Below are 230686 nucleotides of genomic sequence, written 5' to 3'. Positions count from 1 at the left end.
TTCATTAGAACCAAGCGAGTTAATCTCTAATCGAACCTTATCGCTGATACCAGCTTTTTGCCAAAATCTGGCGGTCATTGCAATCACTTCAGCATCAATATCAGGGCCATGCATGCCAAAGGTCTCTACCCCAAATTGATGAAATTGACGATAACGACCTTTTTGTGGGCGTTCATGACGGAACATAGGCCCCATATACCAAAGACGTTGTGTCTGATTGTATAACAAACCATGTTGATTTCCGGCTCGGACACAACTTGCGGTGCCTTCTGGACGTAAGGTTAAACTGTCACCGTTACGATCATCAAAAGTGTACATTTCTTTTTCGACAATATCTGTCACTTCGCCTATCGAGCGTTTAAACAACTCTGTCATTTCAACGATCGGCATACGGATCTCACTATAACCATAGCTACTAGCGACATCTCTTAATACGGCTTCAATTTTTTGCCATAGTGGCGTTTGTTGTGGCAGACAATCGTTCATACCACGGATTGCCTGAATATTTTTTGACACTCTGAAATCCTGTAAAAATTCTGCTGTAATTGTTTATTTATTTAATTCGACGCGAGATTATAGGCCAGTAACACTAAATTACCAAATTAGCTCGCATTAGTGACCTTAATCCTAAGATTTTTATCCATTTTATTGGCTTGGGCACGAATTTGACGCTCCAATGTTTCAACCAGCTTATCATTATCAATGCGCTCTTTTTGACGCTCACCTTCAATATAAAAGCCACTTTTATTCTGTGCACCGGCTAAACCTATATCCGACGCTAAAGCTTCACCTGGGCCATTTACAACACAACCTATAATAGATACCGACATAGGTGTAGTGACATCTTCTAATCTCTGCTCAAGTTCATTTACGGTTTTAATCACATCAAACTCTTGCCGTGAACAACTTGGGCAAGCAATAAAATTAATACCACGTGAGCGAATGCGTAATGATTTTAAAATGTCAAAACCTACTTTGATTTCTTCAACTGGATCAGCAGCCAGTGAAATACGTAAAGTATCCCCTATGCCCTCGTTTAATAAAATGCCCAGACCAATCGCAGATTTAACCGCACCGGTACGAGCACCGCCGGCTTCGGTAATGCCTAGGTGTAATGGATTGTTTATTTGCGAAGATAATAAACGATATGCATCCACGGCTAAAAAAACATCCGATGCTTTTACACTGACTTTAAATTGATCAAAGTTAAGCCGATCTAAAATATCAACATGACGCATCGCCGACTCAAGCAGAGCTTGCGCCGTTGGCTCACCGTATTTTTCTTGCAAGTCTTTTTCTAATGAGCCGCCGTTAACCCCAATTCGGATCGGAATATTTTTATCACGAGCACAATCAACAACCGCTCTGATCCTGTCTTCACGACCAATATTCCCAGGGTTGATGCGCAAACAATCCACCCCGTATTCCGCCACCTTTAATGCTATTCGATAGTCAAAATGAATATCAGCAACTAACGGGATCTCAGTTTGCTGTTTAATTAACTTAAAAGCTTCTGCCGCTTCCATGGTTGGTACAGAAACACGCACCAAATCGCCGCCGGCATCCTGTATGCGTTTAATTTGAGCAACAGTCGCCGCAACATCTGTGGTCAGTGTATTGGTCATCGACTGCACGGCAATCGGTGCATCGCCACCAATTGCAACATCACCGACCCATATCTTTTTTGTTTTTTTTCGTTTGATTGGATTTTCTGTAAACATCAAGTTTTAACCTAAGAGTTCTGTTGTAATTCGACTGAGGATTCAGGCTGCCAACCGCTTTGCGAAACCGTTGTCGGCTGACCTTGCCACCACCAAAAAGCGATTAAGGCTATAATTATAATAACGAGAATAGTCCCTACCCAGCCAAATTTAGCATCCGCAGATTCTACAACATTTTTACTAGTCAAACCATGTAAGCGGTTTTTAGATTGGGTGGCTTGCGGCTGACTCTTTTTATATTGCTCAACTATGTGCTCTGGGTTCAAATCGACAAGCTTAGCATAACTGCGAAGATACCCTTTCACGTAGGTAGGCGATACAATTTTATCAAATTGCTCAGTTTCTAACTGACTGACAGTTTCAGCTTTTAGGTTCAGGCTGTTTGCAACATCCAGCTCAGACAACCCTAATGTCTGGCGCGCTTGCCGAAGCGCCGTGCCTATCTGAGAGGTTGGCGACGTCTCTTCCGGTTCCTGCTGGGTATCGGTATTCATTATAAAGTCTGCCTTAATTTCTCTGCTTGCGCAGAGCTTGCAAACCGGGTTAACAATACGCGTGCGTATTCTTGCGCTTGTTTTTGTTGGTCGGCAAGAATGGCGAGTTTGTAGGCGTTCCATAGACTATCTGCGTCTATGCCTTTAATATCCAGTGCACGCTGGGAATAATAAAGCGCTTGAGCCCAGTTTTTTTGCTCTGCAAAAATTTGTTGTAAAACTTCGATTGATTTTAACCGCCTGGCATCGTGCGCCAGTGCGCGTTGCAAGTATTGGATGGTCTTTTCTGCAAATTGTTCCCGATCGTGGTCAAATAAACAAATGCCTAAGTTTTCATACGTCTGTGCGACTCTGACATAAGACTCAACTTCAAGAGCCGCTTGCAACATTTGTTGTGCTTTTTCAATTTGGCCTTGCTGACATAAAAACACCCCATAATTGTTCAGCGCATCTGCGTTATTTGGGGCCATCCGAATTACTTTTTGATACGTTTGATCCGCTTTTTCATACTCTTTAACCACCTGATAATAATAAGCCAGGGTATAATGGGCCTGCGCCATATCAGGCGCTAACTCTATGGCCTTATCTATATTTAGTTTAGCCCGAGCTGAGTTGCCTTTTTCTAAATATTTGAGCCCTAGAGAAATTCGGTTACTGGCCGCTTCTTCTGGGCTATGTTGAGTATTGTAAAAAGGTTTTTCTGAATTAACATAGGTCGTCTGACTCACGCAGCCTGCCAACTGGCTAGCAAAAATAAAAGCAGTTAACAAGCTTGATGCTTTAGACCATTTTAACATTCAAAGATTGACCTTTTTGTTGTTTTTTAAGCATACGTTTTGTACGGTCAACCACGTCACCAACAAGTTGACCACAAGCGGCATCTATGTCGTCACCACGCGTTCGTCGAACCACAGTGGTATAACCATATTCAGCCAACACTTTAGCAAAACGATCGATACGTGAATTACTGGAGCGCCCGTATGGGCTACCCGGAAATGGATTAAATGGAATCAGGTTAATTTTTGACGGTGTATCTTTGAGTGCTTTTGCCAACTCGTGCGCTTGATCAGTACTATCGTTGATATGGTCTAACATGACATATTCAACGGTCACTTTTTCATTTGCTTTAGAGCCATCAATATAACGACGAGATGCTGCTAAAAAGGTCTCAATATTATATTTTTTGTTAATAGGTACAATTTCATCACGCAGTTCATCATTTGGCGCATGCAGTGAAATCGCTAACGCAACATCCACTTTTTCTTTTAATTTATCTAACGCAGGTACAACACCAGAGGTTGAAACTGTCACTCGACGTTTAGATAACCCAAATGCCAGATCATCCATCATAAGTTCTAACGCAGGCACTAAGTTAGCCATATTTAATAGAGGCTCACCCATACCCATCATAACAATATTTGTAATTGGACGTTTATTGGTCACTTTAACCGGACCTATATCTCTGGCGACCTGCCAGACTTGGCCAATAATTTCAGCGACCGTCAGATTGCGGTTAAATCCCTGCTGAGCAGTTGAACAGAAAGTACATTCCAGCGCACACCCCACTTGGCTAGAAACACATAAAGTGGCTCTATCTCCATCTGGGATCCAAACGGTTTCCACCTCTTGACCGCCATCTAAAATCATTGCGTATTTTATTGTGCCATCTGAACTCTGCTGACGCACATTAATTTTAGGGCCTTCAATCACACAGGTTTCAGCTAATTGTGCCCGTAAGGCTTTACTAAAATTACTCATCTCTGAGAAGTTATCCATCCCGTAGTGGTAAATCCACTTCATTGCTTGATCGGCACGAAAAGACTTTTCTCCCATTGAGGCAAATAACTCACGCATGCCTTCACGGGTTAAATTGAGTAAGTTTATTTTAGCTTGTTGAGCATTCATTCAGGTCACCTGTGTTAATAACTGGCTGGCAATTTTACGGCAATATAGAATGAATGCAATTATACACTGCTCAAGAACAAAGTTTTTATCGATTAATAGTTAAAAACTTCACTATCTGCAAAAAAATAAGCTATTTCCCGGGCTGCACTGTCTTCGCTATCAGAACCATGCACCGCATTGTAGGTGACTATTTCACCGCCAAAATCAGCTCTTAATGTGCCTGGTTCAGCTTCAGCCGGATCGGTTGCGCCCATGATATCACGGTATTTTTCAATTGCATTTTCACCTTGCAACACCATAACAACAACAGGCGCTGACGTTAAAAAAGTCATTAGAATTTCAAAAAACGACTTTCCTTTATGTTCAGCATAAAAACCTTCTGCTTGCATGCGGTCAAGTTGCAGCATCTTCATGCCAGCAACCTGTAAACCAGCTGTTTCTAATCTAGCTATAATCTGACCGATATTGTTATCAACAACTGCATTGGGTTTAATTATTGAAAGAGTACGTTCAATCGCCATATTTTGCTTCCTTATTTGTTGTTTAAGTCCATCATAACAGGAAAAAAATCATTATAACTAGTCGCAGTTGATTTTTTTACGATCTGAGTTCTCTAAAAGTCCATATTTGTAGTATGCTTTGGGGTCGAAAAATCAAGCTGTTATAACAAATTATGGAGGGGCGGACTGCCACAGCCTAAAGCGGTTGGCGCGCCTGATTGAAGATGAAATTAAGTCTACAAGCATTAGCCTCATTAAAGGGCAAGCAACGCATCGCTATGCTAACGGCCTACAATTGTCCAGTGGCACGCAGTTTAGAACAAGCAGGTATCCCAGTGATTTTAGTCGGTGATTCTGTCGGTATGGTCGAGATGGGTTTTGCCAGCACCCGAGATGTCACTATGGAGCATATGCTCTATCATGTTGCGGCAGTACGCCGCGGTGCGCCCAATACCCATATTATTGGTGATTTACCACACTTGTCATACGAGAGCCCAACACAAGCCGTTGAAAATGCGAAAAAACTTATCGCTGCGGGTGCCGACAGCGTAAAATTAGAAGGCCCGTATTTTGATGCGATTGAACACATTTGTGCAGCTGGAATTGAGGTGGTCGCTCACACAGGGTTAACACCACAAAAAGCGACCAGTTTTAAAAAGGTTGGCCGTGACGCACAAGAAGCAGAACAAATTTTATTAGATTCAATCAAGCTGCAAAACGCTGGCGCGGGCATGTTAGTGGTTGAACATATCCCAGCCGAGTTAGGTGCTAAAATAACCGCCGAACTCAATATCCCAACGATTGGCATAGGCGCTGGCGCACAAACCGACGGCCAGGTTCTGGTAATTAATGATGCATTAGGTATTGGTGATTATTGGCCACCATTCTCTAAACAATATGCCCAAATGAGTGACCGTATTTTAGAAGTTGCCAACCAATACAAAAACGAAGTTGAAGCAAAAACCTTTCCTGAATGAAGAACATGATGAAAATAGACTATTTTAATCAAGACGCATGTCTTAACAATAAAACCATTTTAGTAACAGGTGCGGGTGCAGGTATTGGCAAAGCGACCGCGATCGCTTGTGCTCACTATGGCGCAGAAGTGATTTTACTAGGCAAAACAACCGCTAAGTTAGAACAAACCTATGACGAGATTATGGCGCTTAAACAAAATGTTAAAGAACCCGCCATTGTCCCTATGGATCTAGCAGGTGCAACTGAGCAAAACTATCGGGATTTTGCGCTAACAATAGAGCAAACGTTTGGCTGCTTAGATGGCATTGCCCATTGTGCGGGCCAACTTGGCAGTGTAATGCCATTTGAGCAATTCCCAACCGACATGATAGAAAATGTGTTTAAAGTAAATGTCACTGCGCCATTTGTGTTAATGAAAGCCCTACTTCCGGTATTAAAAAAATCCGCTTCGGCGTCTGTCGTATTCAGTTCATCATCGGTTGGCCGTAAGGGCCGGGCTTTTTGGGGGCCTTATGCAATCTCTAAATTTGCAACCGAAGGCATGATGCAGGTATTAGCAGATGAATACGACAATACAAAAATACGTTTTAATTGCATCAACCCAGGAGCCACAGCGACCGAAATGCGCCGAAATGCTTATCCAGCAGAAGATGCCAGCCAATTGCAACAACCCGCAGAGGTTGCCCCTTTGTACGTCTATTTATTATCACCTGCCAGTCACCAATACAATGGACAATCAGTCAACGCACAATAATTAGTGCGGTTCAATAGCAGAAGTAGTTAGCTGCTGACTCAAGGTCTGACGAAAGTTTTCATTTAAGACCCGGTTTCGGCCAGCTGCTTTTGCTGCATAAAGCAATTCATCTGCCCTTTTATTCAATTCGTGTAATGATTCTTGACCGTCCCATTTAACCACACCAAAACTGGCGGTTACTTTTTTTTCTTCATCCTGGCTGATATGCACCTGGTCAAATATTGCATTTTTAATATCGACTATGATGCGGGTTGCATCTTTTAAATGGGTACCCATGAGTATAATCACAAATTCTTCCCCACCCCAGCGGCAAACTAAATCTGATTCACGGGTCGACTTTTTAAATACGAAAGCGACATCTTTAAGAACACGATCCCCTTCATCATGACCATAGGTATCATTTATTTTTTTAAAAAAATCTATATCCGCCAATGCAAAACAAAAACTACCAGACGGCTGACGTTTTGCTAATTTAGCCTGGCTTTCAAAAAAAGTATTCAAATATCTACGGTTATATAAATCCGTTAATTCATCTTTAATGGCCATATTGGTTAATTTATTTCGTTGTTTTTCGGTGATAGAACGAACCAACATAACACCAAGTAACAGAGGTACTGCCGCAATAATCGCATTAAGGGTATACATCCAGGGTAAATAACTGACTAAGTTATCTGGTGGTATAATCTCGTAATAATAAAAATGTAAAACTGCAAAGATAACTATAAAACTAAGGGCAATACAACCAGCAACCAGTTGTTTTAACAGTGGCGATAGTGTAATTAAACACGCAACTGGCCATAAATAAAATTGAAAACCAGAACCGTACCCAAGCACAGACACAGCCGTAAATGCATGCACTAAAATCTCAGTGCAGCCAATAAGAATGGCTTGATCATGATAACCCCGATAGTTTTGCCAACAGGCCCAAACCCACATGGCAACACTAAAGTGGTTAATGAAAAATAATAATTGAACACCTTCAAACCAGAAAAAATATAAAAACAATACATGGATGGCTAACCCTATGTAACACCCCATTTGAATCAGAGTCGATTTCAGCGCATTTTTATTCTCTATATGAGGCGACCTAAATATGCGCGGAAGGGTATCTTTTATATAATCGTTCATATATCACTTCCCTGCTAGAACTACAATATCTCTACCTAGAGAGCATGACATTATTGGTGAGAACCGCAAAGCGTTAAACCAATATATAAGTGGACTTTGCTGGTTAAAAAATTTCGTCCTTTAACAGCTTCTACTAGTGCGGTAAAAAAAACTATTTAAATAATAGTTCTCTTTTAAAAAAGAGGCAAAAATTTCAGTTCAAATTGTGAACCTTTTGGCGATATAAACCGCCACATATTAGCAGTTAGCTAAAAGAAGCAATCCAACAATAAAATTAATAATTCCCCGGCGCTATCAATCAGTGATGATAGGCTGACTCTGAAGCAGCCGGGGCTGATTTTTAAGAAGCGATCAAATCTAAATACTCTGCTTCAGAAATCACCTCTACGCCTTTGTCTCTGGCAGCATTAATTTTATTGGCACCAACTTTGTCGCCTGTCACTAAATAATCTGTTTTTCCACTGACCGACTTAGCCACTTTAGCGCCTAACAATTTAGCCTGTTTTTCCATATCTGCGCGTGAACCTTGTTGCATAGATCCGGTAAAAACAATGGTTTTCCCGGCGATTGCCGAGTCAGACGGGCCGCCCGCTGTTAACTTTTCGGTAGCGGTTAGATTAAAGCCTAACTGGTAAACTTTAAAAAACTCATTTTTAATGTTTGTTAGCCCTTCTACAATGGCTTCAGCACTGAGCTGAGCAAAACCATCAATTTGCACCATGTCGGCGACTGTTACATCAAATATATCTGCTAAAGAGTGATGTTCTAACAAACGCTCGCAATTGCCTGCACCTAACCGGCTCACACCAAATGCAGCAAGAAAACGCCAGTCTTCAATTGCGATACTGCGACTGGCCGCTAATTGATCAATTAGGTTTTGTGAAGTTTTATCACCAAACCCATATGCAACAAAGTCTTCTTTAGTCAGCTGATAGATTTGATGAATATGTTTTATACCATGCGCAGAAATCTTTTCAATAACCTTAGGGCCAAAACCATCAACATTCCCTAAAGTTTTAAAAAAGTGGATCAGCGTATTTTCCGTTTGCGCCGGACAATCTGTTTTATTAGGGCACATTAAATGGTCTGCTTCCCAAATTAAGTGGGTTTCACAGCTTGGACAAAACTCAGGTAATTCAGCCTTAGCCGGTGTGATAACCTCTTCGATTTTGGGGATGACCAAACCACTGCGAACTAATCGCACAATAGCGCCCGGGCCAACGCCGTTACTTTTAACCATATTATAATGATGCACGGTCGCTCGGCTTAAAGTAGCGCCACTTAGTTTAGTTGGAACTAGCTCAGCAACCGGTGATACCCTGCCTGTGCGTGACGTTTGTGGTACAACTTTTATCACCTCTACGTCTGCCGTTTCAGCATTAATTTTATAGGCTATTTGCCAGCGATGAAACTTACGAGTTGCGCCCATGTGGTTTTTTATCATCTCATGGGTGGTTTCTAAAATTAGACCATCGATATCATAATCAACCGCTGTCCATAAGCTGGCTAAAATTTCATCAAAATCGGTTAACAGCTGTTCAACCGATCCTGTCCAATTGTTTAACGCACGGAAGGGATAAAAAACACAAGCGCCATCATCTATCGCTTTTTGCACATTTTCATCGACTTTTTTTTCTGCGATGATGGCTGCCTGGATATTGCGTGAGTTTTCAAAATGTTCGCTCAGCACCTGATTAAAATAACTTTGGCTAATCACTATTTCGCCAGGCCCTAATCCCCGGCCTGCATCACCGGCAACCTGCAAGCCACGGTCAAACGCTCGGCTGATATCCTGCCCGCGATAACCATCACCACGAGTATATAATCGTTCGCCGTCATCATAAGCCGCATATCCGTCTAATTTAGGTGTAACACGGATTTGGATTTCATCGTCGGCAATATTCAATTGTTCAGCGGCTTTTAAAATTCGGTTGATCCAGCGCTTGATCTCGTCAAATGAATAAGCTTTGTCGGTCGACAACATACGCTCGGGTAAGGTCACTGTTTTACCCTCAACCACAACTTCAGGTTCAACTTCTGCTAAAAACTCATTGTCGGGATCTACATTTTGCAGCTGCTTGTGGTAGGCATCATAACTGGCATCATCAATAATAGGAAAACCAGCACGGTAAGCGGCGTTGCTGACTTTTAATAAGGTTATTAAATCTTCTTTACCCAGTTCATCCTGCTGATACAAGGTTTCAAGTTGGCTCACTGTTAACGACAGGTCCAGTGTTTTGATGAGCTCGATTTGCGCTGCGTTTAATTTAATTTCTGACATCTAATATTTACCTGTGAGCACTTGTTTAAAGCCCCACCAATCACTTAAATCAAGGGAGTATTAAAAGGCAAAATTGTACCAGAAAATTATTAAAAGACGAATGAGAGTGCGCGAATGCGCTGACATCACCGGCTGTTGTATTATTCACTCGGCTCCCACTGAATTAACCGGGGAGCCGGTCAATGCAATATTTAACTATCTCTTAACTCGCGGCGAAGTATTTTGCCGACGTTGGTTTTAGGTAACTCGTCTCTAAACTCAACCGCTTTTGGCACTTTATAACCCGTTAAGTTTTCACGGCAGTGGTTAATAATCTCTTCTTTATTCAGCGAAGCATCTTTAGCGACAATAAATACTTTGACTAATTCACCACATTTTTCATCTGGAATCCCAACTGCGGCCACTTCAAGCACCTTGTCATGCATAGCCACCACTTCTTCAATCTCGTTGGGGTATACATTAAAACCAGACACTAAAATCATGTCTTTTTTGCGATCAACAATTTTAAAATAACCTCGTTCATCACAAACTGCGATATCGCCAGTCGAAAACCAACCATCTTTTAAAACAGCTTGAGTTTCTTGCGGGCGGTTATAATAACCTTTCATCACCTGAGGCCCTTTAACTTGCAATTCACCTGCTTCTTCAATGCCTAATACTTCGCCATTTTCATCCACAATACGGCAGTCGGTTGACGGAATGGGTAAACCGATAGACCCATTATAATGTTGCAAATTAAGTGGATTAATTGTCACAGCGGGTGAACATTCAGTGAGCCCGTACGCTTCTAACAAGCGAGTTCCGGTGAGTTTTTGCCAACGTTCAGCAACGGGCTTTTGCACAGCCATACCACCACCCAACGAGAGTTTTAAATGAGAAAAGTCAACATCAGAAAACTTTTCATGATTCATCATGCCGTTAAAAAGCGTATTTACCCCAGTTAACGCGGTAAATTCGTGCTTGCGCAGCTCACCCAAAAAAGTTTTCATATCTCTTGGATTGACTATGAGTACATTGGTTGCCCCATAAGCGATAAAATTAAAACAATTAGCGAGTAATGCAAAGATGTGATAAAGCGGCAACGCCGTGATCACAACTTCTTTGCCGTATTCCAGGCAAGGGTCTAACCAGGCTTTAACTTGGGCGAGATTGGCTAAAATATTGCCATGTGTCAGCATAACACCTTTAGCGGCACCGGTTGTGCCACCCGTGTATTGCAAAAAAGCAATATTGTCATGGTTTAAGTCTGGCGCTGTTAAAGGGGCCTGCGCACCTTTTTTTAGAACTTCATTAAACTTAACCTGTGATGGCAAATTGAAATCAGGCACCATTTTGCGAATATATTTTACAACAAAATTAACCAGCAGCCGTTTAGGAAAGGCTAATTGGTCACCAAGCTCAGTCGCTACAATGTGCTTAATTTGGGTGTCGTTAACCACCTTTTCCAAGGTATTTGCAAAGTTCTCAACAATCACTATCGCTTTAGCTTGTGAATCAACCAGTTGATGTTTTAACTCACGCGCTGTATATAAGGGATTTACATTTGCAACGGTACAGCCTGCTTTGAGCACACCCAGAATAGAAATTGGGTATTGCAGACAGTTTGGCATCATTAACGCAACAACATCACCTGTCTGTAAGTTAAGTGTATTTTGCAAATAGCTGGCAAAATCATCACTTTTTTTATCAAGCTCTGCATACGAAATGGCTTGGCCCATACAAATGTACGCCGTGCGTTGAGAAAACTTTTCACAAGCGTCTTTTAGCATCTCGGGTAAATTGTTAAAGGTATTCAGCTCAACCTCTGCAGGAACACCTGACTGATACTCATTTAACCAAATCTTTTGCATTTGTACTCTCTAAATAGATAATTCTCGATAAAGTATTGCAACTGGAACAAGATTTATCAATCAATGAAACAATTTTTTTAATCATAGCATTCACTTAACGATAAGAGTGACCCAAAATAACCGGGTAAAGCTAAAATTAATCGCAAAATAACGAGCTTGTCCAACTTTGTCCAACATTGAACAGCCAGATTAAATCTCGATGAGAATGAAAACCAGATCACGACAGATACTAACAAATAATAACAGAGGCAAATGGCCGCTCAAGTTTTTAAATAATCCTGAATCACTTGCCAAGCTTGAGTAATATTTTGATGTTCTTTCGTTTCACCTTTTCTGTCGGGGTGATGTTTAAGTGCTGATTTTAAATAGGCTTTTTTGTGTTCCGCAAGTGACTGCCCAGGTCTGCTCCCCAATACTTTCACCGCGGCAATATATTGTCGCTCAGAAACATTAACGGGGCGCTTAAGCTGTTTAAAAAAATTATCTAATAAAAGGTCGACGTCTTTTTCGGCTGTTTGATTAAAGTTATCAAAGTTCAGATAATAAGCAGCTAAAGGATCTTGTGCGGCGATTGAATCCCTTTGTCCTGTTTGATAACGAACAAGGCCTACTTTAGCTAAGCCAATGTTAATAATAGCTTTTTCTTGTTTCAACCAGTCTAATCTAAGCTGATATAGAAGGTGGTATAAAATAAAGTGGCACTGAAAAAGTTCAAGGCTCTGTTGTAAATCTAACTGAGGTAAACTCTGATAAGGGCTTTGTTGTAATTGGTGAATGAGCGCTTGCTCAGAAATTTCTGTTGGGACAGCTAGTTGGGATAATAGCTGTGCTAAGTCGGTTTTTAATTGACGTAAATTTACCTGCATATAAAAGAAAACAGGCCCACAAAATGCGAGCCTGTCTCAGCCAATTATTTTTTTGCCAGCTTTTCTTTAATACGTGCTGCTTTACCACGCAGGTCACGTAAATAATAAAGTTTAGCCTGACGAACGTCACCACGACGCTTAACATCAATCTTTGCAACTAACGGGCTATGGGTTTGGAAAGTACGTTCCACACCTTCTCCACCGCTGATCTTACGAACGATGAAAGAAGAATTTAAGCCACGATTTTTCTTAGCGATTACAACACCTTCATAAGCCTGTAAACGCTCACGATCACCTTCTTTTACTTTAACGTGAACGACAACGGTATCACCTTGCGCAAAAGCGGGTAGATCTTTTTTCATTTGCTCTTGTTCGAGCTGTTGAATGATCTTACTCATATTCACCTTCTTTCCTAGAATGCACTGCCGTATTGCAATGTTCAGCTTTAAACTCAGTTAAAAGCCTCTTTTGCTCATCAGTCAGAGCTAGGTTTGTTAATAATTCTGGACGTCGTAACCAGGTTCGTCCCAATGCTTGTTGCATTCGCCATGCTTCGATTTTTTTATGATCACCACTTAACAGTACTTGTGGTACAGACTGACCGTCTAATACCTCAGGCCTTGTGTAGTGAGGACAATCTAGCAGTCCGTTCGAAAACGAATCTTGCTGCGCTGATAATTGATGTCCTAATACGCCGGGAATTAATCGAATCACAACATCTATCAATGTCATTGCCGGTAACTCACCACCGCTTAGTACATAATCGCCAGTCGACCATTCTTCATCAACTTCGCTTTCAATTAAACGTTCGTCAATGCCTTCGTAGCGACCGCAAATCAGCAGTATTTTTGAATAATCAGCAATTTGATAAGCGCTCTGCTGGTCTAATTTACGCCCTTGAGGCGATAAATAAATGGTTTTAACACCCTCTCCAGCTTGCGCTTTTGCTGCCCGGATGGCTTTTTTTAATGGTTCAACCATCATTAGCATTCCGGGGCCACCACCATAGGGTCTGTCATCTACGGTTCTGTGTTTATCTTCGGTAAAATCTCTAGGGTTCCACCGATGAAATTCAAAAATACCTTTTTTAATTGCCCGACCAGTCACACCTTGTTCGCTGATGGCATTAAACATTTCCGGAAAAAGGCTAATCACCCCTACCCAGTTCAGTTGTGCCATGGATTAAAAATCCGCGTCCCAGTCGACTGTAATCACTTTATTGGTTAAATCAACCGATTGAATTACCTGTTGTTCAACCATAGGGATCAGGCGCTCACTCATGCCAAAAGCATCATTATGATTTGCCTGTACAACTAACACGTCATTGGAGCCCGTTTCTAATAAAGATTTAACGACTCCCATGTTGTAACCTTTCTGATTAACAACCGTCAGGCCAACAAGATCGCGCCAGTAGTATTCTCCCGCTTCGAGCTCTGGCAATTGCTCAGGTTCAACCACTATGTCTAAACCAGTTAGCAATTGGGCTTTTTCACGAACATCTAAACCTTCTAGTTTAACTATCAGGCCTTTGTTGTGTCGACGCCACTCGATAATTTTAATGTTTTGCCACAACTTACCTTTCCCAACGGTCCAGGGGTTGTAGCTAAAAATATCTTCCGGATTTTCTGTATAGGAGTTAACTTTCAGCCAGCCTTTAACGCCGTACACTGCCCCTAGTTGGCCAAGTGTAATGGTTTTATCTGGTACTGCTGATGACATAATACTCCAATATCCTTCAGATTAAGCCGCAGCGCGTGCGTCTTTAATTAAGCTTTTTACACGGTCAGAGGTTTGTGCACCTTGACTGACCCAGTGGTCTACACGGTCCAAGTCCAGACGCAGACGCTCTGCTTGACCTCGAGCTACTGGATTAAAAAAACCAATACGCTCAATGAAACGGCCATCGCGAGGACTACGGCTATCCGCAACTACCACTTGGTAGAAAGGACGCTTTTTAGAGCCACCACGAGATAAACGAATAGTTACCATATCGTACCCATAGTTGTAAGTTAATGATTAAAAATTGGCTGCTTTTCCAGCAGGGCTGGAAAAGCTCGTGAATTGTACTTATTTTGAGGTTAAATGCAACTTAAACTGCAGTTTTATGACATAAAATCATTTCTCTACAGCAGTTGCATTCTTTTTGTATTGGCTTTTTAGAACTAAATAGCCAAATATGCCAGACAGCAAAGAACCCACTATAATTCCAAGGCGGTCGTCAAATTGAAAAATGCCACCCGTAGTCTCAAACGCCAATGAACCAATAAACAAGCTCATTGTAAAACCAACCCCACACAAGGCGGCCACACCATACAGCGCCGTCCAACTGACGTTTTTAGGCAATTGAGCCAGGCCTAATTTAATCGCAACAAAACAAAAACCAAATACACCAACCTGCTTACCTATAAATAAACCGGCCGCTATGCCTAATGGCACTGGGTGCATCAATTGTTCTAAACCAATGCCTGACAGGTTTAAACCCGCATTTGCAAACGCAAAAACCGGCAAAATAAAAAACGCCACTGTACCATGTAAATCATGCTCAAGGGTTTTAAGCGGTGAATAATTTTTATCGTCATTGCTCTGCAAAGGGATAAATAATGCTAAAACCACACCTGCTAAGGTTGCATGCACACCTGATTTTAACAGTGCGCCCCACATAATAAGACCAATTAATACATAATAACTGGTAGAACTAACATTGTTGCGGTTAAGCAAAAACAAAATGGGTAAACAACATAAAGCAACCGTCAACGAAGTTTGCGATATTTGACTGGTGTAGAAGATCGCAATGATAACAATGGCACCTATGTCATCAAAAATGGCTAAAGAGGCTAAAAACAGCTTTAATGCCAGAGGGACGTTTTTACCCAATAAAGACAAAATACCCAGCGCGAACGCAATATCTGTTGCCGCCGGAATCGCCCAACCTTGAATCGTTTCAGGGTGCTCAAGGTTCATCACCACATAAATCAGTGCAGGTATCGCCATGCCACCCACAGCCCCGATAGCAGGCAATACCACATTAGCGGGATCCGATAGCTCACCTTCTAACATTTCGCGTTTGAGCTCAAGGCCAACGTGAAAAAAGAAGATAGCCATCAAACCATCATTAATCCACAATAATAAAGGTTTAGCTATGCCAAAATCACCAACAAACACTTCTACTGGTGTTGTTAATAACAAGTCGTAAAAAATGCTCCAAGGAGAGTTAGCAATAATGATCGCCGCTAACGCGGTGAACATCAGCACTATACCCCCAGCCGATTCGGAGGCAAAAAACTCTTTCAACATAACGGCTGTTTTTTCTGCAGCTTGTTTCATTGGCACCTTCCTTTTTTTAATTGCAGTGTTTAGTGATTAACGACCAAAAAATCCACCTGGGCCACCCGGACCACCAGGCCCGCCGAAACCCCCACCTGGTGGCATCATGCCTTTCATACCACGCATCATTTTTGACATGCCGCCTTTACCTGATACTTTTTTCATCATTTTTTGCATCTGGGTAAATTGTTTTAATAAACGATTAACGTCCTGAATTTGTGTTCCCGACCCCATAGCAATACGTTTTTTACGGGAACCTTTGATCAATTCTGGGCGCGCTCTTTCTTTTGGTGTCATGGAGTTAATAATAGCTTCCATTTGCACAAACTGCTTATCATTGACCTTATCTTTAACATTATCCGGTAATTGGCTCATTCCGGGCAGTTTACCCATCATAGACATCATACCGCCCATGTTACGCATTTGCGCAAGCTGATCTCTAAAGTCTTCTAAGTCAAAGCCTTTACCCTTCTGCACTTTTTTAGCCAATTTCATGGCTTTGTCTTTATCGACTTTACGCTCTACTTCTTCGATCAGTGAGAGCATATCCCCCATACCCAAAATACGAGAGGCCACTCGATCTGGGTGAAACGGCTCAAGCGCGTCTGTTTTTTCGCCAATCCCCATGAATTTAATGGGTTTACCTGTGATATGACGAATAGATAATGCCGCACCACCACGTGCATCACCATCGGCTTTGGTTAAAATAACCCCGGTTAAAGGCAAAGCTTCATTAAAAGCTTTGGCTGTGTTTGCAGCGTCCTGGCCTGTCATAGAGTCAACAACAAACAGGGTTTCAATCGGTTTTACTGCACTATGCAGGGCTTTGATTTCGTCCATCATATTGCTATCAACGTGCAAACGACCTGCGGTATCTAAAATAACAACATCAAAAAATTGTTTTTTAGCATGTTCAATTGCACGATTAGCGATATCAACGGGTGCTTGTTCTACCGAACTTGGAAAAAAGTCCACCTCAATTTCGCTTGCCAGGGTTTCGAGCTGTTTAATTGCCGCTGGCCGGTAAATATCAGCACTCACCACTAACACTTTTTTCTTTTCACGTTCTTTTAAAAATCGCGCCAGCTTACCTACAGAAGTTGTTTTACCAGCCCCTTGCAGACCTGCCATCATTAATACTGCCGGCTTTTGAGCGGCCAGATTTAAACTTTCGTTGGCTTCGCCCATGGCAGCTACCAATTCGGCATTAACAATTTTTAAAAAGGCTTGGCCCGGATTTAAACTCTTGCTAACTTCTATGCCAACAGCTTTGCTTTTTACGTTATTGATAAACGACTTAACAACAGGTAGCGCGACATCAGCTTCTAATAGTGCCATCCGCACTTCACGCAGCGTGTCTTTGATATTGTCTTCGCTAAGGCGGCCTTTGCCGGTAATATTTTTGAGCGTTTTACTCAAACGATCTGATAAATTTTCAAACATAAATTGCTCTTTCCCGCTTCACCGGATGTGTCTAATTAAAAGTGAGTTACCCGACTATTGTATCGCTAAGTTCATTTAAAATATACGCTTTCTCAACTTACTAATAATTTTTACCATTGACGTTACCAATTATTAATAAAAAATGATAACCTCAAACAAAAATTGACAATAGGGAAAATGATGAATTTGGCTTTGCTTGCCGCGATATTTTATTGCCTTGCTGGATTGGGTCTATTGGCCTTGTTATTTAATCGCTTCATGCGCTGGAAAAACTATTTTATCGTCACCAGCCTGCTTGCTCTGCTTTGTCATTTGTTTTATATCGCGAGTCATTTTCAACTCGGTAACGAACACGCTTATTCTTTAATAGTCGCCACTAACCTGATTGTAGTGTTAATTAACCTGATTTCTTTAGCATTTGCGCAAACGACAAAAAATTATTTTGCATTGCCGGCAAACTTTGCCATCAGCGCGCTGGTTTGTGCAATAAGCCTGTTAGTACCGAATGATGTTAGCAATCTCGCAACTTGGTCACCCGATACGTTAATTCATATTTTGCTGGCAATAATCGCCTACGCACTGCTGATTATCGCAACCCTGCTGAGCTATCAATATTATTTTATTGCCGACCGGTTAAAACATCATGATTTATCGGTTCTTTCGTTACCAATGCCGGCTTTAAATGCAATAGAAAGCCAAATTTTAACCTTAGTTAAAGCGGCCATTATTTTATTATTGCTTTCAGAGCTAACCGGTTTTATCTTTTTAGAAAACTTTTTTAATTCTGGTCAGGCGCACAAGGTTATTTTATCTATCATTGCATTATTTTTATTAATAACCGTTATTTGGGGCCATCACAAATCAGGATGGCGTGGTAAGATAATCATGCTCTTGTTAACGTTAGCAAGCGGTTTATTGACCTTAGGTTATTTCGGCACCCGCTTAATTCGTGAAATTATTTTGCGTTAACCCTTGAGCTTTGCCGAATTAATACATACATTGCATTCACCTAATGTTTAAATTTGCTGATCTTTAAAGGAAAAGCCTGTTGGACGATATATCCACTAGTACATTATTGATTATTCTTGCCGTTCTTATAGTCACTTCTGCATTTTTCTCGAGTTCCGAAACCGGTATGATGTCATTGAACAAATACCGCTTACGGCATCTTGCACAAAGTGGCAACGGCTCTGCGCGCCGGGTGAGCCGTTTATTAGAAAGGCCCGACCGCTTAATTGGTTTAATATTAATCGGCAATAACCTGGTTAATATTGCCGCCTCTGCGATTGCAACCGTTGTTTGTATTCGAGTGTTTGGTGATTATGGCGTCGCTGTGGCAACTTTTGGTTTAACGGTTGTTTTATTAATTTTTGCCGAGGTGACCCCAAAAACCCTTGCAGCCTATTTTCCTGAAAAAATAGCCTTTCCAGCCTCCTATGTATTGTCTGCACTACTGATCCCATTTTACCCTTTTGTGTGGGGTTTGAATTTAATCACTAATTTAGTGCTTAAATTGTTTAGAATTAATTTAGATAACAGACAAGACTCGTTAACACACGAAGAGCTTAGAACGGTTGTGAACGAAGCCGGAGCCCTAATACCGCGCCGGCACCAAGACATGTTACTCAGTGTATTAGACTTAGAAAATGTCACCGTAGACGACATTATGATCCCTCGTAATGACATAGTTGGCATCGACATTAATAACGACTGGAAAGACATTATAAAACAACTAACCCATGGTACGCATACCCGTATCCTCTTGTATCGGGATACCATAGATGATGCCGTAGGTTTTGTGCATTCACGTGATGTTTTACGTTTATTGTCTAAAACTCAATTTTCTAAAGAAACCTTATTGCGTGCGGTCCGGGAAATTTATTTTGTGCCTGAAGGTACACCATTAAATGTGCAATTACTTAAGTTTCAACGCAATAAAATCCGCATTGGTTTAGTGGTCGATGAATATGGTGATATTCAAGGTTTAATCACGTTAGAAGACATTCTTGAAGAGATAGTCGGTGATTTCACCACCACAATGGAAATGCCGGTTGATAATAACATTAAACAAGCCGATGGCAGTTATTTAGTTGATGCTGGTAGCAGTATCCGTGATCTGAACAAACAGTTTAAGTGGAAGTTACCTGAAGAAGGACCAAGAACACTGAATGGGTTAATTTTAGAGCATTTAGAAGAAATACCAACCAAACCACTTTGCATAAAAATTTCCGACTATGCGCTCGAGATTTTGGAAATCAAAGACAATATGGTTAAACAGGTTAAAGTGTCTAATTTAGCGGCTAAAAAGCGCTGGGTGAAGACATAATTCTAATGCCGTAAACCATCTAGTGCATTAGTGTTTAGCGGATTTGATGAACACAGAAACCTTTTAAAAGGCCAAGTAAACGTTAATTAACAGACTCTAAATTTAAAAAAATAAATATAAGATCAGCTGTAGAATCCAGCTGATCTTATCAGCGAATGATCAACTTGTTTAAAATCAATATTCGGTATTACCTTGTGACTGATTTTTTTCAGCTTGAATACGCATGTAAATTTCTTCACGGTGCACAGAGATCTCTTTTGGCGCGTTAACACCAATACGAACCTGATTACCTTTTACACCCAATACAGTTACAGTGACTTCGTCACCAATCATGAGGGTTTCCCCAACACGTCGAGTTAATATTAGCATTTAATACTCCTTTCCAATTCCAAAAACCGATTACCGGTTAAGCACCCATTGCTAAAACTAGAACATTTTTTTCAAAAAATACAATTTTTTGTCAATGTTTGTTTTAGGTTTAGCCTTTATTTGATCAATAGTTCAAACAAAGGCCGATATATTACTTGTTTACAGTTTTGTTGCAAGCCAAGAATGTACAGACTCTAAAGCTTCAGTTAGATTTTCTGGTTGGCTACCACCGGCTTGGGCCATGTCTGGGCGACCACCACCTTTACCACCAACCTGAACGGCTAACGATGCAACTAACTCACCAGCTTTAACTTTTTGGGTTAAATCTTTGGTAACACCAGCAATCAAGTTAACCTTTGTATCGTTTTTAAGGCCTAAAACGATCACTCCTGAGCCAATTTTTTGTTTTAACTGGTCCATTAAACCGCGCAGCGATTTTGCTTCAACGTCTTTAACTTCGGCAACCAACACAGCAACCCCATTGATTTGGGTTTGTTGATTTAACAAATCTGCACCGGCTTGACCAGATAACTTATCTTTAAGCGCAGCAATTTCTTTTTCTAGCTTTTTCTGTTTTTCAAGCTGGCTGGTGAGTTTATCAATCAGGTTAGCCGGATCTGCTTTTAAACGCGCAGCGGCTTGACCGATTAGTTCAGCTTGATGATGACTATAATCAATCGCGGCTTGTCCGGTAATCGCTTCAATTCGGCGAACACCAGCTGCAATACCCGCTTCGGAAATTATTTTAAAAAAGCCGATATCGCCGGTTTGTTTAACGTGAGTCCCCCCACAAAGTTCCATTGAAAATGGCCCCATAGAAACCACTCGAACCTGATCATCGTACTTTTCACCAAACAAAGCCATAGCACCCGCTTTTTTAGCAGATTCTATATCCATCAATTCAGTCGTTAATGAGTGGTTGGCACGTATCTCTCGGTTAACTAAATTTTCAACGATTTTTAACTCATCAGCTGTCATAGCTTCTAAATGTGCAAAATCAAACCTGAGTTTTTCAGATAAAACCAAAGAACCTTTTTGCTGTACATGCTCACCTAACACCTGACGCAGTGCTGCATGTAATAAATGAGTCGCTGAGTGATTTAACTTAACTTGCTGACGGCGCTGGGCATCAATCTCGGCGGTAACAAGATCATTCAGCTGTAAGCCTTTTAAACAAATCCCCTTATGCGCAATAGCTTGGCCTAATTTAATGGTATCCTGAACTTCAAAAACCACTTCGCCATTCACTTTTAAAACACCTGTGTCTCCTACCTGACCACCTGATTCAGCATAAAACGGGGTATTTTTTAAAATAATTAAAGCACTTTGTTCGCTGGCAAGTGATGGTTGTGTTTCTCCATCAACTAAAATTTCTACTACTTCAGACTGATCTGCATCTAACTCATAACCGGTAAACTCAGACGCTGCACTGGAACTCAATGTCTGATTATAATCTTTACCGAATTGATTGGCCTGTTGCGCACGTTTGCGTTGCGCGGCCATCTCAGCTTCAAAACCGGCTTCATCTAAAGTGAAATTACGCTCACGCGCTACATCATTAGTTAAATCAACCGGAAAGCCATACGTATCATACAATTTAAAAACTAACTCGCCGGGGATCACAGTGCCAGACAAATCGGCAAGCGATTCATTTAAAATATTTAAACCACGGTCTAAGGTTTTTAAAAATTGTTCTTCTTCTAATCTAAGTACTTTTTCAACAATCGGCTGAGCGGTTTTCAACTCAGGGTAAGCATCGCCCATTTGTTTAATTAATGAAGCATACACCTTATAAAAAAAGACTTGTTCTGCCCCTAATTTATTGCCATGACGGATAGCCCGGCGGATGATTCGTCGCAACACATAACCACGCCCTTCGTTTGAAGGCATCACCCCATCTGCAATTAAAAAACCACAAGAACGAATATGATCGGCAATCACGCGCAGCGACTTATCGCTTTTATCGTTAACGCCTAACAATTGTGCTATATCATCTATTAAGTGAACAAAAATATCGATTTCATAGTTACTGTGCACACCTTGTAAAATTGCTGCAATACGCTCCAGCCCCATACCAGTGTCCACTGACGGTTTGGGTAGCGGCTCCATACGCCCGTCAGCATGACGGTTAAACTGCATAAACACCAGGTTCCAGATTTCGATATAACGATCGCCATCTTCTTCCGGTGTTCCCGGCGGCCCACCCCAAATATGTTCACCATGATCATAAAAAATTTCGGTACAAGGACCACAAGGACCTGTATCCCCCATCGACCAAAAGTTATCTTTAGCACCTATGCGTGATAAACGGTTCGGATCTACCCCGATTTGGTTAATCCAAATATCGGCTGCTTCGTCATCTTCTGTATATACAGTCACCCAAAGTTTTTCTTTTGGAAGCTGAATCACTTCGGTTAAAAACTGCCAAGCAAACTTAATGGCTTCTTGCTTAAAATAATCACCAAAACTAAAGTTACCCAACATCTCAAAAAAGGTATGGTGACGGGCAGTATAACCAACGTTTTCTAAATCATTATGTTTACCACCTGCGCGTACACATCGCTGTGATGAAGTTGCCCGGCTGTATCCTCTGTCTTCGAGACCTAAAAAACAATCTTTAAACTGGTTCATGCCGGCGTTTGTAAACAACAAGGTGGGATCATCAGCCGGCACTAAAGAGCTGCTACTGACAATTTGGTGTTGCTTACTGGCAAAAAAATCTAAAAACGCCTGCCTGAGTTCAGCAGTGGTCATCTTCATTCTGTCTTCCTACTTTAAATGTTTGCAAACGGGCGGCTTAGCCGCGGACAAGGCAAAAGGGATTAAAACGGTGCCAAAATGTACCATAAGCCGCTGATTGTGTTAATAGTCAGCGGCATTTTTTAGCACTTGATTGATTAAATCTGGTGAAAAACCACGCGAAAATAAAAAACGAAAGCGCTTTTGCCGCTCTTTGTAGTCTTGGCAGTTTTTGCTTTTGTACTTACGCTCAACTAAATCTGTTAACACTGCATACCAATCCACCTCGGCTTCTTCTGCCAGCACATCAACATCCAGGTTTATCTGATGTTGAAATAAGTATTGCTGAATATATTTAGCACCATAACCGGCCTGACTTTTTGCCCGTACTATCATAAGTGCAAAACGTTCGTCATTAAGCCAGCCTTGTTCAATACACTCATTTAATACCTGTTCACGGATTTTTTCTGGGCAGTGGCGCTGAATCAGTTTTTGATTTAAACGATGGCGCGAATACTCTTTACGTGACAGCAAATATAATAAATACTGTCGAGCCTGGGTTTCATCTTCAATAGGCTGATTTGTCATGCAGTTCTCAGATAGTCCAATTAGTGCAGCAAGGGAATTTCAAACCAGTTTACCAGAAAACTGGTGCAACCCGCAGCAACTGGCTTTTTTAAAAAAAGAATTTTTATCCGCGCTTGAGCAAACCGCTTGCATTAATGGGCACACTGGTTGGCAAGGTGCTTATTGTCAACCCGAGCTGGGTTACCTGCCCTGTTTTATTAAAACGCATAGCCGCGGCGAATACGTGTTTGACCATGCACTAGCCGAAGCTTATTACCGTTATGGTGTGGCATATTATCCTAAACTTTTATGTGCCATTCCTTTTACTCCAGTGCCGATCGACAAATTTAAAAATACCCTGCGCGCAGCCACTGACGCAGCTGACGTAGCCGCTCAATTTGAACAGAGCTGTCGGCAGCATCAACTGAGTGGCTGGCAAGCCAATTTTGTTTCAGCTGAACAAGCGAGCTGGTTTAAACAAGCCGGCGCTGAAATTCGCTACGGGGTTCAATTTGAATGGTATAATCAAAACTTCAGCGATTTTGCCGATTTTGTTGATTTGATGCGCGCCCGTAAACGCAAAAACTTATTAAAAGAACGTCTCAAGGCACAGCAATCTGTTGATGATATTCGTATTTTAAATGGACAGCAAATAGACACCTTAACGCTTGCCGACTTTTATCAGTGTTATCAGCTTACCTATCTCAAACGTGGTCAAAAAGGTTATCTAAGCCTGCAGTTTTTTAAACAAGTCTGCGAAACAATGTATGATAACGTGTGTTTGATCGCGGCTTTTAAACAAAATCGGTTAGTGGCTGGGGCTTTTTATTTTATTGACCACGCTGGTTTATATGGCCGCTATTGGGGTGCGCTTGAAGATTTGCCCTTCCTGCATTTTGAGCTCTGTTATTACCAAGGCATCACACTCGCGATACAAAAACAATTGCCGCGTTTTAACCCTGGCACCCAGGGAGAGCATAAGATAGCACGCGGCTTTACTCCTGTTTATACACATTCTGTACACTCGTTAATAGATCCCCGCTTTAAATCAGCATTTGCCGATTTTTGTAATAGCGAAAAAACCTTAGTGGACGAGTATTTTCTGGCTTGCACAGCGCAGCTACCCTTTAAGTAGCTGACTCAATCGCTGACGCCCCGTAAATGGCTGACGCTGTGCCCCTTGGTAAAAAACTTAAAACAAACGCGGTGTTAGGTTTTAGAAAATAACCGAGTGGCGAGGCCAGAATAACGCTGCATACTCATTTGCCTAGCCTGCCGCCAGACACTAAACTCACCACAAATGCTAACTTTTTGTTTAGCCCGGGTCAGCCCTGTGTAGAGTAATTCTGCCGACATTAATTGGTTCACTTGGTCGCCCAAAACGAGCGCGACATGGGCAAACTCTGAGCCTTGTGTTTTATGTATTGTCATGGCATATACACTTTGGTGCGCAGGTAAGCGTGCTAAACTCACAGCTCGCAAGCCTTCATCTGTAGCAAAAAATGCCATTAAACGGCCGTCTTCGTGTGGCCAAATAAGGCCAGTATCGCCATTAAATAAACCGCTGGCATAATCATTTTGGTTGATCATAATAGGTCGCCCTTGATAATGCTGGCCAATCCGTACTTGCCTGTGTTTTTCTTTTAACCACTGTTCTATTTGTTCATTTAATCTCTCTGTGCCGTATTCACCACGGCGCAGTGCTGCCAGTACCCTGAATTTTGCCAATTGAACAAATGCATCATTTACATTGTCCGCTGCCATCACAGCCGAGTAGGCAGTTTGACAAGCGTTTTTTAACCAAGCCTTTTGTATCTCTTGGGGAAAATAGTCAATCTGAAGTTCACTTGAGCTGGCTTGTGTACGCTTATGGTGTAACAAATATTCGTCGGCTTTTGGCTGCCGGCTGATAACTGCCTGTGCAAGATCCGCTAATGGGCCACTAAATCTATGGGTTTTATATAAAAAGCTTACATGCGAATGCAAACTTTCAGGGGCCAGTGGCACCTGGTACCCAGTTAGCGTGGCAATTTGAGTCTGTGCTAAGATCGCATAACCTGGATGAGGGCGCTGGCTCAAATCGGCTAAGATATTACCACTTTCAACCGAAGGTAACTGATCTGCATCGCCTAACATAATCAAACGTGCCGTTTGTGGCAAAGCGACCAAGATCCGGCTCATCATAGCCACGTCTATCATAGAGACTTCATCAATTAACAAAATATCACATGGTAACTGACGCTCGGCATTATAACGATAACGGGTTGATTCAGGCCGATATCCGAGCAATCTATGGATAGTGGCGGCGCTGGTTGGTATCTTATCTAACAGGGTTTGTTCAATACCACAGCGTGCTAACTCGAGTTTTGTCTGATTAATCGACTCTAACATTCGCTGTGCAGCTTTACCTGTTGGTGCAGCCATTAAAATCCGCGGCGTTTTTTGTTTATCTGCCATAGCAAGTAAAACCACCAGCAGTCTTGCCACTGTATAGGTTTTTCCTGTCCCGGGCCCCCCGCAGATAACCGCAAGTTGATGTATTAACGAATTGGCCACAGCCACTGCTTGCCAATCAGTTTCACTCGCTTGGCTGGATTGATTAAACACCTTATTCAGCATGGTTTGCGCCGCACTCAACTGCTGTTCATTCAGTGTTTGTGTAACACAGCGCGGCCGGATCAGCTCCGCAACCGTCTGCTCAAATTGCCAGTAGCGTCTAAGATATAAACTGTGCCCGTCAAATACTAATGGAAAACTTTCATCATCAAATGGCAAATTAGCTAGGCTTTTTTCTAATTCAGCTATCTCAGCAAACTGATAACCTGAATGCTGACTGCTGTCATTATCCCATTCAAGCTGATTGGCAATAGCGGTTAGTGGCAAACAGGTATGCCCTCGTCTAATCGAGCATGTTGATAACATCAACATATGAAAAACCACCGCATCATCAAGTTGCCACAGGGCACAAATTTGGTTCGCAAAATAATAATCAAATGCTTCAACATCGGCTAACTGTTGCTGGCACTCAACAAAACTTTTATACATTGGCGACTCCTTTGCCCATTAAATCGTCTAATTCTTGCAATAAACTTAAATCTAATTTGTCAGCAAAAACACCATAACTGCGAACGACAGGATCTGCATGGTCAACATCCAAGCTATCTGTTAATTCACGCTCGGCTGACATGCCCCTCAAATAAAGATAAATCACCCCACCCAGATCTTGCTCAGGCGAATAATCGGCTTTTCGGGCTGCTAAATATCTATGTAAAGCTAAGCTGTAAATTAAATATTGGAGGTCATAAAAATGCTGCTCATTGTTCTTTTTTAATGCCTCATACTGGTAATCTGAAAAGGCGTTACCTAAATGAGTGGATTTATAATCAACCACATAAAAACGCCCTTGATGTTCAAAAATCAAGTCAATAAAACCATGCATCATGCCTGTTAAGGTTTTAACATCTGGTAATAAGGTAGGCAATGTTTGACCTCTATACTTGGCTAAACAAGCCGTTAGTCCAGCCACCTGGGTATGCAACAATGGAAAATAAAACTCAGCTTCACGCAATGTATTTGATAACTTCAAATCTGCCAAACAAACTTTGTCTACACTCTTTGATTGCGCGTTATGTGATTGAGCATTTGGGGCCGGCAACGGCAAAGGTGTTTTAATGATCTCATCAAGCCATTGGTAAAGCTCAGCATATTCGGCTTCTTCAAGATCAACAAAACGCTTTAGCGGCCCACTGCAAACTTCTGGCCAATTAGCCTGATTAAAATCAACTTGTTCTAAAATGTCATGCAACAGATCACCCGTCGCTGCCCCTTTTTTTAATCTAAATCTAAGCGGTAAATTTTCTTGCATTAACCGCTCTGCTTCTAAATCATTGGCGTAAATCGTATCGTCTAACCTTTCGTGCTGTTTATGAACAGACGCCGAGTTTTTGCTCAGTGACGAAAACGAATACATCATCCAATCCACGTCGGTTTTCCCGGCAAAGGTTTTATGCTGCAGATTAACCTGTTTCTGTTCACCGGATAAACAACCCTGTATATGCTGTTGCGCGTTTTGGTTCATTTCGCATGGATCTAATAACGCCATATCTGTTGTTTGCGAATCAACAAGTTTAGTTAAACTTGGTAACCAATCAGCCGGATCTGGCACCGACAATATACTGCCAAGTGCCGAATGATGAGACGTTTTAGTCGGATGCACACAGATATAACATCTATATTCCGCCCGCGTAATTGCGACATACATTAACCGCACGGCTTCGGCAAGCGTTTCTGCTTCTACTTGTTTGATAAGCTGATCTGATTTGCCCAACCGCCAGACCTTTTTATTTAATCCATGATCATAATATTCAAAAGCGACTTTTTTTAAATTGCCGTCTTTTTGACTAGTATTTGCTTTGTCAGCAAAAGGAATAAAAACAATCGGATATTCGAGACCTTTTGATTTATGCTGAGTGATTATTTTAATTAAATTGGCATCAGTTTCTAACCTGAGCTCAGCTTCGGATTGTGTTTTTACATTTGTTATTTGCTGTTCAAACCAAAATAATAGTTGCTGTGGATGTTTATGCTGGCGCGCTGCATTTTGCAGAATTTCAGCTAAATGCAGGTAATTTGTTAGGCTACGCTCGCGACTGCCTAAATCAATTCGATGAAGATTTTTAATCAGTTTTATTAATAGCACCATAATGCCACGTTTAAACCATAACTGACGTAGTTCTTGCATAAACGCCATGGCTTCTTCAAATGCCAGCATCCCAGCATCTGATTGAAAGTATTTTATTTGACCAACGCTATAACCCAATAATGGCGTAGCCATCGCGGCCAACACAGCTTTATGCGCCTGCAAATCCAATAAACCTTGCAATAAAGATCTCATCTCTTTTGCTTGCGCGCTTTCAAATACATTGCTATTTTCACTTAAATAAACGCTTGGCAATTGGTGTTGCTGCAATGCTTGTTTCATTGGTGCTGCTTCGGTTCCGCTGCGAACCAAAATTGCAATATCGCCAGCAGATAAGGCACGTTCACCGAGTGTGACTTCATTTAATAAACGTTTAATTTGTTGGCAGACCCAGTTTGCTGCTTGTTCCCGCACCCCCTCAACATCGGGTACATTATCGGTCGGCCAACACACAAAATTAAGTGCTTTGTATCTCGGGTTGAGATCTTTTAACGGATATTGCGCAGCTTTTGCATTCGGTGTTGAATGAACCGCTTGATAGTGAATATCAGAGCCAAAAACAGGTTTAGCAGCTTGGCTGAGCGGCGCGCCATAAAACAGACGGTTATAGGCCGAAACCATAAAACTATCAGAACGCCAGTTAGTATCCATAAACCAGATATAATCAGCCTGTTCACGCGCTTTTAAATAAGTATGAATATCGCCGCCCCTAAAACCATAAATCGCTTGTTTAGGATCGCCAATCATAAAAAGTGCAAACTCAGCCGCCTCTGTATTTTGTTTATCAATTGCATTAACCGAGCTCACCTCGTTTGCATAAAGCGCATTTAAAATGCCGTACTGTTTAGCATCTGTATCTTGAAATTCATCTACCAAAGCCGCAGGATACTGGCTTTTTAACTCGTTAATTAAATCTGTTTGCCTGGCTGTATCATTGAGTCCGGCTATATCAGACTCACTGCGAGTTAAAATTTGATGCAAGGTATTTATCAAATCATCAAAGTCTAATATTGCTTGCTGCTTTTTAGCCGCTGCAAAACTCTGTTGTATTTGACTAATTGCCACCTGAAGCAATTGATGACAAGGTACTGACTCAATTTGCTCTTTAGTCGTCTTTTCAATCCTTTTCACTTCAGCGACGATTGAATCTAAATAGCTTTTCCACGGGGCTAATGCTTCTTTTAGCTCAGCATTTCGATGCCTGCGACCATCAAAAAAACCTATTACCTCAACGGGCAATTCTGTGCTATTTTCATCGGTAAACCAGTTTTGACACACTTGCCACTCGCGCTGACGTTCTTTGCGCTCATCACCCTTTTTTTTATCAATCAGCACAGATTCTATTAAAGTTTCACAAGCTTGCAGTTGCGGCCAATAATTAGCTTTTATTCGGTTTACTTGCAGTGTGATCTCAGCGATAGCTTGTTGGCTATCTTGTTCAATCTCAGCGGCTGTCAGCATATGAATGGTTTCACCGGCTTGAATCGCTTTACCAAATAACGTGTAAAACTTGTCCGGTTCCTCGGCGCTTACGCTTTTTAATAACTGATAATTTTGCGCTTGTTTTATATGTTTTCGAAACCAATCTCGGATGTGTTCTTTTAACAGCTCGCTACAATCTGTCTCCATTGTCATTTCTAACGGCAGTCCAGAGGCAAAAGCTTGCTGTTTAAGCACCCGACTACAAAAACCGTGTATGGTAAAAATGGCTGCGTCATCTAACTCTAATAATGCACTTTTTAATAATAATTGTGCTTGCTCGGCATCTACCGCCTGGTATAAATATTGAAAAAACGGATCCTTTTGCTCACCCCATTTTTCCAGCGCCGCTCTAAGTTCCCGTTCAATCCGGCCTTTTAGTTCTTCGGTTGCAGCTTTGGTGAAAGTCATCACCAAAATTTGCTGAACATTGAGTTGTTTTTCTAACAATAGGCGTAAATAAATACGCGTAATATTAAATGTTTTGCCGGTACCAGCACTGGCTTCGATTAAATGTCGACCGGCTAGCTGCATAGTTTCAACAGCCAGTTTTTGTCCTACGATTGGCTCCTTTTTATTGTTCATTTTTTAGCTCCCTTGACTGCCTTATCCACATCACCAGAAGTTTCTAACCAGGTTTGATATAGCTTATGTGCTAGTTGACGATCCTGTTCTAAGTTAAGCTGATAATCCCGTTCTAAATGGGCATAAATCGCTGTATCCTGATAGTGGGTTTCAATCAACTTTTGCCAAAGCACAGCTTTTTCAGGTGCTTTAATCCCCGCCTCATCCGGTTTATTTAACTGCTTAAAATACTTAACAACCACATCAAATGGCATTAAAAGCGGTTTTTTTAAACCTTCAAGATAATATTGAATAAAATCATTTAGCTGAGTCTGATTAACCTGCAAATGCGTATTAGTGAGTATGCTGGCTTCGGCAGGCACTCTTTTTTTACCCGTTAAATAGACCCCATGGGTCTCGTATTTAATTGGCGCAATATGGTTCACCGCTATATGGTATAACCACAAACGCAAAGTATCTTTTGCTTTTTTTTCTCCGGGACGAGTAAATAATAAACAGGGCAATGAAGGGGTCTCTTTTGTTTCTGTATCGCACTCAGCTTGTGGCGCTTTAACGGTTGATGTCAAAGCCGAAACATCCACAGTGATCCCCGCTATTTCAGTCTGCCAATGTTTATGTGCACCATCTTGATAACGAGTCAGTATATTAAGCAAATGCTCTACCGAGGTTTGTGCGTCTTCAATATGTTCACCTGCTATAGGTGAGTCAGGCAGGCAACCTGAATACTTTAGATAATCCACTGCTTTGTTAGCAGCCGTTTCGTCATTCGCTAACTGACTGTCTAACAAGCTTTGTTTTAGCTGATATTCGGTTAACTTATTGAGTGCAAAAGGTTCTATATCCTGCTCAGCCAAATCATCTTCATAGCTTATTAGCTTTAAACTATATTGATAAAAATAAACCAGTGGATCGTTAAAAAAGCGCAGCAAATCCGCTACATCCAAACTTTTAATTGGCTGCTGCGTATTATCTTTTCCTGCTTCGCCTGTTTTTTGACCACTATCAGATAACGATTGCAACTCTGCTTTTGCGGCAATATAGGCTTCCGGTTGACTGAATTTAATCCAGTTAGGATCATAACCTAAGGCAAATTTTTGATAGTTTTCAATTGCAAACGGTTGCAGCGGCAAGCGTTTGATACAGTTTTTGCTAAACTCAGGTAAATACCCCTCATCAATGTAATTTAATAGCTCTTTCAATACTAAACTGGGTTCACGAACACTGTTATTGCGCACATCTCTGCCCTGATAACTTAAATATAAGGTATCTCTAGCTGAGATGAGCGCTTCTAAAAACAGGTATCTATCATCGCTGCGCCTTGATCTATCACCGCTGCGACTGGCTGTTTTTGCCATTAAATCAAAACCTGTTTGTTGCTGTATACGCGGAAATTGACCATCATTAAGACCCAAAATCGCAATGATTTTAAATGGAATACTGCGCATTGGGATCATAGAACAAAAAGTTACCTGACCGGATAAAAAGTGACTTTTAGAATCCACTGATGCAAAACTGCGATTTAACCTAAACCTGATAATTTCTAACGGGATCGGTTGATTATAATCTGCTTCTTTGGCTTCTTCGGCCAAACTACTAATGGCATTTTCTATTAATAAAAAAGCGTTTTCTTCATCTGCTTGAAAAGCAAAAAATGTTTCACACATCTGAGTTAAAAAACTTTGCCATTCAATCATTGAGCGTTTGTTAAGCAAGGCCTCTCTATGGCCAGCTAGCGCCTCCACCAACTGATACAAACGCCCTAATAACAAAGTATCCTGCCCCTCAACGTGCGGCATATAAGCTAATTCCCGGCCGACAAAAGGCTCAGATCCCCAAGCCGACCCCATTAATAAACGCTTTAATCCCCATAGCCAGGTATAAATTTCGTTCTCTGCGCCAACCAGTTGCTGTTTATGGGCTTTATCTATTCCCCAATGAACATGGGCTTCAGTTAACCACCATTCCAATTTATTGATATCAACTTCGCTTAATGCAAACTTTTGCTGCAAAGCCGGTAGTCGTAAAAAAGATAAAATTTTACTGAGTTCAAAACGACTATCTGGCAGCATCAGCAACTCTAAAAAGCTATTAATTAACGGCTCTGCATCAGCTAAACGTCGATCTGAAACCGAACAAGGCAGTCTTGGATCTTCTGGATTAAAGTCGTCATATGGGCGTCTAAATACGGCATCTATATAAGGTGCATAATCCTCAATTGCCGGACACATAACAATGACATCTGACGGTGTTAATCCAGCATCTTGATTAAATCTATCCAATAAATATTCGTGTAAGTGTTGTATTTCGCGCAGCGCGCTATGTGCATCTACTACATAGACAGACTCATCAAAGTTTACCTCCGCTGATATATTTTTGGTGCGGGCATCCTCTAGTCGCAAGATATCAGTTTGCAGACTGTGCAATAAACTTGTTTTTTGTTCTGAACGCTCACCTTCATCCTGTACAAACTCAGGCTCTGCAGCTTCTTCAAACGCACTAATCTCAAAACTTTCAATTTGTTGTAATTGGTTAAAAAATGCTTTGCCTTGGCTGCCCAAGTTAGCTAACAGAGGATTATCAGGCTGGCTGTCTTTTGCAACCCACTGCGCCAATTTTTGTTGTTTGAGTTCACGGGCTTTTGTTTTGTCCGTTTTAATGTCCCCCCAAAAGGTATAACAAGGGTTTAAATGAAACATATGAATGTCAATAAACTCAGCAATCACTTGAAAAAACTCAAGTGTTTTTGGCGGCATGGTATTCACCGCAAAAATAATTAAACGGGATGGCAATTTATCTTTATGTTCACGCAGGTGTGCAATGGCTTCATCTTGCAGCGCAACCGGATGATAGGCTCGCGCCTTTACCAATAATCGCCATAGCTCACTTTGCCACACTTCGTCCGCTTGTTCAGTGCATAACTCACCCTGTTGCCAAGCTTGTAACCAATCTGGTCGGTACAGCATATATTGCTCATACAAATCAGCCAGCGCGGTGCCTAATTGAAAACGAGTGAGTGATTCTTGGTAGTTTCCCAAACGCCAATATTGATGCACAGGCTGGGCCCGCTCATCGGCTAACCAGATCTTAGATTGCAAAATTTCATCAATGCGAAAAGCTAATACTTCACGTCGATAAGGAGATTGTTTGGGAACTTTGTCCCCTAACAGCATGCGAGCAGTATCCCAGATAAAACGGGAAGGCATGGGGTATTTGATATTCATAGCAATTTGCTGGTTTTGCGCAAACTGCAAGTTTAGCCAGTGTTGCATTCCTTGGCTTTCAACCAGAATGGTTTCAGCTTCAAGCACAGATAATGGTTGGACTTTAATAAGCTGCTGTAATAAATAACTAAGATCTTCTAATTTGTTCGAAGGGTAAAGAGCAAACACTGTCAAACTCCGTTGATACTTTGTTTAACAGTGTACCTTTATACAGTGGTTAGAGCCAGTCCCGAATCCAATTTTTATCCAGTTCAGAAAACGCTAGTTTTAATGCGACCGCCATATCTTTATATTTAGGTTTGTGCGATAAACTTTTCACCTCAACACCTTGTTCAACCAGTTTATCTTCAATTTGATAATACCAGTTGGCCAGTGATATTGGCAAAAATTGCTGAGCACGTTTACCCAACCAATAATAACCTTGTAATGGCATACTTAAAATCAACAAACAAAGTGCCAACGATTGAGGTGCGTAGGTTTCACCTAAATAATTGGTTTGCACAAAAAAAGTTACCACTGCAATAATGGGTAAAATTCGGGTGGCTAGCTGAGTCGCTTTAATCACCCGACATTCGGGAAAGACCGCAAATAACTGGCTTTTCATAGGCCAGACTTTACTGTACTTAAAGCCTTCTGAAAAAACTTTTAGCTGGTTTACAGACATTAATCGCTACCTCAACTTAGCTAGGGCTTGATACTATAATAATTGCTATATTATTTTTCTCAAGCCCTAAAGTTAAGAATAAGTTAATCACCGCCACCCGTTGTGACCGAAGTATCAGTTATTAACACACTTTCTCCATTGCTCTTTAACCAGTGTGCTACTAGGTTTTGCATAGTCACTGTCACTGCCTGAGACGTTTCTGGTGACAACAAAGAACCATGCGCACCCGCGTTAAATCGAACCAATACATTGGTATCTGCCGCGCCCGAGGCCACCATATGTTCAGCGCCTAACAAACGGGCAAATCGTTCAGTGCCAGCCAACTCTGCACTATTAACCAGCGGCGGAATCACCTGGTCCCAAGTTGCTGAGGTGCCATCACCCCAAATCTCGGTTAATAAAACAGGTGTCTGACTTGCAGTTAACCAACTTGCATACAGGTTAGGATCACCAGCGTCTATCACTGTTTGAGCGGCAAATACAAATTCAGCCAGCAAACCTTCAAGATGAATTTGTTGAGCGACCGTTAGTTCAGTTGCAAATTGAGCGAACACCCCCTGATGATCAGCGGCGCTCATGGCGGCTGGATTTTTGCCAGCACTAATGGCGGCAAAAAAGTATCGTTCAGCCAGTGTCAATCTTTGCTGTACTTCGTTATCCAATTGCTGCTCGCGGATATAGTCTGCCCGTGCATTCTGATACGCTGTTTGATCATTATACAAGGTCACTATATTTTGCTGCTTGTTTGTCAAATAATCCGTAAAACCTTCAATCGCTGCTAATACGATATTACCTTTAATAAAAGGACCGAATGCATTTGATTCAAGCAAAATGCCTGCAATGCCACCCGAAGTATTGGCTAAAACGGCCGAATTTAATTTAAACAAATTATCCAATTGTGCATTGTTACCCGTGTTCGCAATCGCGGTGACCACACTGCCAACAATGCCACCTAAACTATGCCCAACAAAAGAAACCGACTGCCCATCAATTTGATGACCATTAAACGTAAAATCCTGGGTCGCCAATGCCAAACGCAACTGTAAAAAATCAGCCACGGATTGACGCAAATTGTCTCGGGTCGCTTGTAAATTGGCTAAATTCATATATGCAGATGCATCAGCTTGATCGGTAACCACATCAGGCTGACCATCATCATCAATATCAAACCCACGTTCACCATGCAGTGGTAAATTCATCGCAACAGTGGCAAAACCCGCGCGACTTAGTGCGGCCGTTAGCGCCAGCATATCTTCTTTTTTACTTGCAATACCGTGCGCCAAAATGACTACAGGCCAGCCATTTTCGGGCATCTGTACCGTATTACCGGGTTCCATCAATGCAATCATTTGCGGGTTAGGAACAGTTACCTGAACCTCTAAATTTTGCACACCGCGCACTTGAGGGAGTGGATTATAAGCAGTAATGTGGCGCTCGCTATCCAAACCCAAATCACGTAGACCAAAATTTAAACAAAAACCATCGTTTTCAGATTGTGCAGTCTCCGGTAGCGTACCACCAGCGGCTAGATAACCTTGCAGCAAAGCACCACTGTCACATCGGGCTCGCCACCACGCATTGTCGCCTGTGGCAGCTGTGGGATCAGTTTCGCTCGCAATGCCACTATAATATGGCAGATTTATGGTACTGTGATACAACTCCGTATTGCAAAAACCGACAAAACCTAATTCGCTCGCACTAGCGGTATTTGTAGCAACTTTTTGCAATAACTCAGGGCAAGACGCCAAAGCTGGATTGAGCGCAGTTTTTACATTTACCCCGCTATAAACAGGTTCGGTTAAACCAGGTTGCTGCGCAGCAGATTGCGCCATCAATTGTTTTAGCCTAACTAAACTTGGCTGGCTTTGCACCGTGAAACTTGCACTGTAAATAGTATTTTCACTATCATAACCAAAAGCTTGTATCGCATCTTCTGACGCGTTGACTAATGCCTGCAACGAAAGTTGCTCATCACTGGCTAAAGGCGCTTTTGTTATATCTTGCTGCACTAACTGATAGCTAGAAGATGATTTTACCGCTCGCCCTTCCCTGTCTTCAATGGCCGCCGTTAACTGAACTAAATAGCTGCTACCGGGATTAAGTGGCTTTACAGGTGCAATCAGTAGTTGGTCATTCGCACTAGGGTAAAGAATATAATCATTCTGACTGCCCATTTGCAGTTCATGCTCAATTTTACAAACATGGGCAATATCTACCCCAAAACATTCATCACTGCTGTCACGACTGCCCATTTTTACAGCAAATAAACGGACCGAACCCGCTGCTTGTAAACTACTTGCATCAATACCCGCAACGTCGTCAGGCACATCAAAATCAATGACAAATGCTTGTTGTCCAGACCAGCCATCAAGCGCCGATAAAGCAACCGCAGGATCGCTAAAATCCTCACTATCCGCAACAGGAATATTTAAGGTGCCATCTTGGGTGCCACTAAATAACAAATTATTGGGCAAGGCCACAACAGAATTGGTTGGATCAAAAGCAACCCGAGTGGCAGGTATCAGTGGCGTGCTGTCTTGCTGAGCGTCTGATAAAGTTTCTGAATCGCAAGCCGCTAACAGAGTCAAACCAGCTATCGCTAGAATCCCTGAATACTTTTTAACCATATGTAACCTCAATAAAAACACATTGTTATAAAAAAATAATCCATCACCCACTGTTTTACCAGTTAATGCGATAATTTATCCGCCTGATTTATCATCTTCACTAATTCTGCTTGCCACAGCGCCACTTTGATCCCGGTATTTTGCATCAATTCTGGTATTATAGGGTTTATCTGCTGGGCCGCTCATGGTTTCAAAATTAAGTGCGCCTATTTTCATCATAGGACGCAGCGCCAATGGCAACTTACCACTGTTAAAAAACTCTAATACAATTTGCCCAGACCAACCCGGATCGATTCGGTGGGCGGTAACATGTACCATTAAACCTAAACGAGCTAACGATGAACGTCCATCTAACCACCCCACGATGTCTGCCGGTAAAGTGACAGATTCGTGGGTCATTGAAAGTGCCAATTCACCTGGATGTAAAAAAAATGCCTCGCCGTCAGCAATTTCAATTTCGTCTGACATCACAGAATTAAGTGCACGATTCACTTGCTCTTTAGGGCCACTTAAATCGATATAAGGTGCGGCATGATCTTGAAAAACCCGAAATTTATTACCTAATCGAATATCTACACTCACCCCGCTGATCATATCTGCTTGCGGCATGGGGTTAATTTTTATTTTGCCAGTGTCTAACGCAGCAAAAATATCTCTGTCACATAAGCGCATGAAAAACCTTGTTCTAATCTATTTGTTGGATTGAAATCTTTTTTTCACTCGGCTGTTGCCGAGCTTGATGGTAAAGGTGCAATGCCACCTTTAATGCCAGCTGCCTAAAAGCTGGGTAAAAATCAGCGCTATTAAACCCCGAAGCGTCACCATTATCCATAGTTTTACGAATATTTATATCTAATGGCAATTGCGCTAATAAAGGTACCTTATGTTTTTTAGCCAGATTTTGCCCACCGTCAGCGCCAAAAATCGCCGCATGATGGCCACACTGTTGGCAGATATACTGACTCATGTTTTCGACCACCCCAGCGCTGGTTAATTTAAGCTGATTAAACATTGCCAAGGCTTTTTCGGCATCGGCCGTGGCAATATTCTGTGGGGTCGTTACGACCACAGCGGTCGACAACGGCAACGACTGCATTAAAGTTAACTGAATATCACCTGTGCCTGGCGGTAAATCAACAATTAAATAGTCGATTTCTCCCCATGCTGTTTCGTTAAAAAGCTGGGTGAGGGCTTTACTGGCCATAGGTCCGCGCCAGATGGCAGCTTTTTCGGGCTCAACCAAAAAACCTATCGAATTGCTTTTAATACCGTCGGCCGAAACTAATGGCTGCATATATTTGTCATCAACGGCTGTTGGCTGTTGCCCTTGCAATGCAAGCATTAACGGGATCGATGGACCATAAATATCCGCATCCAGAATGGCAACTTTAGCCCCCAGCCGGTTTAACGAGCGAGCCAGATTTACCGACACTGTCGACTTACCCACCCCACCTTTACCAGACGCAATCGCAATAATGTGGCTAATCTGAGCGCGCGGGTTCTGGTAACCGCGGTTAAGTGATGCCAGCGCATACTGATAACTGATATGAACATCAGCGGCAAATTTATCTTTTAAAGCCGTTTCAAGTTCATCAAATTTAAACGGCAGCTTAACTTGATCACCGTCAACTTCAATGGCCTTAGCCAATTCAGGTAGACCAAGATCCGCACAGAACGCTTTAATAAATTCAGCTTTTTTAGATTTAAACAGGTTAAACATGTTTTTTAAGTCTTATTTGTCATTAATCGGATGCAATCAGACGGCATTTTAAGTAGTATTCCCGTCAATTTCTTTTTGCAACGGTAAGTTTAGAAAATATGTCAGAAACCAGAAAAATCCTTGTTACTTGTGCGCTTCCTTATGCCAATGGATCTTTGCATTTAGGTCATTTACTTGAGCATATTCAAACCGATATATGGGTTCGTTTTCAAAAATCACGTGGTCATCAGACCTACTTTGTCTGTGCATCCGATGCTCACGGCACACCTGTGATGTTAAAGGCAGATGAGTTAGGAATCAAACCTGAAGATATGGTTGAACAAGTGCGCGCTGAGCACAAACAGGATACCGCTGGATTTTTGATCGATTTTGATAACTTTTATTCCACCCACTCAGATGAAAACCGTGAGTTAGCAGAAGATATTTATAACAAACTAAACGCGGGTGGTTTTATTGCCAGACGCACGATAGAACAATTATATGATCCAGAAAAAAAGATGTTTTTACCGGATCGTTATGTAAAAGGTGAATGCCCTCAATGTGGCGCCGCCGATCAATACGGTGATAACTGTGATGCTTGCGGTTCTACCTATGCCCCGACTGAATTAAAAAATCCTAAATCAAAAGTATCAGACGCAACCCCCATTTTAAAAGAAAGCGAACATTACTTTTTTGAACTGGACAAGTTCCAGACCATGTTAACCGACTGGCTAGATTCGGGCAGCATGCAGCCTCAAGTGGCCAATAAACTAAAAGAATGGTTTGGTGACGGCCTGCGTGGTTGGGATATCAGCCGTGATGCGCCCTACTTTGGTTTTAATATTCCAGGCACCACAGACAAATATTTTTATGTTTGGTTAGACGCGCCAATTGGATATATGAGCAGCTTTAAAAACCTAGCCAATTCAGCGTCATTGGATTTTGACGAATTTTGGCAGGCAGACGCCAAAACCGAGCTCCACCACTTTATTGGTAAAGACATCATTAACTTTCACGGTTTATTTTGGCCAGCCATGTTAGATGGCGCAGGTTACCGTAAACCAACCGGTATCTATGCACACGGCTTTTTAACAGTTGATGGCCAAAAAATGAGTAAGTCAAAAGGTACTTTTATTAAAGCATCGACTTATTTAAAACATTTAGACGCCGAATATTTGCGTTATTATTTTGCCGCTAAACTGACCGCACGGGTCGATGATTTAGATTTAAACATGGCCGACTTTAGTCAAAGAGTCAACTCAGACTTGGTGGGTAAATATGTTAACATCGCCAGCCGCTGCGCCGGTTTTATAAGCAAATTGTTTGATGGCAAACTCAGTGAACAAGTGCTAGATCCCGCGCTGGCGAACGAATTTATGCAAGCGGGTGAACACATTGCAAACCTGTATGAAACACGTGAATATGGCAAAGCCATTCGCGAAATCATGACATTAGCGGATAAAGCAAACCAATTTATTGCTGATGAAGCCCCGTGGCAACAAGTTAAAGATGAAAACACGCTTGCACGGGCCCATCAAGTTTGTTCACTTGGCATAAATTTATTCCGCATTTTAACCATCTATCTAAAACCTGTGTTACCTGCGTTAGCGGCTAAAGTCAGCGACTTTTTAAATGATGATTTAGCTTGGCAAGGACATCAAACCCTGCTCGTTAACCACAGCATCGACAAATTTAAACCTTTATTGCAGCGTTTAGACAGCAAAAAAATTGATGCCATGATCCAAGACTCAAAAGAAGATATTCAGCAAAAACAATCTGCCGCTAAAACCGACAAAAGCAATAAAAGCGCAAGTAAAAAAGCGCCTGAGCAAAAAAGCGATAGCGAACAATTACAAACCATAGAGTTTGAAGATTTTGCCAAATTAGACCTGCGAATTGCAAAAATAATCAGTGCAGAAAATGTTGAAGGTGCAGATAAACTGCTGCGCATCCAAGTTGATTTAGGCGAACAGCAAAAACAAATTTTTGCTGGTATTAAATCTGCTTATCAAGCAGAAGATTTAGTTGGCAAACTAACGTTAGTCATCAACAACCTAAAACCTCGCAAAATGCGTTTTGGCTTATCAGAAGGCATGATCTTAGCGGCTGGCCCTGGTGGTAAAGACATATTTTTATTAAGCCCAGACAGCGGTGCTCAACCTGGTATGCAGGTTAAATAAGGAAGCGGCCTTGAAACATAAAATTATTTTACAAGCAGGGCGCGAAAAAGCCCTGCGACGAAAACATCCTTGGATTTTTTCCCGAGCGATCAAAAAGGTTGAAGGTCAGCCACAAGCCGGTGATGACATCGCTATCTATTCAGCGGGCGGCGAATGGTTGGCCACCGCCGCCTATTCGCCAGCTTCACAAATTCGCGCGAGAGTTTGGACGTTTTCACCGGAGCAAAAAATCGACCAGAGCTTTTTTGAACAGCGTATACACACAGCTCTCAGCATGCGAAAACAACTGGCATTACCTTCAGATAGCTATCGTTTAATCGCTGGCGAAAACGATGGTCTGCCCGGCTTAACTATAGATAATTATGCGGGGACTTTAGTTGCCCAATTTTTATCGGCAGGTGTCGAGCGCTACCAAAAAGAGATTGTTGCGGCGCTGCAAGTCGTTTTTCCCACTGCAAAAATTTACGAACGTTCAGACGTGGATGTACGTAAAAAAGAGGGTCTAAAACCCCGCCAGGGTTGGCTGACTGAAGCCGGTGATAGCCAAATTTGGATCACTGAAAATAAACAGCAAATTTTAGTGGATATAGAACACGGCCACAAAACCGGTTTTTATTTGGATCAGCGCGAAAATCGATTAATTGCAGCTGAATATTGCCGCGATAAAACAGTTTTAAACTGTTTTAGTTATACCGGAACCTTTGGGTTACATGCATTGCAAGCAGGCTGCCAGAAGTTAATTAACTTAGACGTATCTCAGCGTGCTCTAGACACAGCAGCACACATTTATCAGCACAATAAAATTGCCGCTGAACGCTATCAAAATTTAAATGCGGATGTATTTAAACAGCTGCGGGCTTATCGGGAACAAGGTGTTCAGTTTGATACTATCATTCTAGATCCACCCAAGTTTGCCGAAAATAAAAACCAACTGAATAAAGCCTGTAGAGGTTACAAAGACATTAATATGTTAGCGCTGCAAATTTTAAAACCCGGCGGCACTTTATTAACGTTTTCTTGCTCGGGTTTAATGGAAAGCGCTTTATTCCAAAAAATTGTTGCAGACGCTGCGCTCGATGCAAATGTCATTGCACAAATCATCACCCCATTATCACAAGCAAAAGATCATCCTGTCCTGCTTAGTTACCCAGAAGGCTTTTATTTAAAAGGTTTGGTCGTTCATAAATATTAAGCACACCTTGTTCGGCTGGCGCTGCGGATGTATTGCGTGCCAGCTCATCAACAAGTTCATCTATTAGTTGTTGATTGTTACGGATCATCAAAATAATCTCTTCAACATAATCCACACCACGTTCAGAATAATTTAATAAACCAGCAGCTAATACTTCGGCACGCGGCGGCACACCAATACGCCTAAATTCGTCACGTAAATTACGCAATAATTGATAATTCTGGTTGGTATTCACAGTTAAATAATAATCCTGAAGCGAAGCTAACGGCGAAGCGTATTGGCTTACTTCATGACTTAAATGTTCGGGTCTTTGTTGCGGCACCATACCGCAGCCTTTTTTAAAACACCATTTACCAAAATAATTATGGCCTTGTCTGGCAAAACGAGAACGCCCCCAGCCCGACTCTTTAGCTGCTTGAATCAATACAAGCTCAATCGGCACCTCATCCAAACGAGATAATAATTGCTCAAAGTGTGCTGAATCACCCGTTAACAACGACTGAGGTAATCGGTAGCGCTGCGTTAAGTAGGCTAAATGACGAATATTTTTTAAGCTCAATCTTTTTTTCTGTGCAAGTGCTTCGCGTAATAATAAAACAAATTCCCGATTTTGTTTTATCCAGTCATTATGCAATTGAGCTAAACTTATAAAATATTTAAAAAAAGCGGCTTTGCGCACTTTAACAGACTTAATTTTACTGAAGTTTGGTGCAGGATGAGCGGTTAGCTGATGAGCTCTAAGCGGTGTTTTTATATGAACAAATTTAACCTTTAGCGGTTTTACTGGCGGAATAAAGCTTGACTCAGACCCAACATCAGACGTTGCCACCTTTGGCTGTTGATAAGGCACAAAAAAAGGGTATATCAGCGCAGCAAAAAACAAAACAGCGCTAATCCAATAAATGAGTTTGTTTAGCATGATAAATTAGCGTGCAGTTGCCTGTTTTACCTGCTCATATTGAACTTCTGACTCTGCTTTAACGTGATAACTGAATACACGTCGATATAAAATCCGACCACAACAATTACAACTATACACACGTTTATTGTCATTGCGCCGAGTCAACCCCCATTCTTTAATCGACTCACTGCCACAATCCCTGCAACTTATCTGATCAGCCGTCACTACATTTTTGTTCTTTTGACAGTACGAATAAAAATTGTCAATATTGCGATAAATTAATAAGCGGTTTAAATCTGGATTTTTTCCTGCAGCCCTTTTTAAACTGAGCCTTTTTATTAACCATTTAATCTTCATGATTTGCTCTCTGTCTTATTATTGTGTAGCAGTCTAGCATCATATGCATACGAAAGTGGCTTAAAAACTGTGATTGAGCTAACAACTCAGACCACAGCTCATAAGGGGTTAATACAAAGTGCTTCTATATAAGTGCGCTCAACATAATGAAAGGTCCTTATATAAAGCTGATAGCCTTGTATTAGATGCCATAATGACGCCATTTTTTCATCTGGACACACAGCCTCAACCAAATACGTTTTGTGCTGAGATTCATTCATGTCGAGTGCTTCAGGGATCTGTATATAAACAATCACAGCCCCTTGCCCAGCGCGAGCGCCCCGATAGCGCCAAAAACCCTGCACAAAATCAGGTGCCCAAATTCGATCAACTTCAGATAACACTTTATGCGGTGGTAAGTTATCCACTTGCTCTTGGCAGCCAAGCAGACTGCTTAATAAAATAACGAATAAAATAAAGTTATTTTTTTTGCGCAATAACATGAATATATTTACCTAAAGAGATAAAAGGCTCAGTGTGCGAATAAGCAAGTTCTTTTTTTAATATTTGCTCGAACTGGCTTTGCCATAAACTTCTATCATAAATATAGTCGTGAATGCTTCGAATGCCACGCTTATGTAACAATTTAAAATTTGTCTCTAACCATAAATACACTTGTTCAGGTTTAAGCGCATTTTGCGGATTTAAACTCACCTGCTTTTTAACCTGCATACCCGCATCTATATAGTCAAAATTTCCATACAACAAATTGCCAAATAGCTTTGCGGTATGATTAAAAAACATCAAAGATAAATATCCACCGGGTTTTAGCTGATTTTTTAACAAAGTTAACACAGCCTGCGGATCGTCCACCCATTCAAATACCGCATGGCAGATCACCCAATCATATAAGTGCTCATTGTGCTGGCAAAACGTCTGAATAGAGTTATTTAACCAATTAACGTTCAGCCCTTGCTGCTGAGCTTGCTCAGCCCCCAGTGCCAACAACGAAGGGGAAAGATCAACCGCAGTCACCTGATGCCCCTGTTTAGCTAACCAAAGTGCCATTTCACCGCTGCCACAGCCGGCATCTAAAATCGATAAGGGCGCTGAATGATCAGTCAGCTTAAATTCTGTCAAATCGGCTTTTAATAATTCTAAGCGTAAGCGCCCTTTTGACGTCCTGTAGATATTTTTATTAAACTTATCCGCGATTGGCTCAAAACTACGATCCACTAAAACACCCTTAAATGGCAAGTGACTTCTTCGCGGTCATGATATAAATGTTTAGCTTTTAACTCATAGCGTAAGCCACTTTCATACAGACGCACTTCAATCGCTTCAAGCACCTCGTTTAAATGAGTATAACGCTGCTTCATCGGCAGTTTTAAATTAAAAATAGCTTCACGACAATAACCGTCAATTGCCCAGTCAGCCATTAAATTGGCTACTTTAAAAGGTTTTTCAACCATATCACAAACCAGCCAATAAACATTTTTTTTAAATGGTCGGTATTTAAAACCATCTTCGCGAAAATGTTTTACTTGGCCAGAGTCCATCAAAGCCTGATTCATAGGCCCATTATCAATTGCAGTAACCATCATACCACGCTGCACTAATTGCCAAGTCCAGCCGCCAGGCGCTGCGCCCAGATCAACAGCATTCAAACCCGAAGTCAGCCGCTCGGCCCATTCATCTTTTGGAATAAAATAATGAAATGCTTCTTCTAATTTAAGGGTCGAACGACTCGGTGCTGATGATGGAAATCTAAGACGTTTAATGCCCAAATGCCATTCACTACGGTTTTGGTTTGGGTTCCAACCTAACAAAAGATTATTTGAGTTTAAAAAGAATAAATGCAGACTTTGTTTAGCATTTTGAGTTAAAACGGCTTTTGATTTTAATGTTTGATTAAGCGGACGAGAGAATTTTTTTAAAAAACCCGACACATGTTTACCCTCGTTTGTATCGGCATAATCTAAACTCAGCTGGGCATATTGATTACCTTGCAGGGCAACAAGTATAGGGTTAATTCTATCCCCTTCGTCTAAGTCAAATAAACGCGCTGTAATACTAAACCACTGGCGGGTAAAAATAAGCGAATCTAATGAGATATGATTAAAAACCGCTGCACTCGAATCCGCATCGCAAATAAACTCAACTAAACCGGAATTTTTTTCAGCTTTACAATACCCAAACAACTGATGTTCAGCTGCGCGTGCCTGGATTTCGCCCGCACATTCACTTTCAAAACCCGCACGGCAGTATAAAAGATACTCAGCCATTCATTCCTCTCATTACTTTTATAATATGTTGCGCACTGGTGAGCAAAATAAGCAACCAGGCAAAAATCAAAAATAAACCACCTAAAGGCGTTACCCAGCCCAAATAAGCAATATCAAATGCCATTAAATACAAACTACCGCTAAAAAACACTATGCCTAAGTTAACCAAAATAAAACTCGACCAAGCAATTTTTGCCACTCTCTGAAAAACAAAAGGCAGCGCCAACAACAAAAAACAATGAACAAATTGATAATAACTGGCCGTGTCTATCCAATCTAATTGATCGACTCCTAATTGATTTTTTAACGCGTGAGCAGAAAATGCCCCACATACAATCGCTGTAACCGCATATAAACTGGCAACAAAAATACAAACGGGCTTAAAGAGTTTGTTTGATAAAGTCATAAATTATATCAGCTGTTTGTGCAAAAGCCTGATCATAACTGATAGATGCAGATTTTAAAGGTTTTAAACTATGATCGGCTTTTTCAATCCAACTCAATTTAATATTTTCCGGTAAATTCTGCTGTTCCACCCAGTCTCGGTTGCCAAAGGTATCTCGTTCGCCTTGAACAATAAGGCCAGGTAACAGACTCTCTTGCAATAAAACCAGGCGATGTTTGTCTTGTTTGCCGGGTGGATAAAAAGGATAACCAAGCGCAACAAGGCCCCGTATTTTATCACAATCTGCCAGTTCTGCGGTGGCAAATGCAACCCGAGCTCCCATCGACTTGCCTAACAAATAAATCGCATCGGCAGATTCTACCGTTTTTATTTGTCTTAAATAAGTCGAGATAAGTTTTGGCATGCGCTCGGGTGGGCGCTTTTTCCCTGTTTTGTAAATTTCTTTCATATATTCAAAATCAAAAGGGATCACATTTATATTTAGACTGTTTTCGAGTTGTTGTTTTTCTGTAATTTTATTACAAATACATTTTATAAATTCAGATTGGCTGCCAGCACCTGCCCCGTGCGCTAACAGCAAAGTTACATTTTGCTTTCTTTTCATTTAATACCCACTCAACAAACTTACAGGAAGAATAAAAATACCATTTAAAACCAGTTATTTAACTGTATTTTAGTATTAATTCAAAAATAAATATACAGTTTAATTAACCACTTGTTTACGGTTAAAATTAAGCCAAAAGCAACGGATGAAATAACCAACCTTAAAAATAAAAAAGCTTTAGAACAAAAAGAAATATGGATATTTACTTTCATTCTTGTAATTTAATTACAGAATAGTATACTTATCACCGTCAGAGAAAAAGTTTATTACCACTTAACTCTGGCAAATGTTAATAGAAATGGTAATTAAATTACAAAATAGTTTAACCTGTTAACTCAGGTAAGGAGTCAATAATGTTCGCATTAAAATCTGTTGTTGCGATTGCCGTATTTGCAACATTTTCGGCCACAGCTTCACCTTCTGATGACACTTTAAAATCGTCTGTAGAAGCTGAACTGAAAAATTCTGTTCAATCAGAAATCAATCAAATAGTCACTGAACTTGAAGTAAGCGCTAAACAATTAGCGGTAAACTTTAAAAATGATGTGAAAAAAGGTCCTGCGCAAAATGCAGAACAACCAGTAAACTTACAAACGGCGGTTGCCGAATAAAAGATCCAGTTATCCTGCACATCACAAATTAACGTGGGATATCTATTGGGGCGAAACTTTTGACTAAATCGTCAACAGCTTTCACCTGAGTCAAAAAAGACTCTAACTGCGACAGTGGAAACGCAGACGGGCCATCACATTTTGCTAAGTCAGGTTCTGGATGTGCTTCTAAAAATAATCCCGCAATGCGCGTTGCCATACCGGCAAATGCAAGCTCTGCGGTCTGATGTCTGCGGCCACCGGAAGCGGCTCCCATTGGATCTCTGCATTGAAGTGAATGCGTAACATCAAAAATAACTGGGCTGCCATTGGTCACTTCTTTCATTACGCCAAATCCTAGCATATCAACCACTAGATTGTCGTAACCGTGACAGCTCCCTCTTTCACATAAGATCACTTTTTCATTGCCACTTTCGGCAAATTTTTCAACAACATTACCAACTTGTCCAGGTGACATAAATTGAGGTTTTTTAACGTTAATCACAGCCCCGGTTTTAGCCATAGCTTTAACCAGATCTGTTTGTCTGGCTAAAAACGCTGGTAACTGAATAACATCAACCACATCCGCTACCGGTTGAGCTTGTTCTGGTTCATGAACATCTGTAATAAGTGGCACATCGAAGGTTTGTTTAATCTCCGAAAATATTTTTAAACCCTCGTCTAAACCGGGTCCACGATAAGAGTTAATTGATGAACGGTTGGCTTTGTCAAATGAAGCTTTAAATACAAAAGGTATATTGAGTTTGTCGGTCACTTGTTTGTAATGCTCTGCAATACGCATTGCCAAATCACGTGATTCTAAAACATTCATACCACCAAATAAGACAAAAGGTTTGTCGTTGTTCACTTCTAATGATTGAACAAATACTGATTTTTGATTCATAGTTTTCCTGAAAATTATCGTTTCCACCAAAATAATCGGCATAACGCGGGTAAAAATAAAACAGCGCCTAACATGTTAACTAAAAACATAAAGGTTAATAATACGCCCATATCAACTTGAAATTTTAAGCTTGAAAATAACCAGGTGCTAACACCAACGGCTAACGTAAAGCCGGTAAACACCACAGCCGAACCACGTTCGATTAATGCATCAAAATATGCCTGCTGCAGTGGCTCGCCCTGTTTTAGCTTTTCGACCAGGCTAGATAAAATGTAAATACCATAGTCTACCCCAATGCCAACCCCTAATGCGATCACAGGCAAGGTATACACAGTTAAGCCTATTTGTAGTTGTGTCATTAACGCTTGCGCAAGCACAGATACAAGATACAAAGGAAGGATCACAGCGAGTGTTGCTTTTAAATTTCTAAACGTGGCTAAACAAAGCACAAAAACCGCCCCAAAAACATAAATCATCATAGGATTTTGAGCCTCTGATACCGCTTCGTTGGTGGCGCCCATCACACCAGCCGGCCCTAACGCCAATTTAAATTTAAGATTGTCTGACTCAAAATCGGTCGACATGCGTTTAACCGCAGAGATCACTCGATCAATGGTTTGTGCTTTGTGATCGTTTAAAAATAAAATTATCGTCATGCGACTGCAGTCTGAAGTTAACAAACCACTACTTGTAGGCACGCGCGAAACTGACTGAGCAAGTGTTGCGGTATTTTCCGGCAGCACACGCCATTTAGGGTTACCTTCGTTATAACCAGCGGTAATGGTTTTAGCAACTTTAGCCAAACTCACCGTCGATTGCACTCCGTTAACCTGCGATAATTGATACTCAAAGTTATCTATGCTTTTCATAATAGAATAATCAGTACAAGCATCTACTTTAGATTCGGCGACTACAGTAAGAATATCAACACCGATAGAAAACTTATCAGTAATTAAAAAAGTATCCTGGTTATACACTGAGCTTTCGTGCAGCGCTGGCGCGCCTGCATGCAAATCCCCTATCTGCATATCTCTGGCTTGCCAGCTGCCTAAAATAAATAACAGCACCATAATCACACTGGCCGCAGCCGCGACATCAGGTCTAACCAAAAACGACAGTTTTTGCCACAATTGAGTCACGACAGTATGGCTGTTAACCACTTTAACTTGGTGATTGTTTAAATAAGAAATCAATACCGGCAATAAAATTAAATTAGTTAAAATGATCACTGCCACACCAATAGAAGCTGCAATAGCCAACTCTTGGATAATGCCAATATCTATGCTTAAAATGGTGATAAAGCCAATACAATCAGATAATAACGCAATAAACCCTGGCACAACTAAACGTCTAAAACTCTGTTTGGCCGCATTTTTAACACTGCCATCTATCACCACCCGTTTAGCTGTACTATTGATCATCTGTACGCCATGGCTAACCCCAATGGCAAAAATTAAAAAGGGTAACAATACCGACATAGGATCTATGCCATATCCCAGCCAGGACAAAATACCTATTTTCCAGACCATGGCCACAATCGAGCAGATCACAGGCAATAAAGTTAATAATATTGAGCGGCAAAATAAATAAACCAACAAGCTGGTAATTAAAATGGATAAACCAAAAAAGTAAATCACATCTTTAGCACCGGCAGCAACATCCCCCACCATCTTGGCAAAACCAATAATATGAATGCTGTGCTCAGCAGTCGCGAGCGACTGGCGTAAATCAGATTCTAAATGTTGGGCAAATTTAATGGTATCTACCGGTTGTTGCGTTTCTGGATTAATGTCTAATAAAACCCCTTGTACCATTGCACAAGCACCATCATTAGAAACTAATCGCCCGATCTGGCCTGATTTTTCAACATTACGACTGACTTTTTGTAAACTTTTTTCAGAATAATCAAAATCAGCCGATATGACAGGTCCACCGGTAAACCCCTCTTCAACGATTTCGGTGTAACGTACCGCGGGAGAAAACAACGAAAGCACACTGGATCTATCAACACCAGGAATAAAAAAGAGTTGGTCGTGTACCTGTTTAAGTTTATTAAAAAACTCGCCCTTGTATATGTTGCCGGATTTATCACAAACGGCAATTAGTATAGAGTTTGCGCCACCAAAATCATCCTGATATTGCAGGTACGTTTGCATGTAAGGGTGTTGCAGTGGAATATTTTTATTAAAAGATGCATCGAGTTGAATTTGGCTCGCTTTATATGCAAAAAACAGGGTTAACACAAAAAAGCTTAAAATAATGAGCAGCCTGTTTTTAAAAATCAGCTTTTGTAAAACATGAATTAGTCTATTGAGCACATCCAACCTCACTCATTCCGTTTTCACCGGCAATTCTCACACAAGCTTTAGATGATTCAGCTGAAGCTTGCGTTGCGTCATTAGGCATTTTTGCAATAGACACTTGAGTTTGACTGCTTGTTTGGTAAAAAGGGCTGAAAACCTTATTTGTAGTATTTAACTGCCAGAGCGTTTGACTATTGCCAGCAATGAGCAGTGTATTGGCATCAAGTGCTAAAAGTTTATTAATGTTGATCGGTTCTGGTAAATTTAACGCTTGGTAGGTGACTGTTTCATCGGCTTTAATTTTGGCGGATGGCAAACGATATATATGCCCACGCATGCCTGCAACATATAAATCATCACCAACAAAAGTTAAATCGTAAAAAGAGCCTTGATAATCAAGTTCAATGCGCTGCCAGCTGTCCCCCGAATTATCTGAATAAGCAACTAACCCCAGTTCACCAACGATATAAAGACGCTGATCTTTTACTTTAATCTGGTTTAAGTGCGGCAGCATAAACTTAAGTTCGGCAAGATAATCCTGTTCAGACTCGGCGCGGATCTCAGCTAAATAATCTTTATCTGCTTGTGGTAACAAACCAGGATGATAACTTTTATGCCAATGGTTTCCGCCATCTTTAGTACGGTAAAACGCGCCATAAGCCCCAATCGCAAAACCTATTTCATTGTTGATAAACTCAACATCCAACAAAGGTATTGACGATTCTTCACCTGCAAAAACCTGATGCCATTGTTCCCCCTGATCTGTGCTCATTAAAATACGGGAGGCATGTCCAACTGCCCAAACTTCACCATTGGGCTTTTGAGTGATGGCGGTCAGCATAAGATCACTTGGGGTATGAATAGATTTAAACGGTGGTTTATCTCCTTTTAATACAACCCCCCGATCAGCCACCGCCAACCATTCATTCGACTGACTGTAAATAAGATCCAACGCAAGCAAATTTTTTGCTTGCGCTGCCCCTAGTACACTCGTCAATAAAATAAATAATAACGACTTAACGGAAACCATAACGCCTTAATGCCTGTGGCGTAAAATCATTTTCGTCTAAGTCAGCGCTAAAATTATACATTTTTTCGTTATTGTCTAACCCCAGTGCCAAATACCGACGTGAATTTAAGTCGTGGTATACATCAAGTGTCGTCCAAGTAAGAGGCACTTCGTAATAATTGATTGCGTATGCCATGTTAACCCGATATAACTCATCTCGGCTATCATACGCATCGGCTACAGCAATTTGCCAACTATCTTCGTCAATATAAAACACACGGGTTTTATAAATATGACGCATGCCGTCTTTTAAATTCGCTTCAACCACCCAGACTCTGTGTTTTTCGTAACGAGTCAGTTCAGGGTTAATATGGCCCGCTTGTAAGATGTCGTCATAAGGAATGCCTTTAGCGTGCAACTTATAACTATTGTACGGGATATACAGCTCTTTTTTACCCTTTAACGTCCAGTTATAACGTGCGGGCGAGCCATTAAACATGTCAAAGTCGTCAGTGGTACGCAAACTGTCCGAGGCTGTGCCTGGGGCATCAAATGCAACATTAGGCGCTTTTCGCACTCGCCGCTGCCCTGTATTATATATCCAGGCTTGGCGAGCTTGTTTTTCTTGGTTTAAAGTTTCATGCACCAGTAAAGCTGTGCCTTTTAAGCGCGCGGGAGAGGTTACCTGCTGACGTAACATAGACACGACATTTGACTCAAGCAATTTTTCCGGCGTAACATCCCGGGCACCATATTGAAATATGGCCGCTTCATCAAAACCAATATAAGTAAAATCCCCATCCGCCGTTGGTGCTGCCTGGCCTCCCCAACGCTCTACAGCTGGACCTCGGTAATGCGTAATATGATTCCACAATACCTCTAAACCGTTTTGCGGTATTGGAAAAGGCACCCCAATGGCAGCATTTTGAATGCCAACACCACCGTCAGATAACTCGGCTCTGGTCGCATTTAATTTAGTAGCATCATAAACATACTGAGGCAAGGATGCTGTTCTATGGGTTTTGTAAACCGGCATTTTAAACGTGTCTGGGTACGCTTTAAATAGCGCCTGTTGGCCCGGACTTAAATGTTCGGCATATTGCTGATAATTTGCGGCCGTAATAACAAACAAAGGTTTTTCACCGGCAAACGGATCAATATGATGGTCACCAACCTGATACCCTGCTGGCGGTTGGGTAATGCCGCCCGTCCATGCGGGAATGCTGCCATCTTTGTTGCCGGCTTTTTCGGCACCAACCGGTGTTAAATTTTGGCCCAGCTGAGCGGCTTCATCTGGAAACACCTTAGCAGACACACTATAACTAGAGATTGCCAGCGCAAGCGCCGTAGTGACAACAGAATGAGTAAATTTCATACAAATACCTTATATCGAATACTTAACACTGACAGAAACATAATCACGATCGGCAAACTGATTAACTTGCCCTTCACCGCCCCAGAAACTGTTATAACTTAAGTCTAATTGGATGCGGTTTTGATATTCAAAGTTCAGAGAAAGCGCGGCTGATTTTCGATCTTCAAAAAATAAATAGAGTGGATCAGGCGAAATACCATTTACATCGTGCGAAAAAACCAGCTTAGGTGAAACATTAATGCCAGAAAACAAATTATTATAAGTTAACTTAGCAACCGAACGATATCCCCACGAAGTTGCTGTTGCAAATGGCGTCATTTCAACTCCGTTAGATAAACCGAGCTGTAACCCTTGTACATTATCACCTTGAATTTGACCGGGTCGTGCCGTACCAGGCGAATTTAATCTAAGCTCATCATGCTCTGGCATATCTTGAACATGCAAGATCCCAGCTTCTACCACCAATGCCAATGAATCGGCTGCTAACATAGGGCCAAACAAATGAGTAACAGTCGCTTGCGTTTGAAAGCTATCACGTAAAATATACCCCCTTGCTGTGTCTCCAGGCGCAACGGACGCAAACTGAGAAATACCCGCTAAATCGGGTCGAATACCGGCATTTGCAAGCTGCTCAGGCACGCCCATTAATAACAGCTCTACATCATCAACCTGAAAAGGTTCATCTTTACGGTACGAAAACTCAGCCCCGATGGCGGTGCCACTCACACTGGTATTTACACTGACACCAAACAACTGAATATCCTCTGGATACTCTAAACGCGCTTGCGTAAAAGCACTTAAATCAGCCAGTTGATGGCGGTTTAAGCGGGTGCTTTGTAAAGTTTTAACGTCCTGATAAACAGAACCTACGGTAAAATCTGACGTTCGTCCGGAAATGAGTGGTCGGCGGCTGTGGTAATTAATGTAATAAAAACCAAATTCACTGTCGTTTAACTCAGGCGCATACCAAGTTAATTTAGCGCCCCACTGACCACTATCCGACGGATACTGATTGCCATTATGGTCATCTGCCATTAAGGCAACCTTAGTTGCAAAACCATAATAAGGTGCGGTAATTTGATAAAAATCACTGGCTAACGCTTGTTGAGCGGCTGGATCATCGGTTGCAGCCATCTGTGCCATTAAACCATCAATGGTGCTGGAATTTTGCTGAAGATAACCACTTACCCAACCATTTAACTGAGATAATAAATAATCAGTATTAATGTCCGGATTTTGAGTAAAACCGATCTGAACATTATTATAATAACCACCATCGCCGGCAAAATCGTTCACCGAAAAATAACTACCTGAAGCCGGCAAAACCGTTTTTTCCCAGTTATATTGATAAAACGCATCAAACGAAAGATTGTCCGTTAAACCCACCGACGCCCAAACCATACCAACCGGAATAAATGCTTCTTTTAATTCTGCGCCGGGTGCTTTTAATCGGGCAACATCAACCGGGTTAATACTATTAATCCCATGACTGATTAAAGTGCTCTCACCCCAACTCACCACCTGCTGACCGATACGAACCGAAACAGGTTTATCACCCAGATCAAAATAACCATACACAAACGCATCTAATAAACGAAAATCCTGACAAATTTGTTTACGGGCTTCTTCGTCGCGGCAAATATCATACTGTTCGCCGGTTAACGGATTAGACCATGCGGTGTCATTTGCAGCATCATCATAAAAATACATAAAGCGGCTGAAAAAACCCCAATCATCTGCTGCAATGCTTAATTCGTGAGTCCCTGAAATAACCCGTGAAAAAGCTTCACCCGGATCATAATTTAAATTGCCCAGATCACCATTTGCCGAATAAGAACCTGGCTGTGACCAAATATCATCAGCCGTGTATATAGGATTTGTTATGGCATTATATGAATTATCTTGTGTTTGCCACTGGATATTCGACTGATTATTTTTACCGATTAAACCCCAGTCTCTGTTTTCAACGCGGTAACTCGTCCCTAACGTAAAAGTAGAATCAAAGTTAACTTCCAAACCTGCAATTTCGAACTGAGCAGCATAACTGTTCGACTGGCTTACAAATAAAGAGAATAATACAGCTTGCTGGATGGGTTTGAGCTTGAACTTGGCAAATGGTTTTTTCATAGATAAATACCGCACTCTAATCTGATATTAGTTAATAATAACATATCTTTATGGTCCTACCAGTAACCTTAACCGGATATCAATCCAATTAAGTGATTGTTAGTATTTATAGTGCCCAACTAAACAGAGTGCAAATCCATTGGTAAAAAATATTTAAATATCTCCGATTATAAACCAATGTTTTTTAACAAAGAATATACACAAAGCGCCGAATTGATTAAAAAAGAAACGGTTGAAATTTTTTTGTCATGAAACGCTTGCATTTAAAAATTAAACCTATAGTATGCACGCCACGTTAACGCAGCAACTGATGCGAATAACGGAAAGTGTCGCGGGATGGAGCAGTCTGGTAGCTCGTCGGGCTCATAACCCGAAGGTCGTTGGTTCAAATCCAGCTCCCGCAACCAATTTTTGGTTTGTAACCCATTGTGTAAAATTCGCCCATCGGGCTAACTCTTTACCCTCTGGGAAGGTCGTTGGTTTAAAGCCAGCCCCTGCAACCAATTTTTTGGTTTGTAACCCATTGTGCAAAATTCGCCCATCGGGATCGTAAAGTTCTCGTAGGTTGGGTCCACCGATAGGTGCAGCCAACAAAATGCAAACGCCACATCTGTTTGTAATTTTGTATTAGTTATACGCAAAAAAACTGTTGAACAAACACCAGCGTTCACAGGTCAAATATCATATCTCAGTGTCGCGGGATGGAGCAGTCTGGTAGCTCGTCGGGCTCATAACCCGAAGGTCGTTGGTTCAAATCCAGCTCCCGCAACCAATTTTTTGGTTTCTAACCCATTGTGTAAAATTCGCCCATCGGGATCGTCAGGTTCTCGTAGGTCGGCTCCACCGAAGGTGCAGCCGACAACAGGCAAACACCACCATCGTTTATGAAATTATTGCGCCCCATAAACACCGCTATCCTATGCCGAAGTTGCCAAATGCATGAATATCGTGGATACCATCTCTCACAACCAGCTTCAAGTCGAGATTTAAGTGACTTGAGGCTGATATTCGGTTTGATTTTTGATCACTCCAAAACACATTTGTGCCAGTTTGCGCATCGCTGCACCTAAAGCCTGCATTTTTGTTTTTCCTTTCGCCAATAGCCGACTCTTTTGCGCCTTTATGCTGTGATTGAATTGACCTGCGACTATCGCGGCCATATATAGTTTTGCGCGAATACGAGAGGGACCAGCCTTACTTAAAGTCGTGCGGCCTTTTAGCTTACCTGATTCGTTTAATTTGGGGATTAAACCTAGATATGCACCGACTTCCTTAGCATTTTTAAAGGTTTTAGATGCAAAGAGATATGTTAGCTCTCTCGATAGAACGCCGAGCCAATACCTGGAATACTTCCTAAAAGCTTTCGGTTATTTTTTAATTCCGGGTTTCTGTTAATATGATCATCTATGTCTTCTGTAAGCTTCTTTATTTCTGCTTCTAGCGCTTGGATCATGTCTTTTAAAGACATTACAACCCGCTCAGAAGACAAGCCAAACTCACTGGAATCTAGACGATTTAATTCTCTCTTGTAGTCGGCTTCTAGCGCATCTAATCGTCTCAGCAGTGCGTTAAGCTCCCGTACTTCAATGGGCTCTGGCTTCCAGAATTCTATTTTCCCCTGCTGAGCACAACCGTAATTGGCGAGCATAAATGCATCAGATTTATCCGTCTTATGCGTTAGGTTAATCGCCTGTGCATACTTTTTTGCGTACCCTGAATTCACAAGGTAAAGCTTAAATCCGTGATCATATAAAAAGTACATCAAGGCTTCATGATAAACACCGGTCGGTTCAAGAGTCACGATAACCTGCTCAGGTTTAGCTTTAATGTTGTCTAACAGCCATTTAGCCAATGCTTGATGGCCATCAGCATTATTTTTTAATACTTTGGATTTTTTCTTTCCTTTGTGAGCGTCTCTAAGCCAACAAACGTCAATTTTATTTTTACTAATATCGATGCCAGTAAAGTACATCATCTCTATAGACTCCCCTTGCACATGCAGCGTCAACTCGTTAAAGTGCGCTTGGATACCATTCAGTTTATTGAGAAAAAGAAGTCAGGGTTTAATCTACGAAACAGCATTTATTTGCTCAGGTCGGCAACAAACTCACTGACTTCTGGATGCATTAAGTAATAGCTAACCACTTAATGCAGAGAGATACAAGGTCGGCTCCACCGAAGGTGCAGCCGACAACAGGCAAACACCACCATCGTTTATGAAATTATTGTGCCCCATAAACACCGCAATTGTTTGCATTTGTCGGCAACGCTACGCGGTGCCGACCTACGCGGAGGAAGCCTCAAGCCAATGTGCATAAATTCGACGTGATGTCGGGGGTTTACGAAAAAACGTCACCGGCAGGGAGCCGGTGTCGAGCCCCCACGGATGGGTTCACGGCGTTTTTTGAGGAAATCACCGGCAGCGCAGCGGTATATTGCACAGTTTAGCCAAACACCGCCATTGTTTGCACATTGTCGGCAACGCTACGCGGTGCCGACCTACTCCCCTGGCCCATAAAACGAAGTTTGTATGCTTTGTACTTCGCTTGAATTTAAATCTTGGAGTTTAAATTCAATGGGAGTGAGCAATTGTCGAGTTTTGGATTTAACCGAAACCACTTGGGTATAATATTCACCGGGCGATACCTCAAAGTTTTTTATTTTTACAAAACTAAAATGGTCAGTATCAACCAGACGCAAGCTAAAAACTTTGGTATCTTGAGATTTATTTAAAGTTTTAATGGTATAAGTGTTTTCGATAAATCCATTAAAGTCCTCTCGATACAGTTTATTTCTATCACGTAATACGTTAGTCTCAAACTCAGTTCGCTCAGCAAACCATAACCCCATCATCAATAGCGTGATAAAAGTAACAGATCCATACCCCAAATGACGTAACCCAGCTCGCTTAGGTGCCTGTTGCCAGTTAAATTTGATAAGTCCTTTAGAATAATTAAATTTAGACATGACAGAGTCACACGCATCTATGCATAAACCGCAACTAATGCACTCATATTGCAAACCTTTACGTATGTCTATACCCACTGGACACACATCTACACAAAGCTTGCAATCAACACAATCACCCAAACCATCAGGTTTATTATGTTTACGTTTTCGTGGCCCCCGCTGCTCACCACGACTGGCATCATAAGTGACAACTTTAGTATGTTTATCAAAAATCGCTGACTGAAACCTAGCATATGGGCAAATATGCAAACACATTTTTTCTTTAATCCAGCCACCGTTAATATATGTACAAAGTGCAAAAAACAAAATCCAGGCTTGCACCAATGCGTAATCTGCAAAATTAAATAAGTTTGCATATAGGGTTTCAACTGGCACAAAATACGACATAAAAGTTGTTGCTGTTAAAAACGAAATCAGCAGCCAAATACTGTGTTTTACCGACTTTTTAGCAAGTTTATTCAAATTCATTGCTTGTTTATCTAACAACTGGCTTTGACTGTGACTTCCTTCAATACGCCGCTCTACCCAATTAAAAAGTAACATCCATATTGTTTGCGGGCAGCTAAAACCACACCAAACCCGACCATAAATCCTAGACACATAAAACAAAATAAAAGCTGCCAAAACAAATATAAACGTCACTAACATGAGATCTTGCGGATAAAAAGTGGCATTAAAAAAATGTATTTTTTGTTCTGCTACATCAATCAAAAATGCTTGATTTGCATCATATTTAATAAAAGGAAACACAATAAAAATCAGCATTAATATAGACGCTAAAATACGCCTATTGCGCTGAAAAATACCCCTTTGTTCTCTAAAATAAATTTTTGCTGGCGCTTTTGCCGTTGTCAGTATTACCTGTTCTGGACTCGGTATTGTCATTGTTAAAAACTCATGCTCAATTTTTAACGAAGGATCTTAAAGCGCCCATCTGATATTGATATATACAAAAAAATAAAAAATAATAGGCACAGATTAAAAAATAGAAAACTGCTCATGCCTTTTTTGTACGAAAAATTAGCCGAACATTTTAGAAATAAAATCGAAAACAATAGCTGGCCGCATGGGTATAAACTCCCGTCCATTCGAACCCTTAGCAAACACTTTGATAGTTCGGTTGTTTCGGTTCAAAAAGCTTTGCACATGCTGGAATCGTCAGGCCTGATTTACGCCAAAGCCAGGTCCGGGTTTTATGTCTGTTCACTTAATAACAGTGATCAACCTCAGCATTCAAAACAGACCCGTCCACCAAAAGCTGTAACCGTACCAGACATTTTTTATCAAATTATGGAAAAAAGCGCGGCGTTTGATATCTACCCAAGCGCTGCGGTTACCAACGAGCTTACGCATCTGCACACACTAAGCCGCCATATAAATAGATCTCTAAGAAACCGAAATATCCAAAATGCAATGCATTACGCCCACCCTATGGGTAACGAACAACTTAGACAACAAATTTCTTTGCATTACCTCAGTCGCAATTTGTATCTTGATCCAGCAAAAATCTGCATAAGCAATGGCTGCCAAAATGCATTATTTTTAGCCTTGCAAAATTGCTGTGAGCCGGGAGATACAGTGGCAATCGAAAGCCCTGCTTTTTATGGAGTACTGCAAATATTAAAACAGCTAAAACTAAAAGTAATTGAAATATCCTCGTCTCCTACACTAGGGATACTGCCAGACAATCTTGAAGCGGCAGTTAAAAAGTGGCCAATTAAAGCTTTAGTTGTTACCCCCAATTTTAATACGCCCACTGGCTCTATCATGCCTGATAAACACAAAAAACGACTGTGTGAGCTTGCCGAGCAACAGGGTTTTACCATTATCGAAGATGATATTTATGGCGATTTGAGTTTTTACCGAACTGTCTCGCCATTAAAGAGCTTTGATAAACATGGCAGTACCATATTATGCGGCTCGTTTTCTAAAGCCTTATCAAGAGATCTTAGAGTCGGCTGGGTATACCACGAAAACAAATCTGATCAGCTAGCAAGATTAAAAATGCTGATGCAACTATCAGGCAGCGACTCAGTGCAGCAAGGTCTGGCTAGTTTTATGGCCGAAGGTTTTTATCGCCGGCATCTTAGCCAATATAACAAACAATTATTGAATCAAAGAAACAACCTGATTAATGCATTAAATGCGCATTGGAATTTTAGTTTTAAATATACAATACCGGAAGGTGGTTTGTGCATTTGGGTAGAACTTGCGCCCGACAAAAATAGCGTTGAATTATACAAACAGGCGCTGCAACAAAATATTGTATTAACGCCTGGCGATTTATTTTCAATCTCAGATACCTATAAGCACTTTGTGCGTTTGAGTTTTGCATCGGATTATAAAGATGAACGATTACAGGCATTAAAAAAACTGGCAGATCTGATGTAGGTCGGCTCCATCGATAGGTGCAGCCGACAATGGGCAAACACCACCATTGTTTGTGAAATTATTGTGCCCAACAAACACCACTATCGTTTGCGAAAATGTTGGCAATTCAATCAGTTGAGACGGATAAAACTCTAATATAGCAACAAAAATAAAACTTATTATCAATATTATTGTTAACAGTTGTTTATAATTTGTTTTTAATATAATGTTACCCCTGATAGATATTGTTAACAACCAATGGAGGTCTTATGAAACATCTATCAGCGTTAATAACAGGATTACTTTTAACCACAACAGCACACAGCGAAGACTGGGATAACGTACCCATCCCCGCTTCCCCCGGCGCCGGCAAAGTTTGGCAACTGCAAACTCAATATTCAGATTCATTTAACTACACAGGCAAACCCAACCAATTCACCAGTAAATGGAATGACAGCTATTTTAACAATTGGAGTGGCCCCGGTCTCACCCATTGGTCAAGCAATGAATCTTGGGTAGCCGATGGTAACTTAATTATTAGTGCGTCACGGCGCCAAGGTACCAATAAAGTTAACGCAGGTGTGATCACCTCAAAAACCAAAATAAAATATCCCGTCTATCTAGAAGCCCGAATCAAAGTAAGCAATTTAGAGCTATCTTCAAACTTTTGGTTATTAAGCGAAAACGATGAGCGCGAAATAGATATTCTAGAGGTGTATGGCGGCGCATCCGATACCTGGTTTGCCAAAAACATGTCAACTAATTTTCATGTGTTTTTTCGCGATCAGCAAACCAACGCCATCATCAGTGACTATAACGACCAAACCCATAACGAGCCGGCGACTGGCACTTACTGGCGAGAACAGTTCCATCGTTTTGGAGCCTATTGGAAGAGTCCAACCGACGTTACTTTTTATATAGACGGACAACAAACGCCTGATGGTTCTTGGGCACAGGTTGTTATGAAAGATAAAGACTACACAGGTGCTATTCTGGACAAGTCCCAGTACAACATGGATCAAGAAACCTACATTATCCTAGATACCGAAGATCACGAATGGCGATCAAATCAGGGCATAGTTGCCAGCGATTCGGATCTTGCCAACCCATCTAAAAACAAAATGTATGTTGACTGGATCCGTGTATATAAACCTGTTGCCACAGTGCCAAGCGGCTTTACTAATTTGCAAGCAAAACACTCTGGCAAATGTATTGATCTGACCAATGGTGCCATGACCAACGGCAGCCAATACCAGCAATGGAACTGTAGTACTTCAAATAGCAACCAGAGATTTAAATTTATCGCATTGGGAAACAACGAATATCAAATCCAATCTCAGCAAAGCAACCTTTGTTTAGAACTTAAAGATGGCAACTCTGCAGACGGTGCTGTGATCCATCAATGGGTCTGTAACAGCGCCAATAATAACCAGCGTTGGACGTTACAAGATAAAGGCGACCAGCACTTCGAGATCCGCAATAAAATAACCGGAAAGTGCATAGATGTAGCCGGTAAATCAACAACGAATGGCGCAAATATAGTGCAATGGAGTTGTTACAACGGACAAAATCAACGATTTAAGTTTTTACAATAAAAAGGATTAAAAAATGAATCATTCAAAAGGCTCAAGCAGACAAAAATCTATTTTGGCAGCAGTTGTATTTTCATCCTTGTCTATGGTTGCAGCTTCTGTGCAAGCAGCTACGGTAAATATCAGTAGCTATAGCGGCGCAGACGGTGTTTTAAGCTGGGGTGAATTTAACAATGCTCAAAACGCCGCTGGCACATACGGCACAATTAATTTTGATCAAACACTAACAACTTCTGCCAACCTGGTCATCAATACAAAAGGGTTAACGATTCTTGGCATAGACGATGCTTCTGGTATGCGTACCTTTACCAAAACACACGCTAATTACACCACGACTGCACCGACCGACTGGAACGACATGAACCCAGTCACCGACAGCACTAAAATTGATCCAAGCGCGCCAAACTCATCTATTTTCAGAGTGAATGTAGACGACGTGAGTTTTAAAAATATCCACCTTACTGCCAGTCACTGGCCATTATTAAAAAATAACGTTTCGAGTGTTGATGGTGAAGGCACCCGTGTTGCAACGGGTGTCGAAATGGGGATCAGCGTGGGTGCCGGTAAAAACTTGACCGTAGACGATGTTAAAGTGGATAAAGTGAACGTCGTCATTAACTACGACAGAGACAAACTCCCCCATGGTTTAACGCTAACCAATAGCACTCTTACGGGTGGTAGAGGCATTATCAATAGCGCAGAAAGCTCGAGTGCCTACCCCAGCGATACTGCGCTTGATAGCAAGATGCTCATTGCAAACAACCACATAGTTGCCTACCAATGGAAAGCAAAAAACTTTTGCTCGGCACGAGGATTTACCTTTGACTACGGCAATTACGCGCACACAGCAGATCCAAGCAATGGGCCCGGACCAATAGACTTTTTAGATAGCGAAGTGTTAAACAACAACTTTGACGCCCTATCCACTTTCAACGTTGGTTTTAACCGAGTTAAAAATGTATTTATTGGCAAAGTCGGCCAGGGTAACAGTTTTAAAGGCGGGCGATACCGTAAAAACTACATCAATATGATCCACTTCGAAGCTGGCTCCAGCGATATCAACATTATCGACAACGACATCAACATATATAAAGTTGATGGTGAAATAGTCACTGATTCAAGCCATATATCTGCAAGTTTTGGTCATAAAACACAGGGGGCTATTAAAACTGTGCTAGCAAAACAAAATAAATATATGGGTTTTCCATCTAACCAATTGGTCGGAAACAATATTCAGGACTGGCGTTTTCAAGACGAAGAAGTCGCACTGGGTGCCGGCGTTAACTTACCCGTATATGTAAGAACCGTTGGTATTTCGCAAGCAGATGCAAACCACAAACTTTGGGGTACAGAAGCAAACAATGATTTTTGGACCACTGGAGATAAGTGGGCCAAATTTTATTACGGATGGGGTCAGCCTTAACCACCCGCTAAGAAGCAGCCAAGTGCTGCTTCTTGTTTTATGCCAAACGATAAGATCTAAATCGCCATGAACAAACAAAACATCATTAAAGTTATCTTAATTATACTGTTGCTTGCCATCATTGTTTATTTATATCAAACAAATAATATCCAGAATAAACAACTGGCACATACCGATAAGAGCCTACCATTACAAACTAAAAAATTAACTAAAGAACCGGCAGCAGACTCAAATACAGACACTCAACCGGCAACGCAAAATACAATTGCAGCCACTAAATCACAGATATTTTTGCAACAGTTGGCCAACAGCCAAAACGATAACCAGTTACTTAAAACGCTACAAGAGCTCTTAGCTGACGATGAACACGCCGCGCTACAGGCGTTAAAAAACCTAAATTATTTGCAATTTAGTGGGCGCCGAGTGGCCCGCCTCTTAGCCGAACACTATGCCCAATATCCAGACATTTTTGATACCATTGAACGTTTAAAATTGTTTATGAATTCAGACGCGCATTTTATATACGAAGACGTAGCAGCTGGTTTATTGAGCCAACATGCCAGTCACCTAGGCGCAACCTCATTAATAGACTTTATCAGCCAAACAGAACATTCGACAATCGCGTTAAAAGCAACACCGGCCGTTGGCCGACAAATGACATTAAACTCTAACGATCCGGCCTGGGTGATAGATTCAATAATCAGCACAGAAAACTTACCAAATAAAGAATCACTGCTATTTGGCGCTTTAGATCAATGGCTACAAAAAGATCCAGAAGCCTTACTCGACTATATAAACATCCAAGCCTATCGCCCCGCATACGACCGAGTATTAAATAAATACGTTCATCAATACAAAGATCAAAATCCACAAAAAGTTTTAAACTGGGCAGCTAAAATTACCAATCCAGAAAGCCGCCACATGGCCATTTATGCAGCAGCGCAAGCCCTTGCCCGCAAATCACCCGAAGATTATAAAGTTTGGATAAATAGGTTTGATGAGCCCGACCTCAAATCCCGAATCCAAGAGTCCGTTGGAAAGCTCAAGACAAACTAACTCGGGTCCACCTGTGCGGAATGTCGGCAACAACACAATTCTTTGCCGAGGCTGCAACATGCACGAATAATGTAGGTCGGCTCCACCGAAGGTGCAGCCGACAATAGGCAAACACCGCCATTGTTTGTGAAATTATTGTGCCCTACAAACATCGCAATTGTTTGTCGGAATGTCGGCAACGCTACGCGGTGCCGACCTACGCGGAGGAAGTCTCAAGCCAATGTGCATCAATTCGACGTGATGTTGGGGGTTTACGAAAAAACGTCACCGGCAGGGAGCCGGTGTCGAGCCCCCACGGATGGGTTCACGGCGTTTTTTGAGGAAATCACCGGCAGCGCAGCGGTATATTGCACAGTGTAGGCAAACGCCACAATTGTTTGCATTTGTCGGCAACGCCGATGGCGGTGCCGACCTACGCGGAGGAAGCCTCAAGCCAATGTGCAGCAATTCGGCGGGATGTCGGGGGTTTACGAAAAAACGTCACCGGCAGGGAGTCAGTGTCGAGCCCCCACGGATGGGTTCACGGCGTTTTTTGAGGAAATCACCAGCAGCGCAGCGGTATATTGCACAGTGTAGGCAAACGCCACAATTGTTTGCATTTGTCGGCAACGCTACGCGGTGCCGACCTACGCGGTGCCGACCTACGCGGAGGAAGCCTCAAGCCAATGTGCATCAATTCGACGTGATGTTGGGGGTTTACGAAAAAACGTCACCGGCAGGGAGCCGGTGTCGAGCCCCCACGGATGGGTTCACGGCGTTTTTTGAGGAAATCACCGGCAGCGCAGCGGTATATTGCACAATTTAGCCAAACACCGCAATTGTTTGTCGGAATGTCGGCAACGCTACGCGGTGCCGACCTACATAAAATTAAACGTTAACGCCATAGTTGCGGGCTAATGGACCTAAACCGTCGTTGTAACCTTGACCAACCGCGCGGAATTTCCACTCGTTGTTGTGACGATATAATTCGCCCATGATCATGGCAGTTTCGGTTGAATAATCTTCAGACAAGTCATAACGTGCAATTTCGGTTTTGTTGCTTTTATCAACAATACGAATAAAAGCATTAGATACTTGACCAAAGTTTTGTTTACGGCTTTCCGCTTCGTGAATGGTTACAGCAAATGCTAACTTTTTAACATCAGCAGGGACAGATGCAAAAGTCACATTAATCACTTCGTCATCACCATCACCTTCACCAGTGCGGTTATCACCTGTATGCTCAACACCTTCACCTTTTAAGTTATTGTAAAAGATAAAATCGGCATCTGAGCGAACTTTATCGCCTTCACCGAGCATAAATACAGATGCATCTAAATCAAAAGGTGCACCGTCGGTAGAACGGTCATCCCAGCCCAAACCGACTGAACACTCAGTCATTGCTGGAGCTTCTTTTGATAAACTTACGTTACCACCTTTGCTTAATGAAACAGCCATTTTGTCTACTCCTGTAGTTTTATTAACAGTAAAAATTAATCAATTGCCGGGGACACAGGCCCCCAGATAAACATTTATTCAGCTTTTTCGCGACTAAACACAGAGGCAACAACCCCAAGTGCCAGCACACCTAATACCACGTATAAAGATACGTCCGGCTGAATTTTATAACCATGACCAAACATATGGTCAGTTGCACTTAACGCCAGTTTTGCCGCAATAAAAAATAACAGTGCAATAACCGCTTTTTCTAAATGCACTAAATATCGCTTCATTGCTTCTAAAACAAAATACATGGTTCTTAAACCTAAAATTGCAAACATCATAGCGCTATATACAATCAAAGGTTCACGACTCACCGCAATAACCGCAGGCACAGAGTCAAATGCAAACATAACATCCGACACCTCAACCACAGCCAAACATAAAAATAACGGCGTAACCCAAGTTTTAGATTTACTTAAATCCAAACTCAACTTATTGTTTTCAGGTTTTGCCAGCTCAGTTTCAACTTCTTTGCGGTTAAGAAAAAACCGGTTGCCAGCCAATTTAGGATAAGCAGGCCAAATTTTTCGAACAAATTTGTACGCAACGTGCTCAGAATAATCTTCTAACTCATCGTCATCATCGTTTGCTTTTAACATTAATACCGCGGTGTAAGCGACGATTGCAGCAAATAACAATTCCACCCAAGGACCAAACGCCAGCAGCGAGGTACCAATTGCAACAAATATGGCTCTAAATACAATGGCGCCAACAATGCCCCAATATAACACCCTGTGTCTTAAATGATCAGGAATTGCAAACCAGCTAAACAGCGCCATAAAGACAAATAAATTGTCTACGCTAAGTGCTTTTTCCAGTGCATAACCCGTAAAATACAGGTTAGCAACCGTTTCGCCATGGCGATATTCTAAATAAAAACCAAACGCAATCGCTAAGCCAATCCAAAACAGCGACCATAAAATCGCCGATTTTAACGGCACCACTTTATCAGCCCGGTGCGCATACATATCTAAAAAGAAACCACCAACCGTTAAAACAACAAAAACCAAAATGGTTTCAAGCGGAAATCCAAGTTCCATAGGTTTATTTAAACTCCAAACTCAGCCGGATTAAGGCCTAAATCGACACAAATTTCGCGAACCATGGCTTTTTCTGAGTTATCAAATTCACCATCACTGTTTGCAATAGCAATTGCCACTCGAATAACCAACCTGGCTTGTTCAGGTTTATTGCTGACTTTGCCTATGGTGCGCAGTGCTTCGGCTTTGCCGATTTCCATGTCAAACTCAAGTTTGCTAATCACCTTATTAAATACATCAATCACTTTTTGAGTATCAAAGTGTTGTAACTCTTCAGAGTTTTGAATAAAACCCATCATTTTTTGTTTTTCAGCGGCAGATACTTCGCCATCTGCATACGCAATTAACGCACAAGCACTCACGGTTGCTTCCATAAACTCAGCGTTTTTAAACTTGCTGACTTCTTTCATTAACGACTCACGGCCCTGTGAAAACGTACTTTTTACCTTATCAAAAAAGCTCATAACCTTTCCTCGATTAAAATTATTTAGAACCTCGTTGCCAACGAAAACCCCAACCATATTGTTTGTCTAACTCTGAGTGACCATTATGGTAAGAGTTCAATCGTTCCACTTTTACATTGCCATTATCATTAACCAGCCGGGCAATTGCACACATGCCCATTTTTTTATTGCCTTCGGTTAAAAAGGTTTCAACTGGTGGCTGGCCCGGCGCATGTAAAGTCACGGACGCATTGGCTTCTTGCCAGTTAACAGCCCCTTCATAAATAAAGGTATAAACCAAAACCTCATCTAACTGCGCCCACTGATCGCCATTAATATGCAACCATTCTCCATCACTAGACTGGCCAGTTCTATCATCACCGGTTAACTTTACAAACGGCGCTTGCTCATAATCACCAAACGCATTGCCTAATGCTTGCACCACTCCTTTTTGACCATTTTTAAGACGTACAAAACAGCCAATATCTAAATCTATATTTGTACTGCCAAAAAAACCGCTTTTAACTTTTTGCGTCCAGTTTAAATTCACCTTAATTAAACCATAACCACCACTGCGTTTAGTCAAACTCACACTGGGTGAGTTTTTAGTCAGCGTAACCTTGCTTAAATTAATTGCAGGCGCTGGACTCGGTGCTGGCGCTGGGGTTGGGGTTGGATCATTAGCAATCTCAACACCAAAATGTTCTGCCAGTGGTTGCAAACCACCATCAAATCCTTGTGATACATTACGGTATTTCCACTGTCCGTTACGCAAATACAGCTCACCTAAAATAAGCGCTTTTTCACTGCGATTATCAACTGGCACATCGGCGCTGATTAAGGTTTCGCTGCCTGCATTAACCGATACTTTAATAAACCCAAGTGCCGCCACAGTGCCGCTATCGACCGTTGCGCTAAACGCAATTTTTTGCACATCCTTGTTTAGCAAATTTAATTTAACCGCAAACTCAGTTGTATTGCCGTTTTGCAAAAATTCAACCGTGCGATCATCATTTATCTTTTGTCCATAAAAAATAAAATCTTCATCAATACGGGTTTTACCGCCGTCGTATAATCTAAAAGACGACACGTCAGCCGCGCCGCCAGTCGCTACTTTAACCACAATATCGGTGGCCGTCAGCGCTGCATTAGCGCCAGGGATCAGCTCTACTGTCATCTTAATATCCGTTGATTAAAAAGTGTTTTGACTCGCCAATGCCGTTAACTCGTCCACGGTGCGACCATTCCCCATAACCCCTAACGCTTTAAATTCCCAGTCATCCCCACTGCGCTTTAACATGCCAATTAACGTTGCGGTATAATTGCCCTGCTCTTTTAAATCGTAACGCACTAACTCTTTGCCATTTTGGTCCAATACACGACAAAACGAATTTTCAACTTCGTTAAACGTTTGACCACGAAAACTATTCACTGTAACGCCTAAATACGTCACATTAGCCGGAATACGGGTTAAATCTACTTTAATGGCTTCATCATCACCGTCACCTTCACCCGTTAAGTTATCGCCCGTATGCACTACAGCGCCACATTTAGATTTAAGCTGACGAAACCAAACTTTATCAACCACGCCCGCATTGGCATCTAACATTAATAAACTGGCATCCAGGTCGATGTCACCACCACCGCCACCAAAAATGCTCGACAAAAAACCGCCTTTCTTTTTAATCGGATCCCAACCTAACCCTATCGTAATGTTAGATAAGGTTTTATTAGCTGTTTTGGCAAGTGAAACAGATTGATTTTTAGCAAGACTGACCATAACTCGATATCCTCTTTGTGAGCAAAAGTTAAAAAAATTGTTTTATCCCAGGTTGTACATGCATTCTAGGTGAGCGCCAGAGCCCCTGTCCAGCAAATCTTAAATCGCCTGGATGAATTTTATTTGACGCATTCTTATTGTTTGATTTTTATATACAAGCTATGTCATTTTATGTCAAAATTCAAGCCTATTAAACTGTTCTATTGAACTCAATCAGGTATAATTCAGTTAACTAACAGAGACACCATCAATTAAAACAGGGTAAGTTATGTTTAAAAAAATTCTCGCAGGGGCCATCGGCCTTATCTTTTTAATTGGCCTCGTATGGTTAGACTTTTATTTGCCCGAAGCCACTATTGTGACTGTCACCAATACCGAAGTTAAGCGGCAAGACTTTAGAGCACCAGAAAAAGATCAAACCACAGGCGAAAGTCGCATCTCGCGCGATTTTTATCAGGTATTAACGATAAAAGAAAACGGCAAAACTCGGGTCTTTAAAAATACAGATACCGGCTGGGGATTTCCGTTTTATTTTAAATTTGACAGTGCCGACGTGCAGGCTCAGGCCGCTGCTGCGGTAAACGATGGTAAACCCAGACGTTTTGTCTCGTATGGCTGGCGGTTAGATTTAATCTCTGCTTACCCTAACTTGCTTAAAGTTGAAAGCGCCGACAAAGGCGATGGCACACCTTGGTTTAGATACTTAGGATTTGCGCTCTACCTAATACTGTGGATCTTAGGATTTTTTTATGTTCGCAAAAAACTCAAACAGCGAGCGCAAACCAAAGCACTTAAAGATCGCGAAGCAGAAATTCGCCTAGCAAACGAACAAGGCCGTCAGGCACCAAATAACAGTGTTGACGACTTTATTAATAACAACAAAGGATAACCATGCCAGTACATTCATTTGAGCTGGAAGCTGGCACAGTACAAATAAAAACCGACGCCGACCGCGCTAAATTATTAACGTTTTGCCGGTTGGCGCAGCGTATTAATCCCAAACGCCCCTTTTTATTTGTCTCTACCATTTTAGGCCGACATATGCCAGTTGCACCAAAATTTATGCAAATGGCGTATGCCAGTTTGGCTAAAAATATTGACCTGTCTAACAGTAAAAACATCTTAGTCTGCGGCATGGCCGAAACTGCGGTAGGTTTAGGGGCTGGTGTTGCTCGGGAATTAGCACGTGTTTCTTCTAACGTAAAATATTTATCTTCTACCCGGCATCCGCATAATAATGTGCCCATCATGGCTGAGTTTTCAGAAGATCATAGCCATGCCACCCAGCATAGCTTGCATTATTTTAACGGCCAACCCGGGGCTTTAAATAATATTGATACACTGGTATTGGTCGACGACGAAGCCACCACCGGCAATACCTTTAAAAACCTCTACCAAGCATTGATTAAAAGTGAACTTAAACAAATAAAACAGGTTTATTTAGTCATGCTAACCGACTGGTCTGGCGGCGCGGCAGAACAAAAAATTGCTGAATTGGGTGTTAACTGTACCTCTGTCAGTATTTTACAAGGACAATGGTCGTTTAAAGCAGATCCAGACTTTAACGCCAAACCGCTACCAGCTGAGCGTTGGCCCGCTAAATCAAAAGCCCCTTTGTTGGATTATCAAAGCTGTCGTTACGGCCTGAATTCGGTACAACTGTTAGCCGATGAACCGGCTGCGCTACCTAAACTGGCTCATCAATTTAATGCCGGTGATAAAGTTCATGTGTTAGGCTGCGGCGAATATGTATGGGAGCCGTTTTTATTAGCCGAACAATTAGAAAAAGCGGGCATCGAAGTTACTTTTAGCGCCACCACACGTTCACCGGTTGAACTAAACGATACCATGAAATACAAACAAACATTTAAAGACAACTATGGCTTGGGCATTTATATGTACGCTTATAACCTGCCAGAAAAAAAACATACGTGCTTAATTTGCTCTAATACCCCGGCAGACAGTTGGGATCAAAACTGGCTGCAAAATACGCCAAGGTCAATACAGGTGATAACCCCATGAATCAAAACCAAACAAATCAAATTGTTTGTTTTACCGACTTAGACGATACGCTTTTTCAAACCCCGCGCAAAATGACAAAAAGCGAATTAGCCTCGGCACAACCAGGCGCAAGTGATGCCACCGGCAAAGTGCGTAGTTTTATAAATAAAAAACAGCAAGTACTATTAAACTGGTTACAAAATACAAGCACACTGATCCCAGTGACCGCCCGCCAGTCTGAGCAGATGGCGCGCGTTAAAATCAATTTTAATTCGTATCAGGTCACCACTCATGGCGCGGTTATTTTAGATAAAAACAAACAACCACTAAAAGTTTGGCAAAATAAAACCAATTCAGATTTGGCGCGTATAAACAGCGAACTTGAGCATTTAGAAACCTGTATCCAAAAAATACTCGCCAAACCACAGGATTACGACCTGCCCGGCCTTGATGCCTGGTGCCGTATGAATCAAGAGTTTGGTACAAATATATATTTAGTGGCAAAAGTTCGTAATTCAGCCGATGAAGATCAACTCAGTTTGTTAAAGCAAAAAGTTCAACAAGTTTCTGGCATCACGGATGACAGCGACATATATATACATCAAAATAGTAATAATCTGGCTTGGATACCTAAATGCATTGCTAAAAAAAATGCCGTTGAGTTTTTATTAGAATACGATGCGGATTTACAAAATAAACTCAGTATAGGCATAGGCGACAGCTTAACGGACTTACCCTTTATGGGATTATGCGATTTAATTGCATTGCCGCAAAAAAGCCAAATTTGGCAGGGTTTATAACTAAAGGAACTTAACATGACTTTTTCCGGCTCTTACAGTGCAGACGATGTAACGTTTTTAATCAATCCAGTCGATATTCAACTTACTGACGTAAACCAGAAAGAAACACTCATTCAAACGGGTCAAGCCCATTATTCAGACATGTTATCGTTTGAACAAGCCCCGTCGGATGAACATATTTCGCTGTTTAATAAAGCCTTTAATGCCGGTGCCCCGCGTTTAGCCGTAGAAACGCTTTCGCTGGCTAAAAGCATAGTGCACGACCAAATGATGGCCCCTGAAATTGTTTTAGTCTCTTTAGTCAGAGCCGGTGTGCCGCTTGGTGTATTATTAAAACGCACCATACAGTCGCTCACTAACAAACCTGTTTTTCATTATGGGGTTAGCATCATCCGAGATCGGGGTTTGGACCATAGTGCAATGTTAGAAATCGAAAGCAAACACCAAAGATCCAATATTATATTTGTTGACGGCTGGACAGGCAAAGGGGCAATTAGCGGCGAACTTAGCCGTTCGTTGAGCGAGCGAGGCGGTTACCCAACACCCCCAAAACTAGCGGTGCTGGCCGATCCCGGTGGCTGCGCTTGGTTAGCTGCATCCGGTGACGATTGGTTAATTCCTTCGGGCATTTTAGGCGCGACAGTGTCTGGATTAATCAGCCGGACCTTATGGCGAGATCATGGCTACCATGGTGCCAAACTTTGGAATCATTTAAGCGATTTAGATGTGTCGCAAGAATTTGTTGATAAAATTTACACCCTCATCAGAAAACTCGATGCGGCTAACATACCTGCTTGTGTTTGGTTAGATCAAGAACGTATAAAAAAACATAAACAAAGCCAGCAAGCGATTGAAACCTTACAAAACGAATTTAAAATAAAAAATATTAACCGCATAAAACCTGGCATTGCCGAAGCCACACGCGCGGTTATGCGCCGTGTTCCTGAACATGTATTGGTGCGAGATAAAAAAGATCCAGATGTTGCATTGTTATGTTATCTGGCCGAAAAAAATAACGTAAACATTCAAGCTGTGGGCGATAAATTAGGCGGTTATCGCGCCATTACCATTATAAAAAAGGTTAATTGACATGCCGCTTTCCCCGTTTGAACTGGGCGCTACTTTGTACGTGCCCGCCACTCACCCTAATTTAAAACAATTAGTAACAGGCCAGCGCATCCCTGCGCTGCGCTCTATGGTGATCTGTTTAGAAGATGCACTGGCCGAAAAAGACATAAAAAAAGGCTTAACTGCATTAAAAGCGGTTAGTGAGTTATTATTAAACCCGCAGATGCAAGGGACCGCGCCACATGTATTTGTTCGCCCCCGAGATGCAAACATGTTAGATACCATTACCAGCAGATTTAATACCCAAGGTTTTGCCGGTGTGGTTTTACCCAAGTTTAATGCCAGCAACATGAAAAGCTGGTTTAATGCACTAAATCAAAATGATTTATTACTTATGCCAACACTAGAATGCAAAGATGTTTTAGTTGAAAGCAAAATGCAAAAACTAGCCGACTTATTAGCCGATACTCAGCAGCAAGCAATACAAGCTAAAATTTTAACGCTGCGCATAGGCGGAAATGACCTACTTAACTGCATGGGTTTAAGACGTCCACAAACGGGCACTCTTTACGACAGCCCAATGGGTTACGTGCTTGGCATGTTAGTCGCGGTATTTAGCCCGCGCGGATTTGCCTTAACCGCGCCAGTCAACGAGCGCTTTAGCGATCCAAACATATTAAAACAAGAACTAGAAACTGATATTAATTATGGATTTGTTGGCAAAACCGCGATTCACCCAAATCAAATCCCTGTTATTCAAGACGCGTTTAAAGTGGCTAAAAGCGAATATGATAGCGCCCTAAAAATTATGAATACAGATGAAGCCGTGTTTAACCAAAACGGCGTTATGGCAGAGCCCGCCACCCACAGAAAATGGGCTAAAAACATACTCGCCCGCGCCAAACACAACGGCATCCGCACCATTGGCGATGTTCGCGTGGGTTAAGGTTTTCGTGTGGGGGTTTGGGCGTACGCCCCTTGCCCTTACATACACAAAAAATTAACCAACAACTGCGGCGTCTGCATTTGTCGGCTGCGCCGTTGGCGGAACCGACCTACCCGACAACTTTGTTGCGGCCGCCTTTTTTGGCTTGGTACAAATGTTGGTCGGCGCGCGACATTAAATCACTTAACGTATCACCAAGCGTCCAACAACTAACCCCTGCGCTAAAAGTGACTAGTAACTGAGTCTCGCCTATTTCAAATGGCCGCTCACTGATTTGATCTTTTAACTTATTGACCAAATTAACCGCGTCTACAACTTTAGAGTCTGGTATATACAATAAAAATTCTTCACCGCCAATGCGTCCTAACACGTCACTTTTGCGAATATTTTTAGACAAGCACTTAGTAAATTCAACCAATACTTTGTCACCAGCTAAATGCCCATAGGTGTCGTTAATATCTTTAAATAAATCAATATCAATAATAGCGATGCAAAAAGCGCTGTTTTTGTTTTGCGACACCATATAACTTTTAACTAACTCAAATACACTTTCGCGGCTGGCCAACCCGGTGAGCGCATCATGTTTGGCAATATGTTCCCACCTGTCTCGTAAACTAAACTCTTTTAATAACATGCGCTGCTGCGTGGTGACCGCAAGTACCACAAAAGCCGAACACACAGAAAAAGCCAAAGTTTGCAAATGAATCGAGTTTAAATGCTGTATATCGTAAAGATAAATAGTTAAACCATTATACAAAGTTAAACAAATGGCCAATACAGAGTAGCTATACAAACTTTTTGTTCCAAACACTATCATCAAACAGGCGGGTAAAAATAAAAAAGCTAACCAGCGGCCAAAATAAAAAGAGCCAATAATGCAAACAAACGCCAGCACAACCCCCAAATGCCAACTGGCATCATGATTAAAGCTTTCTTCGTGGCGTCTGTGCCAGGCAACAAAAATTGGCATTAATATTAAAATACCCAGCATGTCGCCCATTGAGATAGATACTAAATTTTGCAAAACTTCTGACGCAGATATCAGGCCAGATTGAAACAAAGCTAACGACAAAATAGCGGCGGTAATTAAACAAGGAAAAAAACAGGGAAATATAGCTAAACGAAACAACTCACGTGGCGAGCGCACCCCTTCTGGTAATAAATGTAGGTATAAAAGGCCACTGATCAGCGCAAATTGGGTATCCACCAAAGCAGAAATTGAACCATAAAACAGCTGATCAGACAGGGTAAACTGCTGCCATCCCGGAAAATTGGCGGCAAAACTGGCGATAAAAATAGCCGGTAAAACCCGTATCCCACCATGATAAACAAACAGGTAAAGAGCCAAACCAGAAGGCAGCCAGATTAACGCAATATTGGCAATTTGCTCCGAAAAGGCCAGCATACTGAAGCGGGCCAGCAAAAAATAGCTGAGTGTCCATAGCCCAAATTTAATGACATATTGTTTCACTACTACACTCAAATGCGAAAGATAATTAATTGTAAGGGGCTTTTTGGCATGCTGCAAGGTATAAGCAAAAGTTTAAATAATTAATCGTGAGTTATTTATTTTCCGGATGTCGGGTACACCGATTGTATGTCGGCTCCACCAATTGTATGTCGGCTCCACCAATTGTAGGTCGGCTCCACCAATTGTAGGTCGGCTCCACCAATTGTAGGTCGGCTCCACCGCAGGTGCAGCCGACAAATGCACACAACACAGGGGTTTGCATAAATAACCTAATAACCGAACACCCCAATCGTCTGCATGGTGTCGGGTGCACCTGACGGTGGACCCGACCTACATAAATATGCGGTGTTTAACCATCCTGCGGTGATTGGGTTTCATTTTCTAAAAACCACTGATAGGTTTGTTGCAAACCCGTGCGTAAATCAACTTTTGGCTGCCAACCTAATTGATTTAATCTCGAACAATCCATTAACTTGCGCGGCGCACCGTCGGGTTTACTGCTATCAAATTTAATATCACCGTTAAAACCCACAACTTCGGCAACCGTTTTAACCAACTCAGCAATACTAATATCGCTGCCATAACCCACATTAATGTGGCTCAGCATAGGTTGAGTATTTGTTTGATAAAGCTCGGCTGGCAAATTCATAACATGCAAACAAGCCGCGGCCATATCGTCTACATACAAAAACTCTCGTTTAGGCTTGCCACTGCCCCAAGCGACCACCTGTTTTTGCTGCATAATTTTTGCTTCATGAAAACGGCGAATTAACGCTGGGATCACATGCGAATTTTCAAGATGAAAGTTATCAAAGGGGCCATATAAATTAGTGGGCATTACCGAGCGATAATTACGCTGATATTGTCGGTTATACGATTCACACAATTTTATGCCGGCAATTTTTGCGATGGCGTAAGGTTCGTTGGTTGGCTCTAAAGTGCCAGTTAAAAGTTCAGCTTCTGCCATTGGTTGATTAGCAAATTTTGGATAAATGCACGAAGAGCCTAAAAATAAAAGATCCTGTACTCCAGCTCCATGCGCAGCATGAATAACATTGTTTTGAATCATCAAATTTTGATAAATAAAGTCTGCTGGGTAGCTGTTATTTGCGTGAATTCCCCCCACCTTTGCCGCAGCTAGATACACCTGATCAATTTTTTCTGATTTAAAAAACGCTTGAACCTGCTGTTGGTTTGTTAAGTCTAACTCGTGCCGACTTCGGGTTATAATATCTAGGTTCGACTCAAGTTTGAGCAAACGAACAATCGCGGAGCCGACCATACCCTTGTGTCCGGCAACAAATATACGCTGATTCGGCATGGTTAGTCCTCATGCGCCATGCAAATATGATGGCCGTGTTTTTTTAACAAAGCATGCTGACGGGCGCGGTCTAAATCACTTTCGACCATCTCGCTGCACATTTGCTCAACCGAATATTCGGGCTCCCACCCTAAAAGATTTTTAGCTTTACTTGCATCACCGAGCAAGGTTTCTACTTCGGCTGGCCGAAAAAACTTTTTATCCACCTGAATAATTAAATCTCCAACTTGGACGGCTGGCGCTTTATCTGCATCTAAAATTTTAGCCACCCGAGCCACTTCGTTAATGCCCTCACCTTCAAAAATCAACTCTATACCGGCACATTTGGCCGCCATTTGTACAAACGAACGAACCGAAATTTGTCGGCCAGTGGCAATCACAAAATCCTCTGCTTTATCTTGCTGCAACATCATCCATTGCATTCGAACATAATCTTTTGCGTGTCCCCAATCGCGCAGCGCATCTAAATTACCTAAATACAAACAAGATTCTAAACCCTGCACAATATTACTTAAGCCGCGGGTTATTTTGCGGGTAACAAAAGTTTCGCCGCGCCGCGGTGACTCATGATTAAATAAAATGCCATTACAGGCATACATACCATAAGCTTCGCGGTAGTTTACCGTGATCCAATACGCATATAATTTAGCCACGCCATAGGGTGAGCGCGGATGAAAAGGCGTGGTTTCAGTTTGAGGGGTTTCTTGCACTAAACCATATAACTCAGAGGTAGACGCTTGATAAAAACGGGTTTTGTTTTCTAAGCCCAAAAAACGAATCGCTTCTAACAGGCGCAAAGTGCCAATGGCATCAACATCGGCGGTATATTCCGGCGCTTGAAAAGACACAGCCACATGCGACTGTGCACCCAGGTTATAAACCTCGTCTGGTTTGATTTCGCTTAATAATCGAGTCAGGTTAGAGGTATCGGTTAAATCGCCATAATGCAAAATAAAATTAGGGTCTTTTTCGTGCGGATCCTGGTAAATATGATCAATTCGCTCGGTATTAAACAAAGATGCCCGACGCTTAATACCGTGCACCTGATACCCTTTTGCCAACAAAAACTCAGCCAGATACGAGCCATCTTGCCCGGTTACGCCCGTGATCAGTGCCACAGGTTTATTATTTTGCATTACCCAATCCTTATAAATTCAAGCGACATCAAATCATAGCATATTTGGCTTAAAACCAAATACCAGGATCGTTTGCATAAAAAACACCACAATCGCCTGCATATTGTTGGCAACGCCGTTGGCGGTGCCAACCTACAAATAAATCACATACATGTGTCAACTGTCGACAACAATTACAACCACTTATGCTAGACGTTATAAAAACATTAACCAAGCACACTAACAAAAGGAAATCTTAATGAAAATACAAATGTTGGGGATCGCTTTAGCCCTGGTCAGCCATTATGGATTGGCTAAAAACATTCACGTTGCAACCAATGGTAGTAACTCGGCATCGGGTGCGTGGGATGCACCTTATCAAACGATAAACCATGCCGTTAATATGGCACAAAACGGTGACGTGATATTAATAAGAGCTGGGACTTATCGAGAGCAAGTTAATATCATTAATAAAAACAACATCACCATAAAACCTAATGGCGACCAAGAAGTGATTATCTCAGGTGCAGATATTGTAAATACTATATGGCATTCAGATCCCGACCGCCCCGGCGTATTTAAAGCCTGGTTAGACGCTAACCAGGTAGAAACTGACTATACACAAGTTTTTGTTAACGGCCAATTTGAACAAATGGCTCGTTTTCCAGATAACATCAGCGGCGATATGTTAAACCCAACCGATCCACAAAGCGGCTACGCTGTGATCACCAATGCGCAAAAACCTCAAGGCACAAGTGCCCGCTCACAAGTGACGTTTACCTGGCATGGTGGCGTGCCTTTTTTGCCAGATACAAACTTTACCGACGAAGCGGTTGTTAGAGGTCTGATAGGAAAACTAAGAAACAATATCTTTTCAGCAAACAGCGCCGGCGCAAATATACAAAAAACCGGCGATCGCCAGCTTAGCTTTACCGGCACAAATAACGGCGTATGGAAAAACGAAGCCGCCTATAACTCACCTGAAGGATTTGGCTACATCTTAGATTTGTCGGTTTTAGACAGAGCTGGCGAATGGTTTTATAAGCGTAATCAAAATACACTATTTTACAAACCTCAAAACAACAGCATGCAAGGTTTAACTGTAGAAGCCAAAAAACGTAAATGGGCACTGAATATCGATCAATCACACGACATCAACATTGAAGGAATCAATGTAGTTGCGGCTTCAATGAAAGTTGAAGACTCAGATAACCTCAGGGTCACCGATAGCTCGTTTCAGTACTTACATCCGTTTTTATACCGCGAAGGTTATGGCGTATTAAAAGAAGGCATTGTTATTAATAATTCAGACAATGGCCTGTATCAAAACAACCTGATTGCACACACATGGGGTAGCGGAATTATTATCAACTCAGGTGCTAACAATGTTATTGATAACAACTTAATCGAAGATATTGGCTGGCTGGGTCAGTTTACCGTTTCGATTTTTAACGAAGGCGAAAACACCCAAATAACACAAAATACATTGGGCCGTTCATCACGTTTTCATATTAGAACCACAGCACCTGTTAAATCAACCATCACCGACAACCTAATGTATGAAGCCATGGCAATGGGTGAAGATGCAGGTTCAATTATGATGACAAGCACAGGTCAAACAAATTACCTGGATCTTAAAAACACTCAAATTGCCTACAACATTATTAGAGACATTCATGGTATTCCAGCGATGGATACTAAACCTGTTTATAACCGTCAAACCGTAAAAGCTTTATATTTAGAAGACGTAGATAACTATAGCGTGCACCACAATCTTATCTACAATATCCGTGGTACTGGTTATACACGTAAAACCTCTGGTACGGCAATAGAGCCAGACGGAAGTATTATTTATTTAGGTCCACGTTCACGTAGCATGACACGCAAAATTGAATATTTTAATAATACATTTTACAACTACGATAGCTTTTTAAATATCTGGCACCACTCAGATACAAATAAAAACATTCATGGATTAATAAACAATGCTCACTTTAAAAATAACATTATGGTGGCAAACAAAGCACACAAACTAAGTGGCACCTATGTTAACTTGACGCTTCCGCAGCACAAAGCTGAAGCCACTGGTAACATTTCTAAAATTACCGAGTACAGTTTAAGCGCTTTTGCGAGCCAAATTGCCAATGCTCCGTATAATTACAATTTTAGTGAAAGTCACAATACCAACTTTACCGACACCCAATACGGCAATAACTTTCAAGATCCCGCCGCAGGTAACTTTAAGTTGTATGCTGGCTCGGCGCAAAACTCAAACGGAACTTACATTAACGGCGTAACCGGAAATTCGCCGATCGCGCGCGGTGCGTGGGAAGGCAGTACAACTTGGCTAAAAGACCGCGTATTTAGAGCTGGCACCAGCGTTAAATCAAGCGATTTTCCGCAGTTTTAGTAGGTCGGTTTAACCAATTGTTGGGCCGCTCCACCAATTGTCGGGCCACTCCACCAATTGTAGGTCGGCTCCACCGAAGGTGCAGCCGACAATTACTCCGATGTGGAATTGTGTCACTGTAAAACCAAACACCACATCGCCTGCATATTGTTGGCAACGCCGTTGGCGGTGCCAACCTTGTATCTCTCTGCATTAAGTGGTTAGCTATTACTTAATGCATCCAGAAGTCAGTGAGTTTGTTGCCAACCTGAGCAAATATATGCTGTCGCGTAGATTAAACCCTGACTTCTTTTTCTCAATAAACTGAATGGTATCCAAGCGCACTTTAACGAGTTGACGCTGCATGTACAAGGGGAGTATATAGAGATGATGTACTTTACTGGCATCGATATTAGTAAAAATAAAATTGACGTTTGTTGGCTTAGAGACGCTCACAAAGGAAAGAAAAAATCCAAAGTATTAAAAAATAATACTGACGGCCATCAAGCATTGGCTAAATGGCTGTTAGACAACATTAAAGCTAAACCTGAGCAGGTTATCGTGACTCTTGAACCGACCGGTGTTTATCATGAAACCTTAATGTATTTTTTGCATGATCACGGATTTAAGGTCTACCTTGTGAATTCAGGGTACGCAAAAAAGTATGCACAGGCGATTAACCTAACGCATAAGACGGATAAATCTGATGCATTTATGCTCGCCAATTACGGTTGTGCTCAGCAGGGGCACATAGAGTTTTGGAAGCCCGAGCCCATTGAAGTACGGGAGCTTAACGCACTGCTGAGACGATTAGATGCGCTAGAAGCCGACTACAAGAGAGAATTAAATCGTCTAGATTCCAGTGAGTTTGGCTTGTCTTCTGAGCGGGTTGTAATGTCTTTAAAAGACATGCTCCAAGCGCTTGAAACAGAAATAAAGAAGCTTACAGAAGACATAGATGATCATATTAACAGAAACCCGGAATTAAAAAATAACCGAAAGCTTCTAGGAAGTATTCCAGGTATTGGCTCGGTTCTATCGAGAGAGCTAACATATCTCTTTGCATCTAAAACCTTTAAAAATGCCAAGGAAGTCGGTGCATATCTAGGTTTAATCCCCAAATTAAACGAATCAGGTAAGCTAAAAGGCCGCACGACTTTAAGTAAGGCTGGTCCCTCTCGTATTCGAGCAAAACTATATATGGCCGCGATAGTCGCAGGTCAATTCAATCACAGCATAAAGGCGCAAAAGAGTCGGCTATTGGCAAAAGGAAAAACAAAAATGCAGGCTTTAGGTGCAGCGATGCGCAAACTGGCACAAATGTGTTTTGGAGTGATCAAAAATCAAACCGAATATCAGCCTCAAGTCACTTAAATCTCGACTTGAAGCTGGTTGTGAGAGATGGTATCTACATCAACGCGGTGTCAAATACACGAATTTATTCTCTATCAATAGTAAAAGTTAACAAAATGTCACATCCAGTGGCCGCACTAATTGTAATGGGGTAACTGGGTTTGCCATCAACATAAGTTATATCTCTATCAAGAGTACCTTTATAAGGAAACAATACCTTTTGCAAAAAAAGCGTCTCGCCAGTTTTATATCTCACATAACCATATAAATTAAATTTGGGTGTTTCACCGAGTTTTTCGAGACTGACTACACTATAAGATGAGTCAAGCGACTTGATTTGCTCATAGGTTAAAGATTCATTACTTACTTCCTTCTGTTTGGGGAAAACATTGCTTAGTTGTTTTCCATCCACCCCTATGTTCCAATAAATAATATCATTGCTGTATTTTTCACATTGAGATTTTGCATCTATTCCGGTAAGCGCGACATGATATTTGTACTTATTAAGCCCTTCTGGTAGTTTTTGTGCTGCCTTTTCTGCGGAGCTTTTCAAAATCTTATGTGACTCTAAAGCGATAACATTCAACTTATCAGCTTTCGCTTCTAATCCAGATAAAATTTTTGTAATATCATCCGCCTTATCATCGACATTATCTACCGTTTCACCCAAAGCTTTTGATTGCTCCCCAACCTCCCTGGTTTGCCCGTCAATCTTAATAGTGAGTTCTTTTAACGTTTCCGTTTGCCACAAAATAAAACAAATATTCTCACTCCGTGCATTTTCATATACCTCATCCTCACATTGTTTAATGGAGTCATGCACATCTAACTGCTTCCCGATAAAAAATTGACAAACCGATAATACGGATAACATTGCTGCCAAATAAAATGCAATCGGTTTGATATTGACCCAAAACGGTCCTTTTAATTTAGGATCTTTTTTTGTTTCAATAAAAGTAGCTAAAAAACCCACAAACACGATTAATAAAAAAACAACAGCGGCCAATCCATCTGCTTGCTCTTTGTCTAAGTAATGGTTTTGACTTTTGCAATCTTGTATAGCTTCTTTTAAGGTATGTTCTCGTTCAAATGGTATCTCACACTGTTTGATACTGTTTATTTCCATATTTATATCCCTCTCAACTCGACTCCAACATAAATGGAGCCAAATATTTAGCTAATATTCGGATTAATCATTAATCCCCAACACCACAATCATCTACACTGTTTTGGCAACGCCTTTGACGGTGCCATGTAATGATTTGATATTTGGTTTTAATTATTATTCCCTTATTTTTGTCGGTTGGATGGTACAAATGAATAATAGATACGTTTAATTATTTATACAAATTACGTAAGGGGTTTATTAACAGGTTTGACCTGTTGTAGGCCAGATCCACCAATTGTCGCGCCACTCCACCAATTGTAGGTCGGCTCCACCGAAGGTGCAGCCGACAAATGCATACAACACAGTTGTTTGAATGATCTGCGAAAAAACCAAATACCACAATCGTCTGCATATTGTTGGCAACGCCGTTGGCGGTGCCAACCTACATCAACGCGGTGTCAAATATACGAACGTGTAATAACCAAACACCACAATCGTCTGCATAATGTTGCAACGCCGTTGGCGGTGCCAACCTAAATTTACGCGACGTCAAATATACGAACGTGTACCAAACACTGCACCTAGAGTGCGTCTTTCATGGTTTCTATAAGGTTTGCGTAACCACTTGGATAAATGCCGTTAAAATCGTCTGAGTTTTTAGCGACCAATTTAGGGGGCACAAAAAGATAAACCTTTTTGGTAAACTGCCATTTGCGCTCAATAGCGCCGCTTTCAGCAAACTTATGCTGGGTTTCGCTGCGCACACCTAAATCTAACACATCGGCAGGCTCTGCTTCTTCCTCTAGCTCAATTTCTTGCCGGTCACTGGCTGGTTTGTCGGTAACACTTTTATCTCTTATGTTTAATAAAATCGCAGTTGTTTGTGGCAACCCCATTAGGCTTTCACAAACAAAAAACAATTGCCCCGTTTGATTTATTTGTCCTTGTTGAGCCGACTGCTGCTCTCGCATGCCCTGAAACATACCGCGACCAAAACCAAGTTTGCTACGATCTAATTTGCGATTTAATGCTTTTTCAATAAAAGTTTGCGCTAGACTCTCCCCTACACCCGAAGAGTTAAAAGTATCCATTTGTGATTGAACTTCTACAAACATGCCGGATGCACATAATACTTTTTCAACAGCGAAAAAGTTATAAATAGAAAAAGGTTTACCGGTCGCTGAATTAATGGTGCTGGCCAAGGCTTTTGTCATTGCCGCAAAAAATACCGACACATCGGTAAAAGCATCTTTAATGTCGCTGTCAAACTCTTGATTAACGGCCTCTGTAGTACACAAAACAATATTGCCCGTTTCGCTAAATACATAGTATTTTTCTATTGGGTAATATACTGACGAGTCTTCCGGCGGATTAGGCTTTTTAGGCGCACGCCCGCGTGCACCAATATCCGTTTTAGCCATCTGATGCACCTTGGCTAATATCTGCTTTTATCGCCTCAACCAATTTATCAAAAGAAGCATTACTCATCGCTGTTGTAAACTCCTCAGCATGTTGAATAAATGCCGGCGGCACAAATAAATACATGGTTTTATCGACGGTAATATTAAACTCTTTACTATTTGCTTTAACACAGGGGCCAACACCAAGCTCGCTTTTTAACTGCTCTTTATTAACTGATAACAAAATAGGTGTGATAGATACTGCGCCAAGCAAATACTCTAGAATAAATATCAACGAACAAACTTTTGCTTTAGTTTCGTCGCTTTCAGCGCTTACGGTAATTGCTTCTTTTCCAACGCCGATTAACATACTTTGCAAAGACTTACCCAAAGCGCTTAAATTACCACTAAAACCAAGCAAGCTTTGAATGAGATCGTTACTAAACTCAATTCCCCACTTTTTGCTTTTAAAATCAATTTCGCTTTTGTTTAACTGAATAAAAAAACCAGATTTACTAATGGCTTTTTCCATTGCTGAGTAGTTAAAAATGCTTTTGTTTTCTTCAGCCAGCGCTTTTGTTAAAGCCGCAAAATATACGCTAACTTCGGTAAAAGCTTTTTGCGCAGCGGCTGGAACATTGGTGCCCGAGCTATCGCTAGAACCTAATGTGGTTGCAATAAATATATTACCTGTTGCATTTACAACAAACTGTTTAGTGGCAGGTATATCGGTAGAACCTGTCGCCCAGAGTTTTCGGCTGTTGGCATCTCCAGGGACGGGAGAGACGATTGGATCTGACATGCTTGACTCCTTTCTGTTAAGAACACGAATATCGGAACAACAGACAACAGACAATCCGAATATAAAAACCATAGCACAGGGTGGTTAAAAAACAAGCATCAATAAGTTAATAATATGTTGTTACTTACCTAATTCGTTTAATTTAGCGATTAAGCCTAGATATGCACTAACTTCGTTATCATTTCTAAACACACATATTGCAATACTAACATCGGTAAAATTCAAACCGATTTCAACTCAAACGCCCTTAACTCCGTGTTCGATATTTTTCTCTAATAATCATTATTAGAGTCTTGAGTTCTAGACTTACCCATAGCATTATTTGTAAATGAGCCTTGTATGGCTAATTCCAACGGTAAAAAAAGGAAACCAAGTATGGTTAAAAAATGTTTATTCCCTGCGGCTGGTTATGGCACACGTTTTTTGCCAGCAACTAAAGCTCAAGCTAAAGAAATGCTGCCAATCGTAAATAAACCACTGATTCAATACGGAGTTGAAGAAGCACTAGAAGCAGGCATGCAGTATATAGGGTTTGTAACAGGTAGAACCAAGCGAGCGATTGCTGATCATTTTGATATCTCTTATGAATTAGAAAACGAAATTTCAGGTACCAGTAAAGAAAAATTCTTAGAGTCAGTTCGATACGTAATGAACAATGGTATTTTTTCATTCACCCGTCAACCAGAAATGAAAGGTTTAGGTCATGCTATTTTGTGTGGTGAAACCTTAATGGGTAATGATCCTTTTGGTGTTATTTTAGCCGATGATTTATGCTTACCAGAACCCCTCAATGGTGATGGTGTTATGAAACAAATGGCGAAAATTCACTCTGAAACAGGCTGTTCTGTAGTAGCTTTGATGGAAGTTCCAAAAGAAACCATTTCAAAATACGGTGTGATTGCTGGTAAAGATTTAGGGGATGGACGTTATCAGGTTACAGATATGGTAGAAAAACCAGCGGTTGAAGATGCGCCTTCTAATCTTGCTATTATTGGTCGTTATATTCTAACGCCAGATATTTTCGATATTATTCGTAAAACGCCACCAGGTAAAAATGGAGAAATTCAGTTAACAGACGCGTTATTAACGCAAGCTCGTCAAGGTAAAGTGATTGGTTATAAATTTAAAGGCCTACGCTTTGATTGTGGCAGCGTAAAAGGTTTTGTTGAAGCAACCAACTATGTTTATAATAATTTGTATAAAGAATAGCGCTCTATGAACAATAGAAACAGTGCAAACCTTTATGTTTGCACTGTTTATTAGCTCACATCCCAACAATATTTGCTAACGCTTTTTGATTAATCTCTTTAGCAACAACCGGATCAGATGCTTCGCAATAACATCTTAGTTCTGGCGCGTTACCAGACGGACGTAAATGAATAATATTGCCGTTATCCAAGGTTAAACGTAAACCGTCGGTAGAGTCAGCTTGGGTAACGGTTACACCTTTAAACCCTAACTGGTTTAGCAGTTCAGCCGGATCTTGTTTGGCTTTAGCAATAATCGCTTGGCTTTTTTCGGTCGCAAAGTTTTTAATGCGATCGCTATAGGTGTAGCGCTGCGGTAAATCTGCTAATAACTCACTAATGGTTACTTGTTTACTGGCCGCTAATAACATAAGCGCAGGTAAAACCGCATCCCTTGTGGGTAAAGCTTTTAAGGTTTTACCGTTAATTTGCACATCCGAGCCTAATAAAAAACCGCCATTGGCTTCAAAACCGGCAACCGAAGCATAATCGTTTGATAAATTGTCAAACTCAGCAATTACATAGGGCGATCCTATGCGAGTACGCTCAACGGTTTTAAAAGCACCGCATTCTTCAATAGCAGTATTACAGCTAACTGGCACGGCTAAAGCTTCAATGCCTAACTCACGGGCGGTTAATAAACCTAAAATATCACCACGCAGCCAGTTGCCCTTTTCGTCCGAAATTAATGGACGGTCTCCATCACCATCGGTCGAAAATATCATATCAAAACCGTATTCAACAGCCCAGGTTTTAGCTTTGGCTTGATCTTCGTCCGATACGGCTTCGGTATCTATTGGCACAAACTCATCACTACGCTCAAGACGAGTTACTTTAGCACCTAATGCTTCAAACAAAGGCGTATACAACTCACGGCCAGCGCTCGAATGCTCATAAATACCTATATGTTTACCCGCTAAAAAATCACTGGCGAACAGATCAGTTGAGCGTTTTACATACAACTGGCCGGCACTTTCATCCAAGGTTAACTCAGGTAAAACCTGCAACGCCTCAAATTCACACAACGCATTATTAATGCCCTGCTCGTCAGCTTTGCTAATTTCACCGTCTGGGCGATAAAATTTTAGCCCGTTACGATCAAAGGGAATATGACTGCCAGTAACCATAATACAAGGGATATCCGCCTGCATGGCTGCATACGCCAATGCAGGGGTTGGTATAACCCCATAATAAAGTGTTTTTAAACCGGCTTGTTCAAGTGCAGCACTACAAGCCTGCGCCATTTGATAACTGCTAGGACGGTTATCAATGGCAATCGCCACTGTATCAAACTTAAAATTAACTTGCATGCTGCTCACAAAAGCATGAGTAAAAGCTGCGCAGACATCTGGCGTAAAATCCGTGACTAAACCCCGCGCACCACTGGTGCCAAATTTAACACTACTACAGACTAATACCTTATCTGTTTTTAACATTCTAAATAGTTCCCTGGTTTTTTATAAGTTAACAAGTTCATTGATATTAGCTGTTTTCAAAACGAAATCCGCCCCCTCTTTAGTAAAATGCCCGTAATCAAAAGTGATAGGAACTTCGTTTGCAGTAACTTTGCAGTTGTTGTTTTTCTCACAAAGTTGGCTAACCAAGGAAACATAGTTAACCGACAAATTTTCCGACATTTGTATTAACAACCTATCAACTTTCCGAGCGATATTTAAATTAGACATATCTGATACCGAAAAATGATCGCCTTCAATAGCTAAAATATAGGGCAATGAAAGTTTATATTCAATCGTGGGGCCTATCAGTATCAAGTTGTCTGTGTATTTTTTAAGATATTGCAGCGTATTTAGTAAATATTCTCTTTTTTCTATATATTCAATGTAATTAGACCAGCGTGCGCTTACTATAATAGCATCAAATCGGATATTCTTTACCAAATCAGTCGCAATCCAGTTGAACATATCTTTACAGCGTTGCGGGCCTGAAGCATTAAATACTGGAGCACACCCTGATGAGTTCGCTTGACTCAATTGTACGTAGTTGGGCAATAACGACCTCAACGATGCATAAAAATGCGCAGCATGACTGTCGCCGATTAATAGCACATTATTAACATTACTGACGGAAATACAAAGTTCTCTGTCAAAAAGATTTATTGAATTTGATCCGGATGTTAAAAAACAGCTCCCGCTACGAAAATATTTTGTATCATAAGTAAGGAAGGTTTCATAATTTTTTTGTTGCTTGGTAAATTTCTTTTCATGTAAAGAATCACTAGCCAAAAGTGTGATAGAGAATATCGCAGTCAATACCAAACTTGCTCCAATGATCCTAGGCCCGTCTTTATTCCCAATATTTATGTATCTAAATTTCTGTTCAATGAAAGTATAAGAAACCCAACCTAATAAGAGTGAGCTTAAAAACAAAATAATTGCATCAAGCTTCGAAACGTTTGTACTTAAATAAAGAATTTTATAGAAAACGATAGTAGGCCAATGCCAAAGATAGAAAGAATAGGATATATTTCCAATAAAAACCGCTGGTTTTATAGATAAAAGTTTTGTGTGTAACGCCCCATTACTGTAATCCATCAAAAGATAACAAGTGGCTAAGGTTGGAATAATTGCAGAAACGCCGGGGAATCGAGTATTCCCATCATAAATAAACAAACAACAAAGAAGTATTATCAGCGCACTTAAGCCGAAAATTTGACTTACGAAATGGTTTATTTTTATTTCTTTGAGATAGAGAGAAATAAATCCTCCAGCTATGAACTGCCAAAATCTAAGCGGAGATGCATAAAAAGATAAAGCACTATCGAATGAAAGTACTAGCTCAGAGAAGCCTAATGATATTAACCCAATAAAAGTAAGTCCCCACGGTACCCACTTTTTTCCGACTTTAAAAAATAAAAATAATATTAAAGGAAATAAAATATAAAACTGTTCTTCTACGGCAAGCGACCAAGTATGGAGTAGCGGAGAAGACTCTAATCCTGAATCAAAATATCCACTTTGACTATAAAACCAAAAATTTGAAATGTAGAACATTGAGGACAATGCGCTAAATATATAATCTTTGAATTCTTGAAACAGAAAAAGTTGATATGCAAATAATGAAGTTAAAACACAAGTTACAAATAGCACCGGAAAGAGGCGCTTGACCCTACGACAATAAAAGTCAACAAACGAAAAACTTCCTTTTTCCATTTGCTTAGCTATATGTGAGATAATTAGATACCCTGAGATGGTAAAAAATATATCGACACCAATGTACCCACCAGATAAAAAGCTCGGCTTAATATGGAAAATAACTACTGCAATAACAGCGAGCGCCCGTAATCCCTGTATATCCGGTCTAAAACCACTTTGAAGTGTTTGGCCCATACTCTAAACCCGCCCGTATCTGTCTTCAAAACGAACAATATCATCTTCGCCTAAATAAGAACCAGACTGAACCTCAATTAACTCAAGCGGCACTTTGCCTGGGTTTTCTAACGCATGCACGGCACCTACAGGAATATAAGTAGACTGGTTTTCAGTTAATAAAATATCTTTACCATCAATGGTTACATTTGCGGTACCAGACACCACAATCCAATGCTCAGCTCTGTGGTGATGCATTTGCACTGATAATTTAGCCCCTGGTTTTACGGTAATGCGTTTAACCTGATAACGGCTGCCGTTATCAATAGAGTCGTATTTACCCCAAGGGCGATACACCTCACGATGAAATTTACATTCGCTACGTTTATCGGCTTTTAATTTATTAACTATGTTCTTAACTTTTTGTACTTCGTCTTTGTGCGCCACCATAACGGCATCTTTAGTATCTACAATCACTAAATCTTGCACACCCACAGTGGCCACCATACGGCCTTCAACCGAGGCATACACTAATGAGTTTTTAGTGTCTTCGCCAATAAAGTCACCACGCACTGCATTGCCGTTTTCATCTTTATCGTTAACGTCCCAAAGAGCTGACCAACTGCCTACATCATTCCAACCGGCATCTAACGGAACAACCACAGCATTTTGTGTTTTTTCCATTACGGCATAATCTATGCTGTCGTCTGGGCAAGCTTCAAACGCGGCTTTGTCTACCCGCACAAAATCTAAATCAGACGAAGTATTGCCAATCGCTTTTTTACAGGCTTCTAAAATCTCTGGATTAAATTTTTCAAGCTCAGCCAAATAACGGCTGGCTTTAAACATAAACATGCCACTATTCCAATAATATTCACCCGAATTTAAATATTCAGTGGCTGTGGCTAAATCTGGTTTTTCGACAAAACAATCAACTTTATACGCTGTGTCTTGCTCACTACCCCGTTTAATATACCCGTAACCCGTTTCGGCATGCGTTGGCACTATGCCAAAGGTAACCATAGCATCTTGCTCGGCGAGCGCTTGCGCTTTGTTAATGGCCTCGGCAAACGCGGTTTGATTTTTTATTACATGATCTGCCGCCAACACTAATAAGACTGGATCATCCCCATCGGCAACCGCTTGCAAAGCCGCCAGAGCAATGGCGGGTGCTGTATTGCGACCAACTGGTTCTAACACCACAGGGCTTTTAAGCGCATCGATTGCACGCAACTGTTCTGCCACCATAAAGCGGCTATCTTCGTTACAAATAACCATAGGCGATCTGTGCTTAGTGCCAGCTAACCGCAAAACGGTTTCTTGCAACATGCTATTGTCACTGGTTAACGGTAGATATTGTTTAGGGTAAGCAGAGCGAGATAAAGGCCATAAACGAGAGCCAGAGCCGCCGGCCATAATTACTGGTAAAAACATGATTTAGAGTCCCAATATTGTTATTAATCATTCCAAGAAATCTTGGAACATAAATTACCGTTTAGCGACGCCTAAATCAATAGTAAAGATTCCACAATAGAAAAAATGCTGCTACCTAATGTTTAACATATTGCTTTCAGCATTCGTATCTTTCTAATGCAAAAAATACTAAAAAAGGACAGTAGTGTCGTCAAAGCAACCACAATAGTTAAATAAATTATTGGGTTAGTGTAGTACCCTGGTACGATCTGTTCAAACATATAAATAAAAACAGGATGAATAAGGTACATCCCAAAAGAAGCTGTAGAGACAGCCGAAACAGTTTTATAATTAGCTAAACGAGCAGAGTTTTTCTTAATTAAAAGGAAAATTAACGCAGTAATTACGAACAGAAAAGGCCCTTTATTATTTAATACGAACCAATCCTTAAGGAGTCCAAAGGAAATTGCTACATAATAATTTAAATATATTCCAATGAGCATGAGGGCCACTATTACAAATACTATTGATATATTACTTATTTTTAAACTCTCGCCATATTTATCCAGATAATAACCACAAATAAAGTAACCAATAAACCAAGTAAACGATGTGAACCAATTTATTTTAGTATCTAATATTACATTTGGAATACTAGCGGCCCCATTTAAAATGAAAAACAAAAACACCACAATAATTAAAATTAAAAGATCTTTTGAAGATGGTCTATCACCATTTAAAAACATATTTAAGAATGGAGCAAACATCATTAAACAGGCAAACATTGTTAAATACCATAAATGACCGGCGGCCTTACCACTATAAATTGTCGAGATTAATATAGATTTTATTTCCCCCCCCTGTAAAAACTTAAACCCAATATAAAATAACGTCCAAAATATAATAGGAGGTAACAGCCTTAACGATCTTCTTTTATAAAATTCATAGGGAGTAATAGACTTGCCTAACAAAACAGCCCCCGAGATCATGACAAACAAAGGTACGGCAAACCTAGAAATCGAATTCAGTATATTTGAAAGCCACCATCCTGGCTCACCAACTATATCGGCCATTTGATATACAGGAGCAGTCACGTGTATTGTGATGACCGCAAATATTCCTAAAGTCCTCAGGTAGTCTATATAATCCTTTCTCATAATTATCCTATGATATTATTTGTTAAGGACAAAGTGGCACAAACACCAGTCCTCATTACTTAAAAGGTGTTTATAAAAACTTACAAACACACAACATTTTTTAATAATTCTTGTTTTGATCGCTAGCCGACCATACCGGATAATCAGCTATAACATCTAATATTTGCTTAAAAGACCGCACATACAAACATATCTAACCTGAGCCCATCGAGCCTTGCTTAAATATTAATGTACACATCCCTCACCCCCCGTATCTGCTTCGAAAACGGACAATATCATCCACGAAATAAGGGCCAGACAATATAAACTTTATGAGCTCCAGTAATACTTTGCCTGTCTTTCTTACACACGCACTACACCAACAGGGTTACAAGTAGCCTTGTTTTCGGTAAGTAAACAATCTTTACCATTGATAGTTAGATTCAGACTTCCTGATATAGCAACCCAGTGGTCGGCCTTAAGATGATGAATTTGCACCGATAATTTGATCGTAATACTTAGCTCGTACACTTAAGTATTAATGAAATTATATCCACTAGGTTGATAAACAGGTAAACCAATAAGTTCAGGATCCGCGCATCGAAAAATTAAAATGACGAACACCATTAGTAAAGGTGTAACAAACTATATATCAATCAGCTTGTTCTTTTTTTAAGTATAAAATCAAATCTTGAATATCGTTTTTCGACATTGGCGAAATGAACATACGTGTCCCAGGCACAACCGCATTTTGGTTATTAAGAAACTTTGTTAGATTTTGTTCATCCCATACAATATCTATAGTTTTCATACTTTCGGAATAATTATACCCTTCTAAAATCCCTGACTTTCTTCCAAAAACTTTAAATAACGTAGGACCAACTAAGTGTTTTCCCGGCTCAGCTCCGTGACACACTAAGCAATTTTTAAAGAGATCAGCACCATTTTCTAAGCTCGAATTTAGGTTCAATTTTTGATTTTTTTTACTCTTAACGACAACAGTGTCTTCGCCAGCTGTACGCGAACTAAATTCATAAACTGATAAAACGCATATAATGGTAACACTTAAAAATAGAAACCTTGAGGTTCTTTTTTGAGTGCTGAATATTTCTTGCCTTTTTAATAATAATGGGTAAAAAACGCTAAAAATGACTAAACCAGTATGTACCAACAATGCGATTAAAACTGAATAATAAAAAAAGCACAAAGCTGCGCAAGACCAAATTAATACGCTGAGCAATTGGTAAGTAAATTTGACATTTTTTCTAGCTACCAATCCTACCGGTGGTATAAAAAATGTTAGGATAAATACAATGACTTTTAACATTACATAGCACCCTCTGCAGACAGATGTTCAGCCAAACGCATTGACAACGCTATTATTAACATTGTTGGCCCAGAATAACCTGCGGTTGGGAAAACAGAGCTTCCCGCTATATACAAGTTTGATACTCCATGGACTTTACAGTTGCTATCAACCACACCATCTTGAATACTTTCGCTCATTCTTGTTGTGCCAATATGGTGATAATGTCCTGTCGCGCGTTCATCAACCAATTGTTTAGTGATCTCTTCTTCTATAAAACGACCTGCTCCCATCGCACTTATTTCTTTAATTATTTTATCTTGGCCTTTCCTAAACGCTGCATAATCATGCTCGTTTAGGTTCCAATCTAAATCTGCAAGCGGGCAACCAAATGCATCTTTTTTATCTGATAAAACGACCCTTGAATTTCTATTGGGCGCTTGTTCAATCCGTTGATCTAAATAATAATACTTAGGCTTATCTCTCATGCCCAAAGCATAATAGAGTTTGCCTTTCACGCTTGCCATATCATTCAAGACTACTTTAAAATCTTCAAATAGGCTCTTTGAAAATGGCTTATTGATCTCGGCTATAATTCCTTTTGCAGAGTCTACTACTTGCTTATCCGAATAAATTGGAAGAAATCGACAGTAATACTGCAACATGTCATTACGCCTAGTAAAATCATCCGTAAAACTAATATTGGCATTGAGGTTGTTCTTAATTAAAACTTCCCGGTTATAAAAGACCGGAAAACGATTTGATGGGATTAATTTAGACGCTTTAATGTGCACGTGCTCCATAAAATAACGTCCAACATGGTCGAATTTATTACCAAGCCCTTGTTTATGTACATCGTTAGAGTTAAGTAACAATCTCGCATTCTCAATTCCATGGCACGCCAATACAAAGCGTTTTGCTTTAACAGTAATAGTTTTTCCAGAAAGGGTTTTACAAACCAAATGCTCAACTTTAGAGCCAGTATTTCTATCAAGTTGTATATGAACTAAATTTAGGTTTAAGTAAACGTTTAGGTTTTTTTGTTCAGATAATTCTCTCCTATAAATTTTACCAAGTCGCTTTTTCTCAGTAATCTGAATAATCTTTGTTTTAAAATCAGGCACCTCGTCATCGATTAATTCACTTGGAGATATACCATGATCTGATAATAACTTAGTATCGTCATTGAAACTGTATTTCAGACCGAGTTCTTTTGCAGCCGCGTCAATATATGGGCCCAATTCCTTTTCACTTACCGCCCACTTAGGAAGTCCTAACGAAGCTCTGCCTTCGTAATCAATGGTGTCATTTGGGCGGCAAAATCCCCCCCAATGATTGGTAGTACCGCCAAAATATCTTAACCGACATGTTAATAAATCGAAATAAGGTAAACTTTTATTAATACCGGTATAAAGTGCTTGAGTGTCCCCGTCCATATCAAAACTTCCGGATTCGATCATAATAATACGTTTATCTTTAGGGAGATGCCTAACTAACGTAATCCCAGCGGCTCCCCCACCCACTACACATATATCCGTAGTTATTTCATTGTCGACGTGAGTACTATTCGCATCAATAAATTGGCTATTAGACATAAATATCAGACTCTCCCGTTATTCTGAGCGGAAATAATACAAAGTAGAGCCTCTGTTTTAGAAAATACAAAGCCTTCTATCTTTACAACTTTGCCCTCATGAAAATCTTGAGAAATACGCTTTGGGATATTAATATACTCTCCACTCGATATAATTGTAACTAGGTCCTGATTTTCCTCTATAAATACACGCACTCCATTTGTAGTTAACTGCTCAATAATCCAAACTCCAATGTTAATGTTGCTTTTGTTCAACAAATCAAATTGAGGGGTACCGTTCATAATTATTTTGTTAAACAATACAGCACCAAAAGGCATAAGTGCTAAGGCCCCACAAAAGGTCCTTCGGCTTAACGAGCGAATAATTCTACGATCTGATTTTTCTTTAATCATTTTTTCCTTTAAACCCTTGTTTACATCATAGCAGAAGCTTAATTAGACGCGTTCTTATAATTTCTGCTCAATAAATTCTAGTGAGGCGTAGTTTATACCTATTAGGTTAAACCACTATTTTCAATGTAACGCATCATAATTCAAAATTTGCACTGCGTAATCTATCTTGATTTTCGTATAGATAACTTAAGCCTTTGCGCCCATAATTGCTAAATTGATTGTTTAGGTGATAAAACGCTCGGCCTTCATCAGCCACGCCATAGGTTAAATAATTAAGCCGTTCACCCACTAGGGTATGCACAATATAATTCCAATCTGGACGCCCACGAACATTAACATATTTAGAGTTAAAGTCTTTTCTCGGGCCTAAACGCATGGTAAAACCTAAACCTATCATTTTGGTGTATTCGTCTTGATATTGGTAACCGCCACTTAAAGCATCTACATCACCATCGGGTTTGGTTGCTTTAAAGGATAGATTAATATCAAAATCATCAAAGTGACGGCTTAATAACATATGCACGCCCGTATCACCGCCCCAAAATTTTCCATATTTAGTTAAAAGGGTAGAGTTTAGTTCAGGTGAATAATACTGGTATTTAGCAACAGTCACTTTTTTATCTTCGTGCTCAGGGATCACCTGATAACAATCAGATAACGAAAAGCCGGCGTTTAAACAAGCGTGGTTGTAGGCGTAGTCTGCTTCTTCGTTATATTGATAATCACCATAATATAAAAATAGTCCGTGACGGCCGCTATCACTTTGCCAAGCTGCCTCTGCTGCTGTTAATGTGTAGTCTTGGCTAAACTGACCGTAAGTTAACATAGTGGTAATGTTGTGAGGTAGTTCAAACGACTGATGAACTAATAGGTTTTGCAGCCCAGTTTGCTGACGGTCTCCTTGAAATATTTGACCATCTTCAAAATCTTTACTTTCTTCTAGCTGTGTTAAATGGAATGCTGTAATAGCTAAACCATCCCATACTGGCACAGGCAACTCCAAGTGACTTCCCAAAGCCAATGAATAGTCAAACATGCCAAATTCAGTGCCGACAGCTGTAACTAAGTGTGGGTAGAGAGTGAATCGAGGTTTGAAGAAAAAAGGCTCTGCTTCGTCTTGCCATGATACACCTTCAGTAATTTTGTCGCTACTTAAGGATAAATTCCCACCCCTTAAAAACTCTTGATATTTTTGAATATTACCGGCAACTGAATCAAAAGTTATCCCGTTTTGCTGAACACTTACTTGAAATTCTGAAAATTCGTCTGAACTGTACCGAGCAATCAAAGCTAAAACAACAGAATAAGTATCTATGATATTACTGCTATATAAGTTGTTCTCAACTTGTAAAACAATAATCTTTCCTTTATGCCCTAATCGAAAATCATCAAAACCTTTTTGGCGAAGCGCTTTAGCCAATAAGTTTAACGAATCTTCCCTCATGGTATTTTGTTCTATTACCCTACCTTGACTAATCAGTGCGGGTTTAATGTTACTCCTGTCTTTAACTAAAGATCTCTGAGCACCAATACTAAAAAAGGTTTCGTCCGCAAGTGCATCCTCACTTGCACCAAGCATAACTTTTGTATAAAACTGAGTTTGACCGTCAATAAGATGTTTGGGCGTTCTAAATTCCACCCCATAATTTATACTATATGCATCATATTCAACAATCGCTGAGCCCCATTCGACTGGACTCCATTTTAAACCGCCAAAAGCACCGTCAATTCTATCAAATCGAGATTCACTTTTACCAAAACCTAAAGTCACTTCGGTATTGATAAACTCTAAATCTTTAGACACTGCAACAAATTTAGAGTCAAAAAAGTCAACTTGACCACCTAAATCTTGTATCCCCAAAGACAGTTTGAACCAGTTTTCTGGAATGAAAGGGACTCTAACTTTAAGATTTGCAGACATATCAGAACTTTCGCCAATCGTGCGTGTGTAGGCAGCGTCCCTAGCTGAAAGTTCGACATAGTCCCATAAACTTACAGCAAATTGAAAATTGTGCGTATCTCGTAGCTCGCCAAAAAACTCTGTTTGATTACTATAAAAAACGTTTAAATCACCAGAGTCATATAAACTTCCACTCGGGATATTAAAATAACCTGAATATCCTTGCAGCGACGGGCTTACTGGCGCACCATGAATAGCTGATGTAAAAGCCATGGCCACCAAAGGTATAATTGTCAAACGGGTCATTTTACTCCCTCATTCAAATTAAGTTATACATACATTTAAACGACTTTTAATAAGCGTTTTTATCCAAAAACCCTTTAAAAACGGTGTAAAAAATAATTTTTATATCAAACCACACCGACCAATTCCCTATATAATGCAAGTCATATTCTATGCGTTTTTCCATTTTTTCGAGTGTATCCGTCTCACCGCGCCATCCGTTAATTTGTGCCCAACCTGTTATGCCCGGCTTAACTTTGTGACGCATCATGTAATAATTGATTTTTTTACGGTATTCTTCATTGTGAGCAACTGCATGAGGTCGAGGACCTACTATGGACATTCTGCCTTGCAACACATTGATAAACTGTGGCAACTCATCCAAAGAAGTTCGGCGTAAAAAGCCGCCAAAGGGTGTAATTCGTGCATCCCCCTTTTTAGCCTGGACAACTTTATCACCGTTATCCATTGTCGTCATAGAACGAAATTTCCAAACTTTAATACGTTTACCATCCAAACCATAACGATACTGTTTGAATATAACTGGGCCGGGAGAAGTCACTTTAACGCCAATAGCTATAGCCAATAAAACTGGGGAAATTATGAATAAAATAATCGATGAGAATATTATATCTTCGGCGCGTTTTAACCAGCTATTGGTCCCAGCGTAAGGTGATTCGAAAACACTTAAGGTAGTTAGGTTACCGACGTATCCCATACGAGATTGCACCAAATTAAATACAAAAAAATCTGGGATAAAATGTACATCAGCAGTAGTATCTCCCAGTTCAACTAATAACTGGCTAATTCGATCTTCTTGCTTCAAAGACAGAGCAATATATATTTGATCTATTTCACCTCGCTGGGCAGCTTTTATAGCATCTTCGGCCGAACCACGAATAAAGTCACTGGAATACTTGTCCCCCATGTAGCGCTGCGGCATGCGATCCTCGTAAAAGCCGACAAATTTTAGGCCTGCTTCAGAGTGTAGCCGAATTTGTTTATAAAGTTCCTTTCCGACTCTCGTATGACCGATTATAGCTACCGACCTTGTATTAAATCCTTTTTTTCGTAGCTTCTTTATCGCAACATAATAAGCATAACGCCAAGCGGATAGTAGAAAAGTACCAACGAGTCCCCATGACACAAAAACGAGTTGCGAAACGCCCTCTGGTATCTCGAGCAAAACTGCAACAAAAACGGTAGATAAAAAAGTAACCGACCATACAAATGTTATAGTGCGAGCTAACTGGTAAAAACGGGCTAATCGCCAACTGCGGTATAAGCCGAAAGTCTCAGCTAAGTATAAAAAGATCAGCGAAGCTACTATAGCGACGAAATAATGTTGTTTAGTGTCAAGGCCTGCAAAACAGTCCCAAGAAACAAAAAGTGTTAAGCAAATTAAAACTACATCGATAACCCTATACAACGAGGAAAAAGCATGTTGATGCTCCCTCAAATACCCTCTTTTTCCCATAAAATCACCTGTTTTATTATTTCGTTATTCCGGTTAACTGAATTTTACATGAATTATAATTGTTATTATTGACACAGTGCTCAATATTAATTTATTTCAGTCGCCAATTTCCATTTACATAACAATGCGTCAAGGGTAAAGTTCTGATTAACATAGTCTATTTGCATCTGTTGTTTTTGCTTATGTTGGCTTAAATAAATTTCTAAAAAATTTGTAAACTCAAAATCATCCCAACTTTTTTGAACATAACAATATTTTTCTAAATTCGTCCCTTCAACACCAACTTCTGTAGTTAAAATTGGCATTCCTAAAATACTTGCCTCTACATTTTTTGTTTTGATGCCAGTGCCAGAAACAATTGGAGAAAAATAACAATCGAATTCACATACTTTAGCGTTTAAATCATCAACAAAACCTAGAAATTTTATTTTACTACTAAACTGGCTCGTATCAAACCCTTTAATATTACCAATAACATGCAACTCGCTTTGCCCTAAAATACCTTTATTTAAAAGACGATCTGCATTTTTTATAGTGATGTAATTTTGTTGTAATTTGGGCGATCCAACCATCACTAGCTTTAACGCCTTTGTTTGCCCGTTAACTGCACTAGGTGCTTGCCAACGTTGTTGTGTTGCTGGGATCAGCATAGGAAAATCATAAACTGGCTTATTAATTTGTTTAGTTAAATATTCAGACTCGAACTTAGATACCAAAAACACATGATCCGCTTGCGTAGCTACGTTTATTTCGTCTTGTTTTAAATATTTAGCCTCACGCGATAAAATAAGTTTGCCGAGACGCTCAAATAACGGAAGGATAAAATTAGGAAAGCGTTCAGAAAATTCACCTAAAAGAGAATAATTACTTTGCGACTTTTGTAACAGCTCATACCGTTTAGAGTACAAATCGTCTAGGTCTAGTACCACTTTAGTATTAATTAGGTTTAAACCCTCAACATATTTAAAGAGTCTAACCGTATCAACAAATACATAATCATATTGGGTTTGTTCAACTTGCTTTTTAAGCGCTTGCATAGTTGATGTTCTATAGAACAAGTTATAATTTAAACTTTGGGCCTTAAAAAAAGCATTAAACGCGCCAAACAATAATGCCGAAAAAGAGCTAGGTAACGAGGTTATTTGCCTAATATTGCTAAATGCCTCGTTATATTTGTCTCTTGAATCAATGCTATCCAGAACAACCAAATTAACAGTATAACCGAGCTTTTCAAAAACCCGGAGAAACCCAATTAAAACGGCAGCTCGCCCATTTGATTGTGAGAGTATATCTCGGTTTAACATAACTAAAAGCTTCATCGTACCTCATTAAAAATTTTTTTTGACTCGAGTCAACTTAACGTATTGGAAAGAACTATTAGATTAACAGATCGAGTTTGAAATAAATAAAGTGCTAAATTGTTAAATTGTTAAATTGTTAAATTGTTAAATTGTTAAATTGTTAAATTGTTAAATTGTTAAATTGTTAAATTGTTAAATTGAGCATCTTAATTCATACAAACCTGATCTAGTTGATAATTATGATGTAAACGCTCACTTTTTAAAAAAATTGTCTAATATTTTAATATTTTCGTCCAATGAATATTTCTGTCCACGGATTAATGAACGTTTACGATAATCTGAATACGCCAGTGTGTCTGTGGCTAACAAATCTAGATACCCAGCCAGCTCTTTACTCGCCTTTTGACTGTCATCCATTAATGAAACTGTGCTCTGTAACCCCCACTTTCTCGCTAAAATTTGCGTTGGCCCTGTTGGGCAGCAATTACTAACGATGGGCAAACCCGATAACATAGCCTCTACAACAACGTTTCCGAAGGATTCCCAAAGGGAAGTAAGCAAAAACACATGGTTTTCTACATAAACTTCGTTGATATTTGCGCGCTCTTTTAAAAAATTTACACGATGTATTTCACTAGCACATAATATTTCTTGAGCTAATGGGTGGTTACTATTTAAGTCACTTACGATATTTACTTCTAGTGGTGTAGTGACGCTTTTAAGTATCATGGGAAGATATTCAAACCCTTTTTGGCGACTATTCCGACCAATCAAAAGCACTTTTAGTCTTTCATTATCAGGTTTAAACATCTGATTGTCAGTATATTCGTCAGGAAAAAAGAAGTTAGGAAAGTGGAATAATTTATCCCGTTTTACACCATAGCAGGAAACAAGTTCATCCCCTAAGTCTTTAGAATTTATGTGAATCCCATCTGCTTTTTTATAAAAATGTGCAAATAAATTCCTGACAAACGCAGGTTTATTTTCTAAATCGAATTTAGGGTTTTGACGTTCAGATATTAATGCTCTTTCTCCATGTTTACTGCGCGTAATAATATTGATTAAATTTGGTAAATACATCATAGAATAAGACACATTGATCTTGAGGTTCTTTTTTAAGGATCTTAGTTTCCATATTGCTTTTAATAAATCAGTACATCGCCTTATATTAAACATAAGCCGGTTTCTAGGCTTATGATACTCAGCAACTAACTTACACCCAAGCTTAATTAAATGCACATTATCTGGGATATCTTTAGTTATTGGTAAATCATCGTAAATTACACAATATGTATTAGTATTCTCTTTTTGAGACAAGTATTTGAGTATCTTTCGAGTTGACTCTGCAACCCCACCTCGATACAAGTCTGAAGTTATCACCATTACGTTATTTTGATTTTTTTTATCGTACTTAAACTTTGCGTTTTTCATAAAAAAACCTGTTAATCGCTACCAAACAAGTCTCTGGTATACACTTTGTCGACTACATCTACTAACTCTTTCGGCATTCGGTTAGAAACAATCACATCACAGCTGGATTTAAACTCATTGAGATCGCGGATAACTTTAGAATTAAAGAAGTCATCTTGGTCTAGCACAGGTTCGTAAATAACGACTTCAATGCCTTTAGCTTTGATTCGTTTCATAATGCCTTGAATAGACGACGCACGGAAGTTATCAGAGCCTGCTTTCATAATTAAACGATAAATACCCACACGTTTTGGTGCACGGCTGATAATAGAATCGGCAATAAAGTCTTTTCGCGTGGTATTTGCTTCAACAATGGCTGCGATTATATTATTCGGCACATCTTTATAATTAGCTAACAATTGTTTGGTATCTTTAGGTAAACAATAACCGCCATAACCGAATGATGGATTATTATAATGACTACCAATACGCGGGTCTAAACCAACACCTTCAATAATTTGACGACTATCTAAACCATGGCGTTCGGCATAAGTGTCTAACTCATTAAAATAAGAGACACGCATGGCAAGATAGGTATTAGAAAATAACTTAATTGCCTCAGCTTCGGTTGCATCGGTAAATAGCACATCAATATTTTCTTTTAATGCGCCTTCTACCAACAGATTAGCAAAGGTTTTTGCACGCTCAGATTGCTCTCCAACAATTACTCGAGATGGGTACAAATTGTCGTATAAAGCTTTGCCCTCACGCAAAAACTCAGGTGAAAACATTAAATTATCACAGCCCAGCGTTTCTTTGATTTGTTTGGTATAGCCAACAGGAACGGTTGATTTAATCACCATCACAGCATCTGGATTAATGCTCATCACATCTTTAATGACGGCTTCAACAGAGCGGGTATTAAAATAATTAGTTTCTGGGTCATAATCAGTCGGGGTGGCGATGACAACAAAAGCAGCACCTTTGTATGCTTCTTCTTTATCTAAAGTAGCTTTGAAATTAAGGGGTTTTTCAGCCAAATATTGTTGGATATATTCATCTTCAATTGGCGACTTTTTGGCATTTAATAGATCGACTTTTTCGGCCACAATATCCAATGCAATTACTACGTTATGCTGAGCGAGCAAAACAGCATTTGATATCCCTACATAACCTGTTCCGGCTACCGCTATTTTCATTGTTCCTGATCCTTTGCTATCAATTATTTTTAAATATCCAGTTTTCGAATTAGCTCTAACGTTTTTATCTAGTGTGCACGAGTAATCAGCTTTATTTATATCTACGTTAGTTATCTTTTTAATATTTTAAATATTTAAAATATCAATCAAGCTCTGCTGCACTAATAATCATATTTTTTAACTGCTCTGAAACCCGACTTAACTCAGTTGATTTCGCCATATCAATCGAATTTTTTGAGTACTCAAGATAAATACTTTCGTCCGACAATATTTGTTGTATCGCATTGGAAAAAGCATTTTCGTCTTTGTATGGTACAACCTTACCGTTAACACCATCTTGAACAATCCAAGTTAACGCATCAAACGTGTTATAGGCAACAATGGGTAAACCCTGACTGCGTGCTTCAATAAGCGTTTGACCAAAACCTTCGTAATGTGAGGTCATTAAAAAAACACTGTAATCTTCTAAAATGGCAGCGACATCCTTCGCTTCACCTTTAAATTTAACTTTTTTAGAATCTATCATCGTTAATAAACTGTCCATTTCATGTTTAGCTCCAATTCCATAAATATCCAAGGTGTATTCATCCGGCAAGCCGTTTACAATATTTAGCATACTAGTAAGATTTTTCTGTCTTTCATAGATACGACATATGGTCACTAACTTGTATGTCATTTTTGACTTTATTGCACCGGTAGGAATTCGACAACCACGCGGAATAACACGAGTTTTATTAACTAGTGATGGGTAATGTTCTTTTATAAAGTTTAAATCGTATTCAGTGTATACAGAAAAAAAATCTACATGTTCTTTGTTTAGTTCGAACGCTAGTTTGCCAATACGTTCAAAAAGTTTATCAAATCGATTCGCTTGGACTAAAATAATCTTATTCTTACGTAGGGTGCTTCTTGGGATCAAAGCTAGATGTTCTGGATGAAAGACCAAAATAATTCCGCCTCTATACTTCTTTTTTACAAAGTAGCAATAAACTGCAATCCGCTCCCAAATTTTAGTTAGAGGATTTTTGCTTTTTTGCCCGGAGAAAATCTTGTTATATTCTACCTTTGGATTATCTCCATTTATCTCCATATTGGGCACATCATTGTAAGCCTCAATGAAATCAAAATTATGACCTAATTCTAAGTTTTGAATATGCCGAACTAAACGTTGAATACCACCCACACTTGTTGATTTACTTATATGGTAAGTAATGACTTTAATTTTTTTTGTTTCCATTATTTTCTACCAACCTTATTTGGTATTAAACTTCAAATCTCGCCAGTAAATATAAATTTAACCAAAGTACTAAAACCTTAGGTTGATAGGTATTTACACTCGTAAATAAATATTTTTTAATTGGTATATTTAGCTGATGAAAATTCTGTTGCTTGCAAAGTTTCCGGTTTAACTAAATTAAGAATTGCATACGCCAACAACAGCATTGATGCAGGGTTCTCAATTACATTTCCAGTAATCCCAAAAAATAAAACAAGGCTTAAAATAGCTCGGTAATATGTAGCTCTGCGATCCGAAGTGAAAATAAGATAAAAAAGGTAATAAGAGATCACCAACGAAAATATACCAAACATACAGTACAAATAAACAAACAAATTATCCGCAGTGCTAAGTGGACTTCCATTCAACTTGGCTTGAACTGTACCAATGCCACCGATGCCCAGCCCGAATAACTGAGTAACAGTAGTTTCTAGAAGGCTAAAAGATAAGGGCCAAGTATACTCTGACCTGACTACCAAAGAGAAAAACACTGTAGAACTTCGATCAACGATTGCACCTAAATCTAACAAACCACTTACACACATAACCGGAAAACATATAACTGTAAATAATATCGAAGCAGGAAAAACCTTATCAAAATTATTAGGTAGAAAGCGAGCGATGAAATAGAACAAATATATCAAGACTAAGGCTGCAATGAAAGACTTCGTGTTTGATGCATATACGATATATAAGGAAAAACACACAACAAACAAAGATTGAAGACCTTTGAATCTGTACTCCTTCAGCAAAAGACAAGCAAGTAAACAAACCCAAGACGCCAAAGCAAAAGAGGCATTAGTAAAGCCTGCGTAGCGAACCGTACCGAAGGATGTCCAGTACCTAGCCGCTTCAATTTCAACTCCACCAACCTCGACAACGGCCCCTCTCCACACGGGTACAAAATTCATATCATATATTAGCCCTGCTAAACTGGCAAACAGAAAAAACCAAAGTAAAGTACGGTTACGTGCCAATCGATCAAAAATAGCCTTGTGACATAATACAAATAAAAAAACCGAAATTATCGACGCAAAATATAGGCTCTGGGTTAAACTTTGCGACACTAAAGTCGTGTAGCAAAAATAAAAACCCAAAAACATTATAATCACAAATGCGTGTATATTTTTTAACAATCTTGCTTTGTAAAAGCATGCACAAAACAACAATGCTTTAGGTATATAAAACAAAAAGCTTAAAGAGGCTAAAGACAAAAAAAACCTCAATGGTGCTTGGAACAGATCGGTAATAAAGTACGCAATAAGTATATAGTATAAAAAGTTATCTATATTTAATCGGTTTAAGTTAATCAAACAATCCTCTCAGACTATCTGCTTGATCCATAATTCTTACCTCACTTCGTTAGTTATAAGTTAACTTTGGGATAACTTATCAAACAGATTATACTTAGAGAACACTGCCTGAACTTGAGGATCATTTCTATCTTCATGCACATTTTTCTTCGACAAAGCTATATCTTGTGCATCTTCCAATAATAAAAAGCGCTTATCAAACTCACGATCATCTTTAACTTTTTTATGCACCCTATTGTTTAAAAGTGACATTGCTTTAAACCAAATATCATCGGCGTGAGGAGCCAGCTCTCTAAAAGAGTCAATATCTAAACAGATATCACTTAGAGATTTAGCCGGGTAATACACCCCTCCAACACCAAGGGCAATAATGTTAGCACTTTTCTGATGATCTTTGGTTTCGTATTCCCATTGTCTGTACGGTAATACCTTGCCATTAGCATCTGTAATTATTTTATGAGCTCTGCTACCAATAATCGCATCTGGGTGTTCTAAGTGCTCTCTATATAGGAGTTCAATTGTGTCGTGAGGGTACAAAATATCGTCATCAATTGTAATGATATCTGCATCCGGGAATTCTCTTAACGTAGGGATAAATTTAGTATATGACCGATAATTTTCACAAAAACGTACTTCTAACCCCCGAGTCATCTGTTTTTTTACTAACTCCGGTATCGTATGGCTAGTAAATTCATCTTTATCTAACCATAGAATTACTCTGTTTGGCTTAACTGTTTGTTGAGCGATTGATTCTATAACTAAATGTATATCATGAATTCGTTTACTATATGTTGTCAAGCTAACTATTAACTCATTCTCTGATAATTGTTCATCGGATATTATTCTACTATCAGAAGATAACGCGGCGCTTAATAAAGCACTTCGCCGCACACTCCTGTAAACCTTTGTATCGAACTCTTTTGTTACATTATTTAGATTTTTTACTAATCGTATAATTTTACCTAACACAAACCACCTCAAAAAATACTTACTAAACCCGCTTATAAAACGTACTAATTGTTAACCTTGACCAAGTAAATTTATACTATTAAAAGCCGATCGATTTTCTTAAAAAAACAGCTGCTTTCTGCTTCTCAGCTTCTCTTATCTCATTTACTTTTTCGTAATCTATCGGCGAATTGATCTTTTCTGATGTTAAATCGCTATGAGTTAAAACTAAACGTGACTCTAAACCGAATACTTTAAGTACGGAAGTAAACCGGGAAAGACCTCTTCCTTCATTACCAATTGCAATAAAAGGCTTGTTGAACAAGATTGAAAACACAACCCCATGAAATGAGTCTGTTACTACATATTCAGCGTCCATAAAGCCACGCAACCACTCAGTGACAGGAGGAAATGGATTATTACCTTCTAATATAATCGTGTAAGGATTTAATTCTTTTTCACTAACAACTTGTGCAATCATATTCCTTTTTTCTTGGCTTTTGTCTAAAACATAAACCATCATATTGCCGTTGCTTTTTTTAATTTTGTCTTTTTCTATTAGTTCTATGTAATCGCTAGGGTCAAGCAGCATCGTAGGATCAATAACATGAGTTGCCTGAACACCAAAGTGCTCCTTGCATAATTCAACGCCGCTATCTTCTCTAACTGAAACGCCATCAAACTTATGTAACGCCGCAGAACATTCAGCTAATTGTGACTGTGTGTATTCATTGCAATGATCAACACCAAATGAGGCAGCATACGAGACTTTTTTAATATCACTGTTATTTGCTAGATGGGACAAAAAAAATGACTCTATTCCAGGCGAATATGCGGGCCGCCAAACTTGATCACTGCCAACCACCACTGCATCAAAATTGTAACCATCCAGATAGTTTAATTCATCTACCCCCATTAATTTTTGGGTCGTATTAATATATTCAGCAACAAAACGCCTTGTATTTTTTCCTACATAAGCTTTATTTTCTTCAAAACGAGGCATAAGCTTTTTTAAAGGCTTTCTTAAAATATAACGCCGGACTATATTTGCTAATATAGCTTTGAGCATTTGATTAAGTGTGGGTTGATAATGCTTAGCGACTAAATCTACCGTTAAAACGTTGTGTCCTTGTTTAACTAGATATCGTTGCAATGCAAACGCTTGTAATAGACCACCATAATTATTAGCCAAGGGCTGTGTTAATATCCCAATTTTTTTCATTATATCCACTCTTACTCGAATTAAAATCTTCTTATTTAATTTCTCAAGACCTTTTTAATTGCCTTAATCCCCTTTCGGCCTAGCAGTTTTTTTGCGGTACTTTTCATTCGGTCCCCTTTATCTACAACTACATTTCGAATAGTCTCTAAGGCCAAGCTTTCCTCATCGCTGTCGGTAAATACTTCAAACACCATAGGTTTATCAGTCACACCTTCTACAAAAAACCTTTCACTAACGCTTTTAACTTCTTCTTTTGTACTTGCCGTCATATACTCAAAGCCCAAGTTTTGTGCGTAGTCTTTAACAAGTGTTTTAGATTTATTGCCATAATGCCCAGCCGCAGCAATATGTTGGTCGGCAGATTCGCCAAAATAAGCCGCATTATGGTTGTATTGGCGGAATTCAGTTCCCTTGCCGTTATTGATAATCAGTATTCTTACATTATTCTGTACGTTACGGTTGCCAGTGACATTCATGTCGTAGAAAAAAGCCAAATCACCTAATATACAAAAATATAATTTTTCTGGGTTCACAAGCGACGAACCAACTAAAGTTGACAACACCCCATCTATCCCAAATCCACCGACATTTGAAGTCGTATCGACGCTTTTATCAATATCAAAAAAGTTCCAAGATCGTAAGCTATTTAAAATTCCAAAATGAACAAATGAGTTTTTTGGTATTTTGTGCGCAAGGTTTTTCGCTAACCAAATATTTGAAAGTGGTAATTCTGGCACTAATTGTTTTGCAGACTGCAATATTTGCTGGCAGCTATCATAGTAGTTTTGGCATGCCTCATTGTCAGCGATATAAGACCTAAAAAAGTCTATTTCCTGCATCTCAAAAACATGTTTAAGCTTTCTAAAAGTGTCTCTTATCTCACCATCTGGGTTGACTCGCCAGACCTCACTACCAAACATTTTTAAACTTGCATAGTCCCCACTTACCTCTCCAATGTGTATAAGTACATCAGGTTTAAAGACACTAAAGTCAAAACAATCTTGAGAAGCAACAAGAGAAAATTGTACCCTGTATTTACCATGGTAACCACTAGTGTGGTCACAAAATACGACCGCATCATTAGTTGCACAAAATTGATCTAAAACTTCTGTTTCCTCTATGCTCCACTTTTTATGCGCGCCAATAAACACAGCGATGCGCCCAGAAAGTTCAGGCAACTGACTTGTTGAATCAATCCGAGTAATTTGTCTGCAATCCGGTAGCTCGGCTTTTTCAAACGGTAGGGTATATGTAGTAGGTAAATTAATATGAACCGGTCCACCACCATGTCGGCTTAATTCTAATATTGCTTTGTTAATTTTAATTTCACAATCCCAATAGTCATCAGCATCTTTTACTATTGGTAATTCAACACTTAGCTTAGCTATATCATTTTGAATTAAGCTTCTGTCAATTACTTGAGCAATATGATGTCCAACTCTCATTGTTGCTTGAGAAGACGTAACGGCTAATATTGGTAACTTTCTATAATATGCTTCTGTTAAACCCGGTAAATAGTTTCGAGAAGCCGTTGCACCTGTACAACTAATAACAACAGGCTCCCCACTTTCTTCAGCTAAGCCACAAGCAATGTAAGCCGCGGAGCGCTCATCAACAGAAGAATATACTTTAAAAAATGGGTCATTCTGTATACTCCCTATAAATGCAACATTCGTTGCTCCTGGTGAGCTTACAACATTTCTAATACCATGTGCTTTAAGCAACGAAATAAGTATCTTTACGTTCTTTTCTTTGGTGATCATATTATTCATTTAAACATCCATTAAAATATCCGGTGATAGTCATATCTGGCCCGTAGTTTTTTAGGTCAGCTTTTAAAATAATTTAGTTTTTTTATTCCCCTTGAACACCATATTGTTTATATTCTAAGCTTTTTTAACAATAAGCAACTCGGAAATATCCTGTCTCTATAATAAAATTGATATTCGAAATATCAAAGAGTATAACCGCCGTCACATACAATGGTTTGTCCTACGATAAAGTTCGCTGAATCACTCATTAAAAAACCAGCTAGCTCTGCAATTTCTTCTGGGGTTCCAAATCGTTTAGCTGAGGTTTTTGAGTCGTATAAATTGGCGTCAGCACCTTTGCCTAGCATTGCCGTTGCAGTTCGACCTGGTGCAATACCGTTCACGATTATACCATGCGGATATAACCTTTTGCCTAACCCTTCTGTTAAACCAACAACATCCCATTTTGTCGTACCGTAGGGTATTGAGACACCATAAAATCCACTGGTTGAAGATATGTTTATAATCTTACCCTCTGATTTTCGATCGATCCAATGGTTTGCTACAAGCTGGCTTAAAAAATAAATGGCCTTAGAGTTAACCGCATAGGTTTTATCCCAAGTATCTTCATCCACAGTTAAAAACTCTTGCTTTAGAAGTACACCGGCATTATTGATGAGTATATTTAAGTTCCCATTTAAAAGGCCATTTGCTTCGAGGAACTTTGCTTTAAGAACACTAAAGTCACTGACATCCCATTGGATCACCTTCAGTCTTTCGCTATTTATTTCTGCTTTAGCTTGCTGGAGTTTTCTTAAATTCCTGCCACTGATAACAACAAAGGCGCCTTCACCGATAGCCTTTTTGGCGATAGCAAAGCCTATACCGCTGGCTCCACCTGTTATTAAAATATTTTTATTTTTAAGAGACTCGTATCTATTGACAACTGAAATATTAGCATAGGTCACACCTCCATCTCTGAAATAGATTTTTAATACTTTTAAAAATTTAATCGGTAACAATAAAAACTTTACTAACTTATTTACTGGCCACAGACGTTGTCTTTTATCGGTCGTTGTTACTTTCATATATTATTTCCTAACAAAAAACTTATCACCTAAAAATTGCCTTATTTTATGGCGCCAAGTAGCATCTAACCCAATAAAATACATTGCAACTGTCGACAAAATCATACAAATCGCTACATTAATGGTTGTAAAAAGAAACCCATTAGGGGTTTGGCTGCTTATAAACCAAGATGGTGTCGCAGAAACTATTACTAACAAAATCATAGGGTTGAACGTATTCTTAAGAAACGCGAGTTTAGACAAGCCGATTTGTTTAGAAACTATAAATAGCCTAGCCACAAACATTGCAATGTTTACGAGAATTGCAACAATAAACACGCTATAGGCGGGATACCCTAAATCTAAAATCAGGTAAGCAATGAAAAAAATTGAGATCTGCATAAACCCAAGTGTTAGCTCATATTTTTTCATTTTACCATAAGCTCTCGCTGCGGAACTTATAGGAAGGCTTATTGAAAAAATCAGTGACTCTACTAAAGCGAGTTGAGTGAACACCACGGCCTGTTCGGGCATAGTTGTAAGCCATAGATTAAGGATATATTCCATTTCAATAATCAATGGAAGAACAAAAATCCACATTAAAAAGAATGTAATCTTTGAGCCATTAAAAATCAAAGAATCAAGTTCTTTTTGGTTACCACTTGCGTAGTTTTTTACAATAGGGGGGTATAAGCTAGTATTAAAATTACTCGAAAAAATATTCACTTTAGATGAAATAGTTAGAGCTATTGCTCTGGCTGCTGCAACGCTTGGATTAAAAAATTGATTGATTAAAATTGTTACTGCTTGAAACCTAAACACGGTTGTTAACTGCCCGTACAAACTCCAGCCGGTAAATGAAAATATCTCTTTAAGCAGAGCTTTGTCCCAATAAATTTTTTTTAATTGACATTCAGGATATTTTTGAAAACAGACCGCTCCATACACAATAAAAATTATAATCGTTACTATCAACAACAAAATCCCATAAACTACAAGCTTGTCTCCCGGCAAGTAAGTTAATAAAATAACAGCAAATAACCTTAATAAACCTTCTATAATAGAAATAAAAGCGAAGTAGTGCATATCCTCATGCGCGGTTATAACAGCAATTAAAGGCGCTGTAAAAACCGTAAAAACAAAGGTAATAACGGAACAGTGAAATAGCATAATGGCTGAATCAACTCGCTCACGTGGAATATTCAAATGATGATTTATAAACCACATACCGAGACTTTCTAAAAGCGCAATCGTAACTATTGCAACTAAACAATAAATAAATACATTTACGCAAAATACAGTTTTTAAACGTTCAAAATCATGTTTACCTAATGCAAACGCAAAAAAACGTTGCGTTGCTGAGGCCATACCAGTATTTAAAAACGTACAGAGCGTTACGATTCCGGCAATAACGCTATATACTCCATAATCTTCAACCCCTAAAGTATCTAAAACAACCCGTACTGTATACAAACTGACAAATAACAAAAGTATTTGCCTGAAATAGAGCATCATTGTATTTTTTAGGATTTTTTTACTGAACACTGGGACATACTTCCTATTATTAAATAATCACTTTTAACCGGATCCATGTCGAAAATAGTTAAACTATGACAGAGGTGGATGACCTTCTCATCCGTTCTCTAAGACACTTTTCGATTAACACCAGAACTCAGTTTTTATCCATCAATGCGAGGTATTCTTTTAACTCTTCATCACATCCGTGCTGAAAGTAAAAATGCTTATCACTAAAATCTATTGGCCTTTTTCGACCGTATCCTATCGGTAAACTATCGTAATTCATCAGCTTCCTAATCAATTTACGCCCTATCTTTGTTAATATAATATTACCTTTCGAGATATTTTGCGCTTCATAAAAAAATGCTTCAGGTAGACTCATCGCAATTTTTGATGTACACATTGCAAATTTCATTTCTGGAGTAATGAGATTATCTATTGATTGAATATTTGTAAGCTTTTCCAAAAAAGAAGGAATTAAATCTGTTTTCATTATCATTAATGATTGTTGCATCGGCTGTGGGGTACCTTCACCATGTCCAAACATGATGCCACCTTTCATTTCATCAATACAACGTTCAACAATTCCATCACCATAAATTAACGCATCCTGTTCAATATACACCCAATAATCAACCTCACACGTAAGTGCGTAAACCATTCCCATCACGTGCGCTCTAGTAACACCTGCGTATTTACCTATATGATTAGTTGCATGACCAGCGTTGCAGTCGAGAGATACCAGTTCAATTCGGGGATCTAAAAAAGCGTCTGGTTTGATCGGTGATGCTGAATCAACTATAAGTATTTTTTTGGGGCTTGTATACTTTACAACGCCTTGCAACCATAATTTAAAAAAGTCTTTGGTTCTTAATTTATCGTCACCAATGAGCTCAGCGCGAGTATCATCCATTTTATTTTCTGGACACCACCATCCAGTCGTTACGACGTATTTATACTTTTCCACTGATTTTTCCCTTTAAATCCAGCAATATGAAATCACATATTTAGAATTATATTTTATTTTTAACTTTCAGGCGAAACACTAAATTTAATCATTGTTTATTTGAGTTATCTCTATATTCATAAGTGTAATATCCATATCCATATCCATATCCATATCCACCTGCTTTTCGTTCTACTGCATTAAAGATAACACCTTTAATGTCAATTCCGTTTTGTTCAAAGCGTCTTGCAGCAACTTCGATTTCCTTAAGTGGGTTTAACCTAAATCGAGTCACTAACATACTGGTTCCAGCCAACTTACCAACAATCGAAGCGTCAGTTACCGCCAAAACTGGCGGCGTATCGATCAACACAAGATCATACGTCTCACTAAGCTCAATCATCAACTTAGTGAATTTTTCGCTCATCAATAGTTCAGACGGATTAGGTGGTACGGTTCCATGACCTATAACGCTTAAGTTCTCCACATAACTCTCTATTTCGAGTTCATTGCGTTGTAATTGCCCTGCAAGATAATCACTTAAGCCCTTCTCGCTTTCTAAACCAAACATCTTATGTACGTAACCTTTGCGCATATCCGCATCTATTAACAGCACTTTTTGGCCTGCTTGCGCAACCGTAGCTGCTAAATTAGCAGAAACAAAAGATTTACCGACTGCAGGGCTTGGACCAGATATCATAACAATATTATTTTTTGCTTCCATCATGGCAAAATGTAGCGACGTACGGAGACTACGTAAAGCCTCTACTGATAAATCCGTCGGTGCACTTACAGCTAGCAGCTTTTTATTATCTTCTGTTAATTGCTTAAATTTCCGACCAAATTTTTTCTCCAAACTTTCTTGACTGTCCGAATACGGGATCGCCGCATAAACCGGCAGACCTAACTCTTCAATTTGCTCTGGGTTTTCTACACCACGATTAAACATAGCTCGGACCAAAACAACTACAATACTAATTAACCCACCTAAAATAAAAGCGACTATTACAATCAGCTTTTTCCTAGGCTTTACAGGTTCCTTTGTATTTACAATCGCTTCATCAATAATTCTTACATTACCAATTGTCCCCGCTCTTATAATATCCAATTCTTGAATATTATTTAGCATTTGAGTGTAAATTTCGGTGCTTACCTCAACATCTCGACGCAAGCGTAAAAGTTCTTGCTGAGTTTTAGGTAGTGACTTTACTTGCTGCTGATAGCTCTCTCGCTTTTCGTTCAGCTCATTTAACTGTGACTGCAACGCTTGAAACGTGGGATGATCCGGTTTGAATTTCCGTTCGATATCTACTTTTTTTAATTGCAAGCCCGAAATTTGCTTTTCGACTTCGACTATCTGGGTCAATAATGACTCTGTTTCAGCTTGGATGTTGACAGACTCTGCACTCACTTGATAATCATTAAATTTTTGTTCAGCTTTTTCTAACTGTAACTTTAACTCAGGCAGTTGGTCTTTTAAAAAGTCTAAGCTTTTGGTCGCCTCTGCTGAGTTTCTCTCTACGTTTTGTCTAACATAGAGTCTTGATATCGCATCAACAACCAACCGAGCTCTTTCCGGAATATGGCTATCGTGAACGACCTCCAAAATACCTGAGCTTTTTCCTTTTTCATTTACTGCGATTGCTTTTTGGTAACTCAATACTGTTTGTAGTTTAGGTAGTTTAGCTATAACAAACTCTGTTTCAGGGTGAGCAACGATTTCTTTAACAGTAATTTCAAAACCATTTTGCTTTACCGATGTCTTTACACTCCCAGATAGCAGTACATCATCATCATAAGTGACATCAAATTCATCGTTACCTTTGTAAATAAAGCTAAGTGGCAGCCCCCTATAAAATGGAGGAACCTTCAGTTTAGAAATAACTAAACGCTCACCACCCCATGCGTATCCTTCCATCCAAGATTCAATTAATTGCCCACTATCACTACCATTTTTACGATAAATAAAATTCCCAAATATCGGGTAAAAATTAGGTTCAACATAAATATCTAAATTCAGTTGGTCAACAGCTTTACCAACAACGGAACGAGACCTTATTAGCTCGATTTCAGTAACCGAGTCACTTTCGGTAGTAAACATATCCCCCATTTCGCTAAGTGCAGGTACGCCAGACGACTTTTGTTCGATTTGGATAACTGCGTTCGCTCGATAAAAGGGCTGACTAAACAATGCATAAGCAACCCCTAATAAAGTAAAAAAGCCCGTAAAAGCTATAATAAAAACTTTTTGTTCAAACAGTTTCCCTACCAAACTCATTAAGTCAATTTCATCTTCATTGCTTTGATTATCAAACCGAGGTGATTTTTTTATCGTATTTTTTTGTGTCATGCTTGTAGTCTTATATTAAAATGAGTTTTTAGAGATACTTAATCCATTTAGCTATGCAGTCATCAATTAAATTAATTGCGTATTCAAAGGCATCACGAGATTGCCGATACGGGTCAGGTATTTCCTTATCGCCAATCCATTTGCCTAACAGCATAGTTTTACCACGTGCATGCGGGGCCAATTTAGAAATATCTTCCAAGTGACGACGTTCCATCACCAAAACTAATTCTGCCTCGTTTATTAGACCACGGGTTAATTGACGAGCTTTGTGATTAGTTATATCAATCCCTCTGGTCTCCATTAGTTCAATACTTGTTTTATCAGCTGGTTTATCCACCAAAGCTGATATTCCCGCAGAATGGACTTTTTTACCAGGTTTACTCGCTTCCGCTAGTGCTTTAATTAAAGCTCCTTCAGCAGCCGGAGACCGACATATATTACCAACGCATACAACCAATATATTATCAAACATAGTAAAATCCGCTTAATCGTTGTCAACTAACCTGTCTTTTGCTAACCCTGTGTAATATAAAGCCTGCACCGTTGGCATAATTTGGCTTAGAACTCTGTTCCATCTTGCAACAGGCGCGGCAGTAACATATATGATATCGCGTGGTTCTAACGTAAACGCATCAGCCAACAACAAAGCAGTTGCATCGCTGGCATTTAATTGATACACATCTGCGACTTTGTTAGTTTCTTGCGCTCTGCGCAACACAAAAATACCAGAAGCGTCGGCGGTTAATTCGTTAAAACCGCCAGATGTAGCTAATGCCTCAGCTAAACTCATGCCGTTCCTTTCAATTCGCAGTGTTTGTGGTCTACCGACTTCACCCAACACAAAAACTTTGGCAGCATCATTACGGTTTACATGAATTATATCGTTTGGATACAATAATCTATTTTTAGATATGTCACCCTCTTGGTATAGCTGCTGGATACTGATAATTTCTTCTCGCCCACCTCGAGTTAAAACGACATTCTCCCAGTCTGCCATTTGTGAAATCCCTCCTGCCTGATTTAGCGCATCAACAAGAGTTAGTGGAACATTGGTTATTGGGAAATTACCGGGTTGCTTAACTTCGCCCGTTACATAAACACGCTGAGACCGGAATGCAGCTACCCTAACGTCAATTTGTGGGTTTTCAATATATTTACTTAGCCTAGAGATTAACAAATCACGTATTTCCCCAGCAGTTTTCCCTACGACAGAAATTTTACCTACGTATGGGTAAAATAAAGTGCCATCATTATGAATGATATTACCTGCCTCTTCTGCGGAGCGTTGGGAGCCCGCTGGTATTGTTAATTCAGGATGGTCCCAAACAGTGATATTTAACACATCCCCTGGGCCTACATAGTATTCATAATTATTAATCTGCTTTTGGAGCTCATCGTTAGTGGCAATTGGACGTCGTTCTTCGTCTGCTTTTAACGGTATTTGGTTTATGGCAAAAACATTTACTTTATCCGAAAGCTCCTCACCACTCGAGGATAAAACGTTTTTGTCTATTGCTCTGTGAGCAATATGGCCACCGGGGACGGCACACGCCGACAATAATATACATAGGGACAACGGCAATACTTTGCACTTCAATGTTTTATTCATCCTGTACTCGATCTTGTTATCTTACAAACTCGAGCATAATAACCTGAACCAATTTTAATACCAACCTTTTCGGGCTTTAAATTTTCAATAAATGGGCAACAGTACCGTTTACACTAGCGAAAACATATTTTCAAAAAGGAACCACTACCGACGCAAACGAAATTGAATTGGTTAGGCATTGCGGAAATCTTTATTTACAAATTTATCATTGAGTAGTAAATTCATGATGTAAAGTGTATGCGTGTTTTAAAACTTGGATAAAACTCTGCATTCTTAATTCGATAGTTGCAGAGACCTAAATGGTTCTATTTTACATCAGTTTGGGTTTCATTGGCTTATATGCATGAATTTTATCGACTCAACAAATAAACGTAAAATAATAAAGGGTTTAAATTTTGAAGTTTAGAAAGGATATTAACGGATTAAGAGCTATAGCTGTAATTTCGGTAGTTTTATTTCACTTTAACCCAGATTGGGTACCAGGTGGGTTTGCTGGAGTAGATGTATTTTTTGTAATTTCAGGCTTTTTAATGACCTCCATTATTTTAAGTGGTTTAGAAAGTCAATCTTTCAACTTAGCGAAATTTTATATTGCAAGAGCAAACCGAATTATTCCCGCTTTAGCAATGCTTTCAGCAGTGTTACTGGCCTTCGGCTTTATTCTATTAACAAATATTGATTATGCCGTATTAGGCAAGCATGTCGCTAGTAGCATGTTGTTTATATCTAATATCGGCTATTGGTTTGAAGCGGGTTATTTTGATTCAAGGTCACATGAAAAATGGCTGTTACATACTTGGTCATTATCAGTTGAATGGCAGTTTTACATTTTATATCCTATCGTTTTAAAAATTTTAGCTTCTTTTTTATCAATAAATAACCTGAAAAAGTTACTTCTAATTTCAACAATAGTTCTATTTGCTCTGAGTGCGTATGCTACCTATAAGTCACCACAGGCTTCTTACTTTCTTCTGCCCACGAGAGCTTGGGAAATGATGGTAGGCGGTATTGCTTTTTGTTATCCAGTCGCACTTTCAGCCAGAGTTGGTAAAGTCACAGAGTTGCTTGGTATTTTGATGATAGTCGTTGCATATGTATATATTACGCCGGATGATTATTGGCCTGGTTACTTGGCGGCCCTCCCCGTTGGTGGTGCTTTTTTAGTCATTTTGGCGTCTAGGGAATCTAGTATCTTTACTTCTAATTTTTTGTTCCAGTATTTGGGTAAGTGGTCTTATTCCATTTATCTTTGGCATTGGCCGTTGGTTGTTCTAATTTACTGGTATTCGTTAGACTCGCTTTATATATACCTGGGCATTTTACTATCTATTGTACTTGGTTTTTTGAGTTATAAATACATCGAAGCATATAGATTCAAAGGCGATTTTAGAAGCTTTATGTCATTAATCAATTGTAAACCTATTCTTTTTTCGATTGTAATATCATTAATAGGTTATGGCGTTTATACGAGTGAAGGACTTGATGTCAGGTTCAGTCCTGAGACAAGACTAAAGTATAAAGAAGCTTTTGAAGCGCATAAAGATGAAGAATACCCCGAACCAAACTTAGTCATTGGAGGTAATTTAATTCGTTTTATTGAAGGCACTTCGGATGAAAACATATTATTTATTGGTGCAAGTCATATCGCGCAAACTTACCCTTATGCTAAAATAAATCATGGCAAATACAACGTATATTATTTAACTGAACACGGTTGTTTCTTGACACCATCATTTAAAAAAGGTGTTCAAGACTGCAGCAATATTCAAAACTACAAAGCTTTGTTTCAGAACATTAATTTTAGCAAAGTTGTTACATCTTTTTATTTATTCAGGGCCGCTATCCCCGAAGATGAAGTCCAAGCAGAAGCCGTTGTCGCTAACAGGATTAAAGAGTATGACGAATTTCTAAAGTTCGCTAAGCAGCACACCGATGAACTTTATTTAGTATTGGGGGAACCGACTGGGGATGAATTTGACCCTAAACTTTCGATCCGACATGGTTTATCCCTTTTTGTGACTAAACAAGCTATGGTAGAAAGTCATGAAGTAAGCTACAAGGCTCTAGAAAAACTGAAGGAGTTACAGGATGTTGTGATCATAGACCCTCTGGAGTTTTTTTGCACAGACATTTGTCCGACTATAGGTGAAAATGGCAAATATATTTATTATGACAAGACACATTATCGGCCTTGGTTTGCAGTAGAACACTTAACCTTTTTGGAACCAGTATTCAAGTAGAAAAATTACTCTGCAATATACAATAGAACCAGTCGACATTTTTCCTGAAACGGTTTAAATCTGATATCAAGCCTAAATAAAGCAAGTTCAGAGGATTTACCGTTTCGGAACAAACCCAATGTTACAATGGAAATACAGGGTGGCAAAATTAATTCATATCCTCATCACTATCTAACACTGAGCCTAAAGCCTCGCTAATGAAAGGGTAAGCTATAGGCTCTTCGTCCTATCCCCTTTTCTATAAATTGTGTCTAAAGTACTTTATCGGGGCGCTTGACAAAACCAACCTCATATTTTTGGCGAATTTGTAACTCTAAGCTGTAAGTTTTTAACTCCCCCATTCAAAGGAACATTATTTACGCGGCCTCTAAGCAATACAAAACGATTCTATAAACAAATACGTGTGTACTGCTGGAGGCTCAATTCACGTATACGAAGATTATATTTAACTCATAAAGTTACTTATAGACAGATGAAAAAATAAGTAACTTGCACACTTAATAAATAGTCAATACATTTGATTGATGTCTATTTTTTACTTACCTTCTTGAAAAACGCTCCTAGTAAGTTTGCACTAAATTATTTGATAATAACTTTGGTACCAGTCTACAAACTTTTTAACGCCTGCTTCTACTGATACTGACGGTTTATGCTGCGTGACTCTTTCAAGGTCATCTGTGTCGGCCCAAGTTTTATAAACATCGCCAGGTTGCATGTCCATAAAGTTCTTTTTAGCTTCTTGCCCTAACGCTTTTTCAATGGCTTTAATAAAGTCCATTAATTGCACTGGTGAGCCATTGCCTATGTTATAAACATAATAAGGGGCGGAACTGTCTTTAGCTGAACCTGATTCAGGTGTCCAGTCTTTTTGGCCGGTGGGAATGTTATCGGCTACCCGTAAGATACCTTCAACTATATCATCTATATAGGTAAAGTCGCGTGCTAAATTACCATTGTTGTATACGTCTATCTCGCGCCCTTCTATAATGGCTTTGGTAAATTTAAACAGCGCCATGTCTGGACGTCCCCATGGACCATAAACGGTAAAAAACCTCAGGCCAGAAGTTGGAATATTATATAAATGCGAGTAGGTATGGCTCATTAACTCGTTGGCTTTTTTAGTCGCCGCATACAAAGAGATAGGATGATCTACCGAGTCTTCGGTCGCAAAAGGCATTTTGCTGTTTAAACCATATACTGAGCTGGATGAGGCATAAACTAAGTGTTTTACTTGGTTATGGCGGCATCCTTCTAAAATAGATAAATGACCAACCAGGTTTGAATCGGCATAAGCAAAAGGGTTGTCCAGTGAATAACGAACACCTGCTTGGGCGGCTAAATGAATCACTTGATCAAACTTTTCTTTTTTAAAGAGTTCGGCCATGCCTTCTCGGTCGGCTAAATCGATAAACTTAAAAGTAAATTCGCTGTATTTTTCGAGTTGTTTTAAGCGATCTTTTTTAAGGTTAACATCGTAATAATCGTTGAGGTTATCAATGCCGGTAACCTGATGGCCTTGCTGCAATAGTTTTTCTGACGTGTGATAGCCGATAAAGCCGGCTGCACCTGTTACTAGGTATTTCATCTTGTGTCCCTTGATGTTTTTTATTTAGTTTATAAGACAAAATTATTTATACAAGTGAGCTTTAACGATTACAGTTCGAACGGAATACTTAGTTTACCAATATATTTTAAAAAATTGACTCTTTAACATGTTTAAAATATTTTTGCGTTAAATTAATTAGTAAGGAAAAAAACATGGCTCTAAATAAAGGAGATCACAAACTGGGTGAAATAGAAATAACACAAGAGAATATAGAGTTTAGTAATCAATATGCTACTTTATATAACGATGATGTTATTTTTCCAAACGGTTCTAATGGGAAGTACCTAAGATTTGTGTGGAAAGCACCTTATGGGGTTATGATTTTTGCGTCAACGAACGATGGCAGCATAGTATTAATTAAAACCTACCGCCACGAAAACCGGGCTTGGTCACTTGAGGTGCCCAAAGGCTTTGGAGAAGTAGATCTTTCTCCACTTGAATGTGCCCAGAAAGAATTAAAAGAAGAAACGGGTTTAACTGCAAATAAGTGGCAATTGTTTAAAACATTAAACGAAAAGTCTTATCCTACGTATATTTTTTTAGCGAAACTCGATAATCTGCACAGCAATTTATCAAAACAAGAAAACAGTGAAGCAATTAGCGAGGTAAAAATTATTCCGAAACGATCACTACCTGAGTTATTGCACAATGAGTTGGTTTTTGACCCAATTACCCTATTTTTTATTAGTTATTCGATGCTTACCGATGAATAAATGGTCTCGTTAAATTCTCCTGAGGTTAACTTTTCGGCACGTATTTTTTTAGCCGTATCATTGGCTGACAACTCGGTGATTAGCTTGTGGTGCTCTCTTTGCATTTTTACAGCGTTTCGGCTTTTAACAAGATCTATTGCGCCGTTTGCGAACATGTTAGATATGGTTAAAGCACCAGATGATGCTATGTCTGTTAACGTTAAACCAAATGAGAAAACACCTGCCTCTTGAGTCATTTTTAATATTGGCTCTAAATATCTTGATAATTTAGAGTTTTTACCTGTTGCTTTACCTAAGTGTTTACGTACTATGTATTGGTCGATTTCAGTTTGGTAGGCAATTAAGCTATCAATCGCATTGTTAAAATCGGCCTCTTCCGTCACACCACCAGTAACATAACGAATATAGGTTTTAAAAGCCCTAGTTTGACGTAGAAACAATATATCTTCGATAGTTAGCTTTTCTAACGCTTTTTCATATGTGCTCAAATGTAAATCTGTACTGATTGCAATTTTTTCTCTCGGTATCTGAACACTGGCCTTTTTAGGAAACGCCAAATCGAAGCTGTTTTTGTGCAATGGAGAATAAATAGGATTAGAGCTTAATACCTTTGGCAACCCTGTTACGTAGGGCGCATCTGAAAATTGAATAATAACATCCTTATACTCTTGCCAGATATTGGATTGACCAATACCTGCAAGATCTTGCTCAAGATTTTTTTGCATAAAGACGCGGCCTAACCCTTTGTCTCTTTCTCTTTCGATAAATAAGCGCTCCAATATTATTTTATGAGCGTCAGGGGCAAAGTGTTCTTTAGCTTTTTCACTATTAAAAAGTTCAAAGATATTGTTTGTGTAGGATTCGCGTAAATCTTTATAGGTGTACGGTGTTAGCGTACAGTTTTCATTTAAAAAATCTAAATCGTCATCCCGCACAAAATAATCAATCGGTAAGTTCTGTTTTTTTTCACGTAGGAATGCATTTCGAACATCAGTTAAACGACTAGGTGACTGATTCGGATTAGTATGACGCACTGCTATTGAGAGAAGTTTACTGCTAATTAATTCTTTAAAATTATCATCTGTTTGTATTAACTGTCTGAAATTTGCTGAGTTAACCGCTTGAGCATCAGATATCATTAGGCTCTGATTAAACAATAATCCATGTTTGAAATGAGATACAAATGAACTCTGAAAAGCCAGGTCTTTCGAAATCGGCAATTCTGTATCGGCTAACATCCAATATGAAGGTTTTGTCATCGTTTCCAGTATCCTTGCTATTTCTTAACAAATTATAATCTTGCAAGCCTATTTAGCAATCACTACTTTGCTTAACGGCGATAACTTGAGCAATTTTTCCTTCAACTCTCTTTTAGCCGCCTCATCCCCATGAACGATTTTTATTAACTTGGGTTTGTGGTGAATGCGTTTTACAAAATTGATTAAATCTTTTTGGTCTGCGTGGGCGCTATAACCTGACAGTGTATAAACCCCGGCATTAATATTTATTTTTTGGCCATCAATCACTACATACCCGTGATTTGGGCCATAAGTTTGAATCGTTCGCCCTATGGTGCCTCTGGCTTGATAACCAACAAATAATACATCGGTTCGCTCATCGGGTAATAAAGCTTTTAAATAATTTAAAATGCGCCCACCGGTACACATGCCGCTTGCGGCTATCACAATACAGGGGCTGGCTTTTTTTTGAATATAACTAATGGCGCTAAGGTGTTCCTTATGGCTGTTAATTGTGTACAGGTTTTCAAAGTTTAATGGGTGCCTGTGCTGGTTGAGTTTTTGTTTGGCTTCTTGGTCCCATAAATAACTTAATTTTTGATAATGTTTGGTAAATTGGGCAGCAAGCGGAGAATCTAAAATCACTGTGATATTTTGCCAGGTTTGGCTTTTTTGATTTTTGTAGATGATGTCTTCAATTTCGTACAATAGTTCTTGCGTGCGGCCTATGCTAAAGGCTGGAATAAGCACTGCCCCCTTGTTTTGCAGGCAGCGTTCTACAACTTGTTGTAGTTGGTGTTTGCGCTGCTGGCGTCCGTGGTGATTTTTATCACCATAGGTGCTTTCAATAACCAGGGTATCGGCCATATACGGCGCTTTAGGTGCCGGTAATAAAGGCGTGTATGGCGCACCCAGATCACCGCTAAATACATATCTGTGTTTTTGCTGTAGGGTTTGGGGGTTATGTTTAACGTCTATTTCTATATATGCCGAGCCTAAAATATGCCCTGCTGGCTTAAATTTAATCTTTACCCCAGGCACTTGGGGTAAAGATTGCCAGCGTTTATAAGCCACGGGAACAACAAGCTTTTTAATTTGGTTTAGCAGTTTTTTAATCCAGTTTGTATTTTTTGTTATGCCTATTTTTATGGCATCTTCTAATACCAGTGGCAGCAGCTCGGCGGTGGCTTGACTGCAATATATTGGCTGGTTAAAACCTGCTGCAATTAACCAAGGGATGCGGCCTACATGGTCGATATGGCAATGGGTCACTAAAAGCGCTTTTATGGGGGTAATATCAAAGTCGATTTGCAAATTGTGCTGGTGTGTTTGGCCGGATTGTTCGTCGCCCTGAAAGAGTCCACAATCAATTAACAGTGCGGCGTTTTTATGTATATTTAGCTGATGGCATGACCCTGTAACTCCGTCAACTGCGCCGTGGTGTATGATCATGATTCGTCCCCCGCAATATACAACAATTGTAGTTGATTTTTGCGGCTTGAGTGTAGGTTGGCACCGCCAACGGCGTTGCCAACGATGTGCAGGCGGTGGCGGGGTTGGCAAATTGGCGCACTGTCGGTGATTTCCTGAAAAAACGCTGGGTTTGGGTTGGTGCCGGACATTTATTCGAAATGACGCCGTCAATATATCCCTATAGGCTCGACACCAGCCTCCCTGCTGGTGACGCATTTCTCACAAACGATCCAGCGCCAACCGTCACAGCATCAGTGTAGCACCCACGTAGGTTGGAACCACCGAAGGTGTTTCCAACAATGTGCAGGCGATGGCAAAGTTTGCAGGTGACTATTCAACCTCATCAATTTTTTTTGAAATTTTATGTATTGTTTGCTGCGTAATATTTACAATCAGATTATAAAACTCTTGTTTATCACCTGAGCGCATAGCTGCTTCTAACGCTCTATTTCCAGAGGGGGAGTCAAGTACACCTAACGCATATCCCCGCGCGTAATCAACGTAATACTGAGAGATCTTTTGCTGTCTTTCCAAAAGCTCCTCATCGTGCTGCATATATTCGACACCGAGCGTAACACTTGTGGCCGCAAGTGCGGCTACAAAAGCGCCCAAAAACTGACCTGTCGTCTTTTTCCACCAAGGTTCTTTTAACTTTTCAAGTTCCGCTTTTGCCCTCTCTAGCTCAATTTTTTCTTTATCAGTCATTTTATTAGTCCATAAAAAATATAAGATAATAAACAAGCGCTAACTGCAATCCGACACGCTCCCCAAACAGAATGTCAAAAATTTTCAACACCTAAAGTGTTATCTACAATTTAAGAAAATTCAACATGGTTTTTTAGCATCATCACAAAAGCCCCTTTTAATAAAACTTTCCTCTTATTTTCATATTTAACTCATTTGACTGTAATTTTTCGCTCGCAAACTGCTAGCAATTTAATAAAACAATAAGGTAGTCAAATGAATTTTAGATATTTTAAACAAGGGTTAATCAGCTTATCTATTTCAACTGCGCTATTAGCGGGTTGTTCGGTTGAGTTAGATTTAGACGGTGACAACACAGAAACACCAAAAGATACTGTGCATTTGCGGGTAATGGAAACAACAGATATTCATATGTATCTGGCCAACTATGACTATTTTGCACAATCAAAATCGGAAACTTTGGGGTTTGCGAATACTGCAGTGTTAATCGAAAACGCACGCGCCGAAGTTAAAAACAGTGTTTTGGTTGACAACGGCGACCTGATTCAAAATAGTCCGCTTGGGGATTATGAAGCAATCGAACGCCGCGATGAGATTATGAGCAGCGATACCCACGTTGTATTTAAAGCCATGAATCAGCTCGATTATGATGTTGCTAATTTAGGCAACCATGAATTTAATTTTGGTTTAGAGTTTTTAGATGCCACATTAAAAGGCGCTGAATTTCCTTATATTAATGCCAACGTTTATGTAGACGACGGTGACGACCTTGATGAAAACGACGTTAACCGTTACACGCCTTATTATATTCAAGAAAAAATCGTTTGGGATGAAAGTGGCAACGAGCAAACCATTAAAGTGGGTTATTTGGGTTTAACACCCCCGCAGATCATGCAATGGGATAATGCTCATTTAGATGGCAAGGTGATTGCAAAAGATATTGTAGAAACCGCTAAAAAGTTTGTTCCCGAAATGAAAGCCAAAGGCGCCGATGTGGTTATTTTGGTGCCTCACTCAGGTTTAACCTCAAGCGCGTATGAATCACTTGCTGAAAACGCCTCGTTGGAGCTATCTAAAATAGACCATGTGGATGCTATTTTATTTGGTCATAACCATAGAAACTTTCCTGGCGATCCAGCGTACAATGGCTATGAAACGGCTGGCATAGACAATAAAAATGGTAAATTAAACGGTGTACCTGCAGTGATGCCCGGCTTTTTTGGTAATCATTTAGGGGTCATTGATTTAGAGCTGGAATATAAAGATTCAGGCTGGACTGTCGTTGATTCGGATGTTGAACTAAGAGCCATTTCTGGCACCGAAGACGGTCAATTTGTTGATTATACGCCAACTCCGCATGCGGGTGTATTATCAGCAATTGATACTGAACATCAGGCCACTATCAAATGGATTAGCGAACCTTTTGCTAAAGTGTCTGCGCCTATATTTAGCTTTTTTTCGTTAGTGCAGGATGACCCTTCAATTCAGGTTGTTTCGGATGCTCAAATTAATTGGGGTAAAAACTTTATTGCCGGCACTGAGTTAGACGGTTTGCCAGTTTTATCGGCCGCTGCACCTTTTAGAGCAGGTCGTAATGGTCCGGATGATTTTACGTTTGTTAAAGCGGGTGATATTGCTTTATTAGATACGGTTAGCTTGTATGTTTTTCCAAATACTATCCGTATGATTAAAGTTAAAGGCAGTGATGTTAAAGAGTGGTTAGAGCGTTCTGCCGGTCAGTTTAATCAAATTGATATTAACTCTAGCGAGCAACAGCAGTTGGTTAATGCCGCATTTCCAACTTTTAATTTTGATGTTATTGACGGTGTTACTTACCAAATTGATGTAACCCAACCGTCACGCTACGATTTAGATGGCAATTTAGTTAATGAAGCCTACGAGCGCATTATTAATTTGCAATATAATGGTCAGCCAATTGATATGAACGGTGATTTTTTGGTGGTTTCTAACAATTACCGTGCCGGCGGTGGTGGTAACTTCCCAGCCATTGATGGCAGCTCGCGCGAAACGTTTGAAGGGCCTGACGAAAACCGAGGTGTATTGCGTAATTATTTAATTGAGCAAGCAAACCAGGCTGGTGAAAACGGCTTTGATCCTTCGGCAGACGGTAACTGGTCGTTTGCAAAAATTACTACGGATACAGATTTAAATGTCGTATTTACGACCTCGCCACTGGCCGAAGTTGAAGATATTGCAGCCAATTTACCTGCTGTGAGCCCTACCGGCCAAACCAATGAACAAGGTTTTGCCTTGTACAAAGTTAATTTAAAATAGGTAGGTTGGAACCACCAAAGGTGATTCCAACAATATGCAGTTAAATGCGATGTTTGTTGTAGGTTGGAACCACCAAAGGTGTTTCCAACAATATGCAGACAAATGTGATGTTTGTTGTAGGTTGGAACCACCAAAGGTGTTTCCAACAATATGCAGTCAAATGCGATGTTTGTTGTAGGTTGGAACCACCAAAGGTGATTCCAACACTATGCAGACACATTTGATGTTTGTTGTAGGTTGGAACCACCAAAGGTGTTTCTAACAATATGCAGGACCGTCATTGTTTGAATCATTTACATAAAAATACGAACATCACAATCGTTTGCCAATTGTCGGCTGCGCCGCTGGCGGAGCCGACCTACGTTGTTTTTCAACATCACCAAAGATCAAACGCACACGTGCATTTTTGGTAGCTTGGAACCACCGAAGGTGTTTCCAACACTATGCAGACAAATGCGACGTCTGTTACACGATTAAAATAATGCCCATAAATAACATCATAAGATTTTCGGTTAAACTTAAAGCGCCAAGCGGTACGTTGGAATTTCCGCCGACACAGGCACAATTTAAATCTTTCTTTTTAATGTAAACGCTGTTGATCACAGAAACGGCCCCTATCCCACCGATAACCAGCATTACAATAGCAACCGCTGGCAAAATAAATGAGGCTAATATGCCTAAACCACTCGCAAGCTCTAAAAACGGATAAGCATACGCATATGGCGTAATATGTGGTGCCAACAGATCATATTGTTTAAAACCGCTAACAAAGGCTTTTATGTCCATTAGTTTTTGCAGTGCGAGCAAACTGAGCGAAAAGCCCATAAAACCTTTAAATTGGGTTTCGGTGGCCAGGGCTAACAATAAAGCAACCGAAAATAATGCAACCACAGGCACGTAGGATTTTTTGTTTTTATTTGTCTCTGGGGCTACGTTAAAATGTTTAGCAAGTTCCGAATAACCACCAATGCGCTCACCGTCAATAAATATTTGCGGTGTTGTGCTTACTTGGTGTCCGGCTTTAAAGGTTTGCTCTTCTTCTTTATCATCAAATAAATGATCTTGATAGCTGTAGCCTTGTTGCGTTAACAAATCGACGGCTTTTTGCCCGAACGGGCACATTTTTTTGCGATAAATTTTTACATTTTTTGCCATAAATAGAGACTCCTTTTATATAGCACTTTGTTTGCAACGCCTGCGGCGGTGCAAACCTACGACTAAAGTGTTCGCGCATTGTTTGCAACGCCTTCGGCGGTGCAAACCTACGACTAAAGTGTTCGCACTTTGTTTGCAACGCCTTCGGCGGTGCAAACCTACGACTAAAGTGTTCGCGCATTGTTTGCAACGCCTTCGGCGGTGCAAACCTACAACTAAAGTGTTCGCACTTTGTTTGCAACGCCTTCTGCGGTGCAAACCTACGACTAAAGTGTTCGCTCATTGTTTGCAACGCCTTCGGCGGTGCAAACCTACGACTAAAGTGTTCGCGCATTGTTTGCAACGCCTGCGGCGGTGCAAACCTACAACTAAAGTGTTTAATCCAGATCGGATAGCGGAAAGCTAAATATTGGTGTTGTAAAGTTGTCGGTGCGCACTCGGGCTTTTATATGCCCTTTGTATACTATTTCATTGTTTTGTGAATCAACTAATATGTATTCGCACTCTGAAATACCATGATACATATCGACCGCTAACAAACTAATTGAGGTACTTTTTTCTGGTTCACTCAGGTTAATTAACGGAAACGAAAAACCAGCCTGATCACGATCTGTGCCGAGTGAGTTAAAAAATAGCTTTAAGGTGTATTCGGCTTTTGGCTGCTCTGTAGGCTCACCAGTATAATTAATGAGCGGCTTTTGATATTTGGCATTAAAAGCTTCGCTAATGCTGCTTACGATTTTGGCTTCGGCAAAATCTACAACATAGTTGTCTAATAAAAAGTAGCTTTCAACGCTAAAGCTCTTGTTGGTGAGAATGTCTAGTGGTTCTTGGGTAAATGCTTTAGCCACTTCTTGAATGCTATAGGTCACTAGACGTTGTTCGGTTGAGCCAGAAAATTGTTCGCGTTTTTCTCGTGTTGAGCAAGCCGACAGCAGGATAAGGCTTAAGGTTAGGGTGAGTAAAGTGGATTTCATCTATCCTCCAAGGATTTGGCTTCCCATACAAAAAATGCCTGCGGTTTGGCAGGCATTTAAATATACGACAAAAATGAACTAAAAGTTTATTTTTTTAAGATAGCGGCCACAGCATCTGCGATGTAGTCAACATTTGAGCTAGAAATACCCGCAATGTTGATTCGGCTGCTACCCGCCATATAAATTGCGTATTCGTCACGCATGGCTTGTACTTGCTCTGGGGTAATGCCTAAAAAGGTGAACATACCATTTTGACGGTTAATAAAACTAAAGTCTTCGTCAACACCACGCTCATGAATTTTATCAACTAACATGGCGCGTAAATTACGCATGCGGCCACACATTTCTGCCAGTTCGCCTTTCCACTCTGTGGTTAATTCTGGGTTGCTTAATAAAATACCCACCGCTGCACCACCGTATGAAGGCGGCATAGAATAAATTTCACGGGCAATGTTTAACACGTGTGATAAAGCAACTGAAGCCAGCTCTGGGGTTTGGCTTACCGTGGTAATTAAACCGGTACGCTCGCGGTATAAACCAAAGTTTTTAGAACAAGAAGTTGCAATTAAGGCTTCTGGTACTTTGCTTAATAAGTGGCGAACGCCAGCAACGTCTGTGTCTAAATCAATACCAAAACCTTGGTAGGCGATGTCGATATAAGGTAAAAATCCTTTTTCTACGGCTAAATCTGTAATTTTATTCCACAGTTCAGGGGTTAAATCTTCACCGGTTGGGTTGTGACAACAGCCGTGTAATAAAACAACGTCGTTTGGACCTAATTGAGCCAAAGTTTCTAACATTTCATCGGCTTTAAGCTGGTTGTTCGCTTTGTCGTAGTATGGATATTCGGCGTGGTCTAAACCAGAAGATTTAATTAACGCAACGTGGTTTGCCCAAGTTGGACCGCTCACCCAGATTTTTGCATTTGGGTTGCTACGTTTAATTAATTGAAAGCCTAATTTTAATGAGCCTGTTCCGCCCGGTGCTTGAACGCTCTCGACACGGCCAGAGGCTAATAATGGGTTGCTAGAACCTAATACCAGCTGTTCCATGTTGTCTAAAAATGCCTGATTACCGCGTGGCTGGATGTAAGACTTTGAATCTTCGCTGTCGAGCAATATTTGCAATGATTTTTGCACGCTGGTTAAGATAGGCGTTTTGCCATCTTCGGTTTTGTAAACACCAACACCTAAATCTACTTTTTTAGGGTTTGAGTCAGCTTTGTAAGCCGCAGCAATGCCTAAGAGTGGATCTGGTGGTAAAGCAGTCATTTGTTGAAACATGTAATTCGCTTCCTGATTGGTTTAAAAAATTTAATGGGCGATATAATACACGACTGGCCACAGAGTTAACAGATTTTGCAGTTGAATTGAGTAGATTTTTCATAATTATACCATTTTAGTGAATTTTTATTCATTTCGGTGTTTGGTTGTGCGCAAACAGTGGCGGTGTTTGCCGATTGTCGGCTGCGCCTACGGCGGAGCCGACCTACATCATATCGCTTTGTTGAAATTTTCGTAGGTTGGAACCGCCAACGGCGTTTCCAACAACCCGCCACCACCGCAGGTGTTGGCGACAATTTGCAGGCGATCGCGGTGTTTGGATTTGTGCGCGGCCCCCATAAACAATCGTTGTGTTTGCAAAATGTCGGCTGCACCTATCGGTGGAGCCGACATACAATGGGTGTCGGCGGCCGATACGTAAACAATTCACAATTAATCGTTATGGCTTTTTATAATTTTTTGCCTATACTTGCGGTGAATTATTGCCCCTAATTATTGTTGTAAGGAATTCACATGAAAAAACTCTCGCTCGCCATTATTTTGGCCGCTGCCGGATTTTCTGCAAGCACGCTTGCTGAGATACGTTTTAACGGTTTTGCGTCAATTGTTGCTGGAAAATCCATAAGTGACAACACAGGTGCAACTGGATTTGATAATGATATTTCGTTTAAAAATGAAAGTATTTTTGCACTGCAGGCCGCAACCGATTTACAGGAAAATTTATCCGCTACTGCGCAAATTGTTGCCCGTGGTGCCAACGATTTTGAGGCTGATTTTGAATGGGCCTATTTAACCTACGAGATATCTGATCATTGGCAAGTCAGTGCCGGTAAAATGCGGATTCCATTGTATAAATATTCCGACTTTTTAGATGTTGGGTACGCATACCGCTGGGTTAGACCACCACAATCTGTATATAACCTGCCGTTTTCAACTTATGAAGGTTTGAGCTTTTTACATAATAGCCAATTAGGTAATTGGGACTCTAGCTTACAGCTTGTTTATGGTGGATTTGATGATGAAATTTATGGCGTATCACCTAATGATCAAGCAGAGTTAAACAATATTGCCGGTTTAAACTGGACGTTAAGCTACAACTGGTTTAGCGCCCGCGCTGCGTATTTTGCCGCAGAAACTTCGGTTGAGCTAAATAACAGTAGTGCGACCGGCGCTGCTATTAATACGTTAGAAGCGGGTCTGCGGGGTGCCGGATTTACTCAACAAGCGGATAATGTAGCAATAGATGAAGATGATGGGACTTTTATGGCTGTTGGTTTTTCTATCGATTACAACAATATCCTATTTGATACCGAATACACAGTGTTTGAGGTTGAAAACAGTGTGTTTGCAAAACAAACTCAATATTATGCCTCGTTTGGATACCGCATTGAGGATTATTTGCTGCATTTAACCTACGAAGATACCAGTGATGAACATGACAGTAACAGGTTTGATCAAGTGACCACTGTGCCTCAATTAAACCAAGGTCTTAATCAGGTGTTAAGCTCGTTTGAGTCGAATAGAAATATATACACACTTGGTGCTAGATATGATTTTCATCCAATGGCCGCGTTAAAAGTCGATTACAGCCGATTTGACGATAAAAAACAAAACGAAGACAGTGGCCTAGTATTAGTGGCTGTCGATTTGGTATTTTAACGGAGGTTTATGATGAAAAAGTATTTAACTTTTGCGGCTATGCTAATGACTTCGCAAAGTGTGTTGGCGGATGTTGCCGTTATTGTTAACCCTGCCAATAAGCAAAGTTTAGATCAGGATGCAATTCAAAAAATTTATTTAGGCAAAAGCAAATCATTTGCCGACGGTAGCAAGGTCGTGCCTGTTAATCAGGACGGTACAGGTATCGCTAATGAGTTTAATGATAAGGTTGTAGGTAAGTCCGGCAGCCAATTAAACGCTTACTGGTCTAAGTTAATTTTTACCGGTAAAGCTACACCGCCAGAAAAATTGGCTAATGATCAAGCTGTCATAGATTTTGTTGCAGGCAACAAACAGGCAATTGGTTATATTGATGCCGCTTCGGTAAGCAACAAGGTAAAAGTCATCGCGACTTATTAAGTTTGTCAGGGCCGTTTATTTTAGTTAATGCAAAATAATCTGGCCCTAATCATTTTTTGTTTAATCGGGTTATTCTACTTTAAATTTATCGGTTGCACTTAACAGAGAATCTGACAATTGATGCAGGTTTTCGGCAACATCTCTTACCGCTGATAATGAGTCCATTGTTTGCTCAAACGAAATATGCATATTAGACACGTTTTCTAATACCACACTCGCTACATTAGTTTGCTGCTCGGTTGCCGTTGCTATTTGCGCATTCATGCCGTTCATTTGTAATATTTGCTCTGAAATTTTTTCAATTGACTGGCCTGTGCTTTCGGCCGCTTCGGCATTGTTTGTGGCCATATCGCGCGCTGAGGTCATGGCGTTAACAGATTCGGCGGCGGCACTGGTAAGGGTATTTATCAGCTCACGGATTTCGTTGGTCGATTGTGCGGTTCTAGACGCTAGCTCTCGCACTTCGTCAGCAACCACAGCAAAACCTCGCCCTTGTTCACCGGCCCGCGCGGCTTCAATAGCCGCGTTAAGCGCCAGCAAATTGGTTTGTTCGGCGATGGCTGTGATCACGTTTAAAATTTGACCCACGTTTTTAGTGTCTTCGGCCAGTTTATTTATGGTGGTTGCGGCACTGTTAATTTCGTTGCTTAGGGCGTGAGATTCGGCCATTGTGCGCTCTATTTGTGTGCGACTTTGTGCAACTTCTTGTTCGGCGGTTTGTGCGGCGCGTGATGCATTAGCGGCAGATTGTGAGATTTCGCTAACGCTTTGACGCATTTCTTCCATTGACTGTTTAACTACTTCGGCATCGGCCGCTTGTTTAGAGGTTGCCTCTTCGGCGCGTTCCATGCCCTGCACTAAGCGGGTTGAGTTTTCCATTAATGGCGTGCAAACCGATATCACTTCCACCACGGCCGCTTTTAATAAAGTAATAAATGCATTGAAGTTATTAGAAACCCGGCCAATTTCATCATTTGCGTGTACTTCGAGCCGGGTACTTAACGAACCCCGACCGTCGGCCAGAAGTTTTAAGTTGTTGGCTGCTGCGCCTGCCGATGCACTGATGCCTCGTGCAATTAGCACGGCGGCAATGATAAGTAAAATAAATGAGCTAAAGGCAACAACAAGCATTAGGTTCAGGGCCCGCTGCGAACGAGCTTTGGTAGCTTGCACCAGGTTAAAAAATCTATCGTCGGCTTTGTCTTGTGCAAGTTTAAAGTCGGCAAGCAGTGATTCGTACAATTGTGTTTTGCTCTGTGCTTGTTGCTGGATTTTACTAAAATCAGCGGTATTTGACAGCATGGCGTTTGCGAGCATAGCTGAGATGTTGCTGTATTCTTTTAGTTGGTTTTGGCTGTCCGGTGAGATGTAATCTGAATGAATTTGATTAATTGAGTTTAGGTTTTGCTCAATTTTTTTACCCGTTGTCGAGGCTTTATCTAACAGATCTTGTTCTCCGTAAGTCACGGCCTGGGTATAAAGTTCGTCAAGTTTTTCTAATAAGGTGACGTTGGACGAAGTTAATTTTACCACCTGGTAGGATGATTTTTCGAGCTCGTTCAGGGCATCTTGGTTATCGTCAATTGCCTGGTAGTTGATTGCGACTATGGCGACAAAAGCTATCACGGCAATGCTGGTGATTGCATGGATTTTTTTTTTGATACTGAGATTTTTAAAAGACATTCTACAACTCGATACTTCTGGATTAATGACCGCGTACTTTTATTATCGACCATATATTCGTTTCTGTTAACTATAACCTTAATTTATTTAATTATTTTTGCGGAACAGTGCAATATGCTGCCGCGGTGTTTGGTGGTGCCGCTTGATTTTTTTATCTAAAACCTATATCTTTTCGCGCATCTGAATAAGGTGCCTGCCTAGCAGGGTAAACGGGAAGTTTGGTATTAATCCAACGCTGCCCCCGCAACGGTTAACGATGCGGTTTGAATATGTCACTGTGGTTACATGGGAAGACTCAAACCGGTTATCATCTATAGCCCGGATACCGGCCTTTTTCTGTTCAACCAATTTGCGGTGGGCGATTTGTGTTGGCTGTAAACCTGTCTTTATTGCTGCCTGTTTTCGGCTAACTGCTTATTGCCCTGTTATTCAAGGGTTTTTATGTATTCTTCTAAACGGCGTTTGTTCCCTATTTTGTTTGTATCGGCGCTGCCGTGTGCCATTTTTGCACAGTCTGATATTAACGATGTTATTCAGGTTTATGGCCAAACATACAAAAATCCTGCAAATTATAATTTTATTGGACGAGACGAATTTTTAAAATACGGTACTCGTTTATCTGATGTATTAAAACGCGAGCTCGGCTTGCAAATTCGCCAGGCTGGTGGGATTGGCAGTCAGGTGGCGGTGTCGCTGCGTGGTAGTACCCATAAACAAGTTCAGTTTTATATTGATGGCCAGTTAATCAATGATGGCCAATCGGGTGGATTTGATATTAACCAACTGCCGCTTGAGCAAATTCAAAGCATTGAAATTAGCAAAAGTCAGGCTGTTGAAAATGGCGCTACGCCGATAGGTGGGGTCATAAAAATAACAACTTATGATCCGGTTAAAAACCAGCGCCGTGCAAGTGTGTCGCTTGGCTCATTTGATTATTATCAAGCAAACTTGTTAACCAGTCAAAACTGGGCTGAACATCAGCTAACGGCTTCACTTTCTCATCTTGATGCGAATAATGATTACCCCTACCCTGTGCATGCGCCGCTGGACGATGCACAGGATCAGGGGCGGATGGAAAACTTACGCAATAATGATTTTAGGCGCAGTGATATATATTTAAATCATAGTGTAAATTGGCAGCAACATAGCTTTAAAAGCAGTTATCAATTTAATGATGAGCTAAAACGTTTGCCGAGCTATCGTAATAACTCGCCGTATAACCACAGTCGTTTATCTACACAGTCCCATAGAATCAGTTTTAAAGATCAGTGGCTGAGTCAATCGGATGTTTTGCATAGCATTCATTTTGAAGCGTATGGACAAAATAAAAACGAACGGTATTTTGACCGTTCAGAGCGCGATAAAAACGAACGCAGCGATTATCAAACCGACGATCAGGCAGTTAACGTAAGTGCTTTGTTTAAACTGCCGGCGGTGGAGTTAAGTCCTTATTTAAAATTAAGCAATAGCCGTTTTATAAGCGATTCGTTTGCAAATAAACAAGGTGATGAATGTACGGGCATTAACGCCTGTGATGTGATTGCCGTGCAAAAACAATTTAATTTTGGTGTTCGTTATGACTGGCCTCAGCAATTAAATTCACCGTGGGGTGGCCATTTATTAGTGAATGAGTTAATCAGTTTAGATGAAAACCGTGTGCGCCAAACGCTTCGTCCTAATTTTGAGGTAAAAACGGCCAATAGTCGTGAGACTTATTTTACTTTTGATGCGGGTTTAAGCTATTTATTAGAGCCAGGCTCCGGCAGTCAAATTAGTTTAAATTACGCCGATGGTGTGCGCACACCCAGTATGTTTGAACGTTATGGAAACCGAGGCTTATTAAAAGGGAATGCCGAACTGGCAGCCGAGCAGTCTAAAACTTTATCACTCAGTTATTTTATTGCGCCGGGTGCCTGGCAGTTTAATTCAACTTTGTACCAGCGTGCGCTGGAAAATTCTATTACGGCCATTTTTAATTCGAGCGGTATTGGCACCTATTTAAACATAGGTGATGCCGATGTGTATGGTTTGGAGTTTGGCAGCCGTTATCAATTTAACAAACACTGGATTTGGTCAGCGAATGCAAGCTGGCTCGATTCCAAGACACAAGGTGGCCCGTTTGATGGTAAGTATCTACCGGGCATTTATCACCAGCAATATTTTACCGAATTAGCGTATCAGCCAATGCAGCATTTAAAGTTTACCGCTTCTGTATCGCACGATAATAAGTTGTATTTTTCTCGAGCCAATTTAGTGGGTCCTGAAGGCCCAGCTAAACGCACTGTGGCAGATTTTTCGGCACGTTTTGAGCATGGCGCTTTTAGTTTTGCGTTGCAGGCACTTAATATTTTTAATCAGCATTACCAGGATTTAGCCAATCGCGCTGCGGTCGGACGCTCTTTTAAATTAACAATAACATACGAGGACACCCAATAATGAAACAACAAATTTTTACCAGCAGCTTAATCGCTGCGTCGGTTATACTGGCAGCTTGTTCGTCTGATAGTGATCCCGCAGTAGAGGATAAACCATTAGCGAGCAAAGTAGCGGTTCATACGGTTGCAAGTGATTATATTTCGGGCCAGCAAACGGTATTATTAGATGCTCAAACATACGCACAAATTGAATCGGGTTTAGGTTTAACCGTAGATGACACCGACTATAGTATTAGAGCTCACGAAGACGATTTATATTTATTAGGTAAATATTATATAGATACCATAGCTAAATTTGATACGTCATCGGACACCATTAGTACGCCTTTATATACTTATAGCACTCAGGAAAATGGTCAAGAAGGCTCGGGTAACCCATACGATTTAGTGGTTGTGAGCGAAACCAAGGCTTATTTAATTCGCTACGGTGTTGATAATATTTTAATTGTTAACCCGAGTGCCGCTACGGCCGATGATTTTATCACTGGCAGCATAGATTTATCGGCTTATGCAACGGCCAGCGGTGATGTAAATGCATCGGACGCGCATTTAGTCGGCGACAAGTTGTTTGTAACTATGCAGCGCATGAACAACTGGGTAGCGCAAACTGCGTATGTTGCTGTGTTTGATACAACAACAGATACTGAAGTAGAAACTAATTTTAGCAGCGACGATGCGGTAAAAGGCATTGCTCTGCAAGGCACTAACCCACAAAGTGACTCTATTGTTTATTTTGATGATGCTGTGTATGTCACGACCTCTGGTTCTTGGGGCGAAACCGATTTTAATAACAGCGTGGTAGAAAAAATTGATTTAAACGATTATTCGGTTGAAGTTGCGCTGAGTTCGGCTGATGTTTTAGGTGATGTTGACCGTGTGCTGAAAGAGGTGATTATTGTAAATGACACTCTGGGTTATGTGTTAACGGATTCGACTGATTGGACAACGTCGGCGTTATTTACATTTAACCCGAGCACGGGCGAATTTATTGCCGAGGTTGGTCAATATGGTGCTGATGCTGTGGGTTTAAGCGATATTGCATTGGATAATCAAAGCCGTTTATGGGTATCGGTTTATACTGATGCAACGCCGGGGTTGGATGTTTATTCGATTGACGACAATAGTTTGCTGGAAAACCGCATTCAATTTACGTTACCACCCGCCCATGTTGAGTTTTTATTTTAGGCGACAATCTGGCAAACATTCGCGGTGATTGCAAATCGGTGCAACATGCGCCGTGCTGTTGGTGATTTCCTCAAAAAACGCCGACGCCCGATTTCAGTTGGTGTTGGACATTTATTCGAAATGACGCCGTGAATATTTCCCTATAGGCTCGACACCAGCCTCCCTGCTGGTGACGCATTTCTCACAAACGATCCAACGCCAACCTTTTCGACATTCGTACCCCCCGACATCACGTTATAGTCCTTGCCCCGCGTTGGTCGCCACCGCCGCAGGCGTTGGAGACAATCCTGCAAACAGCGGCGGTGTCTGGTTTTGCGAAAATCCCATAAACATTCGCGGTGATTGCAAATCGGTGCGACATGCGCCGCGCTGTCGGTGATTTCCTCAAAAAACGCCGACGCCCGATTTCGGTTGGTGTTGGACATTTATTCGAAATGACGCCGTGAATATTTCCCTATAGGCTCGACACCAGCCTCCCTGCTGGTGACGCATTTCTCACAAACGATCCAACGCCAACCTTTTCGACATTCGTACCCCCCGACATCACGTCATAGTCCTTGCCCCGCGTATGTCGCCACCACCAAAGGTGTTGGCGACAATCCTGCAAACAGCGGCGATGTCTGGTTTTGCGAAAATCCCAAAAACAATCGCGGTGTTTGCATATTGTCGGCTGCGCCTTCGGCGGAGCCGACCTACAATTGGTGGAGCCGACATACAATTGGTGGAGCCGTAAAATTGGTGGAGCCGTAAAATTGGTGGAGCCGACATACAAAAATAATTTAAAAAAAATAAAATATTCGGATGGTTTTTTCATTTTCAAATGTTTATTGATGGTAACAATTCGTTACATACATATAACTATCTGCCAGTTTTGTTAATAGCAAAACTTTTAGGAGCAATAAATGCAAACGTCAATGAATATCAAACCAACTTTGTTGGCCGTTTCTGTCCTTGCCGCAATTAATTCTGCTTATGCGCAAGAAACTGAACAAACTCAAGTCCAGCAAAATAAAGTTGCTGTTGAAGCCTCTGTTAACAAACAAGCTGATACTAAAACTCAAACGCAGGACGTAGAAACAATCGAAGTGACCGGTCTTAGATCGAGTTTATTAAAAGCCACTGAACTAAAGCGTACTGCAAATAATGTGATTGATGTGATCACAGCCGAAGATGTAGGCGCGTTTCCCGACGAAAACGTTGTCGAATCTCTGCAAAGGGTAACTGGTGTTCAGGTTATATTTGGCGACAATGGTAGTGCTGGCCAATTTCAGGTACGAGGGGTTGCTCAAAACCGCATCGAACTCAATGGTCGCAGTGTTGCCGGCGGTGAAGGCTCTAACCCGTCACGAGATGTTAACTTATCGGATTTTCCATCGGAGCTTATCGATTCACTGGAAGTCATAAAGTCACCGACTGCTGATTTAACAGAAGGATCACTGGGCGCCACAATCAACTTAAAAACTAAACGCCCGCTAAGTGTAAAAAATGACTTTTTAAACGTGACTGCAAAAGCAAAATACGCTGACGAAGCCGATGAAATATTTCCAAATATTAATATTGTTGGCAGCAAGTCTTGGCGTGATACCCAAGCAGGATCTTTTGGTGCTTTGCTTAATTTAACTTATAACGATAATCATAACGGTGGCGATATCGTTCGTACGGACAGTTGGACAAATGTTTGCCCTATGTATACGTTGGACGCAAGCGGCCGAACCATTTTACAACAAAACCTGTGTGGTGAAGGTGATCTGACTGTATTTCGTCCAAATTGGTTTGGGCTTATTGACAACAATACTCAAAACACCAAAACCGCCTTAGCGGCCACGGTTCAGTGGAAACCCACTGATAACGCTTCGTATACTTTTGATTTGGTGCATAACAAAACTGAAACCATGTCGTATAGCGATATTATGGTATTAAATTCAAATACTAACTGGATACTTCCGGCAAGTGAATTAAATGATGATGGCAAACTATACGGTTTTACCAATGTTGAAACCGGTAGCGAGATTGTTCGCACCGACAATATGGGCCGCTTTGTTGACACAGTGATCCCAGCCACCTATTACACAACGGCTACGGGTAATGTGAACAATGTAAATGCTCAGGCGTTTCCGAGTGAAACGACTCAAACCACTTTTGCTTTAAAAGGCGAATGGAATTTTGAACGCCTTGGAATAGAAGCCGAAGCAGCACACTCTCGATCTGATCACGAAAGACATTATGTTGTGGCTCGTTTAAATGCTTATTACGGCAACCCTATCAATCAACAAGATCAACGTTTACGAATTGATGATCCTAGTATTATGGGCACGGATCAGGCGACAGCGATTCGCCAAACTGGATCTGACTTAACTGTAGATCTCAGCGATCCAAGAACCATAGGTCTGTCTTTGGATACCAGCTCAATGGATCCAAACGATATGAGATACTGGCGGGTAAATAGTTTTGCCAATGACGGCTGGAAACGAAGCCCTGTGTCTTCGGCTGCTAAAATTGATTTTACGTACGATCTAGATCAAGGCATTTTTACCACATTAAAGTTTGGTGCCCGTTTAGCCCAAGACGAAATGGAAAATACAACCCGTTTTAGATTTAGTTGTGCCGGTAACTGGAATTGGGGGGCAAATGGTGCCGCCACTAACAGCTACAATGAGCTAACAGATTATAACTGTGAAAAACCTATGTCGGGTGTTGAATTTGCAAACCTGTATCCAGATTTAATTAAAACGCATGATGGTTTTTATAGCGAAGCAGGATCTGTCCCCTCATTTAGTGCAATTGACTTAGCGGTATTTAAAGACAACAGAGAACTATGGAATGAACTGTCGGGTTTTAACGAACTCGGTGGCTATTCAGAAAGCCCTGGAGAAAACTATGTTTTAACCGAAGATACCAGTGCGCTGTATGCAATGACGAATATTGACGGTGATTTAACATCAAATATTACCTATCGTGGTAATTTTGGCGTGCGGGCGGTTAACACCAAAGTTAAAGCAGAAACTTATACCTCGGTTGATGATGCGGGTAATCCGCAAGCTCTGGTATCGTCAAATGATTACAACAATATTTTACCTAGCATGAACATAGCTTTTGCCCATGACGAATACGGTTTAGTTAGATTTGCCGCTGCAAAAGTAATGGTTAGACCCGCATTAGATAAGCTACTGCCAGTTGCGCAACTTAACAATTATAACGGCTGTTCTGTTTATGACCGACTCGACCCGAATTTTGGTATTGGGTTAAACACCGAAAACTACCCGAACTCGGTGTTAAGTCAGGAAGAGCAGCTTAAACAGTTGGCACAAGACTACGCGCTAAGTAACGGTTTGTATTCAGGTATTGTTGATACCTGCCCTGGTATTCGTAATGGCTGGACAAATATAGGTAACATAAATCTGGTGGCACAAACCTCTACCAACATGGATATAAGTTTTGAACGTTATTGGGGTAAAGGCAATATGGTGAGCTTAGCGTTTTTTCATCGCAAAGTTGAAGCCGATTTAGTGACCCGTAAAGGCATATTAGCCGTACCGGCAGAGCCTGGAACAAATTTGGTGGGTGTTGAAGGTAATGGTGGTGCAAGTGGCCAAGATATATTGGTCGGTCAGGACATCTCGTCACAACCTGGTTACGAGTTATGGAGTGTGCGTACTGCTTTTAATGGCCAAGGCTCTGTTCGCCAGGGTATAGAAATTGGTTACACTCAGTGGCTTGATTTTTTACCCGACTTTTGGAATGGTTTTGGTTTTTCGGCAAACTATACGTACAGTGATGGCACCAAACCTGATCCTGTATTTATTGATAAGGTCACCGAAGTACCACTCGACTTAGCGGCCCTTGGCATTAGTGCAGGCGGATTTGAAGCTCAACGTGATGCGCTGGATGCCTTAGTCGCTGCCGGTGAGTTAGACGCTTTTGATTTGCAGGATCGTACCTCTATTTTGCCAATTGAAAATATGTCTAAACACTCGGGCAATTTTTCGGTGTTTTACGACAAAGGAAAGTTTAACGCTCGCTTGGCAGCAAACTATCGCAGCAGTTATTACAAAAGTGGCGAAGCAAATAACCCCTTGTATTCTGATTCATCGACTCGGGCCGACTTTTCAGCAAATTACAAAGTCAATAAAAAGCTAAAGTTTGATTTTAGTATTAATAACTTAACTAAAACCAAATTACACCACTACCGAATAGATCAGCAAATAACCGACCGCTCAAGTTATTCTGATCGTATATATACTGTCGGGGTAAATTACAAGTTTAACTAACCCTATGTCCCGCAAACACTGGTGGTGGTTACATATTGTCGACTGCTAACTGGTGTAGGTCGCCACCACCAAAGGTGTTGGCGACAATTCTGCAAACAATTGCGGTGATTAATTTTGCGCAAATCCCACAAAAAATGGTGGTGTTTGCATATTGTCGGCTGCGCCTTCGGCGGAGCCGACCTACAATTGATGGAGCCGACCTTATATCTCGTTGTTGAAATTTTCGTAGGTTGGAACCGCCAACGGCGTTTCCAACAACCCGCCACCACCAAAGGTGTTGGCGACAATTCTGCAAACAACGCCGGTGTTTAATTTTGCGCAAATCCCACAAACAATGATGGTGTTTGCCTGTTGTCGGCTGCTTAAAAATCAACCTGGGTCAACTGATTCACCTGTGCCATTTTATTTTGTTCAAAAATAAATTCGTAATGACGGTTTTGTTTAATCGATTTAACATATTTTGGCGTAAATAATCCCCAACACATACTTCCCTGCCGCCTAACCGAGTTATATTGAATGCCTGATACTGTTTGTTTTAACGGTGCGGCAAAAGTTCTTGCCTGAGTATAGTCGTTTGGGTCGTAAATAGGATCTGTGTTTGCAAGATGGGTAATATCCGCCATCTCACCGCCAAAAACACATAACAGACCCCGCATAACGATGCGGTCGTAGTGCAAATTAACCTTTTTAAAATAGTTTTCTTGATGATAAATGGATTCTGCAATTGCTGCTTTTATGCTGTCGGCAATATAAAGCATGCCCCGCTCGCCCGACATAAAACGGCTACCGGCCGGATTTATATGAGTAAAAGGCGCCACTGCGTACGAGCAGCCGTGAATGCCAAAAGGATATTCGCTTTTATCTAACAGTGAAACATTGCCGACCTGATCGCTTAATCTTGGGTTGGTTAACTCTTGTAGTTGATATAAAAGCTCAAATTCATCGGCGTTAGCGACATCATCAAAAATGGCGATTGGAGGAAATTTAGAGTTAATTAAACGGTAACCCATTTGCTCTGTTAGTGTAATTTTGCTGTACTTGGTTGCCATTACCAACCGCCATTTCGCAAGGTATCTATATGTTGATAAACTTGGTACAAACTAATTAGACTGCCAGTTTCAATGATCTCCAATGGGGTTCTTCCTTCAAAAAATACATTGTTGTTTTGCATCGACATAAACTGATACACATTATCAGGGTTCGAAAACAATACTCTAAGCGCGGCGTGAATATTTAAGATAATGCTCATACGTTCGAGCTGATCTCGACTGAAGTTGGCTGACGCGGGATCTTTTTTTGCTCGATAATAAGCATTTTTACTCAATTGCAGAATGTTCTGGATTTGAGCGGCGCTGCATTGCCATTTTTCTAATATATTTACACAGGCTTTAAACCCTGCCTCTGACATAGCTGCATTGTTTTTTATCTGATGTGCTTTTTGTTTAACTAACATAACTGACTACCTCGCTGCTCTTATCTTTAAGATTAGCAGAGTGGCCGGATAGTTCAATCCCAAATAAAACAAATTTAATTTATAGTTTCATTTGGGATTTGAAAGGTTGTCGGCTGCACCTATCGGTGGAGCCGACCTACGATGGGCAGAACCGACCTTATATCTCTTTGTTGAAGTTTTTGTAGGTTGGAACCGCCAACGGCGTTTCCAACAATCCGCCACCACCGCAGGTGTTGGTGACAATATGCAGGCAATAAGGGTGGTTGTTTTATTCGTTTGCTGACAAATCGTTTAAATAGGCGAATGATTTGTCGCTGGTTCCCCAGTTTTTACTGATAACACCATCGCGAATATATTTGTGAATACTGGAATACGGCCAATCTACTGCTCGCTCAACATATCCGTGTTTAACCGGATTAAAGTGTATGTAATTTATATGATTATTTAGATCTATCTGGTATCGAATCGTATGCTCCCAAAACCTTTTTTGCCAAAGTTTTGGATGCCCTATTAAGTTGGAAAAATGTTTTTTGATCAACCGCCAACGAGTTGAATAGTCATAGTCGTTTTCGGGGAGCTCCCAAATAGCATGCAAATGCTCAGGCATTATCACCACAGCAACTGTTGTAAACGGGTGTTTTTTTAGGCATCTTCGCCAAGATTCTCTGAGAATTTGTATATTGTTGGTTAATAAATTCGTCGAACGATCGGAAACAGCCAGTGTAAAAAAGTATGTTCCACCTTTAATTCTTAGTCGTCGGTATCGCATCAAAAGTGTCCAGAATAAATTAAAAAAGTATAGTTTATTTTACATTTAGTGCAATTATACGGTCGCTGTGTAGCTTATTTTATTTGTGAGCTTTGCAGGCAATTGCGGTGGTTGTTTTTGCGCAAACCCCAAGAACAATGGTGGTGTTTGCAAAATGTCGGCTGCACCTATCGGTGGAGCCGACCTACAATTGGCGGAGCTGACCTACACTATAGCGCGATGTTTGAAGTTTCGTGTAGGTCGCCACCACCAAAGGTGTTGGCGACGATGAGCAAACGATTGTGGTGGTTGTTTTATTCGCGAAACATGCAAACAATGGCGGTGTTTGCAAAATGTCGGCTGCACCTATCGGTGGAGCCGACCTACAATTGGCGGAGCTGACCTACACTATAGCGCGATGTTTGAAGTTTCGTGTAGGTCGCCACCACCAAAGGTGTTGGCGACGATGAGCAAACGATTGTGGTGGTTGTTTTATTCGCGAAACATGCAAACAATGGCGGTGTTTGCAAAATGTCGGCTGCACCTATCGGTGGAGCCGACCTACAATTGGCGGAGTAGACCTTCACGCATTATTGGCGTTTTGAATTGGGAAATTTGAATTGGTAAAAATGCTAGTGAGGGGAGTTAAACTACAAGGCTGAGGCTACAGGGTGTTGGCAACGCTTGAGCGGTGCCAACTCAGGTTTACCCTGATTATTTATCTTCCTCCAAAAAACGAGACTCTATCGTCAACAGCACTTCGATATCCACCTAGCCACTGCGCTCGGGTATCAGTTTCCTGATATGGACAACTGTCTTTAGCTTTACCAGAAATACCGGCTTGATAACCTTTTGACTGGGCTCTTTCTAAACGATCACGCTTTTGTCTTTTCATGGAGCTTTCCTTTTTCAGTTCTGCTTTTTGAATGAAAATATCGGGTTAAACTAATGTTTAACCACACGTTCAAATTATCGAAATAAAGATGTGTTTACAAGCCCTATTTTTGTGCAAAAAAAAACCAGAACCTCATAAAAAACCCTGTAACCTACTGAGCTATATGATAATTCTGGTTTTTGTTGAAAATCAGTGTCTTTAGACTGTTTTTCTATTAGAACGCAATCCTTTAAACAAAAATGTCATAAAGGCAAAGAAGATAACTGGCCAGCTTATTGCAGCACCCTTACGTTCTATTGTAGTGTCATTGTCTGGCAAAATGCAGGAATATTGACCTGTGGCTGTTGGTACTAATTTAACCGCGTATTCAACTTGCTCTTGCACTAACGAGCCAGTTAAGGCGCTGCTGGTCACGTCCCCCATGCGGTCACGGGCCTGTTGGGTTAATGAAGCATGCGCTAAAATGACGCCGTCGTCGTTAATGGCATAAGCATCAACAATTCGGTAGTCAGTTTCGCAGGCAAGCACGTCGTTTAAGTCGGTCATCTCTTCTGTGTCGATATCATAAACAAAACCGTGCTGAGGACGGGCACCACTAGATAACGCATTGGTTTCGGTACGTCCCACTATGATATTTTGGTTGTTGATGTCACGGGCTTTGGTTTCGGCGTCAACAAAAAAGTCGGTTAAAATATTAACACCCAGGGTGCCTTCATCAATAGAATAATAAAAGCTTTTGGTCACAAAGGATAAACCTGCTGTGTCGGCTAACGTACCAATCACAATGCCGTTATCATTAATTTTTAATGCGCGGCTTTGTGGGTATTTAATTGGATCGGTTAAAATTTGTATGCCGCCTTCGCCGTCAAATAATGCCGCTTGTTGGCGCACGTTGCCGTTTGCGTCTAACGTGTGAGTATCGCCCACCACAGTGCCGTTATTATTTACCGAAAATGCCCGGCTGTAATAGTTTGATGTGCTTGGCACGTCAGACTGAGCGATGCCGATACCTAGATCTTTAACTTCGGTGACTTCACCACTTGCATTGATTTTCCAGCGCAGTGCATGAGTTTTATAATAACTGAGTTGATTAGATAAGTTGCGATTAAGGTTTTGCCATAAACACACTTTTTCTGGGATCTCGTCGTCGTTATCCTCACAGGCTTCTTCTAACGCTTCTAACGTTAAAGTTTCACCCACTGACCCATAACCAACAATATACCCTTCGTCTGAAATATCAGCCACATAACTGTAACCGCCAAAGATGTCGTCATAGGGTGGGATCAGTTCAACTGTGGTTTTAGAGGTTTTTGCAAAACCTCGGCGTGGAAACTCGCCAATTAGCCAGTCTTCGCCATCCACGTCTGTCCATACTAACGGAGATTCTGCATCACCGACAATGGTGCCGCTATTATTAATGGCTCGGGCGGTTTCGTTATTATGATAAAAGTATTCTTCGGTTGCAGGGTTTTCGCGATCAAAAATGGCCAGCTCGACAATTTCGTCTTCGTCAGCAAAACCAGTGCGATAGCTGGATAATACCTGATGCTGGCCGTCGGTTTGAGCGCTAGATAAGTAGCTTAAAACAATGTTCAAACTGGTGGCGTTAAACACGCCTTTTTTAACCGACTCATAATAACTAACACCATTGGTTCCGACAGACGACAGGTTAATGCCCAGGTTTATGTCTTCGTCATCTAAGTCTAATCTGTCTTCGTCAATCGGGTATTCAAAACGATAACTGAGTGTGGTGATGACTTCACCTGAATTATTAATATCTATCGGATAACTATTTTTAAATTCTTCCGGCTTTTCCAATACTTGCAGTTGGTATAGTTCCGGAATTGCGTGCGCCATGCCGGAGGCAAGAATGGCTGTGGTGATGCTTGTGATTTTAATCAGTTTTTTCATAATTCTTTAAACGGCGTCATTTTGCAGACTTTCCAGCGCTTCCCATTGTTCAAAAGCAGTTTCTAATTGATTTTCCAGCTCGGCTAAAGCGTCCAGCTTGGGCTGAACTTCGGCCTGAGGCAAGGAAAAAAACTCGGGTGAATTAATTTCTTTTTGTAATGCTTCTATCTGTTGTTCTAATCGCTCTATGGTTTGCGGCAATGATTCTAACAAACGTTTGTCTTTATAAGACAGCTTTGTTTTTGATTTTTGCGGTTTTTCGACCTTTTTATTATCGCTTGGTTCCGCATTTTGGCTTTTATTATTTTGTTTTTGTTTGTTATTGGCGCTATTGCGCTGCTCAAGCATAGGAATGATATTTTGATACCCCCCCACAAATTCTTCGACCTGACCTTGGCCATGAAAGAAAAAGCTAGAGGTTACTGTGTTATCCACAAACTCTCTGTCATGCGATACCAGCAATAAAGTGCCTTGGTAGTTTTGCAAAAGTTCTTCAAGCAGTTCTAAGGTTTCTACGTCAAGGTCATTGGTGGGTTCGTCCAATACCAAGAGGTTGGCTGGCTGCAAAAAGAGTTTAGCTAATAAAAGCCTGTTTTTTTCCCCACCGGAAAGTGATTTCACTGGTGAGCGAGCACGCTGTGGCGAAAATAAAAAGTCTTGTAAATAACCCAGCGCGTGGCGACTTTGGCCGTTAAAAATAACATCTTGTTTGCCATCGGCTACATTGTCCATAACGGATTTTTCTTCGTCTAGCTGAGCTCGGTACTGGTCAAAATAAACTACATCTAAATTAGTGCCTAATTTCACTTGGCCGCTGTCGGGTTTAAGTTGCCCTAATATCAGTTTGATAAAAGTTGATTTACCACAACCGTTTGGACCGATTAGGCCAATCTTATCGCCTCTTAAAATCAGTGCGCTAAAATCTTGCACGATTTTTAAATCGCCCCAACTATAAGCAAGTTGATTAATTTCGGCGACCAATTTACCTGAGCGCTTGTCTTCATCCAGTTTTAAATCTGCTTTGCCTTGCACTTCGCGTCTGGCTTGCCGCTCACGACGCAGTTTTTCTAAATTGCGGACGCGACCTTCGTTACGTGTTCTTCTGGCTTTGATGCCTTGTCGGATCCAGGCTTCTTCTTGTGCGAGCAGATCATCAAATTTTTTATTGGTTTCTTCTTCTATTTTTAATAAATCGGCTTTTTCTTGCAGGTAGCTGTCGTAACCTCGGTCGAAACTAATTAACCGACCGCGATCTAAATCGACAATGCGTTTAGCCACATTGCGCACAAAAGCCCTATCGTGACTGATAAATACCACGGCTCCGTTGTAATCTTTTAAAAAGTTCTCTAACCATGCTATTGACTGATAATCTAAATGGTTGGTTGGCTCGTCTAATAATAAAATATCAGGTTTAACCACCAGCGCCCGCGCTAACGCGGCTTTACGCAACCAGCCCCCGGACATAGCACTAAGCTCTGTGTTGGCATCTAAACCGATGCGAGAAATGACTTCTTGAATGTCGCCTTCTAACCGCCAGCCGTCGGCCGCTTCAATTTTATGCTGGGCTTTGGCCAGTGCATCTGTATCTATGTGTTCAGCTAAATTTAACTGATAAAAATCTGCTAATGCTTGCCCTACTTCGCCTAAACCGGCCGCAACATATTGATAAACATGGCCTTGGGTATGTTTGGGCGGATCTTGTGGTAAACGCGTGATGATTGTATTGGCACGCACGTTAATTTCGCCGCTGTCGATATTTTGGCTGCCATCAATAACTTTTAATAAAGTTGATTTGCCCGCGCCATTACGCCCTAAAATACAGATTTTTTCGCCACGATTGATTGAAAAGTCGGCTTCTTGCAATAAAGGATGATCGCCAAAAGCCAGTTTGGCTTTGCTTAGTCGGTATAAATTCATAAATTAATCATCTAACCAGTTTATTATGCTTGTTCTATTAAAAGGCCAATCTAGGGTGTCGCCGGTGGCACTGTCTAAAAGCACGGGAATACGAGTACCATAGGTTGATACCATTTGTTCGCTGTCTGCGATATCTTGTTTTTTTACATGCTCAAGCAAACCCACTTCGGCCAATACGTACTCCGCTTCTTCGCATAAATGGCAGCCGTCTGTACCTAATAAAATCAATTCGCTCAAGCCGTTTTCTCACTTAGTTTAAACACTTGGCGGATATTGGCACGCCGTTTAAAGTCAAACGGTAGCGTTTGTTTGCTTAAATCTTTTGCCACTAACCCTGCTTCGGCTAAACCAGCTTCATCAAGTTTAAACGAGCGTAGGTTATTAGAAAAATAGATGGTACCACCCGGGTTTAATTGTTTTTTAGCCATTTCGAGCATAGCTAAATGATCACGTTGCACGTCAAAGTCATGATCGAGTTTTTTAGAGTTTGAAAAGCTGGGTGGATCGATAAAAATTAAATCAAATTTTTCGCGGTTGCGGCGCAAATATTCAATGCCGTCCATTGCAACAAATTGATGCCATGCGGTTTTGATGTTATTCAGCTCAAAATTGCGCTCACCCCACTCGAGATATTTTTTAGACAAATCAACTGAGGTCACTTGGGTTGCACCGCCTAAAACAGCGTGCACACTGACACTACAGGTGTAGCTAAAGAGGTTAAGCACTTTTTTATCCTGGCTTTCTTTTTGAATCAATGCACGCATGTCTCTATGATCTAAAAACAGGCCTGTGTCTAAATAATCATATAAATTGACATAAAACTGGGCTTTATTTTCGTTAACCACAATAAATTCGCCGCGCTCGTCGCGTTTAGTATATTGCTGACTGCCCTTTTGTCGCTGGCGGACTTTTAAGCTCACTTTGTTTGGATCCATATCCAATACCCAAGGTGCAGTGATTAATACATCTTGCAATCTGGCTTGCGTTTTTTCCAGCGCAATATTTTTAGGGGCTGCGTATTCTTGTATCACCAAATGGTCTTGGTAGATATCAATGGCGACATTGTAATTGGGTAAATCTGCGTCATATACGCGGTAACAATCTGTATCAGCCTTACGGGCAAGTTTCGAAACCTGTTTAAAGTTCTTTTTAAGACGGTTTTGAAACTCTGTGGCTATGCCTTCTCGTACTTTTTGATCGTCTGTTGCTTCAATTTGATAATTGGCTATCACACAGTCAAGTGTGGCGTTACGAACTTTATATTTTTTATCCGCTTGTAACTTTAATAAACGTAACTGATCAACTGATGAAGTGATTAAGGTTAAACGCCAGCCACCATGTTGACGTTTGATGTTTTGTGCAAAATCTAAATATAGGTTGGCCGTTTCTATTTGATCGGCCAAACGCTCGCCGTATGGCGGATTTGAAATAACTTGTCCGTTTTCGCTTTTTAGCCCTAATAGTTTGTATCTGGCGTCTGCGGTTTCAAAATGGATGCAGTCATCCACTAAGGCGTCCATCGCGTTTTGCCGAGCGGTTTTTAGCTCATGGTGATTGTTATCAAATCCAAAAATTTTAAGGGGCTTATCACTTTCTATCAGGCTGTCGTATTCGTCTTTAATGGCGCTAAATTGTTTGTGGTTATGACCAAGCCATTTGTCAAATCCCCAACTGCGACGCTCGCGCTGTGCTGGGATCTTGCGGGCCATTTGAGCTGCTTCAATTAATAAGGTGCCCGAACCACAAAAGTAGTCCACCAGTGGCACATTTGGATCGTCAAGCCACCCACTGCGCATAACAACAGCAGCTGCGAGGTTTTCTTTTAATGGTGCACGGCCTGCATCAATACGGTAGCCTCTTTGGTGCAGCGACTGGCCGCTAAGGTCGATAAAAATATGTGCTTGTTGTTTTATTAAGCGGCCTTGAATTTTTATGTCAGCGTTTTGTCGGCTAACATCAGGGCGGCGGCCAATTTCGTCGTTAAATTGGTCAACAATGGCATCTTTAACAACCTGAGCACTAAATTGGGTATTGCGTAAAGTTTGGGTGACGCCATTAAAGTCGACACTTAAACTAGCGCTGTCTTTAAATTGCATTGGCCAGTCAACTTGTTGAGTAATGGCGTAGAGGTCTTTTTTGTCTTTGCAAGGGCCGACGGCAAGTTCGAGTAAAACGCGGTTCGCGAGTCGCGACATGTAGCAGATGCGGTAAGCTTGCTCTAAGCTGGCTTCGATCCAGACACAAGATACGGATAGTTTGATTTCACTGATGCCAAAGCTTGTGAGCTCTTGTTCGAGCAGGTTTTCAAGCCCTTTAGATGTTGTTACAAGAAATTTTGCCATTGGTTGCCTCTATATGGTTGACGCAACATTATATAGCTCAACCCTTTGGGTTACAATTGCATCGGCTTTTTATCTTGCGCTGATGGCGGTGTTGGCGACAATGAGCAAACGGTTGCTATGGTTGTTTTATTCGCGAATTGTTTAAACATCGGCGGTGTTTGCGGAATGTCGGCTGCGCCGTTGGCGGAGCCGACCTACACTATAGCGCGATGTTTGAAGTTTCGTGTAGATACCACCAAAGGTGTTGGCGACAATGAGCAAACGGTTACTGTGGTTGTTTTATTCGCGAATTGTTTAAACATCGGCGATGTTTGCGGAATGTCGGCTGCGCCGTTGGCGGAGCCGACCTACTACTACCCCTCACTGTTTATATATAAACAACATGTTGCTTATTTAAATTAAGTGTTATATCTTACGCTCAGTTTTTGTAATTTTGGATGTCTTATGAATAAAGTTTTCAATTTAGCTTTGGTCGGTGCTGCGCTGGTTTCTAGTTATGCAGGCGCGTATGAGTGGGGAGATAAATTTCAGGCATTGCCAGAGGCACCGGATGGTTTTAAATGGGTGTTAAATCCTCAATTCACGGATGAATTTGATACTTGGGACTCAAACAAATGGCAGGCCAAACACGATTGGTGGGATGGCTCAGGCAAAGGCCGACCTGGTGCTTATGTTGAAGGTGACACCGCAGAAGATACCCCAAATGTAGAGATCAAAAACAGCAAGCTTTTTCTTTATGCTAAAGCGAATGGTCCCAGCGAAAAAAAATGGGTTGGCACCTCGGTTGTAGCTTCAAAAGAGCGACTAAGTTACGGCTATTACGAAGTAAAAATGCGCGCCTCTCAATTAGCAACCACTTCGTCTTTTTGGATGCAGGGAAAATACAGCGAAATCGATGTTATCGAAGCAATTGGTCGCCCGCAAGGCGGACATGCCGATTCATTTAGTACAAAGTTGCATAGCAATTATCATTATTTTCCAAACGGCTTTGGAAAACCAGGCTACGCACAAGGGCCGTCAGCAAATAAAAGCGGTATCCCAGGGGGTGTTGCAGACAGTTGGCATACTTATGGTATTTGGTGGAAAAATAATAAAGAAGCCTATATCTATTTAGATGGCAAACGAGTGACTGATTTTTCATATTGGAACGCCGACGGCAAAACTTGGGATAAATTAAGTTTTCCTGCCGAATTTAACGAACCTATGGTGATGTTTTTTGATACCGAAATTTGGAACTGGGGCAATGGTTCACCCGGAACCCCTTCTAAAGCCGAATTAGAAACCACCGATGGCTCAAATGCCATGCAGGTAGAATGGGTCCGAGCGTATCAGTTAGTGCCGGTTGAATAATTTATTCAAAAATATTTGTGGCGGCTGCTTGCTTCGCGGTGGATGTTTTTATTGCTCCACTGCACTTAACCAATAGTCGCCGCTATTATTAATGTGCTCAATTAGCGCCGCTTTTGCCCCTTGCGCATTTCCCTGTTCGAGGCATTCGATTAAGCGTCCATGCTCTCGTGTCGAAGAAACTAAGCGTACTCGATTTATTTTCATATTTGCATGTAGCGCTTGTGAAATGATCTTATGGCTACGCCATGTTTCAACCGCACTTTTATTATAATGGTTGCGGTACATTGTCCAATGGAACTCTGCATCCAGTGTCGCGTAATTTTGGTATTCATCTGGTGTAAGTTGGCATATATTTTGGTGAATATTTTTTAACGCTTGCAAATCTTCTTCGGTGTGTTGATTAATAAAATAAGAAATCAAATATGGTTCTAATAATTGGATAATCTCAAACACATCTCGCATGTGTTTGTATTCAAACTTTTTAACACGCGCTCCGCTGTTTTTTAAAACGTTCACAAAACCTTGGCCTTGCAATTGTTTTATTGCTTCACGCACTGGGTTTACACTGGTACCATATCGCTCTGACAATTTTGTTGTGACTAAGCGGTCACCACTTTTAAAAATGCCTTGTGAGATATCCATCAATAGTTTGGTATAGACACTGTTATCGTCTGAGAAAAATGTCGAAACATCATTAATATCAGCCATATTTTTTTATATCCGCCTTAATATTGAGATCATTTAATTGTGAACAATTAATTTTATATACTGATATTTGTATGCTTTACATGAATCTGACACTTTATGTGCGATATATTTTATTTTTTGTTTAAATTATCTGGCCATTGTTTGCGTGATCTGCGGTTAAAACAACCAAGTTGCTCGTTTGCTCGTTTGCTCGTTTGCTCATTGTTGCCAACGCCTGCGGCGGTGGCAACCTACAGTAGGTCGGCTACGCCGAAGGCGCAGCCGACAACAGGCAAACGCCACCGTTGTTTAAACAATTCGCGAATAAAACACGGTACGAGTTATGGTGGGCCAATTTTATTGGTAGCGTGATTCGGTTATACGCGAGTACAAACGGGTTAAGGTGGTGTCGACAAAGCTAGAAGCAGCAAGTGGTAATTTGTCGGCTAAATTTTTGTGCTGTTTGTATTTAAATTTAAACACTTCAGCATTGTTTAATTTATCACAAATATAATCATCACTGGTTTGCAGTTCATCTAACAGTCCCAGCGCTTTTGCCTGACTCGCCATCCAGTGTTCCCCGGTGGCTACTTTGTTTACATCCAACTGCGGGCGGTAGGTCTGGATATGCTCTACAAATAATTGGTGAATTTCTTCAAGCTCCTGTTTAAACTTTTCACGCGCTTTATCTGTGTTTTCGCCAAATATAGTCAGCGTGCGCTTAAATTCGCCAGCCGTCATTTGTTCAAATTCGATATCATGTTTTTTAAGTAATTTATTAAAATTTGGCATTTGTGCAATCACACCAATAGAACCAACAATCGCGAAGGGTGCAGCCACAATTTTGTTCGCAACACAAGCCATCATATAGCCGCCGCTGGCCGCCACCTTATCTATTGAGACGGTTAGTGGGATATTTTTGGCGCGGATACGCGCTAATTGTGATGCGGCTAAACCATAACCATGCACCACACCACCACCACTTTCAAGGCGTACTAAAACTTCGTCTTTTTCGGTCGCCGCTGCCAACACACCGGTCACCTCATGACGGAGCTGCTCAACTTCGTGTGCATCCATACTGCCGTTAAAATCGATTACAAATAAACGACTTTTTTCATCTTTATTAGTTGTTTTGTCTTTATTTTGGGCTTTAGCCTGCTTTTTAGCTTCTTTTTGTTTTTCTTTTAATTGTTTTTCTGTCAGCAGATGTTCGTTGACATAGTCTTTCATCTGCTTAAATTCGTCACTGATGTTATCAACCACCAGCTCACCTTTTTTACTGCTTTTTTGTTTTTTAGCTGCGGCGATCAGAGCGAGCACAACGCCGATAGCAATCACTATGGTCGCTGTTTTGGCTAAAAACAGACCATACTCATGCAAAAATTCCATATTTAGACCTTAATTAATGAGTTATTTAGCAAACATATATATATGGGTTTATGTAAAGATGACAAGTTTTTTAACAAAAATAGTTTATGCACAAGCAAAGGAGTTACCCACATGAAACTTGCATAAAACTTACTTTATCTACTTTATTCAGGTTAAAAAAGATCACTAGTTAAAAAATAGACAGCTTATTAAACTTATATATATCAACTAGTTAACAAAAGTATAAGTATAATTCCACATAGATATCCACAAATTCAGTGGATAAAGCAGGTTTTATACAACTAAGTTATACATTCAGGCCTTTTTTTAAGCAGTAAAATTATTTTATGCTCAAAAATACACCAGAGCTTTAAAAAATTTAGGGTTTTATACTATTTGATCTATTTATGATCAATAAGTGATCACAGGTAATCTGATTAGGCTGTGGAAACTGCTCTAAATTCAACCAAAAAGATCTAATAGAGGCTTCTTTGATTAAAAATCATACAGTATTTTTTTACTTTAAAATCAGATAGTTAACCATTATACACCGAGTATTCAACAAGGTTATCTACAGCTTCTGTGGATCAACTGGAATAAGCTAATTTTTAATCACATGATGATCAAAAATTACCGCTAAATTGTGCACCAATTTAATGAATATCTATAGTTAAACACAAGTTATCAACAATATACAGTGATTACTGTATGAGTTTGTGGATGGTATACATGGGATATATTCACACTGTGCTGTATAACTAAAAAAGGGTAGAATGGTTTTTTATTTATTTGCACGAGGACGACTGATGACAAAGCTCTATGGTATCCCTAATTGTGATACGGTAAAAAAGGCTAAAAAGTGGCTGACTAATGAAAACATTAGTTATGATTTTCATGATTTTAAAAAACAAGGCCTAGAGCAAAACAAAGTCGAAAGCTGGTTGGCACAGTTAGATTGGCAAAAGTTATTAAATAAAAGAGGATTAACTTGGCGCCAACTCGACCAGCAAACAAAAGACGCGGTGAACGAGCAAAATGTGGCTAAATTATTGGTCGCGCACCCCACTCTGATTAAAAGACCGGTTGTTGAACATAACGATCAGGTTTCTGTTGGATTTAACGATGCTCAGTTTACTGCACTATTTAAAGATTAAGGATAGCTTATTATGAGTGAAGTACTGGATTTATTAAAAGATTTGATCTCGCGTGAGTCTGTTACCCCAGAAGATGCTGGCTGTCAAAGCATGATGGCTGAGCGTTTGTCGGCTGTCGGTTTTAATATTGAGTCTATGGTTTTTGAAGATACAACTAACATGTGGGCGAGACGCGGCCAACAAGATCCTGTGTTTTGTTTTGCTGGACATACAGATGTAGTGCCATCAGGCCCAGCTGAACAATGGCAAACCCCACCCTTTACCCCAACAGAAGTAGACGGATACCTGCATGGCCGTGGTACAGCCGATATGAAAGGCAGTTTAGCAGCTATGCTTATTGCGACCGAAAACTTTGTAAAAAAACATCCAGATCATAAAGGTTCAATCGCGTTTTTAATTACCAGTGATGAAGAAGGCCCATTTATAAATGGCACCACACGTGTGATAGATACCTTAGAAGCCAGAAATGAAAAAATGACCTGGGCTTTAGTGGGTGAACCATCCAGCACTGAAAAAGTGGGTGATGTGATTAAAAATGGCCGGCGTGGCTCTTTAAGTGGTGATTTGTTGGTTAAAGGGATTCAAGGGCATGTTGCTTATCCGCATTTAGCAAAAAACCCAGTGCATTTAGCAGCCCCTGCGCTTGCTGAATTAGCACAAACGGAATGGGATCAAGGAAACGAATTTTTTCCACCCACCAGTTTTCAAGTATCAAACATTAACGGCGGCACAGGCGCAACTAATGTGGTACCCGGCGAGCTTAAAGTACAGTTTAATTTTCGCTATAGCACTGAGGTGACCGCGGATGAGCTGGTGGTCAAAGTGGAAAACTTGTTAGCTAAACACGGTTTAGATTACGACATTGAATGGACGTACAATGGTCTACCATTTTTGACAGATGCTGGCCCTTTAGTGGATGCAGCGGTGGATGCTATCAATGAAACTTGTGGTTACAAACCTCAGTTGTTAACAACGGGTGGCACCTCTGATGGCCGTTTTATTGCGCCAACCGGTGCTCAGGTTGTCGAGCTGGGTCCGGTGAATAAAACGATACATAAAATTGATGAATGCGTAAAAATTGCCGATATAGAAGCATTAGCAGTCATTTACGAAAAACTGCTGGTTAATTTGTTGGCTAAATAAATGACAATGCCATTTACCGCTTTGCAAGTGCTGGGTTTGTGCGATTCGCATTTAACTCAGCTCTATCCGAATCATAGCGTACATAAGGATGCAGCCAAGGCTGTATTCGCATTGCAAAAATCTGCAAAAGCGGCAGGTTTTGATTTGCGCTTAGCTAGCGCATACCGGAGTTTTGACCGCCAATTAAGCATTTGGTGCGAAAAAGCCAATGGTCAGCGGGCTGTGTTGGATGTAAATAGCCAGCCTATCGACATTAGCCAACTGTCTGCCGATAAACTCATTAATGCAATATGCACCTTTACGGCAATCCCTGGAGCAAGTCGCCACCATTGGGGCAGTGATATAGATATTTATGATGCCAATGGGTTTGATGCAAACAACCGCCCTCAGCTGATAAGCAGCGAATACTCAGGGCAAGGACCAAGTGCGGCTATGTTTAATTGGCTGCTAAAAAATGCTGAAGACTTGGGATTTGCTTTTCCATACCTTGAGCACAAAAAAAACGGCATTGCCGTTGAGCCTTGGCATCTTAGTTATTTGCCCGTCGCTCGAAAAGCCCAACAAGTATTAACGCTAAATTGTTTTAAAACACATTTGGCGCAGCAAAAGTTTGCACTTTGTGATCGCTTGCTGCAAGATGCAGATACCTTGTATAAAAACTTAGTGGAGCAATATTATGTCTAACTGGATGGTGATATTATTAATTGTGGTTGCTATTTTGTTTATTGCTGGGCCAATTTTTATGCTGCAAAGCAAAGGTAAATTTAAATTACCCAAAAACTTTAAAAACACTCAAGGTTATGATCAGGAAGACGACGATTGGCCTAAAAAAGATAAAAACACTAACAAGAATTAGCGCTTGTCACGTCTAGGCCTAAAATAATCGGTATTTTTATAATAACTTAAACTCAGGTTATCACAGCTCCAACCTGGGATCCCCAATACAGGTAAAGGTGACAGGTTAGTTTTATCGGCGAATATATCCGCCTTTTGCATCAAATCTGTCACCTGATTATCTAGCTCTGAATATTGATCTTTAAGTGTTTTATTAAAAAACCTATCGTCAACTTTTATAAATAGGGCTTTTGCAGTCAACCCGATAAACGCTTCTAACGACATTTCGTAAATCGCATGGCCAAAAATAAAAGGTTTGATCTGCTGTTGCCAATGGTTACGACGATGCCAAAATACGTCAATCCACTGATGATTGCGCAGGTCGATTTTGTCTTGTTCGTTTTGATACGCCAAAACAATGCCACATTCGTCAAACTGGGTGAGTATATCTCTTTTGCGGCTGCGCTGACTGCTGCCATGCCGCTGTATTTGTTCAATATGCTGATGGTTTAAAGCTTGTTTACTGTTTGGAAACAAGCCCCATATACAAGCATTAAAAAAATCGTGCCAGCTTGAGTTTCGGGTTGGGATCTGTTTAACCCGATAAATAAAGTCTTCGTAACCACTCGCACCAGTCAGCGTTTCATCGTTTTGCTCGATAAACTCATAACCTAATTGCTCAAAACGGCTGGAACCCGTTTTGATACTGGCTGTTATTTCAGTCGGGGATGGAAAATGTTTAAAATTAAACCCATAAACCTGATGTAAATGTGCAAAAATATCCAACTGCCAAGGCGCAGTTGACCAGCTGATATGCTCGCTGGTCCACTTTTTTTTAGCCATTTTATTTACGAGTCGGTTTTTGACGTTGCCGCAGTTCAGTTTTACGGATCGCTTTACGAATGCGATTAGCTTTTAGGTTTTTAACCTTGTTATTACGGCTGACTTCTTTTTTCATCTCGATAGGACGCATATCGACCATTTTGCGCAAGTAGTTAACTTCTTTAACTTCAAGTTCAGCCCAACCGCCCATCGGCAAGGTTCTTGGTAAACTGATATCGCCATAACGTATACGGGATAAACGGCTCACCTGTACTTCTTGTGATTCCCAAATACGGCGAACTTCTCGGTTACGCCCTTCACTAATGGTTACATGGAACCAACGGTTAATGCCTTCGCCGCCTTGAAAGTTAATTTTATTAAATTTGGCTGGGCCATCTTCTAACTGGACACCCGATCTAAGTTTATGAACGGTTTCTTCGCTGACTTCACCAAAAACACGAACGGCGTATTCACGCTCAACTTGATTAGATGGATGCATTAACCGGTTTGCAAGTTCACCATCTGTGGTAAAAATTAATAAACCTGTTGTATTTATATCTAATCGGCCAACGGCAATCCAGCGGCCCTGTTTTAAAATAGGTAAACGATCAAACACGGTTTTACGATTTTCAGGATCACTCCGGGTGCAGACTTCGCCAAGTGGTTTGTTATAAATAATCACTCGGCAGGGTGTTTCCCACGCGCTTTTGGTATTAACGATATGGCCGTCTAGGCGAAGTTCCTGGCCTTCTTCTACTCGCTCACCTATTCCGGCGACTTTTCCGTTTATACTGACACGACCTTCTTCTATCGCTCGTTCCATTTCTCGACGAGAACCTTTACCGGCCCGTGCGAGTACTTTTTGAATTTTTTCAGACATCTGATTCTCCCGAATCTGAATGGTGGTTTAAGTTGTCCTGAACATCAGGTAAATCTGACAAACATTGTAACCCAAAATAATCTAAAAACGAGGGGGTGGTTGCAAATAAAGCGGGTCGTCCAGCCACTTCTTTGTGACCAACCACTTTGACCCAGCCGCGTTCTTGCAAAGTCCGCATGATTTGACTGCTCACAACAACCCCCCTGACCTCCTCTATCTCGCCGCGAGTAATCGGCTGTCGATAAGCGATGAGTGCCAGTGTTTCTAACATAGCACGTGAATATTTGGGTGCTTTTTCTTGCCATAATCGGCTTATCCAGGGACTAAATGTTGATTTAGTTTGAAACCGATAACCAGAAGCAGAATGCACCAGCTCTATGCCACGGTTTTCGTACAACAGCTCTAACTCGTTTAATAAATTTTTTATTTTACGGTTGCTAAGGTTAAAATCGCTAAGAACTGTATCTTTTAAATACGCAATGCTTAGCGGTTTACCATAGGCAAATATCGCAGCTTCGATAATTTGCATTAATTGTTGGTTATTGGCCTTGGGCATGTTCGTGTAAAAAGGCTTCGAAGTTGTTTACTGGCAAAGGACGACTATACCAGTAACCTTGGATTTCGTCACATTCATATCCGGCCAAAATATTTAAATGCTCTTGTTCTTCTACACCTTCGGCGATCACTTTTAAATTTAAGTTTTGGCCAAGCTGACACAAAGTTAACACAATTGCCTGATCTTCGCTGTTGGAATGCAAATTGCGGATAAACGATTGATCAATTTTTATTTTATCCACCGGAAAGTTTTTTAAATAAGATAAAGATGAATAACCTGTCCCAAAATCATCAATGGCTAAACAAATACCTAAACGTTTTAACTGGTGCAAAACATCAATACCAGCAGCATGATTTTCCATCACTATGCCTTCGGTCACTTCCAGCTCTAACATTTGTGGTGGTAACCCCGTCTGATCTAGTACTTTTTTAACCTTTTGCACAAAACCAGGTTGAATAAATTGCCGTGGCGATATATTTACAGCGATGCGGCTGTTTGCTGGCATCATTTTTTTCCAACCGGCGGCCAGTTGGCAAGCGCGTTTTAAAATCCAATCGCCGAGCTCTAAAATTAAACCTTGATGTTCAGCCAGTGGAATAAACTCACCCGGTGAGATAAATTCACCTTTGTCGAACCAACGGATTAAAGCTTCTGCCCCTACTATTTTTCGGCTCTGCAGATCCATTTGCGGTTGAAAATACAGCTCAAATGCTTCTTCCTGAATGGCTTTTTGCATGCGTTGGATCAGGTCTAACTGACGCGCGTGTTTTTCGCCAAGGTCGTTTGAAAAATAACGAATCGCAGGATGACAACTACCGGCTGAGTCCAGCGCAATTTTGGCTTGCAGCATTAACTGCTCTGAATTTTGACTACAATTAGGATATTCAGAAATGCCAATTTTGAGCGGCACAGTAATTTCGCCAACCTGAGTCGAAATGGTTTTATCAAACCTTGAGGTAATTTTATGCGAGACAACCGCTAAAATGTCGGCTTGTTTTTGCTCTGTTTTAAATAAAATCGCAAAACTGGCATCGGCAACATGGTAGATGTTTGATTCTATATTAAGTTCGTCCCGAACATTGTTAAATACCCCAGAAAGCTCTTTTGCAAAGCTCCTAACGCTGTCGGATGCTCCGGTGAGCCCATAGTTTGCCATTATCTCACCATATTCTGGCAACTCGATTAACATCAACCAAAAGTGTTTATGTGTTTCGATTAGATGATCTAAATCTTGCTCAAATTTAATGCTGTTATATAAACCAGACAAAGAGTGATGATGGGCTTGGTACTCAAGTTCACATTTTGCTTTTTTTTGCGCTGTAATGTCGCTAATGTGCACATCATACGCGGATATATCAGCTAACCAATTAATTTGATAACTTAAAAAATGAACCCCAACTTTATTTTCATATACTGGGCTGACACCCTGTTCGGCCGCTAATTTTAACTGCTTCTGATAATCTTTGTTAATAAGCTCAAGTGGTGATTTTAACCCAAAAAAGCGCACCATCTGGTTAGCAGCTGGGTTGTAATACGTTACTTTTCCGCGACTGTCGATGCTTAGCACAGGATTAGGATTTCGGGCTGGAAACAATGCTAATCGCTCGTTGTTATACGCCATCATAATATAATTACGCAAATACTTACCGGCTAATACAACCACCAATAAGATTAATAAACTACAGGCCACAACCATGATGAATGTTGCTGATAAAGACCCTTGCGTATTTTGATATTTAACATCAACCTGCTGATTTACATGTTGATTATATAACGCAAGAACTGGATTTAAACTGCGTCTGTGTTCGCTTAATAATGCAAGCTGATCGCGCGCGGCATCCCAGTCGACCGGCTGTTTGTTCATAATTGTATTAAAACTTGCACCAAGCTGGATAATACGGCTGATACCTTGTTCTAATTTTAATACAATATGTTTGTTGTCTGCTTGCGGCGATAACGACAATAAGGTTTCTTCTAACTGAGCAACTATGCTTTTATATTGGGCACTATAAAGCTGCATTTGTTGGCTGGCGTAATATTCATATAATAAACGTTCTTGCTCTATCATTAATAAAGAAATTTGACTGCTACGGCTTAAAGCCGGCAACTCATTGTTTATCAGCGATTGTGAGTTATCACGGATATTTTCGGCGTTAAAATAAACAACAGAGGCCAAAACGATAGCCAAAATTGAAGTCAATACAAATATACTATTCGCCCTGTATTGTAATTTTTTTAGTTTTCCAGGCAAAACCAGCTCCAAAAAGGAATTAAACTGTTTAATTATTATTTTAATTATTCAACCGAGACACTTTTAACCTGTGCCCATACTTGCATTCCTGGCATTAATTTTAGTCGTTCCACTGACAAAGCGGTTATTTCGGCAACCATATGTGTTTGTTTATCGTTGTTTTGTAAATTTAATCCAACCAGCGTCTGACCGTATTTATTGCATGGTTTGATAAATGTTATCAAGGCTTTAACCTGGTTTAAGATACTTGAATCTGTGGCGTTTGTTAATAGCAAACTCACGTCACGCGCGGGTATTCTTATTCGTATGGTTAAATTTTGTTCTAATTTAACACTGTTATTAACATAAATGGTTTGCCCATAAAGATTTAATTTGTACAAATGCCATTTGTCGAGCGATTCTTGAAGACTTGCCTGTAAAACACTGACTTTTTGTTTTTGTCGCCATAATATTGGGTTAAGCTCAACATGAGCTGGGCCGTGATTGATTACTTTACCTTGTTTTAATTGCACCACATAATCGGCGATTTGGCTTATTTCGGAAACCGAATGAGTAACATAATAGATAGGTATTTTAAATTTTTGATATATCTGTTTTAAATACCCTAAGATGACCTGTTTATGCTCATCATCTAGCGCAGCTAAAGGCTCGTCCATTAAAATCAGCTCTGGGCTGTTTAATAACATTCTGGCTAATGCCACCCGCTGTGCTTCTCCGCCCGATAACCTATTGGCTTTTTGTTTTAATAACTGGGTTATATTTAACAGCTCACATACCTGCAATAAACCGATAAGCGGTGGATTAACGGCACGTTTTTGGGCATAAATAAGGTTTTGTTTAACCGTTAAATGAGTAAACAAATTAGCTTGCTGAAATACGTATCCAATTTTTCGTTTATGGCATGCAAGGTGAGTAGAAGCGTCCTGCCAGGTTTGTCCTCGGTAGATAACTTTAGCGTTTGAGTGATTGTTTGCCAATGGCAATAAACCGGCAATTAAACGTAATAAACTGGTTTTACCACTACCAGACGGGCCACTTATCGCGGTAATGCCGGTTAACGGTAAAACAACATCAAACGATAGTTTAAAGTTTTTATTTAGCGCATGCGAAACCGAAACGCTTAGAGACTCTGTTGTATCTGACTGCTTATTTTGGCTCATTCATGCACCCGACTTGGTTGCAGCTTATATACCAGCCATAAAATAATAAAAGAAACAATTAACATAAAACCACTCAAAAAATGTGCTTTGCCGTATTCAAGCGATTCAACATATTCGTAAATCTGCACGGAAATAAGCTGAGTTTCGCCGGGAATATTGCCGCCGATCATTAATACAACACCAAACTCGCCTAAGGTATGGGCAAAACCCAATACGGCACCGGTGAATAAACCCGGTTTAATCATAGGGATCACTAAGGTAAAAAAACGGTCAAGCGGCCCTGCGCCCAAAGTTGCTGCGGCATCTAAGCTGCCGGTATGCAGTGACTGCATAGCGTTATAAATTGGCTGTAATACAAAAGGTAACGAATAAATGAGTGACGCTATTAATAAGCCGGTAAAACTAAAAGCAAGTTGGCCAAAGCCAAGCGCTAATGCAGCTTGTGAGAACCAGGTATTGGGTGCAAACGCCAATAAAAAATAAAATCCCAATACGGATGGCGGCAAAACCAATGGCAATGCAAACAAGGCGATTAATGGTCCTTTAAATATGCTTTTTGTTTTATTTAACCAATACGCTAATGGTGTGCAAATAATTAAAAGAATGAACGTGACTGCTGCCGCGAGCTTAAAAGTAAGCCAAATGGCTTGCCAGTCAGCATTTGAAAATTCGACCATGTTTATTGGTATCCAGCTTGTTGGATAATGGCTTTAGCTTTATCTGACTGTAAAAACTGATAAAAATCTTTTGCGTAGAGATGTTTTTCTGCTGCAGGCAATAATACCATGGCTTGCGCAATTGCTTGGTGATTGTCAGCGGGGACTAGTTGGTATTCTGGAGCTGGCACCTTTTTGCTAACGAGCTGAGATAAAGCAACAAAAGCGGCATCAGCATGCCCACTAGCAGCATAATGCCAGCTTTGAGAAATATTTTGTGCATAAATGGTTTGTCGGCAGTCTGGCAATTTAAACTGACCTTTTTTTATGGTTTGCTCAGCAGCTAAACCATAAGGTGCCAATTTAGGGTTGGCCATTATAAGGACCTGACACTGTCCGGTCCTTTTTTGTGGTTGCCATAATGCAAGTCGCCCAGTTGCATAAATATGGTAATTTGTGTTGAGCGTTTTATTTTGTTTAATCAGTTTTACAACTTTATCTGTATCAGCCGATAAAAAGATTTGATAGGGCGCACCATGTAATATTTGCGCATAAAGTTTTGCTGATGAGGCGTAAGTAAACTGGATCTGAGTTGACGTGTGTTTTAAAAACTCATTTTTTAATAATTGGCTAGTATGAATAAAATTACTGGCAACCGCGACATTAAGCGGCGTTTGACTGTGTGCTAAGGCCGGCCACACAGCAAATAGATAAATCGCAACAGAGATCCAACGAGTGCTCATAAAGCCCAATAAAATCACAAAAAATTAAGCATATCTATTCTTTTAATAAAGTGCAATAAGTGAGTTAAAGCGCATAATCCTGATAATTTAAGCGATTTGGCTGCTGGTTAATTAAATCGGCCAACAAACGTGCTGAGCCTGCTGCGAGTGTCCAACCTAAAGAACCATGGCCACTATTAAGATATAAATTTTTTATTTTGGTATTGCTAATGCGGGGAATGGCATCAGGCGTCATTGGCCTAAAACCAAACCAATGATCGTGGGCAGAACCCACTTTTGTGAATGGAAAAAGCTGTTTAAATGTTTGCTCTAATAACTGGAACCTTTTTTGGTTTATTTCTTGTGAATACCCAGCTAACTCAGCCATACCCCCCACTCTCACTTGGTTGCCAATGCGTGTGATGGCAATTTTGGTATCTTCATGCAATATCGTTGATTGTGGGTTATTTGAAGCGTCCGGCACGGTTAATGGCAAAGTGATTGAATACCCCCGGATAGGACAGATAGGCAAATTAATATACAGCGGTTTTAACAGGTTAACAGTGTGACAGCCAGCGGCGATCACACAGAGATCTGCAGAGATTTCGCCTTGCTCTGTTTGCACAGCTTTAAAACAATGATTGTGTTCTATGATTTTGTTAACAGACTGATTAAAAATAAACTTAACACCCGCTTGTTGAGCATGTTGCGCTAGGCTTTGCGTAAACAATCGGCAATTGCCCGTTGCATCTTGAGGGTAATGTAAACCAGCCCCAAAGCTACGGGTGCAACGGCTTAAACCGGGTTCTATTTGTTGGCATTGGCCGGCCGATAGGATATTGGCCGAAACGCCGAGCGAATGCAGTAGGTCGATGTCTTTTTCCATTGCTTGCGCTTTATAACGACTACTGTATAGCTGTAAAGTGCCAAGGTGACGGTCGCTGTAATCTATATTGAGCTGTGTTTTAAGCGCTTGTAACTCGCTTAAACTCAAAAGCCCAAGTTTAACCAGTTTTTGTTTATTTAGGAGGTATTTGCTCTGGCGGCAGTGATTTAAAAATTGCAATAACCAACTAAAGTACCTGCTTCGCATTGCTTGTGAAGTGATCTTAAAAGGCCCGTTAGTCTGTAGTAACCAGTGTAGCGCTTTTATTGGGATGCCTGGTGCAGACCAAGGGGCTGCCATAGTCGCTGATAACATGGCAGCATTGGCGAAACTGGTTTGCATAGCTGGCGCTTGATGGGAGTCGATAACAGTGACTTGGTGCCCCGACTGGTTGAGATACCAAGCAGAAGTCACACCGATAACGCCCGCGCCGATAACTAGGATCTGCATGTTAGTCTCCCGATAATGGTTAACTTAACCTTACTCTATGATTAAAATTCATACAAGTTTTAAAAAAACGCGCTACTATCAAAACTGCTTGATTTAATTTTAACCAATAAAAGGATTGATTATGTTAGTTACGCCTTATATAAATTTTAACGGCAATTGCAAAGAAGCATTAGCGTTTTATAACAAAGCTATGGGTGCTAATACCAAGTTTATGATGACTTGGGCTGAAGCACCGGATATGGATGATAAAAATCAGCCCCCTGAATATGAGCTTCCCGACGATTTAGAAAATAGCATTTTGCATGCATCTTTTGAGATTGGCGGACACGAGATTATGGCCTGCGATGTGCCTGCAAAAGAGTATAAAAAAGCCCAAGGTGTCTCTATTAGTATCGCCTTTGATAGTTTAAATGAAATTGAGCGTGTGTATTCTGAACTTGCTGCCGATGGTGATGTGTCTATGCCACTCACGGAAACTTTTTGGGCCGAACGTTTTGCTATGGTAACCGATAAATACGGTGTGCCTTGGATGCTTAATCTGTTAAAAGAGTGCCAGGGTTAAAACTAAATTTTACCCCCACATACTATCGCGGCGTTTTCCGGGTTGACGGCCAACCGCCGCGCCATCATAAATTAGCGCATTATGCTCACCCCCTTTCAGTTATTTGCTGAAAAAACATTGAAACGACAGCAATCGATCTAAAACCCAGTTCAAACTTTTGGTGATTTTATTTGCGTCCTCGCCGAACTATGCCATATTTGAACAGAGCTTAGTGTATCCCCATCAACCAATAACTCGGTCGACCAATGACAATTTGGCAACTGCTAAAAGAACAAACCCAATATGCGGTAATCTATTTTTTATTGACAAAAATTTGTATATTTTTATTTGCCGAAGGCCCAGATGCAATTTCCATGATATGGCTTCCGGCCGGTTTATCTTTATATCTGTATGTTAGAAAGTGCGGAATTAGAATTTTACCTACGGTATTTATAGCAAGTTTTGCTGCAAATTACTCTGGATGGTCTCATGAGTCTTTGATGGTGCAAATTTTAAGTACCAGTGCCACCGCCTTTGCTGCCAGTTTTTTTACATTGTTCGCAGGTGAATTAACTAAATGGGCGATACCCAACGGTGTTAATACCCCATCTGATATGTTGCGTTTTCTTTTATACTCCTGTTTATTACCCTGTTTAATTGTCAGTTTTATCATTACAGCAACGGTCGTTTTAGGAGATTATGCGCCGCCTGAGCCGTTAAGTTTTATCTTTTTTGCTATTTGTTTATCTAATATGTTGGGGGTTTTATTAATGGCGTCTGTATTATCATCTTATGAACGGCGTGAGTATGAAGCGCACCCCATTTCCCGTTATCGGTTATTAGGTTTTAGCCTCGCTATGGCCTCTATTTTAGCCTCGTTTTATTTTGGTTTATGGATTGCTTATCTCGCCCTGCCCGCGTTTGTAATGGTTATTTTTAACTCTAAATCTTTTTACTCCTATACGGCTCTGTTTGTATTAATCTGCGTTTTTTATGTTTGTGCAATTCAAATTTTTCCATCCCCCACTTATGTGAATAGCCGCCTAGAACTCATCGCTTTTTTATTCGCCGTTTCTTACACTTTTATCGCGATGGCCACTCAACAGCGTCGCTTATTAGTTGAAACCTCATTGCGGATTAAGTGGGAGCGTATGGCCCGCCACGACCAGTTAACCGGACTGGCGAATCGCGAAAGTATTTATTCATTAATCCGAGATGCTATCGAAAAAGCACAAGTGTCGGATTATTGTTTTAATATTGTGTTAATCGATATTGATCACTTTAAAGCTGTGAATGATACCTATGGCCATTCAGCCGGTGATAAAGTATTAACCGAATTTGCTAAACGCTTAGGTGAAACAATCAGAGCAACAGATGCGGTGGGCCGAGTTGGCGGTGAAGAGTTTTTACTATTTTTACCTGATACGGATAATAGAGGGGCTTTTATTTTATTAAAAAAAATCAAAGCTGCGATAGTTACAAAGCGCTTTTTAATTGGTGATATATCGATTAAAGTCACCTTTAGCGCAGGAATTTCACAGTACAAAAACAATATGACTATCGACAATCTTATTGAGTACGCTGATCAAAAGTTATACCAAGCCAAACGTGCAGGACGAAACCGCGTATATTAATCATCTGGCCCGGCTAGCGTAAATACCAGGTGTTTACGTAAGTCTTTAATTTTAAAACCTCGTTTAAATAAAAGTGCGCTCAAACGCTTTTGCCACAGGAGCAGCTCGGGCTCTGCCGCAGTTAACCCTGTTTGGGTTTTAAACTGCACCCGAACTAAAATGGAGGCTGGCAGCCGCTCGTAATCCATGCTGAACCAACATTGGGCCACTTCAGTTAGCTCATCAAATGCCTTTTGCTCTAGTTGATTTACCGCAGAGAGAACAGCAGCTTGCTGTTTTAATTGAACTTTTGATAGTTTTTTCATTTAAATAATCTGTAATTTTTTGCCAATTATATCGAAGGTCAAATTCTAGCGCCAGTTTGGTAAATTAATTGAGGTTTTATCATTCTGTTCGGTTTAATTAAATACAGTGTTAGCAGTTTGCGAAATCTAATATGAACTTATTAAGGCAATTAACGATTAGAAGCCGGCTTTTTATTATTCTAATTTTATCTTTTATCGGCTTAGCCTGTTTAACTCAGGTGAGCTTAGTGAAACATAATCTTATTTTACATAACCAACAACAAGATAAAATTGAACAAATTGTTCTAGGTGCCAACAGCCTAGTTAACCATTTTTATCAAATGGCTGAACGTGGGGAATTGAGCGAAAAATCGGCCAAAACTGCCGCCATTGAGGTTTTAAAATCCTATCGATATCAAAACGACAATTATGTTTGGGTTCAGGATTTTTCACCCAAGATGATTATGCACCCGTTTAAACCCGAACTAAACGGTCAGTCGTTGACAAATATTAGCGATCCGGATGGGTTAAAGCTTTTTGTGAAAATGGTGGATGTGGTTAAACAAAATGGCCGCGGTGTAGTGAGTTATAAATGGCCCAAACCGGGTGCTGATGAAGCCGTTGCCAAAGCCTCTTTTGTTGCCGAGTTTGAGCCTTGGGGCTGGATTATAGGTACGGGCGTTTATAATGATAATATAGCGCTTATTTATGCCCAGCAACGTAACATTATGTTGGCGATTTCTGTTGTTGTTTTAGTCATTATTAGTTTAGGGATTATGTTAGTTGCCAAAAGTATTGTTGCGCCGACAAAACAGGCGGCTGATTTGATGCAAAATATTGCCGCTGGCGAAAGTGATTTAACCCGGCAATTAACCGTTAGTGGCAAAGATGAAATCACAGCTTTGTCTCGATTTTTTAATACCTTTACCGAAAAAATTCAGCACTCGTTAATTGAAGTTTCGGCCTCTTCAAAATATGTTTTTGATTCTTCGAAAGAACTGGCACAAGTCACTCGAGCATCAAGCGAATTTGTTCAAGCACAAAATGACAATACAACTCAAGTAGCCACGGCTATGGAGCAAATGACAGCCAATACCAAAGAAATCAGTCAAAATGCCGAGCTGGCAGAACTCGCGGTTACTCAAGCCAAAAACCATACGGACACTGGTAAACACACGCTTGATATGACGATTGCTCATATTGAAGATTTGTCTGACAAAATTCAAAGTGTCACTAAAACTGTAAATGGGTTAGCAGACGAGAGCAATAATATTACGGCTGTGCTGGACGTGATTAAAGGTATTGCTGAGCAAACAAACTTGTTGGCATTAAATGCGGCAATTGAAGCGGCCCGCGCAGGCGAGCAAGGCCGAGGATTCGCGGTCGTCGCTGATGAAGTTAGAAATCTGGCTAGCAAAACAGGGGAAAGCACGGACGAAATTCAGCATATGATCAGCAAATTACAATCGTATGCCAAAGATGCGGTAGAAGCGGTACATGGCAGCCAAAGTGTTTCGGAAAAAACCGTTGCGACCGTTAACCAAGCAGGTGAAGCTTTGGCTGAAATTGATACTCAAATCGCTAAAGTATTTGATATGAACAGCGAAATCGCGCGAGCAACGGATGAGCAGTCGCAAGTGGCTACCGACGTAAATCTGCGGATTAATGAGCTCTCGCAAATGACCAGTGAGTCGATGGCAATGACAAGTCAGTTGGCGGCTACCAGCGAGGAGTTAAAATCGAGCAGCGACAAGTTATTTAATGTGTTACGGCGGTTTAAATTATAGCATTGCTGTGCCGGAGGTATTGGCGGCAATGGCAAGGGGGATTAAACCGCTTGCCCTGCGGCGAAGCCGCTGCTCCAGGCGTATTGGAAGTTATAGCCGCCGAGCCAGCCGGTGACTTCGGTCACCTCACCGATAAAATACAGGCCGGGCACTTTTTTTGCTTCAAAAGTTTTTGAACTTAATTCATCGCTGTCAACACCACCTAGGGTCACTTCGGCGGTGCGGTAGCCTTCGGTGCCATTGGGTTTAATTTGCCAGCTATGGAGGTATTCAGCCAGGCTGTTAATTTCACTATGGCTGAGCTGATTAACGGCTTTTTCTGGCAGCCGGTTTTCGCGGCTGAGGACTTCAACAAAACGTTTTGGTAACAGATTGGTTAGGCAGTTTTTTAATGTTTTTTGCGGACTGCTTTTGCGCCATTCAAAAATACTATCTGCTAAGTTTTGTGCGGGCAATAAATTAATAGTTACACTCTGCCCGGCTCGCCAATAACTGGATATTTGCAAAATCGATGGCCCTGATAAACCGCGGTGTGTAAATAAGATATTTTCTCTAAAACTTTGTCCGTTTTCGGCAGTCACTAACGAGTCTATGCTAATGCCCGAGAGTTCGCTAAACCTTTGTTTATCTTTTTCGTGAAGCGTAAATGGCACTAATGCGGCTGTGGTTGGCAGCACTTTTAAAGCAAATTTTTCGGCAATTTTATAACCTAGCGGAGTGGCACCCAATTTTGGCATGGTTAAACCACCGCTCGCGACAACTAACTTTTTGGTTTGATAGTCGCCTGTGGTTGTGGTCAGATTAAAACCAGATTCGTTTTGGCCAACTGATAACACTTCACTGCGCATTTGTAATTGCACCCCCGCCCACTCACATTCAGTAAGCAGGATGTCGACAATGTCTTGTGCGCTGTTATCACAAAAAAGTTGCCCGAGTGTTTTATGATGATATTGCAGTCCGTGGCGGTCGACAAGGTCGATAAAATCTTGCGCGCTATAGCGGCTCAGGCAAGACTTTACAAAATGCGGGTTTTTGCAAAGGTAGTTGTCTGGATTGGCGTTTTGGTTGGTAAAATTGCAACGGCCACCACCGCTAATTAAAATTTTACGGCCTGGCTTTTTGCCCATGTCTATCACTAATACAGATTTGCCACGATAACCGGCTGTGGCCGCACACATCAGACCGGCTGCGCCTGCGCCAATGATGATGAGATCCCAGATTTTGTTTACGTCTGTCATGCTTATCCCCGCTCTATTTAGGGCGGGGATTTTAACACAGCTTAGTGATTTTCACTGACCATATTAATGGTGTATTTTGGTATTTCGACGACTAAATCTTCATCTTTAATGATGGCTTGGCAGCTTAACCGTGATTCTGGTTCTAAGCCCCAAGCTTTGTCTAACATGTCGTCTTCTAACTCATCACTTTCGTCCATTGAATCAAAACCTTCGCGCACGACCACATGGCAAGTGGTACAAGCACAAGATTTTTCGCACGCATGCTCTATACCTATGCCGTTTTTAAGGGCAACATCAAGCACGGTTTCGCCTTCTTCGGCTTCTAAAACTGCACCATCTGGACAGAGCTCTTCATGAGGTAAAAATATTACTTGTGGCATAATTATATCTCGTCTACTTGTTGGCCTTGCAGGGCTTTACGGATTGAATGATCCATACGCGCTGCGGCAAAATCTTGACTAGCCGCATCTATGGCTTCTATTTGCTGCTTGATCGCATCAGCATCGTCTTGTTTGGCAAGTTGAGCCAGTTTTTCCAACTCGCCAGCCAGCTTATTAAATTCAGCTTCTTGCAACAGGTTTTTATCTTGCGCGAGTGCGTTGCCTAACGATTCGATAATGCGTTCAGCTTCCACTCTTTGTTCGGCTAAACGACGTGCCTGCACATCAACTTCGGCGTGTTCAACCGAAGCCTTCAACATGGTTAAAATTTCGTCTTCTTCTAATCCATAACTGGGTTTTACTTGGATGCTAGATTGCACGCCGGTCGATTTTTCCATCGCTGTTACCGATAATAAACCATCAGCATCAACCTGAAAAGTCACACGAATGTGTGCAGCACCAGCCGCCATTGGAGGAATGTCATGGAGTTCAAAACGTGCTAATGAGCGGCAGTCTTGTACCATTTCTCGCTCACCTTGCACCACATGAATCGCCATCGCTGATTGACCATCTTTAAAGGTGGTAAATTCTTGTGCTTTTGCAACCGGAATTGTCGTATTGCGGCTGATGATTTTTTCGCATAAACCACCCATGGTTTCTAAACCGAGCGATAATGGGATCACATCAAGCAATACCATGTCTGAATCTGGCTTGTTGCCGATTAAAATGTCGGCTTGGATACTGGCACCAATGGCCACTACTTTGTCTGGATCGATCGAACTCAGCGGCTGCTTGTCAAAAAATTCACTGACACGCTGGCGAACCAGAGGCACACGGGTTGAACCACCAACTAATACGACTTCTTTTATTTCGTCTGCTTTTAACTCGGCATCTTTTAGAGCACGACGGCAAGCGATTAAAGTTCGTTTAACTAATGGCTCAATCAGCGACTCATAAGTGGTTTTGTCTAATTCAGCGCTCACTTGTGTGCCATCATCTAATTCAATAACAATATGTGTATGTTCGTTACTGGATAAGGTTTCTTTTGCCAGTTTGGCTTTTTCTTTCACCACTCGGCGTAATCTTGGTGACAAAGTGGCCGGTAGCAAGTGTTGAGTTTTTAACCAGTCGATAATGACTTGGTCAAAGTCGTCGCCGCCCAGAGCAGAATCACCGCCAGTAGACAATACTTCAAAAACGCCTTTTTCTAATCTTAAGATAGAGATATCAAAGGTACCACCACCTAAATCAAATACTGCAATCTGCCCTTCGCTGCCAGAGTCTAAACCATAGGCAATTGCAGCGGCCGTTGGTTCGTTTAATAAACGCAGTACATTTAAACCGGCTAACCGCGCAGCATCTTTGGTTGATTGACGTTGTGCGTCATCAAAATACGCAGGCACAGTAATAACGGCGCCTTGAACTTCGTCAACCAGCACATGTTCGGCTCTTTGTTTTAAGCTTTTTAATATTTCAGCAGAAATTTCTATCGCAGATTTTGCACCTTGCACAGTGTTAATACGCGCAAGTTCTTTGCTATCACCGGCAAATTGATACGGTAGTTCAGGATAAGTTTTTAACACATCATCCAATGCACGACCCATAAAACGTTTGGCCGAGATGATGGTATTTTCAGGATCTTGTTCAGCGGCTAATAAGGCACTTTGGCCAACTTCAACTGAGTCACTGTGGTAGCGCACCACGGACGGTAAAATTGCTTGACCATCCTGGTCGGTAAGTACATTGGCTTCACCACTACGAACACTGGCAACCAGTGAATTTGTGGTACCCAAATCTATCCCTACCGCAATTCGTCTTTGATGAGGAGCCTGAGTTTGCCCCGGCTCTGATATTTGTAATAGGGCCATATAAAATCGCTTTTTGCTTGGTTAACTTGCCTGATCTTCCAGACGCTCTAATTCAGCTTGCAGTTTTTCAATAAATTTTAATTTACGCACTTCAGCAGCCGCTTTCTGATGCTCGTCCTGAGCGAGTAAAACCGAGATATTTTTAACAAGATTTTGATGTTCTTCGGCTAATTGATCTTCAAATGCCATGATCTCATCGAGTGGATCAGACAGGTTTTGAATCTCTTCTAAATGTTCGCGGTATTCCATTTGCTGCATTAAAAAAGCGGGATCTTTTAATGTGGTGGTTTCGTGCGAAATATCCAGACCGGCTAGCTTCAGCATATACTCTGCCCGCTCGACCGAGGATTTTAATGTTGCAAACGCATCATTAATTTCGGTTGCTTTTTGCATCGCAAGCAGCTTTTCTGACTGCGAGCCAGCTGCGTAGCGGTCGGGATGGAAGGCGCGCTGAAGATCGCGATATCGATCTTTTAACTCGCCTACCGAAAGGTCATAACTGACCGGTAAACCAAAAAGTTCAAAGTAGTTCATTGTTTGACCACTCACAGTTTAAACGTGAAAGCTTTCGCCACAGCCACACTCATCCGATACATTTGGATTGTTAAACTGAAACCCTTCATTGAGGCCTTCTTTAACAAAATCTAATTCAGTACCGTCTATGTATAACAATGACTTAGCGTCTACTATCAATTTAACACCGTGGTCTTCGAATACTTTGTCGTCTTGATTTAAGTCATCTACAAACTCAATGACATAGGCCATACCCGAGCAACCTGAGGTTTTAACGCCCAAGCGCAGACCTATGCCTTTTCCGCGGTTCTGTAAAAAGTGTTGCACCCGAGCCGCGGCGGCTTCGGTTAAAGTTACGGCCATTCGTCACTCCTGTTTTATTCAGCTTTTGATTTATAGTCTTCAATCGCGGCTTTTATTGCGTCTTCAGCTAAAATTGAACAGTGAATTTTAACTGGTGGTAACGCCAACTCTTGAGCGATATCGGTATTTTTAATGGTTGAAGCTTCTTCTAACGACTTGCCTTTTACCCATTCGGTTACCAAAGAACTAGATGCGATAGCTGAACCACAGCCGTAAGTTTTAAACTTGGCGTCTTCGATAACACCGGCATCAGAAATTTTAAGTTGCAGCTTCATAACATCACCACAAGCAGGTGCACCGACCATGCCAGTCGCAATGCCTTTTTCAGATTTATCAAAACTGCCTACATTACGTGGATTTTCGTAATGATCGATTACTTTATCACTATAAGCCATAATTTATTCCTCGCTGCTTAGTGGTGTACCCATTCAACCTGAGTTAGGTCAACACCGTCTTTGTACATCTCCCATAACGGAGACATATCTCTTAATTTGTCAATTGAACCTTGGATCACTTTAATGACATAGTCGATTTCTTCTTCGGTTGTAAAACGACCTATGCTGAAACGAATTGAGCTATGTGCAAGTTCATCGTTACGACCCAAAGCGCGTAATACATAAGAAGGTTCTAAACTGGCTGACGTACAAGCACTACCCGAAGATACCGCCATATCTTTCAACGCCATGATTAATGATTCACCTTCAACAAAGTTAAAACTAACGTTTAAGTTACCTGCAACACGCTGTTCTAAGTCACCGTTTAGATACACTTCGTCTAACTGCTGCACACCTTCATATAATTTGTTGCGCAGTTTTAAAACTCGTTCGTTTTCGCTGTGCATTTCTTCTTTAGCCAGTCTAAAGGCTTCACCCATGCCAACGATCTGGTGAGTAGGTAAAGTACCAGAGCGAAAACCACGCTCGTGTCCACCACCGTGCATCTGGGCTTCTAAACGAATTCTTGGTTTACGACGCACATATAAAGCACCTATGCCTTTAGGCCCATAAATTTTGTGGGCTGAAAACGACATTAAGTCTACTTTTAAGTTTTTCATGTCAATTTCAATTTTGCCGGCACTTTGAGCGGCATCGACATGAAAAATAGTTTTATTTGCGCGACATAACTCACCTATGGTTTCAATGTCTTGAATCACACCAATTTCGTTATTTACATGCATAACGCTAACTAACACTGTGTCTTCACGCAACGTTTGTTTAAAAACGTCTAAGTCAATCAAACCATTTTCTTGCACGTCTAAATAGGTGACTTCAAAACCTTGGCGTTCCAGATCACGACAGGTATCTAACACAGCTTTATGTTCAGTTTTGACTGTAATGATGTGTTTACCTTTTTTTTGGTAAAAACGTGCTGCACCTTTTATTGCCAGGTTATTCGATTCAGTTGCCCCTGAGGTGAAGATGATTTCACGCGGATCGGCATTTAGTAAATCAGCGACTTGTCCACGTGCAATATCAACCAGCTCTTCTGCTTGCCAGCCAAATCGATGCGAACGTGAAGCGGGGTTGCCAAAAACACCATCAGGCGTTAGGCATTGCATCATTTTTTCGGCAACACGTGGATCAACTGGCGTAGTTGCTGAATAATCTAGGTAAATTGGTAACTTCATTTATTTCTCCGCGATCTATTTTTGCTAACAAGCTTACGCTTGTGCGTCTAGGTCTACATTATTTAAACTGATTTCGCCTAACGCGAGTGAAGAGTGAGTTTGTTGTTTTTTATTTTGACGCTCGGCGACGTTTTTAACTTCTTGCTTTTGCACCAATTCTTGCAAACTAATGTCGTTTAAAAAGCTAGTGATGCGATCACTAAGGTCACTCCACAAACTATGTGTTAAACACTGAGCCCCACCCTGACATCCTGCTTTACCTTGGCAACGGGTCGCATCAACACTCTCGTCAACCGCATTGATAATTTGGGCAATGCTAATATCAGCCATTTCTCGACCCAATCGATAACCACCACCAGGTCCGCGGACGCTGGCTACGACCCCTTGTTTACGTAAACGGGCGAATAATTGCTCAAGGTAGCTCAACGAGATGTCCTGTCGTTCTGAGATATCGGCCAGTGGCACAGGCCCCTGAGTCGAATGCAGGGCGACATCCAGCATCGCTGTCACTGCATATCTGCCTTTTGAAGTCAATCTCATCGCTAAACCTCTTGCTTGATGTATTTGACGGTTATTATCCATTACCTGACCAAAATAGTCAAGTATAAAACCGAGTAAAACAGTCAAGTATTAGCTAGCGTAGTAACAATCGGCGGGAGAGCCCGCAAAGTATACAAATAATTGCTTATTTGGCAATAATAACCTGATTTTTTCCGGACTTTTTCGCCATATAAAGTGCCTCGTCGGCGAGGTGTAAGTCAGTTTCGAAGTTTACCGCATGATTAAGGGGGGCAATTCCAACAGACAAACTTTTGTATATGCGGGTGTTATCAATTTCAAAAACCGATTCGTTATAGCGCTGGCGGATTCGTTCTGCAACTTGTTTTGCAATCTCTGTTTTGGCATAAATAATCACTAAAAACTCTTCGCCACCATACCGTACTACTTTATCTTTTTCGCGGCATTCATTGGCAATTACCTGCCCCGCATGCTGGATTAATTTGTCGCCGGCAACATGACCAAAACTATCGTTAAAGGTTTTAAAGTTATCTAAATCTATCATCATCAGTGTCATGTTTTCAGTAACCTTTGATGTGGCCTGTAGTTCAGCAAATAATACTTCTTGTAAATATCGGCGATTTAATAAACCGGTTAGTGCATCCTGGTGACTTTGTGACGTTAATGAAACTGTCTCTTGTTTTAAATTGCGAATTTTATTGTGATATTTTTCTGACCAAAAATATAGCGCGATAAGGATCATTAACAACCCTATGATGCTTGCAATGTTTTCTAACATTAGTGCCAAAACTGCGGGTTTGATAACGACAAATTCGTCGAGTATGTCGTGGGCGTGACTGCAAAGCATAATCAATAACGCGTAAAAAAAGAGTACTGATTCAATGGTTTTGCGAGTCAACTTAAGATTAAAAATCAGCATCATTGCAATCATAAATAAGGTGACGCTTTCGCTCACCACGTCAGCGTAATTAATGGCATCTGTGGCGACAAAAATATCGGTAGTGATGGTAAACGTCAGCCATGAACCCATGACAACAAGATAGATAGCCAATGGCAATAAGCGATAGATAACTAAATAAGGAGCCATGCAATTTACCTCTTGCTATGCGCTGTTGGTATACCATTACCATTAAAAATTTAAATAATAATGACGGCAAAGCTTCTTATATTCCTCGCTATACTGTCGATTTGCATTATAAATATACAAAGTATCGTTTTTTTTGTCGCCGCTATACTGGTCTAACATGTATAGATGACGTATTGGACTGTCCTGCCCTGGTTGACTGAACACGGTCAATTGGTGTTTGATAAAAAATCCATGCTCGTTTGCTGACTGGGCAAACGCATCTGCCTCTGCCGCTGGTATCACAACTTCTAGTTTACCACATGAGGTTAACAAACGCTGGCTATTTGCCAGAAGACTATCCCAGTTTAAGCTACTTCTGTGCCTTGCTTGTTGCCGCTGACGATCAAAATCTTGGCCCGCATTAAAATACGGCGGATTGCTGATCACCCAATGGTATTGAGTTAGCGGTCGGTAGACATTGATGTTAGTCTCAATCACACTTAGCCGATTGACAAAAGGACTCAAGTTAAAATTATAGCGGCTATCACAACAAGCACCATGATCTAACTCAACTGCATCAATTAAAACTTCTGCCGGCGTTTTTTGCGCAAGCATCAAACTTAAAATACCACTGCCTGCCCCAATATCTAATATCCGCCCTTGTTTTAATTGATGACTCTGACTCCAACTACCCAGTAGCAAACTATCAGTGCCGACTTTCATTGCGCTGTTTTCATGGCGAATAAAAAACTGCTTACACTGGAACCCTTTCATCGGCAACCATAACCGCCCCCGCCCGGAGTTTTAATGCTTATTTTATCCCCGGCTTCCAGCTTAAATTCTGCAGCATAAGGTAAGTTTATAATCTTGCCATTAGATTTAATTAACCTGTTTTCACCGACTAAACCAGGTTCAGCACCTTGTAATCCCTGGGGGGCATTCACACGGCTATTGGTTAATAAATTAGCACTCATAGGCTCGGTAAATTCGATAATCCGAAACAATCCATTTCCACCTGACCATTGCCCCCGTCCTCCGCTATTTTCGCGAATACTAAACTGACGCAGGCGCACCGGAAACCTTTGCTCTAAAACCTCAGGGTCGGTTAACCTTGAGTTTGTCATATGATTTTGCACAGCGTCGCAGCCATTGTATCCTGGACCTGCACCAGTTCCACCGGCCAAGGTTTCGTAATATTGGTAAACTTGATTGCCAAAAGACAGGTTATTCATAGTTGTTTGACCACAAGCTTGGACATTAAGTGCCATAAATAGCGCTGATACAATCGCTTGTGAAACTTCAACATTGCCTGCGACAACCGCCGCTGGATAAACAGGTTCGAGCAAACTGCCGGGTTCTGTAATGATTTTTACAGGCCGCAAACATCCTTCATTCAATGGAACATTTTTTTCCGCTAAACAGCGCAAAACATAGATGACAGCCGCATAGGTAACGGCGATTGGTGCATTATAGTTGTTCGCTTGCTGAGCATTGCTACCGCTAAAATCTATCGTGGCACCTGTTTGTGAAATGTCGACCGATACGTTAATTGTGGCCCCTGTATCCATGGTCAATTGATAGTGGCCAGAGTTTAATTTTGCCAGCGCTTGGCGAACAACGGCTTCGCCATTATCAAGGAGTGTTTGCATTAACCGAAAAGTTTGCTGTTGGCCACGGTGGGTAAAAACAGACAGCATTTCCTGCATGCCCTTTTTATTGGCGGCCAATTGTGCGGCTAAATCCGCTATATTTTGGTTGATATTTCGGGCAGGATATTGACCTTGAGCGAACACCTGTTTAATGAGTTCAATATCTAATTGACCTTGCTGCGCCACTTTTAAACCGTCAAATAACAAACCTTCTTCATTAATGTGTTTGCTATGAGCTGGCATAGAGCCGGGAGTTATACCCCCAACATCGGCATGATGCGCACGCGATGCAACAAACATTAAACGCTTACCAGCATCATCAAACACAGGAGATACTAAGGTAAGGTCTGGTAAGTGTGTCCCACCGGCATAGGGTGAGTTAATTAAAAAACTATCACCTGCTTTGATGACGGTTTGACTGGCCAAAATATGTTTAACCGAATGTGACATTGAACCTAAATGCACAGGAACATGCGGTGCATTGGCTAAAAGTTGGCCGTCGTTGTCAAACAGAGCGCACGAAAAATCTAACCGCTCACGAATATTCACTGAGTGCGCTGTGCGCGCTAAAACCTCACCCATTTGAGTGGCAACTGTCATTAAATGGTTATTAAATATTTCTAATGTTACAGGATCTGCCTTGCCATCGGAGGGGGTAAGTTCAGTGGCTGATTTTTTTTGATTATTTGCTGGTTGCGACTGTTTGTGCCGACTCAACAGGAGTGAATAATCCGCTAATACTTTTGCTGACCAGCCGGCTTTTAAAAAGGTGGTCGTATTCTCTTCGACAATTAACGCGGGGCCCTGTTGTTGTGCGCCAACCGGCAAAGAAGAGCGAGCAACCATGGCTAGTGTGCGCCCCTTTTTAACGGCGCTTGGTTGCTGATTTAATTTATGTTGATACCTATGTGTGTTTATTAACTGTACTGTCACCACGATAGAGTCAATAAAAAGCTCATTTCCGATCTGACTAAATCCAAACGCTTGTTGGTGTTGCTGATTAAACTCGTTTTGCATAGCTTCGACGGATGAAAAATCAACATTTAGCGTGACTTCAGCACCTGTATATTTTAATAATAGTTGTGCTTGCTGCTCATATTCGTGTTCACCTGTTGGATTTATTTTAGCTAATATTTGTGTTTTTAAAGCAGCAATTGACTCAGTCACCAGGCCTAAATTTTTATCATTTAATGCTTGCTGAATACTAAGTTGGCGCGTTTCACCTTGTTCTGCTAATCCTATGCCTAATGCGGACAATACCCCAGCACAGGGATGTAATAATACGCTTTTCATGCCTAGGGTTTCTGCAATCGCACAAACATGTTGGCCACCAGCACCACCAAAACCAGATAATACATAATCAGCTAAGTCGTAACCGCGACGAGTCGAGATATTGCGTACCGCATTGGCCATATTTTCTACCGCAATTGCTAAAAAACCCTCGGCAATTGCTTCGAGTGATTTATCAATCCCCTGCGCTTTCAACGTCTGACGAATTTTTTCTGCGGCATCGCGTGCAGCACTGAGTGACAAGGGCTGATTCGCGTCTGGCCCAAATACAGCTGGAAACGCTTCCGCTTCGATGTGGCCTAAAATTAAGTTACAATCTGTGACGGTTAAAGGCCCGCCATTACGATAACAAGCAGGCCCAGGATTTGAACCAGCCGACTCAGGGCCCACCTGAAATCTACCATCTTGATAGTAACAAATAGAGCCACCACCCGCAGCGACAGTGTGAATATCCATCATAGGCGTACTTATGCGAACACCGGCGACTTGAGTTTGATAACTTTGCTCATATTGGCCGGCATAATGAGCAACATCGGTTGAGGTGCCTCCCATATCAAACGCAATCAGTTTATTAAAGCCAATCGCGGCTGCGGTTTTAACGACACCCACGATCCCCCCTGCTGGGCCGGACAATACCGCATCTTTGCCATTAAAATGTTCAGCTTTTGCTAAACTGCCAGCCGATTGCATAAAATACAAAGGGACGTCGCCGAGTTCAGCGCTGATTTGCTGAACATAGTTTTGCATAACTGGCGTTAAATAAGCGTCTGCAACACAGGTATCACCGCGTTCGATGAGTTTTATCGTAGACGAAGCTTGATGAGATAAAGAAACCTGGCTAAAACCAGCTTGTTTTGCCAGTTCAGCAATCATAAGCTCATGTTTAGGGTTTTTCCATGCGTGCATAAGAACGACAGCTAAAGCATTAAAACCCTGTTCTTTTAATGCTTTGAGTTGATATAAACAGCCTGCTTGATCTAACTGAGTTTCAATTTGGCCGTCAACCAGAGTCCGTTCTCTTACTTCAATTTGTTTTTGGTATAAGGCTTCGGGTTTTTTGATATTCAGGGCAAAAATATCATCTCTATTTTGGTATGCGATTGCCAGTGCATCTTTAAAACCTTGGCTTAATACCAAAGCCGTTTTAGCTCCTTTGCGTTCAAGCAACGCATTCGTTGCAACGGTAGTGCCGACTTTTACTTCTTTGATTAAATGTTTAGGTAAACTTTGTTCGGCGGTCAACCCTAATACATCTCTGATGCCCTGAACGGCTGAGTTGGCGTAATGTTTGGGGTTGTCGGATAATAGTTTGTGGGTATAAAACTGTCCATCGGGTGATTGCGCCACTACATCTGTAAAAGTACCACCCCGATCGATCCAAAATTGCCAAGCCGTCAAAACACACCTCAAAGGTTTAAAAGGCGCTATTTTACATTATTTTTTTCAAAAGTGTGGCACAGTCGACAGGATTTTGCAGATGAAAATGATGGCCACCAGGCAGCTTGTAGCATTTTGCCTGCTTAAAATAATTAAGGCGTTGATGCACCGCAGCGGCAATATCTGCTAAACCATTCTGCGCGAGAATGATATGAACGGGCATTGATAATGAACGGATGAGTTCTTCAACTTGCTCGTCCGTCAGTCTTAGCGGCGATACCGCCTGTAATTTAGCATCACTTCGCCAGCTAAAACAATCTTCTTTAATGAGCAAATTTCGCTGTAATAAAAATTCGGCTTGCGCAATCGTTAATTGACTATGTATTGCCCGGGTTTGATACAACTTAGGTAATAACTTCAGTGGTCGCCATTTAACCGACTCGCGCCCAGAAAACTTATCTCGACTTAAAAAACTGGTTTGCAAATTTTTGACAAAATCTGTTGTTGGTAGCGTAAAACCTGCGGCTGAGTCTAATAAGATCAGCTGACTGACTTGTGTGGGAAAAATACCGGCATAAAGTGCTGCAAGCATGCCGCCGAGTGAGTGACCACAAAGCACAAGATTGTCAATTTTTAAAATTTTAAGCAATTGGTGTAAATCGTACACCCAGTCAATGGCATGATAAAAGCTGTCTTTAGAGCGATGAGAGCTCAGGCCATGCCCTGACAGATCGGGCAATAAACAATTGTACCCACTAAATTGCTGTGTTAACGGGATGAGTGAATTGGAATTATCTAACCAACCGTGCAAACCAACAAACCATGACCGATTTTTAGATGATTGTTTTTGCTGACAGGCGATCGTGCGCCCGTCAGGTAAAAGATAAAACCGCTCAACAAATGCTGGCATTATTTTTTATTAGTATTTTTATTATTACGCTTTTGGGGAGCAGGAATATAATAAGGATGTAACCTATGATAACGCTGCCAGTACCAATGATTGTTATACGGCCAAAACGGGTCGTCCCACCGACTCTTCCATTTGTTGTCTTTTTCTTTTGGCCATAAATAAATGGTCGCTTGCTCTAATACTGGCAACTTAATATCCCGTTCACCTATTTTAGTACTTTCTAAGCCCTTAATTTTACCTAAAGCACTAACCAAACGACCTTTTTTATAAATTCCAGGCTCAACAAATTTGTTAATATAAACACGAAAACGGCCTAACGAATCATCCGAGGGAATGGGTTTACTACTGGCGTAATTTTTAAAATAAATGAGCTCCAGCATGGTGGTATCTTTACCGTTTTTAACCGCTACAATCTCACCTCCCCAGCGTGCTTGTTTACCCTGAACCGCATTAACGTTTTGAATGGCTTTTTCATATCCAACCAGGTTCTTGTCGTTTTCGACCCTTAAACTTTCTGGTACTGTACTACAGGCCGTTAACCATAAACAGCCAAGTAATATCATAAATGAGTTAACCTTTTGCATATAAACCTCGCCCAATCCAATACAGGCTATACAGCCCAACACTTATCCAGAAGAAAATCCAGATATATTCGTGAATTAACGTTAAATTTGCCAAAGCAGTCGCATCTCCTTTAGTGTTTGATGCAAGCAGATAAAAAGGGCTTTTTATTGCATTTAACGCCATATTTATCGCCAGAGCTAACATAATAAACCGCCGCCATGGCGCTGTTAAGTAACGATTTGTAAAATAAAGTACGGCTAAAATTAAGCCAATGATCAGCACTGAAATGAGATCTGATACCCAAAACAGCAGAGTTAAAAAAATCAAAACTGTAAGCAGGTGTAAAACCCATTGTTTTGCTTTTAACGCCAATTTTGCAAATAAAACTGCAAATCCACAAGCGCCCAGATAACCGCTTAACGCGATCAAAAATTGGCTGCCTCCTTGGCTTAAACACAGACCACTACCATCGATATTTAAGCTGATATTAACCACACTGCCGCCTGTTAACAAGGTTACTAGCGCATGGCTCACTTCATGAAAGTAAGTTTCAAACCATTTTAATGGTAACATCAGCCAAGGTATTTGCTGCAATAACAAAACGCTGACTAACGCGATAAAAAATAGTGTTCGCCGGGTTAGTTGCATCTCTTAGTCAGCTTATTTACCGGGCAGTTTTTGCCAAGTCACTTTATCACGAATATACACAGGGGATACCTCAGCAGCCGATAATAACTGTTCAGGTGTCGCCGTTAGCTTTGCTAACTCGGCCATGCTAGCCGCATCAGGTAAATAGATATCGGCGTTGATGTCTGCATTAATCTGGCTGGTTAGCACGGTTTCATAGGTATGCCAACCGGTTCCAACGGCTGCATAACTGTGTGTTTTATCCAGTGCGTCAAGCGCTTGTTCGGGTGCACAAACACACTCGTCTATCAAATATCTAAACATGCCTGCTTCATTAAACTCTATAGCTGCAAGATAAATTTCGCCCATTCTGGCGTCGATGGCAGCGATAACGCGAGTCTGACCTGTTTTTTTAAATACGGCATAGGCCATTGCCAACAAAGACGACATACCAAGTGTGGGTTTATCACTGCCCAACGCTAAACCTTGTACTATACCCGTTGCAATTCGCACACCGGTAAAGCTGCCTGGTCCTTGACCATAGACTATATAATCCACTTCTTGTAAACTAATGCCAGCCTGTTGCAATACAGCTTCAGCCATAGGCAATAGTTTTTGGTTATGCTCGCGTGGACAGACTTCAAACTCACTAACGAATTGAGTCGGCGTTAACACAGCGGCTGAACAAGCCTCGGTTGAGGTATCCAAAGCAAGAATTGTTTTCATATTAAATTAACCGTTATTTGTTTCTGTATTTTTTAAAAACATAAGTGCAGTTTTTAAATCTCTTGTCCGGCGCATGTTTGGCAGACTTGCCAAAAAGATTTCACCGTAACTTTGAGTCACTAATCTTGGATCGCAAATCACCAATACGCCACTATCTTTAACATCACGGATCAATCGGCCCGCCCCCTGTTTTAAAGTGATGACAGCCCGTGGAATTTGTATTTGACGGAATGGGTTATAACCTTTGCGGCGACAGTTTTCAATTCTGGCTTCAGTGAGCGGATCGTCTGGCGAAGCGAAAGGCAATTTATCGATTAAGACACATTTTAATGCATCTCCGCGCACATCAACACCTTCCCAAAAACTACCGGTTGCTAATAACACAGGATCATCATGTTGCAAATATTTATCTAACAGCTCTCGTTTAGGGGTTTCTCCTTGCACGAATATTGGATTAGCAATTCGCTTTTTTAGTGCTTTGGCCATGAGGTTCATAACACGATAGCTGGTAAATAACAAAAAACAACGCCCTTGGGCTGCTTCTATCAATTGCTCTGCAACTGTTAACATTGCCTCAATCGCACTTCGTTCACTAGGCTCTGGTAAATAACGCGGGATGCACAATATAGATTGATTATAATAATCAAATGGGCTTTCTAACTCTAACGAGCGATAATCTTTTAAGCCTAAAATACCGGTAAAGTGGTCAAAACGTCCATCGACGGATAATGTTGCAGAGGTCATTAACCAACTCTGCTCTTTGTCGGTTCTAATTCGTGAAAAACGATTAGCAATGCTCAGCGGAGTTAAATTCAAACTCACATGCCGCACGCTTGTTTCATACCATAAACTAACGTCTTCTACTTCCCAGCGAATCAATAATGCCAATTTATCACGCGCTTCTGTCGCTCGCTCAAAACAGTTATCTAACTCTTTGCCACGGGATAAGTTGGCTTTTAAAACATCGTGTAAAAAGTCGAGTGTTTTAACTAAGTTATCTAATTCAGCTTGGACGTCACTCTGCTGACCTTTTTCCCGCCAATTGCCTTTTTCAGCCAATATTGGAAAAGCCAAACGAAAATCACGACAGCTTTTTGATAACTGTTCACTGGCTTTGCCAAGTTGTTTTGTGTCTTTATACTCACTTCGATAGAGGGTCTCTATATCTTTTGCCAGTTCAATGAGTTGTCGAGTCGATAAACGCTCACCAAAATGTTCACAGGCAATATCGGGTATTTGATGTGCTTCATCAAATACCACCACATCTGAATCGGGTAAAATTTCACCAAAGCCTGTATCTTTTACGGCGATGTCTGCAAAATACAAATGGTGGTTTATCACAACAAGGTCAGCGGCTTGCGCTTTTTTACGTGCGTTTACTAAATAACAGTCTTCATAATCAGGGCAATCACGGCCAAGACAGTTATCGACTGTTGAGGTGACTAATGGGATCGCGCGACTGTCTTCTGCTAAACTGGCAACTTCCCCTACGTCTCCACTTTGAGTTCGACTGGCCCACTCTTCGACTTCGCGTAAGTCTTTGTATAACTGTTTATCTTCTAAATGCGGGTGCGCTTTATGTAATTTGTAGCGATTTAAACAAAGATAATTGGAACGCCCTTTCAACAGCGCTGATTTTATGCGTTGACCTGTGACCTTTTTAACAAGTGGTAAGTCTTTATGGTACAACTGCTCTTGCAGGTTTTTAGTCCCTGTTGAAACAATGACTTTTTTGCCGCTTAACACCGCAGGGAGTAAATAGGCAAAAGTTTTACCTGTGCCTGTACCCGCTTCAGCAATTAATAGTTCTTGCGCTTTAATGGTTTGGTAAAAAGTGCTCGCTAGGGTCACTTGAGCTTCGCGAGGTTGATAACCGGGCACGGCTGCAGCCAATTGCCCATCCGCCGCAAAAATCTTATCTATCTCGCTCAAACTCGGCCCCTATTAATCTTGTCGATGGTATGCTCTGACCAATAAAAGGCGCTGATTATCCTGTTTCTAAACCATAATATCAATATGATGATGTTTGCCATCATCTTCTTTGGGCTGATTTTGAACACGGGCACGGACGGGCAATCTGTGCTGATAATATTTATCTTCTTTTTCATCAGCATCGATTTTTTGCTCTTTTTGAATTCGGCTGATCACCATATTTTTCGGTTTTAGTTGATTTTGTGCACGCCTTTCAATAAAAGGTATGATTAAATCCAGGCTCATAAGCCCCCCTATTTTTTGATCAGAATCAACAGCCCATCCTGTGTTTGTATTGTTTGATGATTCATTCCCACTTTGTTTAACCAGCGTGGAATATCGGTTTTGGAGCCCGTATCCGTTAGCCATAATTTTAATTGGTCGCCACTGGACATTTGTTTTAATTTTAGCTTAAGTTTGAGTAGTGGCATTGGGCAGACTAAACCGCGGCAATCTAATATGTGTAACATGTCACGCTCAATTTATGTCTTGCTGGATCAAAAATTAAACCACAAGCTTACTGTATTATCGGCAGACAGGCGATAAACTAAAATCATTTTTATTGGTCGAAAAAATAAAACTATTAGCTTTAGGACAAAATTTTGTTGAAAAAGATTCAAACATTATTGTTACCGCTCGCATTGGCTTGCAGCTTTTCAACGCCTGCCATTGAGTCTGGCCATCGATTGCCCGATTTAGGCACTGTGGCGGCAGGCAGTTTGACGATAGAAAAAGAAAAAGCCATTGGTCGGGTGATCCGCCGCCAGCTAAGGGCGACGTCGCCGGTGATTAGTGACCCATTATTAGATAATTATATTAATGAACTGGGTAATCGGTTAGTGTCTAAAGCGCCCGATGTTCGTTATCCGTTTGACTTTTATTTGATTCGCAATCCATCGATTAATGCTTTTGCAACTTTTGGTGGGGTCGTTGCGTTACATACTCAGACATTATTATCAGCAGAAACTGAAAGTGAGCTTGCGTCGGTCATTGGCCACGAAATTGCTCACGTCACTCAGCGCCATATCGCTAGAACCATCGAAGAAAACCAGCGGAATGCCCCATTAAATATTGCAACTTTATTGGGGGCGATATTAATTGCAATGGCAGACCCCAGCGCAGGCGCTGCCGCTATCACAACCGCACAAGCAAGTAGCCAGCAAATGGCACTGAATTATAATCGCCAAAACGAAAAAGAAGCCGACCGCATTGGTTTGCGGATAATGTTAGACGCTGGATTTGACCCACGTGGAGCTCGTGACTTTTTTGTTCGGTTAGCCGAACAAAGCCGCTACTCTACTAAATTGCCTGCCATGCTCTACTCCCACCCATTACCAGAATCTCGCGTTAGCGACATTCGAGCACGTATTGACGGTATGCCAGCTAGAAATTTATCACCAAGCAAAAACTTCAGGTTGGCACAAACCCGAGTAGCCGTCATGTATACACGCACCCCAGATTACCATATTCAATATTATTCGGCACGGTTACAACAAAACAACCAACAAGATAATCCCTATTACCAATACGCGTTAGCATTAGCCTATATGCAGGATGAAAAGTACGAGCAGGCCAGCCCTCTCATTGAAACCTTGTTAGCACGCGAAAGCGACAACTTGTTTTATTTAGACCTGTATACAGACATTAGCATTGGGTTGAAAAACTTTTCTTCTGTGTTCGATCGCCTACAAAATAATCTAGCATTGCGGCCGAATCATCCAGTCTTGCTGCTTAACTATGCAAACGCGCTGATTAAAGCAAATAAAGCTGATAAAGCAGTTGAATTATTAAAAGATTTTATTATTCTGCACCCAGAACATTATCTTGCTTGGCAGTTAATGTCAGACGCTTATAAACAGCTGGGTGATAGGGCCATGTACCATCAGTCTCAAGCTGAGTTATACGCATTAGTGTTAGCATATCCCAAAGCAATTGATGAATTACATACAGCTTTCAACTATATTGACAGTGAGTCGGATACTGATAAAAAACGTATTTCGGCGCGTATTAAACAATTGCGTAGTGAACAAGAAAGTTTAAAAAGGCTTTAGCGATGAGTGAATATACGATTTACCATAATCCCAGATGCAGTAAGAGTCGACAAACCCTGGCATTGCTTGAAGAACATAATATTCAGCCAATTGTAATTGAGTATTTAAAAAATCCACCCAACGAGCAAGAGCTGGAAAAAATCGGCGAAAAACTCGGTTTAGAGTCGATTCACCAGATTATCAGAGAAAAAGAGTCCATTTACAAAGAACTGGATTTAGATGATTTAATGAGCGACAGCGAGTTAATCCCTTTGATGGTTGAGTACCCTAAGTTAATCGAGCGCCCGATCGTGATTAAAGGGGATCGGGCTGTGATTGGCCGTCCCCCTGAAAACGTGTTAGCTTTGATCAATGATTAACATTTTAGTGCTTTATTACAGCCGCGGGGGTGCTACCCGCGAGCTGGCATACGCCATTGCAGAAGGTATAGAAAGTACCGGCGCAGTGGCTAACATTAGAACCGTTGCCCCTGTATCACCCGAACACCAACAAACAAGCCCAAGCATTCCGGATCACGGCGATTTATATTGCTCTAAAAACGATTTACTCAAGGCGGATGGCCTATTATTAGGCTCCCCGACACGATTTGGCAATATGGCAGCACCACTTAAATATTTTATTGATACTTTATCTGATGTTTGGGTAAAAGGCAGTTTAAATGGTAAACCAGCCGGCGTTTTTACCTCATCATCTAGTCTTCATGGTGGACAAGAGAGCACATTACTCAGTATGATGCTGCCGCTTTTGCACCAAGGCATGTTAATTGTTGGTTTACCCTACAGCGAAAGTGAACTACATACCACCCAATCGGGCGGCGGCCCCTATGGTGCTAGCCATTGGCAGCACGCAGATAATGTTTCGCCTGATAACACAGAGTACAAACTTGCGTTTGCGCACGGCCGGCGCGTCGCCACAATAGCAGAGCAATTATGCACACAGAAGAGCAGTTGAATAAAATTAAACGTGCCAAAATGCTGGCGTTAACCGGATATTTAGGGTTGGTTATTTTAACCCCACTCTGGCATTTTTTATTAGCCCCACCTATGTCGGGATTGTCGCCAGTATTTTTAGTTTTATTGTGGGGCATTCCGTTATTAATCCCAATGCGTGGGTTATTAAAAGGTGATGCCTATACCTTTGCATGGGCCAATTTTATTGCCATGTTATATTTTTTGCATAGTTTAACTTTGTTATATGCGTCACCGGATGAACGCTATTTAGCCATTATTGAGTTTATTTTGGTGAGCTTATGGTTTGGTGCTGGCACCTATTATGCGAGATGGCAAGGTCAGTATTTGGGCATAGGAATTAAAAAACGCAAAAAGAAAAGTTAATGCATTGCCCCATTGAATTGGTATATGAACATGCCGACTTTTACGTGTTTAATAAACCGGCTGGCTGTGACTTTCATGATGATCAAGGTCAGTCAGGCTTTTTCAGCTTAGTTAAACAGGCCTATCCGTCCGAAACCCTGTATCCGGTGCACAGGTTGGATAAAGAGACTTCAGGCCTTTTAATTGTGGCCCGCCATTTATCTGCTGAACATGCATTAAAACACTGTTTTCAAAACCATTTAATCAATAAGTATTATCTTGCAATCGGGCCAGCTAAAGCGCGCAAAAAACAAGGCTGTATTAAAGGTGATATGCAGCGCAGTCGCAATAAAAGTTGGCGTTTATTAAAAAGTCAGCAGCACGCCGCAATCACTTATTTTAAATCTTTTAGTTTAACACCCGGTAAACGTTTATATCTGTTAAAACCTATCAGTGGTAAAACTCACCAGCTTAGAGTGATGATGAAAAGCATTGCTGCACCGATTGACGGTGATTGTATTTACAAAGGCGAAAACAGCAGCAGATTACATCTGCATGCTGCATATCTTGACTTTATGTATTCGGGTGCGCGTATTCAAATCGTCGCCTTACCACAACAGGCTGGGTTTTCGGCAATAACTGAGTTTGTTAAACATCAACCCTGGTTAACAGAGCCCTGGGCGTTAGATTGGCCCGCAGGCGCAGACTGTCAATGATAAAAGCAAACAAAAAATTCAACAAACTCGGCCCTACCTTACTGTTAAAACAGTGATTGGCAGAGCCGTTACCCTTATTTAATTGTACATGGGGTTAAATGCCAAATGCGATCAACATAATCTTGAATTGAACGATCTGAGTTAAACTTACCCATGCTGGCAGTATTAATAATAGCCATCTTGGCCCAGCGCGCTCTATCAATAAATAATTTATCAAGCTTTTTATGCGCATCACTGTAAGATTCAAAATCGGCTAAGGTAAGGTAACTATCACCATAATCTAATAAACTGCGTTTAATTTCGGCTAATTCGCCGGGTTTTCCTGGAGTGAAAAAGTCACTTTCAAACCAGTCTAAAACGCACTTCAGCTCGTTATTAGAATAATAATGATCCCAAGGATTATAACCGTGTGCTCGTTTTGCTTTGACTTGATCCACATCTAATCCAAATATGACCACATTGTCTTCGCCAGCTTCTTCGGCAATTTCAATGTTGGCCCCGTCTAAGGTCCCTATGGTAATGGCCCCGTTTAACGCAAGTTTCATATTACCTGTACCTGAAGCTTCTTTACCAGCCAGTGAAATCTGCTCAGATACGTCTGCCGCGGGGATCATTTTTTCGGCTAAGCTGACACGGTAGTTTGGTAAAAAGACCACTTTAAGTTTGTCTTTAATACGGCTGTCTTGATTGATCTTTTCGGCGACTCGGTTAATGGCATAAATGATTTCTTTTGCCATGTGGTAACCGGGTGCAGCTTTGGCACCAAAAATAAATACCCGTTTAGGCATTTCATAATTTGGATTTTCTAATAGCCGCTTATATAAAGCCATAATATGGATCAGATTAAGTTGCTGACGTTTATATTCGTGCAAACGTTTAATCTGGATATCAAACATAGCTTCAGGATCAACTTTGATGCCAGTTTCTTGTTCAATAACTTGAGCCAGTTTAACCTTGTTTTGATATTTTATTGCCAAGAATGCTTGCTGAAATTCGGCATCATCCGCTTTATCGGCTAAACGTTTTAGTTTGTATAGATTGACCGGCCAATCTTCGTCCACATGTTTATTGATGAGATCTGACAACAATGGATTACATGATTTTAACCAGCGTCTTGGCGTGACCCCATTGGTTACATTCGTTAACTTGTTTGGCCAAATTTTATCAAACTCAGGAAACAAGTCGGATTTAACAAGTTTAGAGTGAATTTCGGCAACCCCGTTAACTTTAAAGCTCGCTATAACAGACAAGTTGCCCATACGCACCATTTTTTGGTGCCCTTCTTCAATAATCGAGAGTTTACGCTTGACGGCATCATTGCCGGGATAGACTTTTTCGACCACATCCTCTAAAAAGCGACGGTTAATCTCATATATAATTTCTAAGTGACGTGGCAAAACTTTTTCGAATAAACGAACCGACCATTTTTCTAGTGCTTCAGGTAACAAAGTATGGTTGGTATAAGCAAAAACTTGCTGGCAAATATCCCATGCTTTATCCCACTGCATATTCGCTCGGTCGACCAAAATCCGCATCAGCTCAGGAATGGCAATCGCTGGATGGGTGTCATTTAACTGGATGACAATCTGTTTGGTAAACTCTGACCAATCATCACCATGTGCCCGCTTATAACGTCGAACGATATCTTTTATTGAACAGGCACAAAAAAAGTATTGCTGCATTAACCGCAGCTCTTTGCCTGCGTCTGTATTATCATTTGGGTACAATACTTTAGAGATGGTTTCAGCTTGCACATTTTCAACTTGGGCATCTAAATAACCACCCGCATTAAAAACATCCCAGTTAAAAAAGTCGGAAGCTCGGCTTTCCCATAAACGTAAAATATTGACCGTTTTAGCGCCGTAACCAACGACAGGTATATCCCAAGGTACACCTTTGATTATGCGTCCTGGATGCCATTCTTTACTGATGTTTCCATTTTCGTCATACCGAGTTTCAACATATCCGTATAAAGGGATCTCTTGAATAGACTCAGGTCGGCAGATCTCCCAAGGGTTGCCGTATTCACGCCATGAATCCGGACGTTCAACCTGACGGCCGTGATGAAAATCCTGGGTAAATAAACCATGTTCGTAATGAATGCCATACCCTATGGCTGGATAACCCAATGTGGCTAAAGAGTCGACAAAACAGGCTGCTAAACGACCTAAACCACCGTTTCCCAACGCCATATCCGGCTCTTCTTCGGCAAGCTCGTTAATATCTAAACCGAGTTCGGCCAGCGCATCAGAAACCACCTGATCGACCTGTAAATTCGTGAGGTTATTTTTTAATAAACGCCCCATTAAAAACTCAAGCGAAAAATAATGGACGGCTCGAGTATCCTGTTGATAATGCGTTTTTTGTGTTCGTGTGGCTCGTTCAAAAACCAATTCGTTCACCGCAGCGCAAGTGGCGTTCCACCAGGCTTTTTTGCTAGCTTTATTTTCGTCGGTGCCGAGTGTTGAATGCAGATGATGTATGATGCAGTCTTTTAGTGCCTTTTTATCAAGCCATTTTGCATCTTGTTGGGTGTTTTTTTTCGCCATTACGGGTCCTTTTTAATCTTCTGGGAAGTTAACCTGTGTTTTAAAATCCGCCTGACAGCTAAGCTGTCAAGCGGTTGGCGCTCTTGAGGGGAAGCTATTTTATTGGCTGAAAACAGTGTCTACTAGTTGCTGAGCTTCTTTGATCAGCTGATCAAGGTGGGCTTGACCTTTAAAACTTTCAGCATAAATTTTATAAATATCTTCTGTCCCTGAAGGACGCGCTGCAAACCATCCATTTTCGGTGACTACTTTTAAACCGCCAATGGCTGCATTATTAGCCGGTGCGTGTGTAAGTTTAGCCAAAATTGGCTCGCCCGCCAATGTATCTGCCGTTACAGCGTCAGCCGACAGATTTTTTAGCAGAGATTTTTGCGCTTTAGTGGCAGCCACATCAATGCGTGTATACACAGGTTGAGCAAACTTTTCTGTTAACTCAATATAGTGCTGATGCGGATCTTTACCCGTTTTAGCCGTGATCTCAGCCGCCAACAACGCCAAAATTATGCCATCTTTGTCCGTTGACCATACCTGACCATTTTTACGTAAAAATGACGCGCCAGCACTTTCTTCACCACCAAAACCGAATTCGCCTTTAAATAAACCGTCCACAAACCATTTAAAACCAACCGGCACTTCTGCTAATTGTTTACCCAGATCTTTAGCAACTCGATCAATCATACTCGAAGAAACTAATGTTTTTCCAATCGCTAAGTCATGACGCCATTCTGGACGATGGGTATACAAATATTGAATCGCAACCGCTAAATAATGGTTTGGATTCATTAAACCGCCACTTGGCGTGACTATGCCATGTCGATCATAATCTGGGTCGTTACCAAAAGCGATATCAAATTTATCTTTCAGCTGAATTAAACCGGCCATCGCGTATGGCGATGAGCAGTCCATCCGAATTTTGCCATCTTTATCCAAGCTCATAAAAGAAAAAGTCGGATCGACTGCATTGTTTACCACTTCGATATTTAAACCATAGGTTTTGGCAATCACTGGCCAATAATCTATGCCCGATCCGCCTAGAGGATCAACCCCTATTTTTAAACCCGAATCTGCAATGGCCTGCATATCAATAACATTTTTTAAGTCATCTACATAAGGTTGAATATAGTCGTATTCGCTAACCCACTCTGACGCCCAAGCATCGGCAAAAGCCATACGTTTTACGTCTTCTGGTTTGTCTAAAATGATTTGGTTTGCACGCTGTTGGATCTGATCAGTAATTTGGGTATCTGCTGGTCCACCGTTTGGCGGATTATATTTAAAACCACCATCTTGTGGTGGATTATGGCTTGGTGTGATAACAACACCATCTGCCAGCTCGGTTCCGCCCTCTGAGTTATGAGTTAAGATTGCATGAGAGATAACAGGTGTTGGTGTATAACCTCGCCCCTGTTGCACTCTAACCTTAACCTGATTGGCGGCAAATACTTCGATGGCTGTTGCAAACGCACATTCAGATAACGCATGGGTATCCATGCCAACATATAAAGGCCCGGTAATATTTTGCTGCTGGCGATATTCAACAAGTGCCTGACAAATAGCGGCAATATGTGTTTGTGTAAAACTACTATTTTCTGCTGAGCCACGGTGGCCTGATGTGCCAAAACTGACCAATTGATCGGCATTAGGTTTGTTTAAATAATATTGACTGACAAGGCGTGGAATATTGGTTAAATCTTGCTTCTGGGCCGGCTGGCCAGCTCTTTCATGTAATGCCATTTAATTGTTCTCCCCCGGGGTTTCAATTTAACCCGTTTGCCTAACTCGGCGCAAACAGGTTATCGCTAATTTGAATATAATCAGCTGCACTTTCTCCGTCGGCCAAATACGGAACTTGGCCAAGACACCTTATATTATGTACCGAAAATAAATATTCGTTCAAATAATTATAATTTTCTTGGTAATAAGGCATAGGTTCAGGCGTTAGGGTATTGGCAACCCAGCCTTTGATTTTGCAGCCCGCAGCTAAAATAGATTCGACCGTTAGCAGGGCATGGTTCAAGCAGCCTAAGCGCATACCCACAACTAAAATGACGTCCATATTTTGCTGTGCAACCCAATCTGACATAAATTGATGACTGTTTAGTGGCAGCCGCCACCCTCCAGCGCCCTCTACAACTAAATAATCAGCATTCACCGACTGAATATTATGAAAAGCCTGCAAAAGAGCTTCTACTGTAAGCGGTACACCAACTTGGGCCGCCGCAATATGAGGTGCTATCGGGGGCGCGAATGCAAATGGATTGATTTGCTGATAACTTTGTTTGGCATTGGCATGTTTTAATAAATATTGTGCATCTTCATTTTTTAACTGACCCTCAAGCAGGTCACAACCGGCTGCAATTGGTTTAAATGCAGCAACGGTAAAACCTTGTTGGCTAAGTAAATCAATGAATCCACAAGCAATGCGCGTTTTGCCACATTCTGTATCTGTGGCTGTGATAAAAATAGGTTGGAGAGACATTTATTTTTCCAATAAACAATACACTAATTGCCAGCTGGCTAGCACCTGGCCATGAGTTTTGGGGTAGTTATCTTCTAAGCGTTTAAGGGTTGTACGAGATAAATTTCGCGGCTGTCCGTTGATGACAGTATTCGCGCCAATAGACTTAAGTTCCTGCAATAATGCCATCACATTTTGATAGTCTGTTTGCTGCTGCACAAAATCTAATTGTTTGATATTAAATTTGCTGTTTTGCAGGCACTGTTGCAGTGCAGGTTGAGACATAAATTGGTTTACATGAGTCTGCTGATCGATTGCTAAAAATGCATTTTGCAGTTCGGCCAATGTGCCTTTGGTGAGTGACGTAAATAAAAAACGCCCTCCAGGTTTAAGCACCCGATAAGCTTCGGTTAATACTTTTGTTAACTGGCACCATTGCACCACCAAAGACGAAAAAATTAAATCAAAACTGTCGTGTTTAAACGGTAAATGGTGAGCGTCTGCTCGGATAAACTGAGTATTTTTTAACGGAAATTTGCACCTTGCACGCTGCAACATGCCTGCGGCTAAGTCAACACCTGTATAATTTGAAAATGAAGCATGATTTAACAAGTTGCCAGTGCCACAACCAATATCTAAACAGCTGTACGCTGCATGCTGTGCTGGCGATTTTGGCAAATAATTAAGTGCGTTGATAATCACCTGTTTTTGCAAACGGGCTGCTTGGTCATAGCTGCTGGCGGCACGCGAAAAATGCTGGTGCACAAACACAGCGTGTTTACCAACAGGTTCACTGCAAATCATTATTCGGCTCCTGAAAGTTATTATGGTCACTGAGATCAGAAAAAACATTGAGGTCAGATTGCTCAAGCAAACATTTGTGATTTTTTAAACTAACGGCTATCTGTTTACACAGCGCTTGAATCTGGGATTTTTTATGCAGGCTGGTTAACGTAATGCGAATTCGGGCTTGTCCAACCGGCACTGTTGGTGGACGAATAGCAGTGACCCAAAATCCGCTGCGCCTAAGGTCCTCAGCTAACGCCAGTGCGGTTTGATTGCTACCAACAATCACTGGTTGGATATGACTGCTTGAGCCTGTGTCTGCGAGCTCAAAAAATTGCATTTGCTGTTTAAAATAAACGATATTTTGTTGCAAACGCTCACGCCGCCAACTTTCAGCAATGACTTTTTTAACCGCTAAATGGGTTGCCGCTGCCTGCCATGGCGAAAACGCCGTGCTAAAGATATAACTTCGCGCGTGATTCACTAAATACTCAATTAACTGGTCACTGCCAGCAACAAAAGCGCCACTGCTGCCAATCGCTTTGCCAAAAGTTGCGGTGAAAATATCGACTTGCTGACTGCAAATATTTTGTTGACCTAATGAACCTTGCCCTTGCCCACCTAAAACGCCTAATCCGTGTGCATCGTCGATCATCAAACCGGCTTGATATGTGTGGCATTGTTTTGTTAGCTGTGCAAGCGGTGCTTGATCGCCATCCATGCTAAAAACCCCTTCACTGACCACCAGAGAATAGCAATTAATTTTTTTTAGGCGAGATTCTAAATGTGCCATGTCATTGTGTTTAAAGCGTTGATGTTGAGCGACTGCTTGCTGTGCTCCGTCGATCAACGAAGCATGGTTGAGTTTATCTTGCAGTATCACATCGTTGGGGTTTTGCATTAAAGTTTTAAGCACGCACTCATTAACAGAAAAGCCACTGCTAAATAATAAACAGCGGTCAAATCCTAACCAATCACAAAGGGCTTCTTCTAACGCTAAATGCGCCGGATGATAACCGTTAATTAACGGTGACCCAGTGCTGCCCAAATTTAATTTTAGTGCCTGACAATCTTTAAGCAGGGTTTCATCGGAAGCCAAACCTAAGTAGTCATTGCCAGAAAAATTCACGTAGGTGCTTTGCCCGATACGGATGCAACTGCCTTGCGGTTGAACGGGAACCCGCGTTCGATAACCGAACTGGCGCTTGCGCTGCGCTAATTGATCAACAAGCGTTGTAGGCAACATGAAAATTACAACGCTGCGTTATAAAATAAAGCGCTTTCCTTGTTTTGACTTTCGCCAATGGCTTCTGATATAGCTGCAACTGTCACTGTATCATCATAACCTCGACGCTGTTCAGGCTGGATGCCAAGTTTTTTAAACAGTTGCATGTCTGAGTTGGCTTCAGGGTTTTCTGTGGTTAATAATTTTTCGCCATAAAAGATACTATTGGCACCGGCAAAAAAGCACATTGCTTGCATTTCTTCACTCATTTCGGTTCGACCAGCCGACAAGCGCACATAAGATTTAGGCAAAACGATGCGCGCGACAGCAATAGTGCGAATAAACTCAAGATGATCAAAATCCTGATTATCAGCCAATGGTGTGCCTTCAACTCTAACAAGCATATTAATAGGCACACTTTCAGGATGCGCGTCTAAATTCGCTAAGCTGCGGATTAAACCCGCCCGGTCGCTGGCTTTTTCACCCATACCAACAATCCCACCACTGCAAACTTTCATCCCACTTGCACGCACATTTTCAAGCGTATCAAGTCGGTCTTTAAAGGTTCGGGTGGTAATGATTTCACCATAATATTCGGGAGAAGTGTCGAGGTTATGGTTGTAATAATCTAACCCGGCTTGTTGCAATGTAATCGCTTGTTCACGGCTTAACATGCCTAACGTCATACAGGTTTCTAAATTAAGCGCCCGAACGCCTTTGATCATTTCTACGATATAAGGAATATCTCTATCTTTGGGGTTACGCCATGCGGCCCCCATACAAAAGCGAGTCGAGCCATTTTTTTTAGCCTGTTTGGCTTTTTCCAGCACTTTTTTGACTTCTAACAGTTTTTCTTTATGCAACCCAGTATCGTATCTGGCGCTTTGTGGGCAGTATTTACAATCTTCTGGACATGCGCCCGTTTTAATCGACAGCAAGGTGCTTACCTGCACTTCGTTGGCATTAAAGTAGGCCCTGTGGGTGCTATGAGCTTTAAATAATAAATCGTTAAATGGTAGTTTGAATAGCGCTTGAATTTCTTCCAACGTCCAATCGTGGCGGATAACAGGTTGCATTGTTTGATTGACCTTATTAATTATTTAGTTGCTAGTTTAATTATCTCGGTTAGACTGTCAACCAAATCAAATAACAAAAGATTACAGGTGGTTAAATATTAAACAATGATGGATTTAAAGTTTGATCAGACCCATATTTGGCATCCTTATACCTCGTTAACAAAACCTTTACCGGTATACCCGGTGAGCCGCGCTTATGAAAATAAAATAGTGCTAGAAGATGGCCGTTATTTAATTGATGGCATGTCCAGCTGGTGGGCTGCGATCCATGGTTATAATCATCCTGAGCTAAATCAAGCGATTCACAGCCAAACAGAAAAGATGTCGCATGTGATGTTTGGCGGTTTAACCCATCAGCCAGCGATTGATTTATGTAAAAAATTAGTTGAGCTAACGCCAGCTGGTTTAGATAAGGTATTTTTAGCCGATTCAGGATCAATTAGTGTTGAAGTGGCAATCAAGATGGCGGTGCAGTATTGGCACAGTGAGGGCAAGCCGCAAAAAAGCAAACTATTGACGGTGCGAAACGGCTATCATGGTGACACTTTTGCCGCTATGTCTGTTTGTGATCCTGTGAATGGTATGCACAACTTATTTAATAAGGTGTTACAAAAACATCACTTTGTTGAATCGCCTGCCGCTGGTTTTAAACAATCATTTACGCCAGAGGCGATGGTCGAAATGGAAAGCAGACTTGCTCGATATCATAATGAAATTGCCGCCATCATCATTGAACCAATTGTTCAAGGTGCAGGTGGCATGCGTTTTTATCATCCTCAATATTTGACCGAGTTAAAGCGACTATGCGAGCGTTATGATGTTTTATTGATAGCGGACGAGATCGCCACTGGTTTTGGCCGCACAGGTAAACTTTTTGCTTGTGAATGGGCGAATATCAGCCCAGATATTTTGTGTTTGGGCAAAGCGTTAACCGGAGGATATATGACGTTAGCGGCTACCCTAACAACTGAAAAAGTGGCCAACGGCATTTGCAAGGGCCAAGCTGGGGTGTTTATGCACGGGCCTACATTTATGGGCAATCCGCTCGCGTGTGCAGTGGCTAATGCCGCAATCAGTCTTTTATTTAAAAATGATTGGGCGCTACAAGTAAAACAAATAGAAAACTGGTTAAATGAATGGTTACAGCCGCTCGCTGACTATCCGCAAGTTGATGAAGTGCGAGTATTGGGGGCAATTGGCGTGGTTGAACTCAAAAATCCAGTGGATATGCAAAAGATTCAAGCGCATTTTGTTGACTGTGGTGTCTGGATCAGACCTTTTGGTCGTTTAGTTTATTTAATGCCGCCTTACATTAGCCAAAGAGCGGATATAAAACGATTAGCAAAAGCCATTAAGAGCTGGCTTGAATGTCCAAACGATAAAACAGAGGGTTAACTTAGCGCCAGTTTAACCCAACCAAAAGCAGCAACACTCGTAGCCAAGATGACAGGGACGTTTATATGAAAATGATCAGTACTGCGTTTAAGTCGTTTTAAATTAAGCCAAATACCAATGCAAGATAATAAAATACAACAGATTAGTTGAATCGATAACAAATCGAGATATCCACTTGCCCACTCTAATCTAAAACTGGATTCAACTTCTTTATATCTCGCATAACCTGGCACTCGATCGGGCGCAGCCAACCATAACCAGACTAAACTTAAACATAAGCTCAGCCAACAGAGAATATTAATGTAATGACGCCATAAAATAACCTGATCTGTTTTTTTACGTCGCTCGTTTTGTCTTTTTTTCATCGTTAAATGCTTGTTTATCACCGCGCAATCGGTAACATATCGCCTTCAGTTAAAGATTAAAACAAAATATTCCGGAGCATACCTGACATGAGTCATACTGCAATCAGTGATCTGCTAGCAGGCAAACAGCAAATTGGGCAAAAAGTTACTATTAAAGGTTGGATTAGAACCGTTCGCAGCAACCCCAATTTTTCATTTATCAACTTACATGATGGATCATGTTTTGATCCAATTCAAATCGTAGCTGACAATAAATTGGAAAATTATGCTGAGATCACTAAATTAACCACGAGTTGTTCGTTAGAAGTGACAGGTGAGTTAGTAGAATCAAAAGGCAAAGGTCAGGCGTTTGAAATTGTTGCTGATGATATTCATATTGTTGGCTTAGTTGAAGATCCGGATACCTATCCTATGGCACCGAAACGCCACTCTGTTGAGTATTTACGAGAACATGCTCACTTACGTCCGCGCACCAATTTAATTGGTGCTGTGACCCGAGTGCGTAACTGTTTAGCTCAAGCTATCCATAGATTTTTTCATGAAAATGGTTTTCAGTGGATCGCAACTCCGATAATCACAGCCAGTGATACCGAAGGGGCTGGTGAAATGTTCAGAGTTTCAACTTTAGATACTGTAAACCCACCCATGACTGATAAAGGTGAAGTTGACTTTAGTGAAGACTTTTTTGGTAAAGAAACTTTTTTAACCGTATCTGGTCAGCTTAATGTAGAAACTTATGCCTGTGCTTTGTCTAAAGTGTATACTTTTGGACCTACGTTTAGAGCTGAAAATTCAAATACCAGCCGTCACCTTGCTGAGTTTTGGATGGTTGAACCCGAAATTGCGTTTGCCGATTTAAGCCAAGTCGCGAGCTGCGCTGAAGCCATGTTGAAGTATGTGTTTAAAGCGGTTCTTAAAGAGCGCATGGATGATTTGGAATTTTTTGATTTACGAGTGCAAAAAGGGGTTATTGATCGTTTAAAAAGTTTGTCTGAATCTGAATTTGTGCGTATGGATTACACGGATGCGATCGAGATTTTACAAAATTCGGGGCAGAAATTTGAGTTCCCAGTTGAATGGGGTATCGACTTGTCGTCTGAACACGAGCGTTATTTAGCCGAAAAACATGTTGGTGGACCCGTGATTTTGCAAAATTATCCAAAAGACATTAAAGCGTTTTATATGCGTTTAAATGATGATCTCAAAACTGTTGCGGCTATGGATGTATTAGCACCCGGCATAGGGGAAATTATAGGTGGCAGTCAACGTGAAGAACGTTTGGACATTTTAGATATGCGAATGCAGGAGATGTCGTTAGATCCGGCCGATTATTATTGGTATCGTGATTTACGCCGCTATGGCAGTGTGCCGCATGGTGGATTCGGTTTAGGTTTTGAGCGATTAGTCGCTTATGTAACGGGTGTACAAAACGTACGCGATGTTATCCCATTCCCACGCGCACCCAAAAGCGCAAGCTTTTAAACATTCGTCAAATCTACAAATAATCGCCGCTCAGCCGGCGGTTATTTGCTCCCCCAAGATCAGGCCCTGCCTTGAGGTATTGGCTTACGACTCACGTCTTTCGTAGGTCGCCCACCGCCGCAGGCGTTGGCGACAAGTCACAAACACGCTCGTTGCCGCGGTTGACACTGGACATTTACGTCAAAAGCCGCAGAAAAGCGTAGGTGCGCACCGCCGCAGGCGTTGCGAACAACTGCAAACACCGCTGAACCTGCATTGATCGACGAACAACCATGCGCAACCCTATGCGCGCTCGTGGCCGCGGTTGACACTGGACATTTACTCCAAATGACGCCGTAAACCCTTAAGCTTCGGATATCTTATCCTCGCTTAAGCCCGGCTTCAGCTCCTGCTTGCGCGCTCAGTTTTGCAAACTTCGCCCCTATAGGCTCGACACCAGCCTCCTTGCTGGTGACGCATTTCTCGCAAACGATCCAGCGCCAACCTTATCGACATTAAACCGGCTCGCGCGAGACTATTGCCCATCGGCTAAAAACAATCGAATTGACTATTTCGGAAATGTCGCCAACGCCTACGGCGGTGATCGGCTTGTTGGCAACGCCGTTGGCGGAGCCAACCTACGTTTGCGGCTTTTTGAGGAAATTACCGACAGTGCGATCAGCATAGTGCACGACGTCGTCAGTGACGGGCAATTTCTTTTATTTTTACTCCAGTAATCATTTATTGATTGACAATATGTAGCTATTAATTGAATTTTGATCTACCATTTTGTAAAACAATTTAAAATCAATGTTAATACAGGAGTTAAAATGAAAGCTAACATGAAATCATTACAGTCGGTATTATTAGTCTCTGTTGCAATGACCACTTTTGCCTCATGTACTGATCAGGAACAAATAGGTGCGAGCTTACACGAAAAGGTTGAACTCACGCTGGAAGAGATCCCTGCACAAGCTAAAGAAGTAATTAAACAAGCACGGCCAGGTTTTACACCTAAAGAAGCCGAAAAAGAATTTAAACATGGTAATACCTACATCGACATTGAAGGTTTGGACAAAAATGGCAATGAGATAGAATTTGATATGATGTTGCGGGATGGTCAATGGGAAATTGTTGAGATCCAACGTGACCTAAGGATACAAGAAACTCCGCAAAAGGTCGTTGAGGCCCTGCAAGCTAAATACCCAAACATCAAAGCCAAACGTATTATCGAAAGTGAACAAACCACAGGCGAAGTCATCTATGAATTTTATACACGAGATGATTCGGGTAACGAAGCCAAATATGAAGTAAAACTCGAAAACGGTAACGCTGAGTTTTTAGAACAAGAGTGGCAGCATTAATTAAACAATTTTGCCAACAACTTGATTAGTTGCGTATAGATGGGCAGCAAACAAGACCGAGAGATACGGTTGACGCTGGACATAGCGCACTGTTTTGCGAACGCCGCGAGCGTTTGCGACTTGTTGGCAACGCCGTTGGCGGTGCCAACCGCCAGTCGATAAGATTGGCGCGGGATCGGTTGTTAAAAATGCGATTATTTAATGCGAACTTGGTCGCGATCGCCAGACCAGTTGATGTGGTAAAACTCACCACGTGGCTGATCGGTTCTTTCAAAGGTATGAGAGCCGAAAAAGTCACGCTGACCTTGTAACAGGTTAGCGGCAGTTGTTTCACTTCGGTAGCTATCGTAATAAGATAATGACGAAGTAAAACATGGCATAGGAACACCTAAACGCACACCATCAACAATAGACTCGCGCCAGTTTGCTTGGAAACTGTCAATTTGGCTGGCAAAAAAGTCGTCCATTAATAGATTTTCAAGATCTTGGTTTTTATTAAACGCATCGGTAATTGACTGCAAAAAAACTGCTCGAATAATACAGCCCGCGCGCCAAATTTTAGCAATGGCGGCAAAGTCTAAGTCCCAACCTTGTAATTCACCTTGCTTTTTCATTAATTCAAAACCTTGCGCGTATGCACAGATTTTTGAACAATAAAGTGCGTCATGAACTCGTTTAATAAACGCTTCTTTTTCGCTATCACATACTTTAGTTTCTGCTGGACCTGATAGTATTTTAGCGGCTTTAACTCGGTTATCTTTTAATCCTGATAGACCACGGGCGTAAACAGAAGCAGTGACTGCCATTGCTGGAGAGCCGATTTCTAAACTACTTAATGCTGTCCATAATCCTGTGCCTTTTTGTCCAGCTACATCTAAAATTTTATCAACAATTGGCTCACCGGTAACAGGATCGTCTTGAGCAAGTACTTCTGCTGATATTTCGATCAAATAGCTATTTAATGGACCTTTGTTCCAAGCTCTAAAGATCTCGGCAATTTCTTTTGGTTGCAGGTCTAATGCGGTTCTTAACGTTTGGTAAGCCTCACAAATTAACTGCATGTCGGCGTATTCAATGCCATTGTGAACCATTTTAACATAGTGGCCGGCACCCGCTGGACCAATATAAGCGGCACAGGGCTCACCTTGGGTGACTGGTTTACCCGGTTGATTATTTTCTAGAGGTAAACCTGTTGCAGGGTCAACTTTTGCCGAAATTGCATGTAAAACTGGCTCTAACCGAGCCCAACCAGACTTGTTCCCTGATGGCATCAATGAAGGTCCAAAACGCGCTCCCACTTCTCCACCAGATACGGCGCAACTGAAAAAAGTAAACTTGCCTTGGTACTTTTGCTCACGCTCAACGGTATCTGTCCATAAACTATTACCCGTATCTACGATAATATCGTCTAACGACAAACCAAGTTCTAATAATTTACCACACACAATATCAACCGGTTTACCGGCTGGGATCGACAATACAATTAAATAGGGTTTTTCTAATTTGGCTAACATGTCTTCAAAAGAATTGCAGCCAGAAATACGCGGAGCCTTGTCGCCACGCTCAGCACTATCTTGATCTAGAATCCCTTGGACTTTTTCATTGTCTAGATCAAAAGCGGCTACTGAATAACCATTATCTGCTAGATTTAAGCCAAGGTTTTTACCCATGACACCTAAACCGATTAAGCCAATTTGGCAGGGGTTTGCAGAATTTGACATAGTACTAGATTTTCCTGTTTTTTACTGCTGATAAAGTGGCGAGCATTGTAGCTAAAAAGCCCCTTAGTCACCAGCAACTGAGGGGCTTTAGAGAGGGTTCGAGCTATACAAGTAGTTTATATAGATAATAAAAGCCATAAATCATCTTTATGACATTATCAATAAGATGTTATGACCGTTTTAATACACTCAGACTTAAGTTTTCTTGCCAGTAACCACCTTCTAGCATTTTTGGTCTTTTGCGCCAACTTTTTACAATCGAGGTATCAAACAATAAATACCAATGTTGGCCGACTGGCAGTTTGGGCAGCCTAAAATGCGTATCGGTCGCACTGGCGTTAAATATAATTAGATATTTATCTTTTTGCCCTTCATCTTCATAAGCTTGAAACGATAATTCTACGGCCAAAGTTTGATTATCATAATCATGCCAGTGTTCGGTTTGCATTTTGCTTCCCGAATGATGATACCAGTTTACTTTATGATCATGAGTACTTAAAAAGTAATTATCATCCGCTAAGTTTAGCGACCGGAATAAACAGCTGGAGTGACGCAGCTCTATCATAAAACGAACAAAGTCTAATAAAACTTCGTCGGCTGTGGTTGTTTGCCAGTCTAACCAACTGATTGGGTTATCTTGACAATAAGCGTTATTGTTACCCGTTTGAGTGCGGCCAATTTCATCACCCGCTAAAAAATGCGGTGTCCCTTGAGACAAAAATAAAGTCGCTATCAGGTTTCGCTTTTGTTTTTGTCTTACGTTATTAATTTTTCGGCTGCGTGTTGGTCCTTCGACACCATAGTTGCGTGATAAGTTATGACCATGGCCATCCCGATTATTTTCACCATTTGCTTGGTTATGTTTCTGCTCATAGCTAACCAGGTCGTGTAAGGTGAAACCATCATGGTAAGCAATATAATTAACACTGGTATTAATCGATCGTAAATCTTTTAAAAAGACATCCCGAGAGCCCATAAAACGAGTGGCAAAATCACCTAATAAGCCTTTATCGGATCGCCAAAAGCCGCGGCAGGTATCGCGAAATTTATCATTACATTCGTGCCAATTTTCAGGAAATTGCCCTAACCGGTAACCACCCCAACCTATATCCCAAGGTTCAGCAATCAGCTTAACCTGACTTAATAAGGGATCTTGGAACAAAACTTTAAAAAATGCCGAATAATGGTCAAAATCATCCCCTTCTCGCGCCAGGCTAACAGCAAGGTCGAATCTAAAACCATCTACTTGCATTTCTTGTACCCAATACCGCAACGAATCCGTTACTAGTTGTAATACGTAAGGGTTATCTAAGTTTATGCTATTACCACACCCTGTATTATTCACGTAACGTGAATAATCTTTTTTGCCATCAACCGTCTCAAACATGTAGAAGTTACGGTTATCGAACCCTCTAAAAGACAATACCGGGCCATCTATCCCTGCTTCTGCACTATGGTTAAATACCACGTCCATGATAACTTCTAGACCATGGCGGTGAAATTCACGCACTAAAATTTTAAACTCTTCAGTCGAATTTTTATCACCGTACCTTGGATCTGGCGTAAAAAAGTTGATGGGGTTATAACCCCAATAATTGCTTAGCCCCATCTCGGTTAACCTAGGTTCACTCATAAACGCCATAACTGGCATGAGTTGGACACTAGTAACCCCCAGTGATTTAATATACTCAATCACTTCTGGTTGGCATAATCCTAAATAGGTTCCACGTAAGCTTTTTTTAACCTTTGGATGGTTTTTGGTAAAGCCTTTGACATGTAATTCATATAGTATAGTGTCTGAATCTGGTACTTTTGGCTTTGCCGTATCTTGCCAGTCAAACTCACAAGCAGGCTGGACTATGCTTTTGGGCATCATGTGCTGTGAGTCATCTTGGTAAAAACGTTCATCCCAGCAAACGGGCCGGTTAAGGCCTTTTGCATAGGGGTCAATCAGCAGTTTTTGTGGTGATTGAAAAAGCCCGGCTTCTGGGTCATAACGCCCGTGTATTCGGTAACCATATAATTGACCTGGTTTGACTTCTTTAACTAAAGTATGCCAAATACGGCCATGTTTTCCTGGCATACTCAGTTGTGCTATTTGCTGCTCATCAGCATCAAACAAACATAAATCAACTTGTTCGGCATCTGGGCAATATACTGCAAAATAAGTGCCCTCACCTTCAACATAATAAGCACCAAGCCGGCTTGCCGATCCGACATCCATTGTAAAGTTATGCTGCGACTTAGCTGTCATCCGTTACTCCACTACCTTGACGACATAAACACTCGCAAGTGGTGGCAAATCTAACATAATTGAATAGGGTTGCCCTTGCCAAGTATGATCTTGCGCTTCAAATTCAACTACTTTGCCATAACCACTACCCCAATATTTTTTATCATCGGTGTTTAATATCAATTTGTATTTACCCGCTTCTTTAACACCTATCCGATAACCATCTCTTGGGATAGGAGTAAAGTTGCAAAGCACATAGATGGCTTCTGATTTATCACGATTAAAACGAACAAAAGATAAAATGCTTTGACCCGCATCTTGATGCTCTATCCATTCAAACCCTCCTGGCTCATGATCGTTTTCATATAAAGCAGGATAACTGGTATATAATTTATTCAGATCTCGATATAGGTTTTGAATGCCTTTATGTTTATCAAACTCTAACAGGTGCCATTCAACGCTGCCTTGGTAATTCCACTCGTTCCCCTGACCGATATCATTGCCCATAAAATTAAGTTTTTTACCCGGATGGCCATACATAAATGCGGCATAACATCTGTGGTTGGCAGCAGCTTGCCATTCATCACCAGGCATTTTATTCAACAGAGATCCTTTGCCATGGACAACTTCATCGTGTGAAATCGGTAAAATAAAGTTTTCGTTATATGCATAAACCATCGAAAAAGTAATTTCGTTGTGATGGTATTTTCGGTACGCAGGATCTTTTGAAATAAAATGCAAGCTATCGTGCATCCAGCCCATATTCCACTTAAACCCAAAACCTAAACCGCCTTCAAATACTGGTCGCGAAACTTTTGGAAACGCGGTTGACTCTTCGGCAATGGTAAATGCATGAGGGAAGCTTTTGTATACTTCTTCATTAAACCAACGCAGCAAACTTACAGCTTCGTAGTTTTCGTTACCACCATCAACATTAGGAACCCATTCACCATCGTTACGTGAATAATCCCAATATAACATACTCGCAACGGCATCCACGCGCAGCGCATCAACATGAAATTTATCTAACCAATAAAGCGCACTAGCGACTAAAAATTGACGAACATTTTCTTTACCAAAGTCGTAAATGCAGGAGTTCCAGTCTGGATGCCAACCACGCCGTGGATCTTCATATTCGTAAACATAAGTGCCATCAAAACGTGCTAAACCATGGCCATCTTCTGGGAAATGTGCTGGTACCCAATCGATTATCACCCCAATGTTGTTTTGGTGGCAGGTATCAACAAAAAACTTAAAATCATCAGGTGAGCCAAACCGACTGGTTGGCGCAAACAAACCGACCGGCTGATACCCCCAAGAACCGTCGTACGGAAACTCGGAAATCGGCAATAATTCTATATGTGTGTAGCCCATATCTTTGACGTAAGCAACCAACTGCTCGGCAAGCTCGTGGTAACTTAAGGGTTTGCGCCCGTCATTATTAAAGTGTGCTTTCCAACTGCTAGCATGTAACTCGTAAATAGACATTGGGGTGCGGTAGCGATCAATACAAGCTTGCTCTTCTAGCCATTCTTTATCTTTCCACTGATAGGTAGAATGGTCGTAAACAATAGACGTATGGGATGGGTATTGTTCGGCAGAAAACCCAACAGGATCCGATTTGTGAGGCAAGCGATTACCTAAAGGATCTTTAATTTCAAATTTATATTTACTGCCTGGTCCCATCTCTGGCATTACTAATACCCAGTGACCACAGTCGGTTTTTTGCATTGGGTGCATGCGGCCATCCCAAAAATTAATGTCGCTGATCAGACTTACAGCAACTGCATTTGGGGCATAAACAGCAAACCGAGTCGCTCGAACACTTTGCCCGTTTGGCATCGGCAGATCAATAAGTTGAGCACCTAACTGATTATAAACATTTTGTGGTTTCATGGTCACATAATGGACTGCATGATAGGCCGCTTGCTGAAACTGATATGGGTCTAAAACTTCGTACGTATCTTGCTCATTAGTGATTTTCAAACGGTAAACAAAATCATCGCTTAAGCCAGTAAAGCGCTCACTAAATAACCCTTTTTCATCTTCACTGGTCAAAGAACCAACCGGCTCACCTGAACTGTGGTCAATAATTTCAATGAGTCTTGCGTGAGGGGCCCAAACGCGGATTAGGGTGTCGCCCTTTTCGTCAACATGACGCCCAAGATAATTAAATGGGTGGGTTAATCTAGCTTCTTGTAATTTATCTACCAGCATACTCTGTCCTGTAGTTGCATGTTTATAATAATGAAACGCAAACATTCTTTGTTGACCGCTCACGCTAAGTGATTCAGCGGCCAATCTTTAATACGCTCAAGCTTTGCTCTTTAATATTAGTTGGCCATTTGACGCATTGCCATTGTTTATGTCAGTTAGTTATACGGATCTGATTTAATTTTCGGTACAAACCCATTATTTTTTCATCGTTAAAGATATCCACCAAGTTACGGCTCAACTTTCGACGCCAGTTAGGGTATTCATCACTCGTGCCTGGCACATTGACAGGACTATACATTTGCAACGCATCTTCCAGTTGTAAGCTTAAAAAAGCGGCTTGTGTACTGGCTAAATGACACTGAAACGCTGAATTTAACGTCCAATCCATGCCGCCAACGGCGAATACATCGCGCGCAAAATCGTCTGGTAAAACACCATGCCCATGCAAACTGTCAAGGATCCGCTGTTTTGCATGGTGACGTTGATGAAACAAACCATCTAATTGTTCACCACTTTGATAAATGCCTAAACGCTCGCCCAGTTTTAAATCTTCGCACTCCCAGAAGCCAGGCAAAGTTGGCAGGTCGTGGGTGGTAAGTGCGGCTAACGATTGTGATGGATAATGTGCGGGCGATAAATATCCACCGTCTTCCGCTGTTTCAAAGAAAAAGACTTTATACGAATAAAGACCGTTTTCGGCGAATATTTCACGTATCCCGTCAGGCACAGTGCCTAAATCTTCGCCTACCACCATACATTTGTTACGATGGCTTTCAAGACATAAAATCCCTAAAATATCATCTATTGGGTAATACACGTAGGCGCCATCTGTCGCTTGTGCGTCTTTTGGCACCCACCATAAACGCAATAGTGCCATCACATGATCAATACGCAAAGCCCCACAAGCTCGCATATTATCACGGTACAAATTGATAAGTGTTTGGTACTTTTGCTGATATAAACGGTTCGGTTCAATCGGCGGCAAGCCCCAATTTTGACCCAAAGGTCCGAGTGGATCTGGGGGTGCCCCAACACTCACTTGATGGCAATAAATTGAATGATTTGCCCAAATTTCAGCACTCCCTGAGCTAACACCCACGGCTAAATCTCGGTATAATCCAATTTTCATGCCTTTATCTAAAGCCAGTTGCTGACATTCGTCTAATTGGGTTTGCGCTAACCACTGACACCATATATAAAAATCGACTAACTCAGCATGCTGCTCAGCAAATTCGGCAACCGCAGGTTTATCGGCTCGATTTAACGCTTCGGGCCAACTCGGCCACCCCCAAGCATTGATGCCTTGTTGAGTAAGGGTTTCTTGAATTGCATCAAATACAGCTTGTTGTTTGAGTGGTTCTCCCCCGCGGGCAAGAAAGTTTTTATACGCAACGGTTAAATTGCCATCTTTAGCTAGGATCTCAGAACGAAAGTGCTGGTGTAAGATTTTCAGCAGAGGAAGATTAAGTTCGCTAACTGCCAAATAATCCACATACTCAGCGGCTCGTGCTGAGGCTAATTTCTTTTGGAACCCGCTAGAATGATACAAACTTTGTGCTCTTTTACATGCATCAAACCCGGCAACAGCAAGTGGATCTATGTACATAATGTTTAACCAGCGTCGTGAAGAAGGACTATACGGGCTGGCTGATTCCGGGCAATTAGGATATAACGCATGAATCGGATTTAAACCAATAAACTGACAACCTGTCTCGGCTGACTGTTCAATTAACTGTTTTAAATCAGTAAAATTACCAATACCAAAGTTGTGTTCTGAACGTAAGCAGTACAATTGCACGTTAATGCCCCAAACACGTCCACCGTTAGCAACCGCTGGATGTTGGTAACATTTATCTGGCGCGACAATTAATAATTGCTCACCAATTATCTGGCCGTCGGGCGTTAATAATTGCAAAGTATGGTAACCAAGCTCACAATCAATAGGTATTTGTGATAGGTATTCTTGATACTCGTAACCATCAATCTCTGCAACATCTATCATTTCACAGTCGACCGGCTTAAGAGGAAAACGACGGGGTGTTTGGGCATTTTCACAAGTCAATGAAAGGGTGAGCGTTTCGGTCGCCAAAGCTATCGGCACTCTAACCTCTATATCAAAACTGTCTTTTTGCCTAAATACTTTAACTGGATCTAATGCAGTTAACCAAAAGTCTTGTTTTTCTTGTTCGAGTTGTTCATTCAGTGCCGATTGGCTACTGATATCATAACCCATAGATTGCAGAATACTGGCTTTACTACGGGTATCAACCTGCATGTCCTTGCCCCAAGCATCTCGATAGTTCGTTTCTATGCCTTTTGCATTAGCTAAGTCGTCTATCATTTTTTTATTCATCGTAAAACCCTGTCACTTTGAAATTGATTTTACTTTATCAGTCAAAAAAGTTAGTTGCATTCATTTTGTGTATTTTTTAAAAAAATTTAATGGGTTAACTGTGATTATTTTGCTGATAGGGATATTTTTTTCACAATCAATTGCTGATAGAGCAAATTTTTTACGTTTTTAGCAGTGAGTTTTTGTATAATGCTCCACGTTATTTAACTAACATATTTTCGGACAGGTTTGAGCACTCAGGTGACAACCTTGAAATCCACAAATAACAGTTTAGGAACAACTATGACGATTAAAGTAGGTATTAATGGTTTTGGCCGTATTGGCCGTTTTGTATTTCGCGCTTCTGTTGAGCGTGACGATATTGAAGTGGTCGGCATCAACGATCTGATTGATGTAGAATATATGGCTTACATGCTTAAATACGATTCAACACATGGTCGTTTTAAAGGCGATGTAGAAGTAAAAGATGGCGATTTAGTCGTTAACGGTAAGGTAGTTCGTGTAACAGCTGAACGTAACCCAGCAGATCTTAAATGGGATGCCGTTGGTGCAGATGTTGTAGTTGAATCAACTGGTTTATTTTTAACAGACGAAAAAGCCCGTTTACACATCGAAGCAGGTGCTAAAAAAGTAGTTATGTCAGCACCGTCTAAAGATGATACGCCAATGTTTGTTTGTGGTGTTAACTTGGATTCTTACCAAGGCCAAGACATTGTTTCAAATGCGTCTTGTACAACAAACTGCTTAGCGCCATTAGCTAAAGTATTAAACGACAACTGGGGCATTAAAGATGGTTTAATGACAACGGTTCATGCCACAACTGCGACTCAAAAAACCGTTGATGGCCCATCAGTAAAAGACTGGCGTGGTGGCCGTGGTGCGGGTCAAAACATCATTCCATCATCCACTGGCGCAGCTAAAGCAGTTGGCAAAGTTATTCCTCAATTAAATGGTAAATTAACGGGTATGGCTTTCCGTGTTCCTACGCCAGATGTTTCTGTTGTTGATTTAACTGTGAACTTAGAAAAACCAGCCACTTACGAAGAAATCTGCGCGGCGATGAAAGCGGCTTCAGAAAATGAATTGAAAGGTATTTTAGGCTATACAGAAGATGATGTCGTTTCAAACGACTTTATCGGTGAAGTTTGCACATCAGTATTTGATGCAAAAGCTGGTATTGCGTTAACAGATACCTTTGTTAAAGTTGTTTCTTGGTACGACAACGAGATCGGCTACTCAAACAAAGTTTTAGACTTAGTCGCGCATATTGCTAAAAACTAAGGTTTAAAATTAAGATAAAAAAATACCGGCTTTTGCCGGTATTTTTGTTTTAGACTCTCTTTAAAACAAAAGCGTATTATTTAAGCTCAACAGCTGCTTTTGCTAATTCAGTGATCTTTTTCCAATCACCCGCTTCTACTGCATCTTGTGGCACTAACCATGAGCCACCAACACAGCGAACATTTGGCAGAGCTAAATATTCTTTATAGTTACCAGGGTTAATACCACCAGTTGGGCAGAAATTAATCTGAGGGAAAGGGCCACCGATTGATTTTACAGCAGGTACACCACCATTAGATTCAGCTGGGAAGAATTTGAAGCTATCATACCCCAAATCAATGCCCGTCATTAACTCAGAAATAGTAGAGATGCCAGGTAATAATGCTGTTTTACCTGCATTCGCTGCGGTCAGCAGCTTTTCAGTGATACCTGGACTAATCGCAAAAGTAGCCCCATGATCTTCTACAGCTTGTAATTGCTGTGGGTTGATTACGGTACCAGCACCTGTAATGGCTTCAGGTAATTTTTCGCTAATCAATTTAATGGCATCTAAAGCACAATCGGTGCGTAAAGTGATTTCAAGCACTCTAACACCACCTTCCAATAAAGCTTCTGCAACTGGCAGAGCATGTTCAATCTTTTTGAAAACTAATACAGGTACAACCGGACCAACATTCATTAGTTCGTTTGGCTGCATTGTCCAATTACGAGTAGTCATACTAATTTAACCCCTTAAAGTTGAGCTAGGTAAGCCGCAGCTCCCAATAGCCCAGGTTGTTCTTCCGTCACAATAAAAACAGGAACATTTTTATTAAAGCTGGCCAAACGACCTTTACTCTCAAACCGTTGACGGAATTGACTTGTTTTTATGTAATCAATAAAACGTGGCACTATGCCACCTGCGATATAAACGCCACCTTCTGTGAGCAGATTTACCGCTAGATTACCTCCAAAGCTCCCCATAGTTTCTGCAAACATTGCAAGCGTCTGTTGACAGAGCGCACATTCTTTTGCAATTGCTTTTGCAGAAATTTCTGCAGGCGTTAAATCCTCAGCGGGCAAAGCCAGCACTTTTGCAAGTGCGTGATAAATATTCTTTATCCCTTGTCCCGAAATTAAACGCTCTGCTGAAACATGTCCGAATTGCTCTGCTAGAACGGCCAACACTTTTCGTTCTAATTCAGAATTCGGTGCAAATGATACATGACCACCCTCACCTGCTAACGCTATCCATTTGCCAGCATGTGGGATCACGTGTGCTGCGCCTAAGCCAGTTCCTGCACCAAAAACCGCAATCGGTTTATTAGCAACGGCAGCTTGACCGCCGATTTGCACTTTTTGTGATTCTTGTAAAAAAGGAACAGAAAGCGCAATCGCTGTAAAGTCGTTAATCATATGCAAAGCGGATAAACCTAACTCGCAACGGCTTTTTTCAATCGAAAATTGCCAGCTATGATTAGTCATGGTGATTACATCACCTTTGATCGGACTGGCGATAGCCAAACAAGCATCTGTTACTTTGCCACATCCGGTTTCTTCAATGTACGCTTTGATGGTCGCAGCCGGAGAGGCATAATCAGTTACTTGATATTTACGAATATCGGTTAACTGATTGATGCCAGTGGTTTGTGCGATCCGCATATTTGTGCCGCCGATATCGGCCACCAGTCGAGTCATAATTATATTTTTTCCTCTACAAACAAGCTACAAGCGCCCTCTTCAGCACCTGTCATATGGCTGCGAATTGCACCAAAAAATTCGCGTCCCATGCCTTCTCGCTCTTGCGCCACTAGATCAGGCGTTTTGGCTTGGCGGCTTGCCAATGTGTTTTCGTCAACCAATAAGTTAACAATGCCTTTGTTAGAATCAATTTCAATCAGGTCTCCATCTTCTACCTTACATAGAAGACCACCATCTATTGCTTCTGGCGTCATGTGAATTGCAGCAGGTACACGGCCTGATGCGCCTGACATACGACCATCGGTGACTAAAGCGACTTTTTGTCCCCGATCTTGTAAAACCCCCAATGGCGGCGTCAGTTTATGCAGCTCTGGCATACCAACAGCTTTTGGTCCTTGAAAACGAACCACAGCAACAAAATCGCCGTGCAATTGATCGGCTTTAAAAGCTTCTTCTAAAGCATGCTGACTTTCAAAAACACGTGCTGGTGCTTTAAATACAGCTTCACCGGTTGGCAGCGACGAAGTTTTCATCACACTACGGCCTAAATTACCACTCAATACTTGCAAACCACCATTAGATTTGAATGGTTTTTCGCTGCTTGCAATAATCGAAGGATCTTTTGATTGGCCACCTTCATCAATCCATTCTAATTCACCGTCTTTTAAGATAGGTGTTTTTGTATATTTTTCTAAGCCTTGCCCACAAACAGTGTGTACATCTTGATGTAATAAATCAGCATCTAATAATTGTTTAAATAACACTGCCATACCACCAGCGTCATGAAACTGATTAATATCAGCGCTGCCATTAGGGTAAATGCGGGTTAATAAAGGCGTTGCATTGGATAAATCTGAAAAATCGTCCCAGTTAACGATAATGCCAGCTGAACGCGCCATTGCGACCAAGTGCATTGTATGGTTGGTTGAACCGCCTGTCGCTAATAAAGCTATGATGCCGTTTACAACAGACTTTTCATCAACTATTTTTGCAATCGGGGTATATTCAGTCCCTAAGTGTGTTAAACGAGTGACTTGGCGGGCTGCCGCTCGTGTTAGCTCTAGGCGCAAATCAGACTCGGTAACGACAAAAGATGAACCTGGTAAATGCAGACCCATCACTTCAACCACTAGCTGATTACTATTTGCAGTGCCATAAAAAGTGCAAGTACCTGGCGAATGGTACGAAGCCGATTCTGATTCTAATAACGCGTCACGGCCAACTTTACCTTCTGCATGTAACATACGGACTTTGGTTTTTTCGGCGTTAGAGATGCCAGATGGCATAGGCCCAGCTGGAACAAATACAAAAGGTAGATGACCAAATGACAATGCTGACATCATTAAACCTGGGACAATTTTATCACAGATCCCAAGCATCAGAGCACCGTCGAACATATTATGCGACAAACCAATATTTGAAGCCATAGCAATAACATCACGCGATGCTAAGCTTAAATCCATCCCTGGTTGGCCTTGTGTCACCCCATCACACATAGCCGGTACACCACCTGCAACTTGTGCAACACTACCAGCTTCTGCTATCGCTTGTTTAATGATTTGCGGATAATGTTCATACGGCTGATGTGCTGACAACATATCGTTGTACGAGGTAATGATACCAATATTAGATTTGGTAAATTGTTTTAATGTGGATTTGTCTTGTTGGCCACAAGCGGCATAACCATGGGCTAAGTTACCACAAGACAAAACTTCACGATGTGGGCCCTTTACTCGGGCCCGCTCAACTTTATCCAGATACGCTTGGCGACTTGCGCGGCTGCGTTCAATAATACGTTGAGTTACTTCCTGCACGATTGCATTCATATAAGGCTCCCCTCCTTTAATTTATGCGTTATTTTGCAGCCCAGACAACTTCGACTGGGGTTAACTCTTGTTGTAACACAGCTCGAATCGGCATTTCTTTAACGTCATCGCCAGCTAAAGCTTTGTCTAATACTGCTTTTTTACTGTCGCCCACTAAATGAATAAAAATCTGACGACTGTTTAATAAAGCGTTTAATGTTAATGACATCCGCTCATGTGGTGCTGTGGTTGGTTGTGTCGCAATCGTCGTAGACAAGGAAGTTAAACCTTGTTCCAATTGCTCACAACATGGGAATAAAGAGGCTGTGTGGCCATCTTCGCCCATGCCTAAAATTAAAACATCCAGCGGAAAAGGCAAAGCTTGTAAATTTTTGGCCACCTCGGCTTCCGCGTCAAACGCGCTGGCTGCGGCTGTTTTTAACTCAACAAATGTCGCTGCAGCTGCATTACCTTGCAATAAGTTTTGTTTAACCAATGCTGTATTGCTTGCGTCATTGTTTTCATCCACCCAGCGTTCGTCAGCCAAAGTCACTTTAACTTTTGACCATTCGATATCCGTTTGCGCAAGTTGTTTAAAAAATGGCAGTGGTGTACGGCCACCAGAGACCACTAAACTGGCTTCACCATTAGTGGCAATGCCTTGAGCCAATAAGTTTGCAACTTTGCTGGCAAATTCTGTGTTTAAAGCTTCGCTAGAAGCAAATTCATTCAATTGCATGATTAACCCTCTAATCCCACTCGCGATTGTCTTTAGCCATTAATAAAATTGAGGCGTCTGGCCCACAAGTACCCGCTGAATAAGGTTTTGGCTTGTCACGCACATCGTCCCAAGCTTGGAAAATACCATCCACCCAGGTCCATGCTGCTTCAACTTCATCACGGCGAACAAATAAAGACTGGTTGCCTAATAACGCTTCTAATAACAGGCGCTCGTAAGCATCGGCAATGCGGCGATCAGAAAAAGCTTCACTAAAGCTCAAATCCAATTTAGTTTCTTGCAGATTCATATGCTCATCTAAACCTGGGATTTTATTGAGCATTGAAACTTCAACACCTTCACGTGGTTGCATTCGAATGGTCAATACGTTAGCTGGCAAAGTGCCGTAACTTTCTTTAAAGATATTGTGCGGCATATTTTTAAAATGTACCACTATCTCTGTTAGCTTTTCTGGCATCCGCTTACCAGTACGCAAGTAGAAAGGCACACCTGACCAACGCCAGTTATCGATATCAACACGCATAGATACAAACGTTTCTGTGTTTGATTGAGTATTTGCACCTTCTTCTTCTAAATAACCAGGCACAGCCTTACCTCGGATGAAACCAGAGGTATATTGACCACGAACGGTTTTATCGGCCACTGTGTCTTTGGTAATTGGACGAAGACATTTTAATACACGTAATTTTTCGTCACGAACATGATTTGCATCGAGACTGATTGGCGGATTCATTGCAATCAAACATAATAATTGCAATAAGTGGTTTTGCACCATATCTCGCATTTGACCCGCATCGTCAAAATATCCCCATCGACCTTCGATACCCACTTCTTCAGCAACGGTAATTTGCACATGATCAATGCAGTTATGATCCCAGTTATTGGTAAACAAAGAGTTTGCAAACCGCAGCGCAAGTAAGTTTAAGGTGGTTTCTTTACCTAAGTAGTGATCGATGCGATAGATCTGGTCTTCATTAAAATATTTAGCGACTTGATCATTGATGACCTTTGATGAAGCTAAATCATGGCCGATTGGCTTTTCTAAAACAACTCTAGTTTCATCGTTAATTAAACCCGCAGTGTGGATACCCTCGCAGATGTTGCCGAAGATGCTAGGTGGGGTTGAAAAATAGTTTAATGTGACTCTTTCTTCCTGATTCACATGCTCTTGCAAAACACGGTAATTTTCAGGATCTTTTAAATCAATCTGACAATAATCAAGTTTTTCAGAAAAACGCGCCCAAGTGTCTTGGCAAACGTCTTCTTTCATAAAGGTATTAAGAGCTTCATCAACCATGTTAACAAACTGAGATTGCGACATCTCGTGTCTTGCGACGCCAATGATACGCGTTTTTTCGTCAAGCAATCCGGCTTTTTCTAATTGATACAAAGAAGGTAACAGCTTTCGGCGCGCTAAGTCTCCTTTGGTACCGAATAATACTAAATCACATGGCTTTTTATTCTGCGAGACCATGAATACTCCCCATTTTTGTTTAGATGATATAAATAGTGAAAGGGTTTTCACGCATTTCTGTTGGTATTGAACACTAATTAGTGTGACTTTACAACTTGCACAAGTCGCTGAATCTGCGGCAAGATTTATCTATCAACCCTAGGTTTACTTAGTAAAATAATACTTATGATTCAAATGTTTATTACTTAAACCTTTTAGTTCATCTCACCTTTGTGCTGAAATTTGAATTGCTATGACCCTAAAAATCGGCATTATTGTACTTAAAAATGTAGTGGAATTACATAAAAAAATAATTATTGGTTATTTTGTAGTTAAATTACGAACTGAAATCGGGCATAATATAAGACATTAATCGTCTCTCGTGCCATCAGTCATGAATATTCTCGAAAGAATTGCGCAAAATCAGCATATTTTTAGTAAATCAGAACGCAAAGTTGCTGAGGTTATCTTATCAGCCCCACAAAATGCGATGCACAGTAGTATTGCAACCCTTGCTCAAGCAGCAAATGTGAGCGAACCAACTGTAAATCGTTTTTGTCGCCGCTTAGATACTAAAGGGTTTCCTGATTTTAAACTGCATTTAGCACAATGTTTGGCCAGTGGTACCCCGTATCTGAACCGCCACGTTGAAGAAGCAGATGGTCCAGAAGCCTACTCTCATAAGATATTTGAGTCGACCATGGCTGCTTTAGAGACTGCTCGTCAGCATCTAGATACCAGTCAAATCAACCAGGCAGTTGATATGTTAACCCAAGCAAAAAAGATTTCGTTTTTTGGATTGGGGGCTTCATCAGCGGTTGCTCGTGATGCACAAAACAAGTTTATTCGTTTTAGCGTGCCTGTCATTTGTTTTGACGATGTATTAATGCAGCGAATGAGCTGTATAAATAGTGAAGCAGGTGAAGTGATTGTTTTTATATCGCATACTGGCCGGACTAAAAGCCATGTCGAAAGCGCTCGTTTAGCAAGAAGCAATTTAGCCACTGTGATTGGCATTACCGATGCAACAAGTCCTTTGGCAAGAGAATGCGATCTCGTGTTATCATTAGAAGTACGTGAAGATACTGATTTATATATGCCGATGTCTTCTCGCATCGCCCAATTAGTGTTAATCGATGTATTAGCCACCGGATTCACGCTGCGACGCGGATCAGAGTTTAGAGATAACTTAAAAAGGGTAAAAGACGGATTAAAAGAATCCCGCTTTAGTAAAGGCATGAGAGAACATTAAATTTTAACGGATTTGTCATCTGTAAAAATGGTAAGTCTGGTAATAATAGAAATAATTAAAGAAACAGATAAAAACTCGCATATTTGGAGCCCAGCGAATGTTTAGAAGAACGAAAATTGTTACAACTTTAGGTCCGGCCACTGACAGAGACGATAACCTGCGCAAGATTATTCAAGCAGGTGCAAATGTGGTTCGTATGAACTTTTCTCACGGCGACCCAGAAGATCATTTACAACGTGCAGAAAACGTTCGTAAAATCGCCAAAGAGCTTGGTGTTTATGTTGGTTTGTTAGGTGATTTACAAGGCCCAAAAATCCGAGTTTCAACTTTTAAAGATGGCCCTATCTTTTTAACCGTCGGCGATACTTTTACGTTAGATGCGGATTTAGGTCGCGGCGAAGGAACTTTGCAGTCAGTCGGTTTAGATTACAAAAACTTAGTAAACGATGTTGAAGCAGGCGATATTTTATTATTAGATGATGGCCGAGTTCAATTAACAGTCAGTTCTGTTGAAGGCAACAAAATCCACACCACAGTCAAAGTGGGTGGCAAATTGTCAGATAAAAAAGGCATTAATAAATTAGGTGGTGGTTTATCTGCACCTGCGCTCACAGCTAAAGACAAAGAAGATATTAAACTTGCCGCTAAAATTGGTGTGGACTTTTTAGCTGTGTCTTTCCCGCAATCCGGTGCTGACTTAGTTTACGCTCGTCAACTGGCTCAAGAAGCAGGTTTAGATGCACAAATCGTTGCAAAAGTAGAACGAGCTGAAACTGTCGCCACTGACGAAGCCATTGACGATATTATTACTAATTGCGACGTGGTTATGGTTGCCCGCGGTGATTTAGGTGTTGAGATTGGCGATCCTGCTTTGGTAAGCAAACAGAAAAAGTTAATTTCTCGTTCGCGTCAGTTAAACCGTGCCGTTATTACTGCAACACAGATGATGGAGTCTATGATTGAAAACCCGATGCCAACACGCGCAGAAGTTATGGACGTGGCCAATGCTGTATTAGATGGCACCGATGCTGTCATGTTATCGGGTGAAACAGCTGCCGGTAAATATCCTTTAGAAACTGTGACTTCAATGTCTAGTGTTTGTCAGGGTGCTGAAAAACATCCAAGTGTATTAGCGTCTAAACACCGTTTAAGCGAGCATTTTAACTCGATTTCAGAAACCACTGCGCTGTCGGCAATGTATGCGGCCAACCATACTGACGATGTTAAAGCACTAATTTGTTTAACTGAATCCGGTAGTACAGCTAAACTTATGTCTCGCATTAGCTCTGGCATTCGTATAATTGCACTATCACGCCATGAAAAAACCTTAACCACTTCTGCGCTTTACCGTGGTGTTTTACCTTTCTTTTTTGATTCAACCAAATCTAATCCAGCCTCTTTGAGCAATGACGTGATTGCAACGTTAAAAGACGCCGGACACTTAGAAAAAGGTGATCTAGTTATTTTAACTCATGGTGATGCAATGGAAACCATTGGGGCAACAAATACCATGAAATTGGTTCGCGTTAGCTAATCTACTTAGTTGGCCGAGCAACTTTAAGTTTATTAAAACCAAAAAAGGGGTGATTTTTCACCCCTTTTTTATGCCCCGTTAGCGTTTAGTCGCAACTGGACTATGACAGGTTAGTCGACACTTTCCCCACCTTCACTGTCGGTGCTTTCAGCGTCATCTTCAATAAAATCAACGCGTGTTTTATTCAATTGTTCGGCAGACCAATCTGAAATTTTGAACTGCCAATGGTTATACGCCTCGGTACTAATATGTAGCCACCAATCATTTTCTTGCTGAACAAAGCTTAAAACTGTGCTGTTGGATTCAGGCTTAGTTAAACTGATCTCAAATGCTGCTTCATCAAATAATGTTTTTTGATACGGTGCAACTTGCTCAAAACTCAAGTTCTTGAGCGAGCGTGCGTAACTAGCCAAGGTTGGTGTACTTGCATAACTTTCATTGTTTTGATCAAAGTCGGCTAACAACCACTCACCTTCTTGTTTAACCGCTTGCCAACTTTGTTCAGCTTGTTTCACCGTCAATGTGGTGAATATATCCATATCTTTAATCAACTGAGTCTCTAACCAATCATTTGCATCATTCGGCCGACCTATAGCGGTATCAATCAGCCAGCTTTGAGGCTCACCGTCACGACGCACGTATAAACCAGCAGAAGTTTGTCGACCTAGATATAAGGTTTCGCTTTTATCTTGTTTAAAGTTTAATTTGATCTTTGTTGCGCTCTCAGCTAACCCTAATTTCGCGTAATTTTCACTTTTAGCGGTTTTATTTTCGATCACTTCACTGTCTATTAAACTTTGATACCAAGCACTGAGTTTGGACATATCAATAGGAAAATTAGCCGCATTGCGCATTATCCATTGCCCGTCTTGAAGTTCGGCGTGGATCACAGTTTCACCATTTTTTACAATTTCGATAGATTGTAAACTCGCACGATTCGCTGTCGTCACTGGGTGCCAGTCTTGTTGCTGAGTCGTTTGTTCCGGTTGTTGATCATTAAAAAATACAGCGACCAATACAGCCACTGCAATGAATAAAATTAAAATACTCTTCTGCATTGTCCGTCCCCTTAGGCTGCTAACTTACGTCGTTTGAATATCAGACGTAAAACAAACAATAAAAGCGTTAAAACAAGCGGTGCCACCACGACATTCAGTAGTTTTAACCAAGATCCTAATGATTCAATATCCTTATTCAACTGATGGCGAACTTGCCGTAACTGCTGCCGTATTTCATTACGCTGTTGAATAAAGTCATTAATTGCTTGCTCTTGCTCAGCCGATAATAACAGTGCCCCATCACTTTCTGATTGTTGCAATTCAGTCAGTTTTTGTTCTGTTTTTTGCAACTCTTGCTGAAGTGCCGCCTCGCGGGATCGGAATTTTGCTTCAGCTGCCAATTGCAAATCTTTTACTTTTTCGAACGGCCTTGAAAAACGCCCGCGCGCTCGAATTGAAATCAGTGCTGGATCTCCACTCATAAACTCACTGAGGTTGGCCACAAAGCTCCCATTGTCAGCAAACGGCGTAAGAATGGTTTGATTAAAGAGCTGATTTTTTCGAACCCAAAACCTGTCACTCAATAAATCAGTGTCCATAACTAGAACTAAATTAGCTTCTTGTTGCGAGCCAATAAAGGTTTCTTTTTGTTCATCCGATACTGTGTCCGTATAGGCTGAGTCCAGTGTTCCCTGCACCAATGCCGCCAATATATGCGCTTTTTGCTCACCGTCAGCGACCGGCAGCGCGGCGGGATCGGACTGGCTAAAATAGCGAGATTTTTCTAATAGGATGGCTTTGTTCGAGCTGGTTAACAAAGGTTTAAGCTGGTAGCTTTGATTCTCATCCTTTAAAATAGCGCCAAAAGAAGCACCGTTTAGCGTTTCTAATTGCTCTGTCATCAAGGAGTCATTTGAAATATTGTCCGAAGTTAATCCCAAATAACCAGGGTGGCGCACTGAACCGCCATTGCCACTGCTGATCTCTAGCGCATTTTGCATATCTAACACGACATGCTCTAAATCAACTTTTAAGCCCCATCCTGCCAATAAATCTGCGGTCGCCGAACCATCAACATAAGCGCTGCTAAAATCAGATTCACTATTTGGATCGACAAAAATAATGCTATGTCCACCAGCCATCACGTATTGATCGATTTGATAGGCTAATTCATCTGATAATTGATTTGCTTGAATCAAAATCAAAAGGTCGGTTTCTTCTGGCAGGCTTTCAGCTTCACCCGACAACAACTCCACCTGGTAATTTTGTCTCAGTTGTTGATAAAAAGCCCAAGGCTGTTGCCGATTGTAAGCCATCATTGGGTTCATCCCTTGACTTTGACCACTGATATTTAAATCGCTAATCAGAGTAATCTTTGCTTTTTCCGGATTTATTAGCTGATACAATAAACGACTGATGTCGTATTCAAGACCAGCCTCTTGGTTAGGATCAAAAAATGCGATACTGTCTTGCTCACCAACCGCATTACGTGCAGCTAACCCAAAATATATGCTTTCCCCTTGTGGCCCAATGGGCGCAGCGGACAAATTAAAACTGGCTGCTTGATCTTCCGCTTCGGAAAACGGTTCAGGATCAATGATACTTAGTTTTATTTTTCCGCCACTGTTTTGTTGGTAAGTTTTTAACAGATGCTCTACCCGGTCAGCATAACTGCGTAACTGTGTTAAACCGGCCGATGTTTTATCCGAAAAATAAAAGTATAAGTGGATGGGTTCATCTATCTTTTTCAGAATCTTTTTTGAGCCATCTGATAAACTATAAACCTGACCTTCGGTTAAATCAGCACGGTACTCGGTTAAATATTGATCATTAAAATAGGCTGCACCAAAAAATAAAATGAAGAGCGCAGCAATTAACACGATAAACTGTATTTTTTTCATCTTACACCCTGTTTAAGCAGATTTTTTATTATTTAAAACAGCACCCGCAATGAGTAACCATAAAGTGCTCACTAATATAAAATAAGTCACATCAGAGGCCGCCACTACACCTTTAGATAAAGCTTCAAAATGGTTTAAAAAACCCATTGACGAAAGCGTGTCTAACACCACAGATGGGAGTAATGTTTGTAAACCTTGGGTAAAAATAGAGCTGCCAATTAATAAATAAATAAAACAAACCACCACAGATAAAATAAAAGCGATAACTTGGTTTTGTGTACAAGCAGACATGCAGCAACTAATAGCAACATACGCACCCGCTAATAACCAACTTGCTAGATACGAGGTTAAAATCGCTGGGTGATCAGGCTCTCCTAAATAACCAGCGGTTAGCCACAAAGGAAAGGTCAATGCCAAAGCAAGCCCTAAGACCAACCAAATGGCAAAAAACTTAGCCAGTACAGCTTGCCAAACTTTTACAGGTAACGTCATTAAAAGTTCGATTGAGCCAGATTTTATTTCTTCCGCCCAAGATTTCATTGCCAAAGCAGGCGCTAAAAATAGATATAACCAAGGCAAATAGTTAAAAAACGGACCTAGGTCTGCTTGTCCGCGCTCATAAAAGTTACCTAAATAAAAGGTAAATACAGCCGCCAATGATAAAAATATAAGCATAAAAACATAAGCGACTGGCGTTGCAAAAAAGCTAACAAATTCACGTTTAAAAATTGCAAAAAACATTATGCGGCCTCCTCTGTTAATTGTCGGAAGACCTTGTCAAGCGGTTCTGAATCTAAATACATTGCATTCACCTGCCAACCTTGTAGATGAACTAAATCTAAAATTTGTGAGAACAAGCCGTTATAATTGGCATCTGAGGTTACTTCGACTGTATTATTGTCTAATGTATTCACTGTTTTTACTCCAGGTGCCAATTTAAGTTGCGAAATATCAGGCAAACCTGCTTCAAACTCTATCTTCACTGTTTGGTTTTGCTGAGCAAGGCTACGCAAAGCTTGAGTATTATCATCAAAAACCTTTTTACCTTTAGCAATAATGACTGCTCGATTACAAACGGCTTCAACTTCTTCTAAAATATGAGTCGAAATGATGACAATTTTTTCTTTAGCGAGATTTTTTATCAGGTTACGAACTTGATGTTTTTGATTAGGGTCTAGTCCATCGGTGGGTTCATCCAAAATCAAAATCTGAGGGTCATGAATTAAAGCTTGTGCTAAACCAACTCGGCGTTTATAACCTTTAGATAGCGTCTCTATTGTTTTATTTAGCATTTTATCAAGTTCAACCTGCTGGCAAACACGTGCTAATGCTGTCTTTTTCTGTTTTCCTTTTAATCCACGTGCTTCTGCAATAAAGTTTAAAAACTCTATCACTGTCATATCGGCATATGCTGGGGCGCCTTCTGGTAAATATCCAATTACTTTTTTAGCTGAAATGTCATCAGCCTGAATATCTTTATCATTAATCACTATGTTTCCACTTGATGGGGACATAAAACCTGTGATCATCTTCATGGTGGTTGATTTGCCAGCGCCATTAGGCCCTAAAAAACCAACAATATCACCAGCGTTTATCGTTAAGTTGAGCTGATCAACAGCTATAAAGTCACCAAACCGTTTTGTTAGATTTTTTATTTGTATCACGGATGATTGCTCCATTTAGTTTATTAAATATAAAAAAGACTAAAGTGCATTTTTGGCTGCATTCTTTTATGTTATTGGGCATAACTATAGAACGCTTTGATCCGACGTGCTTGATTTTATTGACAGGTGTGTAAAATCCGCGCACCAAATCATCCCTTAGATAGGTGCAAATAATCTTTAGTTCAAGATTTAAAATCGAATTTTTATCTATTTAAACAAGAGTGTATAAAAAATAGCTTGTTAATCAGCCAAGTTAATGCAGTCGCGGCCCTGGTGTTTAGACTGGTAAAGTGCTTTATCAGCCAGTTCTAACCAAATTTCTGCACTGGTATAGTGTTGTGAATATTCAGCAATTCCGATACTCACTGTATATTTAATTTGCTCACCTTGGTAACGAATGACTTGCTGGCGGATAACATCTAACAGACGTTCCGCTAATATCTTTGCTTGCTGTTTATCTGCATTAAATAACAACAAAGAAAATTCTTCACCGCCAAATCGCCCAGCGATATCAGTTTCGCGGATACAATCACGAATACAATCCGCTGTATTTTTAATGACTAAATCACCAGCACTATGGCCATAACTATCATTGATCTTTTTAAAGTGGTCTATATCAAACAAAATAAGAGAGCAGGCATCTGGCTGTCGCTGCAAGCGTTTAAATTCCAGATAAAAACGCTCTTGCCAATAACCACGATTGAATAGCCCGGTCATTTTATCAATCCTTGATAAAATGGTCAGCTGATTGTTGACAGCCTTTAATGCTTGCCGATGAACTGCAACATCTGTGACATCATATATAATAAGCCCAACACAATCGACTTCGCCGGCGCTTGATTTTAACGGGATTAGAGTTGAGTTTTGATACATAAACTCAGCTGTGCCCGTTATAGGACGGTAATTTTTAAATTTAAATAAATAGGGACGTTGCTCCCAAGTGGTAAATGCTCGTGTATTTAACGTAAATACGCTTTCTGCTTTTTGTTTAAACCAGCTTTTGGGGATTTCGTCAAAAACGTCAAACAGACATTTATCTTTAACATCAGCCGGATGCAGCCCACTGTGGCTTTCCATAAAGTTATTCCAAAGCTGAATATTGTATTCCCTGTCCAACACAACTAAACCGACATCGACATTTTGTAATAATGTCATTAACGAATGTACTTGTTTAAACTGATCGGACATAGGTGAACTAATCCTCTAACAAATAATTTATCTTATTATTTAATACGGGAATTGAATCTTCAGTAAACAATAATAATAAATCACAATTAATATTATAGCCGTCGATTTGGTAGCTGATTTCAACCGCCAAGGTTTTAGACCAGCGATAATGATTAGGTTGAATCAGTTCGGAAAGATTGACATGCTGACCAAGCACACTTGGGTGGCCTTGCATAAATCCGACGTCCAGTTGTTCACCGAACCCATGCAAAAATGCCCCCACCAAGATATTGGCAATATCCATTAAAAATTCAAGTTCGTGCGAATGCACTTCTGCTTCTTGGTAATTGAGTAAGCGACTGATATCGCTAAAGCTGGTATCATTAAAAATCAGTAAAGCTTCACCGGCGATACCATCACCAATAAACCCCTGACAGACGCCTGAGACACTATCATCTTTGTGCACTCCGGTCAGCGCCATCCGCAACTCATTAACTTCAATCAGGTTAACCTGCGGGATAGGTAAAATCACTTTTACTTTAAGTAAACGTGCTAACAAATCAGCTGCTTGGCCCATGGCCACATTGCTGATTTCTTGGTAACAGTCGCGCTGTTCTTCGTCTATTGAAAACTTTACTTCATCTTGCACAGCTCAGCTCGCATCAATCAGAGAATTCCGAATTTAGTCAGTACTTCCCTGATCTTGTCTTTCGAGGCTGGCTTTTTGATAAAATCCAATGCACCATTTGCCATTACCTCTTGATAGGCTTCTGGTTGGATATCACCAGAAACTACAATTACCATAGTATTTATGTCATTTTTTCGGATCACCTTGAGAGTTTCAAAACCGTCTAATACTGGCATGGTTAAATCTAAAAACAATAGCTCCCCTTTGCCTTCCTCTATTGCCTGTAAGGCTTCTTCTCCATTACACGCATAGCTAATCTCAGCATCCAGTTCAGCAGGTACTGCTCTTGCCATTTGTTTTCTAGCAAAACTTGAGTCATCGCATATTAAAATTGATAAGGCCATATCCAATCAAAACAAAAAATGTTGGGTAATAATCAATGAGATATAGTGTTCTTTACTTTCACCTAATAAGCAAGGGTTAAATAAAATTATTTGAGCATTTTTAAATCTAATACTGATTTAAATCATAAAGGCTGTTAGATTAAGTTCATAACACTAAACGACTAACTAGTTTTTTATGTCACACAATTCGAGATTCGACTTTGATCCCGGGTATGGATACACCCTGGATGAACTGTTAAAGATAAGACGACCAGCAACACCAGACAATTTTGAAGCATTCTGGCGCGCACGATTGGTCAAAACCTTAAGTATCGCCCCTCATCCTAACATTCAAGATTTGGGTCTGACGCGCGATAATTTGCGTGTATTTGATATTCAATTCCGCTCAACCAATAACGCCGTAATTGGGGGGTGGTTATGTCTGCCAGCTTCAGGCCAGATCAAACGTGGTTTTGTGATTGGCCATGGTTATGCAGGTCGATCCGAACCAGATTTTGATTTGCCGTTTAATCATGATAGCGCACTGCTGTTTTTATGTTGTCGCGGCATTTCAAAAAGTCCGTTTGAAAATGTTTCTAGCCAACCCCAATGGCATGTGTTACATGATATAGATAAACCAAGGCGTTATATCTTACGCGGTTGTGTAGAAGATACCTGGGCGGCAGTGAGTTGTTTGTTAAGGTTATTTCCAAATTTATCTGGCCACATTGGATTATTAGGCATTAGTTTTTCTGGTGGTATCGGGATGATTGCCGCGGCATTTGATGCAAGAATAAAAAAAGCACACTTTAATGTGCCAAGTTTTGGCAACCAGCCATTAAGGCTGAATTTAAAAAGCACAGGCAGTGCAGCTTCGGTACAGCTTTATTATAAGCGCCACCCAGAAATTGCTGAGCTCACCCTCCCTTTTTATGACGCGGCAATTGCGGCATCATTTGCCAAAATCCCGATACATATCGCCGCCGCACTTTCAGATCCTGTGGTCGCTCCGCCGGGGCAATTTGCGATTTACAACGCTTTAAACTGTACTAAAAAACTATTTGTACTCACCGAAGGGCATAGTGAGTATGACAAACAAAAAGAAGAACAAGATCTCTTGATTGAAGAGCTAGGTGATTTTTTTCAAGATCTGTAATGGAAGGCAGGTATTTAATGCAACGAGAATATCACAAGTGGTGGAGTAACCACCTGCAGCGTGACATGGAATTATTAGTGTTTGGACATGCCGGTAAAAAAGTATTGGTATTTCCAACGCGTGGCGGGCGTTTTTATGAATACGAAAATCTACGTATTACCGACCGCTTAAAAGAAAAAATTGAACAAGGCAAAATCCAACTCTTTTGTGTAGATGGAATAGACGGAGAATCTTTTTATTGTTTTTGGGCCCATCCTAGTGGCCGTATTGCTCGCTATGTTGCATATGAAAACTATATTTTAAATGAAGTACTCCCCTTTATGGATGGTAAAAACGATCACCCCGTCAGAGTCTCTCATGGGTGTAGTTTAGGGGCTTTTCATGCCGCTAATATAGCATTTAGGCATCCGCAGCACTTTTCTGAACTAGTCGCTTTTAGTGGTCGCTTCGATCTCACATTGAACGTTGAATACTTCAAAGACTTATTTGATGGGTATTATAACGAGGACGTTTATTTTAATACCCCAACTCATTTTTTACCCAATATTCAAGATCCTGAGATCCTAAACCAACTAAAACAAATGAAAATTGTTTTAGTCATAGGTGAGGAAGATCCTTTTTATCAAAATAATCGTAATTTAAGTGACATATTACGCCGTAAAAAAATCCGCCATCAAATTTACGTTTGGGCGGAACGTGCTCACCGTGGCTATTATTGGCGGCGAATGGCACCGATTTATCTTTAACCTGATTATGAACTTTTATTTTTTTCAATCAGTCCTACACTTTACATATTCCTTATCGACCGTTTAAGTTGTAACAATGGAGAAACCTATGCAAAAAAACGATAATTCCTCTCCGACTGAAAGTAAGTCTAAAATTGCATTGAGTGTGGTTGCAGGCCTCGTTATTGTTGCTAGCGCTATCTACTTTATGAATTCAGATTCAGATGAGCAAGAGCCG

General features: G+C 40.9%; 193 protein-coding genes, 2 tRNA genes, 2 pseudogenes and 1 riboswitch (2 of these 198 cut by a window edge). Of the genes and pseudogenes, 54 read left to right on the top strand and 143 right to left on the bottom strand.

The window, feature by feature from the left end; all coding sequences use genetic code 11:
* The 6 genes from hisS to ndk form a co-directional block, all read right to left on the bottom strand.
* Nucleotides 1–516: the 5' end (the start) of a histidine--tRNA ligase gene (gene hisS, locus C727_RS0109850; protein ID WP_017445470.1), read on the bottom strand. 759 nt of this gene lie to the left of the window's left edge; only the first 516 of its 1275 coding nucleotides appear in the window; the start codon lies at nt 514–516; its stop codon lies beyond the left edge, outside the window.
* Between the two features lie 86 nt (nt 517–602).
* Nucleotides 603–1721, bottom strand: coding sequence for a flavodoxin-dependent (E)-4-hydroxy-3-methylbut-2-enyl-diphosphate synthase (ispG, locus tag C727_RS0109845; protein WP_017445469.1), 1119 nt, complete (start codon nt 1719–1721; stop codon nt 603–605).
* Nucleotides 1722–1732: 11 nt separating this feature from the next.
* Nucleotides 1733–2215 carry a helix-turn-helix domain-containing protein gene (locus C727_RS0109840; RefSeq protein ID WP_017445468.1) on the bottom strand — a complete coding sequence of 161 codons (483 nt, stop codon included), beginning with the start codon at nt 2213–2215 and terminating at the stop codon, nt 1733–1735.
* A complete protein-coding gene (gene pilW / locus C727_RS0109835; protein ID WP_017445467.1) occupies nt 2215–3012 on the bottom strand; it encodes a type IV pilus biogenesis/stability protein PilW in 798 nt (265 codons plus the stop codon). The genes C727_RS0109840 and pilW overlap by 1 nt, the downstream gene beginning before the upstream one ends.
* Nucleotides 2996–4120, bottom strand: a complete 1125-nt coding sequence (gene rlmN / locus C727_RS0109830; RefSeq protein ID WP_017445466.1) for a dual-specificity RNA methyltransferase RlmN — start codon at nt 4118–4120, stop codon at nt 2996–2998. Before rlmN ends, pilW begins: the two co-directional genes overlap by 17 nt.
* 92 nt (nt 4121–4212) lie before the next feature.
* Nucleotides 4213–4641, bottom strand: a complete 429-nt coding sequence (gene ndk / locus C727_RS0109825) for a nucleoside-diphosphate kinase (protein WP_017445465.1) — start codon at nt 4639–4641, stop codon at nt 4213–4215.
* 203 nt (nt 4642–4844) lie between these two features.
* On the opposite strand from ndk, the gene panB reads away from it, so the two are divergent.
* A complete protein-coding gene (gene panB, locus C727_RS0109820; protein ID WP_017445464.1) occupies nt 4845–5597 on the top strand; it encodes a 3-methyl-2-oxobutanoate hydroxymethyltransferase in 753 nt (250 codons plus the stop codon).
* An 8-nt stretch (nt 5598–5605) separates the two neighbouring features.
* Nucleotides 5606–6352: a YciK family oxidoreductase gene (locus C727_RS0109815; RefSeq protein WP_017445463.1), complete on the top strand. Its 747-nt coding sequence runs from the start codon at nt 5606–5608 to the stop codon at nt 6350–6352.
* Here the strand turns inward: C727_RS0109815 and C727_RS19050 are convergent, their stop codons facing one another.
* From C727_RS19050 to ffh, 10 genes are all read right to left on the bottom strand, one after another.
* A complete protein-coding gene (locus C727_RS19050; RefSeq protein WP_017445462.1) occupies nt 6353–7480 on the bottom strand; it encodes a GGDEF domain-containing protein in 1128 nt (375 codons plus the stop codon).
* Between the two features lie 340 nt (nt 7481–7820).
* Nucleotides 7821–9761, bottom strand: a complete 1941-nt coding sequence (locus tag C727_RS0109805; RefSeq protein WP_017445461.1) for a BRCT domain-containing protein — start codon at nt 9759–9761, stop codon at nt 7821–7823.
* Between the two features lie 191 nt (nt 9762–9952).
* A complete protein-coding gene (locus C727_RS0109800; RefSeq protein ID WP_017445460.1) occupies nt 9953–11611 on the bottom strand; it encodes a long-chain-fatty-acid--CoA ligase in 1659 nt (552 codons plus the stop codon).
* 260 nt (nt 11612–11871) lie between these two features.
* Entirely contained in the window at nt 11872–12477 is a 606-nt protein-coding gene (locus C727_RS0109795; RefSeq protein WP_017445459.1) for a DNA-J related domain-containing protein, read from the bottom strand.
* A gap of 44 nt (nt 12478–12521) precedes the next feature.
* Complete coding sequence (rplS, locus tag C727_RS0109790) at nt 12522–12875, bottom strand: 50S ribosomal protein L19 (protein ID WP_017445458.1); 354 nt, start codon at nt 12873–12875, stop codon at nt 12522–12524.
* The gene (gene trmD / locus C727_RS0109785; RefSeq protein WP_017445457.1) at nt 12868–13656 is read right to left on the bottom strand and encodes a tRNA (guanosine(37)-N1)-methyltransferase TrmD; all 789 of its coding nucleotides are present in this window, start codon (nt 13654–13656) and stop codon (nt 12868–12870) included. Before trmD ends, rplS begins: the two co-directional genes overlap by 8 nt.
* Nucleotides 13657–13659: 3 nt before the next feature.
* Nucleotides 13660–14196, bottom strand: a complete 537-nt coding sequence (rimM, locus tag C727_RS0109780) for a ribosome maturation factor RimM (protein ID WP_017445456.1) — start codon at nt 14194–14196, stop codon at nt 13660–13662.
* A 21-nt stretch (nt 14197–14217) separates the two neighbouring features.
* Nucleotides 14218–14466 carry a 30S ribosomal protein S16 gene (gene rpsP, locus C727_RS0109775; RefSeq protein ID WP_017445455.1) on the bottom strand — a complete coding sequence of 83 codons (249 nt, stop codon included), beginning with the start codon at nt 14464–14466 and terminating at the stop codon, nt 14218–14220.
* 126 nt (nt 14467–14592) lie between these two features.
* Nucleotides 14593–15801: a Na+/H+ antiporter NhaA gene (nhaA, locus tag C727_RS0109770; RefSeq protein WP_017445454.1), complete on the bottom strand. Its 1209-nt coding sequence runs from the start codon at nt 15799–15801 to the stop codon at nt 14593–14595.
* Between the two features lie 36 nt (nt 15802–15837).
* A complete protein-coding gene (gene ffh / locus C727_RS0109765; RefSeq protein ID WP_017445453.1) occupies nt 15838–17244 on the bottom strand; it encodes a signal recognition particle protein in 1407 nt (468 codons plus the stop codon).
* A 180-nt stretch (nt 17245–17424) separates the two neighbouring features.
* Between ffh and C727_RS18335 the strand changes: the two genes are divergently transcribed.
* Complete coding sequence (locus C727_RS18335) at nt 17425–18213, top strand: cytochrome C assembly family protein (protein WP_017445452.1); 789 nt, start codon at nt 17425–17427, stop codon at nt 18211–18213.
* A 79-nt stretch (nt 18214–18292) separates the two neighbouring features.
* A complete protein-coding gene (locus C727_RS18330) occupies nt 18293–19570 on the top strand; it encodes an HlyC/CorC family transporter (RefSeq protein WP_040459235.1) in 1278 nt (425 codons plus the stop codon).
* Between the two features lie 174 nt (nt 19571–19744).
* On the opposite strand, the gene csrA is transcribed toward C727_RS18330, so the two are convergent.
* The 3 genes from csrA to C727_RS0109740 form a co-directional block, all read right to left on the bottom strand.
* Complete coding sequence (gene csrA / locus C727_RS0109750) at nt 19745–19939, bottom strand: carbon storage regulator CsrA (RefSeq protein ID WP_017445450.1); 195 nt, start codon at nt 19937–19939, stop codon at nt 19745–19747.
* 159 nt (nt 19940–20098) lie between these two features.
* Nucleotides 20099–22699 carry an alanine--tRNA ligase gene (gene alaS, locus C727_RS0109745; RefSeq protein ID WP_017445449.1) on the bottom strand — a complete coding sequence of 867 codons (2601 nt, stop codon included), beginning with the start codon at nt 22697–22699 and terminating at the stop codon, nt 20099–20101.
* A gap of 102 nt (nt 22700–22801) precedes the next feature.
* Nucleotides 22802–23266, bottom strand: coding sequence for a regulatory protein RecX (locus C727_RS0109740; RefSeq protein ID WP_017445448.1), 465 nt, complete (start codon nt 23264–23266; stop codon nt 22802–22804).
* Between C727_RS0109740 and C727_RS0109735 the strand changes: the two genes are divergently transcribed.
* Nucleotides 23265–24380: a peptidogalycan biosysnthesis protein gene (locus C727_RS0109735; RefSeq protein WP_017445447.1), complete on the top strand. Its 1116-nt coding sequence runs from the start codon at nt 23265–23267 to the stop codon at nt 24378–24380. The two genes, C727_RS0109740 and C727_RS0109735, sit on opposite strands and share 2 nt — an antisense overlap.
* A gap of 74 nt (nt 24381–24454) precedes the next feature.
* Here the strand turns inward: C727_RS0109735 and recD are convergent, their stop codons facing one another.
* The 7 genes from recD to apbC all read right to left on the bottom strand — a co-directional run bounded on the left by recD (nt 24455) and on the right by apbC (nt 38240).
* A complete protein-coding gene (gene recD, locus C727_RS0109730) occupies nt 24455–26290 on the bottom strand; it encodes an exodeoxyribonuclease V subunit alpha (protein WP_017445446.1) in 1836 nt (611 codons plus the stop codon).
* A complete protein-coding gene (recB, locus tag C727_RS18325; protein ID WP_017445445.1) occupies nt 26283–30008 on the bottom strand; it encodes an exodeoxyribonuclease V subunit beta in 3726 nt (1241 codons plus the stop codon). The genes recD and recB overlap by 8 nt, the downstream gene beginning before the upstream one ends.
* Nucleotides 30005–33397 carry an exodeoxyribonuclease V subunit gamma gene (gene recC / locus C727_RS18320; RefSeq protein ID WP_017445444.1) on the bottom strand — a complete coding sequence of 1131 codons (3393 nt, stop codon included), beginning with the start codon at nt 33395–33397 and terminating at the stop codon, nt 30005–30007. The genes recB and recC overlap by 4 nt, the downstream gene beginning before the upstream one ends.
* Before the next feature lie 49 nt (nt 33398–33446).
* Nucleotides 33447–33893 (bottom strand): terminus macrodomain insulation protein YfbV, encoded by a 447-nt coding sequence (yfbV, locus tag C727_RS0109715; RefSeq protein WP_017445443.1) that lies wholly within the window; start codon nt 33891–33893, stop codon nt 33447–33449.
* Between the two features lie 83 nt (nt 33894–33976).
* Nucleotides 33977–36520 carry a VolA/Pla-1 family phospholipase gene (locus C727_RS18315; RefSeq protein ID WP_155949207.1) on the bottom strand — a complete coding sequence of 848 codons (2544 nt, stop codon included), beginning with the start codon at nt 36518–36520 and terminating at the stop codon, nt 33977–33979.
* Between the two features lie 75 nt (nt 36521–36595).
* Nucleotides 36596–37192, bottom strand: a complete 597-nt coding sequence (dcd, locus tag C727_RS0109705; protein WP_017445441.1) for a dCTP deaminase — start codon at nt 37190–37192, stop codon at nt 36596–36598.
* 13 nt (nt 37193–37205) lie between these two features.
* Complete coding sequence (gene apbC, locus C727_RS0109700; RefSeq protein WP_017445440.1) at nt 37206–38240, bottom strand: iron-sulfur cluster carrier protein ApbC; 1035 nt, start codon at nt 38238–38240, stop codon at nt 37206–37208.
* Between the two features lie 98 nt (nt 38241–38338).
* Here apbC and metG point away from each other — a divergent pair, with 98 nt between their 5' ends.
* The gene (metG, locus tag C727_RS0109695) at nt 38339–40399 is read left to right on the top strand and encodes a methionine--tRNA ligase (protein ID WP_017445439.1); all 2061 of its coding nucleotides are present in this window, start codon (nt 38339–38341) and stop codon (nt 40397–40399) included.
* A 10-nt stretch (nt 40400–40409) separates the two neighbouring features.
* Complete coding sequence (locus C727_RS0109690; protein WP_017445438.1) at nt 40410–41591, top strand: class I SAM-dependent rRNA methyltransferase; 1182 nt, start codon at nt 40410–40412, stop codon at nt 41589–41591.
* On the opposite strand, the gene C727_RS18310 is transcribed toward C727_RS0109690, so the two are convergent.
* From C727_RS18310 to C727_RS0109655, 7 genes are all read right to left on the bottom strand, one after another.
* Nucleotides 41539–42510: a glucosaminidase domain-containing protein gene (locus tag C727_RS18310; protein WP_017445437.1), complete on the bottom strand. Its 972-nt coding sequence runs from the start codon at nt 42508–42510 to the stop codon at nt 41539–41541. The genes C727_RS0109690 and C727_RS18310 overlap by 53 nt on opposite strands.
* Before the next feature lie 6 nt (nt 42511–42516).
* Nucleotides 42517–42849, bottom strand: coding sequence for a hypothetical protein (locus C727_RS0109680; RefSeq protein ID WP_017445436.1), 333 nt, complete (start codon nt 42847–42849; stop codon nt 42517–42519).
* Between the two features lie 98 nt (nt 42850–42947).
* Nucleotides 42948–43331 carry a hypothetical protein gene (locus C727_RS19045; RefSeq protein WP_017445435.1) on the bottom strand — a complete coding sequence of 128 codons (384 nt, stop codon included), beginning with the start codon at nt 43329–43331 and terminating at the stop codon, nt 42948–42950.
* Nucleotides 43309–44064, bottom strand: a complete 756-nt coding sequence (locus C727_RS0109670; RefSeq protein WP_017445434.1) for a methyltransferase domain-containing protein — start codon at nt 44062–44064, stop codon at nt 43309–43311. Before C727_RS0109670 ends, C727_RS19045 begins: the two co-directional genes overlap by 23 nt.
* Nucleotides 44064–45113, bottom strand: a complete 1050-nt coding sequence (gene rlmM / locus C727_RS0109665) for a 23S rRNA (cytidine(2498)-2'-O)-methyltransferase RlmM (RefSeq protein WP_017445433.1) — start codon at nt 45111–45113, stop codon at nt 44064–44066. The genes C727_RS0109670 and rlmM overlap by 1 nt, the downstream gene beginning before the upstream one ends.
* Nucleotides 45106–45519, bottom strand: coding sequence for a DUF423 domain-containing protein (locus tag C727_RS18300; RefSeq protein ID WP_017445432.1), 414 nt, complete (start codon nt 45517–45519; stop codon nt 45106–45108). Before C727_RS18300 ends, rlmM begins: the two co-directional genes overlap by 8 nt.
* Entirely contained in the window at nt 45494–46123 is a 630-nt protein-coding gene (locus tag C727_RS0109655; RefSeq protein WP_017445431.1) for an alpha/beta family hydrolase, read from the bottom strand. The genes C727_RS18300 and C727_RS0109655 overlap by 26 nt, the downstream gene beginning before the upstream one ends.
* Nucleotides 46124–46476: 353 nt before the next feature.
* Between C727_RS0109655 and C727_RS0109645 the strand changes: the two genes are divergently transcribed.
* A complete protein-coding gene (locus tag C727_RS0109645; RefSeq protein WP_017445429.1) occupies nt 46477–46734 on the top strand; it encodes a hypothetical protein in 258 nt (85 codons plus the stop codon).
* A 28-nt stretch (nt 46735–46762) separates the two neighbouring features.
* Here the strand turns inward: C727_RS0109645 and kdsA are convergent, their stop codons facing one another.
* The 5 genes from kdsA to C727_RS0109620 are packed head-to-tail and all read right to left on the bottom strand — an operon-like array spanning nt 46763 to nt 54431.
* Nucleotides 46763–47617, bottom strand: coding sequence for a 3-deoxy-8-phosphooctulonate synthase (gene kdsA / locus C727_RS0109640; RefSeq protein WP_017445428.1), 855 nt, complete (start codon nt 47615–47617; stop codon nt 46763–46765).
* Nucleotides 47618–47631: 14 nt separating this feature from the next.
* Complete coding sequence (locus tag C727_RS0109635) at nt 47632–49941, bottom strand: efflux RND transporter permease subunit (protein WP_017445427.1); 2310 nt, start codon at nt 49939–49941, stop codon at nt 47632–47634.
* Complete coding sequence (locus C727_RS18295; protein WP_017445426.1) at nt 49925–50950, bottom strand: YCF48-related protein; 1026 nt, start codon at nt 50948–50950, stop codon at nt 49925–49927. The genes C727_RS0109635 and C727_RS18295 overlap by 17 nt, the downstream gene beginning before the upstream one ends.
* The gene (locus C727_RS0109625) at nt 50937–52304 is read right to left on the bottom strand and encodes a DUF1329 domain-containing protein (protein ID WP_017445425.1); all 1368 of its coding nucleotides are present in this window, start codon (nt 52302–52304) and stop codon (nt 50937–50939) included. The genes C727_RS18295 and C727_RS0109625 overlap by 14 nt, the downstream gene beginning before the upstream one ends.
* Nucleotides 52305–52313: 9 nt before the next feature.
* Entirely contained in the window at nt 52314–54431 is a 2118-nt protein-coding gene (locus C727_RS0109620) for a DUF1302 domain-containing protein (protein WP_017445424.1), read from the bottom strand.
* Between the two features lie 330 nt (nt 54432–54761).
* On the opposite strand from C727_RS0109620, the gene C727_RS0109610 reads away from it, so the two are divergent.
* Nucleotides 54762–54838: transfer RNA gene (locus C727_RS0109610), tRNA-Met, on the top strand.
* Nucleotides 54839–55126: 288 nt separating this feature from the next.
* Nucleotides 55127–55203, top strand: a tRNA-Met gene (locus C727_RS0109605).
* Between the two features lie 214 nt (nt 55204–55417).
* Here C727_RS0109605 and C727_RS18290 read toward each other — a convergent pair.
* Together C727_RS18290 and ccoG are read right to left on the bottom strand one after the other, a co-directional pair.
* Nucleotides 55418–56406 (bottom strand): annotated as a pseudogene (locus tag C727_RS18290) (IS110 family RNA-guided transposase).
* 524 nt (nt 56407–56930) lie between these two features.
* On the bottom strand, nt 56931–58286 hold the full coding sequence (ccoG, locus tag C727_RS0109595) for a cytochrome c oxidase accessory protein CcoG (protein WP_017445422.1): 1356 nt from the start codon (nt 58284–58286) through the stop codon (nt 56931–56933).
* Nucleotides 58287–58400: 114 nt separating this feature from the next.
* Between ccoG and C727_RS0109590 the strand changes: the two genes are divergently transcribed.
* From C727_RS0109590 to C727_RS0109570, 4 genes are all read left to right on the top strand, one after another.
* Nucleotides 58401–59792: an aminotransferase-like domain-containing protein gene (locus tag C727_RS0109590; RefSeq protein WP_017445421.1), complete on the top strand. Its 1392-nt coding sequence runs from the start codon at nt 58401–58403 to the stop codon at nt 59790–59792.
* 248 nt (nt 59793–60040) lie between these two features.
* The gene (locus C727_RS0109580) at nt 60041–61366 is read left to right on the top strand and encodes an RICIN domain-containing protein (protein WP_017445420.1); all 1326 of its coding nucleotides are present in this window, start codon (nt 60041–60043) and stop codon (nt 61364–61366) included.
* A 13-nt stretch (nt 61367–61379) separates the two neighbouring features.
* Nucleotides 61380–62786, top strand: a complete 1407-nt coding sequence (locus C727_RS0109575) for a hypothetical protein (protein ID WP_017445419.1) — start codon at nt 61380–61382, stop codon at nt 62784–62786.
* Nucleotides 62787–62852: 66 nt separating this feature from the next.
* The gene (locus C727_RS0109570; protein WP_017445418.1) at nt 62853–63842 is read left to right on the top strand and encodes a hypothetical protein; all 990 of its coding nucleotides are present in this window, start codon (nt 62853–62855) and stop codon (nt 63840–63842) included.
* Nucleotides 63843–64709: 867 nt separating this feature from the next.
* Here C727_RS0109570 and C727_RS0109555 read toward each other — a convergent pair.
* The 5 genes from C727_RS0109555 to C727_RS0109535 form a co-directional block, all read right to left on the bottom strand.
* The gene (locus C727_RS0109555) at nt 64710–65279 is read right to left on the bottom strand and encodes a TerD family protein (protein ID WP_017445415.1); all 570 of its coding nucleotides are present in this window, start codon (nt 65277–65279) and stop codon (nt 64710–64712) included.
* Nucleotides 65280–65353: 74 nt separating this feature from the next.
* Nucleotides 65354–66364 carry a TerC/Alx family metal homeostasis membrane protein gene (locus tag C727_RS0109550; RefSeq protein ID WP_017445414.1) on the bottom strand — a complete coding sequence of 337 codons (1011 nt, stop codon included), beginning with the start codon at nt 66362–66364 and terminating at the stop codon, nt 65354–65356.
* A gap of 8 nt (nt 66365–66372) precedes the next feature.
* Complete coding sequence (locus tag C727_RS0109545; protein WP_017445413.1) at nt 66373–66828, bottom strand: tellurite resistance TerB family protein; 456 nt, start codon at nt 66826–66828, stop codon at nt 66373–66375.
* A 19-nt stretch (nt 66829–66847) separates the two neighbouring features.
* Entirely contained in the window at nt 66848–67984 is a 1137-nt protein-coding gene (locus tag C727_RS0109540; RefSeq protein WP_017445412.1) for a TerD family protein, read from the bottom strand.
* Nucleotides 67985–67999: 15 nt separating this feature from the next.
* Complete coding sequence (locus C727_RS0109535) at nt 68000–68587, bottom strand: TerD family protein (RefSeq protein ID WP_017445411.1); 588 nt, start codon at nt 68585–68587, stop codon at nt 68000–68002.
* 268 nt (nt 68588–68855) lie between these two features.
* Here C727_RS0109535 and C727_RS18285 point away from each other — a divergent pair, with 268 nt between their 5' ends.
* The 5 genes from C727_RS18285 to C727_RS0109510 are packed head-to-tail and all read left to right on the top strand — an operon-like array spanning nt 68856 to nt 73402.
* Nucleotides 68856–69476 carry a DUF1523 family protein gene (locus tag C727_RS18285; RefSeq protein ID WP_017445410.1) on the top strand — a complete coding sequence of 207 codons (621 nt, stop codon included), beginning with the start codon at nt 68856–68858 and terminating at the stop codon, nt 69474–69476.
* 2 nt (nt 69477–69478) lie between these two features.
* The gene (locus C727_RS0109525) at nt 69479–70609 is read left to right on the top strand and encodes a phosphoribosyltransferase domain-containing protein (RefSeq protein ID WP_017445409.1); all 1131 of its coding nucleotides are present in this window, start codon (nt 69479–69481) and stop codon (nt 70607–70609) included.
* Nucleotides 70606–71388: an HAD family hydrolase gene (locus C727_RS18280; RefSeq protein WP_017445408.1), complete on the top strand. Its 783-nt coding sequence runs from the start codon at nt 70606–70608 to the stop codon at nt 71386–71388. The genes C727_RS0109525 and C727_RS18280 overlap by 4 nt, the downstream gene beginning before the upstream one ends.
* A 15-nt stretch (nt 71389–71403) precedes the next feature.
* Nucleotides 71404–72477, top strand: coding sequence for a cysteine protease StiP family protein (locus C727_RS0109515; protein WP_017445407.1), 1074 nt, complete (start codon nt 71404–71406; stop codon nt 72475–72477).
* A 1-nt stretch (nt 72478) separates the two neighbouring features.
* A complete protein-coding gene (locus C727_RS0109510) occupies nt 72479–73402 on the top strand; it encodes an HpcH/HpaI aldolase/citrate lyase family protein (protein ID WP_017445406.1) in 924 nt (307 codons plus the stop codon).
* Between the two features lie 109 nt (nt 73403–73511).
* Here the strand turns inward: C727_RS0109510 and C727_RS19040 are convergent, their stop codons facing one another.
* The 3 genes from C727_RS19040 to gmd all read right to left on the bottom strand — a co-directional run bounded on the left by C727_RS19040 (nt 73512) and on the right by gmd (nt 77330).
* Nucleotides 73512–74873, bottom strand: coding sequence for a sensor domain-containing diguanylate cyclase (locus C727_RS19040; protein WP_155949206.1), 1362 nt, complete (start codon nt 74871–74873; stop codon nt 73512–73514).
* A 349-nt stretch (nt 74874–75222) separates the two neighbouring features.
* The gene (fcl, locus tag C727_RS0109500; RefSeq protein WP_017445404.1) at nt 75223–76194 is read right to left on the bottom strand and encodes a GDP-L-fucose synthase; all 972 of its coding nucleotides are present in this window, start codon (nt 76192–76194) and stop codon (nt 75223–75225) included.
* A 2-nt stretch (nt 76195–76196) separates the two neighbouring features.
* Nucleotides 76197–77330, bottom strand: a complete 1134-nt coding sequence (gene gmd / locus C727_RS0109495; protein WP_017445403.1) for a GDP-mannose 4,6-dehydratase — start codon at nt 77328–77330, stop codon at nt 76197–76199.
* Between the two features lie 238 nt (nt 77331–77568).
* On the opposite strand from gmd, the gene C727_RS0109490 reads away from it, so the two are divergent.
* Nucleotides 77569–79719: a right-handed parallel beta-helix repeat-containing protein gene (locus C727_RS0109490; RefSeq protein WP_017445402.1), complete on the top strand. Its 2151-nt coding sequence runs from the start codon at nt 77569–77571 to the stop codon at nt 79717–79719.
* Nucleotides 79720–80085: 366 nt separating this feature from the next.
* Nucleotides 80086–81072 (top strand): IS110 family RNA-guided transposase, encoded by a 987-nt coding sequence (locus C727_RS0109485; protein WP_017445401.1) that lies wholly within the window; start codon nt 80086–80088, stop codon nt 81070–81072.
* A 64-nt stretch (nt 81073–81136) separates the two neighbouring features.
* On the opposite strand, the gene C727_RS0109480 is transcribed toward C727_RS0109485, so the two are convergent.
* The 3 genes from C727_RS0109480 to C727_RS0109470 all read right to left on the bottom strand — a co-directional run bounded on the left by C727_RS0109480 (nt 81137) and on the right by C727_RS0109470 (nt 84361).
* Nucleotides 81137–82177 carry a hypothetical protein gene (locus tag C727_RS0109480; RefSeq protein WP_017445400.1) on the bottom strand — a complete coding sequence of 347 codons (1041 nt, stop codon included), beginning with the start codon at nt 82175–82177 and terminating at the stop codon, nt 81137–81139.
* A gap of 563 nt (nt 82178–82740) precedes the next feature.
* On the bottom strand, nt 82741–83580 hold the full coding sequence (locus tag C727_RS18270) for a hypothetical protein (protein WP_017445399.1): 840 nt from the start codon (nt 83578–83580) through the stop codon (nt 82741–82743).
* Nucleotides 83573–84361, bottom strand: coding sequence for a hypothetical protein (locus C727_RS0109470; RefSeq protein WP_017445398.1), 789 nt, complete (start codon nt 84359–84361; stop codon nt 83573–83575). The genes C727_RS18270 and C727_RS0109470 overlap by 8 nt, the downstream gene beginning before the upstream one ends.
* A gap of 375 nt (nt 84362–84736) precedes the next feature.
* On the opposite strand from C727_RS0109470, the gene galU reads away from it, so the two are divergent.
* Nucleotides 84737–85570: a UTP--glucose-1-phosphate uridylyltransferase GalU gene (gene galU / locus C727_RS0109465; protein WP_017445397.1), complete on the top strand. Its 834-nt coding sequence runs from the start codon at nt 84737–84739 to the stop codon at nt 85568–85570.
* 55 nt (nt 85571–85625) lie between these two features.
* Here galU and C727_RS0109460 read toward each other — a convergent pair whose 3' ends face one another.
* The 24 genes from C727_RS0109460 to C727_RS0109350 all read right to left on the bottom strand — a co-directional run bounded on the left by C727_RS0109460 (nt 85626) and on the right by C727_RS0109350 (nt 116345).
* Nucleotides 85626–87044 (bottom strand): phosphomannomutase, encoded by a 1419-nt coding sequence (locus C727_RS0109460; protein WP_017445396.1) that lies wholly within the window; start codon nt 87042–87044, stop codon nt 85626–85628.
* A 21-nt stretch (nt 87045–87065) separates the two neighbouring features.
* Entirely contained in the window at nt 87066–88955 is a 1890-nt protein-coding gene (locus C727_RS0109455) for an acyltransferase family protein (RefSeq protein WP_017445395.1), read from the bottom strand.
* Between the two features lie 3 nt (nt 88956–88958).
* The gene (locus C727_RS0109450) at nt 88959–90368 is read right to left on the bottom strand and encodes a mannose-1-phosphate guanylyltransferase/mannose-6-phosphate isomerase (protein ID WP_017445394.1); all 1410 of its coding nucleotides are present in this window, start codon (nt 90366–90368) and stop codon (nt 88959–88961) included.
* Between the two features lie 122 nt (nt 90369–90490).
* A complete protein-coding gene (locus tag C727_RS0109445) occupies nt 90491–91504 on the bottom strand; it encodes an acyltransferase (RefSeq protein ID WP_017445393.1) in 1014 nt (337 codons plus the stop codon).
* A gap of 342 nt (nt 91505–91846) precedes the next feature.
* Nucleotides 91847–91981: a hypothetical protein gene (locus tag C727_RS19985; protein WP_162131393.1), complete on the bottom strand. Its 135-nt coding sequence runs from the start codon at nt 91979–91981 to the stop codon at nt 91847–91849.
* Nucleotides 91982–92135: 154 nt separating this feature from the next.
* Nucleotides 92136–92810, bottom strand: a complete 675-nt coding sequence (locus C727_RS19035; protein WP_017445392.1) for a c-type cytochrome — start codon at nt 92808–92810, stop codon at nt 92136–92138.
* Nucleotides 92810–94384 (bottom strand): GMC oxidoreductase, encoded by a 1575-nt coding sequence (locus tag C727_RS0109435; RefSeq protein ID WP_017445391.1) that lies wholly within the window; start codon nt 94382–94384, stop codon nt 92810–92812. Before C727_RS0109435 ends, C727_RS19035 begins: the two co-directional genes overlap by 1 nt.
* Before the next feature lie 5 nt (nt 94385–94389).
* The gene (locus tag C727_RS0109430) at nt 94390–94776 is read right to left on the bottom strand and encodes a hypothetical protein (protein ID WP_017445390.1); all 387 of its coding nucleotides are present in this window, start codon (nt 94774–94776) and stop codon (nt 94390–94392) included.
* A gap of 133 nt (nt 94777–94909) precedes the next feature.
* A complete protein-coding gene (locus C727_RS0109425) occupies nt 94910–96982 on the bottom strand; it encodes a YjbH domain-containing protein (protein ID WP_017445389.1) in 2073 nt (690 codons plus the stop codon).
* A gap of 46 nt (nt 96983–97028) precedes the next feature.
* On the bottom strand, nt 97029–98435 hold the full coding sequence (locus C727_RS0109420; protein ID WP_017445388.1) for an undecaprenyl-phosphate glucose phosphotransferase: 1407 nt from the start codon (nt 98433–98435) through the stop codon (nt 97029–97031).
* A gap of 86 nt (nt 98436–98521) precedes the next feature.
* Nucleotides 98522–99754, bottom strand: coding sequence for a glycosyltransferase (locus tag C727_RS0109415; RefSeq protein WP_017445387.1), 1233 nt, complete (start codon nt 99752–99754; stop codon nt 98522–98524).
* A 234-nt stretch (nt 99755–99988) separates the two neighbouring features.
* Nucleotides 99989–101167 carry a glycosyltransferase family 4 protein gene (locus C727_RS0109410; RefSeq protein WP_017445386.1) on the bottom strand — a complete coding sequence of 393 codons (1179 nt, stop codon included), beginning with the start codon at nt 101165–101167 and terminating at the stop codon, nt 99989–99991.
* An 11-nt stretch (nt 101168–101178) separates the two neighbouring features.
* Nucleotides 101179–102345, bottom strand: a complete 1167-nt coding sequence (locus C727_RS0109405) for a nucleotide sugar dehydrogenase (RefSeq protein ID WP_017445385.1) — start codon at nt 102343–102345, stop codon at nt 101179–101181.
* A 142-nt stretch (nt 102346–102487) separates the two neighbouring features.
* The gene (locus C727_RS18265) at nt 102488–103582 is read right to left on the bottom strand and encodes a glycosyltransferase (RefSeq protein WP_017445384.1); all 1095 of its coding nucleotides are present in this window, start codon (nt 103580–103582) and stop codon (nt 102488–102490) included.
* A 116-nt stretch (nt 103583–103698) separates the two neighbouring features.
* On the bottom strand, nt 103699–104598 hold the full coding sequence (locus C727_RS0109395; RefSeq protein ID WP_162131392.1) for a hypothetical protein: 900 nt from the start codon (nt 104596–104598) through the stop codon (nt 103699–103701).
* A gap of 396 nt (nt 104599–104994) precedes the next feature.
* On the bottom strand, nt 104995–105903 hold the full coding sequence (locus C727_RS0109390) for a hypothetical protein (protein ID WP_017445382.1): 909 nt from the start codon (nt 105901–105903) through the stop codon (nt 104995–104997).
* Between the two features lie 79 nt (nt 105904–105982).
* Nucleotides 105983–107104, bottom strand: coding sequence for a polysaccharide pyruvyl transferase family protein (locus C727_RS0109385; RefSeq protein ID WP_017445381.1), 1122 nt, complete (start codon nt 107102–107104; stop codon nt 105983–105985).
* A 35-nt stretch (nt 107105–107139) separates the two neighbouring features.
* Complete coding sequence (locus C727_RS0109380; RefSeq protein ID WP_017445380.1) at nt 107140–108876, bottom strand: thiamine pyrophosphate-binding protein; 1737 nt, start codon at nt 108874–108876, stop codon at nt 107140–107142.
* Between the two features lie 182 nt (nt 108877–109058).
* Nucleotides 109059–109943, bottom strand: coding sequence for an SDR family NAD(P)-dependent oxidoreductase (locus C727_RS0109375; protein WP_017445379.1), 885 nt, complete (start codon nt 109941–109943; stop codon nt 109059–109061).
* Nucleotides 109944–109946: 3 nt separating this feature from the next.
* Nucleotides 109947–111467, bottom strand: a complete 1521-nt coding sequence (locus C727_RS0109370) for a lipopolysaccharide biosynthesis protein (RefSeq protein WP_202803561.1) — start codon at nt 111465–111467, stop codon at nt 109947–109949.
* A 127-nt stretch (nt 111468–111594) separates the two neighbouring features.
* Nucleotides 111595–112407, bottom strand: a complete 813-nt coding sequence (locus C727_RS0109365) for a hypothetical protein (protein ID WP_017445377.1) — start codon at nt 112405–112407, stop codon at nt 111595–111597.
* 88 nt (nt 112408–112495) lie between these two features.
* Nucleotides 112496–114736, bottom strand: a complete 2241-nt coding sequence (locus C727_RS0109360; protein ID WP_017445376.1) for a polysaccharide biosynthesis tyrosine autokinase — start codon at nt 114734–114736, stop codon at nt 112496–112498.
* Nucleotides 114737–114764: 28 nt separating this feature from the next.
* The gene (locus tag C727_RS0109355) at nt 114765–115208 is read right to left on the bottom strand and encodes a low molecular weight protein-tyrosine-phosphatase (RefSeq protein ID WP_017445375.1); all 444 of its coding nucleotides are present in this window, start codon (nt 115206–115208) and stop codon (nt 114765–114767) included.
* Nucleotides 115209–115220: 12 nt separating this feature from the next.
* Nucleotides 115221–116345, bottom strand: coding sequence for a polysaccharide export protein (locus C727_RS0109350; RefSeq protein WP_026052657.1), 1125 nt, complete (start codon nt 116343–116345; stop codon nt 115221–115223).
* A gap of 395 nt (nt 116346–116740) precedes the next feature.
* On the opposite strand from C727_RS0109350, the gene C727_RS0109345 reads away from it, so the two are divergent.
* Entirely contained in the window at nt 116741–118585 is a 1845-nt protein-coding gene (locus tag C727_RS0109345; RefSeq protein ID WP_017445373.1) for an acyltransferase family protein, read from the top strand.
* 574 nt (nt 118586–119159) lie between these two features.
* Here C727_RS0109345 and C727_RS0109335 read toward each other — a convergent pair.
* On the bottom strand, nt 119160–120170 hold the full coding sequence (locus C727_RS0109335) for an NAD-dependent epimerase (protein ID WP_017445371.1): 1011 nt from the start codon (nt 120168–120170) through the stop codon (nt 119160–119162).
* 173 nt (nt 120171–120343) lie between these two features.
* On the opposite strand from C727_RS0109335, the gene C727_RS19030 reads away from it, so the two are divergent.
* Complete coding sequence (locus C727_RS19030; protein WP_017445370.1) at nt 120344–120904, top strand: NUDIX hydrolase; 561 nt, start codon at nt 120344–120346, stop codon at nt 120902–120904.
* Here the strand turns inward: C727_RS19030 and C727_RS0109325 are convergent.
* From C727_RS0109325 to C727_RS0109315, 3 genes are all read right to left on the bottom strand, one after another.
* Entirely contained in the window at nt 120880–122163 is a 1284-nt protein-coding gene (locus tag C727_RS0109325; protein ID WP_017445369.1) for a hypothetical protein, read from the bottom strand. The genes C727_RS19030 and C727_RS0109325 overlap by 25 nt on opposite strands.
* Nucleotides 122164–122211: 48 nt before the next feature.
* A complete protein-coding gene (locus C727_RS0109320; RefSeq protein WP_017445368.1) occupies nt 122212–123594 on the bottom strand; it encodes an MBL fold metallo-hydrolase RNA specificity domain-containing protein in 1383 nt (460 codons plus the stop codon).
* Nucleotides 123595–123945: 351 nt separating this feature from the next.
* Nucleotides 123946–124320, bottom strand: a complete 375-nt coding sequence (locus C727_RS0109315; RefSeq protein WP_017445366.1) for a hypothetical protein — start codon at nt 124318–124320, stop codon at nt 123946–123948.
* Nucleotides 124321–124575: 255 nt separating this feature from the next.
* Between C727_RS0109315 and C727_RS0109310 the strand changes: the two genes are divergently transcribed.
* A complete protein-coding gene (locus C727_RS0109310) occupies nt 124576–126615 on the top strand; it encodes a bifunctional 2',3'-cyclic-nucleotide 2'-phosphodiesterase/3'-nucleotidase (RefSeq protein ID WP_017445365.1) in 2040 nt (679 codons plus the stop codon).
* Between the two features lie 465 nt (nt 126616–127080).
* On the opposite strand, the gene C727_RS0109305 is transcribed toward C727_RS0109310, so the two are convergent.
* From C727_RS0109305 to C727_RS0109290, 4 genes are all read right to left on the bottom strand, one after another.
* Nucleotides 127081–127770 carry a MauE/DoxX family redox-associated membrane protein gene (locus C727_RS0109305; protein ID WP_017445364.1) on the bottom strand — a complete coding sequence of 230 codons (690 nt, stop codon included), beginning with the start codon at nt 127768–127770 and terminating at the stop codon, nt 127081–127083.
* A 377-nt stretch (nt 127771–128147) separates the two neighbouring features.
* Entirely contained in the window at nt 128148–128747 is a 600-nt protein-coding gene (locus C727_RS0109300; protein ID WP_017445363.1) for a hypothetical protein, read from the bottom strand.
* A gap of 86 nt (nt 128748–128833) precedes the next feature.
* Nucleotides 128834–130030, bottom strand: coding sequence for an amino acid aminotransferase (locus C727_RS0109295; protein WP_017445362.1), 1197 nt, complete (start codon nt 130028–130030; stop codon nt 128834–128836).
* Between the two features lie 210 nt (nt 130031–130240).
* Nucleotides 130241–130390, bottom strand: a complete 150-nt coding sequence (locus tag C727_RS0109290) for a hypothetical protein (protein ID WP_155949204.1) — start codon at nt 130388–130390, stop codon at nt 130241–130243.
* 153 nt (nt 130391–130543) lie between these two features.
* Between C727_RS0109290 and C727_RS0109285 the strand changes: the two genes are divergently transcribed.
* On the top strand, nt 130544–131689 hold the full coding sequence (locus C727_RS0109285) for a porin (RefSeq protein WP_017445360.1): 1146 nt from the start codon (nt 130544–130546) through the stop codon (nt 131687–131689).
* A gap of 12 nt (nt 131690–131701) precedes the next feature.
* Nucleotides 131702–132109 (top strand): type 2 periplasmic-binding domain-containing protein, encoded by a 408-nt coding sequence (locus tag C727_RS0109280; protein WP_017445359.1) that lies wholly within the window; start codon nt 131702–131704, stop codon nt 132107–132109.
* Between the two features lie 69 nt (nt 132110–132178).
* Here the strand turns inward: C727_RS0109280 and C727_RS0109275 are convergent, their stop codons facing one another.
* On the bottom strand, nt 132179–133792 hold the full coding sequence (locus tag C727_RS0109275) for a methyl-accepting chemotaxis protein (protein WP_017445358.1): 1614 nt from the start codon (nt 133790–133792) through the stop codon (nt 132179–132181).
* Nucleotides 133793–133962: 170 nt separating this feature from the next.
* Nucleotides 133963–134140: riboswitch (cobalamin riboswitch) on the top strand.
* Nucleotides 134141–134233: 93 nt separating this feature from the next.
* Here C727_RS0109275 and C727_RS0109270 point away from each other — a divergent pair.
* The 4 genes from C727_RS0109270 to C727_RS19540 all read left to right on the top strand — a co-directional run bounded on the left by C727_RS0109270 (nt 134234) and on the right by C727_RS19540 (nt 141992).
* Nucleotides 134234–136228 (top strand): TonB-dependent receptor, encoded by a 1995-nt coding sequence (locus C727_RS0109270; RefSeq protein ID WP_017445357.1) that lies wholly within the window; start codon nt 134234–134236, stop codon nt 136226–136228.
* On the top strand, nt 136228–137412 hold the full coding sequence (locus C727_RS0109265; protein WP_017445356.1) for a hypothetical protein: 1185 nt from the start codon (nt 136228–136230) through the stop codon (nt 137410–137412). Before C727_RS0109270 ends, C727_RS0109265 begins: the two co-directional genes overlap by 1 nt.
* Nucleotides 137413–138314: 902 nt before the next feature.
* Nucleotides 138315–141680 (top strand): TonB-dependent receptor, encoded by a 3366-nt coding sequence (locus C727_RS0109260; RefSeq protein ID WP_017445355.1) that lies wholly within the window; start codon nt 138315–138317, stop codon nt 141678–141680.
* A gap of 114 nt (nt 141681–141794) precedes the next feature.
* Nucleotides 141795–141992: a hypothetical protein gene (locus tag C727_RS19540; RefSeq protein ID WP_155949203.1), complete on the top strand. Its 198-nt coding sequence runs from the start codon at nt 141795–141797 to the stop codon at nt 141990–141992.
* Between the two features lie 50 nt (nt 141993–142042).
* Here C727_RS19540 and C727_RS0109250 read toward each other — a convergent pair whose 3' ends face one another.
* The 8 genes from C727_RS0109250 to rlmKL all read right to left on the bottom strand — a co-directional run bounded on the left by C727_RS0109250 (nt 142043) and on the right by rlmKL (nt 150946).
* A complete protein-coding gene (locus C727_RS0109250; protein ID WP_017445353.1) occupies nt 142043–142729 on the bottom strand; it encodes an RES family NAD+ phosphorylase in 687 nt (228 codons plus the stop codon).
* Entirely contained in the window at nt 142729–143133 is a 405-nt protein-coding gene (locus C727_RS0109245; protein ID WP_017445352.1) for an MbcA/ParS/Xre antitoxin family protein, read from the bottom strand. The genes C727_RS0109250 and C727_RS0109245 overlap by 1 nt, the downstream gene beginning before the upstream one ends.
* Before the next feature lie 268 nt (nt 143134–143401).
* Nucleotides 143402–143902 (bottom strand): REP-associated tyrosine transposase, encoded by a 501-nt coding sequence (locus C727_RS0109235; protein WP_026052654.1) that lies wholly within the window; start codon nt 143900–143902, stop codon nt 143402–143404.
* 697 nt (nt 143903–144599) lie between these two features.
* Complete coding sequence (rmf, locus tag C727_RS0109230; RefSeq protein WP_017445350.1) at nt 144600–144776, bottom strand: ribosome modulation factor; 177 nt, start codon at nt 144774–144776, stop codon at nt 144600–144602.
* A gap of 198 nt (nt 144777–144974) precedes the next feature.
* The gene (locus C727_RS0109225; RefSeq protein WP_017445349.1) at nt 144975–146687 is read right to left on the bottom strand and encodes a DUF3466 family protein; all 1713 of its coding nucleotides are present in this window, start codon (nt 146685–146687) and stop codon (nt 144975–144977) included.
* A gap of 6 nt (nt 146688–146693) precedes the next feature.
* Complete coding sequence (gene uup / locus C727_RS0109220; RefSeq protein WP_017445348.1) at nt 146694–148604, bottom strand: ATP-binding cassette ATPase Uup; 1911 nt, start codon at nt 148602–148604, stop codon at nt 146694–146696.
* Nucleotides 148605–148607: 3 nt separating this feature from the next.
* Nucleotides 148608–148841 carry a glutaredoxin family protein gene (locus C727_RS0109215; protein WP_017445347.1) on the bottom strand — a complete coding sequence of 78 codons (234 nt, stop codon included), beginning with the start codon at nt 148839–148841 and terminating at the stop codon, nt 148608–148610.
* Entirely contained in the window at nt 148838–150946 is a 2109-nt protein-coding gene (gene rlmKL / locus C727_RS0109210; protein ID WP_017445346.1) for a bifunctional 23S rRNA (guanine(2069)-N(7))-methyltransferase RlmK/23S rRNA (guanine(2445)-N(2))-methyltransferase RlmL, read from the bottom strand. Before rlmKL ends, C727_RS0109215 begins: the two co-directional genes overlap by 4 nt.
* A gap of 45 nt (nt 150947–150991) precedes the next feature.
* Here rlmKL and C727_RS0109205 point away from each other — a divergent pair, with 45 nt between their 5' ends.
* Nucleotides 150992–151348, top strand: coding sequence for a hypothetical protein (locus C727_RS0109205; RefSeq protein ID WP_017445345.1), 357 nt, complete (start codon nt 150992–150994; stop codon nt 151346–151348).
* Nucleotides 151349–151390: 42 nt separating this feature from the next.
* On the top strand, nt 151391–152296 hold the full coding sequence (locus C727_RS0109200; RefSeq protein WP_017445344.1) for a family 16 glycosylhydrolase: 906 nt from the start codon (nt 151391–151393) through the stop codon (nt 152294–152296).
* Between the two features lie 48 nt (nt 152297–152344).
* Here the strand turns inward: C727_RS0109200 and C727_RS0109195 are convergent, their stop codons facing one another.
* Together C727_RS0109195 and sohB are read right to left on the bottom strand one after the other, a co-directional pair.
* On the bottom strand, nt 152345–153004 hold the full coding sequence (locus C727_RS0109195) for a GntR family transcriptional regulator (protein ID WP_017445343.1): 660 nt from the start codon (nt 153002–153004) through the stop codon (nt 152345–152347).
* 336 nt (nt 153005–153340) lie between these two features.
* Nucleotides 153341–154372, bottom strand: a complete 1032-nt coding sequence (sohB, locus tag C727_RS0109185) for a protease SohB (RefSeq protein WP_017445342.1) — start codon at nt 154370–154372, stop codon at nt 153341–153343.
* A 785-nt stretch (nt 154373–155157) separates the two neighbouring features.
* On the opposite strand from sohB, the gene C727_RS0109180 reads away from it, so the two are divergent.
* Genes C727_RS0109180 through C727_RS0109165 form a run of 4 tightly spaced genes read left to right on the top strand, consistent with a single transcriptional unit; the run spans nt 155158 to nt 157504 of the window.
* The gene (locus C727_RS0109180) at nt 155158–155505 is read left to right on the top strand and encodes an ArsC family reductase (RefSeq protein ID WP_026052653.1); all 348 of its coding nucleotides are present in this window, start codon (nt 155158–155160) and stop codon (nt 155503–155505) included.
* 12 nt (nt 155506–155517) lie between these two features.
* Entirely contained in the window at nt 155518–156648 is a 1131-nt protein-coding gene (gene dapE, locus C727_RS0109175) for a succinyl-diaminopimelate desuccinylase (protein ID WP_017445340.1), read from the top strand.
* Nucleotides 156649–157332: a M15 family metallopeptidase gene (locus C727_RS0109170; RefSeq protein WP_017445339.1), complete on the top strand. Its 684-nt coding sequence runs from the start codon at nt 156649–156651 to the stop codon at nt 157330–157332.
* Nucleotides 157325–157504, top strand: coding sequence for a DUF2897 family protein (locus C727_RS0109165; protein WP_017445338.1), 180 nt, complete (start codon nt 157325–157327; stop codon nt 157502–157504). The genes C727_RS0109170 and C727_RS0109165 overlap by 8 nt, the downstream gene beginning before the upstream one ends.
* Here the strand turns inward: C727_RS0109165 and C727_RS0109160 are convergent.
* The 8 genes from C727_RS0109160 to C727_RS0109125 form a co-directional block, all read right to left on the bottom strand.
* Entirely contained in the window at nt 157501–158325 is an 825-nt protein-coding gene (locus C727_RS0109160) for a DUF3025 domain-containing protein (protein ID WP_017445337.1), read from the bottom strand. The two genes, C727_RS0109165 and C727_RS0109160, sit on opposite strands and share 4 nt — an antisense overlap.
* A gap of 1 nt (nt 158326) precedes the next feature.
* Nucleotides 158327–159184 carry a 23S rRNA pseudouridine(2605) synthase RluB gene (rluB, locus tag C727_RS0109155; RefSeq protein WP_017445336.1) on the bottom strand — a complete coding sequence of 286 codons (858 nt, stop codon included), beginning with the start codon at nt 159182–159184 and terminating at the stop codon, nt 158327–158329.
* The gene (scpB, locus tag C727_RS0109150) at nt 159177–159740 is read right to left on the bottom strand and encodes an SMC-Scp complex subunit ScpB (RefSeq protein ID WP_017445335.1); all 564 of its coding nucleotides are present in this window, start codon (nt 159738–159740) and stop codon (nt 159177–159179) included. Before scpB ends, rluB begins: the two co-directional genes overlap by 8 nt.
* On the bottom strand, nt 159724–161991 hold the full coding sequence (locus C727_RS0109145; RefSeq protein ID WP_017445334.1) for a sensor domain-containing protein: 2268 nt from the start codon (nt 161989–161991) through the stop codon (nt 159724–159726). Before C727_RS0109145 ends, scpB begins: the two co-directional genes overlap by 17 nt.
* Before the next feature lie 44 nt (nt 161992–162035).
* Nucleotides 162036–163151, bottom strand: coding sequence for a molybdenum ABC transporter ATP-binding protein (modC, locus tag C727_RS18255; RefSeq protein ID WP_017445333.1), 1116 nt, complete (start codon nt 163149–163151; stop codon nt 162036–162038).
* Nucleotides 163148–163828, bottom strand: a complete 681-nt coding sequence (gene modB / locus C727_RS0109135) for a molybdate ABC transporter permease subunit (RefSeq protein WP_017445332.1) — start codon at nt 163826–163828, stop codon at nt 163148–163150. Before modB ends, modC begins: the two co-directional genes overlap by 4 nt.
* 2 nt (nt 163829–163830) lie before the next feature.
* Nucleotides 163831–164550, bottom strand: coding sequence for a molybdate ABC transporter substrate-binding protein (gene modA / locus C727_RS0109130; protein WP_155949202.1), 720 nt, complete (start codon nt 164548–164550; stop codon nt 163831–163833).
* A 64-nt stretch (nt 164551–164614) separates the two neighbouring features.
* Nucleotides 164615–165865 carry a D-amino acid dehydrogenase gene (locus C727_RS0109125; protein ID WP_017445330.1) on the bottom strand — a complete coding sequence of 417 codons (1251 nt, stop codon included), beginning with the start codon at nt 165863–165865 and terminating at the stop codon, nt 164615–164617.
* Between the two features lie 121 nt (nt 165866–165986).
* On the opposite strand from C727_RS0109125, the gene C727_RS0109120 reads away from it, so the two are divergent.
* Both C727_RS0109120 and C727_RS0109115 read left to right on the top strand, forming a co-directional pair.
* Nucleotides 165987–166427: a VOC family protein gene (locus C727_RS0109120; protein ID WP_017445329.1), complete on the top strand. Its 441-nt coding sequence runs from the start codon at nt 165987–165989 to the stop codon at nt 166425–166427.
* 245 nt (nt 166428–166672) lie between these two features.
* Nucleotides 166673–168040, top strand: a complete 1368-nt coding sequence (locus C727_RS0109115) for a sensor domain-containing diguanylate cyclase (RefSeq protein WP_017445328.1) — start codon at nt 166673–166675, stop codon at nt 168038–168040.
* On the opposite strand, the gene C727_RS0109110 is transcribed toward C727_RS0109115, so the two are convergent.
* A complete protein-coding gene (locus C727_RS0109110) occupies nt 168037–168345 on the bottom strand; it encodes a hypothetical protein (protein WP_017445327.1) in 309 nt (102 codons plus the stop codon). The genes C727_RS0109115 and C727_RS0109110 overlap by 4 nt on opposite strands.
* A 227-nt stretch (nt 168346–168572) precedes the next feature.
* Here C727_RS0109110 and C727_RS0109105 point away from each other — a divergent pair, with 227 nt between their 5' ends.
* A complete protein-coding gene (locus C727_RS0109105) occupies nt 168573–170111 on the top strand; it encodes a methyl-accepting chemotaxis protein (RefSeq protein WP_237742329.1) in 1539 nt (512 codons plus the stop codon).
* Nucleotides 170112–170152: 41 nt separating this feature from the next.
* Here the strand turns inward: C727_RS0109105 and C727_RS0109100 are convergent, their stop codons facing one another.
* The 18 genes from C727_RS0109100 to C727_RS0109015 form a co-directional block, all read right to left on the bottom strand.
* Nucleotides 170153–171349: a BaiN/RdsA family NAD(P)/FAD-dependent oxidoreductase gene (locus tag C727_RS0109100; protein ID WP_017445325.1), complete on the bottom strand. Its 1197-nt coding sequence runs from the start codon at nt 171347–171349 to the stop codon at nt 170153–170155.
* A 41-nt stretch (nt 171350–171390) separates the two neighbouring features.
* On the bottom strand, nt 171391–171729 hold the full coding sequence (gene fdx, locus C727_RS0109095) for an ISC system 2Fe-2S type ferredoxin (protein WP_017445324.1): 339 nt from the start codon (nt 171727–171729) through the stop codon (nt 171391–171393).
* 2 nt (nt 171730–171731) lie between these two features.
* On the bottom strand, nt 171732–173597 hold the full coding sequence (gene hscA, locus C727_RS0109090; RefSeq protein ID WP_017445323.1) for a Fe-S protein assembly chaperone HscA: 1866 nt from the start codon (nt 173595–173597) through the stop codon (nt 171732–171734).
* A gap of 21 nt (nt 173598–173618) precedes the next feature.
* On the bottom strand, nt 173619–174131 hold the full coding sequence (gene hscB / locus C727_RS0109085) for a co-chaperone HscB (protein WP_017445322.1): 513 nt from the start codon (nt 174129–174131) through the stop codon (nt 173619–173621).
* 18 nt (nt 174132–174149) lie between these two features.
* Nucleotides 174150–174473 (bottom strand): iron-sulfur cluster assembly protein IscA, encoded by a 324-nt coding sequence (iscA, locus tag C727_RS0109080; RefSeq protein WP_017445321.1) that lies wholly within the window; start codon nt 174471–174473, stop codon nt 174150–174152.
* 14 nt (nt 174474–174487) lie between these two features.
* Nucleotides 174488–174868 carry a Fe-S cluster assembly scaffold IscU gene (gene iscU, locus C727_RS0109075; RefSeq protein WP_017445320.1) on the bottom strand — a complete coding sequence of 127 codons (381 nt, stop codon included), beginning with the start codon at nt 174866–174868 and terminating at the stop codon, nt 174488–174490.
* A gap of 17 nt (nt 174869–174885) precedes the next feature.
* On the bottom strand, nt 174886–176100 hold the full coding sequence (locus C727_RS0109070) for an IscS subfamily cysteine desulfurase (protein ID WP_017445319.1): 1215 nt from the start codon (nt 176098–176100) through the stop codon (nt 174886–174888).
* 33 nt (nt 176101–176133) lie between these two features.
* Nucleotides 176134–176640, bottom strand: a complete 507-nt coding sequence (gene iscR, locus C727_RS0109065) for a Fe-S cluster assembly transcriptional regulator IscR (protein ID WP_026052651.1) — start codon at nt 176638–176640, stop codon at nt 176134–176136.
* A 145-nt stretch (nt 176641–176785) separates the two neighbouring features.
* Nucleotides 176786–177706 (bottom strand): GGDEF domain-containing protein, encoded by a 921-nt coding sequence (locus C727_RS19025; protein ID WP_017445317.1) that lies wholly within the window; start codon nt 177704–177706, stop codon nt 176786–176788.
* A 42-nt stretch (nt 177707–177748) separates the two neighbouring features.
* The gene (locus C727_RS0109055; protein WP_017445316.1) at nt 177749–178459 is read right to left on the bottom strand and encodes a tRNA1(Val) (adenine(37)-N6)-methyltransferase; all 711 of its coding nucleotides are present in this window, start codon (nt 178457–178459) and stop codon (nt 177749–177751) included.
* Nucleotides 178456–182022: a hydantoinase B/oxoprolinase family protein gene (locus C727_RS0109050; RefSeq protein WP_017445315.1), complete on the bottom strand. Its 3567-nt coding sequence runs from the start codon at nt 182020–182022 to the stop codon at nt 178456–178458. Before C727_RS0109050 ends, C727_RS0109055 begins: the two co-directional genes overlap by 4 nt.
* 31 nt (nt 182023–182053) lie before the next feature.
* Entirely contained in the window at nt 182054–182911 is an 858-nt protein-coding gene (locus C727_RS0109045) for an alpha/beta fold hydrolase (protein ID WP_017445314.1), read from the bottom strand.
* Complete coding sequence (locus C727_RS0109040) at nt 182911–183495, bottom strand: Slp family lipoprotein (protein WP_017445313.1); 585 nt, start codon at nt 183493–183495, stop codon at nt 182911–182913. Before C727_RS0109040 ends, C727_RS0109045 begins: the two co-directional genes overlap by 1 nt.
* Nucleotides 183482–184123, bottom strand: a complete 642-nt coding sequence (locus C727_RS0109035) for a M50 family metallopeptidase (RefSeq protein WP_017445312.1) — start codon at nt 184121–184123, stop codon at nt 183482–183484. The genes C727_RS0109040 and C727_RS0109035 overlap by 14 nt, the downstream gene beginning before the upstream one ends.
* Before the next feature lie 12 nt (nt 184124–184135).
* Nucleotides 184136–184828 carry a tRNA (adenosine(37)-N6)-threonylcarbamoyltransferase complex dimerization subunit type 1 TsaB gene (gene tsaB, locus C727_RS0109030; RefSeq protein ID WP_017445311.1) on the bottom strand — a complete coding sequence of 231 codons (693 nt, stop codon included), beginning with the start codon at nt 184826–184828 and terminating at the stop codon, nt 184136–184138.
* A 6-nt stretch (nt 184829–184834) separates the two neighbouring features.
* Nucleotides 184835–186760, bottom strand: coding sequence for a DNA repair helicase YoaA (locus tag C727_RS0109025; RefSeq protein ID WP_017445310.1), 1926 nt, complete (start codon nt 186758–186760; stop codon nt 184835–184837).
* 66 nt (nt 186761–186826) lie between these two features.
* Nucleotides 186827–187045: a hypothetical protein gene (locus C727_RS0109020; RefSeq protein ID WP_017445309.1), complete on the bottom strand. Its 219-nt coding sequence runs from the start codon at nt 187043–187045 to the stop codon at nt 186827–186829.
* Between the two features lie 8 nt (nt 187046–187053).
* Complete coding sequence (locus C727_RS0109015) at nt 187054–187269, bottom strand: sulfurtransferase TusA family protein (RefSeq protein ID WP_017445308.1); 216 nt, start codon at nt 187267–187269, stop codon at nt 187054–187056.
* Between the two features lie 132 nt (nt 187270–187401).
* Between C727_RS0109015 and bepA the strand changes: the two genes are divergently transcribed.
* From bepA to C727_RS0108990, 5 genes are read left to right on the top strand one after another with little or no spacing between them, the layout of a single operon-like run.
* Nucleotides 187402–188850 (top strand): beta-barrel assembly-enhancing protease, encoded by a 1449-nt coding sequence (bepA, locus tag C727_RS0109010; RefSeq protein WP_017445307.1) that lies wholly within the window; start codon nt 187402–187404, stop codon nt 188848–188850.
* Between the two features lie 2 nt (nt 188851–188852).
* Complete coding sequence (arsC, locus tag C727_RS0109005; protein ID WP_017445306.1) at nt 188853–189209, top strand: arsenate reductase (glutaredoxin); 357 nt, start codon at nt 188853–188855, stop codon at nt 189207–189209.
* Nucleotides 189202–189801, top strand: coding sequence for an NAD(P)H:quinone oxidoreductase (gene wrbA / locus C727_RS0109000; RefSeq protein ID WP_017445305.1), 600 nt, complete (start codon nt 189202–189204; stop codon nt 189799–189801). The genes arsC and wrbA overlap by 8 nt, the downstream gene beginning before the upstream one ends.
* Nucleotides 189780–190184 carry a DUF2069 domain-containing protein gene (locus tag C727_RS0108995; protein WP_017445304.1) on the top strand — a complete coding sequence of 135 codons (405 nt, stop codon included), beginning with the start codon at nt 189780–189782 and terminating at the stop codon, nt 190182–190184. The genes wrbA and C727_RS0108995 overlap by 22 nt, the downstream gene beginning before the upstream one ends.
* On the top strand, nt 190184–190879 hold the full coding sequence (locus C727_RS0108990) for a pseudouridine synthase (protein WP_017445303.1): 696 nt from the start codon (nt 190184–190186) through the stop codon (nt 190877–190879). The genes C727_RS0108995 and C727_RS0108990 overlap by 1 nt, the downstream gene beginning before the upstream one ends.
* Nucleotides 190880–190953: 74 nt before the next feature.
* Here C727_RS0108990 and C727_RS0108985 read toward each other — a convergent pair whose 3' ends face one another.
* From C727_RS0108985 to bioB, 6 genes are all read right to left on the bottom strand, one after another.
* Entirely contained in the window at nt 190954–193428 is a 2475-nt protein-coding gene (locus tag C727_RS0108985; RefSeq protein ID WP_017445302.1) for a glycogen/starch/alpha-glucan phosphorylase, read from the bottom strand.
* Nucleotides 193429–193527: 99 nt separating this feature from the next.
* Nucleotides 193528–195162 (bottom strand): phosphoglucomutase (alpha-D-glucose-1,6-bisphosphate-dependent), encoded by a 1635-nt coding sequence (gene pgm / locus C727_RS0108980; protein WP_017445301.1) that lies wholly within the window; start codon nt 195160–195162, stop codon nt 193528–193530.
* 40 nt (nt 195163–195202) lie between these two features.
* The gene (gene bioD, locus C727_RS0108975) at nt 195203–195907 is read right to left on the bottom strand and encodes a dethiobiotin synthase (RefSeq protein WP_017445300.1); all 705 of its coding nucleotides are present in this window, start codon (nt 195905–195907) and stop codon (nt 195203–195205) included.
* Nucleotides 195908–196690 (bottom strand): malonyl-ACP O-methyltransferase BioC, encoded by a 783-nt coding sequence (bioC, locus tag C727_RS18245; RefSeq protein ID WP_017445299.1) that lies wholly within the window; start codon nt 196688–196690, stop codon nt 195908–195910. It lies immediately after the preceding gene.
* Nucleotides 196677–197918 (bottom strand): aminotransferase class I/II-fold pyridoxal phosphate-dependent enzyme, encoded by a 1242-nt coding sequence (locus C727_RS0108965; RefSeq protein WP_017445298.1) that lies wholly within the window; start codon nt 197916–197918, stop codon nt 196677–196679. Before C727_RS0108965 ends, bioC begins: the two co-directional genes overlap by 14 nt.
* Before the next feature lie 5 nt (nt 197919–197923).
* The gene (bioB, locus tag C727_RS0108960) at nt 197924–198973 is read right to left on the bottom strand and encodes a biotin synthase BioB (RefSeq protein ID WP_017445297.1); all 1050 of its coding nucleotides are present in this window, start codon (nt 198971–198973) and stop codon (nt 197924–197926) included.
* Nucleotides 198974–199078: 105 nt separating this feature from the next.
* Between bioB and bioA the strand changes: the two genes are divergently transcribed.
* Complete coding sequence (bioA, locus tag C727_RS0108955; RefSeq protein WP_026052649.1) at nt 199079–200368, top strand: adenosylmethionine--8-amino-7-oxononanoate transaminase; 1290 nt, start codon at nt 199079–199081, stop codon at nt 200366–200368.
* On the opposite strand, the gene C727_RS0108950 is transcribed toward bioA, so the two are convergent.
* On the bottom strand, nt 200365–200733 hold the full coding sequence (locus C727_RS0108950; RefSeq protein ID WP_017445295.1) for a hypothetical protein: 369 nt from the start codon (nt 200731–200733) through the stop codon (nt 200365–200367). The genes bioA and C727_RS0108950 overlap by 4 nt on opposite strands.
* A gap of 87 nt (nt 200734–200820) precedes the next feature.
* Between C727_RS0108950 and asnS the strand changes: the two genes are divergently transcribed.
* Complete coding sequence (gene asnS, locus C727_RS0108945) at nt 200821–202215, top strand: asparagine--tRNA ligase (RefSeq protein WP_017445294.1); 1395 nt, start codon at nt 200821–200823, stop codon at nt 202213–202215.
* Nucleotides 202216–203024: 809 nt separating this feature from the next.
* Entirely contained in the window at nt 203025–203558 is a 534-nt protein-coding gene (locus C727_RS0108930; RefSeq protein WP_017445291.1) for a PDDEXK family nuclease, read from the top strand.
* 194 nt (nt 203559–203752) lie between these two features.
* Here the strand turns inward: C727_RS0108930 and gndA are convergent, their stop codons facing one another.
* The 4 genes from gndA to malQ all read right to left on the bottom strand — a co-directional run bounded on the left by gndA (nt 203753) and on the right by malQ (nt 212082).
* A complete protein-coding gene (gene gndA, locus C727_RS0108925) occupies nt 203753–205279 on the bottom strand; it encodes an NADP-dependent phosphogluconate dehydrogenase (protein WP_026052648.1) in 1527 nt (508 codons plus the stop codon).
* A gap of 169 nt (nt 205280–205448) precedes the next feature.
* Nucleotides 205449–207533 carry a glycogen debranching protein GlgX gene (gene glgX / locus C727_RS0108920; protein WP_017445288.1) on the bottom strand — a complete coding sequence of 695 codons (2085 nt, stop codon included), beginning with the start codon at nt 207531–207533 and terminating at the stop codon, nt 205449–205451.
* 3 nt (nt 207534–207536) lie between these two features.
* Nucleotides 207537–209729 carry a 1,4-alpha-glucan branching protein GlgB gene (gene glgB, locus C727_RS0108915; RefSeq protein WP_017445287.1) on the bottom strand — a complete coding sequence of 731 codons (2193 nt, stop codon included), beginning with the start codon at nt 209727–209729 and terminating at the stop codon, nt 207537–207539.
* Between the two features lie 151 nt (nt 209730–209880).
* The gene (gene malQ, locus C727_RS0108910) at nt 209881–212082 is read right to left on the bottom strand and encodes a 4-alpha-glucanotransferase (RefSeq protein ID WP_017445286.1); all 2202 of its coding nucleotides are present in this window, start codon (nt 212080–212082) and stop codon (nt 209881–209883) included.
* 282 nt (nt 212083–212364) lie between these two features.
* Between malQ and gap the strand changes: the two genes are divergently transcribed.
* Nucleotides 212365–213363 carry a type I glyceraldehyde-3-phosphate dehydrogenase gene (gene gap, locus C727_RS0108900; RefSeq protein WP_017445284.1) on the top strand — a complete coding sequence of 333 codons (999 nt, stop codon included), beginning with the start codon at nt 212365–212367 and terminating at the stop codon, nt 213361–213363.
* 76 nt (nt 213364–213439) lie between these two features.
* Here the strand turns inward: gap and C727_RS0108895 are convergent, their stop codons facing one another.
* The 5 genes from C727_RS0108895 to zwf are packed head-to-tail and all read right to left on the bottom strand — an operon-like array spanning nt 213440 to nt 219061.
* Nucleotides 213440–214081: a bifunctional 4-hydroxy-2-oxoglutarate aldolase/2-dehydro-3-deoxy-phosphogluconate aldolase gene (locus C727_RS0108895; protein WP_155949200.1), complete on the bottom strand. Its 642-nt coding sequence runs from the start codon at nt 214079–214081 to the stop codon at nt 213440–213442.
* 14 nt (nt 214082–214095) lie between these two features.
* Nucleotides 214096–215040, bottom strand: coding sequence for a glucokinase (locus C727_RS0108890; protein ID WP_017445282.1), 945 nt, complete (start codon nt 215038–215040; stop codon nt 214096–214098).
* Nucleotides 215041–215042: 2 nt separating this feature from the next.
* On the bottom strand, nt 215043–216869 hold the full coding sequence (gene edd, locus C727_RS0108885) for a phosphogluconate dehydratase (RefSeq protein WP_017445281.1): 1827 nt from the start codon (nt 216867–216869) through the stop codon (nt 215043–215045).
* 28 nt (nt 216870–216897) lie between these two features.
* Nucleotides 216898–217587, bottom strand: coding sequence for a 6-phosphogluconolactonase (pgl, locus tag C727_RS0108880; protein ID WP_017445280.1), 690 nt, complete (start codon nt 217585–217587; stop codon nt 216898–216900).
* 10 nt (nt 217588–217597) lie between these two features.
* Entirely contained in the window at nt 217598–219061 is a 1464-nt protein-coding gene (gene zwf, locus C727_RS0108875; RefSeq protein WP_017445279.1) for a glucose-6-phosphate dehydrogenase, read from the bottom strand.
* A gap of 373 nt (nt 219062–219434) precedes the next feature.
* Here zwf and C727_RS0108870 point away from each other — a divergent pair, with 373 nt between their 5' ends.
* Both C727_RS0108870 and pyk read left to right on the top strand, forming a co-directional pair.
* A complete protein-coding gene (locus C727_RS0108870; protein WP_017445278.1) occupies nt 219435–220292 on the top strand; it encodes a MurR/RpiR family transcriptional regulator in 858 nt (285 codons plus the stop codon).
* 97 nt (nt 220293–220389) lie between these two features.
* The gene (pyk, locus tag C727_RS0108865; protein WP_017445277.1) at nt 220390–221826 is read left to right on the top strand and encodes a pyruvate kinase; all 1437 of its coding nucleotides are present in this window, start codon (nt 220390–220392) and stop codon (nt 221824–221826) included.
* Between the two features lie 110 nt (nt 221827–221936).
* Here the strand turns inward: pyk and C727_RS0108860 are convergent, their stop codons facing one another.
* From C727_RS0108860 to C727_RS19915, 6 genes and pseudogenes are all read right to left on the bottom strand, one after another.
* On the bottom strand, nt 221937–222884 hold the full coding sequence (locus tag C727_RS0108860) for a DUF4340 domain-containing protein (protein ID WP_017445276.1): 948 nt from the start codon (nt 222882–222884) through the stop codon (nt 221937–221939).
* Nucleotides 222885–222895: 11 nt separating this feature from the next.
* Nucleotides 222896–224725, bottom strand: a complete 1830-nt coding sequence (locus C727_RS0108855) for a Gldg family protein (RefSeq protein WP_017445275.1) — start codon at nt 224723–224725, stop codon at nt 222896–222898.
* A 12-nt stretch (nt 224726–224737) separates the two neighbouring features.
* Nucleotides 224738–225466: an ABC transporter permease subunit gene (locus tag C727_RS0108850; RefSeq protein ID WP_017445274.1), complete on the bottom strand. Its 729-nt coding sequence runs from the start codon at nt 225464–225466 to the stop codon at nt 224738–224740.
* Nucleotides 225466–226389, bottom strand: a complete 924-nt coding sequence (locus C727_RS0108845) for an ABC transporter ATP-binding protein (protein WP_017445273.1) — start codon at nt 226387–226389, stop codon at nt 225466–225468. Before C727_RS0108845 ends, C727_RS0108850 begins: the two co-directional genes overlap by 1 nt.
* A 240-nt stretch (nt 226390–226629) precedes the next feature.
* Nucleotides 226630–227577, bottom strand: coding sequence for a sensor domain-containing diguanylate cyclase (locus tag C727_RS0108840; protein ID WP_017445272.1), 948 nt, complete (start codon nt 227575–227577; stop codon nt 226630–226632).
* A gap of 7 nt (nt 227578–227584) precedes the next feature.
* Nucleotides 227585–228588: pseudogene (locus tag C727_RS19915) on the bottom strand (response regulator).
* Nucleotides 228589–228763: 175 nt separating this feature from the next.
* On the opposite strand from C727_RS19915, the gene C727_RS0108825 reads away from it, so the two are divergent.
* The 3 genes from C727_RS0108825 to C727_RS0108815 form a co-directional block, all read left to right on the top strand.
* A complete protein-coding gene (locus C727_RS0108825) occupies nt 228764–229723 on the top strand; it encodes an acetylxylan esterase (protein ID WP_026052644.1) in 960 nt (319 codons plus the stop codon).
* Between the two features lie 17 nt (nt 229724–229740).
* Nucleotides 229741–230469, top strand: coding sequence for an esterase family protein (locus C727_RS0108820; RefSeq protein ID WP_026052643.1), 729 nt, complete (start codon nt 229741–229743; stop codon nt 230467–230469).
* A gap of 88 nt (nt 230470–230557) precedes the next feature.
* Nucleotides 230558–230686: the 5' end (the start) of a DUF3014 domain-containing protein gene (locus C727_RS0108815; protein ID WP_017445267.1), read on the top strand. 759 nt of this gene lie beyond the right edge of the window; 129 of the gene's 888 nt are visible here — the first part of the coding sequence; the start codon lies at nt 230558–230560; its stop codon lies beyond the right edge, outside the window.

It is taken from the genome of Gayadomonas joobiniege G7 (genome assembly GCF_000300815.1).
In the GTDB taxonomy this organism is placed as follows: domain Bacteria; phylum Pseudomonadota; class Gammaproteobacteria; order Enterobacterales; family Alteromonadaceae; genus Catenovulum; species Catenovulum joobiniege.
Note: the sequence above shows the minus strand (reverse complement) of the source record. Positions and strands in the feature narration are given on the sequence as shown.

Coding starts and splice junctions, on each gene's coding strand:
- C727_RS0109035 (WP_017445312.1), bottom strand. CDS start 184,123: ATGCAACTAACCCGGCGAACACTATTTTTTATCGCGTTAGTCAGCGTT.
- C727_RS0109405 (WP_017445385.1), bottom strand. CDS start 102,345: ATGAAAATAGCGGTAGCCGGAACAGGTTATGTAGGGATATCAAATGCT.
- C727_RS0109815 (WP_017445463.1), top strand. CDS start 5,606: ATGAAAATAGACTATTTTAATCAAGACGCATGTCTTAACAATAAAACC.
- C727_RS0109740 (WP_017445448.1), bottom strand. CDS start 23,266: ATGACAAATCAGCCTATTGAAGATGAAACCCAGGCTCGACAGTATTTA.
- C727_RS18300 (WP_017445432.1), bottom strand. CDS start 45,519: ATGACTTTATCAAACAAACTCTTTAAGCCCGTTTGTATTTTTGTTGCC.
- C727_RS0109590 (WP_017445421.1), top strand. CDS start 58,401: ATGCCTTTTTTGTACGAAAAATTAGCCGAACATTTTAGAAATAAAATC.
- tsaB (WP_017445311.1), bottom strand. CDS start 184,828: ATGAAAACAATTCTTGCTTTGGATACCTCAACCGAGGCTTGTTCAGCC.
- dapE (WP_017445340.1), top strand. CDS start 155,518: ATGAGTGAAGTACTGGATTTATTAAAAGATTTGATCTCGCGTGAGTCT.
- dcd (WP_017445441.1), bottom strand. CDS start 37,192: ATGCGCTTATGTGACAGAGATATTTTTGCTGCGTTAGACACTGGCAAA.
- alaS (WP_017445449.1), bottom strand. CDS start 22,699: ATGAAGATGACCACTGCTGAACTCAGGCAGGCGTTTTTAGATTTTTTT.
- C727_RS0109625 (WP_017445425.1), bottom strand. CDS start 52,304: ATGAAATTTACTCATTCTGTTGTCACTACGGCGCTTGCGCTGGCAATC.
- C727_RS0109380 (WP_017445380.1), bottom strand. CDS start 108,876: ATGAATAATATGATCACCAAAGAAAAGAACGTAAAGATACTTATTTCG.
- C727_RS0109410 (WP_017445386.1), bottom strand. CDS start 101,167: ATGAAAAACGCAAAGTTTAAGTACGATAAAAAAAATCAAAATAACGTA.
- C727_RS0109575 (WP_017445419.1), top strand. CDS start 61,380: ATGAATCATTCAAAAGGCTCAAGCAGACAAAAATCTATTTTGGCAGCA.
- galU (WP_017445397.1), top strand. CDS start 84,737: ATGGTTAAAAAATGTTTATTCCCTGCGGCTGGTTATGGCACACGTTTT.
- rimM (WP_017445456.1), bottom strand. CDS start 14,196: ATGTCATCAGCAGTACCAGATAAAACCATTACACTTGGCCAACTAGGG.
- gap (WP_017445284.1), top strand. CDS start 212,365: ATGACGATTAAAGTAGGTATTAATGGTTTTGGCCGTATTGGCCGTTTT.
- pgm (WP_017445301.1), bottom strand. CDS start 195,162: ATGGCATTACATGAAAGAGCTGGCCAGCCGGCCCAGAAGCAAGATTTA.
- C727_RS0109680 (WP_017445436.1), bottom strand. CDS start 42,849: ATGAAGATTAAATGGTTAATAAAAAGGCTCAGTTTAAAAAGGGCTGCA.
- C727_RS18280 (WP_017445408.1), top strand. CDS start 70,606: ATGAATCAAAACCAAACAAATCAAATTGTTTGTTTTACCGACTTAGAC.
- C727_RS0109350 (WP_026052657.1), bottom strand. CDS start 116,345: ATGAATAAAACATTGAAGTGCAAAGTATTGCCGTTGTCCCTATGTATA.
- C727_RS0108950 (WP_017445295.1), bottom strand. CDS start 200,733: ATGAAAAAAAGACAAAACGAGCGACGTAAAAAAACAGATCAGGTTATT.
- C727_RS19035 (WP_017445392.1), bottom strand. CDS start 92,810: ATGTTAAAAGTCATTGTATTTATCCTAACATTTTTTATACCACCGGTA.
- bioC (WP_017445299.1), bottom strand. CDS start 196,690: ATGATTTGCAGTGAACCTGTTGGTAAACACGCTGTGTTTGTGCACCAG.
- C727_RS0109325 (WP_017445369.1), bottom strand. CDS start 122,163: ATGACAAAACCTTCATATTGGATGTTAGCCGATACAGAATTGCCGATT.
- C727_RS0109735 (WP_017445447.1), top strand. CDS start 23,265: ATGCAGTTCTCAGATAGTCCAATTAGTGCAGCAAGGGAATTTCAAACC.
- C727_RS0109545 (WP_017445413.1), bottom strand. CDS start 66,828: ATGAGCTTTTTTGATAAGGTAAAAAGTACGTTTTCACAGGGCCGTGAG.
- C727_RS0109250 (WP_017445353.1), bottom strand. CDS start 142,729: ATGGCAACCAAGTACAGCAAAATTACACTAACAGAGCAAATGGGTTAC.
- C727_RS0108995 (WP_017445304.1), top strand. CDS start 189,780: ATGCACACAGAAGAGCAGTTGAATAAAATTAAACGTGCCAAAATGCTG.
- C727_RS0109235 (WP_026052654.1), bottom strand. CDS start 143,902: ATGCGATACCGACGACTAAGAATTAAAGGTGGAACATACTTTTTTACA.
- modB (WP_017445332.1), bottom strand. CDS start 163,828: ATGGTCGAATTTTCAAATGCTGACTGGCAAGCCATTTGGCTTACTTTT.
- bioD (WP_017445300.1), bottom strand. CDS start 195,907: ATGTCTCTCCAACCTATTTTTATCACAGCCACAGATACAGAATGTGGC.
- ispG (WP_017445469.1), bottom strand. CDS start 1,721: ATGTTTACAGAAAATCCAATCAAACGAAAAAAAACAAAAAAGATATGG.
- rlmM (WP_017445433.1), bottom strand. CDS start 45,113: ATGGCTGAGTATCTTTTATACTGCCGTGCGGGTTTTGAAAGTGAATGT.
- C727_RS0108895 (WP_155949200.1), bottom strand. CDS start 214,081: ATGACTACTCGTAATTGGACAATGCAGCCAAACGAACTAATGAATGTT.
- C727_RS0109375 (WP_017445379.1), bottom strand. CDS start 109,943: ATGAAAGTAACAACGACCGATAAAAGACAACGTCTGTGGCCAGTAAAT.
- ccoG (WP_017445422.1), bottom strand. CDS start 58,286: ATGACAATACCGAGTCCAGAACAGGTAATACTGACAACGGCAAAAGCG.
- glgB (WP_017445287.1), bottom strand. CDS start 209,729: ATGCTGGTAGATAAATTACAAGAAGCTAGATTAACCCACCCATTTAAT.
- C727_RS0109485 (WP_017445401.1), top strand. CDS start 80,086: ATGATGTACTTTACTGGCATCGATATTAGTAAAAATAAAATTGACGTT.
- C727_RS18265 (WP_017445384.1), bottom strand. CDS start 103,582: ATGGAAACAAAAAAAATTAAAGTCATTACTTACCATATAAGTAAATCA.
- ndk (WP_017445465.1), bottom strand. CDS start 4,641: ATGGCGATTGAACGTACTCTTTCAATAATTAAACCCAATGCAGTTGTT.
- C727_RS0109280 (WP_017445359.1), top strand. CDS start 131,702: ATGAAAAAGTATTTAACTTTTGCGGCTATGCTAATGACTTCGCAAAGT.
- pilW (WP_017445467.1), bottom strand. CDS start 3,012: ATGTTAAAATGGTCTAAAGCATCAAGCTTGTTAACTGCTTTTATTTTT.
- C727_RS0109320 (WP_017445368.1), bottom strand. CDS start 123,594: ATGATCATACACCACGGCGCAGTTGACGGAGTTACAGGGTCATGCCAT.
- rluB (WP_017445336.1), bottom strand. CDS start 159,184: ATGTCTGAAAAAATTCAAAAAGTACTCGCACGGGCCGGTAAAGGTTCT.
- ffh (WP_017445453.1), bottom strand. CDS start 17,244: ATGTTTGAAAATTTATCAGATCGTTTGAGTAAAACGCTCAAAAATATT.
- hscA (WP_017445323.1), bottom strand. CDS start 173,597: ATGGCCCTATTACAAATATCAGAGCCGGGGCAAACTCAGGCTCCTCAT.
- sohB (WP_017445342.1), bottom strand. CDS start 154,372: ATGGAATTTTTGCATGAGTATGGTCTGTTTTTAGCCAAAACAGCGACC.
- C727_RS0109180 (WP_026052653.1), top strand. CDS start 155,158: ATGACAAAGCTCTATGGTATCCCTAATTGTGATACGGTAAAAAAGGCT.
- C727_RS0108840 (WP_017445272.1), bottom strand. CDS start 227,577: ATGTCCGATCAGTTTAAACAAGTACATTCGTTAATGACATTATTACAA.
- C727_RS0109840 (WP_017445468.1), bottom strand. CDS start 2,215: ATGAATACCGATACCCAGCAGGAACCGGAAGAGACGTCGCCAACCTCT.
- wrbA (WP_017445305.1), top strand. CDS start 189,202: ATGATTAACATTTTAGTGCTTTATTACAGCCGCGGGGGTGCTACCCGC.
- bioA (WP_026052649.1), top strand. CDS start 199,079: ATGATGGATTTAAAGTTTGATCAGACCCATATTTGGCATCCTTATACC.
- C727_RS0109525 (WP_017445409.1), top strand. CDS start 69,479: ATGCCAGTACATTCATTTGAGCTGGAAGCTGGCACAGTACAAATAAAA.
- C727_RS18285 (WP_017445410.1), top strand. CDS start 68,856: ATGTTTAAAAAAATTCTCGCAGGGGCCATCGGCCTTATCTTTTTAATT.
- recD (WP_017445446.1), bottom strand. CDS start 26,290: ATGTATAAAAGTTTTGTTGAGTGCCAGCAACAGTTAGCCGATGTTGAA.
- hscB (WP_017445322.1), bottom strand. CDS start 174,131: ATGAACTACTTTGAACTTTTTGGTTTACCGGTCAGTTATGACCTTTCG.
- arsC (WP_017445306.1), top strand. CDS start 188,853: ATGAGTGAATATACGATTTACCATAATCCCAGATGCAGTAAGAGTCGA.
- modC (WP_017445333.1), bottom strand. CDS start 163,151: ATGAGCCAAAATAAGCAGTCAGATACAACAGAGTCTCTAAGCGTTTCG.
- C727_RS0108930 (WP_017445291.1), top strand. CDS start 203,025: ATGAAAGCTAACATGAAATCATTACAGTCGGTATTATTAGTCTCTGTT.
- gndA (WP_026052648.1), bottom strand. CDS start 205,279: ATGTCAAATTCTGCAAACCCCTGCCAAATTGGCTTAATCGGTTTAGGT.
- panB (WP_017445464.1), top strand. CDS start 4,845: ATGAAATTAAGTCTACAAGCATTAGCCTCATTAAAGGGCAAGCAACGC.
- C727_RS0109805 (WP_017445461.1), bottom strand. CDS start 9,761: ATGTCAGAAATTAAATTAAACGCAGCGCAAATCGAGCTCATCAAAACA.
- recB (WP_017445445.1), bottom strand. CDS start 30,008: ATGAACAATAAAAAGGAGCCAATCGTAGGACAAAAACTGGCTGTTGAA.
- C727_RS0109460 (WP_017445396.1), bottom strand. CDS start 87,044: ATGTTAAAAACAGATAAGGTATTAGTCTGTAGTAGTGTTAAATTTGGC.
- C727_RS0108870 (WP_017445278.1), top strand. CDS start 219,435: ATGAATATTCTCGAAAGAATTGCGCAAAATCAGCATATTTTTAGTAAA.
- C727_RS0109655 (WP_017445431.1), bottom strand. CDS start 46,123: ATGAAAAGAAAGCAAAATGTAACTTTGCTGTTAGCGCACGGGGCAGGT.
- C727_RS0109315 (WP_017445366.1), bottom strand. CDS start 124,320: ATGACTGATAAAGAAAAAATTGAGCTAGAGAGGGCAAAAGCGGAACTT.
- C727_RS0108965 (WP_017445298.1), bottom strand. CDS start 197,918: ATGTTGCCTACAACGCTTGTTGATCAATTAGCGCAGCGCAAGCGCCAG.
- C727_RS0109020 (WP_017445309.1), bottom strand. CDS start 187,045: ATGAGCCTGGATTTAATCATACCTTTTATTGAAAGGCGTGCACAAAAT.
- C727_RS0109335 (WP_017445371.1), bottom strand. CDS start 120,170: ATGAAATACCTAGTAACAGGTGCAGCCGGCTTTATCGGCTATCACACG.
- C727_RS0109415 (WP_017445387.1), bottom strand. CDS start 99,754: ATGAAGCTTTTAGTTATGTTAAACCGAGATATACTCTCACAATCAAAT.
- iscU (WP_017445320.1), bottom strand. CDS start 174,868: ATGGCTTATAGTGATAAAGTAATCGATCATTACGAAAATCCACGTAAT.
- C727_RS0109535 (WP_017445411.1), bottom strand. CDS start 68,587: ATGGTCAGTCTTGCTAAAAATCAATCTGTTTCACTTGCCAAAACAGCT.
- C727_RS0109120 (WP_017445329.1), top strand. CDS start 165,987: ATGTTAGTTACGCCTTATATAAATTTTAACGGCAATTGCAAAGAAGCA.
- scpB (WP_017445335.1), bottom strand. CDS start 159,740: ATGCCCAAGGCCAATAACCAACAATTAATGCAAATTATCGAAGCTGCG.
- kdsA (WP_017445428.1), bottom strand. CDS start 47,617: ATGAATCAAAAATCAGTATTTGTTCAATCATTAGAAGTGAACAACGAC.
- C727_RS19030 (WP_017445370.1), top strand. CDS start 120,344: ATGGCTCTAAATAAAGGAGATCACAAACTGGGTGAAATAGAAATAACA.
- malQ (WP_017445286.1), bottom strand. CDS start 212,082: ATGAATAAAAAAATGATAGACGACTTAGCTAATGCAAAAGGCATAGAA.
- C727_RS0109355 (WP_017445375.1), bottom strand. CDS start 115,208: ATGTTTGATAATATATTGGTTGTATGCGTTGGTAATATATGTCGGTCT.
- rmf (WP_017445350.1), bottom strand. CDS start 144,776: ATGAAAAGACAAAAGCGTGATCGTTTAGAAAGAGCCCAGTCAAAAGGT.
- C727_RS0109435 (WP_017445391.1), bottom strand. CDS start 94,384: ATGTCTAATAGCCAATTTATTGATGCGAATAGTACTCACGTCGACAAT.
- uup (WP_017445348.1), bottom strand. CDS start 148,604: ATGAATTTATACCGACTAAGCAAAGCCAAACTGGCTTTTGGCGATCAT.
- C727_RS0109245 (WP_017445352.1), bottom strand. CDS start 143,133: ATGTTAGTTAAACAAAAAGCACATCAGATAAAAAACAATGCAGCTATG.
- C727_RS0109800 (WP_017445460.1), bottom strand. CDS start 11,611: ATGCAAAAGATTTGGTTAAATGAGTATCAGTCAGGTGTTCCTGCAGAG.
- C727_RS0108985 (WP_017445302.1), bottom strand. CDS start 193,428: ATGGCGAAAAAAAACACCCAACAAGATGCAAAATGGCTTGATAAAAAG.
- C727_RS0109570 (WP_017445418.1), top strand. CDS start 62,853: ATGAACAAACAAAACATCATTAAAGTTATCTTAATTATACTGTTGCTT.
- C727_RS0109170 (WP_017445339.1), top strand. CDS start 156,649: ATGACAATGCCATTTACCGCTTTGCAAGTGCTGGGTTTGTGCGATTCG.
- C727_RS0109445 (WP_017445393.1), bottom strand. CDS start 91,504: ATGAGAAAGGATTATATAGACTACCTGAGGACTTTAGGAATATTTGCG.
- C727_RS0109295 (WP_017445362.1), bottom strand. CDS start 130,030: ATGTTTCAACAAATGACTGCTTTACCACCAGATCCACTCTTAGGCATT.
- gmd (WP_017445403.1), bottom strand. CDS start 77,330: ATGCAAAATAATAAACCTGTGGCACTGATCACGGGCGTAACCGGGCAA.
- C727_RS0109420 (WP_017445388.1), bottom strand. CDS start 98,435: ATGGGAAAAAGAGGGTATTTGAGGGAGCATCAACATGCTTTTTCCTCG.
- C727_RS19045 (WP_017445435.1), bottom strand. CDS start 43,331: ATGTTATTGCGCAAAAAAAATAACTTTATTTTATTCGTTATTTTATTA.
- C727_RS0109275 (WP_017445358.1), bottom strand. CDS start 133,792: ATGTCTTTTAAAAATCTCAGTATCAAAAAAAAAATCCATGCAATCACC.
- metG (WP_017445439.1), top strand. CDS start 38,339: ATGTCAGAAACCAGAAAAATCCTTGTTACTTGTGCGCTTCCTTATGCC.
- trmD (WP_017445457.1), bottom strand. CDS start 13,656: ATGGCACAACTGAACTGGGTAGGGGTGATTAGCCTTTTTCCGGAAATG.
- C727_RS0109300 (WP_017445363.1), bottom strand. CDS start 128,747: ATGAAATCCACTTTACTCACCCTAACCTTAAGCCTTATCCTGCTGTCG.
- C727_RS0108890 (WP_017445282.1), bottom strand. CDS start 215,040: ATGACTCGACTGGTGGCCGATATCGGCGGCACAAATATGCGGATCGCA.
- C727_RS18335 (WP_017445452.1), top strand. CDS start 17,425: ATGAATTTGGCTTTGCTTGCCGCGATATTTTATTGCCTTGCTGGATTG.
- C727_RS18310 (WP_017445437.1), bottom strand. CDS start 42,510: ATGCTAAACAAACTCATTTATTGGATTAGCGCTGTTTTGTTTTTTGCT.
- C727_RS0109480 (WP_017445400.1), bottom strand. CDS start 82,177: ATGGAAATAAACAGTATCAAACAGTGTGAGATACCATTTGAACGAGAA.
- C727_RS0109070 (WP_017445319.1), bottom strand. CDS start 176,100: ATGAAGTTACCAATTTACCTAGATTATTCAGCAACTACGCCAGTTGAT.
- C727_RS0109110 (WP_017445327.1), bottom strand. CDS start 168,345: ATGAAAAAACTATCAAAAGTTCAATTAAAACAGCAAGCTGCTGTTCTC.
- C727_RS0109540 (WP_017445412.1), bottom strand. CDS start 67,984: ATGACAGTAGAGCTGATCCCTGGCGCTAATGCAGCGCTGACGGCCACC.
- C727_RS0109125 (WP_017445330.1), bottom strand. CDS start 165,865: ATGCAGATCCTAGTTATCGGCGCGGGCGTTATCGGTGTGACTTCTGCT.
- C727_RS18295 (WP_017445426.1), bottom strand. CDS start 50,950: ATGGTTTCCGTTAAGTCGTTATTATTTATTTTATTGACGAGTGTACTA.
- C727_RS0109115 (WP_017445328.1), top strand. CDS start 166,673: ATGACAATTTGGCAACTGCTAAAAGAACAAACCCAATATGCGGTAATC.
- C727_RS0109450 (WP_017445394.1), bottom strand. CDS start 90,368: ATGTTTTTACCAGTAATTATGGCCGGCGGCTCTGGCTCTCGTTTATGG.
- C727_RS0109265 (WP_017445356.1), top strand. CDS start 136,228: ATGAAACAACAAATTTTTACCAGCAGCTTAATCGCTGCGTCGGTTATA.
- modA (WP_155949202.1), bottom strand. CDS start 164,550: ATGAGCACTCGTTGGATCTCTGTTGCGATTTATCTATTTGCTGTGTGG.
- C727_RS0109260 (WP_017445355.1), top strand. CDS start 138,315: ATGCAAACGTCAATGAATATCAAACCAACTTTGTTGGCCGTTTCTGTC.
- C727_RS0109490 (WP_017445402.1), top strand. CDS start 77,569: ATGAAAATACAAATGTTGGGGATCGCTTTAGCCCTGGTCAGCCATTAT.
- C727_RS0109360 (WP_017445376.1), bottom strand. CDS start 114,736: ATGACACAAAAAAATACGATAAAAAAATCACCTCGGTTTGATAATCAA.
- C727_RS0109200 (WP_017445344.1), top strand. CDS start 151,391: ATGAATAAAGTTTTCAATTTAGCTTTGGTCGGTGCTGCGCTGGTTTCT.
- C727_RS0108850 (WP_017445274.1), bottom strand. CDS start 225,466: ATGTTTTTTGCAATTTTTAAACGTGAATTTGTTAGCTTTTTTGCAACG.
- C727_RS0108820 (WP_026052643.1), top strand. CDS start 229,741: ATGCAACGAGAATATCACAAGTGGTGGAGTAACCACCTGCAGCGTGAC.
- C727_RS0109270 (WP_017445357.1), top strand. CDS start 134,234: ATGTATTCTTCTAAACGGCGTTTGTTCCCTATTTTGTTTGTATCGGCG.
- rpsP (WP_017445455.1), bottom strand. CDS start 14,466: ATGGTAACTATTCGTTTATCTCGTGGTGGCTCTAAAAAGCGTCCTTTC.
- apbC (WP_017445440.1), bottom strand. CDS start 38,240: ATGTTTAACCTGTTTAAATCTAAAAAAGCTGAATTTATTAAAGCGTTC.
- C727_RS0109015 (WP_017445308.1), bottom strand. CDS start 187,269: ATGTTACACATATTAGATTGCCGCGGTTTAGTCTGCCCAATGCCACTA.
- C727_RS0109645 (WP_017445429.1), top strand. CDS start 46,477: ATGTTCGCATTAAAATCTGTTGTTGCGATTGCCGTATTTGCAACATTT.
- C727_RS19025 (WP_017445317.1), bottom strand. CDS start 177,706: ATGGCTCCTTATTTAGTTATCTATCGCTTATTGCCATTGGCTATCTAT.
- csrA (WP_017445450.1), bottom strand. CDS start 19,939: ATGCTAATATTAACTCGACGTGTTGGGGAAACCCTCATGATTGGTGAC.
- rlmN (WP_017445466.1), bottom strand. CDS start 4,120: ATGAATGCTCAACAAGCTAAAATAAACTTACTCAATTTAACCCGTGAA.
- C727_RS0109165 (WP_017445338.1), top strand. CDS start 157,325: ATGTCTAACTGGATGGTGATATTATTAATTGTGGTTGCTATTTTGTTT.
- C727_RS19050 (WP_017445462.1), bottom strand. CDS start 7,480: ATGAACGATTATATAAAAGATACCCTTCCGCGCATATTTAGGTCGCCT.
- C727_RS0109425 (WP_017445389.1), bottom strand. CDS start 96,982: ATGACCCGTTTGACAATTATACCTTTGGTGGCCATGGCTTTTACATCA.
- C727_RS0109515 (WP_017445407.1), top strand. CDS start 71,404: ATGACTTTTTCCGGCTCTTACAGTGCAGACGATGTAACGTTTTTAATC.
- C727_RS0109795 (WP_017445459.1), bottom strand. CDS start 12,477: ATGCAGGTAAATTTACGTCAATTAAAAACCGACTTAGCACAGCTATTA.
- C727_RS18315 (WP_155949207.1), bottom strand. CDS start 36,520: ATGGTTAAAAAGTATTCAGGGATTCTAGCGATAGCTGGTTTGACTCTG.
- C727_RS0109470 (WP_017445398.1), bottom strand. CDS start 84,361: ATGTCAGATCCAATCGTCTCTCCCGTCCCTGGAGATGCCAACAGCCGA.
- C727_RS0108860 (WP_017445276.1), bottom strand. CDS start 222,884: ATGCAGAAGAGTATTTTAATTTTATTCATTGCAGTGGCTGTATTGGTC.
- fdx (WP_017445324.1), bottom strand. CDS start 171,729: ATGCCACAAGTAATATTTTTACCTCATGAAGAGCTCTGTCCAGATGGT.
- C727_RS0109510 (WP_017445406.1), top strand. CDS start 72,479: ATGCCGCTTTCCCCGTTTGAACTGGGCGCTACTTTGTACGTGCCCGCC.
- C727_RS0109430 (WP_017445390.1), bottom strand. CDS start 94,776: ATGATTAAAGAAAAATCAGATCGTAGAATTATTCGCTCGTTAAGCCGA.
- C727_RS0109055 (WP_017445316.1), bottom strand. CDS start 178,459: ATGAAAGGGTTCCAGTGTAAGCAGTTTTTTATTCGCCATGAAAACAGC.
- C727_RS0109225 (WP_017445349.1), bottom strand. CDS start 146,687: ATGAAAAAACTGATTAAAATCACAAGCATCACCACAGCCATTCTTGCC.
- C727_RS0109305 (WP_017445364.1), bottom strand. CDS start 127,770: ATGGCAAAAAATGTAAAAATTTATCGCAAAAAAATGTGCCCGTTCGGG.
- C727_RS0109040 (WP_017445313.1), bottom strand. CDS start 183,495: ATGCAAAAGGTTAACTCATTTATGATATTACTTGGCTGTTTATGGTTA.
- iscR (WP_026052651.1), bottom strand. CDS start 176,640: ATGAGATTGACTTCAAAAGGCAGATATGCAGTGACAGCGATGCTGGAT.
- glgX (WP_017445288.1), bottom strand. CDS start 207,533: ATGACAGCTAAGTCGCAGCATAACTTTACAATGGATGTCGGATCGGCA.
- bioB (WP_017445297.1), bottom strand. CDS start 198,973: ATGCAACCTGTTATCCGCCACGATTGGACGTTGGAAGAAATTCAAGCG.
- iscA (WP_017445321.1), bottom strand. CDS start 174,473: ATGGCCGTAACTTTAACCGAAGCCGCCGCGGCTCGGGTGCAACACTTT.
- fcl (WP_017445404.1), bottom strand. CDS start 76,194: ATGCCGAATCAGCGTATATTTGTTGCCGGACACAAGGGTATGGTCGGC.
- edd (WP_017445281.1), bottom strand. CDS start 216,869: ATGAATGCAATCGTGCAGGAAGTAACTCAACGTATTATTGAACGCAGC.
- C727_RS0109385 (WP_017445381.1), bottom strand. CDS start 107,104: ATGAAAAAAATTGGGATATTAACACAGCCCTTGGCTAATAATTATGGT.
- C727_RS0109620 (WP_017445424.1), bottom strand. CDS start 54,431: ATGAAAAAACCATTTGCCAAGTTCAAGCTCAAACCCATCCAGCAAGCT.
- rlmKL (WP_017445346.1), bottom strand. CDS start 150,946: ATGGCAAAATTTCTTGTAACAACATCTAAAGGGCTTGAAAACCTGCTC.
- C727_RS0109100 (WP_017445325.1), bottom strand. CDS start 171,349: ATGACAGACGTAAACAAAATCTGGGATCTCATCATCATTGGCGCAGGC.
- zwf (WP_017445279.1), bottom strand. CDS start 219,061: ATGGTCTCGCAGAATAAAAAGCCATGTGATTTAGTATTATTCGGTACC.
- C727_RS0109580 (WP_017445420.1), top strand. CDS start 60,041: ATGAAACATCTATCAGCGTTAATAACAGGATTACTTTTAACCACAACA.
- C727_RS0109285 (WP_017445360.1), top strand. CDS start 130,544: ATGAAAAAACTCTCGCTCGCCATTATTTTGGCCGCTGCCGGATTTTCT.
- C727_RS0109160 (WP_017445337.1), bottom strand. CDS start 158,325: ATGGCTAAAAAAAAGTGGACCAGCGAGCATATCAGCTGGTCAACTGCG.
- C727_RS0109555 (WP_017445415.1), bottom strand. CDS start 65,279: ATGGCTGTTTCATTAAGCAAAGGTGGTAACGTAAGTTTATCAAAAGAA.
- C727_RS0109550 (WP_017445414.1), bottom strand. CDS start 66,364: ATGGAACTTGGATTTCCGCTTGAAACCATTTTGGTTTTTGTTGTTTTA.
- asnS (WP_017445294.1), top strand. CDS start 200,821: ATGAGTCATACTGCAATCAGTGATCTGCTAGCAGGCAAACAGCAAATT.
- C727_RS0109195 (WP_017445343.1), bottom strand. CDS start 153,004: ATGGCTGATATTAATGATGTTTCGACATTTTTCTCAGACGATAACAGT.
- rplS (WP_017445458.1), bottom strand. CDS start 12,875: ATGAGTAAGATCATTCAACAGCTCGAACAAGAGCAAATGAAAAAAGAT.
- C727_RS0109310 (WP_017445365.1), top strand. CDS start 124,576: ATGAATTTTAGATATTTTAAACAAGGGTTAATCAGCTTATCTATTTCA.
- C727_RS0108855 (WP_017445275.1), bottom strand. CDS start 224,725: ATGAAAAAAATACAGTTTATCGTGTTAATTGCTGCGCTCTTCATTTTA.
- C727_RS0109455 (WP_017445395.1), bottom strand. CDS start 88,955: ATGGGCCAAACACTTCAAAGTGGTTTTAGACCGGATATACAGGGATTA.
- C727_RS0108990 (WP_017445303.1), top strand. CDS start 190,184: ATGCATTGCCCCATTGAATTGGTATATGAACATGCCGACTTTTACGTG.
- C727_RS0108825 (WP_026052644.1), top strand. CDS start 228,764: ATGTCACACAATTCGAGATTCGACTTTGATCCCGGGTATGGATACACC.
- C727_RS18270 (WP_017445399.1), bottom strand. CDS start 83,580: ATGGCTAAAACGGATATTGGTGCACGCGGGCGTGCGCCTAAAAAGCCT.
- yfbV (WP_017445443.1), bottom strand. CDS start 33,893: ATGTCTGTAAACCAGCTAAAAGTTTTTTCAGAAGGCTTTAAGTACAGT.
- pyk (WP_017445277.1), top strand. CDS start 220,390: ATGTTTAGAAGAACGAAAATTGTTACAACTTTAGGTCCGGCCACTGAC.
- nhaA (WP_017445454.1), bottom strand. CDS start 15,801: ATGAAACAAGCTGCAGAAAAAACAGCCGTTATGTTGAAAGAGTTTTTT.
- pgl (WP_017445280.1), bottom strand. CDS start 217,587: ATGCAATTGAATGAATTTGCTTCTAGCGAAGCTTTAAACACAGAATTT.
- C727_RS0109045 (WP_017445314.1), bottom strand. CDS start 182,911: ATGCCAGCATTTGTTGAGCGGTTTTATCTTTTACCTGACGGGCGCACG.